We start from the raw sequence: 223,803 nt of genomic DNA on the forward strand, positions 1-223,803 counted from the left end.
CGGCCGGGAAAGCCCCGGCAAGTGGATCGACTTCGACCTGTTCGGGCACCAGATGTCGGCGCATCTGAGGCCTGAGATGCCGAAGGATACCGCCAGCGGCGCGGTCGACGGCGACGTGGTACCGATCCCGCATTTTGGCGTCATCCTCGCCATGGGCGATTTCCTGGCGCTGGTCGAGCGGCTGGAGGCCGACCCGGAGACGCGCTGGGGGCTGAAGCCGAAGCTGCGCTTCGAGGGACAGGCCGGCGAACAGCGCACCATGTTCATCTTCGATCCCTCCGGCAATGCGCTGGAGTTCAAGGCGTTCAACGACGACGCGGCGATTTTTGCCGTGTGATGCCTTCTGCCCGCTGGATCGCCGCGCAATTCAGCGATCCCGGGAACGGCGGCCCCTCCCCTGACGCGGAGGGGCGCGCCCAATGGGTCGTCATCGCGGCCGGGGCGTCTCAGGCGCAGCCGGGCACATCCTCCAGCCGGTACCACACGGGAATGCCGCGTTCCGTGGCGATGCGCACGTCGTTGTCCGCCCCCTTCGAGGCGCCGGGCAGGCGCAGCACGCCTTCGCACAATTGCAGCAGGCGGCCCGCCATCGGGTGGAAGATCGCCTCGTAGAGATCGTCGCCGATCGTCTTTCCCCCCGCCGCATGCCAGACCGGCAGCGCCACCCATTCGCCGATCATCGGCACGTGCCCCGCCTTGAACAGCGCGTGCGACGGCGCCTCCAGCCGCTTGAGGTTCTCCGCCATCTTCACCGGGTCGTCGCCGGTGCCGGAGCGATAGGGACCGGCAATCAGTATCAGCATGCGTTCATCTCCCATGGTTTGTCTCACCTGCATCCTGCAGGCCTGCATGATCTTGCGTGTTTTTGCTGGATTGTCGAATCAATTCACGTATTATCGTGAGTATTCTGGAACAAACACGCAGGAAAACGCAATGCTCGGCAGCCAGCGCAGGACGCATATCCTCGAGACCCTGAGGACCGAGGGCCAGGCTCTGGCGGGTGCGCTGGCGCGGGAACTCAACGTGTCGGAAGACACGATCCGCCGCGACATGAACGAGATGGCGGCGGCAGGACTGCTGAAGCGGGTGCATGGCGGCGCCCTGCCCGTGGCCCCCAAGCTGCCGGACCTCACCGCCCGCCGCAGCGTGGCGAATGCGGAAAAGGCGGCGCTTGGCGCGCGGGCGGCGGCCCTCATCGCGCCGGGACAGATGGTGTTCCTCGACGGCGGCACGACGACGGCGGAGGTCGCCCGGCATCTGCCGCACGACACGCCGCTCATCGTCGCCACCCATTCGCCGACGATCGCCGCCGAATTCGAGCACCACGCCAAGGTCGAGGTGATCCTGATCGGCGGGCGGCTCTACAAGCATTCGATGGTTTCGGTCGGCGCCCGGGCGATGGCGGCGATCGACGCGATCCGCCCCGATATCTTCTTTCTCGGCGTCACCGCCGCGCACCCGCGCCACGGCCTGTCGACCGGCGATTTCGAGGAGGCGGCGATCAAGCGGCACATTCTCGATGCGAGCGCGAAGACCTATGTGGCGGTGACGGAGGCAAAGCTCGACGCCGTCTCTCCCTGCCGCATCGCGCCGCTCGACGCCCTCACCGGCCTGATCGTGCCGGCCGGGATCGACGCGGAGAGGCTGGCAGCCTATCGGGAGGCGGGGGTGGCGGTGATGGAATGAGGCGGCGGCGGGGGGTGGTTCGCGTTTCTTGGACATCGCCGCCGGCCTCCCGGTCCCGGCTTCCCCTCCCCAACCCCTCCCCACAAGGGGGAGGGGCTAGCCGCGGCGCCCACCGCGGGTCCTCTCCCCCCTTGTGGGGGAGATGGCCGGCAGGCCAGAGGGGGTCTTTTCTCGGGCGCGCAGGGATGTTGGGGCGGAGGTCGGCAACGGCGGATTTCGGGCCACGCCGGACTATCGCACGAGACGAGTGGTGTTACGCCCGGTTCTTCGTGGTAGGCATGCTTCGCTTCAGCATGACGAACCAAAGGGAGCCAGTAGCCATGAAGTGCCTGCGCATTTATGCCAGCCCGGATGGCGAGTCGCATTTCGACGAAGTTGAATTGCCGACGACCAAGATTTCGGTACACCCCGACGCAGTGTCGTTCGACGTTACGGCCAGCTATCCGGCGTCGCGCGTCCGCTTCACCCATATCCCGGCAGGCATGCGCGAGGTTGCCTGGCATACGGTTCCCGAGTCGGTGCTTACGATCAGGCTGGATGGCTCGGTAGAATACGAGACGAGCGACGGAGAGGTGCGCCACGTTCAGGCGGGCAGCTTCGTGCTCGTCGAAGACACGCACGGCAAGGGCCACCTGTCACGCCATTCCCCGGAGGCACAGACCGTCATCTGGATCTCACTGCCAAACAGCCTCGATTTGCCGCCCGCGTAGTCTGTCCGGGTATCGGACGGCGTGGTATCGGCTTTTACCGTTGCATTGGGAAATGATGGTTTCTTGGCGTAGAGAACACAACAGGCGCAAACGCCCCCAATCCGAGCATGGCCAATGACGGTGCGCGGACAGGCCACTATCAAGCGGTACAACCAGAAAAAGCGTAAGCCCAGCGATTTCAGTTCATGCCGCGATCTGCCAGTTTGGCTTCGTACGCCACAACCCATGTTGATTCGGCCATGACAGTCACTCCTAGCCAGCTCAAAGAACGCGCTAAGGCAATGGAAGCGCGGTGGCACTATTTCGAAGACATGGCGGCCCGGCAGAACGGCAATTTGAAGCGTCACGAGACATGGCGGCATGAATACACTTCTTTCCCGTACCTCCTTGGCGCGCCCGACGATCGTCTAGGATCGCGCTTCAAAGACGTGTTAGTTAACCAGACCGAGTTGACTCCCAACGCCAAGATCGCCCCCCTTCCGATCGGCGACGAACACAACTTCATGGCGAAATTTACTCATCTTCTAGAAGAATACGCCCTAAGAACGGGCGGCTTCGCCCCAGAAGAGGTTTTGGCCGCTGCGAGGGCCCCTATACTCAGGTACTTCGAGAACGGGGAACCCATCGCTACAAAGATCTTTAGGGGGTATGCCGCTCCAACTACAGCATTTGTGGTCAAGTATGGTCGCCGCGAATTCTTAGAGCCGATGTTGCGGTCGGGACTTTTACGCATTTGTCCAGCATCGTACTACAACCATGCTTTCCACAATGATGCAGTAAAGGACGACGAAATCCACCGTACCTTCTTCATACCGACCTTTCACGAGCGGCTTAAGGGAATTCACCACACAGTGGTTCAAGGACACCGCTTGGAGTATGGAGACGATGACATCGTTCTGCCAGTTCAGGCACCTGACTACTTTCTTCTGAGCCTTTGCGACAGCATCTACTACCGAATGCCCACCGATTTCGATGCGGATGCCGCCCTGATCATCCGCGATCCGATTAGGTTCGCACAGCGCGTTATTTCGAGTTTTCTGGCGCGATACCCCGACTGGAAGCCCCACTATGGTCCTGTCACGTACTACGATCCGTATCGAGACTTTACCAAAATGCGCGTCCACCAGATGTCGAAGCACTTTGGATATGCTTATCAGCGGGAGGTCAGGATCGTAATGGAAGCGTTGCGCAGACCGCGTCAGACACTACAGCCCGAATTTCTCGATATCGGACGCATGGACGATTACGCCGAGCTACTTTGGGCTTAGTATGTCCGGCTCATTGCCTGCAGGATGCTCTTTAGTCCACCCAATAACCACTTCAAAAGCAATCCACTCGCCGCCCCCAACCACCCCTCACCCAAACAACACATCCGTCGCCCGCACATCACCCACATGCAGGCCGATCCAGTTGCGCATGGAGTGGTTGGCCATGGCCATCAGCGCGGCATGCTCGGCGGTGTCCTTGTCGAAATGGCGGGCAAGCAGCGCCGCGATCATCGATTCGGCGGCGCGGGTGGTGCCGTCCTCGCACTTGACGGCAAACGACAGGCCCTTTTCCGGCAGGAGCGCACAGAAGACACCTTCGGCGCCGGTCTTGGCGAAGATCTTGCCGGGCGCCACCTGCATCAGCCGGGTGCAGAAGCGTTTCGTGCCGGCGACGTAGAAGGGTTCGGCCATGCAGGCCTCGATCAGGCGCCTCGACGCGGCGGCCCGCAGCGGCTCCAGGCCCTTGCCGGTTGCCATCTTGCCGAAGCCGCGGGCGAGCGAAACGAGCGGCACGGCATAGGTCGGGATCGAGCAGCCGTCGGTGCCGCAATTGTCGCGGCTGAGCGGCGAGCCGGTCAGGTTTTCCATGATGCCGCGGATTTCCGCCTGCAGCGGGTGGTCGTAGCCGGCATAGCCGCGCGGGTCCTCGCCCGAATGGCAACAGGCGCAGACGAAGCCGGAATGCTTGCCCGAGCAGTTGTTGTGAAGCGCGGTCGGCTTTTCCAGCGTGCGGGCCTGGTGGATCAGCACCGGCTGTTCGAACGACCAGTGGGCGCCGCATTCGAGCACGCTTTCGTCGCGCCCGGCGGCCTTCAGCATGGAGGCGGCGAGCGCCACATGCTCGTCCTCACCGGAATGCGAGGAGCAGGCAAGCGCCAGTTCCTTAGCTCCGAAACCATAGGCGTCGGCCGCGCCGCTTTCGACCAGCGGCAGGGCCTGCATCGCCTTGCAGGCCGAGCGGGGAAAGGTCACCGCATCGATATCACCGGCGGAGAAGACGATGGCGCCATCGCCGTCGGTGACGACGGCCTGGCCGCGATGGCGACTCTCGACAAGTTTACCGCGGGTGACTTCAACGGTGATCGGATTGTTCATGGCTCGCCTCAAAAATTCCGGATTGTCTCCGGCTCATAGCGCAAAGAGAAGCCCGATGCACGAGGTCTGCGATTGAAAAACATGCTGCGCCTGCTCACCATGCTTGCCCTCGTCTTTGTGCTGCCGACCTTGGTGTCGGCCGGGCTTTGGGCGGCCAAGGAACGGCCAGGAGGGTGGAACGAGGCGGACTGGGGATCGGCCGGCTTCCTGCCGAAGGCGGAGGAGACCCCGGAAGCCGCCATCCATGTCTTTTCGGCGATGACGGGCGGCATGAAGGGTTCGGTCGCCAGCCATGCCTGGATCGTCACCAAGGAGAAGAACGGTCAATATCAGCGCTATGACAAGGTCGGCTGGGGGGCGCCGATCCGCCGCAATCACCGGCCGCCGGACGGCTATTGGTATTCCAATCCGCCGCGCCTCGTGACCTCGGTGAAGGGGCCCGAGGCCGAGCGGCTGATCCCGAAGGTGGAGGCGGCCATCGCCAGCTATCCGCATGGCGAGGCCGGAGGCTACCGGATCTATCCGGGGCCGAACTCGAATACCTTCGTCGCCCATGTCCTGCGCTCCGTGCCGGAACTGGGGGCAGTTCTGCCGCCCGATGCTGTCGGCCGCGACTACCTGCCGAACGGCGCCTTCTACGCGCTCGATAGCGACGGCCGCGACCTTCATTTAAGCCTCGGCGGGCTGGTCGGGCTTTCGCTCGGCGCCCGAAGCGGGTTCGAGGTCAATCTTCTCGGGCTGGTGGCGGGGCTGGATTTCCATCGACCGGCGCTCAAGCTGCCGGGCTTTGGCGCAATCGGCTGGCCCGATTGAGCGGGTGCGTCCGCGGGTCTTGCGCGATTTCATCCGAACTACGTGCTGCACGCGTCTGGCAACAAAAAAGGGCCGCGCGAGGCGGCCCTTCCATGAGTCTGGCCCCATAACGGACCCGGATCACGCGGCGCGATCCGTAGCAAGGCGAGGTCAGGTCGAGGGCTGCCCCGTCGAGACCATCGTCTTCGCCAAGCCCGTCATGCAAACCGAAATCTCATTAGACATTCGATCACCTCCCTTTCGTTCGTTGAAACTGAATAGAAGATGAGTGTCGAATACGGCGGTTTCAAGGGGTGCCGATCAGGATGCTTCGCTAAAGAAGGGGGCGGTCCGCGGCGGCAATGCCTCGACGTCGATTTGGTCAGGCGCCAGACCCGCCCTCGCCCGCGCGGCCATGGCCTCATAGCCGCGCTCCAGATGGCGGCAGAAACGTTCGTTGTCGAACAGCGGCGCGGTGAAGCGGGCCTCGTCGAGGCGGGACCTGAGGGCGGTCAGCGCGTAAGGGTCGCGGGCCAGCATCACGGCCTTGTCAACGAAATCCCGGTCCGTCTCGGCAATCAGCTCCGGCAGGCCGACCGCGGTGAGCAGGCTGGCGGATACCCGGCTGGCGAAGGTCCTGCCCCTTGTCGCCAGAACCGGCAGGCCGGCCCAGAGCATGTCGGAGGTGGTGGTGTGGCCGTTCCACGGCCGGGTGTCGAGCGCCAGATCCGCGAGCGGGATGCGGCTGATATGCTCGGCATAGGGCCTGTTGTCGGCAAAGATGAGGCGGGCCGGGTCGATGCCGCGGGCCTGCATCGCGGCGGTGAAGTTGCGCTTCGCCTCCGGCGAGCGGCAGAGGATCCACAGGAGCGAGTCCGGCACGGCGGACAGCACCGCGACCCAGAGCGACAGCGTGGACGGCGTGATCTTGTAGCTGGCGTTGAACGAGGCGAAGACGAAGGCGTCCTCCGGCAGGCCGGCATCGCCGCGCTCCATCGGCTGCGGCCGCGGGCGGGTGCGCCAGTTGTTGGCCTGGTAGGTCTCCGGCAGGCGGCAGAGCTTTTCCGCGTAGAAGGGTTTGCTGCTGTCGGGGGTCACGATCGGATCGGTGATCGCATAGTCGAGATCGACGCCGGTGACCGAGCCGGGGAAGCCGAGATAGGTGGCCTTGAGCGGCGCGTCGGAGAGATTGACGATGCCGAGCCGGGCGCCCATCGTGTGGCCCTTGAGGTCGACGAGGATGTCGGTCCGGCGTTCGGAGATCAGTGCCGCCGCCGCCTCGTCGGACAAGTGGCCGACCGGAACGATCCGGGCGCGCAAGTGCTCCGGCCAGGCGGCCTGCTGTGCGGCCGAATGGCGTTCGGTATAGCAGAACAGGGCGACGTCGAACCGCTCGAGGTGGTGGGCGGCCATGACCTCAAGGAACAGCGTCATCGTCGCATGGCCATGGAAGTCGTTGGACAGGTAGCCGATGCGGATCTTTTCGCCGGGTGCGGAGAAGGCCCGGCGGGTGCGGCCGGTGGCCGACGGCAGGGTCGCGGCATAGCTCAGACCCTCCTGGCTCGGGCGGGCATTGAGCGCCTCGTCATCGCACCAGAGGATGCGGCCGAGCGCCGGCTCGCGCGCCATCAGGCCGGCGGCAAAGGGCGCGTCCGGCTGGCGCATCAGCGCCTCGTGGCGCTCGATGGTGGGGAAATCGAGAACCTCGCGGGCAACGGCGAATTTCGAGACATTGAGGAACAGGTCGTCGGGGCGGGTTGAGAGCGCCCGGTCGAGTTCGGCATAGAGTGCATCGAACCGGCTCATCAGCCGGTGATGATTGACGATCAGCGCCATGTGTCGGTCGTTGTTGCGATCGAGCCGTTCCAGCAGGGGGTCCATGTCGCCCCAGCGGCCGCGGGTGAAGAAGGCGCTGGCGAGGGTGAAGGCCAGTTCCTGGTCTGAGGGGTTGAGCTTCACGGCCCGGACGCCGACGGCGAGCAGAAGATCGGTCAGACCGGCCGCCTGGGCGAGCGTCACGGCAAGCTTCAGATAGCCGGCGGCCGCCTTGTCGTCGGCCTTTTCCGCCGCGCGGGCAAAGGCCTCGGCGGCGGCCGTGCGGTTGTCGGACTTGAACTGGATATTGCCGATCAGCGCCAGCAGGCCGGGATGGCTGGCGCCGCCTTCGGCCATGGCCCTTTCGGCGAATTTCAGCGCCTGCGGCAGGCGCCCGGCCTTATATTCCTTCAGCGCCTGCTCGAAGCTCTTCTTCATGGCTTTCGCCTCCATCCGTCGCCGGCAGGCTTACGGATCAACGATTGCACGAAACTGGCCCATGGGATGGGGGTGGGCCACTGCGGCAGGCGGATGCGGGGCAGAAAAGTGCGAAATCAGGCAGCAAATGCCACGAAACGATACCGGCGCAGCGTCGGCCGCTTGGCGCCATATCGGTCATCGTGGGAGTTTCAGCGCTCAACGATCCCATTCATGAATACGCCAACCAGATGAGCGATGTGTGCTTGTGGTGAGCTGTCTTGCACGGTAGCGAGGGATATTGCGGTCGCTACGCAGACTATATCGTTGAAGCTGATGTCAGGTCGAACAGCGCCCGCCTCCTGTGCAGCATGCAAAAGTCGGGCACCTTCTTGACTGGTAGCGAGACATCCGGGCGTGCCAATCTTTAGAACCGTCCCGAGAGACGCCGCAAAACCTCGATAGATATTCGTATATCGGACGAGTTCTTCAAGGTAGGCGCGCAAGGCGCTTGCAGGATCAAGATCAACTGCTCTGGCACGGCTCGTCTCGGCAAAAGCCAAGAAGCGGGCGCTATACGTCGCGGCCAAGAGGTCTTCCCGACTTGGGAAGCGGCGATAAAGCGTCCCGATCCCAACCCCGGCACGCTTTGCGACGTCGTCCAATGAAACGCCCGCGCCGCGCTCCATAAAGACGTCCTCGGCCGCGGCAAGGATTCGCTCCTTGTTGAGCTGCGCATCGGCGCGCAATGGGGTTTCGTCAGCCAAAAAATCTGCCTCACCATGACTTGTAAGTGGAGGATATCTCCATATAGTAAGTGGAGCAATCCTCCACTTACAGCGAAAGCGAGCGAATGACATGACGAAACGATTTAAGGACAAGGTCGTGGTGATCACGGGCGGAACGGACGGCATAGGCTTGACAACAGCCAAGTTGTTCGCGGCAGAAGGTGCCCATGTGTATGTCACGGGACGCCGGCAAGAACGGCTTGACGAGGCGCTCGGGGAAATCGCCAACGGCGCCGTTGGCGTTCAAGGCGACGTCAGCGATCTCGCGGACCTCGACAGGCTTTATGCGGAGGTGAAGCGTGATCACGGCCGCGTGGACGTGGTATTTGCAAATGCCGGCGTGTCGGAGTCCGCCCCGATCGGTGCCATTGAAGAAGATCATTTCGACCGCGTCTTTGGCATCAACGTGAAAGGCCTGGTCTTCACCGTGCAAAAGGCTCTGCCGCTGATGTCTGCCGGTGGTGCTATTGTGTTGACCGGATCGGGGGCGGGAGCCAAGGGCTTTGCCAACCTGTCCGTCTACAGCGCCACGAAGGCAGCGATCCGCTCGTTCGCACGAACATGGACGACCGATCTGAAAAGCCGGCGCATTCGTGTGAACGTCGTTTCACCCGGCATGGTCCTGACGCCGGCGATGCAGACCTATCTGCAGAACAATGCCGGCGCCGAGGAATGGATGCAGCAGACTATTCCGTTCGGCAGGCTCGCCCAGACCGAAGAGATTGCGAAAGCGGTTCTGTTTCTGGCATCGCACGAAAGCAGCTTCGTCGGCGGCGAGGAGTTATTTGTCGATGGCGGCTTCGTGGCAGTCTGAACCTGGTATCAGTCTCGTGACGTCCTGAAACCGTCGAACGGTTTCGCCGCAAGCTCCCTGGCCAGAGTCGGGTTTTGCGGCGACCGTGGACCGCATAGGGCCGAAAGCGGTCGTTGGTGGCATTTGCTGCATCGTTCCGCAGAAAAGGTATACGGATGGTGGCCATGGGAAACGCCCCTGCCCTCACCCCAGCTTGAGCACGATCTTGCCGATATGCCGCGAGCTTTCCATCAAACGATGCGCCTCGACGACGTCGTCGAAGGGCAGAACGGTGTGGATGACGGGGGCGACGGTGCCGGCTTCGAGCAGCGGCCAGACTTCGGCCACAAGCTCGTCACGGATGCCGCGTTTTTCGTCGGCGGTGCGGGGTCGCATGGTGGAGCCTGTGACGGTCAGGCGCTTGACCATGATCGGGCTGAGGTCGACCTTGTCGGCGACGGCGCCGCCGAGGAAGGCGATGATCGAGAGACAGCCGTCCTTGGCGAGACAGGAGAGGTTCTTCTGGAAATAGGCGGCGCCGATCATGTCGAGCACGGTATCGACGCCGCGCTTGGCCGTCTCGGCCTTGATCACGTCGACGAAATCCTCGGTCCTGTAGTTGATCGCCCGCTTGGCGCCGAGATCGGTGCAGGCCTGGCATTTCTCGTCGGAGCCGGCGGTGGCGAAGACCTGCGCGCCGAAGGCTTTCGCCAGCTGGATCGCGGTGGTGCCGATGCCCGACGTGCCGCCGTGGATCAGCACGGTCTCGCCTTCGGTGAGCCCCGCCATCTGGAAGAGATTGGCCCAGACCGTGAAGAAGGTTTCCGGCAGGGCCGCGGCCTTCACGGCGTCATAACCCTTCGGCCAGGGCAGCGCCTGGCCGGCGGGAACCGCGCAATATTCGGCATAGCCGCCGCCATTGGCGAGCGCGCAGACCCTGTCGCCGATAACAAATTCCGTGACGCCCTCGCCGAGCGCCACCACCTCGCCGGCAACCTCGAGCCCGAGCACGGGGCTTGCATCCTTCGGCGCGGGATAGGTGCCCTGCCGCTGGGCGACATCCGGGCGATTGACGCCGGCGGCTGAGACGCGCACCAGGATTTCGCCCGCCTTCGGCGCCGGCAGCGGACCGATGGCAAAGCACATGACCTCGGCCTCGCCGAAGGACGGCAGGTCGACAAAACGCATGGATGCAGGAAGCGGCATGGCGGGTGTCCTCTCACTCGGCGCGGATGTCACGACATAAGCCATAGAGCACGATCTGGAAAGGAGGCTCATTGCCGCGGAGCTTTTGTCCTGCCTCGCCTCGCGCTATCGCTTGCCGTGCGCACGGAGCAATCCGTCGGGTCTTAGCGGCCCGAATAAACGTCGATTATCAGTCCGCTTTCGCTCTTCTTCGCCACCTTCTTCAGCTCGGCGATCTCGGCCGAGACCCGGTTGATATCGTCGATCACCAGGCCCTGCGGAAGTTCGAGCACGCCGATCGAGCAACGCATCAGCGGAAATTCGCGGTCTCGGCCATGGCGATCCTGGCCATGGATGCGGCCGGCGCTGCGATCGTCGTCGGAATAGAGTTCGATCACGTCGTCATGGAAGTCGGAGAGCAGCCGATCGAGGATCTCGGTCAGTTCCTCGCGGCTCCAGTCGCGCAGGCCGATGAAGAAGTCGTCGCCGCCGACATGACCGAGGAAATCGCCCTCGGCAAAGAAGTAGCGGCGCAGCAGGGCAGCAAACAGGGAGATGGCGTGGTCGCCGCTCTGGAAGCCGTAGTGATCGTTGAACGGCTTGAAATTGTCGAAGTCGCAATAGCAGAAGAAGCGGCTGTCATCGCCGTCGCGGGCAAAATCCTGCATCAGGTCGCGGATCGCGCGATTGCCGGGAAGACCGGTCAGCGGGTTCTGGTCCTGCGCGGTCTTCAACTGCTTCTCGTTGATGATGCGGATCAGCGAGGCGGCCGAGACGACGCCGGCATAGCGCATGTTCTCGGTGAGGATGACGCAGTCGGAACCGTCCATGTTGGCGAAAATCGACATCAGCCGCTCGGCATCGGCATCGAGACCGACGATCGGGGCGCGCTCGACAAAATGCGAGATCGAGCGTTCGTAGATCTTGTTCTTCAAGAGGTCGCGGCCGAAGGGCTGGTAGATGAACTCCTTGAGGTGGAACTCGTTGATGATGCCGCGCGGTTCGCCATTGGCGTTGAGCACCGGGAAGAAGGACTGGCGCGGATTGCGGCGGAACAGATCGAAGACGCTGTCGATGCCCTCGTGCTCGAAGACGGTGGGCATGTGCTCGATTTGCCGGCGGATGAGAATCTCGTCGAGCGACTGGGTCGAGCGGCGAGCCTTGCCGATCTCCTGCAGGTGCGGAAAGGACGGCTTCAACTCGTTCATCAGCGTCGTGGGCCGGGCGACGAACCAGCCCTGAACGAGATCGACGCCGAATTCCCGGCAGGCGATGAACTCGGCCTCCGTCTCGATGCCCTCGGCAATCACCCGCACGCCGAGCACGTGGCAGAAGTTGACGATGTTCTTCACCAGGTGCCGCTTGCGCGGATTGCTGTCCATGTTGGCGACGAAATGGCGGTCGATCTTCACATAGTCGACCGGGTAGTCGCATAGCAGCTTCATCTCGCCGTGGCCGACCCCGAAATCGTCGATCGCCAGCTTGAAGCCGGACTTGCGCAGCCGCGCGACGAGGCCGGCGAACTCGGGAACGCTGGTATTGTCGAAGCGCTCGGAGAAGCTCGAAACACACCGACGAGGGCGGAATGTTGGCCAGGCGCAGGTGCTGCAGCACGCTGTCGACCAGTTCGTCGCCCTGGGCGATCAACCGCACATCGAGGTTGAGGAAAAGCGTGATGTCGGAGAAATGCGGCAAGGTCGCAAACTTGGCAAGCGCCCGGCTCGCCACCATCTGCTCAAGCGCCATCAATTGGCCCGCGGCAGAAGCCTGGTCAAGCAGATCGAGCGGCGAGTCGTAACCGATACGGTCATGGCCCCGCATCAGGCTTTCATAGCCAAACACCGCACCGGTGCCGACCTCGACGATTGGCTGGAGGGCATTTTCGACGACAAGCTTGGCAAGTGTGAGCAATTGGTCATTGGCGAAGCGACGCAAGATGCCCGTGTCCACCGCGGCGCCCGAAACCATGATCTTTCTCCAAAATTCACTTGTTTTTATGGAGCCAAGGCTTGATCGGAAATCGTCAAGAAAACCTTTCCCGAATGTGAAGGTTTGATGAAGTTTGCATGTCAGGCCCAGCGCAGGACCTCACCTGCGGATGCCGCCAGATGATGGCTCGCCTGCCGTGGGTATCGACGTGCGCTGCATGGGGATGACCGTCGGTGGCCAGTCGCGGGTTCGTCCTCCCACTTGAAGGCGAAGACGGCCCGGGGTTCTGCGTGGCCGCTTTGACCGACCGATGACAAGGCTCAGAAAAACATCATGAGAACGGCATAGCCAACCGTGACCATGATAAGGCCGACGATGAGCATCGGCAGCAAGGAGCTGCCGCCTTCGACCGTCTCGGCTTTCAGGGGCTTCGCAGTGTCGTGCTTCGGGGTTTCGACCATGGTTATTCTCCTTGGGTCAGGGCATGGATGTGTCAGGACGCGGTTTCCGGCGAAACCGGCGCGGTATCGCGCGGGTCGAGCATCGTCTCCGTCTTGCGGCGATAGGGTCTGCGCGCTCTGGGCGGAGCATCGGGCAAAAAGGCGGCGAAGGCCGTGGGGGCGAGGACGATGTCGGCGAGGGTGTACCGGTCCAGCGTCGACAGGAAGGAAGCGATCGCCTCGCCCAGCATGCCCGAAAGCTTGCAGGCCCGCGTCAGGACGCACTGGTTGCCCGTGGCAAAGCACTCGACAACGGCGAAGTCAGGCTCCGTCAGCCGGACGACGTCGCCGATGCGAATCGTCTCTGCCGGCCGGGCAAGCACCAGTCCTCCCGAGCGTCCCCGTATGGCCGTCAGGAAGCCACCGCGCGTCAGCGTGTTGGCGACCTTGTTGAGATGGGTCCTCGATACACCGAAGGAACGTGATGCCGCCTCGATCGTGAACGAGGTCTCTCCACTCGAGGCCGCGAACATCAGCATGCGCAGGGCATAGTCGGAAAAGCTCGTCAGGCGCATGGCCAGGCTCCCCGGTCCAACTCGCGGGCACCGTAACCCGCCCCGATCACAGCACGTCCTCGCCGATCGGCTGAATGTGGATCGCGTTTTCGCCGCGATGAAAAGCGATCGCCAGACGGAAGCTGTGGGCGATGCGAAGCGCGCGGTTGATGAACAATTGCGCGACCTCAGGCGGACAGAGCCGCTGCACAGTGGCGCGAAACAGGGTGAGCCAGCGGCGGAAATGGCGCTCTTCGAGGCCCTCGATCGCCAGATGCGGCGGCAGCGGCCGGCCGCCATAGCGTGATGTGCGCAAAAGCGTCGCCGACCAGAAGTCGCACATCTTTTCAAGGTGAGCCGGCCAGGCATCGGCGGCGATCTCAGCGGCGAAGACGGGGCCGAGCAGGTCGTCGCGGCGGATCTCGTCATAAAAGCCATGGACCACGGCGCGGACCATTTGCTCGTCCAGCATGTCGGGCAAGGGAATGCCGTCTATGACGATGGTCCTGTCGATACGGCTTTCCTCGATCATGCCCGCCCGTTCCTTGTCTCTCACCATGAGATCAAACCTGGTCGTTAAAACATAGATTGTCAATCTATGTTTTAATTCGGAGCCGAACCGCCGCTGGCGTGAGAGCAGGATGTGTCGCAAACGGAACGGAATGTGGCCCCGGTAAAAGGGGACTCTGGTCCAAGGCCCGCTTATATGCTTGGCTCACCGAAGAATTGCCGGACCATTGCCAGACTGGGGTCGATCATGCGCGCACAGCCGAAAGCCAGCCACTTCATCGACGGAGAGTATGTCGAGGATACCGACGGCACCGTCATCGAGAGCATCTATCCCGCGACCGGCGAGGTCATCGCCAAGCTGCATGCGGCGACCCCGGCCATCGTCGAGAAAGCAATAGCGTCCGCCAAGCGGGCACAGAAAGAATGGGCGCGATTGAGCCCGACGGCGCGCGGGCGCGTCTTGAAGAAGGCCGCCGAAATCATGCGTGAGCGCAACCGCGCGCTCTCCGAGCCTCGAAACGCTCGATACCGGCAAGCCGATCCAGGAAACGATCGTCGCCGACCCGACCTCGGGCGCCGACAGTTTCGAATTCTTCGGCGGCATCGCCGCGACTGCGCTGAACGGCAGCCAGATTCCGCTGGGCGGCGACTGGGCCTATACCAAGCGCGTGCCGCTCGGCGTCGTGGTCGGCATCGGCGCGTGGAACTATCCGCAGCAGATTGCCTGCTGGAAGGGCGCGCCGGCCCTTGCCGCCGGCAATGCCATGGTGTTCAAGCCGTCGGAAGTGACCCCGCTCGGGGCCTTGAAGATCGCCGAGATCCTGATCGAGGCCGGCCTGCCGAAGGGCGTGTTCAATGTCATCCAGGGAGACCGCGACACCGGGCCGCTGCTGGTGTCGCACCCAGACGTTGCCAAGGTGTCGCTGACCGGCTCGGTGCCGACGGGCCGCAAGGTCGCGGGCGCTGCCGCTTCACAGCTCAAGCACGTCACCATGGAACTTGGCGGCAAGTCGCCGCTGATCATCTTCAACGATGCCGATATCGAAAGCGCGATCTCGGGCGCCATGCTCGCCAATTTCTATTCCACCGGCCAGGTCTGCTCAAACGGCACGCGGGTCTTCGTGCACAAGGGCATCAAGAAGGCGTTCCTCGCCCGGCTGAAAGCGCGCACCGAGGCGATCCTGATCGGCGATCCGCAGGACGAGGCGACGCAGATGGGACCGCTCGTCTCCTGGGCGCAGCGCGAGAAGGTTCTGGGCTACATCGCCAAGGGCAAGGCGGAAGGCGCCACGCTCCTCACCGGCGGCGGCATTCCGAACAACGTCGGTCCCAGTAACGGGTCTGGCGAAGGCTACTACGTCCAGCCGACCGTGTTTGCCGACGTGACCGACGACATGACCATTGCCCGCGAGGAGATCTTTGGCCCGGTCATGTGCGTGCTCGACTTCGAGGATGAGGCGGACGTGATCGCGCGGGCGAACGCCAGCGAATTCGGCCTGGCCGGCGGCGTGTTCACCGCCGACATCACCCGCGCCCACCGCGTGGTCGACGAGCTGGAAGCCGGCACCCTGTGGATCAACACCTACAATCTCTGCCCGGTCGAGATCCCCTTCGGCGGCTCGAAGCAATCCGGTTTCGGACGGGAAAATTCGGCGGCCGCGTTGGAGCACTATACCGAACTGAAGACGGTTTATGTCGGCATGGGCAAGTGCGAGGCGCCGTATTGAGATCCTTCTCCCCTTTTGTGGGGGAGAATGCAAAATCAACAGTTTAGCGAAGCTAAATGTTAGATTTTGCAAGTGAGGGGGTACCCCCTCACCTGCGATTTCTAGCACTTGGCTCACGCCAAGATGCTGAAATCGCTTCCTCTCCCACAAGGGGAGAGGCGGCGCAGGGGGCTAGGACATGCAGAACGCAGACTACATCATCATCGGTTCCGGCTCGGCGGGCTCGGCGCTTGCCTATCGCCTGTCCGAGGACGGCAAGCATACGGTGCTGGTGCTGGAATATGGCGGGTCGGATGTCGGGCCGTTCATCCAGATGCCGGCCGCACTCGCCTGGCCGATGAGCATGAAGCGCTATAACTGGGGTTATCTCTCCGAGCCCGAGCCGAACCTCAACAACCGGCGCATCACCGCGCCGCGCGGCAAGGTGATCGGCGGCTCATCATCGATCAACGGGCTGGTCTATGTGCGGGGACACGCCGAGGACTACAACCGCTGGGAAGAGCTTGGCGCGCGCGGCTGGGCCTATGCCGACGTTCTCCCCTATTTCAAGCGGATGGAAACCTCCGACGGCGGCGAGGCCGGATGGCGCGGCACCGACGGGCCGCTGCATGTGCGGCGCGGGCCGGTCAACAACCCGCTGTTCCATGCCTTCATCAAGGCCGGCGAGCAGGCCGGCTTCGAGACCACCGAGGACTACAACGGCTCCAAGCAGGAAGGCTTCGGCCTTATGGAGCAGACGATCCACAAGGGGCGGCGCTGGTCCGCGGCGAATGCCTATCTGAAGCCCGCGCTGAAGCGACCGAACGTGTCGCTCACCCGTTGCTTTGCCCGCCGCGTCATCATCGAAAACGGTCGCGCCGTCGGTGTCGAGATCGAGCGGAACGGAAAGATCGAGGTGGTGCACGCCAACCGCGAGGTGATCGTCTCGGCCTCGTCGTTCAATTCGCCGAAACTGCTGATGCTGTCAGGCATCGGACCGGCGGCGCATCTGAAGGAGATGGGGATCGAGGTCGTCGCCGACCGCCCCGGCGTCGGCGCCAATCTGCAGGATCATATGGAATTCTATTTCCAGCAGGTCTCGACCAAACCGGTGTCGCTCTATTCCTGGCTGCCGTGGTTCTGGCAGGGGGTCGCGGGGGCGCAATGGCTGTTGTCCAAGGGCGGGCTTGGCGCCTCCAACCAGTTCGAGGCCTGCGCCTTCCTGCGCTCCGCGCCCGGGCTGAAGCAACCGGACATCCAGTATCACTTCCTGCCGGTCGCCATCTCCTATGACGGCAAGGCGGCGGCCAAGAGCCATGGCTTCCAGGTGCATGTCGGCTACAACCTGTCGAAGTCGCGCGGCGCAGTCACGCTACGCTCGCCCGAGCCGATGGCCGATCCGGTGATCCGCTTCAACTATATGAGCCATCCGGAAGACTGGGAGAAGTTCCGCCATTGCGTGCGGCTGACCCGCGAGATCTTTGGCCAGCAGGCCTTCGACCCGTTCCGCGGGCCGGAGATCCAGCCGGGCGAAGGCGTGCGAAGCGACGAGCAGATCGACGCCTTCCTGCGCGAGCACCTGGAAAGCGCCTACCACCCCTGTGGCACGTGCAAGATGGGGCTCCCGGATGATCCCCTGGCGGTCGTCGACCCGGAATGCCGAGTGATCGGCATCGAAGGACTGCGCGTCGCGGATTCGTCAATTTTCCCGCATGTGACCTACGGCAACCTCAACGGCCCATCGATCATGACGGGGGAAAAGGCCGCCGACCACATCCTCGGCCGCCAGCCCCTACCCCGCTCCAACCAGGAACCGTGGACCAATCCACGCTGGCAGACGAGCGACCGCTAAGGCTCAGTGATAGTCGTCCTCGCGCTGGTGGCGGACGGCGAGGATGGTGACTGTCTTGGCGTCCTCGATTTCGAAGAGGGCAATATAGCCACCCGCGCCAAAGGGGATGATCAGTTCTCGCAGGAAACTGTCGTTCCCGGGCGCCTTGCGCGCCGCAAAGGGAAATTCGCGGAGCCCGTCTATCGTGCGGATGATGACCTCCACGGCCTTCTCAGTGGCCAAGGCATCCCGCTGCAGCAGGAAAGCGTAGAGGCGCTTAATGTCCGCGCGCGCTCCCAGGCTGTAGCGCAATCTATAGCTCATTGCCCGAGTTCAGCCTTCTTGGCCGCGAGCATGGCCCTCAGTTCGGCATGAACCTCATCGGCATCGAAATAGATGCCCGTTCTCTTTCCATGTTCGCGCGACGCCAGCCCTCGGGCGATGAACTCGGCCTGGGTCTTGCGGTAGTGGATCTGCGCCTTGACCGAATTCTCGACGAAGGCAGAGAGGCTTTCGCCCTCCTCGAGCACGCTTTCGGCGGCGGCCCGCAATTCGGGATCGACGCGGAGCGAGGGAAGCGTTGCGGTCTTCATGGGAACCTCATGCGTTGCAAATGCGATGCAGAGTGCGCGCCGATGGTAAGAACGTCAATCCCGCGACTTTACTGCCCGAACAGCTTCCACCTTGTCGGGCGAAAACGGATGTCGGCGCCGACGGCGACGGGGGCGTCGAGGGGGACCTCGATCTCCAGGTGATGGGGCTCATGGCCGTTGTTTGCGACGTCGATCTCGGCGATGCGCGTGCCGGCAAGGCGGCGGCAGGCGGTGACCTTGCCGTAGAGCGAGTGGCTGTCGGTGGTGACCTCCACGTCCTGAGGGCGGAAGAACAGCTCGCCCGGTCCCTCGCCGTTCTCGGACGTGCCGATCGGTTCGCCCTGGAACAGCACCGTCTTGTCGCGGACCGTGACGGGCACATGCGAGGACTCGCCGATGAAGGAGAAGACGAAGGGCGAATTCGGCGTGTCGTAGACATCGTCGGCCGTGCCGACCTGCTCGACCTTGCCCTGGCTCATCACCACCACCCGGTCGGCAAGCTCCAGCGCCTCTTCCTGATCATGGGTGACGAAGAAGGTGGTGTGGCCGGTGCGGTCGTGGAATTCCTTCAGCCAGCGGCGCAATTCCTTGCGCACCTTGGCGTCGAGGGCGCCGAAGGGCTCGTCGAGGAGCAGCACGGTCGGCTCGATCGCCATGGCGCGGGCGAGCGCCACGCGCTGGCGCTGGCCGCCGGAGAGCTGGGCCGGATAGCGCTTTTCCAGGCCGGTCAGGTGGACCATTTCGAGAAGATCCGAGACGCGTTTCCTGATTTCATGGGTCGGCGGGCGGTTGGCCTTGGGGCGGACTTTCAGACCGAAGGCGATGTTCTCGGCCACCGTCATGTGGCGGAATAGCGCATAGTGCTGGAAGACGAAGCCGATATGGCGCTCCTGCACGCTCTTTTCCGAGGCGTCCTCTTCGCCGAAGAAGATCTTGCCGGCGGTCGGCTGCTCGAGGCCAGCGATCAGGCGCAACAGCGTCGTCTTGCCGGATCCGGACGGCCCGAGCAGCGCGATCAGTTCGCCGGAACGGATCGACAGCGACAGGTCGGAGAGAGCCGGGAATTGGCCGAACTCCTTTCGGATATTGGCGATCTTGACGTCCATCGGCTGAGACCTTTCAGTGTTTGCGGCTTGCCGCGATCGCGTGGCCGTAGCGAAGTTCCAGAACGGTCTTCAGCGCCAGCGTCACGAGGGCAAGGAGAGCAAGGAGCGTCGAGACCGCGAAGGCCGCGACAAAGTTGTATTCGTTGTAGAGGACCTCGACATGCAGCGGCATGGTCTCGGTCAAGCCACGCACATGGCCGGAGACGACCGACACGGCGCCGAACTCGCCCATGGCGCGGGCGTTGCAGAGCAGAACGCCGTAGAGCAGGCCCCATTTGATATTGGGCAGCGTCACGTACCAGAAGGTCTGCCAGCCGCTGGCACCGAGCGAGAGCGCCGCCTCCTCGTCGCCGGTGCCCTGCTCCTGCATCAGCGGGATCAACTCGCGCGCGACGAAGGGAAAGGTGACGAAAATGGTGGCGAGCACGATGCCCGGCACGGCGAAGAGGATCTCGATTCCGTAGCTTTTGAGGAACGGGCCGAGCAGGCTCTGCGAGCCGAACAGCAGCACATAGACCAGTCCGGAAATGACCGGCGAGATGGAGAAAGGCAGGTCGATCAGGGTGATCAGGAAAGTCTTGCCCTTGAACTCGAACTTCGCGATCGCCCAGGCGGCGGTCACGCCGAACACCAGGTTGAGCGGCACGGCGATCGCCGCGACCGTCAGCGTCAGCCGGATGGCCGAGAGCGTATCCGGATCGCCGAGCGCTTCGAAAAAGGCGGGCACGCCCTTTCGGAAGGCCTCGATGAAGACAAGGAGGAGCGGCAGAAGCAGCACGAAAGCCAAGAAGGCGAGAGCCACGGCCATCAGCGAAAAGCGCGCGAGCGGGCTTTCGGTCGAGGCGTCGCGGAAACGGGTTCGGCGCGGAGAGACAGCCTCAGCGGACATTGGCGTATCTCCTCCGGCTCCACATTTGCAGCAGGTTTATGAAGAGCAGCATGGCGAAAGAGATCAGGAGCATGATGCAGGCGATCGCGGTTGCGCCGGCATAGTTGAACTCTTCCAGGCGGATGACGATCAAGAGCGGCGCGATCTCCGAGATGTAGGGAATATTGCCGGCAATAAAGATGACCGAGCCGTATTCTCCGACGCCGCGAGCGAAGGCAAGCGCGAAACCGGTCAGGATCGCGGGCGTCAGCGCCGGAAGGACAACGATGCGCAGCGTCTGGAGGCGGGTAGCGCCAAGAGTGGCAGAGGCCTCCTCAACCTCGCGGTCGAGCTCCTCCATCACCGGCTGAACGGTGCGCACGACGAAGGGCAGACCGACGAAGACCAGTGCGACGACGATGCCGACCGGAGTAAAGGCGACCTTGAGTCCCAGCGGCGCGAGCAGCGACCCGATCCAGCCATTCGGCGCATAGAGGGCTGCCAGCGAAATGCCGGCGACGGCCGTCGGCAGGGCAAAAGGCAAATCGACCACCGCATCGAGCAGGCGGCGGCCGGGGAAGTCATAGCGCACCAGCACCCAGGCGACGATGACGCCGAACACGGCGTTGATGGCGCCGGCCGCGAGTGCCGAGCCGAAGCTCACTTTCAGGGCGAGCATGGTTCGCTCGTCGGTGGCGATCGTAAAGAATTCTTCCCATCCGAGCGAGGCCGAGCGCCAGACCAGACCCACCAAGGGGATCAGGATGATCACCGTCAGATAGAAGATGGTGTAGCCGAGCGTCAGCCCGAAGCCCGGCAGGATGCTCGGTTGCCGCCAGTTTTTCATCATGTGTCCCGTCGTCATTCCCGTGTCCGGTTGCTCATAATGCCGCGAATTGCGCCAGCGACAAGCCCCGGCCTCGTCGGGAGGTCGGGGCTGGGCCGGCAATTGGACGGCCGATTACCGGGCTGGCCGGTAGATCTGATCGAAGATCCCGCCATCGTCAAAGTGGATCGGCTGCACCTTGGCCCAGCCGCCAAACATCGGATCGTCGATGGTCACGAGGTCGATCCGGGCGAATTTCTCCAAATCCTCGGCCGCCACGACTCGGGCTTTGACGGGCGATAGAAATGCTTCGCCGCAATCCTCTGCCCCTCTTCCGAATAGAGATACTGGAGATAAGCTTCGGCGACCTTGCGCGTGCCCTTGGCATCGACATTTCCGTCGACCACGGCAACCGGAGGTTCGGCGAGAATCGACTGCGGCGGCGTGACGATCTCGAAACTGTCCTCGCCGAATTCAGCGCCGGCAAGATAGGCCTCGTTTTCCCACGCAAGCAGCACGTCGCCGATCTGGCGCTGGGCGAAGGTGGTCAGAGAGCCACGAGCGCCGGTGTCGAGAACGGGGGCTCGCTTGAACAGCTCGGCGACGTAATCGCGCACCTTGGCTTCGTCGCCACCATATTGCTTGTAAGCCCAGGCCCAGGCCGCGAGATAGTTCCAGCGCGCGCCGCCTGAAGTCTTCGGGTTGGGCGTGACGATCTGCAAGTCTCCCGTCACCAGGTCGCCCCAGTCCTTGATGCCCTTGGGATTCCCCTTGCGCACCAGGAAAACGATCGTCGAAGTATAGGGCGAAGAGTTGTTCTCCAGGCGACCGCGCCAGTCCTTGGCGATCTTGCCGGTCCTTTCCGCGATGGCGTCGATGTCGCCTTCGAGCGCCAGGGTCACGACATCGGCGTCGAGGCCGTCTATCACCGAACGCGCCTGCTTGCCGGAACCGCCGTGGGACTGGCGGATGGTCACGCTTTCGCCTGTCTCGGCCTGCCAATGCTTGGCGAAGGCGGCATTGTAATCCTTGTAGAGTTCCCGGGTGGGGTCGTAGGAGACATTCAGCAGTGTTGTATTGGCATGGGCCGAAACGACGAGACCGGTCGACAGGGATAGTCCAACAAGGAACCTAGCCAGCTGTTTGGTAAAGCTGTTCATCGCAACCTCTCCTTTGCTCATTTCCTGAAGTTAAGACTACTGGACAGGTCGTGTTAGTCAACGCGAGCGGAAAAATAGCAAAACGGTACCCCACCCAGCGGGGCGACGGAAAACGAGGCTCCATCCACAGTGGAAGAACGCAGGTAGTTTCGTTCACAAAACAGCGCTATCACAGAAAAGCCGCGTTGGCGAAAACGGTCGAGCGACCGTTCGTCCGCGAGAATTCTCAGGCGCGAGCAGCCCGAATTATGCCTTGCCGTCGATTGCGATCGGCACCCGTATGCTCTCGATCGCATCGACGATCGTGGTCGAGAAAAGCACCGAGCGCGTCTCGTCGGCGACACGGGCGAAGACATGGCGGACCTCGCAATCGCTTTCGCCACTGCAATCCTCGCAACGGCGGTAGGCCGTGAGCGACAGGCAGGGCAGAGGCGCGATAGGCCCGTCGATCAGGCGCAGCACTTCCCCATAGGTGATCTCGTCCGCAGGCCTGAGTAGCAGATAACCGCCCTGCTTGCCACGACGGCTGGTGACCATGCCGTTGTGCTTCAGGTCCAACAGGATCTGCTCGAGAAATTTCTTTGGGATCTTCTGCCGTTCGGCAATTTCGGAAATCTGCAAGGGGGCACCCGCCTCGGCGCGCGCCAGGGCCGAAAGCGCTCGCAAGGCGTATTTGGCTTTCTGCGAAATCATCGACGAACCGCTTGCTGGCCGGCACGGTCCGGCGACCGCGTGTTTTGCAGCGTTTAGCCCAGTTCGCATGGAAAAACAAACTGGCGCCGGCTATTTTGCGGGCGGACGAGGGAGCGGACATGGCGGCGGCTTTTCTTCCGAAAGCGCCCGCGAGAGAGATATTTGCTCGCCGGCCCAGTTGTTTGGGAATGGCTGTTTCTCGTCCCGCCGGCATTTTGTTGCGATACTTTCACACAGCTCAGCTAGCAGGATCGGCACATGACCTCCCAAGACCAACAGATGCGCGCGGCACGGCTCGATGCCGAACTGGCCAGTCTCGACCTTCCCGGCCGGCTGGCGCTCGTCGCCACGTTCGGCGGCCGCGCCGTCTTCACCACCAGCCTCGGCATCGAGGACCAGGTGATCACCGCCGCGATCGGCCTGGCACGACTGCCGATCGAAGTCTCGACGCTCGAGACCGGCCGGCTGTTCAAGGAGACAGTCGACCTGATCGGCGAAACCGAGGAGCGCTTCGGTATCGAGATCAGGCGCTTCTATCCGGAACAGGACGACATCGACGCCTATGCGGCGAAGTACGGCCTGAACGGCTTCTATGAGAGTGTCGAGGCGCGCCACGCCTGCTGTCATGTCCGCAAGCTGGTGCCGCTGGCCAAGGCCCTTTCCGGCGCCACCCTGTGGGTCACCGGCCTTCGCCGCGGCCAGTCGGGCAACCGAGCGACCACGCCCTTTGCCGAATACGACGCCGAGCGCGATCTCATCAAGGTGAACCCGCTGGCCGACTGGTCGCTCGCCGACATCGACGCCTATGTCGAGGCGCAGGCGGTGCCGACCAATCCGCTGCACAAGCGCGGTTACCCGTCGATCGGCTGCGAGCCTTGCACCCGGGCGATCAAGCCCGGCGAGCCGGAACGCGCCGGCCGCTGGTGGTGGGAGAACGACGAGAAGCGCGAATGTGGCCTGCACGTACCGGAAGCGGCAGGGACGCCGCTGGAACGCACGCCGGCCTGATTTTAGCGGCTTTGGCCCCTCACCCTGACCCTCTCCCCGCAAACGGGCAGAGGGGACGGAAACGGCGCCGCCTGTCCCTTCTCCCCCGTTTGCGGGGAGAAGGTGGCGGCAGCCGGATGGGGGCAAAGCCCGAGACTTACAGTCGGATATGATTCCGATCCAAGGACAAGAGACAATGCATCATTCGGAATTCGACCCCCATTCCAAGGACCAGCCGGCCAAGCCGCCGCTCGATCCGCACCTGAAGGCGCTGGAGAACGAGGCGATCCACATCTTCCGCGAAGTGGCCGCCGAGTTCGACAAGCCGGTCATGCTCTATTCGATCGGCAAGGATTCGTCCGTGCTGCTGCATCTGGCGCGCAAGGCCTTTTACCCCGGCCGCGTGCCCTTTCCGCTGCTGCATGTGAACACCGGCTGGAAGTTCGCCGAAATGATCGCCTTTCGCGATGAAATCGTCGAACGCTACGACCTCGACCTGATCGAGCACATCAATCCGCGCGGGGCGGCCGAAGGCGTCACCCCGTTCAGCCACGGTTCGGCGCTCTATACCGACATCATGAAGACGGAAGGCCTGCGCCAGGCGCTTGATGCCGGAAAGTTCGATGCCGCCTTCGGCGGTGCACGGCGCGACGAGGAAGCCAGCCGCGCCAAGGAGCGCATCTACTCCTTCCGCACGCCCGACCATCGCTGGGACCCGCGCAACCAACGGCCTGAACTGTGGAACATCTACAACGGCCAGATCCGCCGCGGCGAAAGCGTGCGCGCCTTCCCGTTGTCCAATTGGACCGAGGTCGACATCTGGCGCTACATCCAGGCGGAGGACATTCCGCTGGTGCCGCTCTACTATGCCGCCAAGCGTCCCTTCGTCGAGCGGGACGGCATGATGATCCTCGCCGAGGATCCCCGCCTCGAACTGCTGCCGGGCGAAGTGCGCCAGGAAGGCATGATCCGTTTCCGCACGCTCGGCTGCTTCCCGCTGACCGGCGCCATCCGCTCGACCGCCACGACGCTAGACGAGGTGATCGCCGAGCTTGAAATCGCCACCGTGTCCGAGCGCCAGGGCCGGGCCATCGACCGCGACCAGTCGGGATCGATGGAGAAGAAGAAACGCGAAGGATATTTCTGAGATGACCGCCGCCATTACAGCCCTCGCCGCCGAGCTTCCGGACGTCCATCCGGCCTTCGTGATCCGCGACACGCGCCCGCTGCGCCTCATTACCTGTGGCTCGGTGGACGACGGCAAGTCGACGCTGATCGGCCGTCTGCTGTGGGACACCAAGGCGGTCAAGGAAGACCAGGCGGCGACCCTCCACCGCGATTCGGGCAAGCAGAACGATCTCGGCCTGCCCGACTTCGCGCTGCTGCTCGACGGGCTGCAGGCCGAACGCGAACAGGGCATCACGATCGACGTCGCCTATCGCTACTTCGCCTCGGACAAGCGCTCCTTCATCGTCGCCGACACGCCCGGCCACGAGCAGTATACCCGCAACATGGCGACCGGCGCCTCGACCGCCGACCTCGCCATCCTGCTGGTCGATGCGCGCGCAGGCCTCTTGGAGCAGACACGCCGCCACGCCACCATCGCCTCGCTGATGGGCATCAAGCAGTTCGTGCTGGCGGTCAACAAGATCGACCTCACCCACTATGATCGCGCCGGCTTCGAGGCTATTTCACACGATTTCAAGACACTGGCGCTGTCGCTCGGCGTGCGCCAGGTGACCGCCATCCCGATGTCGGCACTGAAGGGCGAAAACGTCGTCTATTCCGGCCATGCCGTCATGCCGTGGTACGACGGACCGACGCTCGTCGAGGCGCTGGAGCTTGCCACCCTGCGTTCTTCCCAGACCACGGGCTTCCGCCTGCCGGTGCAGCGCGTCAGTCGTCCGGGCGAGAGCTTTCGCGGCTATCAGGGTACGGTCGCCGGTGGCGCTGTGAAGCCGGGCGACGGCGTGATGATCCTGCCGTCCGGTCAGATCGCCAACGTCAAGCAGATCGTCACCTTCGACCTCGTGCGCAACGCGGCGGTCGCGGGCGATGCCGTGACACTGGTGCTCGACCGGCAGGTGGACGTCTCGCGCGGCGACATGATCGTCTCGCTCGACGGCCAGCCGCAATCGGGCTTGTCCTTCGACGCACATCTCGTCGCGCTGCAGCCGGACGGCATCCAGCCGGGCAAGCGCTACTGGCTGAAGTCGGGGTCGCGCCGCCAGCGCGTGCAGGTCAATCCGGTTTCCCAGCTCGACCTGAAGTCGGGCAAGTGGAACCCGGCCGAGGCGCTTGCCATGAACGCCATCGGCAAGGTGCATCTTGCCTTCGACGAGGCGGCGATCTTCGATCCTTATGAGCAGAACCGCTCGACGGGCGCCTTCATCCTGATCGATCCGGACACCAACAATACGGTGGCCGGCGGCATGATCACTGCCAAGCGGGCCGATCTCGGCGGGCTGAACGCCAATGACGGCCGGGTAATCCTGTCTCTGCCGGCCGATCTCGCCGAACAGATCATGGCGACCGAACTGCTCGCCAGCCGTCGCGACGAGGTGGAAGCCCGCCGCGTCACCAATGGCGTCGCCCGCGACCTGTTCGACGGCATCGACGGCTGATCTCTCTCCCAGGACGCCAAGCGTCCCACATGCCCGCTCCCTCACCGGAGCGGGCCTTTTTTCGTCCGGATGGGAAGAGAATCATGCCTTATCGTCGCGGCGAACCGGAGCGCCGCGGGCGATATTCATCTCCTCGCGCGTCACCTGTCCATTGGCGTCGAGGATGGCGCGCCAGATGCGATTGCCGATCCGCAGGCTCAAACGGCTCGTCCCGACATCCTCGCCCTCGCCCACTTCGACCGTGCTCTTGACCAGGCCTTGCTCCTGGTGGCGACGGAATTCCGCCGCCGACAAGCCGAAGCGCTGAGCGAGTTCGGCCGGATCGAGGATGAAGTCACCATTGCTGTCGCGTTCGATCTGCATGACAATCCCCCCTTGTGCAAAGACCTACAATATGGACGCGAATCCGATCGGACGGTAGGGTTAAACGCGACACCTTCACTGGGGAAAATTCCAGGCCGTGAAGGTTTGCGCAAGGAGGCGGTATGTCCAACGAGCCGAACAGCAACGCCACGACCCCCGAATTTGCTTCACCCGCCTGCTTCATGCACGAGGTCGATCCTGGCTATATGGGCCTTTCGGCAAGCAACGACCGGCCGACCGACACCGCCAAGTGGCGCGCGGCGGAACGCCAGCGCCTGATTGCGGAACGCCTGGCGCTTTCCCAGGACGAGCGGCAAAGCGCTTCCGGCCTGATCGCCAAGGGTCTCGACCAACTCGTACCGGATGTCTCGGGAAAAGCGATCAGCCTGTACTGGCCGTTTCGCGGGGAGCCTGACCTGCGCGAATGGATGGCGGATGTAACACCGCGAGGGGGAACCTGCCTGCTTCCGCTCGTGGCCGGCAAAGGGCAACCGCTGGTCTTTCGCGCATGGAAAGCAGGCGACAAGCTTGAACGCGGCGTCTGGAACATTCCCTATCCGGCGGAAGGTCCCGAGATCATCCCCGACATTGTAATCGCACCACTGGTCGGCTTCGATCCGGCCTTTTACCGGCTGGGCTATGGCGGCGGCTATTACGACCGCACGCTCGCCGCCCACCCCGGAACGCCGCTCGTCATCGGGGTCGGCTATCAGCAGCAGGCAATTGCGACCATCCACCCGCAAGCCCACGACATCCCCATGCAGGCGATCGTGACGGAACGGGAGATCCGGACAGGAGCCTCCCCCTCCGGCTGACGGCGCCGCAAGAAAAATCCCGCCGCCGTGTCACAGGCGGCCAGGCTCGATCGTCATGGGGGCGTAACTCCCAAACAGGATGATGGAGGCCCTCATGACCAATAGCAGAGCAGTCCGATACGAAGTCGAAATTCCTGACGTGTTCAACGCGCTCCTCGGCGTGCATGCCGTGATGGACGAGACGGTGCCTGCGGCGTGAGGGGATGAGCAGTCAAGAAAAAAGCCCGCAAAAGCGGGCTTTTCTGGCTGGTCGGAGTGGAGTGATTCGAACACTCGACCCCCACGTCCCGAACGTGGTGCGCTACCAGGCTGCGCTACACTCCGTGCCAGCGGCGCCTCTATAGACCAGCGTTTTTTCCTGCACAAGCGGTGATTTCGAGATTTGCGTCAGAAAGACGAAAAATTCTCTGCAGCCGCGGCTTTGCTGGCGCCGGCAGCGTCCCGCAAAGCCCACAATTCCGCTCGAGCCGTGGCAGGCTGGCATCATCGAGAAAAAACATGCGGTATTCCCTGAGGACATGATTTCCTCGCCGCACGTTTGACGATAAAGCCTGAAACGGGAAACGTTGGCGATGGGCGGAGAATCAGGGTTCACCGGGACCACGTTTCGCCAATACGAGGTCAAGGGACAGAGAGATGAATTTCCGCGTGATCACCATGGCCGGCCTTGCGCTGGCACTTGCCGGATGCACCACAACGGGTGTCGCCAAGAACCCGATCGAAGCGCGCTGGAACGGCAAGCAGGCCGGCGCCTTCTTCGCAAGGTTCGGCCCGCCCGTGACCGATACCCAAGCCGGCGGTGCGACGCTTTACACCTGGCGCGGCGGATACAAGACCCGCGCCGTCCCTGCCGTCTACGAGGATCTCGGCAATGGCAAGAAGGGCAAGCTTCTGAAGTCGGCGCGTTCCGAATACCTGCGCTGCGAGGTCCATCTGACGGTCTCGCCCGACTACGTGATCCGCGGCGTCCGCACCGTGGTCGACAAACGCACCGACGGCAAAAGCTATTGCGAGGAATTCCTCGCCGGCGAGTGATCGAGCGCCCCCTCTTTCCGGAACAAGGAAAAGCGCTCGAGAAATCTCCCGGGCGCTTTTCCTTATGATCTTTCTGCCGTGACCGCAGGACAGAGCAGCAGATCGGCGAGATGCTTGCTGCGGAAACGGCGATTACGGGGCCTGGATTTCCAGATGTTCCTGCGTCTGTGGTGCTTTTAGCGGCGTCGTTTCGACATCCAAGTCCGAGGCGGCCATCTTGCCCACACCGGTTTCGATGGCATCCTGCAGATCCATCGTGAATTCGGACGGCAGCGCGATCCGCGTGCCGATGGCCAGAAGCCCGTCACCACCTCAATGGTGCGCTCCGCCATGGTATCGACGAGACGGTTTATCCCATCTATCCCGGCGTCCGTCGGCTTGCGCGCGTCACGGACGCCGCCGTTCTCTCGGTTGAACTTCTGCAGAGGGCGCCGTGGATGACGCCCTCCCAGAAGCAACAGAAAACCAACACGCCTCACAAACGCACTACCTACTGGAAGCAAGGTCGTTATACACGCGTTAGGGTTAACACTTGCCTTACAGGCCCCGAATTTTATGGTTAATAATCAGTATATACATGGAAGGAACGAAATCGGCCGCGATAGGGCGAAAGGCCGCCTGCGGCACCCACCTCCGCATGCAGCTTGCGGGATTGACGCCCCCCTCTTGACGATGTTCCCGCTTTGTTTCATTTGATCTCCATGGCCGTCAGCATCGACACCCTTGGCAAGGCAGTCCGACACCACATGCTCGTGGTGGCGACCTGCAAGCAGTGCGAGCGGCAGGCAAGGTTCCTGGCGAGCGATCTCGCCGGCCTCTATGGCCATGGCCGCGATCCGCGGACGCTGCCCTTTCGCTGCAAGGCCTGCGACCTCCGCGGCTGTCGGATCACTGTGATGGAATCACCCTTCGACCGAACGCACGAGACGATTGTCTGGCGGCCGGTGAAGGTGCGGGGTTAACGGTCGGCGGATCGATCGAAGCAGAGGAGAGGAAAATGACCGTCTGCGTTTCATTCACTTCGGGTTCAGCCGCAATCCTCTTAGATCCCCCTCGCCCGATGTTGGGCGTCCAGAGGATTGTCTCCAATGCATAAGCTGAAACTCGCCCTGATCGCTTCCACGCTTGTCCTGTCCGCCGGCGCTTCCCAAGCGGAAGATCTCGTCTTCACCTTGAAGAACGGCACGAATTCCGTGCTGAACAACTTCCACGCTTCGCCGGTCGGCGTCGACAAGTGGGAAGACGACATCTTCGGCCAGGACGTGCTGGAGCCGGGCGAGAGCATGCAGATCACCATCGCCGACGGCCGCGACGTCTGCAATTACGACATGCGCTTCGAATTCCAGGGCGACGATCTCGAAACCACGACCGACACGCAGAACCTCTGCGAGATGGGCGAATATACCATTCAGGAATAGGCGGCACACCTAGCCGGATTGATTCGGCCCGTCGGGAATCCCGGCGGGCCGCTTCATTTCGTGATTGGGACGTCGGCGGGCCATAAAGGCGGCGCTTCACCTGCCGCCGATCGGCTTCTTGCCCCTGAGCCTGATGGCGAGACCAATACCGATCTTGCTGGTGAAGATGGTGAGGGTGAAGGCGATCGGCCAAGCCATGGCAAACTGCCAGGGCCAGACATGTAGCCATTCCACGGTAGGGCCCAGGGCGATCAATGACATGATCCCGGACATCAAGGAGGCCATCATGAAGGTGATGAAGACTTGGGCGAGCAGCAGGGTTTTCTTGTCGAGCATAAGGGTCTCACTGTCTAAGGGTCGTGCGTGACAGGAGCCAGAAACCAGTCACGGCACCACCCTGGATTAGGGTTGGTGCCGTGGGTTCGCGAAAAGCGACTTTATCCCGCAATGCGGGGACCGGAATAACCACACCGGCCTCAAATTTTTTCGGCAAGCGCCTGCATAAAGCAGATGGCCGCGAAGTCAAGTTCGGCATCGGGAGAACTCCCTTTTGCCCTTGTCCCATCGGAAAGCGCATGGAAGATTGGGTCGACCTCAAGGAAGGACAAGCATGAAGCACATCATCGCCGCCGTTTTCGTCTCTACAGCTCTCGTCTTCACCGCTCTGGCCTCGCCCGCCGCAGCGGCGCTTTCTGGCTATTACGACAGCGCGGAAAAGATCGCCACGATCCTCTCCAGCAGTGCGGTCGCGGATGCCGTCGGCCAAGCGCCGGTTGGGTCGATATCCAACACCGGCACGCGCAAGGACGGAGCCAGTGAATGGCAGGTCCGCACCCAGGAATGCGATCTCACGGTCTATCTGATCCCGGTCTTGCCCGAAGGACCGGGCAAGACGACGTATCTTCTGGAAGCTCCGGGAGGGTGCGAGTGAGAGGGAACGGCGCAACGTGGCCGGAAGACGCAGTCCGCGCCGATTTGACAAGAAAGAATAGCAAACCATATATATTTACTGCGCAGCACAATCTTGTAACGGCGCGATGACGAAACGATATAATCGCGATGCAACTGACACGCTTTTCAGACTATGGCCTGCGGCTGATGATGATGGCCGCTGCCAACAGCGGGCGGCGCATCACGATCGAAGAGACCGCAAAGGCCTATGACATTTCGCGCGCCCACCTGATGAAGGTGGCGCAATTGCTGGTGCGCGAGGGCTTTCTCAAGGCGACGCGGGGACGTAGCGGCGGTCTCACCCTGGCGCGTCCGCCGGAAACCATCACCATCGGCGCCCTCGTGCGCGCCACGGAAACCGATTTTGCCATCGTCGAATGCATGGGACCGGGCAACCAATGCCGCATCACAGCGGGTTGCCGGCTGCGCGGCGTGCTTGGCAAGGCGCTGGGCGCCTTCCTGGAGGTTCTCGATGGCCATACGCTGGCGGAACTTGCCCTGAGGCCAGAGGATTTCGGCTTCCCCAAGGTGGCATAACGCTCCGCTCGGAAGGGGCGCTTCCTCGACGGACAGCCGATCGCTGCAGTGGCCAAGGCCTGATCCTGGAACCGCGACTTACTCCCTGACGGCATGCAGGCAGGCAATCAGTTCCCCCGCGCTAGCCTGGGCCCGCAGCCGGGAATCCTCGTCCTTTTCCCGTTCGGCCAGATCAAGATAACAGTCGAGCAGCAGTTCGCACAGCGACAGGAGGCGCGTCTCCACCCCTTCCGGCACGGCGTCCAGCACAGGCGAGCTACCAAAAGGCTGGGCAACGGCAGCTGCGCTGCGCGCCTGCGCCTGTTCCGCCAGTCCGCGAAACCGCTCGGCGCCTTTGGCCGCCCGGATCGCGCGCGCCTCCAGATGGTCCGACAGCCGAAGCTCGAGGGCGGCGAGTTCGGCGCGCACCGGACGGGCGCCCGAGCGGCGCAAATCGTGAAAAGCCCGACGCCGCTCACGCCGCAGCGTTGCGACATGGCCAAGCTCCTCCTTCGCCATACGTTCCGCCGCCTGGCGAATCTCGTCTGTGGGCGCGTTGGCGGAGACATAGGTCCAGAAGACGAAGGCGCGTTCTTCATTGCGCACCGCCATGGAAAAGGCCCGGTAGGAATTGAGCAATTCGGGCGCGACCAGTGCGGCGCCCTCGTCGTCAAACATCGGCTCCTGAAGATGGAGGACAGGCGGGGCGATGACGTTCGATTGCTCGATCCAGCGGTCGACATTGGCGAGATGTCCCTGCTCTTCCGCCGTCAAAGCCTCGAATACCGCGGCAAGGTCGGGGCGTTTCTCGAGACGCATTCGCTCGGCAAGCGCCACGTATCCGGTGATCGCCTCCTGCTCCATCGCCCGGGCGAGCGCCAGCAGTTCGTCCATTGAACCGACCGCCCAAGGCTCCTCTCTATTGTCCGTCATGGCACTCTCCCAGATCGCATATCAGGCCTCGCTCGACCCTACACATTATGCCCAAAAGATTCATGTTTTATATTTGATTTGAATCAACGAGTTTTTGCATTATGCTGAATAAACACGGCGTTACAGCGACAAGCGATTTTCAGAAAAAGACGAGGCCGATGATAAAGAGCGCGACAGTCCAGCACCGCAGCCACCGGCTTCCAGCCCCGCTTTTCACCCTCTTCGCTACCCTGGCCATCATCCTCCTGGCGCTTGCTTCCTTTGCATCCCCGGGCCACGCCGCCGGTCAGCTTGCCAGCTTTCTGGAAAAGGTCGAGCCCGGCGACCTGTTCGACGGAGCGGACCAATTCGGCGAACTCAGTGGTGATCCGCCGATCGCGCCGGTCATGCGCGGCGACGATCTCCTGGGCTATGCCTATCTCAACTCCGACTTCTCCAGTTCCATCGGCTATTCGGGCAAACCGATCCATATCGTCGTCGGCATCGATCTCAATGGCGTGATCCGCGGTTTCAAGCTGGTCGACCACAAGGAGCCGATCGTCCTGATCGGCATACCGGAGGAAAAGGTCGTCGCCTCCATGAACGCCCTGATCGACAAGGACATGGGGCGCGTCGCCTCGGGGGCGGAGCGCCCGCCGCAGGTGGATATCGTGAGCGGTGCGACGGTCACCGTGCTGGTCATGGGCGACAGCGTGTCGCGCGCCGCGGTGCAGCTCATTCGCTCCAATCGACTCGGCGTTGAACTGGCGACGGGCGTTGCTCCCATCACCGAGATTCGCAAGCTCGACCTGTCGAAGACCGAGACGAGCGATTGGCAGACCCTGCTTGGCGACGGCTCGGTGCGCAGCCTTCGCATGACCGTCGGCGAGGTTTCGGAGGCCTTCCGTGAGGCTGGGCAGACGGTTGCCGCCGACAAGCCGGAGACGAAGAACCCGGAGGACCGCTTCATCGATCTCTATCTGGCCCCCGTCAGCGTTCCGACCATCGGCCGGACCCTGCTGGGCGATGCCGCCTATGACCGGCTGGCCGGCAAGCTTAAGCCGGGCCAGTCCGCCATTCTCGTCGCCGGCGACGGGGCCTATTCATTCAAGGGCTCGGGCTATGTGCGCGGCGGCATCTTCGACCGCATCGAACTCCTGCAGAGCGGTCAGGGCGTGCGCTTCCGCGACCGGGACCACACCCGCATTCCCGCACTTGCCGCCGACGGCGCGCCGCGTCTGCGCGAAATCGCGCTGTTCGTGGTGCCGTCCGAATTCGCCTTCGACGTCACCCAACCGTTCGAACTGCAGATGCTGGTGCAGCGCAGCGCCGAGGGGCGCAACAAATCGGTCCTGCCCTATAATCTCTCCTACATCCTGCCGGACAGCTATGTGACCATCGAGCAGCAGCCGGCGCCAGCCGCGCCGCCGCCAGCGGCCGCTCCGGCACCGGGTGCCGCACATATACCGGGCCCGGGCAGCGACATGCTGACGGACCAGCAGATCGCCGACGGCCAGCCGCTTTGGATGCGCATATGGGACATGAACCGCATCAATATCGGCATCACCATTGCCGCGCTCCTCGTGCTGACCGCTATCTTCTTTTTCCAGGACTGGCTGGTGAAGCGCCCGGCGCTGTTTGCCTGGGTTCGCCGCGGCTATCTGCTGTTCGCGCTCGTCTGGCTCGGCTGGTATGCCAATGCCCAGCTCTCGGTGGTCAACGTGCTGACCTTCGCCAATTCGCTGATGACCGGCTTCAACTGGGAATTCTTCCTGTCCGCGCCGCTGATCTTCATCCTGTGGGCCGCGGTTGCCGCCGGACTGCTGTTCTGGGGCCGCGGACCGTTCTGCGGCTGGCTCTGCCCGTTCGGCGCGCTGCAGGAACTGACGAACAATATCGCCCAGTGGCTGAAGGTGCCGCAGATCCGCCTGCCCTGGGGGCTGCATGAACGCCTCTGGCCCATCAAGTACATGATCTTCCTGGGCTTGTTCGGCCTGTCGCTCTATTCGCTGGCGCTCGCCGAGATGTTTGCCGAGGTCGAGCCGTTCAAGACCGCGATCGTCCTGAAATTCGCTCGCGAATGGCCTTTCGTCATCTTCGCGCTGACCATGCTGGCGGCCGGTCTTTTCATCGAGCGCTTCTATTGCCGCTATCTCTGCCCGCTCGGCGCGGCACTCGCCATCCCCGGCCGTATCCGGATGTTCGAATGGCTGAAGCGCTATCCCGAATGCGGTTCGCCCTGCCAGCGCTGCGCCAAGGAATGTCCCGTCCAGTCGATCCATCCGGAGGGGCAGATCAATGTCAACGAGTGCATTTACTGCATGCACTGCCAGGAACTCTACCACGACGACCACCGCTGTCCGCACATGATCCAGGTGCGCCTGAAGCGGGAGAAATTCACGGCACTTTCGACGCCGGCCTCGAGAGGCGAGGCCAAGGCCAAGGTCGCCGTGACCCACAATGGCGCTCCGATCGGCAAAGCCGATGGCGCGTCGGAACAGACTGCGTAACCAACCAGCCAAGGAGAGGCAATCATGTCAAACGAAGAAAACAAGGTGCGCTTGAACAGGCGCCAGATGCTGGGATCCACGGCATTCGTGGCTGCGGCGGGGGCGGCGACCGTCGGCGGGGCGATCAGCCTTACCGGGGGCTCGGCAACACCGGCTGCGGCTCAAGGTGCCGACGGCCACAGTTACGAGGTCAAGCCGGGCGAACTTGACGAATACTACACCTTCTTCTCCAGTGGGCAGTCGGGCGAAGTCCGCGTCGTTGGCCTGCCGTCGATGCGCGAACTGATGCGCATCCCGGTCTTCAACCGTTGCAGCGCGACGGGCTGGGGCCAGACCAACGAAAGCCTCAAGATCCTGAGCGAAGGCATGTTGCCGGAAGACCGCGAATTCATGGCGGATCGCGGCGGCGTCTTCATGAACGGCGACCTGCATCACCCGCATCCGTCCTTCACCGACGGCACCTATGACGGCCGTTATCTCTATGCCAACGACAAGGCGAATACCCGCGTCTGCCGCATCCGCCTCGATGTGATGAAATGCGACAAGATCATCCAGCTGCCGAACCAGCATACGGTCCACGGCCTGCGCGTGCAGAAATATCCGAAGACCGGCTATGTCTTCTGCAATGGTGAAGACCGCGTGCCGATCCCGAACGACGGCAAGATCCTCGATGACCACAAGCAGTATCACGCCATCTTCACCGCCGTGGACGGCGAAGAGATGAAGGTCGCCTGGCAGGTGATGATCGACGGCAACCTCGACAACGTCGATTGCGACTATCAGGGCAAATATGCCTTCGCCACCTGCTACAACTCCGAGGAAGGCGTCACTCTCGCCGAGATGATGGGCAACGAACAGGACTGGATCGTCGTCTTCAATCTGAAGCGGATCGAGGAAGCTGTTGCAAAGGGTGACTTCAAGGAAATGGGTGGCGTTCCGGTCATCGACGGCCGTCACGGCTCGCCCTATACCCGCTATATCCCTGTGGCAAACAGCCCGCACGGCATCAACACCGCCCCGGACGGCATACACGTCGTTGCCAACGGCAAGCTGTCGCCGACCGTCACGGTGTTCGACGTGCGCAAGTTCGACGACCTGTTCGACGATGAGATCGAGCCGCGCGACTGCGTCGTCGCCGAGCCGGAACTCGGCCTCGGTCCGTTGCACACCGCCTATGACGGCAAGGGCAATGCCTATACGACGCTGTTCATCGACAGCCAGGTCTGCAAGTGGAACATCGAGGACGCCAAGAAGGCGTTCGCCGGCGAGAAGGTTGACCCGATCCGCCAGAAGCTCGACGTGCACTACCAGCCGGGCCATAACCACACGTCCATGGGCCAGACCAAGGAAGCCGATGGCAAGTGGCTCGTTTCGCTCAACAAGTTCTCCAAGGACCGCTATCTCAACGTCGGTCCGCTGAAGCCGGAGAACGACCAGTTGATCGACATCTCGGGCGACGAGATGGTCATCGTGCACGACGGCCCGTCCTTTGCCGAGCCGCATGACGCCACCATCGTCCATTCTTCGAAGATCAATCCGGTGCATGTGTGGGATCGCAACGACCCGTTCTTCGCCGATGCGGTTACCCAGGCTGCAGCCGACGGCGTCGACCTGATGAGCGACAGCACCGTCATCCGTGACGGAGACAAGGTCCGCGTCTACATGACCTCGGTCGCGCCGGCCTTTGGCCTGGAGAGCTTCCAGGTCAAGCAGGGCGACGAAGTCACCGTCTACGTCACCAATATCGACGAAGTGGAAGACCTGACCCACGGCTTCGCCATCATCAACTATGGCGTCAACATGGAAGTCGGTCCGCAGGCCACCGCCTCCGTCACCTTCAAGGCCAACAAGCCGGGTGTCTGGTGGTACTACTGCTCGTGGTTCTGCCATGCAATGCACATGGAGATGAAGGGCCGAATGTTCGTCGAACCGAAGGCGGCATGATGATCCTTCGTCCAATGACGAAAAGACTTGGAATGGCGGCCGTCCTGGCCGCCATTCCAGCCATGGCAGCGGCGGCGGAGCTTATCGTTTCGCCGGTCGGCCCAGCATTGCAGGAGGTTGTCGCCCAGGCGGCGCCAGGCGACGTGCTCACCCTCGAGCCGGGCGAATATGCCGGTCCAATCACCATCGACAAGCCGCTCGTGCTGGCCGGCAAGCCGGGCGCGACTGTGATCGGCAATGGTAAGGGCAGCGTGGTGACGATTGCCTCGCCCGGCGTCACCGTGAGGGGCCTTTCGGTGACCGGCTCTGGCCGTGACCTGACCTTGCGCGATTCCGGCATTTATGCCGCCAAGGAAGCGACCGGAGCAATCATCGAGGACAATACTGTTACCGACAACATGTTCGGCATCTATCTCTACGGCGCGGTTGATTCGATCGCCCGCAACAACCGCGTCGTCGGTCTGAAGTCCGGCCGCATGAGCCAGGCCGGCAGCGGCGTCACCATCTGGAACGCGCCAGGCGCCAAGGTGATCGGCAACGACATCCGCTTCGGCCGTGACGGCATTGCGACGACGGCAAGCAAGAACAATGTCTTCAGCGGCAACCGCTTCTCCGATCTGCGTTTCGCCATCCATTACATGTATACCAACGACAGCGAAATCAGCGACAATGTCTCGACCGGCAATTCGGTCGGCTATGCGATCATGTTTTCCAACCGGCTGAAGATCACCGGCAATATTTCCGACGGCGACCGCGACCACGGGCTCCTGATCAACTCGGCCAACGGTTCGGATATCCACGGCAACGTGGTGATCGGACGGATGCAACCTGTCGATCGTTGGCTCTCGGCCGGGCAACAGACCGGCGAGCACGGCGTTCCAGCATCCGATGGCACAGACGCGGCCGTCGTCGGGGACCAGCGTCTCGGGCCGGAAAAATGCGTCTTCCTCTACAATGCCAACCGCAATCGGTTCATGGACAACAGCTTCGAGAACTGCGCCATCGGCATCCATTTCACCGCTGGCTCCGAGGGCAACCGCATGAGCGGCAATGCCTTCATCAACAACCGCAATCAGGTCAAATATGTCGGAACGCGTTATCTCGACTGGTCGGATGAGGGCCGTGGCAATTATTGGAGCGACAATCCGGCCTTCGACCTCGACGGTGACGGCATTGCCGACAATCCCTACCGACCGAACGACCTGATCGACCAGGTGCTGTGGACCTCGCCGCAAGCCAAGATCCTGATGTCGAGCCCGGCCGTCCAGGTGATCCGCTGGGCCCAGGCCCAGTTCCCAGCTCTCCTGCCCGGTGGTGTGGTCGACAACCATCCCTTGATGGCGCCCATCGCGCCGAAGAAAGCATTTCAATGACGGCGACTGTGAGTACCGCCGGCGTTTCCAAACGCTATGGCGCAGTTCAGGCGGTGAAGGACGTGAGCTTCACCCTCAATGCCGGCGAGACTATTGCGCTCGTCGGCCATAATGGCGCGGGAAAGACGACGCTGATCAAGCTCATGCTCGGTCTGATCCGTCCGACCACCGGGACCATCAGCGTGCTCGGTGAAGACCCGGCGCGCGGCGATTTCCATGTTCGCCAGCGGCTGGGCTACCTGCCGGAAAGCGTGTCCTTCCACATGGCGCTGACCGGGCGCGAGACACTTTCCTTTTATGCCCGCCTCAAGCGCGTGACGCTTTCTTCCGCCGACGCCCTGTTCGAGCGCGTCGGCCTGGCGCAGGAAGCGGCCGACCGGCCGGTGCGCACCTATTCCAAGGGCATGCGCCAGCGCCTCGGCCTTGCCCAGGCGCTGCTCGGCGAACCGCGTGTCCTGCTGCTCGACGAGCCGACCAGCGGCCTCGACCCGGCACTTCGCCGCAACTTCTACGACCTGATCACCGATCTGCGCGCCGCCGGCGCGACGGTGCTTCTGTCATCGCATGCGCTGACCGAGCTCGAGGACCGGGCCGATCGCGTCATTATCGTCGATCGCGGCATCAAGATCGCCGACGGCACGCTGGACGAATTGCGCCACATCGCCCGACTGCCGACCCGCATCGGCGTCAGGCTGTCCGCTGACGATGCGGCTCCTGGCTGGACCTGGGGAGGCACCAACTGGAAGCGGACGGCAAGCGGACTTTTCGAGGCCAACGTGGCGCCGGAGGACAAGATCGCCCTGCTCCACGACATGACGGCCAACCCGTCCCTGCTCGCGGCGCTGACGGTCACAGAACCGACGCTCGACGAGCTCTATGCGCATTTTCTCAAAGGGCAGTCGCCAAAATGACGAATATCCTCATCATCGCCCGCAAGGAAATCCAGGAGGGCCTGCGCAATCGCTGGGTCCTGGCGACCACCCTGCTGCTTGCGGCACTCGCACTCACCTTGTCCCTGCTTGGCAGCGCCCCCACCGGCAATGTCGGCGTCAATCGCCTCGACGTGGTGATCGTCAGCCTGTCGAGCCTGACCATTTTTCTCGTTCCGCTGATCGCGCTGCTTTTGTCGCATGATGCGATCGTCGGTGAATCGGAACGCGGCACCCTGCTTCTGCTGCTGAGCTATCCGATCAGCCGAGCCGAGGTGATCTTCGGCAAGTTTCTCGGCCATCTGGCAATCCTCGCCTTTGCTACCGCAATCGGCTATGGTGCGGCAGTCGCGGTCCTGACCGTGACGGGCACCGAAATCGCGACCGACAGCTGGCGCGCCTTTGTGTCCATGGTCGGCTCATCCGTCCTGCTCGGCGCCGTTTTCCTTGCCATCGGCTACCTAACGAGTACGCTGGTGAGCGAGCGCAGCACAGCGGGCGGCATCGCCATCGGCATCTGGCTGTTCTTCGTGCTGATCTACGACATGGCTCTGCTCGGCGGACTTGTAGCGGCCCAGGGTCGCGCCGTACCGGCCCTGGTTCTCGATCTTCTGCTCGTCGCCAATCCGACCGACGTCTACCGGCTGCTCAATCTGGGATCCGGAAACGCCGGGGCACTTTCCGGCATGGGAGGCATTGCGGCTCATACGGGGCTCAAGGCACCGGTGCTGATCACCGCGCTCCTGCTCTGGACGATCGTGCCGCTCGGCTGCGCCACCGTCATCTTTTCAAGGAGGGAAGTATGAGACTTTCCATCACCATCGGCGTACTTGCCGCCTCGCTCCTGCTTTCGGCCTGCAACGGCAAGGAGGAGGCCGCCATGCCGCCGCCCTTCGCGCTCACAGAAGAGGCCATGGGCCGCTATTGCGGAATGAACGTGCTGGAACATGCCGGTCCCAAGGGACAGGTCATCCTGCAGCATATCCCCGAGGCCATCTGGTTCTCCTCGGCGCGCGACACGATCGCCTTCACCATGCTGCCGGAAGAACCGCGCGACATCGCCGCGATCTACGTCTCCGACATGAGCAAGGCACAAAGCTGGGACGAGCCTGGCGCAGAAAACTGGGTCGATGCCAAGAAGGCCTTCTATGTGATTGGAAGCACTCAGCGCGGCGGAATGGGCACCGAGGAGGCTGTCCCCTTCTCCAGCGAGGCTGATGCCCGGGCGTTCGCCGAGAAACACGGCGGCCGTCTGGTCCGTTTCGACGATATGCCCCAGGACTACATTCTCGGTTCGGGGGACGGAACGCCAGCGGACGCTTCCGCATTCGATCCGCCGGCCACCAGCGCAGACGCAGAGGGACACGAACATGGCTAACTCCATCACACGCCGCCGCGCGATCTGCATCATGGCTGCTACTGCGGGCCTGCCGCTCATTCCTTTCGGCGGAACGGCGTTCGCAGCTGTGGAGCCGACCATCTGGAAGGGTCAGGCGCTCGGCGCGCCGACAACGCTCATCCTCAATCATCCCGATCGGCCGAAGGCGGAAATGCTGATCCGACGCGTCGTCGCCGAGGTCGATCGGCTGGAATCGGTGTTCAGCCTCTATCGCGAGAGTTCGGCCCTCAGCGAGCTCAATCGACGGGGGGCGCTGGCAATGCCTCCGCCGGAGCTGGTCGCCGTACTTGACGCCGGCAGGAACGCCTGGGAGGCGACCGACGGCGTCTTCGATCCTTCGGTGCAGCCGCTATTTGCCCTTTACGCCCGTCATTTCGCCCGCTCCGAAGCGATGGCATCCGGCCCGTCCGCCGAAGAGCTGGAACAGGCCCTTGCCCTCACAGGCTTCAATGAGGTGCTCGTCAATCCAGACAGGATCGCCTTTGCCAAACCCGGCATGGCGCTGACGCTTAACGGCATCGCCCAGGGTTATGTCACAGATCAGGTCGTCGCCCTTTTGCGTGACGCCGGGATCGAAAGCAGTCTTGTCGACATGGGGGAGACCCGGGCAATTGGCGGGCAGCCCGACGGCTCGCCCTGGCGGGTCGGCGTTGCAGAGACCCAGTCGGATGCAGCGGCCGAGACGGTGCTGCCGCTCTTCAACAAGGCGGTCGCAACGTCCGCCTTCTCCGGCTTCCGCTTCGACCCGGCCGGGCGCTTCAGCCATATTCTCGATCCCCGCCGCGGTAGTGTCCCGCCACTTTACCGCCGCGTGAGCGTCATCGCACCCGACGCAACACGGGCTGACGCCTATTCCACGGCCTTCAGCCTCATGGACCGCGCGCGGATCGATATGGTTCTCGCGCGTCAACCGGATCTCGCCATCGACCTGACGGTCGCTTAGGCGCTTATTCCGGTCGACGCGGTGCGGGATCGCGTGTTGCTGAAAAGATGAGGGACGGCCACCGGCCGTCCCTCTCTTCTTGTTTCTTGCGAAGGCCGCTATCAGCCTTTCAGCGCCCGCGACATCGTCAGCGCCAGGTCCTCGATCATGTCTTCCTGACCACCGACCATGCCGCGGCGGCCGAGTTCCAGCAGCAGGTCGCGCGCCGGAACGCCGTAGCGCTTCTCGGCGCGCTCGGCAAACAGCAGGAATGAGGAATAGACGCCGGCATAACCGAGAACCAGCGAACCGCGATCGACGCGGATCGGCCGGTCCATCATCGGAACGACGATGTCCTCGGCGACGTCCATGATCTTGAACAGATCGACGCCGGTTACGGCGCCCATGCGCTCGAACACGGCGACCAGAAGTTCGGTCGCGGCATTGCCCGCACCCGCCCCGAGGCCGGCGATCGCGCCGTCAATGCGGTTGGCGCCGGCCGCAACGGCCGCCACCGAATTGGCGATGCCCATGCCGAGATTGTGGTGGCCGTGGAAGCCGAGCTCGGTCTCGGGCTTCAGCGCCGCCCGGATCGCGGTGATGCGTGCCGTCACGTCGTCCGGCAGCATATGGCCGGCGGAATCGGTGCAGTAGACGCAGTTGGCGCCATAGCTTTCCATCAGAAGCGCCTGCTCGACCAGCTTCTCAGGGCCGGCGCGGTGAGACATCATCAGGAAACCGACCGTGTCGAGACCGGTCTTGGCTGCATAAGTGATGTGCTGCTCGGCGCAATCGGCTTCCGTGCAATGGGTGGCAACCCGCACACCGGAAATACCACAGTCGATCGCCTCCTTCAGCGTGTCGACCGTGCCGATGCCCGGTAGCAGCAGGGCCGAGACCTTGGCATTCTTCATCTTCGGCACGACAGCGCTCAGATACTCGGCATCGGTATGGGCGGCAAAGCCGTAGTTCACCGAAGCGCCGCCGAGGCCGTCGCCGTGGGTTACCTCGATCCAGGGCATGCCCGCCTCGTCGGCGGCCGTGGCGATGGCGACCATCTGGTCGGTCGAGATCTGATGGCGCTTGGCATGCATGCCGTCGCGCAGGCTCATCTCGTGAAGGGTGATCTTGCGACCTTCAATGCTCATGATTTCTCTCCTCAGCCGCGCGCCGGCAGGGTGACGACGCCGTTGGCGGCCTCCTGGGCGAATAGTTCAGCGGTGCGAAGGGCAGCCGCTGTCATGATGTCGAGGTTGCCGGCATATTTCGGCAGGAAGTCGCCGAGGCCCTCGACCTCGAGGTAGATCGTCACACGCTTGCCGTCGAACACCGGGCCGTTGACCAGCTTGTAGCCGGGCACGTATTTTTGCACCTCGGCCACCATGGCCTTGACGCTCTCGGTGATCGCGGCCTGGTCGGGCTCGCCTTCGGTCAGCACATGGACCGTATCGCGCATCAAGAGCGGCGGTTCGGCCGGATTGACGATAATGATTGCCTTGCCGCGCTTGGCGCCACCCACCTTCTCGATGGCAGAAGCAGTCGTGCGGGTGAACTCGTCGATGTTCTTGCGCGTGCCGGGACCGACGGAACGCGACGAAACCGCAGCGACGATCTCGCCGTATTCGACCGGCTGCACGCGCGAGACCGCGGCCACCATCGGGATAGTGGCCTGGCCGCCGCAGGTGACCATATTGACGTTCATCTCGAGCTTCTTGGCGTGATCCGCAAGGTTGACCGGCGGAATGCAGAACGGACCGATGGCCGCCGGCGTGAGGTCGACCATGATCACGCCGAGTTCGTTGAGCTTGCGAGAGTTCTCCGCATGGGCGTAGGCCGAAGTGGCGTCGAAGGCGACCCGGATGTCATCGGCGATGATCTGGTCGAGAACACCGTCAACGCCGGTGGCGCAGGTCTTGACGCCCATGTCGGCGGCGCGCTTGAGGCCCTCGGAAGTGGGATCGATCCCCACCATCCAGACGGGCTCGACCCATTCGGATCGCTTCATCTTCATCAGGAGATCGGTGCCGATATTTCCAGGCCCGATGATGACCGCCCTGAGTTTACTGCTCATTTTGGGTATCCTTTACATTACATGCCGAAGAAGGCGGGCAGCGCCAGAGAGACCGCTGGCACATAGGTGATGATCAACAGCACGGCGATCATGACGAACATCGGCGTGATCGCACCCCTGACGACAGTCTCCAGTGTCAGACCCGAGACGCGCGAGGCGACGAAGAGATTGACACCGACGGGCGGGGTGATCATGCCGATGGCAAGGTTGACGATCATCACGATGCCGAAGTGTTCGGCGCTGATCCCGAGCGCGGTGACGAGCGGCAGGAGGATCGGCGTCAGGATGATGATCGCTGCGATCGTTTCCATGAAGGTGCCGACGATCAGCAGGATCAGGTTGATGGCGAGAAGCAGCAGCCAGGCCTGATCGACGGCCGAGGTGATGAAATCGGCCAGCATGACCGGCACGCCTTCGATCGCCAGCGCCCGGCCGAAAATGGTCGCCGTGCCGACAATCAGCATGATAGTCGCGGACGTCAGCGCAGACCCGGCGAAGATCTTGTAGAGATCCTTGAGCTTGAGCTCGCGATAGACGAGAGTGCCCACCACAAGGCCGTAGATCACGCCGACGGCGGCGGCTTCGGTCGGCGTGAAGACACCACCATAGATGCCGCCAAGAATGATGACCGGGACCATCAGCGCCCATTTGGCGTCGTTCAGCACAGCCAGCATTTCGCGACGGGTCGGGCGGTAGTCGCCGGGCTTCTGGCCGTCTTTCCTCGACTGCAGCCAGGCATAGGCAATCAGCGCAAACCCGATCAGCAGGCCCGGAACCACGCCGGCCATGAACATCTTCGACACCGAGACGTTGGCGGAGGTCGCATAGATGACCATCGGGATGGAGGGTGGAATGATGACGCCGAGCGAGCCGGAGCACGCAACCAGACCGGACGAGAAGCTCGGCCTGTAGCCGTCCCTGGCCATGGCCGGCAGCAGGATCGCGCCAACAGCGGCAACCGTCGCCGGACCGGAACCGGAAATGGCGGCGAAGAAGATGCAGGTGACGACGGCGATGATCGCCATGCCGCCGGTATAGCGGCCGAAGAACATGCGGCCGACATTGATGAGGCGCTGCGACAGGCCGCCCTGCCCCATCAGGTCGCCGGCGAGAATGAAGAAGGGAACGGCCATCAACGGGAAGCTGTCGATCGAGGTAACGAGACCTTGCGGCACATAGGAAGCCGACACCTTGCCCGAAACGATCAGGGCCACGGTCGAAGCGATGCCGAGCGATATGGCGATCGGAACCGAGATCAGCAGAAGAACGGCGAGAAGCCCGAACAGGATCAGCGAAATCATCGGGCGGCTCCTCGTCCGGCGGAGCGCAGGTCGATCACAATGGCCTGGACGAGCCGCAGGACCACCAGCAGGAAGCCGGTGAAGGGTGCCAGGTAGATGATGCCCATCGGTATGCCCAGCGAGGCGGATTTCTGGCCGAAGCGGAAGGTCTTCTCGACCATGAACCAGCCCTGGTACATGACGAAGAGCGCGAAGGCGGCGAAGATCAAATGGGTCAGGACGCGGGCATAAACCTTTACGCCGGGCGGAAGCAGGTCCGTGCCCATGGTCACGCGGATATGCGCGTCCTTACGCACCGCATAGGCTATGCCGATATAGGTCGCCCAGATGAAGAAGTAGCGCGCCAGTTCCTCCGACCAGGAGAGCGATGCTCCCATGACGTAGCGCATGAAAATCTGGACTCCGATGAGGACAGACATCATGGCCATCAGGGCCACGACGATCGCTTCCTCGAAGTGCTCGTCAATGAGTTTCAACATGAACTCCTCCCACGCCTCACCAGGTACATCTGGCGGTGCCAGCTCCACGAAAACCGGCGATAGGGCCCGGCGGACAGTCCGCCGGGCCCCAAAGCACGATGCTTACTTGGCGGCGGCTGCCAACAGGCGGTCGACGAGATCGGCACCGGCCTTCTGCTTGACCAGGTCGACGATCGGCACGACCTTGTCGGAGAAAGCCTTCAGCTCTTCCGGCGTCAGCGTGGTGAAGGTCACGTCGGTCATTGCGGCTTCGGCCTTGTCGTCGGCTTCCTTGGCCAGGCCGCGCTGGTAGTCGGTGGCCGCCTTGACCGCTTCGTCGAAGACCGCACGGTCTTCAGCGCTCAGGCTCGCCAGCTTGTCCGGATTGGCAAGCAGCGGCCAAGGCGAATAGATGTGGTTGGTCTTCGAGATGAACTTCTGCACCTCGTTGAACTTCATGTCGTAGAAGAGGTTGATCGGGCCTTCCTGCGCATCGAAAGTGCCCTGCTGGAGCGCGGTGAACAGCTCGTTGAAGGCGAGCGGGGCGGGGTTTGCACCCTCGGCACGCCATGCCGCGATATGCACCTCGTTTTCCATGGTGCGCATCTTCAGGCCGGCGAGATCGTCCGGCGTGCGGATTTCCTTCTTGTTGTTGGTCAGCTGACGGAAACCGTTTTCCCAATAGGCGAGCCCGACCATGCCCTTGTCGTCCAGCGACTTGAGGATCTCCTTGCCGATGTCGCCGTCGAGCACGGCATAGGCCTGCTGACGGTCACTGAAGAGGAAGGGTACGTCGAAGGCGAAGAACTGCGGCGCAAAGGATGCAACCGGCGCCGACGATACGAACGTCAGATCGACATTGCCGAACTGGATGTTCTCGACCAGCTCGCGCTCGCCGCCAAGCTGCGAATTCGGGAAGATCTCGAGGCCAATGCGGCCGCCGGACTTTTCGCGCAGTTCCTTGTCGAGGAATTCGAAGGCCTTGTGGCCGGTGGATGTCGGCGCCGAGGAATGGGCGGCGCGGAAGCTGATTTCCGGCTCGGCCGCAATGGCCGTGCTGAAAAGTGCGGCCGATGCGAATGCGGCAACGAGGCCTGCGCGCACGGTGTAGGCGGCTTTTGTAAGCGACATTTCTGTCCTCCCTGTGATGCGGAAACCACTCCCGGTTTCCGTAGTGGCTCATGCCGGGCTTGTAATGGACCCGAACGCAAGGCTGTGCCTGCGGTCCTCCCCCAGCGGAGCGAAATAAACAGAGCGGGATTTTTTTGTCAAATAGTAAAATCAATTTGCAATATGTGCAATTTTATTCCAGATGTGCCGCGAGCGGATAGATCGGGAGGATCCCATGCACCTGGAGAAAGCAACGCTGGGTCTCGTCACGGCGCTGGAGCGCGCGGTCGGGGCAAACAACCTGAAAATCGGTGCCGACGTCCCGGAGATAGCGCTTCGCGACTGGAGCGACGAGCGCGGCGGAACACCGCTTGCGCTTGTGACACCCCGTGACACCGGTGCGGTGGCGGCGGTCATGCGGCTCTGCCATGACTACGATACGCCCGTCGTGCCGCAAGGGGGCCGCTCTGGGCTTGCCGGCGGTGCAGTGCCATCCGAGGGCTGCGTTCTGCTATCGCTTGCCGGGCTCGACCAGATCGAGGAAATCGACGCCGCCTCCGGCCTGATGGTCGTCGGCGCAGGCTCTATCCTGCAACGCATCCAGGAGGCGGCGCTCGACGCGGGCTTCTCCTTTCCGCTCGATCTCGGCGCGCGCGGCTCCTGCCAGATCGGCGGCAATATCGCCACCAATGCCGGCGGCAATCGCGTCATCCGTTACGGCATGACGCGCGATCTCGTTCTCGGGCTGGAGGTCGTTTTGGCTGACGGAACCATCCTGCCGATGATGAACCGCATGCCGAAGAACAACGCCGCGCTGGACCTGAAGCATCTCTTCATCGGCTCGGAAGGCACGCTGGGCGTGATTACCCGCGCCGTGCTCAAGCTTCATCCGGGCGTCGGCGGGGCCAATGCCGCGCTGGTTGCAGTCGCCGATTTCGAGGCAGCCGCAGGGCTGCTGCGTCATGCGCAGCGCGTGCTCTCCGGACGGGTGACCGCCTTTGAGCTGATGTGGAACGACTACTATCGCGCCGTCCTGGCCGAAACGGGTCAACGCGCGCCCGTCACGCCCGATCATGCCGTCTATGCGCTGATCGAAATGCAGGGGGCCGATGCGGATGCCGAACGCCCGGCTTTCGAGGCCATGCTGGAAACGGCCTTCGAAGCTGAACTCGTGGTCGATGCAGCCGTGGCGCAGTCACAGAGGGAGGTCGAGGCCTTCTGGTCGCTGCGAGACGGCGTCGCCGAGATCCTGTCCCGACGTGCGCCAACCATCAATTTCGATGTCTCCGTGCCGCTCGCACGCATCGGCGACTGCGTGGACGAAATCCGCGCCGCACTGGAAGCAGCCTTCCCCACGCTCCAGGTCATCTTCTTCGGCCATGCCGGCGACAGCAATATTCACCTGGTCGCCGGCCCGATCACCGATGTCGACCCCACCGGTCACGGCATCGAGAGAACGGTCTACGAGATCATCCGGAACTATGGTGGTTCGGTTTCGGCGGAGCACGGGATCGGGCTGCACAAGAAGCCCTGGCTCGCCTATAGCCGCTCGGAAAGCGAACTGGCCATGCTGCGCCATCTGAAGAGGAGCCTTGATCCCAAGGGCATCCTCAATCCGGGCAAGGTTCTCTGAGCCCTCCCCCACTTGCGGGGCGGAGACCAATTGGAATCGGCGGGCGGCTCAGCGTGGCCGCGCGCCGAGTTCGGCCGAGATGGCGCGGGCCACGCGCTGCACTTCCGGCACCAGATCGCGCATCCGCTCAGGCGACATGTATTCGAGCGTCGAGGAAACCGAGATCGCGGCAATGATCCGTCCAGTGGCGTCACGGATCGGGGCCGCCACGCAGCGAATGGACGGTTCATCCTCGCCGAGGTCATAGGAATACCCCCCCGCGCGATAGGTCGCCATCAGCTTCAGCCAGTCGGCCTCCGTCATGTCGCCGGGCAGAAGGTGGTGGTCTCTCTGGTAGAGCCTCGACAGTGCTGCCTCAGACTCGTCGAGTATCAGCGCCTTGCCGACACCGGTGGAGATCACCGGCTTGCGCCCACCGATCCGCGAGCTGACCTCGACGGGACGGGCACCCCGCAACTTGTCGAGATAGGCCACTTCCCAACCGTCAAGCTGCGCCAGATGAACCGTGTCGCGCGTCTCACGCGCCAGATGCTCGAGCCGGGGGCGCGCCACGCGCACCAGATCGGTCCGGGAATAGGCGGCAAAGCCGAGCTCGATGAGGCGTGGACCAAGGGAAAATTCACGCGGGTTCTCGGCTTTCAGAAAACGCCGCTCCAGCAGCACCGAAACGATGCGATGCACCGTGCTGTAGGTTAATCCGGTCATGGCGGCGATTTCGGCAATGGTACGCGGCTGGTCGGCCACCGCATCGAGGATCTCGAGCCCCCGCACCAGTGTCTGGCTGCGCGGCGCACGCTCTTTCTCATCCTCGCCCACGTCGACCGCATTTGCCATGATCAGCATTCCTCTGGATTTTTGCTCCTTTCTAACCGCCTCCAGGCAAACATGCCAGAGCGGGTGAACACTGGTGACACTCAAGCGGATGAATGGTTTGGCGCCCAAGCCATGGCAAGAACTGCTGCGGGGGCGCCGATTTTCGGAACCCCCGCCGCATTGCACATCATTTCCTGTCGAACTGCCGGCGCGGAATGGCCGGCGTTCTAAGCGGTGTCAGATCGGGTAATGGATCGGTCCGTCCTGCACGGTGATCCAGCGCAGTTCGGTGAATTCCGCGATCCCCGCCTTGCCGCCGAAGCGGCCGTAGCCGGATTGCTTGACACCACCGAAGGGCATCTGCGCCTCATCATGCACGGTCGGACCGTTGATATGGCAGATGCCGGATTCGATCCGTCGCGCGACCTGCATGGCACGATTGACGTCCCGACCGAAGACCGCCGCCGACAGGCCGTACTCGGTGTCGTTAGCCACGCGCACGGCCTCATCGACCGATCCGACCCGCATGACCGCGACGACCGGACCGAAGCTCTCCTCGCCATAGATGCGCATGGAGGGCGTCACCCGGTCGAGCAGCGTCGCTTCAACGATCGTTCCGTCAACGCCGCCGCCGGCTGCGAGCACGGCGCCCTTGCCGACCGCGTCACGGATCAGCTGATCGATACGCCCTGCCGCATGGGCATCGACCACCGAGCCCAAAGGCGTATTGCCGTGGCGGGGATCTCCGGCAGCCAGCGTCTTGGCCTTGGCGGCAAGTGCCTCCACAAATTGGTCGGCGATCTTTTCGTCGACGACGATCCGTTCCGTCGACATGCAGATCTGGCCCTGGTTCATGTAGGCACCGAAGGCGGCGGCGGCGACCGCCTGTTCAATGTCGGCATCATCGAGCACGACAAAGGGCGCCTTGCCGCCGAGTTCGAGCAGGGCGGGCTTCAGAAAGCGCCCGGCCGTCTCGGCGATGATACGCCCGACGCGCGTCGACCCGGTAAAGTTGATCCGGCGGACCGCGGGATGGGCGATCATCGTCTCGACGATCGCCGCCGCGTCTTCCGGCGCATTGGAGACCGCATTGAGAACACCCTCAGGCAGGCCCGCCTCATGCAGGCTGTCGACGATCAGCCGATGCGTCCGCGGGCAGATCTCCGACGTCTTCATCACGACGGTATTGCCACAGGCCAACGGCATGGCGAGCGAGCGTACACCGAGGATCACCGGCGCATTCCACGGAGCGATGGAGAGGACGACGCCCGCCGGCTGCCGCATGCCCATCGAGAGCGAGCCGGGACGATCCGAGGGAATGATCTCCCCGGTAATCTGCGTGGTCATCGCTGCCGCCTCGCGCAACATGTTGGACGCCAGGTGGACGTTGAACCCTGCCCAACCGGCGGTCGCCCCGGTCTCTTCGGCCATCGCCTTGACAAAATCATCGGCCCGCGCCTGAAGCTTGTCGGCTGCGGCCAGAAGGATCTTGCGCCGCAGGCCGGGGCCGGTTGCAGCCCAGGCCGGAAATGCCTTGGCGGCGGCATTCACCGCCTGGCGGGCGTCCTCCAGCGAGGCGGCCGCAACCTCGGAGGCAACCTCTCCGGAGATCGGATTGATGCGGGTGAAGGTCCGCCCGTCGGAGGCGGCCTGGTCGAGATTGTTGATCTTCAGTCCGAGGATGGTCATGTTCTGCTCCGTTCTTGCATCAGGCCGCGGCGCCGAGGAAGGCCCGCTTGACCGCTTCGTCATTCATCAGGCCGGCAGCGCTGTCTTCGCCGACGACCCGTCCTGCTTCCATCAAGTAGCCGCGATCGGCGATCGACAGGCTCATCTTGACATTCTGTTCGACGATCAGCAGAGCCAGGCCGCTCTGCCTGACCCGCCTGAGCGCTGAAAAAAGCTCGCCGACCACCACCGGCGCCAGTCCGAGGCTCGGCTCATCGAGCATCAGCAGATCAGGCTTGGACATCAGCGCCCGGGCAATCGCCACCATCTGCTGTTCGCCCCCCGACATGGTGTTGACGAACTGGCCGCGTCGTTCGGCGAGCTTGGGAAAGAGCGAGTAGACGAGCTCGCGACTTTGCGTCTCGCTCGCCCGCGCCCGCCTGGCATAAGCGCCGAGCGCCAGATTCTCGGCCACCGTCAGGTCGCCGAAGACACCACGCCCCTCCGGCACCAGCGCAATGCCGGCCTCGAGCACCAGATGGGGCGCCATACGGACGATGTCGCGTCCGGCAAAGTGGATCTCACTGCCGACGTCGGGCCGCACCAGTCCGGCGGCGGCCTTGAGCAGCGAGGATTTTCCAGCACCATTGGCGCCCAGCACGACCACGGTTTCTCCCTGGCCAACCGAAAGAGAGATGTCGTCAAGCGCCAGGTGCTGACCGTAATGCAGCGACAGATTGCGGATCTCAAGCATGGTCGTCTCCGAGATAGGCCCGCACGACCTCCGGGTCGCGAAGCGCGTCCGCGGTCGGCCCGTCGGCGATCTTGCGTCCGGCATTCATGACAATGCAGCGGCCGCACAGAGCGCGGATCGCGTCCATGACATGCTCGACCAGCAGGATCGTCATGCCGCGCTTTTCGAGCGAGCGGATAAGATCGATGCCAGTCAGGAGTTCGGTCGGATTGAGACCCGCCAACCATTCGTCGAGGAGCAGGAGCTCCGGCTCGGCGGCAAGCGCCCTGGCCAGCTCCATCCGCTTCTGGTCGATATAGGTGAGCGCCGAGGCCTTCTCGTCGGCGCGGCCGGCAAGGCCAACTTCCTCCAGATGGTGCAATGCCCGTTCGCGTGCCGCGGTGCCCCAGAGCTTGTGGCGGCCGAAGGCGAGCGCGGTCACGACGTTCTCGGCGACAGTCAGCGACGGCAGCGCGCGCACCAGCTGGAAGGTGCGCGCCACGCCCTTGGGCGCGATGCGATGCGACGGAAGTCCGGAAATCACCTCGCCCTTGAAGGCGATCTTGCCCTCCGTCGGGGCGAGGAAGCCGGAGACCATGTTCATCACCGTGGTCTTGCCGGAGCCGTTCGGCCCCAGCAGCCCGACCACCTCGCCGGGGTTCAGCGAGAAGCTGAGATCGTTGACGGCCGTCAACCCGCCGAAGCGCTTGCTGATGCCGGAGAGCGCGAGGATCTCGGTCATCGCGCTGCCTCCGCGTTCGAATTCGCCCTGGCGGCAGTCCTCGCGGCAAAGACCTTTTCGGCCGCCGAGAGCACGCCCTTCGGCAGGACGAAGACAATGGTAATGAAGATCAGGCCGAGGATGATCGGATAGTGATTGGGGAAATTGGCCGACAGCCACTCGAACAGCAGGAAGAGCGGGATGGCGCCGAGAAGCGGCCCCCACAGCCGATCGGCACCGCCGAGCAGCGCCATGATCAGGGCGAGAAAGGAAATCGTCGGATTGAACACCATGCTCGGTTCGATATAGGTCCAGCGCGGCGCCTGAATAGCCCCGACCAGGGTGATAATCACCGCGCTGATCGAAAAGAGCGCGAGCTTGACCCCGGCGATGTTGATGCCGCAATGGCTCGCCACCACCTCGTCATCGCCGATCGCCTTGAGTGCGAGCCCGAAACGACTGCGGCCGATGGCCCACGAGAACAGCAAGGTCGCCGCGGCCAGCGCCAGCAATTGCCAATAGATGCCCTCGGGCGTCACCGGTAGGAATATGTAGCGGCCGAGCGTTCCGGTGATGTTGACCTCGTACCAGGTGACCAACTGGCGCACGAGTTCGGCCAGGCCGAAGGTGAAGATGACGAAATAGACGCCCGCGAGCCGGAGCGTTGCAAGCCCGACCAGCAGCGCGATGAAGAGACCGACCAGCGCCGCGACCAGCAGCACCAGCGCATAGGGCAAGGTCTCGCTCAGCACACCGACCGTATAGGCGCCAATGCCGAAGAAGGCGACGGTGGCGAGCGACACATAACGGGTCGGACCGGAAAACAGGCCCCAGGCGGTAGCGAGCACGACATAGCCGGTCATGCCGATCATCAATGTCACCGTATATTCCCCGGCATAGAGGGGCAGGCAGGCGAGGATTGCGAGAAGCGCCAGGAAGAAAGCGGCAAAGCCAATGGAGCGCAGGGTCATCGCGACGACCTCCCGAAAAGGCCGGCCGGGCGCCAGAGCAGCACCGACAGGAAGATGGCATAGGTGGCCGCGAGCGTCAGGCCGGGATCGAGATAGGTTGCGACGAAGGTCTCGACGAGGCCGAGGATCAGGCCGGCGGACAGGGCACCGAGGATATTCCCGACACCGCCCATGATGACGACCACCAGGGCCTTCATGGTGAAGACGACGCCGGCCGTGGCGGTGAAGGTCTGGTAGGTCGAGATCACCACGCCGCCGGCAGCCGCCAGTCCACAGCCGAGGGCGAAGGCAAAGCGGGCAGCGCGGTCGACATCGATGCCGACCAGGGGCGCGGATGTCGGTGATACGGCGACGGCGCGCAGCGCCGTGCCCCACAGCGTGCGGGTGAGTAGCAGATAGAGCCCGCCCCCCAGCACGACGGCGAGACCGAGCGCCAGCAGCCGGTTGGCGGCGATCACTGCGCCGAACACGTTGATGCCGACATTGAGATAGTTGTAGCTGGTGTAGTTCGAGCCAAACACCACCAGCATGACGCCCTGGATGACGAAAAGCAGGCCGAAGGTGGCGAGAATGGAATCGATCTCCAGGCTTTCGCGACTGCCGGCGCGGGCCACCAGCGGCCGCAGCATCAAGGCGTAGACCAGGTAGCCGAAGACGAAGCCGATCGGCCCGGCGACCAGCAGCCCGAGCACCGGATTGATGCCCCACTGGCCGAACAGCACGTAAGCCAGAAAGGCGGCGGCGATGATCGTCTCGCCATAGGCGAGGTTCATGATGCGGGCGATGCCGTATTGAAGCGTCAGCCCCATGGCGATCAGCGCATAGGTCCCCCCTAGCACGAGGCCGGAGACGATGGTGGTGACGAGCATGTGCTGCTCCTGCGTTCTGGCCCAGCTCCGGACAGCCTTTCAAGGGGCGCCGGCTGTCGAGCCAAGCTCGTTGCGGGGTCGAATGATTGTGACTACCCTCTCCCCGACCGGCGGGGAGAGGGATTGACCAGCCATGCCATGGCATGTCCGGCGTCGTGGCCTGGCTATTTCTTCCAGGCCGGACGCGGAATGACCGGCTGGCTGGCACCGGTGCGATCACCGGGGGCGATCGCGACGAACTGGCCGTTCTGCCACTGGCCGGCCCACCACAGATCGCGCAACTGGTTGTCCTCGAGCTTCGTTTCGCCGAGCACGGTCTCGAAGCTGCCCGAGGCGATCTCGGCCGAGACCGCCTCGCGGTCGAGGCCCTTGCGCTTGATCGCCTCCTGCAGAATCTCGAGGGAGGCATAGGTGATGACGCTCGCCCAATAGTCCGGGGCCTTGCCGGTGGCCGCCTCGTGACGCTTGCGGTAGTCGGCGATCTTCTCGCTGGTGCCGTCGATGCCGCCGATGCCCATCACGCCGGTGATCGCATCGCCGTTGTTTGCGGCATAGACCGGGAAAGCCGTTCCGACGCCGAAATAGAGCACCTTCGGGTTGAAGTCGGCGACCTGGGCCTGCTGGGTGAGCGCAAAGGTCTCCGGCGGATAGGAGAAGGCGACGAACGTGTCGGCACCGCTGGCCTTCGCCTCGTTGATCATCGGCGAAAAATCGGTGGTGCCGACCGGATAGGTCTTGTCATAGACCACCTCGATACCGGCCTCCTTGAAGGACGGCCGCGCAGCGGTGACGAGATCGATGCCGAAGCCGTCGGCGATCGAAATCATCGCCACCTTCTTGTTAATCGTCCCCTTGTCGGCGGCGTCGGTCAGCACCTTGGCCAGCGCGCCGGTATAGTCATGACCGCCGCCGAGCAGCCAGAAGCTCTTCTGCCAGCGCTTGACGAATTCCGACGCCTTGTCGGTCACCGAGGTGGCGGCGAGATGTGGATAGCCGTAGCGATCGAAGAGCGGCGCGGCGGCGAGGTTATAGCCGGTGCTCCAAGGCGGAAGGATGAAATCGACATTGTCCTGGGTGGCGAGACGCTGCAGTGCACGGACCAGTTCTTCCGCCGAGGACCGGTCGTCATATTCGACGACCTCGATCGGCAGGCGCTTGCCGTCCGGCATTTCAAGCCCGCCGGCCGCGTTCACTTCCTTGACCCAGAGCTGATAGTTCGGAAGCGTGGTGATGCCCGTGCCGCCGGCGTTCGGGCCGGTCAGCGACAGCGCATAACCGATCTTTACCGAGGTGCGCTCTTCGGCGAACGCGCCGCTTGCGACCCCGCTTGTCAACATCGCGGCCGTACCGGCAATGACGCCGAGCATCTGTCTGCGTTGAAACAGTGTCATGGATATTCCTCCCAAATGGCCTGCCTCCACAGGCGTTCCCGTCTTGTTGCTGCGGCGGTCCCGTCTCCTCCGGCCCAGCTGCAGTTTCTTGACGATGATCAGACTAGCCCCGCCACCGATGCTTCGGAATAGACTTTTGCAGGACTTATTTGTACTTTTGACGGATATCCGGAGACGCTATGCCCAGTTCCAGTCTTTTCGCCCCTCGACATCGCAGCGCAGCACCAATCTCAGGTCCGACGGAGGCGCGCCTGTTCGAGGTCTCGCTCTCGCCGCTCGGCTGGACCTTTCGCGGCGCAAGGAACCGGCTGATCATCCTTTTGTCCGGCTCAGGCCGGATCGCCATCAGCGGCACCGAAGTATCGCTCACGGCGCCGACGATCCTGTGGACACCCTCGGGCGAAAAGGGCTCGGTCCTCATCGAGGCCGGTGCGGAAGGCGCGACACTGGCGATCCCGGAACTGGAACTCGGTCCGGCCATGCCGGCCGGCGCCATCTTTGCCGAGGTGCGCAACACGCTTGCCCAACCAATCCTCGGCGCCCGCATCTCGGCCGACGACGCGCGGCGCCTTTGCGGCGCCGTCGGCACCCTCGAGGAGGAATTGAAGGAGAACGGACCCGGCTCCCAGGAGGTGATCCGGCATCATCTGGCGCTCCTGGTGATCGCGATCTGGCGGCTCGCCAACACCGAAACGCGTCAGCCGAAACCCTCGCCGCGCACCATCGTGCGCGGTTTCGTACACCTGATGGAACTGCATGTGCGCGATCACTGGACGGTCGGCGATTATGCGGCGGCGCTCGACATCCCCGCCGACCGGCTGAACAGCGCGATCCGCCGCGCCGCCGGCCGAACCCCGCAGGACCTGATCCATGCCCGCATCATGACCGAGGCGGCTTCGCTGCTCGACAGTTCGACGCTGCAGATCGGCGAAATCGCGGCAATTCTTGGCTTCAAGGACGCCGCCTATTTCAGCCGCTTCTTCAAACGTCTCGCCGGCATTTCGCCGCGCGCCCACCGCGAAGGCCTGACCGACCGCAACCGCCCACGCGACACGAGCTTCGCCGCCTGGCCGTGAGGTCGATCACAAGGATATGCAGCTGTGTCATCTGCCTTCCCTGCGTAAGCGCCACCATGGCACTAAGCAGGCATCATACCGACGCCAGCCGAAGGGGCAGCCACATCATATCCGACAAATCCAGACATATTCGGCGCTAAGTCGTCGCCGACGGATTGAAACTGTGGAGCTTTGTAAATCAGCTGGGGTCTGATGGCCTACTCCCCGAAGGTGAGATAGGTCTCTTTCTGGAAGTCGATGATCCAGGCCAGCATGTCAGGCGACCTCAAGCGTTAGCCAGGCCAGTACCAGATAGCGCCCGGACTTGGCGATAGTGACAAGCGTAAAGAAGGTCAGGAACGGCACCCTCAGCACGCCCGCGACAACGGTGAGCGGGTCGCCGATGACTGGAACCCAGCTTGCCAGCAGAGACCATTTTCCGTAGCGCCGGTACCAGCCCTCGGCCCTGTCGAGCTTTGCCGGCGAGAGCGGGAACCATCGTCGGTCGCGGTAGTGCTCGATGCCGCGTCCAAGTATCCAGTTGACCACCGAACCCAGCACATTGCCGAGGCTCGCAACGCCAATCAGCGTCACCAGCGGGTACCGGTCCGCGACGATCATCATGGCAAGCACGGCCTCGGACTGTGCCGGCAGAATGGTGGCCGCGAGAAACGCTGCACCAAACAGGCCGGTATAGGCAGCAAGGTCAGTGTTCACGCGGCCAGTCCGGATGCAGCCGGTCGATCATGAAGGCGTGGCTGTGTCGATGCCCATGGCGCTGATGACCCTCCATCAGATGGGGATCATTGTCTGCCAAATCGTCATGGCTGTGTTCGATTTCCGCCTCGTCCGAGGGCTGCCAGACCCGGACTGCGGCGATAAAGCCAAGGCCAGCGACGATGCCAAGAACCATCGCCGTCGACGACAAGCCGATGGTTGCGCCGAGCCATCCGGCGAGTGGATAGGTGATTAGCCAAGCCGCATGGGACAAGGCGAAATGGGCCGCAAACAGGGCCGGGCGATCCTCGGCATGGGCGGAACGGCGTAGCAATCGACCGGAGGGTGTCTGCACGATCGAATAGCCGAGCCCGATCAGCAGCCACACCCCCAGTAGCGTCGCGTAGTTGCTGACGAATGCCGTCGTGAGCAGTCCGGCGATCAGGATAGCGGCACCGGAAAGCATCACTGGACGATCTGCAACGCTGTCCAGCAGTTTTGGCAGCGACAGTGCCGCGACCATGGAGCCGCATCCAAAGGCGGCGAGCGCCAGGGCCGTATCCGATTGCGAGAGCCCGAGATCCGCCTGGACGAACACGACGGTGTTGACGATGACCATGGCGCCCGCTGCGGAAACGGTGAGGCAGAGGGCAAGCAGGCCGCGCAGTCGCGGTGTCGCCAGATAGAGGCGAAGGCCGCGGGTCGTCCGCTCATAGACGCTCCGGCGCTCCTTCGCAGGATGGCGCGGCAAGACTACGGAAACCACCAGGGCCGCGGACACGAGAAAACCTAAAACCGTCCCTGCAAAAAGCGAGTGGAACGAAATGACCGTCAGCAGGACCGCCGCCAGCATCGGACTGACAAGACTCTCGAGATCGTAGGCGAGCCTCGAAAGCGACAGGGCACGGGTGTAATCCCTCTCGTCGGGCAGGACGTCCGGGATGGTTGCCTGGAAGGCCGGCGTGAAGGCGGCCGAGGCCGACTGAAGCACGAAGATCAGCACATAGACCTGCCAGATCTCGGTGACGAAGGGCAGGCACAGCGCCACAGCCGCCCGCACCAGATCGAGGCTGACCAGCATGGCACGGCGCGGCAGGACTTCCGCGAAAGCCCCCGCCACCGGCGCGACCGTGACATAGGCGATCATCTTGATGGCGAGCGCCGTTCCCAGCACCGCGCCCGCTCGATCTCCAGCCAATTCATAGGCCAGCAATCCGAGTGCTACGGTCGCGAGCCCTGTCCCAACCAGCGCGATCACTTGCGCCAGAAACAGGTGCCGGTAGGTTCGATTGGCTAGAACACCCAGCATGGCGGCTCCTTCAGAGATATTTGGTGATCGCCTTGAACTCGTCGATTGATTTGCGCTGCTCGCGGTCGAGCGCGCCGACGGTCTCGTCAAGGCAGTGGTCGAGATGATCCTGGATCAGTGTCCGCTTGGCGTTTTCGACCGCCTTCTCCACCGCATGAAGCTGCTGGGCGATGTCGAGGCACGGCTTGCCGGCATCGATCATGGCGATCACGCTCTTCAGGTGGCCCTCGGCGCGCTTCAGCCGTTTGACGATGTCGGGATGGGATTCGTGTCGATGCTCTCTCATGGTTGCTGTTCCTATCCCCCTGGAGGGGATATTTCAACGCACTTTCTTGTTTTCGTAACCAATAACGTTTATCTGCTTGCGCATGCTTCTTCGCGACGGGAAACGAATCGGGGCCGTGATGACGACCGTGCTGGCTATTTTCGCCACGCTCGTCTTTACCTTCGTGCCCGCAGGTAGCCACTCGCTCAGCCTGCATTCTCAAGGATCTGAGATCACGAACGACGCGCAGTCCCACGATCACGGCAACCATACGCACGACGATGATCTGGACCTGTCCATGGATGCTTCCGGTGCGGTCGATCACCATCACGCCGATCACACCCACGAAAAGGTGGGGCTGGTGGCTGTTGTCGGTGACGTGCTGCGCATCGCCTTACGAGCCGGCTATCTGACCGTCGAGGGGCATCTTGACGGCGGGCCTCCGCACAGTATCGACCGGCCTCCACGCTCCATGAACCTCGTCTGAGCCACGCCGCATTGTGCGGCCGGTTTAACTCGTTCACGGACATTTTTCATGAATACACCTCTTCGCGGAGGCGTGTCGCACGGGCAGTCCGCCCGACGCACGCTCGGCTATCTGACGCTTGTCGCCTTGTCGCTGTTATTGCTTGTCAGCACGGCAGCAGCCCACGCCGTCGCCGAAGGCGACAAAGGCTACATCCAGGAGATCACAGGCGTTCACCTGATCCCCTTCGTCTATCTGGGCGCAAAGCACATGGTCACAGGTTATGACCATCTGCTCTTCCTGTTCGGCGTGATTTTCTTCCTCTACAGGCTGAAACACATCGCCATCTATGTGAGCCTCTTTGCCGTCGGCCATTCGACGACGATGCTGCTCGGCGTCTATTTTGGCTGGAATGTCAGCGCCTATCTGATCGATGCCATCATCGGGCTCTCGGTCGTCTACAAGGCGCTCGACAATCTCGGAGCCTTCCAGCGATGGCTGGGCTTCCAGCCGAACACCAAGCTGGCGACTCTGATCTTCGGCTTTTTCCATGGCCTCGGTCTTGCGACCAAGATCCTCGAATATGAGATCGCTGCGGATGGCCTCATCCCCAACCTGCTCGCCTTCAATGTCGGCGTCGAGATCGGCCAGCTCATCGCGCTCGCCATTATCCTGATCGCCATGAGCTACTGGCGCAAGACCTCCGGCTTCCTGCGCCATGCCTACACCGCCAATGTGCTGATGATGACTGCCGGCTGGCTGCTGGTCGGCTATCAGCTCACCGGCTATTTCGTCTCCTGATCCAACAAGGATAAATCATATGTTCAATTCCCAAGCTCCCAATCCTGATGACCTGCCGTCCTCCAGGCAGCTCGTCAGATCGACGGTCATCTCCGTCGTTGCGGCTGCCGCCCTTCTCGTCACTGTCGTCATGCCGTCCGAATACGGGATCGATCCGACTGGCGTCGGCTCCGTCATGGGCCTGACCGAAATGGGCGAGATCAAGGTGCAACTCGCCGAAGAGGCCGAACTGGACCGGAAGGCGACCCAGAACGCGGGAGAAAGCCTCGCTCCCACGCAGCCGGCACCTGTTCCACAGGAAGGGTCGAGCCTTTTCGAGCGCATCATCCGCGAGTTTGGCATATCGGTCGCTTATGCGCAGGACGCCATTCGAACGGACGAAGTGTCCATTACCCTCCAGCCGGGCGAAGGCGCCGAAGTGAAACTGATCATGCTCAAGGGTGCCAAGGCGAACTACACCTGGACGGCCAATGGCTCGCAGGTGAATTTCGACACCCATGGCGACGGCGGTGGCGAGAGCATCAGCTATGAGAAGGGCCGCGGCGTCGCCGAAGACAGCGGCGTCCTGGAAGCGGCCTTCGATGGCAATCACGGCTGGTTCTGGCGCAACCGCACCGGAGACCCGGTGACTGTGACACTGAAGACCGATGGCGCCTACACCGACATCAAGCGCGTGATGTAGCCACAAAGGCCGGCGGAAGGAATCCGCCGGCCTTCCCCATTCCAGCTGCGACAAAACGGATCTGTCAGCACATGCCGGCAAGCATGCAGGCTCGGCAGGCATATTTGGGATGGCGAGTAACGATGACGCGGAACTGCGCCGCGACGACATCCAACCGCTCGGAGACATCCTCGCCGATGCGATGCAGGCAACCGCCGCAGCCGCAGATCAGGCTTTCCGGCTCGATCACCTCTTCCACAAAGGGAAAATGCTGCGAAAAGGAGCCGCGATTGGTCGCGCGCGGGTTGGTGACCCTGTTCCCAAAAGGAGCGTCTGTCTTGTCCTCGGTATGGACAGAATGAGCGGTGGCTGGGGCGCCAGGATTCGAACCTGGGAATGCCGGTACCAAAAACCGGTGCCTTACCGCTTGGCGACGCCCCAACAGCGCGGCGACATCCGGTCGCCGACGGTGGTGGCCTGATTAGCAAAGCCGGACGCGGGCGGCAATGACCTTCTCGCTTAAATTTTCGCGCTTTTTCGGCGGCCTTGCCCGACTGCCAAGGAAGCCCGGCAGGCGGTAGTCGCTCGCCCCCCTCTCGCAATCTCACGGGAACGATCGGCGCGCTCAGGGGTTCTGCCTTTTATCCACCACCAAGCGCAACCAAGCACAGACAAGGAGATCCCCATGCCCTCCATCAATTCGGCACGCATCCTCATCCTCGCCACCGACGGCTACGAGCGCTCGGAGTTGCGGCACCCGCTGGACAATCTGAAGAACCATGGCGCCAGGGTCGAGATCGCCTCACTGACGAAGGCGCCGATCAAAAGCTGGATCGACAAGGATTGGGGCGATACGGTCGATGTCGACCTCACCGTCGGCGAGGTGTCGGTCGACGATTTCGACGCGCTGTTGATTCCCGGCGGCCAGATCAATCCCGACCTGCTGCGCGCCGACAAGGGTGCGGTTGAACTGGTGAAGAGGTTCGTCCAGTCGGGCAAGCCGGTCGCCGCGATCTGCCACGGACCGTGGCTGCTGGTCGAGGCCGGCGCGCTCAAGGGCCGCAAGGCAACCTCCTATGCCTCGATCAAGACCGACCTGATGAATGCCGGCGCTGCCTGGCGCGACGAAGCGGTGGTGACCGATGAGGGCATCATCACCTCACGCAGCCCGAACGACCTCGATGCCTTCGTCGCCAAGATCATCGAGGAAGTCGAGGAAGGCCGCCACGAACGCCGTGCGGCCTGAGCGCGGGTCGCGGGAGGAGGAAGTCCCTCCTCCGGCGGACCGGCCAGCCCATCGGCGCAAAAGCGCAAGCCACTCTTTACGACGCCCCTTGCGCGGTGCGATACCTGTCCGTGATTTCGCATCGCAACAGGAGCAATCCCATGCCCGGCTATTCCGCACGCCCGCCCGCCATTCCAACCGTCTTGGTCGACGATCAGGTCGTGCGCGTGACGCGCTGGGACTTCGAGCCGGGGGCGGCTACCGGCCATCATGTCCATGGCATGGGCTATGTCGTCGTGACCATGACCGAATGCGAATTCCTCATCGAGGACGCGACCGGCGAACATCGGCTGAAAAGGCCGGTCGGCGATGTCTATCGCCGCGATGCCGGGGTCGAACACAATGTGATCAATGGCGGCAAGAAGCCCATGGCCTTCATCGAGATCGAATATAAATGAGCGAGCCCCGCGACGCGCCGAAGAGCCCGGAATTCGACCTGACCTTTCAGCCCGCCCATGGCGAGGCCGTGCCGGTTGCCGAGCATGTCCAGCGTATCACGGTCAACAATCCCGGCGCCTTCACCTTCCATGGCACCAACACCTATATCGTCGGCGACGCTTCCGTTTGCGTGATCGATCCAGGTCCGGAGGACGAGGCGCATTTTCGCGCGCTGATGGCGGCGCTCGCCGGCCGCGAGGTGACGCATATCGCGGTCAGCCACACGCACAAGGACCACTCGCCACTGGCCCGCCGGCTGAAGGCGGCAACCGGCGCGACGATCGTCGCCGAGGGGCCTTATCGCCCGGCACGGCCGTTGCACGACGGCGAGGCCAATCCCTTTGCCGAAAGCTCGGACCTTGATTTCGTGCCCGATATCGCGCTTGCGGAGGGCGATCGAGTCGAGGGAGACGGCTGGCGGCTCACCGCCATTCTGACGCCCGGACACACGACCAACCATGTTGCCTTCGCGTTCGAAGACCGGGGCATCGTCTTTTCCGCCGACCATGTCATGGCCTGGGCAACGTCGATCGTCGCGCCGCCGGATGGCGCCATGAGCGACTACATGGCCTCGCTCGAACGCTTGCTGATGCGTGACGACCGGGTCTATTTTCCCGGCCATGGCGGACCGGTAAAAGATCCGGCCGCCTTCCTGCGCGGGCTTCGCACCCATCGCCGCATGCGCGAGCGTGCCGTCCTGGAACGCATCCGCTCCGGCGACCGGCTGATTGCCGACATGGTCCGCGCCATCTACGCCAGCACCGACCCGCGCCTGCATGGAGCAGCCGCTCTCTCCGTGCTTGCGCACCTCGAGGACCTTGTCGAGAAGGGTGAGGTGACAACCGATGGTCCGGCGCGGCTCTCCGGCGTCTACCGGATCGGGTGAAGCATTGAGTGAGCGTCAGTCGCCGGCAATGCCGAGGAGCTCGGCGTCGAGCGCGTGCAGGAAACGTTCGGCAATCTCCGTGCCGAGGCCGAGATCATGCGGGCCGTAGCGGCTGGCGACGCGCAGGTCGACCAGCGTCGTCTCTTCCTCCTCACGCAGCCGGATGACGACATCGAAGGGCAGGCCGAGCGCGAAGGTGCGGGTGGTGGCCTGTAGCCGGACCGTCCCGATCGGCTCCGGCGGCATGGGCGTTGGCGCAAGTGCCGGTTCGGGACGCGGCAGCGGCACGGGCACGTCCTGGAGCGCTGCATTGGGATCGATCTTGGGATCGTTCGCAAGCGCCGGTTCGGGGGGCGCGAGCGGCTGGAATTCCGGCACAGCGTATTCCTGGCCGCGCTCGATGATGACGGATAGCCCATTGGCATTGGCCACCTTGCGCACCGCCTCGTAGACGCGGTCGAGGGCCCCTTCGTAGCGCCGGCCAGTAAACCCCGGATAGGCTTGGGCCTGGACTTCGCGGCTTGCCGGGCTCACCGCCGGCCGCTCCATCCATTGCTGCCCGACGGCAGGCGCCCGAAGCCACTGCGGCGGATCGGCGAGGTCGCTCGACACGTCGTGGATGGGCGGGCGATCGAGATAGCGCCAGGCGGCCCAGCCGGTGAGGCCGAGCGGCAGCGTAGCGTAGAACAGCGCCCAGCCGGCCGCCACACCGCCAAGTGCTCCCACCTGCCAGAGACGGGCAAGGCCGATCAGGGCCAGTGGGACGGCAAGTGCCGCCGGCACGACGGAAATCGCCGTGAGCGCGATGAAGTCCGGCGTGGTCAGGGGTCCGAAGCGATGGGCAAGCACGGCCACCGCCAGTATGCCGGCGCCGAAAAGCCCGAGCCGCTGGGCGAGGTAGGCCGAGCGCGAGACAGGTCTGTCGTAGCGGATGGTCATGGGGCGGCACCGGATCAGGGCGGGAGAAAGAGCGAAGCAGTCCCAACCTGTTTACCGTCTGGCCGCCGGAGCGACAAGCGGGCGGGATACTGTTGCCGCAGTGATAAAAGGGTGGTGCCTTCCGTGTCGCATAGCCTTGCAGCTCTGATCGGTGCGCGCGCCCTTAGGGTCTGGGCGGGGCGGACTGCGCGGGCGCGACCTCCTGGGGGTTCCCCGGTGTCTCCTGTCCTGCCGTACCATCCAGGTCCAGCACCTCCCCGTTCAGCGTCGGGGCAGAGCCATCCTCGGGGACCTGGAGTTCGATCGCGCCGCCGTCCGGCTGTGACGGATCGGGCAGTGGCGGCGCCTTGGACGGCAATGGCACGTAAAGCGAAACCAGCACGATGACGCCGATGACGATCAGCCAGCTGCCGACGATTCGCGAAGGGATGAGGAGCCAGGGACCGCGGAAATGGCGCAGCAGGAGAGCCGGCGCCAGCACGAGCCAGAGCGCGCTGATGACCGTGCCGAAGGCGAAATCAACAAGGCCGACGCCCATGTCGTCGAGGCCGACGAACAGCGAAAAGGAAAAGGCGACAACGCCGGCGGCGAGCATGATGGCCCATTGCCGGTAGCGCCCGGTCAGCCAGAGCGCCGCGCCGGTCAGCATGACGGCCGTTGGTGCGATCAGGTAGAGCACCTCGCCCAGCGGCGATGCGAGGATCACGCCGAAGATCGGATCGAAGAAGCTCAGCATGACGAGCAGCACGCCGAGGAAGACGCCGACGATGGCGCCGAAGTCAAGGCGGGTTTCGGCCATGGCCGCGCCGAGCGACAGGCCCAGCATGGCGAGCGCCAGATCGTAAACCGAGAAGGTAAAAAGCGCGCCGAGTTCGAGGAAGCTGTAGTCATGCGCGATGCCCTGCGACAGAAGCAGGCCGATCATACCGGCAGAGAGCAGCCCGAGTGCGCGCCGGAATGACGGGCTGGCGACGATCGCGCGGAAATCGGGCCGGTTGCCGGCAGGGCCTGAGGCCTTGGCTGGCAGCGCCGATGAAGGCAACCCGGCGTTCCCCTTGGCGTCAGCCTTGGCCTTGGCTGGGAACTGGCCCTCCAGCGCCGCCGATGCGACCGCCCGGCGCAAACGCGAGCCGCTCGCCGTGCTGCCATCGGCCTTTATCCTCGTCTTCTGACGAGATCTCTGGCTCTGGCGGCGCTTGCTCATCTGTCGTCCGCTCTTTCTGCTGTCTCGATCGAATGGCTAGGCTTCGGCTATTCCACAAACGGTTTGCCTTGTCATCTGCAGGGACAAGAAGGCTCAGCAGACATGCAATGGCAGGACCAATCCGCAGGACTGCAGACACTGTCGTGCGGCCTCATGGGTGGCAACGTCAGAGGTCGCCTTCCACGGCGACCGGATATGAAGCGCGACGTGCAGGTTGGGTCAGGGATCGACCTTGGCGGCACCGCCGATTGCCGCCTGCGCGGCCGAAAGCCTGGCGATCGGCACGCGGAAGGGCGAGCAGGAGACGTAGTCGAGACCGACGCTTTCACAGAAATGGATCGAGGCAGGGTCGCCGCCATGTTCGCCGCAGATGCCGAGCTTCATGTCGGGCCGGGTTTTGCGGCCACGCTCGGCGGCAATGCGGATCAGTTCGCCTACCCCGTCGAAATCGAGCGAGATGAAGGGGTCGTGCTCGATGATGCCCTTGCGCTGGTAGGTCGGGATGAAGGCCGACGCATCGTCGCGCGAGATGCCGAAGGTGGTCTGCGTCAGATCGTTGGTACCGAAGGAAAAGAACTCGGCAGCCTCGGCGATGACATGGGCGCGAAGGGCCGCACGCGGCAGCTCGATCATCGTGCCGACGAGATAGGAGATATCCAGTCCCGCCTCGGTCATGACGTCCTTCGCCACCTTATCGATCAGGGCCTTGACGTAGTCGAAGCTCGGCTTTGAGGCCGACCAGCGGCACCATGATTTCCGGCACGACGGCGGCACCGGTCTCGCGGGCGGCGGCGACGGCCGCCTCGAAGATGGCGCGGGCCTGCATCTCGGCGATTTCAGGATAGGAAATGGCAAGCCGGCAGCCGCGATGGCCGAGCATGGGGTTGAACTCGTGCAGGGCATCGACCCGCTGGCTGAGCAGCTGCGCGTCCATGCCCATGGCGGCGGCCACTTCGGCGATCTCTTCCTCGGTCTTCGGCAGGAATTCGTGCAGCGGCGGATCAAGCAGGCGGATGGTCACCGGCAGGCCGTGCATGATGGCGAAAAGCTCGGTGAAGTCGGAGCGCTGCATCGGCAAGAGCTTGTCGAGGGCGGCGCGGCGGCCGGTCTCGTCCTCGGCGAGGATCATCTCGCGCATGACCTGAATGCGCTCGCCTTCGAAGAACATGTGCTCGGTGCGGCAAAGGCCGATGCCCTCGGCGCCGAAAGAGCGCGCGGCGCGTGCATCGACCGGCGTGTCGGCATTGGTGCGGACCGTCATGCGGCGGGCCTTGTCGGCCCATTCCATCAACCGGGCAAAATCGCCGGAAAGCTCGGGCTGGAGCATGGCCACCTCGCCCTTCAGCACCTGGCCGGTGGAGCCGTCGATGGTGATGACGTCGCCCTTCTTCAGCGTGAGCCCGACGCCGATCAGCAGTTCGTTGCGCAGATCGACTCGCATGGTTCCGGCACCGGCGACGCAAGGGATGCCCATGCCTCGCGCAACGACGGCCGCGTGGCTGGTCATGCCGCCGCGGGTGGTCAGGATGCCCTGAGCCGCGTGCATGCCGTGAATGTCTTCCGGGCTCGTTTCGACACGCACGAGAATGACCTTGCGGCCCTCTTCTTCAGCGATCACCGCCTCGTCGGCGGTGAAGACGATGGCACCGGTCGCCGCACCCGGCGAGGCCGGAAGGCCGGAGCCGATGACGTGGCGCTCGACCTTGGGGTCGATGGTGGGATGCAGAAGCTGGTCAAGCGAGGAGGGCTCGATGCGCAGCACCGCCTCCTTTTCGTTGATCAGGCCTTCGCCGACCATGTCGACGGCGATCTTCATCGCCGCCTTGGTGGTGCGCTTGCCGGAACGGGCCTGCAGCATCCACAGCTTGCCGCGCTCGATGGTGAATTCGAGGTCCTGCATGTCGCGATAGTGCGCTTCCAGTCGGTCGCAGATGCGACCGAATTCAGCGAAGGCCTCGGGCATGACCTTTTCCAGCGATGGCTTGTCGGAGCCACTGTCGATGCGGGCAGCCTCGGTAATCGACTGCGGCGTGCGGATGCCGGCCACCACGTCTTCGCCCTGGGCATTGACCAGGAATTCGCCGTAGAGCGACTTCTCGCCGGTCGAGGGATTGCGCGTGAAGGCGACGCCGGTTGCCGAGGACGAGCCGAGATTGCCGAAGACCATGGCCTGGACCGTGACGGCCGTGCCCCATTCGGCGGGAATGGCGTGCAGGTGGCGATAGGTGACGGCGCGTGGGTTGTTCCAGCTGGCGAAAACGGCGCCGATCGCGCCCCAGAGCTGGACATGGGGGTCCTGCGGGAAGGGCTCGCCGAGCGATTCCTCGATGATTTCCTTGTAGAGAGCCGTGACATGCTGCCATTCTTCGGCGGTCAGATCCGTGTCGAGATCGTGACCGAAGCGGGTCTTCTCGTCCTCCAGGATCTCCTCGAAGACCTCGTGGTCGATTCCCATGACGACGTCGCCATACATCTGGATGAAGCGGCGGTAGCTGTCCCAGGCGAAGCGCGCGTCACCGGCATTGCGGCCGAGCGCCTCGACGGTCTGGTCGTTGAGGCCGAGATTAAGGACGGTATCCATCATGCCGGGCATCGAGGTGCGCGCGCCGGAGCGGACCGAAAGCAGGAGCGGCAGCGAAATATCGCCAAATCGGCGGCCGGTCGCCGCTTCCATGCCCTTGATGCCTTCCAGCACCTGGGCCTTCAGGTCGTCGGGCAAACCACGGCCATTTTCATAGTACCAAGAGCAGGCGTCGGTGATGATGGTGAGGCCCGGAGGGACAGGCAGCCCGAGGCTAGCCATTTCGGCAAGATTGGCACCCTTGCCACCGAGATGGTCCCGGTCAGCAGCGCTCCCCTCGGCCGATCCGTTGCCGAAGGTGTAAACCCATTTTTTCATGCCTCATCTCCACCCGAACAGGCTATTTGTCCACGGTTTACAGCATATGTGACCGAATGAAAACGCCGTGCACGCATGATTATGTTGCATTGCATCATATTTGCGGCAAACGGTTAATGCATAGGCCGTCGAACGCTCGCGGCGTGCACCTGTCATTCCGCTGCGAGAAGCGCTGCCTCGGCCAGGGTCGGTTCACCGAGCACGAGCGTTTTGAGCTTGTTGTCGACGATCCGCATCACCGCACGCTTGCCATCGACGGAAAAGAGCACACGGATCGCGCTTTCCGCGCAATTGCCGGGCTGACAGGCGGAAAAGAGCTGCATCGGGCGGCCCTCGACCTCCACCTTCTTCGATGCGAGCGCCACATATCGATCGCGGCTCACCATGCTGCGCACCCAGGCCGGCAGACCGCGCTTGCCTCGGATCAGGCCGATCAGCGTCTCGCGATGCGGCTCGGAAGTGGCAATGACCGCAGGCAGGAAATTGCCGGACAGAGAGGGCTCGGCGGCGTTCACGACGGGCGATGTCGAGAGGCAGAGAAGTGTGGCGACAATCGCGGCCCTATGTCTCATCGCCTTCCCTCCGAACAATGGCCATTCACACCATTTCGCGCTCGCGCAGCGCTTCCGCCGTTTCCAGATCGACCGACACCAGCTGGGACACGCCCTGCTCGGCCATGGTCACGCCAAACAGGCGGTTCATGCGGGCCATGGTGATCGGATTGTGGGTGATGATGACGAAGCGCGTCTCGGTCGAGGCGGCCATTTCGTCCATCAGGTTGCAGTAGCGTTCGACATTGTGGTCGTCGAGCGGCGCGTCCACTTCGTCCAGCACGCAGATCGGCGCGGGATTGGTGAGGAATACGGCGAAGATCAGCGCCATAGCGGTGAGCGCCTGCTCGCCGCCGGACAGCAGCGTCATGGTCTGCGGCTTCTTGCCCGGCGGACGGGCGAGGATTTCGAGGCCGGCTTCCAGCGGATCGTCGCTTTCGATCAGTTGCAGTTCGGCCGTGCCGCCATTGAACAGGTGGGTGAACAGCCGCTGGAACTGGGCGTTGACCACGTCGAAGGCGGCCAGCAGGCGCTCGCGGCCCTCGCGGTTGAGGCTCTGGATCGCGCCGCGCAGCTTCTTGATCGCGTCGATGATGTCGTCACGTTCCTTGATGAGCGCGGCGAGCCGATCGGATAGTTCCTTCTGCTCTTCCTCGGCCCGCAGGTTGACGGCGCCGAGGCGCTCGCGCTCGATGCGCAGCCGGTCGAGATCGCGTTCGACCTCGCGCAGATCGGGGATTTCGGAAGGGTCTCTCAAGCCCGTCAGGCGGAAGGCCTCGTGCGGCGGAACGGCGAGCGTCTCGTGGATGCGGGTTTCGGCCTCTTTCCGCCAGTCGCGGGCGGAGACCAGGCGTTCCTCAGCTCGGCCGCGCTTCTCGCGGCTTTCGGCCAGTTCGGCCAGTGCTGCGGCGGCCTTCTGGTCGGCGTCACGCTGCCGGGTTTCGGCCTCAACCAGCCTGTCGGCCGCGGCTCGCCGTGCGGCTTCGGCCTTCTCCAGCTCGTTCATCAGGGCGCGGCGCTTTTCCTCGACCTCGTCGGGCGCCATTTCGAGCCCGATCATCTCGTCTTCGGCCTCGGCCACACGATCGCGCAAAGTGGCGATATGCTCCTCGGCGTTTCTCGCCCGCGCCTGCCAGGTCGAGCGCTCCTGGCGGATGGCGAGGATTCTGCGGCGGCGGCTCTCGTCCTCGCGGGCCAGGCCCTCGAAACGGGCGCGCGCCTCGGCGAGCCGGCCGCGATCGGTCGCGACCTCGGCCTCGGCCTCGCGCAGCCTGACGTCCAGAGCGGACAAATCCGGCGTTTCTTCGATCTCGATGCGGGCGTTTTCTTCCTGTTCGAGCGCTTCCTCGATCTGCGCCTTCAGGCCGTTCACCGCCTCGTCGATGACGACGCGGCGGCGGATCAGATCGCCCGAGGCGCGTTCCGCCTGGGTCAGGGCCTCGCGCGCTTCGGCGAGGTGGCGGATCGACAGGCGCTGCCTGTCGCGCGCCTCGGCAAGACGGGTCTCTTCGTTGCGGATCGCGTCGACCGCCTCGGCCAGACGCTCCTCGGCGTCGGTGAGCGCATATTGCGCCTCTTCGACCTCCGCCTCGATCTCGGTCAGGCGGTTCTTCTGGGCAAGTCGCAAAGCGGCCGCGCTCGGGGCTTCGGAGCCCGCGACATGGCCGTCCCAGCGATAGACGGCGCCTTCGCGGGTGACGAGGCGCTGGCCGGGGCGAAGTTCCGGCATCAGGCGAAGCGCCGTCGCCTCGTCGGCGAGGCCGATCTGGCGCAGGCGCCGGGTCAGCGCCGGCGGCGCACGGACATGATCCACCAGGGAGGCAATACCGGCCGGCAGGGCCGGATCGCCGGCACCGTCGCCGTTCAGCATCCAGTGGGCGGGAGCGGCCGCATCAAGCGGGCTGTCGAGATCGTCACCGAGGGCGGCGCCGAGCGCCGTCTCGTAGCCGCGGGTCACGGTCAGCTCTTCCGCCACGGGCGTGAAATCGCCCGAGACGGCCGAGGCCAGCATGCGGGAAATCGTGCGCGCCTCTGTTTCCAGCGCATTGAGTTTGGAGCGGGCGGCCTCCAGCGGCGCGCGCGTCAGGCTTTCGGCCCGGCGGGCCTCGGCCAGGCGGTCTTCTATCTCGGCGGTTGCAGCTTCGCTGTCGGCCAGCGCCTGTTCGGCGGCCTCGACCATTTCGCGCTTCTCGTCCGGATCGGGAAGGGCTGCGATGCGGGCGGCGATCTGTTCCAGCTCTCCGTTCGCCTCCGCCACCTGACGCTCCAGCCGCTGGCGGCGGTCGGCCAGATCGCGGATCAGGCGTTCCAGCTGGTTGCGGCCGGCAGCGGCCTCGGCGCGCTCGGCGGTCAGCGCGGCAAAACGCTTCTCGCTGTCGGAAAGGGTCGCCGCGGCCGCCTCGAAGGTGATGCGGGCTTCTTCGCCGGTGCGGCCGGAATCGGCGAGGATTTCTTCGAGTTCCACCTCTTCCGCCGTCAGCCGCTCCAGCACTTCCGCATTCTCGGCGACCAGACGCTCCTCGCGGCGAATGTCCTCGGAGAGTTGGGCAAGCCGGCGGGTGAGTTCGTCGCGGCGGCGCAGCAGCCGGCCGGCCTCCTCGTCGAGCTGGGTGCGGGCGATCTGCAGGCGCTGCAGGGCGGCGGCGCAGCGGGCCTCCTCCTCGCGCAGTTCCGGCATCTTGAGGCTGGCAATGGCTTGCGCCTTGGCCGCCTCCATCTGGCTCTGCGCCTTTTCGGCGACGATCGAGGTCGCCTGGTTGAGCGCGCTTTCCGCCTCACCCTCGGCCTGCTTGGCCTGGCTCCAGCGGATGTGCAGCAACATCGCCTCATGCGCCCGGATGTCGGCGGAGAGCATCTTGAAGCGGTTGGCCTGGCGGGCCTGGCGCTTCAGGCTCTCGATCTGCGTCTCGAGCTGGGCGGTGATGTCCTCCAGCCGCTCGAGATTGGTCTCGGCGGCGCGCAATCTCAGCTCCGCCTCATGGCGGCGCGAATGCAGGCCGGAAATGCCGGCCGCCTCTTCGAGCAGCTGGCGGCGGGCCTGGGGCTTGGCCTGGATCAGCTCGCCGATGCGGCCCTGGCCGACCATGGAGGGTGAACGGGCGCCGGTCGAAGCGTCGGCGAACAGAAGCTGCACATCCTTGGCGCGCGCTTCCTTGCCGTTGATGCGATAGACCGAACCCTCGCCGCGCTCGATGCGGCGCGTCACCTGGATCTCGTCGGCATCGTTGAAGGCGGCGGGCGCGGTGCGGTCGGAATTGTCGAGATAAAGGCCGACTTCGGCGGTGTTGCGGGCGGGCCGGTTGCCGGAACCGGAGAAGATCACGTCGTCCATGCCCGACGCGCGCATGTTCTTGTAGGAGTTTTCCCCCATCACCCAGCGCAGCGCCTCGACAAGGTTCGACTTGCCGCAGCCGTTCGGCCCGACCACGCCGGTCAGGCCCCGCTCGATGATGAACTCGGTCGGTTCGACGAAGGACTTGAAGCCGAGCAGGCGCAGGCGGTTGAACTTCATGCCGCAAGCCCCCTCATCGCTGAGGGGAAGACCAAAGCAGCAAAAACGGGCGCGCGGGTTTCCCCGCCGCCCGCCAGAATGCCGAAGCGCCGATCAGAGCAGGCTGTCGATGAGCGCCGACATGGTTTCAACCGACATGTCCCCCGAATAGCTCTTGCCGTTGATCAGGAAGGTCGGTGTCGACTGAATGCCGAAATCCTTGGCCCCGCGATCCCGGACTGCCGTCACATCACCGGCAAGTTCCTGGTTCGTCAAGCATGCGTCGAAGCTCTCCTGTGTAAAACCGCCGAGTTTCGACAATTGCAGCATGGCACCGCGCACATCGTTGTCAGCCGGGGCCGCCCAGTTGCGCTGCTGCTTCATGAACATCGAGACGAAGGGGAAGTACCGCTCTTCCGGGGTGCAACGTGCCAGCATGAAGGCGGCGAGCGACGCGGTGTCGCCCGGGAAAGGGAATTCGCGGATGATGAAATAGGCCTTGCCGCTGTCGACATACTTCTGCTTGATCGGTTCGAAGGTGCGGGTGTGGAAATTGGCGCAGTGCGAGCAGGTCATCGACATATATTCGATGATCTTGACCGGGGCGTTCGGATCGCCGAGCGCCATTTCCTTCATCGGGCCGGGCTTCAGCGCCTCTTCCATGTCGATGTCACGGTCGGACTTTGGCAGTTCGAGCTTGACTGCGGGTGCTGCCGGCTCCGGCGCCTGGGCGGTCTCAGTTGCTGCAGGAGCCGGAGTGGCGGCAGGCGCCGTTGCGGTTTCGGCCGGGGTGGCCGGCGCTGCCGGAGCGGCAGGCGTTGCTGCCGGGGTCGCAGGCGCCGCCGTGCTGGTCTCGGCCGGCTTCGGCGCAGCGTCAGCAGCCTTCTTGTCGCTATCGTCGCTGCAGGACGCAAGCACGGCCGCCATGGCGAGCACGGCGGCGCCGCCGAGAAGGCGGCTCTTGGTGAGGATCGGATCAAGTTTCGGCATCGATGCACCCTGATGGCTGTTTTTGACGTTGCACAACCGTTATCGCGGCAATCGGCAGCAAACAAGGCGGTGCCCTGCCCCCAGCATCAAAGAATCGTGAGTTTCGCGCGGCTAACGCATTAAATCTTCTTCATGTTCGCGCCGTCACGGCGATTTGCGCCGCTGCGACATCACGCCCGTGCCGAGGCGTTCGATCGCCAGGCGAAGCTTGTCGTCGGTGATGCCTTCCATCATACCGGCCAGTTTTTTCGCCTTTTCGCCCTCCAGCTTGCGCGGCCGCGGACGCTTCAGCGTCGCGGTCGAGACGGGCTTCTGGACGATGCGGATCTGGCCGATCGCCGGATAGCCGAAGAAGCCGTTGATGCGGGCAATCAGTTCGCCCTGGGCGTGGGAGAGAAAGAGCGCGCGGGCTCCCTCGCAGGCAATGGTCAATACACCGGGCCTGTGGCCGCCTTCGTCGCTGGAATCGCTGCGGCGCGGCCAGGCGATCTTTTCCGGCCGGGTGCAATCGGCGAAATTCTCGCCGGCAATCTCGTCCCAGGAGCCGAGCAGCGTCGTCGTGATGCCGGCGCGACGAGCCAGCATCGGATCGATGATGCCATTCGCCACTTCGGAAATCTGGATCACGCCTTTTCTGGGTGCACGCATGGAATACGGTCTAAGCCTTTCACCTCACCCCTTGAACGGCCGGGTGATTTGGCCAGATATAGGGCACTTCCCCCATGAGCGGCAAATGACGAGCGTGACAATCCAGAAGATACCCGATGCCGCGCCTCTGCTCGCCTGGTACGATCGCCATCACCGCGACCTGCCCTGGCGCATATCGCCGTCCATGGCAAAACGCGGCGTGACGCCCGACCCCTATCACATCTGGCTGTCCGAGGTAATGTTGCAGCAGACCACGGTCGCGGCGGTGAAGGCCTATTTCGCCAAGTTCATCGATCGGTGGCCGACCGTCGGCGATCTGGCGGCCGCACCGTCTGAGGACGTCATGGTCGCCTGGGCGGGCCTTGGCTACTATGCGCGGGCCCGCAACCTGAAAAAATGCGCCGAGGCGGTGGCTTTCGAGCATGGCGGGCGCTTTCCTGACGACGAGGAAGGCCTGAAGGCGCTTCCAGGTATCGGCGACTATACGGCGGCGGCGGTCGCGGCGATCGCCTTTAACCGTCCCGCGGCCGTGATGGACGGCAATGTCGAGCGGGTGATTTCCCGCCTCTTTGCCATCGACGCTCCCCTGCCCGGCGCCAAACCGCAGATGAAGGCCCGCGTCGCGGCGATGACGCCGCAAGACCGTCCGGGCGACTTCGCCCAGGCGATGATGGACCTGGGGGCGACGATTTGCACGCCCAAGCGGCCGGCCTGCGCGCTCTGTCCGTTCAACGATGTCTGCCTGTCCCTTGCGAGCGACGAGCCGGAACGGTTCCCCGTCAAGGCGGCGAAGAAGGAAAAGCCGGTGCGGCTTGGCGCCGCCTTCGTCGCGGTGGACACCGAGGGACACCTTCTGCTCAGGCGGCGGCCGGACAGCGGCCTGCTCGGCGGCATGACAGAGGTGCCGACCACGGCCTGGACATCGCGGGCCGACGGCGAGACGGGAATGGAGGCGGCGCCCTTTGCCGCCGGCTGGCAGGCCTGCGGCACCGTCACCCATGTGTTCACCCATTTCGAGCTTCGGCTCGGCGTCTACCGGGTGCAGGTTGCCCGCATGGAAGCCGGCGCGGTTCACGGCTTCTGGGCGCCGGTCACAAATCTTGACGGCGAGGCGCTGCCGACTGTCATGAAAAAAGCAATTGCCGCCGCTATTCCGACCGCGTTTTCGACCAGCAAAGGATAAGACATGCCAGAGCCCATCCGCCATATCGTCTTCGACATCGGCAAGGTGCTGATCCACTACGATCCCAACCTGCCCTTTTCCCGCATCATTCCCGACGAGGCGGAGCGTCGCTGGTTCTTCGATAATGTCTGCACCCACGACTGGAACTTGGAGCAGGACCGCGGGCGTGGCTGGGCCGAGGCCGAGGCCGAGGTCATCGCCCGTTATCCTGAGCGCGAAGAGCAGATCCGCGCCTTCCGGCTCAACTGGCGCGAGATGGTACCACATGCCTATGAAGACACCGTGGCGCTGATGACCGACCTGATCGACGCTGGCCATGACGTCACCATGCTGACGAATTTCGCCGCCGACACGTTCCGGGAGGCGCGGGAAATGTATCCCTTCCTCGACCTGCCGCGCGGCGTCACCGTGTCGGGCGAAGTCGGTCTGTTGAAGCCGGATGTGGCGATCTACCAGCGCCACGCCGCCGATTTCGGCCTAGACCCGGCGGCTGCCTTGTTCATTGATGACGTGACCCACAATGTCGAAGGCGCGCGCGCTGCCGGCTGGCAGGCGGTGCAGTTCCTCGGCGCGGGCAAGTTGAGAGCGGATCTTAGGGATCTGGGCGTCGAGGTCTAGGGCTCCGCGCAGCCCCTCGCGCTGTGCCTCTAACCTGAGCACGCAGCAGAGCGACCGCCCAAGCGACGCGCCAAGTCTACCGGCGCCGCGAGGTCAGGGGCGCCGCGATGAGATGCTGGCGCAGGCGGGACTGGCGGGCCCCATCCTGCGCCAGTTCGACCGCCAGGCGGACGAATTCTGAAGATGGCGCCATGTTAGATGGACCGACTTGTCCGAAACTGTCGGCCGGGCGAAGTTGACGCCCGGCCGACAGAATGGCCATTGCCATGACGGATGACGCCCGGCGCTTTCGCACCGGGCGTCAAGGCTCTCCTGCCGGGACTAGAGGTACAAGACCGGCCGGAGAATTTCCGGACTGGCAAAGCTGGGCGGATCGTCAGTCCAGCTTTGCCAGCCCACTGCGGACGACAGCCCTGAGTTCGTCGATCGGGCGCAGGGTGTGCCCGTCATCGGTGTGCCAGAACGTCCATCCGTTACACGCATCAACGCCCTGCACCTTCGCGCCCAGACGGTGAATGGATCCGGCTTCGCTGCCCGAGGCGAGCGTGCCGTCGGCGCGCACGACCGCCGAATGGCGGCGCCTGGCGCAAGTGAGGACCTGGCCCGGCTTGACCATGCCGCTCTCGACCAGGGTATTGAAGGCGACGCGCGGCTCGGCCCTCTTACCGGTCAGCACGGTGAGTTCGGCCTTGCCGAGCGGCGTGACCGAGGCGATGCGGGCTGAGGCCGCGTCGATATAATCCTGCTCGCGCTCGATGCCGACAAAGTTGCGGCCGAGACGCTTGGCGACGGCGCCGGTGGTGCCGGAGCCAAAGAAGGGATCGAGCACGATGTCGCCCGGCTTGGTGGAGGCCATGATGATGCGGGCGAGCAGCGCTTCCGGCTTCTGCGTCGGATGGACCTTCTTGCCGTCATCGCCCTTCAGGCGCTCCCCGCCCGAGCAGATCGGGAAGAGCCAGTCGGAGCGCATCTGTACGTCGTCATTCGACGCCTTCAGCGCATCGTAGTTGAAGGTATAGCCCTTGGACTTGGCGTCCGGCGAGGCCCAGATCATCGTCTCGTGGGCGTTCTGGAACCGGCGGCCCTTGAAGTTTGGCATCGGGTTGGTCTTGCGCCAGACGATGTCGTTGAGGATCCAGAAGTTGAGGTCCTGCAGCGTGGCGCCGACGCGGAAGATGTTGTGATAGGAGCCGATCACCCAGATCGTGCCGGTGGGTTTCAGCACGCGGCGGCAGGCCAAGAGCCAGGCGCGGGTGAAGGCGTCATAGGCCTCGAAAGAGGCGAACTGGTCCCATTCGTCGTCGCAGGCGTCGACAAGGCTCTGGTCCGGACGGTGCAGCGCGCCGCCGAGTTGCAGGTTGTACGGCGGATCGGCGAAGATCGCATCGACGGACTTGTCGGGCAGCGCTTCCAGCGCCGCGACGCAGTCACCCTTGATGATCGAATTGACCCAGGAGAAGGGGTCACTGGAGAGGCGGAGATCGGCGAGCGGGAATACGGAAGCCATCGGTTACTCACTCTTACGCTGACGCAGCACTGGAACACGATGCTTATGGTTACCGATCTTGGTTACCAAAGGCTGAAGGTGGCGTGAGAAATTCCATTGACGAGGGTCAGCCTGTGCCGAAAAGGGCCGAAGGGTGCGGGACAGGCTGGGTCCGGTCGGCTTGCGTGGAGGTCGGCGCTGCGGTCCCTCCTTGACCTGTCGGGAGTTTCCCCCTCCTCAACCGCTCTCCAGCGGGAAGAGTCCCCTCCCCAACCCCTCCCCACAAGGGGGAGGGGCTTTACCGCCGCCGGGGTGACGAGGAAACTGGCGCACCGTCGCAACCGCCTCCCTTGGCGGCACGTGTTCTCCCCCCTTGTGGGGAGATGGCCGGCAGGCCGGAGGGGGGGCCTTTTGAGCCGCCCCCTCCCCATTGCCGCAAAAATTCGGCCAGGAGACAAAAGCCTCACCCATGGACCGCCCGGCTATCCTCCGGCGCTTCCTCCCGCTCTTGAATCCCGTAGTCGCGCTGCACATGGGCGACCCGCAGGCGGTAGTCGGCGAACACGCCGCCGCGTCCCGCCTGCTGTGCCGCCCGGTGCTCCTCCGTTTCGCGCCAGCGGCGCACCGCGTCTTCGTCGCGCCAGAAGGACAGCGACAGCAGTTTGCCGCGCACGGTCAGGCTTTCGAAGCGTTCGACGGAAATGAAGCCGTCCATCGTCTCCAGCTTCGTCCGCAGTTCGCCGGCCAGGTCGAGATAGCGGTGCCGCTCGCCGAGAAAGGGCGTCACTTCGAAGATGACGGCGATCATGGCTGCACCATCAGCGCGGGCAGTTCGGAGACACATTTGAGGAAGAGCCGGTCCTCCTTGCGAATGAAGCGGGCATTGCGGGCGAATTCGTAATTGGCCTTGCCGAGCGGATCGGCGGCGAGCCGGGCGCGATAGGCCTCATAGGCCGCGAGGTCCTTGACGTGGTAGATGCCGTAGGCCGTGGTGGCGGAACCTTCATGCGGGGCGAAATAGCCGACCAGATCGGCGCCGCAGCGCGGGATCGCCTCGCCCCAGTTGCGGGCATAGGTGGTGAAGGCATCCCTGGCGAAGGGGTCGATCTCGTAGCGGATGACGCAGGTGATCATGGAGTTTCCTTTCATGCTGTGGCCAAATCGATGTCCCCTCCTCGCATATTGCCCGACGGCAATGCTTCGATTAGGATCGAAGCATGAGTGAAGGACCTGACATTGCCCGCCTCGCCGCCCTGATCGGCGATCCCGCCCGCGCCAACATCCTGCTTGCGCTGATGGACGGGCGTGCGTTGACGGCCACCGAGCTTGCCGGCGCGGCCGGCATCGGCCTGCCGACGGCCAGCTCGCATCTCGCCAAGCTCGAGGAGGGCGGGCTTCTGGCCCAGCGCAAGCAGGGGCGGCACCGATATTTCACGCTGGCCGACCCGGCGGTGGGCCGCATGATCGAGAGCCTGATGGGTTTTGCCGCCGCCCGCGGCCATGTGCGCCACAAGGCGGGGCCGAAGGAGCCGGCGCTGCGCAAGGCGCGGATCTGCTACGATCATCTCGCCGGCGATTATGGCGTGCGCATGCTCGACAGCCTGCGCAGCCTCGGTGCCATCGTCGGCGAGGAGGAACACCCGCAGCTGACGCCCGTCGGCGAGGCGCTGGTCTGCGACAACGGCATCGACCTTGCCGGATTGAAGGCGCAGCGCCGCCCGCTCTGCCGCGCCTGCCTCGACTGGAGCGAGCGGCGGATCCACCTCTCCGGCGCGCTCGGCAAGGCGCTGCTTACCCACTTCCTCGACCACGGCTATGCGCGGCGCGCCGCCGGCAGCCGGGCAATCGTCTTTTCGCCGGAGGGCGAGCGGCGCTTTGCGGCGATGTTTCCGCTTCCTCACCAGTAGCCGGGCCCGAGCCCGAGCTTAGACGCAGACGAGCGGGCGGCCTGTTTGCGGGTCTGCAGATCGTGCGGCCACCTCTTCTTGCAAAGAAACCGACCGTACGGTATCTTTCCTCCGATCGACAATCTTCGGAAAGCAGCACGTCATGAATCCCCTTCTTCTCGCCTACGGCTCACTCGCCGGCGCAATCGTCTGTGAAGTCGCGGGGACCGCACTGCTGCAGCATTCGGCACAGTTCACCAAGCCGTGGCCCACGGCGGCGATGGTCGGACTCTACGTGATCTCGTTCTACCTGCTCTCCCAGGCATTGAAAGGCATGCCGCTTGGCGTCGCCTATGCCATGTGGGGCGGGCTCGGCATCATTCTAACGGCGATCATCAGCGTGACCGTCTTCAAGCAGACGCTCGATGTTCCCGCACTGGTCGGCATCGGAATGATCGTCGGGGGGGTCGTGGTGATGAACACATTCTCCAGCGCGGTCTCGCACGGATGACGGACAATGCTTACAGCCGCAAGAAACAGCCCGAACAGGTGCGCCGCGCCTTGCTCGACTGCGCAGCCCAGCTTGCAGTCGAGAACGGGCTTTCCGCCGTCACGCTCCAGGCTGTCGCCGAGGCCGCGGGCGTCACAAAGGGCGGCCTGCTGCACCATTTCGCAAGCAAGCAAATCCTGATCGAAGCCGTCTTCGCCAATATCCTGGCAGAATTCCGTCGGGAGATCGACGGATACATGGCCAAGGACGAAAGGTCCTTCGGTCGCTTCACCCGCGCCTATGTCCACGCAGCCTTCGCCGACCATGAGCTCGGCATGCGAAGCCCCTGGGCGGCCTTGTCGGTCTCGCTGATTGCCGAACCGGCACTCCGGCAACTCTGGTCGGATTGGCTGGAGGCCCGGCTCCTAGACCATCACGAGACGGACAGTGCGCCAATGCTCGAGATCGTCCGCCTGGCCGCCGACGGGCTATGGCTCAGCGACCTGCTGCAACCGGAAATCGGACCCCGGCGCGATCTCACCGGCCTCAAATCCCATTTGCTCTCGCTCACCTCAGAGGCGGCAGTGCCTGTCTTGTAACACCGACTTGCGGATTGTTCTTTTCGGCCGCTTCGTGTAGGGGAAGCGCCTTCCCACGACGACAAGACGGATTCCCCCCATGAGCGGCTTCGACCTTACCATCTTCGATTGCGACGGCGTGCTCGTCGATTCCGAAATCATCGCCGCCAAGGTCGAATCCAAGCTGCTCAACGAGGCCGGCTATCCGATCTCGGTCGAGGAAATGGGCGAACGTTTCGCCGGCATGACCTGGAAGAACATCCTGCTCGCCGTCGAAAAGGAAGTCGACATTCCGCTTTCGGCAAGCCTGCTCGACAAGTCGGAAAAGCTGGTCGACCAGCGGCTCGCCCGCGAGGTCAAGATCGTAGAGGGCGTCCAGTTCGCGCTGGCGCGACTCAAGGGACCACGCTGCATCTGCTCCAACTCATCCCCCGAGCGGCTCGACATGATGCTGACCAAGGTCGGCCTGAAACAATTCTTCGCACCGCATATCTTTTCGGCCAAGGATCTCGGCGCCGACCGCGTCAAGCCTAAGCCGGATATCTTCCTGCACGCCGCAGCGCAGTTGAACGTGCCGCCGGACAGATGCGTCGTCGTCGAGGATTCGGTGCACGGCGTACATGCGGCGCGGGCCGCCGGCATGCGGGTGATTGGCTTCACCGGGGCGTCTCACACCTATCCGTCGCATGCCGACCGGCTAACCGACGCCGGCGCCGAAACGGTGATTTCCCGCATGGTGGACTTGCCCGCCGTGATCGCCGCCATGGAAGAATGGGCCGGCGCGTTCTGAAAGCGCACGACCGGCGGCCACGCTGACGCGGCCGCGTCTCTTGTCCGGTGATGCCGGGCATTCAGATCTTCAGGCTGAGCGCGGCGGGCATGACTTCGACGCGCAGCCGGTCGAAGGCCAGCGTTTCGCCATCCGCCTCGATCGACAGATGTTGATCTGCAACCGGCCGGATCTCGATCACGCTGCCGCGATGGAAGCTGATCAGCGGGTGGCCGACATGGGAGGCCGAATAGAGCCGGGCCAGGATGCCGAGCACGCCGAACTTGCCCGTTCCGCGCAGAATGCCAATGTCGAGCAGTCCATCGGCGAGGTCGGCGAAGGGTACGACGTGCATGCCGCCGCCGAACCAGCGGCCGTTGGCCACGGCCACCACCGTCACCGGCCCATGGAATATCTCTTCCCCGTCGACCACCACCCGCACGACCTCAGGCCGATAGCGCAGAATCTCGCGCACGGAACAGAGCAGAAAACGCAGCGAGCCGTTCGCCACCCGCCGGCCGCGACCATTGACAGCCTCAACGATGCGACCCGATACGCCGACACTGGCGATATTGGCAAAGTGGCGCAATGCGTCCTGCCCGCCGCTGGACGAACCGGTCACGCGCGCGACATCGATCCGGCGCACTGGCGCCTCCGCGATGTGGCGGACGAGCGCGTCCGGGGCATGCGGCAGGGTGAAATTGCGGGCGAAGTCGCAGCCCGTTCCGGTGGGGATGAAGGAGAAGACCGTATCCGGCCTCGCCGATCGCATCAGGCCATCGACCACATCGCCGATCGTGCCGTCACCGCCGACGGCGATGATGAGTTCGCATCCGGCCTCGACCAGTTCGATCGCCAGTCGTGCCGCGTCACCGGCGCTCGCGGTTTCGCGAAGCTCGCGCTGTGGAAAGCGCGCGGCTAGTGCCGTGCTGATGTCTCGCCACCGCGCGCGGCCCGAACGGCCGCCGGACACGGGATTCCTGATGATACCGATTTTCACCCATGCCCCCCGGCATCCGGTGAGATCAACGACCGAGTGGCAACATCCCGAACATTCGAGGAACGCGGCGCCCGGCGGTCGCCCCCTTTGCTGTTTCCTGTTCGTGTGCGGCTACTTCTTCTTGGCCGGCCCTTCGTCAAAACCGATGTGAACCTTGGCCAGGCCGGCAAGATCGCCCGGCACAGGGACTTCCTTGGTGAATACGAATTGCGTCGCCTGGGCGAGGTCGTTCAGCGCCACGGGAAATTGCGTCAGCTCGGAATAGAGCACCTTGTCACCGTCCGTTACAGCGACGCGGATCGGCAGCATGACCTGACCGGTCTTGCCCTCGGGGCCCGCCACGAGGCGACCCTGGACCATTGCGGTAATGGTCAAGGTCGTATCGGAGCGCACGCAAGAACGTGTCGTGTCGGCCAGCGAGGCCTGGAAGACGACCTTGGCCGGATCGTCTTTGGCGCCCCGGGCATAGGTCCGGTAAAAGGCCGTTCCGTCACGCAGCGTGATCGGCGGGCAGAAGCCCTGGACAGCCGCTGGCGCATTGGCCGGGGTCGCGCCCGGCTTGTCGGCGGCCGAACCGAGTACGCCTCCCGGGTTGCCGGCATTGCAGCCGGAAAGAACCATCAACAAGGATGCGGCCAAGATCCCGCGCGATACGTTCACAGACACGATACTCAAACCTTCCGCAATGCAGGCTTCGAGAAGCCCAAAGCCAATCGAATTGAGGCTTTTCATGCCCCTTGCCGATGGTCTATACCAGCGGCGCTGTAAAAAATCGATTGGGTCGCCGGTGTTTTGGTTTAATTTTCAACGGCTGCGGGCTGGCAATGCCCCGGGCAAGGCAAGGCGCACCGATCCGTCACCGGCGCGCGGTCCCGACCACACCATCGTGGCCGGTACGAAAAGACGACCGACTGCCACCGCAACGGCATAGCCTTCGACCCGAAACAGGCCCTTTCTTCTTCAAGACCAAGGACAAGCATCGTGGACTACATCTCGACCCGCGGAGAGGCAAAAAGCCTCGGTTTCTGTGACGCGCTTCTCGCCGGGCTTGCCCGCGACGGCGGCCTCTACGTGCCGCGCAAATGGCCGCACATGAGCAAGAAGGAAATCCGGGCGCTGCGCGGCAAAAGCTACCAGGAGATCGCCTTCGAGGTGCTCTACCGGTTTACCGGCGGCGAGATCGAGGCAGACCTGTTCCGCGCCATGATCGACGAGGCCTATGCCACCTTCCGCCATCCGGCGGTCGCACCGCTTGTCCAGACAGGACCGAATTCCTTCATTCTGGAGCTGTTCCACGGCACCACGCTCGCCTTCAAGGACGTGGCCATGCAGCTGCTCGCACGGCTGATGGACCATGCGCTGGCGCAGCGCGGGGAACGGGCGACGATCGTCGGCGCCACATCGGGGGACACCGGCGGGGCGGCGATCGACGCCTTTGCCGGCCGGGCCCGCACCGACGTCTTTATCCTCTTCCCGCATGAGAAGGTCTCGCCCGTCCAGCAGCGGCAGATGACCACCTCGAATGCCGAGAACGTCCACGCGCTCGCCATCAAGGGCAATTTCGACGACTGCCAGAACCTGGTAAAGGCGATGTTCAACGACATCGACTTCCGGGACCGGCTGAAGATTTCCGGCGTCAATTCGATCAACTGGGCGCGCATCATGGCGCAGGTGGTCTATTATTTCACCGCGGCGATCTCGCTCGGCAGCCCGGACCGCAAGGTCTCCTTCACCGTGCCGACCGGCAATTTCGGCGACATCTTCGCCGGCTACGTCGCCAAGAAGATGGGCCTTCCGATCGACAAGCTGGTGATCGCCACCAACGAGAACGACATTCTCGCCCGCACGCTGAAGACCGGCCGCTACGAGATGAAGGGTGTCTCGGCCACCACGTCGCCGTCGATGGACATCCAGATCTCGTCCAACTTCGAGCGCCTGCTGTTCGAAGCCTGTGACCGCGACGACAGCGCCATCCGCGCGGCGATGGAAAGCCTCAAGCAGTCTGGCGGTTTCGAGATCAAGCCCGGCGCGCTGAAGGCGATCCGCAAGGAGTTCCGCGCCGGCCGCGCCAGCGAGAAGCAGGTGGCCTCGACCATTCGCGACACGCTGGCTGAGACCGGCTATCTGCTCGATCCGCACACCGCCGTCGGCGTGTTCGTCGCGCAGAAGTTCGAGAAGCCGTCGACCCCCATGGTGACGCTCGCCACCGCCCATCCGGCGAAATTCCCGGCCGCGGTAAAATCGGCGAGCGGTATTGACCCCGCGCTTCCGGCGTGGCTTGCTGATCTGATGGACAGGGAGGAGCACTTCGATATCCTGGACGCCGAGCTTAAAGCCGTCGAAACCTTTATCGGCGAGCATGCCCGACGGGAAAATTAAGAAGTGCAGAAAGACAGATCTATGAATGTTGAGTGTACCCGGCTGCCCTCAGGGTTGACGGTCGTAACCGAGACCATGCCGCATCTGGAAAGCGTGGCGCTCGGGACCTGGATCAAGTCCGGAGCCCGCGACGAGATGGAAGGCGAGCACGGCATCGCCCATCTGCTCGAACACATGGCCTTCAAGGGAACGCACAAGCGCAGCGCCCGACAGATCGCCGAAGAAATCGAGAATGTCGGCGGAGAACTCAATGCCGCGACATCGTCGGAGACAACCTCCTACTATGCCCGTATTCTGAAGGACGACGTACCGCTCGCCGTCGATATCCTGGCCGATATTCTCACCGAATCCGTCTTCGACGAAGACGAACTCACCCGGGAAAAACACGTCATCCTGCAGGAGATCGGCGCGGCCAACGACACGCCGGACGATGTCGTGTTCGACCGCTTCTCCGAACTCGCCTATGCTGGCCAGCCGCTCGGCCGGCCGATCCTCGGCACACCCGACACGGTGCAATCCTTCTCGAGCGCGGAAATACGCGCCTATCTCGACCGCAATTACACGACCGACCGGATGTTCGTGGTGGCGGCCGGCGCCGTCGATCACGATACCTTCGTTAAACAGGTTGAAGAACGGTTCTCGTCGGTGAAAACCAAGCCGGAGGTAAGCCCGATCGCCGAGGCGGCCCGCTATACCGGCGGCGAAGCGCGCGAGGAGCGCGACCTGATGGACGCGCAGGTGCTGATCGGCTTCGAGGGCCGCGCCTACCATGCGCGCGACTTCTATGCCTCGCAGATCCTTGCCAACATCCTCGGCGGCGGCATGTCCTCGCGGCTGTTCCAGGAAGTGCGCGAAATCCGTGGCCTGTGCTATTCGATCTATGCCTTCCACTGGGGCTTTTCCGACAGCGGCATTTTCGGCATCCATGCAGCAACCGGCGGCGAGGACCTGCCGGAACTGGTGCCGGTCATCATCGACGAGTTGCGCAAAGCGTCGCAAATGATCGACACCCAGGAAATCGATCGTTCGCGTGCCCAGGTTCGCGCCCAGCTTTTGATGGGCCAGGAGAGCCCCGCGGCACGTGCCGGCCAGATCGCCCGCCAGATGATGCTCTACGGCCGCCCGATCTCCAATCAGGAGATGATGGAACGGCTTGCCGGCATCACCCCGCAGCGGTTGACCGACCTCGCCGGACGGCTGTTCTTCGAGACGACGCCGACGCTGTCGGCCATCGGCCCGCTCACGCATCTGGCCCCGATGCACGAGATTTCCGGCGCACTTTCGGCCGGACGCACCGCATCGCTCAAGGCCGCCGGCTGACGCCGCGCCCGGATTGATTTAGATTGATCGAGAGCGGGCAGCGCGCCCGCCGGCTGACGCTTGAGGGGGTTCGATGACACGTTCGGTTTTTCGGTTTCTGTCGCGGCAGCCGGAAACACCGGAACTGAACAGCGCCAGCCATCTTTTGCGTCTGCCGCGCTACGACGACTTCGAACAGTGGCACGCGCTACGCCGCGACAGCCGCGCCTTCCTCCAGCCTTGGGAGCCGACCTGGCGGACGGACGAACTGACCGAACGCGCCTTTCGCGCCCGTGTGGTGCGCAACAGCCAGGAATTCCATTCGGGGCTCGCCGTTCCCTTTTTCCTGTTTTCCCAAGGCGATTATCTGCTGCTCGGCGGGCTTACCATCGGCCTCATTCGGCGCGGTGCGTCACAAAGCTGCATGATCGGATACTGGATGGGCGAACGCCACGCCGGCAAAGGCCATATGTTTGCCGCACTTCAACTGGCTATTCCCTATATCTTCAGGGGGCTAGAGTTGCACCGGATCGAAGCAGCCTGTATTCCGGACAACGAGAAAAGCATCCGGCTCCTTGAGAAGGTCGGCTTTCAGCGGGAAGGTCTCTTGCGCGAATATCTGAAAATCAACGGGCAATGGCGCGACCACGCGATGCTATCGCGTTTGCGCGACCGTGCCTCGGGGAACGGGAACAAAGAGAACTCATGACGTCTGACCGGAACAGGCGAGCGGCGACCGGCCAATGGCTGGCAGCCGTATTGGCCACGGCGATGCTTGCGTTCGTCGTTCTTTTCTCATCGCTTGCGCTTGCCGCGGAACCGGTGAAGATTGCCCGTGACGACACCGCCCTCGACCTCACCGCCACCACCGAGATCTACACCAACCAGGGCAATGCCTTCCAGGTCTCCACCGCGCCCAATGCCGACGGCATCCGACGCCGCATCGAAGTGCGAGCGTCTTCACCGGGACATCAGGGCGACTGGGCGGTCTTCGCCCTTGCCAACGTCTCGGAAGAGCAATTGGAGCGCGTCATCGTCGCACCGCATTTCCGTCTTGCCGGCTCGCGCATGTTCTGGCCGGACCTCGGCTCGCAGCGCATCATCGCCATCACGCCATCGGAAGGCTTTGCCCTCGACCGCGTGCCGAGCCCGGACGCCGACGTCTTCCGTATCACGCTCAACCCCGGCTCCGTCATTACCTTCGTCGCAGAACTCGCGACCCCCAGCCTACCGCAGATCTACCTGTGGCAGCCGGACGCATACAAGGACACGGTCAACGCCTTTACCCTCTATCGCGGCATTGTACTCGGCATTTCCGGCCTGCTTGCGGTGTTCCTGACCATCCTGTTCGTCGTCAAGGGCACGTCCATGCTGCCGGCGGCGGCAGCGCTCGCCTGGGCAGTACTCGCCTACATCTGCGTCGATTTCGGCTTCCTCGAAAAGCTGATCAGCATTACCTCAAGCGACCAGCGCATGTGGCGCGCGGGGGCCGAAGTGGCGCTCGCCTCAAGCCTCGTCATTTTCCTCTTCACCTATCTCAACCTCAACCGCTGGCACGTGCATCTCGGCTACGTGACCTTCGCCTGGATCCTCGGCCTTGTCCTTCTGTTCGGAGTCGCGATCTACGACCCTTCGATCGCCGCCGGTATTGCGCGCCTGTCGTTCGCGCTAACCGCGACGGCCGGCATCGCGCTGATTTTCTACCTCGGCTTCAACCGTTACGACCGTGCCATCCTGCTGATCCCGACCTGGGCGCTGCTTCTCGTCTGGCTGTTCGGCAGTTGGCTGACGGTGACGGGCCAGCTCGACAACGACATCATCCAGCCGGCGCTCGGCGGCGGCCTGGTACTGATCGTTCTTTTGATCGGCTTTACAGTCATGCAGCACGCCTTTGCCGGCGGCGCTTACCAGCAGGGCCTGTTCTCCGACCTCGAACGCCAGTCGCTGGCGCTGACCGGCTCCGGCGATACCGTCTGGGACTGGGACGTGGCGCGCGACCGCGTGGTAACGAGCCCAGACATTTCCATCCGCCTCGGCCTTTCGCCGGGCACCATGCACGGCCCAGCGCGCAACTGGCTGCCCCGGCTCCATCCAGACGACCGCGATCGTTTCCGCGCCACGCTGGACGTGCTGCTCGAACACCGCAAGGGACGTCTCAACCACGAATTCCGCATCCGCGCCGAGGACGGCCATTTCCACTGGCTGAAGATCCGTGCCCGGCCCGTGCTCGGCTCGAACGGCGAAGTCATCCGCTGCGTCGGCACGATCATCGACGTTACCGAACAGAAGAACTCGATCGACCGGCTGCTCGTCGACGCCATGCATGACAACCTGACCGGCCTGCCGAACCGCGAGGTCTTCCTCGACCGGCTGCAATCGGTGCTGACGCTGGCCAACAGCACAGAGATGGTGCGCCCGACCGTGATGGTGATCGACATCGATCGCTACAAGCAGGTAAACGACAGTCTCGGCATCGCTGCCGGCGACAATATCCTGATCGCCCTCACCCGGCGGCTGCGCCGACTGATGAAGCCGCAGGATACGCTGGCCCGCCTGTCAGGCGACGAGTTCGGCCTGATCCTCGTCTCAGAACGCGACCCGGCCAAGATTGCCGACTTCGCCGACGCCGTGTCGAAGGCCATCATGGTGCCGATCAATTATGCCAATCGCGAGATCATCCTGACCGCCTCGATCGGGCTCGTTTCCTGGGTCGATCAGCAGGAGAACGCCGCAGGCCTCCTGTCCGATGCCGAGCTTGCCATGTACCGTGCCAAACGGACGGGCGGCAATCGCGTCGAGCCCTTCCGCCCCGCCTTTCGCGGCGCGGGCACCGACCGGTTGCAACTCGAGACAGATCTACGCCGCGCCATCGAGCGCAAGGAATTGTCGATGGTCTACCAGCCGATCGTCCGGCTCGCCGACGGCGAGGTCGCCGGCTTCGAGGCGCTGATGCGCTGGGATCATCCCAAGCGCGGCAATGTGTCTCCTGCGGAGTTCATCCCGATTGCGGAAATGTCCGACCTGATCGAACCGCTCGGCATGTTCGCCCTCGAGCGGGCCACCACCGACCTGATGGACTGGGAACGGCAGACGGGCGAGATCCCGATCTTCGTGTCGATCAACCTGTCGAGCGCCCAGCTCCTGTCCAGCGACCTCTACACCGATGTTCGTTCCATGCTGGCGAAAACGCAGTGCGACCCGCACCGCATCAAGCTGGAATTGACCGAAAGCGTCGTGATGGAAAACCCGGAACAGGCGCGCCTCGTGCTCGCCAAGCTCAAGGACACCGGCATCTCGCTGGCGCTCGACGACTTCGGCACCGGCTATTCCTCGCTCGCCTATCTCACCCGCTTCCCGTTCGACACGATCAAGCTCGACAAGGCGCTGGTCAACGACCGCTCCGACAAGCGCGCGGTTCTGCTGAAATCGGTAATCGCCATGGCCTGCGGGCTGGAGATGCAGGTGGTGGCCGAAGGCATCGAGAGCGATGCAGATGCCGAGGAACTGGGCAAGCTCGGCTGCGATTTCGGCCAAAGCTACCTGTTCGGCGCGCCGCTTGGTGCGGACTCGGTGCAGCGGCTGCTCAAGGAACGCTTTCCGCTGACCAAGCGGGCGTGAAGCAGAGCGAGGAAGCTCGAAGCCCGCACGCGATCAGGCGTGGCCGGCTTCCATCGACAGCATGGCGGGGCTGACGCCCATCAGGGCGAGCGCCCGATCGTACTTGTTGTCGAGCGCGCGGTCGAAGATCAGGTCTTCCGTCGCCGCGCAATTCAGCCAGCCATTGTTGGCGATTTCGAATTCGAGCTGACCGGGGCCCCAGCCGGCATAGCCAAGCAGCATGGTGGCGCGGCGCGGGCTGCGCCCCTCGGAGATCGCCCGGACGATGTCGAGGGTTGCCGTCAGCGAAATGTCGTCGCTGACCGGAATGCTGCTGTCGCTCGTGTAGTCGTCACTGTGCAGGACGAAACCGCGTCCAGTCTCGACCGGACCGCCGCTCTGGATTGGGAATTCTCGCGAGTGCTCCGGCAACATGATCGCATCGGTCTTGTCGATCAGGCCGAGATGAAGCAGCACGTCGGCGAATGTCACCGGCTGTGGACGGTTGATGATGAAACCCATGGCGCCGGCCGGCGAATGGGCGCAGATGTAAACGACGGCGCGAGCAAAATTGCCATCGGCCATGCCCGGCATTGCGATCAGAAGCTGACCGTCGAGCATCCCCCGTTCACGGTCCTTCTTCAGCGTCGAGAATGCCATGATCCACCTCCATTTGCCCCTGCCGGAGCGGCTGGCTTGAGACCGGATGTTCCGGCGAGGATTTCGTCTGTTAGAGCAAGATGGGGCAGGATCGCCGATCAATCAACTAAAAATGATCCCGGCATCTCAGGCGTTACTGGTGCAAGGCCGAGGCTTGCTCTAAACGGCTCTACCATAATGTGTGTCATATCTGTGAAATTCCGCCAGCCTGGCCTGGCCCTGATTGCCCTGAGCTGCGCTACGCTCGGCCAGATTGGTGCTGTCCGCGCGGAAACCAGCGAATGGGCGGTGAATGAAGGCGGGAGGATGCGGCTCGTGGTGCTTCCGGCTGATGCCACAGGCGTGCGTGCTGCGGCCCTGCAGATCGAAACCTCGCCCGGTTGGATAACCTATTGGCGCGAGCCGGGTGATGCCGGTATACCGCCTTCGATCACGCTTGCGCCGGAAAGCGGCTATACGCTGGAAGAAATCGGATATCCGGTGCCGAAGAGGATCGACAACGGTGATCTGCGTGACATCGGCTACGACGCGCCTGTGACCCTGCCATTGACGATCTCCGGCCCGGCCAGCGGGAGTATGTCACCCGACGAGCTGAAAGCCTCGGTCTTCATCGGCCTTTGCCGCAACATCTGCATTCCCTTCCAGGCGGAATTCAATCTGACGCTGACGCTCAGCGAGACGACAAAGGTTGCGGAGGCCGAACTCGTGGCAGAGGCGCGCGAGACGCTGCCCGAACCGCCGTCAGCAGATTTTGCCCTCCAGAACCATGCGCTTTCCGCCGATGGCAAGGAACTGGCGTTGACGGTGACCGTGCCGGAGGGAACCGGGGAGAAGGACGCCGAGATCTACGTCACCGGACCGAGCGGCCATGTCTTCCTCGACGAGAGCGAACGCCGGCTCACCGGCAATGCGCTGACCGTGGCCATGCCGATCAAGGGGCTGCCGCGCAAGTACGACATCCACGGCAAGCGTTGGGGTCTACTGGTCAAGGCGGGCGGGCGGGCGATGGAAACCGGTCTTGCCTTTGACTAGCGTCAATCTATATTCCGCTGCGAACGGCGGACCGAACCCGGCCCGCCCGAAACCAGCGAGGAGAATTCAATGACCATCGCAATCGGCGAACGTCTGCCCCAGGCCGAATTCAAGGAAAAAACGACAGACGGCGCGGTAGAGCTTTCGACCGACGATCTGTTCAAAGGCAAGCGGGTCGTTCTGTTCGCGGTGCCGGGCGCCTTTACCCCGACCTGCACGCTGAACCATCTTCCGGGCTATCTGGAGAACCGCGATGCTATCCTCGCCCGCGGCGTCGATGACATTGCTGTCATTTCGGTCAACGACTGGCACGTCATGGGCGCCTGGGCGCAGCAGAGCGGCGGCATGGGCAAGATCCACTTCCTCGCCGACTGGGACGCCGCCTTCACCAAGGCGCTCGGCCTCGATGCCGACCTGTCCGCTGGTGGACTCGGCGTCCGCTCGAAGCGCTATTCGATGCTGGTCGACGACGGCGTGGTGAAGTCGATCAACGTCGAGGAAAACCCCGGCCAGGCGACGGTTTCCGCAGCAGCGGCGATGATCGAGCAGCTCTGAGGGTCGCGCCCGGAACTTCATGAGGCGGCGGAGCAATCCGCCGCCTTTTTCGTTTCAGATTTCCATGTCGAACACGAGCACCCCCGAGAGCCCGCCGTCGGTCGCATTGACGATGCGGTCGCCGACCGCGATGTGGTCGGGGTGCTTGAGGTAGTAATCGCGCACCATGGCGTCCTCGAAGGTGATGATGAAACCGTCGAGATAGCCGCCGTTCAGACCTTCGGGCGAGACGTTGGGGCCAAACTTGACCTCCAGCATGCCCGGTACCACGTCCTTCAGAGCCGTAATTCCCTCATAGATCGCCTGCTTCTCGGCCTCCGACGTTGCCGCCTTGAAGCGTAGGAACACGCAGTGCTGGATCATGGTGTGTCTCTCCCTGTGTGGTCTTTTTGTTGGCGCAGAATAGGGCCAACGGGCGAGATGGCAAGGCGGGAAAGCGACGCCGTCCGCCGCGATGGGCCGGCCCTTACCTGCCCTGCAGCAGCGCTCGCCCGAGATTGGGCTTCTTGAAGGGCTCCATGCCCTTGCGGGCAAGCTCGTCGGCGCGCTCGTTCTCCGGGTGGCCGGCATGGCCCTTGACCCAGTGCCACTTGACCTTGTGGCTCTGGTTGGCGGCATCGAGCTGTTGCCAGAGTTCGCCGTTCTTGACGGGCTTCTTGTCCGCCGTCCTCCAGCCGTTTTTCTTCCAGCCGAAGATCCACTTGGAAATGCCGTCCATCACATATTTGCTGTCCGTGTAGAGATCGATTTCGCACGGGGTCTTCAGGGCGGACAGCGCCGAAATCGCCGCCATCAGCTCCATGCGATTGTTGGTGGTGTCGGCCTCGCCGCCGAACAGTTCCTTCTCGGTCTCGCCATAGCGCAGGACGGCGCCCCAGCCGCCGGGGCCGGGATTGCCGGAACAGGCGCCGTCGGTGTAAATATCCACATGCTTCATAGGGTGAGCCCATATTCGACGCTCGATCTCACCTGACGGTGGAAGCGCAGCTTCTTCAGATATTCAAGCGGGTCCTTCTTGACCACCAGCGCGCCTGCCGGTGTCGTCAGCCAGTCGTACAAGCGGGTGAGGAAGAAGCGCAGCGCCGAGCCGCGGCACAGGATCGGCAAGGCCTCGATCTCGGCAATGCCGAGCGGGCGCACCTGCTGGTAACCCTCGATCATCGCCATGCCCTTGGTGACGTTGTAGGCGCCGTCCTTCTCGAAGCACCAGGCATTGAGGCAGATCGACAGGTCATAGGCGAGGAAGTCGTTGCAGGCGAAATAGAAGTCGATCAGGCCCGACAGTTCGTCGCCGAGGAAGAAGACATTGTCGGGGAACAGGTCGGCATGGATGACACCTTGCGGCAGGTTCTTCGGCCAATGCTGGCCGAGGACGGCAAGCTCGCCGCCGATCTCGGCCCCGAGCCCGGTCTCGACCTCGTCGGCACGGTCCTTCGACTTTGCCCACAGCGTCTTCCATCCTTCGAGCGACAGCGCATTGGGGCGCTTGAGGTCAAAGCCCTCCCCCGCCACATGCATGGCGGCAAGCGCCTTGCCCACTTCGCGGCAATGCCTGGCCTCGGGCTTGCGCAGCCACATGCCCTCCAGAAAGGAAATGAGCGCCGCCGGCCGGCCGGAAAGCTCGCCGAGCAGCGCGCCGTCCTTGCGCGGCAGGGGTAGAGGGCAGTTGAGGCCGCGATCGGCGAGATGATGCATGAGGCCGAGGAAGAACGGCAGGTCGTTCTTTTCCACCCGCTTTTCATAGAGCGTCAGGATCAGCGGCGCCTTCGACGTGTGCAGCAGGAAGTTGGAGTTCTCCACACCCTCGGCAATGCCCTTGTAGGACAGCAGTTCACCGGTCTCATACTGCTGTAGAAAGGCCTTGAGATCGACTTCGTTGATGTCGGTATAGACTGCCACGTTAAAGATTCCCGCGCTGCGTTCGTTATGCCGCCGATGATAGCGCAAGCCATACAGCGGGGGGAAACGGAGTGCCAGTGCCGAGCGAGAAATGGCACAAGGAATTAAGGGACGCTCTGGCGCGAGGGGTGCTTGGAGGCGTGGGCTAGGCGGAAAGGGCATAGCCGCGAATGTTTCCGGGATTGTCGTCGCCTCTCGTCTGGCGCAAAGCAGCCTGGGCGAGAAAACCCGACCGTGTCAGCAGCCCATGGGCTTCCGCATAGGTGTCAATTTCTCGCAAGACATCCTCCGGCAGCGTGATGTTCAGCCGCACGGCTTTCTTTGCCGCAGACTTCAGGGGAATGAGCACGGCGACGGCCGCCTTGTTTTCCGGATCGCTCATGATCGCCTCAAGTGAGGAGGGTTCAGGAATGGCCTCGCCATCCTCAATCATGCCTTCGACATGCAGAACCAGAGCCTCCTCAGCCATCCGTCGCGCATCATCGAGATCGGTTCCCGCCGTCACCACACCGGGGAAATCGGGAAAGGACACGCCGAAATCACTGTCTGCGTCCTTGTGGATCAAGCCGATGTAGTTTTGCATGTTTCACCTCAATTTCAAACCGGACCGCTTCTCAATCTTCTTCAGCGTGCCGAGCGGGATATATGAGGAAACGTATCCCGGCCCGTCGCTTCAGGCTCCGGGCGTTCGTCACTGCAATCAATTCGCTGGATCGATTGCTCGGGCTTCGCCCGACCGTTCCTCACCCATTCACCCAGGCCATGTCTTCGTGGGTGAGTTCGATGTCGCGCAGTTCGCGGTTGACGAGGAAGTGCTCGTTTTCGATCGAGAATTCGGCAAGCTCGATGGTCGCGTCGTAGCGGGCCTTGAAGGCTTCGATGATCTCGTTGACGATCACCTCCGGGGCGGATGCGCCGGCGGAGAGGCCAAGTGTGCCGATCGGGCCGATATCGTCCCAGTCGATCTCCGAGGCGCGCTGCACCAGCAGCGAGCGTTTGGCGCCGGCCTTCAGCGCCACTTCGACGAGGCGCTTGGAGTTGGACGAATTGGGCGCGCCGACGATGATGAACAGGTCGCAGCCTGGCGCGGCCTGCTTGACCGCCTCCTGGCGGTTGGTGGTCGCATAGCAGATGCTGTCGGCCGAGGGCGCGGTCAGGTTGGGGAAGCGCTCCTGCAACCGTTTGATCACACCTGCGGTATCGTCGACCGAAAGCGTTGTCTGGGTGACATAGCCGAGATTGTCGGCATCGAGCGGCTCGTAGAGGTCGGCGTCCTCGATCGTCTCGATCAGCGACACCGCGCCTTCCGGCAATTGCCCCATGGTGCCGATCACTTCCGGATGGCCCGCATGGCCGATCAAGACGACATGACGGCCGAGGCGCTGGTGGCGCATGGCCTGCTTGTGCACCTTCGAGACGAGCGGGCACGTTGCATCCAGATAGAAGAGATTGCGGGCCTCAGCGTCCGCCGGAACGGATTTCGGTACGCCATGGGCGGAGAAGACGACCGGCTTCTCGCGATGCTCGGCGGGGATCTCGTCCAGTTCCTCGACAAAGACCGCGCCTTTCGCCTCCAGCCCTTCGACCACATAGCGATTGTGGACGATCTCGTGGCGGACATAGACCGGAGCGCCAAAACCCTTGAGCGCCAGCACGACGATCTGGATGGCGCGGTCGACGCCGGCGCAGAAGCCGCGCGGGCCGCACAGGCGGATCGTCAGAGGTGGTCGGGAAACGGTTACATTCATCGTCAGCCAGCCAGCAATACCAGGATCAACGCGAGCACGGCAGGAAGCGCCTGGATGTAGAGGATCTTCCGCGATGCCGTGACGCTTCCATATAGGCCGGCGACGAAGACACAGCCAAGGAAAAACAGCTTCAGCTGGAAGGCAAAATCGGGGTTCGCCTGGCTGAGGGCCCAAAACAGGCCGAGCGCCAGGAAGCCGTTATAGAGGCCCTGGTTGGCGGCGAGCACTCTGGTCGCCTCGGCCTGCGGCGGCTTCATGCCGAAGGCTTTCAGGCCGGCGGGTTTGGTCCACAGGAACATCTCCAGCACAAGGATATAGAGATGCTCCAGCGCCACCAGGGCGACCAGCAGATCGGCAAAGGTCTTCATCGGGCTCTCCTCGAGGCGCAACCGGCGCGTTTTTATTCCAGAACCAATCTTTGAGAGACGTGGCCCGCAACCTCCCCCGCTCGGCGACGTCAGGCCTTGCGGCGAAACACGGCGTAGATAACGACGCCGGCCAGTGCCAACGCCAGGCCGTACCAGGTCATCGCATATTGCAGGTGGCTGTTGGGCAGGGCGATCTCGGTCACGCCGCCCTCCGGCATGCCGCCGGGCACAGGGGTGGCGTCGGCATCGAGGAAGAAGGGCAGAACCTTGTCAGCGGCGAGACCCGTGCTCGCGGCCATCCGGTCGAGGTCCTTCCAGTAGAAGATGTTCTGGCCCTCGTCATTGTCCGGCACCATGGAGGACGGCTTTTCGCTCAATCGGGCGCGGGCCAGCCCCTGCACCGTTTGCGGACCGTCCAGCAATCCCTCGGGGCGCTTCGCCGGCTCCTTCAGTTCATAGGGCACGAACCCGCGGTTGACGAAGAGGTAACGGCCATCGGCAAGTTCGAGCGGCGTGTAGACGTAGAAGCCGGCGCGGCCGCGGAAGGTGGCGAGGAAATGGCGCTCCTTGTCATTGAGGTAGGTACCCTCCGCTTCGGCTGCCCGGTAGTCGACATCACCGCCCTTCGCCAGGATCCCCTCGATGCCGGCGAGATCGAGCGGCGCGGCGTTGCGGCGTTCCTCGATGTCGGCGATGAGCGCCTCTTTCCAGTAAAGGCGCTTGACCTGCCAGGTGCCGAGCGACAGCAGGATCGCCATTGCGACGGCAACCGCCACGACTGTAAAGACGAGCCGGACAGGGCCGCGCCGCGCTTGCTCAACCACGGTCGATCGTCCCCTGGGAGGCCCTGTTCTTGTATTGCAGGGCGATCAGCAGCGACTTGATGGTGCGCAATAGCCAGAGTGAGACGATAATCGCCATCGGGCCGAACAGGACGAAATGCAGCCAGACCGGCGGCTGGTAGGTGAGTTCGGTCCAGACCGCGAGACCGACGACAAGAAAGTCGGCCAGCAGGATGACGAAGATTGCCGGACCGTCGCCGGAATCGGCGAAGGAATAGTCGAGACCGCAATTGCTGCAGCATGGCTTGATGGTCGAAAAGCCGTCGAACAGTCGACCTTGACCGCATCGCGGGCAAGAGGCGGACAGTCCCGCCCTGACCGGATCGACCGGCGCGAAATGAGCATTGTCCTCGTTCATGAACTTCCTTTCAGCTGCGCATCGGACGACCTTGTGCCGCCGGCCCAACATTCCTCCCTTGGCTTATACGCCGCGATCGGCAAACCGCAAATGCGTCGATTGGTTCCGACATCGCACAGGGCCGAGCCATAAAAAAAGCGGCACCGCGAGGCGCCGCCCTTTTCAGTGATTTTTCGCCACGGTCATTAGGCGATCGGTGCACCCCAGCCGCCCCAGACATATATGGTAAAGAACAGGAACAGCCAGACCACGTCGACGAAGTGCCAGTACCAGGCAGCAGCTTCGAGACCGAAATGCTGCTTGGAGGTGAAGTCGCCCTTCATCGCCCGCAGCAGGCAGACGATCAGGAAGATCGTGCCCACAAGCACGTGGAAACCGTGGAAGCCGGTCGCCATGAAGAAGGTCGCGCCGTAGATGCTATCCGTGAAGCCGAACGGAGCATGGGCATATTCGTAGGCCTGAACGATCGAGAAGATGATGCCGAGCACTACGGTCAATGCCAGACCGTTGACCAGCCCCTTGCGGTCATCATGCAAAATAGCATGGTGGGCCCAGGTGAGCGTCGTTCCCGACAGCAGCAGGATGATGGTGTTGTAGAGCGGCAGGTGCCAGGGATCGAGAACCTCGATGCCCTGCGGCGGCCACTGGCCCCCGGTAAATTCGACGCGGCTCGCCTGGATCGCCTCGTTGGCGAACAGGCTGGCGTCGAAGAAGGCCCAGAACCATGCGACGAAGAACATCACTTCGGAAGCGATGAACATGATCATGCCGTAACGCAGGTGCAGCGACACGACGCGCGTGTGGTGTCCCTCGTGGGCTTCCTTGATGGTATCCGCCCACCAGCCGATCATCGTGTAGAGGACGATCGCCAGGCCGATATAGAATAGCCACGGATTGGCCAGTTCGAGACCGAACATCTCGAAAGAGCCACCGTTGATGTAGCGCATGTAGCCGACGCCGCCGAAGGCGAGGAGGAACGCGCCGATCGAGGCCAGAAGCGGCCACGGGCTCGGATCGATAATGTGGTAGTCGTGATTCTTCTGATGCGCTTCGGCCATGTCAGCAATCCCCGAATGTCAAATTTCCATGAAGCCCGGCGTACCGGACCTCTCCTCTCACAGTTTTGGCTGTTCCTTGTCCCCCTGCTGCGGCAACGAGGCCACAGGCTTCTCCCCCTGATGCGGATAGAAGGTGTAGGACAGCGTAATCGTCCCGATGTCCTTCGTCTCGGCGGCCTCGACAATGGCCGGATCGATGAAGAAGACCACCGGCATTTCCAGGCTTTCGCCGGGTTTCAGCTCGGTTTCCGTGAAGCAGAAGCATTCGACCTTGTTGAAATAGGCCGCCGCTTCCATCGGCGTAACGTTGAAGACCGCCTGGCCCGACGTTGGAACGGATGCACGGTTGGTCGCCGTGTAGCTGATCTGGACCGTCTCGCCGATCTTCGGCGTGATCGAGCGCTCGACCGGCTTGAACTCCCAGTTCAACCCCGACGAGACGTTGGCGTCGAAGGTGACCTTGATAGACTTGTCGAGGACCACGTCCGATACCTGATCGACGCGCTGGGTCGTGCCGTTGTAGCCGGTCACCTGGCAGAAGAGTTGATAGAGCGGCACGGACGCGAATGATACGCCGAGCATGCAGCCAACGAAAGCAACACAGGCGACAAGAATCGTCGAGTTGCTGCGCGGCTTTGCTTTCATCTGCTCGTTCGTCATCGCCTTGATCCTCTGTCCTCTTTTAATTGCCGACGGCGCCGAACTTGACCAGCGTCACGACATAAAAAATGGCGACAAGCGCGGCAAGAACGACGCCGAGCGCGATATTGCGGCCGCGGCGTGACTTTTTCTGCGCATCATTCAGCTTGATGGTTTCCATCAGGCGGCACCTCCGAAATGCGTCGCGAGGGTCGCGACGTAATGATCGACCAATAGGGCCGAAAAAATCGCGAACAGATAGACAATCGAATAAGCGAACAGCTTCTTGGCCGGCACCATCTTCTCGTCGCCGTCCGGCATGCGCCAGACAGCGACGGAACAGATGACGAGATAGACGCCGAGAGCCCCGGCAAACAGGCCGTAGTAAAGCGACGAAAGACCAGTGATGGTCGGCACGACGCCGACGGCGGCCGTCAGCACGGCATAAAGCGCGATCTGGTGCTTGGTGACGCGCTCGCCGGATACGTTCGGCAGCATGGGCACGCCCACGGAACCGTAGTCGCGCATCTTGAACAAGGCGAGCGCCCAGAAATGCGCCGGTGTCCACAAGAAGATGATCAGGAACAGCACGATGCTGTCGAGCGACACGCCACCGGTGACGCAGGCCCAGCCAACCATGGGCGGGAAAGCGCCGGCAGCACCGCCAATGACGATGTTCTGCGGCGTCGAGCGCTTCAGCCACATCGTGTAGACGACGGCGTAGAAAAAGATGGTGAAGGCGAGCAATCCGGCGGCGAACCAGTTGACGGTGAGGCCGAGGATGGAAACCGAAAAGACTGAAAGAACCAGACCGAAGGCGAGCGCCTCGGTGGGCATGATGCGGCCGGCGGGAATGGGGCGCGTCGCAGTGCGGCTCATGACGGCGTCGATGTCGGCGTCGTACCACATGTTGAGCGCGCCGGAGGCACCGGCACCGACCGCGATGCACAAAATGGCGATGAAGCCGAGAACGGGATTGATGTCGCCCGGCGCCAGCACCAGGCCGGCAAAGGCGGTAAAGACGACCAGTGACATGACACGCGGCTTCAAGAGCGCGAAGAAATCGCGCGCACTAGCCTCCGAAAGGCGGACTTCGCCTTCGAGCCCGGTGATGTCGCGACTATCGATAACCGTCATTATCTGCGTTCCATGCTTTGCGTCGTTTTCGGGTGCCGCGCCCTTTGAAAGAGCGCGGCACCCGCAATTGATTGACCGCTGCGCTTACTTGATGCGCGGCAGCTGTTCCCACTGGTGGAACGGCGGAGGCGACGAGAGCTGCCACTCGAGCGTGGTCGCACCCTCACCCCACGGGTTGTTGCCGGCGATGCGCTTCTTGGCGAAGGCTTCGAAGACGCTGGCCAGGAAGATCAGCACGGCGAAGGCCGAGAGGTAGGAGCCGATCGAGGACACATAGTTCCAGCCGGCAAAGGCGTCCGGATAGTCGATGTAACGACGCGGCATGCCGGCCAAGCCGAGGAAGTGCTGCGGGAAGAACACCATGTTGACGCCGATGAACATCACCCAGAAGTGCAGCTTGCCGAGGAATTCCGAATACATGTAGCCGGTCATCTTCGGGAACCAGTAGTACCAGGCAGCGAAGATCGCGAACACGGCGCCGAGCGACAGAACATAGTGGAAGTGAGCCACCACGTAGTAGGTGTCGTGTAGCGAACGGTCGAGACCAGCGTTTGCCAGCTGCACGCCGGTGACGCCACCGACGGTGAACAGGAAGATGAAGCCGATCGCCCAGACCATGGGCGTGCGGAAGGACAGCGAACCGCCCCACATCGTCGCGATCCACGAGAAGATCTTGATGCCGGTCGGCACCGCGATGACCATGGTGGCGAAGAGGAAGTAGCGCTGCGCTGCGAGTGACAGGCCGACCGTGTACATGTGGTGGGCCCAGACGATGAAGCCGACCGCGCCGATCGCGACCATGGCATAGGCCATGCCGAGGTAGCCGAAAACCGGCTTCTTCGAGAAGGTCGAGACGATGTGGCTGATGATGCCGAAGCCGGGCAGAATCAGGATGTACACTTCCGGGTGACCGAAGAACCAGAACAGGTGCTGGAACAGGATCGGGTCGCCGCCGCCTTCCGGTGCGAAGAAGGTCGTGCCGAAATTGCGGTCGGTCAGCAACATGGTGATGCCACCTGCCAGAACGGGCAGCGAGAGCAGCAGCAGGAATGCGGTGACGAGAACGGACCAGGCAAACAGCGGCATCTTGTGCAGCGTCATGCCCGGAGCGCGCATGTTGAGGATCGTGGTGATGAAGTTGATTGCACCGAGGATCGACGATGCACCGGCAATGTGGATCGACAAGATCGCCAGGTCGACGGCCGGGCCGGGTTGGCCTGAGGTCGCCAGAGGCGGATAGAGCGTCCAGCCACCGCCGACACCATAGGCACCCGACGGGCCCTCGACGAACATCGACAGCACCAGCAGCAGGAAGGCCGGAATGACCAGCCAGAAGGAAATATTGTTCAGGCGCGGGAAGGCCATGTCCGGCGCACCGATCATGATCGGGATCATCCAGTTGGCAAAGCCGCCGATCAGCGCCGGCATGACCATGAAGAAGATCATGATCAGTGCGTGCGCGGTGGTGAACACGTTGTACATGTGCTTGCCGCCGTCGATGGCAGCATCACCCTCGAAGCCATAGACGATCGAGGCGAGACCGTGGAAAATCTGGATGCCAGGCTCCTGCAACTCCATGCGCATGGCAACCGAGAGCGCACCGCCAATGAGACCGGCGAAGATCGCGAAGATCAGGTAGAGGGTGCCGATGTCCTTATGGTTGGTCGAGAAGAACCAGCGGGTGAAGAAACCGGGCTTGTGGTCATGATGGTCGTCATGATGCGCGCCTTGACCGTGGGCGTGATCGTCGTGGGCAACAGGTCCAGCCATTGTCCGCACTCCTCTTCCTTAATTCGAAACGTTTTCAGCGAGCCGCACGGACGTATCCGCACCGTCGACTGCGGCCATCAGGGCCCGGTTGGCACCCTCCAGATCGGATTCGGCGGCCTGCAGCCATGCGGCATAGCGCTCTTCAGAGACGACGCGGATGGCGATCGGCATATAAGCATGATCCTTGCCGCAGAGTTCGGAACACTGGCCGTAGAACAGTCCTTCGCGGTCTGCCTTGAACCAGGTTTCGTTCAGGCGACCCGGGACGGCATCGATCTTGACCCCGAAGGCGGGCATGGCGAAGGCATGGATGACGTCGGTCGGAGCGGCAGTCACGAGCAGGCGAACAGACTTGCCGACAGGAACGACCATTTCATTGTCGACGGCGAGAAGGCGGGGGTAGATCCCCTTGTCTTCCTTGCCGGCAGCAGCCCGCTCATCTTCCTTGAGCATGTAGCTGTCGAAAGACAGTTCGGCCTCGCCGTCATACTCGTAATTCCACTGCCACTGGGTTGCGGTGGCCTTGATCGTCACATCCGGATTTTCCGGCTGCGTCAGCTGTGCCGAGAGCAGATTGAAGGACGGGATCGCGAAGAACAGCAGGATCAGAACCGGAGCGACCGTCCAGACGATTTCAATCGCCGTATTGTGGCTGGTCTTCGACGGCACCGGATTGGAGGCGGCACGGAATCGCACGGCCACGACAATGAGCAGCAGCAGGACGAAGACCGTGATCGGGACGATGAACCACAGGGTGTATTGCTCGAACCAGCGAATCTGCTCCATGATCGACGTTGCCGCCGGCTGCAAACCCATCTGCCAGTCGATCGGCTGGTCCGCAAAGCTGCCGGAAGCGAAAAGCAGACAGGCCGCGGCGGCCGATGCTGCAAAAGCTCTCTTCATCACGATGTTTCTCCCCAAGCGTTTGATCCACATCAAATCATAACGCGAAATTCATGCTATCATGAGCGTTTAAAATCACAGATTGGCCGCATTCGCAATACGTCCGGCCAAATGCCCCTACGGCATTTTTGCGCTTCATCAATTTCGCTCGCGAACCATCCACTGCCAATCCAGCCTGCGCGTCCAGGCTGGCCGGCCTGGCGACAAGGCCGGCCGCAATTAAGCCTCACTCGCTTGGAAAACACGGACGCAGGGCTTTCATTTTTCCCGCCCGGACGCCATGAATGTCAGGGATGATTCGATTTCCAGAGGTACCCATGGGTCTTCCTAGACTTTACCGGTCGGGCCTGATCGCAAGCGCCGTCGCTATTGCCGCGCTCGTCGCCCCAGCCGGAGCCCAGCAGCAGCAGCCCGGAACCATCCGCTCCAACCACGGCGCGTGGTCGGTAATCTGCGATACGCCGGCCGGCGCCTCCGCTGAGCAATGCGCGCTGATGCAGAACGTGATCGCCGAAGACCGGCCCGAAGTGGGCTTGTCCGTGGTGGTTCTCAAGACGGCGGACCGCAAGGCCAAGATCCTGCGCATTCTGGCTCCGCTCGGCGTTCTGCTGAAGGACGGCATGGAACTCTATGTCGACGGCAACAATATCGGCCGCGCCTATTTCACCCGCTGCTTTTCCGAGGGCTGCTATGTCGAGGTCGAGATCGATGATGATCTGATGAAGATCCTGCGCGCCGGCAAGAATGCCGTCTTTGCTCTGCGTGAGTCGGCCGACCAGGACCGGGTCGGGATTCCAATCGAGCTTGCCGGCTTCGCCGAGGGCTACGACACGCTGCCCTGAAACATCCGCCGCCTTCTCCATAAAGTGATGCGCGACCGGGGCCATGGCTCCGGTCGAACCTTGTCGGCGGGTCGCAATGCGCCTACATCGGGGCGACCATCGCAAGGAGATTTTCATGACCCACGACCTTCTCGGCCTGTTCGACTGCGACGAAATGACGCTGCGTCAGCATGTGTCAAAAGCACTCGCCGGCGCCGACGACGGGGAGTTGTTCGTCGAACATGCTCAGGCAGAATCACTAAGCTTCGACAATGGCCGACTCAAGGGCGGTAGTTTCAACACCGATCAGGGCTTCGGCCTGAGGGCGGTTGCGGGTGAAGCCATCGGCTATGCGCATGCCGGAGAGCTGTCGCTTTCCGCCCTTTCCCGCGCAGCAGACGCGGTCGGCGCCGTCACGCATGGCTATTCCGGCTCCTATGCGAGCGCACCGCAGCGCACCAATGCCAAGCTCTATGGCGAAGGCAATCCGATCGGTGCGCCCTCCTTCGAGGAGAAGGTCAAGCTCTTGACCGAAATCGACGCCTATCTGCGCAGCAAGGGCGATACCGTCCGCCAGGTCACCGCCTCGATCGCTGCGAGCTGGCAGGTGGTGGAAATCCTGCGCGCCGACGGCCACCGAGTGCGCGACATCCGGCCGATGACGCGGATCAATATTTCCGTCATCGCCGGCAAGGGTGACCGACAGGAAAGCGGCTCCTATGGCACTGGCGGCCGCATGGCCTTTTCCGACTTCCTCACGCAGGAGAGCTGGCAGCATGGCGCCGACGAGGCGCTGCGCCAGGCACTGGTCAATCTCGAGGCGATCGACGCGCCGGCCGGAACCATGGACGTGGTGCTTGGCAATGGCTGGCCGGGCGTCATGCTGCACGAGGCGGTCGGCCATGGGCTGGAAGGTGACTTCAACCGCAAGAAGACCTCGGCCTTCGCCGGGCTGATGGGCGAAATGGTCGCCGCCCCCGGCGTCACCGTGGTCGATGACGGCACGATCGACGCGCGGCGCGGTTCGATCACCATCGACGACGAAGGCACCCCTTCGGGCTATAACGTGTTGATCGAGAATGGCCGCCTTGTCGGCTATATGCAGGACCGGCAAAATGCCCGGCTGATGGGGATGAAGGCCACCGGCAACGGGCGCCGCCAGGGTTATTCGCACCAGCCGATGCCGCGCATGACCAACACCTACATGCTGTCCGGCGACAAGAGCCCGGAAGAGATCATCGCCTCGGTGAAGCGCGGCATCTATGCCGTCTCCTTCGGCGGCGGCCAGGTCGACATCACGTCGGGCAAGTTCGTCTTCGGCTGCACCGAGGCCTACATGATCGAGGACGGCAAGATCGGCGCGCCGGTCAAGGGCGCCATGCTGATCGGCAACGGACCCGACGCGATGAAGCGCATCTCCATGGTCGGCAACGACATGGCGCTCGACAAGGGCATCGGCAATTGCGGCAAGGCCGGCCAATGGGTGCCGGTCGGCGTCGGCCAGCCGCATCTGAGGATGGACCAGGTGACGGTGGGCGGGACCAGGGCTTGAGGTTGCGGCCAGCCGCGCAGGCATAAGGGACATTCGGCGCGACATGGAAAACGAGATCGAGATTCGCGCGGCGCGGACGTCCGATCTGGATTCGCTTCTGCAACTCTATCCGGATGCCTTTCCGGAGGAGGATCTGCTTTCTCTGGTGGAGGATCTGCATCGGTCACGCGAGGACGCTGTCATTTCGCTTGTGGCAATTGGCGGACACCGACTGGTCGGGCACATCGCTTTCACGCTGTGCGGCATAGATGGCGGGCCTGCCAATATGGCTCTCCTCGCCCCGCTCGCCGTGGCCTCCGCCATGCAAAAGCAGGGGTTCGGCAAGGCGCTGGTTGCAGAAGGATTGGGCCGGCTCAAAGCGCGCTCCGTCGCACGGGTGCTGGTTCTCGGCGATCCCCGATACTATGGCCGTTTCGGCTTCGAGACGGAAAAACGGATAGAGCCGCCCTACCCGCTGCCGGCAGAATGGCAGGACGCATGGCAATCGCTCACCCTGGAGGAGACCCGCCCGGCGCGCGGCGGCGCCCTGAAGCTTCCCGCCTTCTGGATGCGGCCGGCCTTGTGGGCCCCCTGAACCGAAGGGAAGATCCTGCCCGGCTCACTGCCGAGCAGACAGCTCGCTACCCCCGGGCCGGCATCAGCACGCAATCGTAGCGGTTCTTGACCAGCAGGTTGCAGGCAGAGCGCGCCTCTGCCTTGCTGGCAAAACCTGTGAAGCGGGCCCGATAGAAGGTCGAGCCGTCGCGGGTCACGGCTTCGGTATAGGTGTCGCGGTTACCCAGCGCGCCGCCGACCTTGGCCTTGGCATCGGCCAGTAGTTCCATTGCCAACTGGGCGCTGGATGCGGCGGCGATCTGGATCTGCCAGCCACCTCCCTTGACGGCTGCGGCTGCGGGCTGCGCCAGCGGGATTTCGGTCTCCGGCACAAGGGCGGCATCATCGCTCGACACTGCGGCAGCAGCGGCTTCGACAGGTTTGGCATAGGCCGTGCCGAGCGTCGATGCGGCGACCGGACTTGCGCTTGCCAGGCCGATCACAGCGGCCAGTGCATCCTGACGCGGCGCTGGAACCGGCACATTATCACCAAGCCGGGCCAAATCCATGCCGACGCGGGTCGAGTTGCTGGCAAGGAGACGGGTACCGCCCGATGCCTTGGCGATATTGCCGGAAATCAGCTTCTCCATGATCTTGTCGCGACTTGCCGCCGAGCGTCCGCCCATCACCACGCCGATCACCCGGCGATTGCCGTCCCGAACGGCGCTGACCAGGTTGAAGCCGGAGGCATTGGTGTAGCCGGTCTTGATGCCGTCCATGCCCTTGTAGCGGTACATCAGGTTGTTATGGCCCTTGATGGTACGCCCGCGAAACGTGAAGCTCTTGGTGTTGAACAGCTTGTACTCCTCGGGGAAGTCGCGCAGCAGCACGACGCCGAGGGTTGACATGTCGCGCGCGGTGGAAATCTGGCGGACGTCCGGCAGACCGGAGGCGTTTACGAAGGTCGTATTCGACATTCCGAGCGAGCGAGCCTTCTGCGTCATCATCGCGGCAAACTGGCTTTCGGTGCCACCGAGTTTCTCCGCCATGGCGGCGGCGGCGTCATTGGCGGACCTGACGATCATCGCCAGTACGGCCTCCTTGACGGTGATCGAGTCACCGGCCTTGACCTGAAGCTTGGTCGGCGGACGGGCCGCAGCATATTTGGAAAACGGCACGGGGCTGTCCCAGGACAATTTGCCGCGACGAATCGCATCGAATGCCATGTACAGCGTCATCATTTTCGTCAGCGAGGCCGGGTGATTGAGGCTGTCGGCATTTTCCGAGGCCAGGACCTCGCCGGTACGGGCGTCGAGGAGAAGCTGAGCGCTTCCAGCGGCCGCATTTGTCGAAAACGCGGCAATCGCCATGAGAAACGAAAGCGCGATCAACAACTTCTTCATGCATCCTCCAAAGGCGGCAGGGCTGTGTCAGGGCGCCGCACGTTTCGACGACGGGCTCTGTCAGGACTAAAGACGGGTGTTCGGTAGACCAAGAATGGGGCGACAATCGTGCAAGCGCGAGAGCGACCCACAAGTGTTAACCAAAAGTTTCACGTCCGCACCTAACAAAAGGTAAATGTCGCGAGGCTGGATCCGGGGATGCTCATTTGAGTGCGGACGTCGCTCACCGGTGGTCAATCGCGGAGCGGGGCGCAGCTTGCGGCCTTACCGCCCAATTTCGCCACTCTTTTCAGCGAGGGCTACGGGTCCCTGCCCTTCTTCGCCCAGCCGATCGTCGGGGTTGATCACCGCGCACCGCGTCATGGACAGGCAGCCGCAGCCAATGCAACCGTCGAGGCTGTCGCGCATCGCCTCGAGCATGCGGATACGGCGATTGAGTTCGCCCGACCAGCGGGTGGCGATCTTGTGCCAGTCATCGTGGTCCGGTGCGCGGTCTGCCGGCAGGACGGAGAGCTGATCGGAGACCTCGGACAAGGGCACGCCGATCTGCTGAGCCACCTTGATGAGAGCGATGCGCCGAAGAACGGATCGATCGAAGCGTCTTTGATTGCCGCCTGTCCGATGCGCCGCGATCAATCCCTTGCGTTCATAGAAGTGGATCGCCGACACGGCGACGCCGCTACGCCTGGCTATTTCGCCGACGGTCATACCCTGCATTTTGTTGGCCCCTCGCCTCTTTACCTCAACAATGGTTGAGGTTGTAGCATCCCGCATGATCGAAATCCAACAGGGGAAATGAAGTCATGGAGCCAACGACCGAGACGACGAACGACGCAGATACGCTGGTTGCCGGCGCTCTCGACCAACGATTGGATATAGCAGTGAGCGGGCGCTGGATCGAACTGCTCGCACCGCGCTATCTCGCGACGACGACCATGCTGTGCATGGGGGTAGCGCTTTATGCCTTCAACGGGTTTCTGGTAAGCACGGTCCTGCCGACGGCAGTCGGCGAGATCGGTGGGGCGGAACTGCTCTCGTGGTCGGTGACCCTCTATCTGGTGGCTTCGATCGTGGCGGGCGCCAGCGCCGCGCTGCTCAAGCAACGATACGGCGCAAGGACCATTCTCTTTGCCGCCGCCCTGGTCTTCCTGGTCGGAACGCTGGCGGCTGCCCTGGCCTCCGACATGAACACCGTGCTGTGCGGGCGGATCTGCCAAGGGATCGGCGAAGGGATCATCGCCGCCATCTGCTATGCGCTGATTCCGGAGATGTTTCCGCCCGCGCTGGTGCCAAAGGTGTTCGGGGCCGAGGCGAGCGTCTGGGCGGTCGCCGCTTTCGGCGGGCCTGTGCTTGCCGGTTCCCTGACGGAAGCCTTTTCCTGGCGGGTGGCCTTTCTCGTAAACGTGCCGCTCATAGCCCTCTTCCTGTTGCTCGCAGTCGTCCGCGTGCCAGCGGGAGCCGAGGCTGGCCGGCGGCTGCAATTCCCGACGCTGCGGCTGACCTTGCTTTCGGCCGGTCTCGTTTCCATGCTGGTGGCAGGTCTTGCTGGCTCCATATCCGTCACGGCGGCAATGGTGGCGGTATCCCTGCTGATGGTTCTCGGCGCCGTTCGCCTCGACCGGCGCGCGCAGGATTCGATCTTGCCGCAAGGGGCATTCTCCACACGGTCGCCGCTCGGTCTCGGGTTGTGGGTCGTCCTGCTGATGCCGCTCTCGCAGGCGACGAGCAGTGTCTATCTCGTCTATTCGCTGCAATATCTGTTCGGCTACCGCCCGACGTTGGCCGGCGCGCTTGGCGCACTGATGGCGATCAGTTGGAGCATTACGGCGATCGGCGTTGCTAACCTGAGGACCAAACGATCAAAACAGGTCGCGATATGGTTTGGGCCCATGCTGCTGGTGCTGGGTTTTGCGACCCTTTCCGGCGCAATCGGGACGGTGAATTTCACCATGCTTGCAATCGCGCAGGTCATCGTTGGCTCAGCCTTCGGATTGAGCTGGGGTTATCTCAGCCAGATGCTGATGGATGTGACCCCGGACCATGAGCGCGACAAGACTTCGGCGCTCTTGCCGACACTTCAATCGGCAGGCTTTGCGCTCGGCGCAGCGTTTGCAGGTCTCAGCGCCAATGGCGCAGGGCTTGCCACGGCACAATCCATCGATACGATGCGCGGGGTGTTGACCTTCACCTTCGCCATTGCGCTGGTCTGGGCCGTCCCTGCCCTCCTGGCGGCCCGTCGCGCGGTCCGGCTTCTGGCCTGAGTACCTTGGGTCGCGCCAATCAGAAAGACATCAAAGAGAGCACGCATCGGCCCTTCAGCAAGGTTTAACGCGCATCTGCTAGGGATGGTCAATGATGTTGCCCCGCAAAACCAAGGAGGGACGATGAAGGCGATCCTGAAAGGCTTTCTGCGCAAGGCCGTGATTTCCGGCGGCCTGGAGGCATCCCAGATCCTCAATCGGCTCGGCGCGATGCGCCAGGCGCGTGGTCGCGGCGTGATCTTCACCCTGCATCACGTGCGTCCCTACCTGTCGTTGCCACTCAATGCGAATGGTCATCTCGAGATCACACCGGAGTTCCTGGACACGGCGATCCGGCGGTTGAAGGCCGAGGGCTACCAATTCGCAGCGCTCGACGACGTTCCTCGTCTGCTCGCGGCCACCTCGGACGGACCGCCCTTTGCCGTCTTTACCCTCGATGACGGCTATCGTGACAATGCCGAACATGCCCTGCCTGTCTTCGAGCGTCACAATGTACCGTTCACGGTCTTCGTCACCAAGGGTTTTTCCGAACGCAGTCATACGATCTGGTGGGAAACCGCCGAGGCGCTGTTGAACGCGACCGACCGCTTCACGATCGAGACCGACGAAGGTCCGAAAACCCGCAACATCAGGAGTATCCCCGCCAAGCGGGCGGTCTGCGATCTGACCTGCGACGGGATCTGCGGACCGCAGGAGCCATTGGCAATCGCAAGGCTAGATGCGGCCGCGCGCAGCGTCGGCATCGCCCCGGAGGCGATCGTTGCCGAACTGGTGATGACGGCGGACGAGTTGAAGACGCTGGCGCGGCATCCGCTTGCCAGCCTCGGCGCCCACACGATCAGCCACCGGGCAATGGACTTTCTCGATGATGCGGATGCGCTGAACGAACTGGCCGGCAGCGCCGACTATGTCGAAGCGCTGACCGGCCGCAGACCGACAAGCTTCGCCTATCCTTACGGCGATGAACGAAGTGCATCGAAACGTATCGCCGCACTTGCTGCCAAGGCCGGCTTCACCCTTGCCGTGACGACCAGGGCTGCGACCCTTGACGATGGAGCGCTTGCCGAGCCGCTGCTTCTGCCGCGCGTCTCACTCAACGGCTACTACCAGAAGCCACGCTATGTAGCGGCGCTCGCCTCCGGCATTCCCTTTCGACTAACCGGCTGATCCGCGCAACCGCATGGACGCTGGCGGCAGATGCGCCGGCCTGAACTTCCGCTCAAGGATACATCCGCACCTTGTGCCACGGCGCATCCGGCGTCTCGCGGCGGAATTCGATGCGGTCGTGCAGGCGGAACTTGCGGTCGTGCCAGAACTCGATCGACGTGGGCTTGATGCGGAAGCCGGACCAATAGGACGGGCGGGGAACATTGCCCAATGCGTAGCGGGCGGCGTATTCGGCAACAGATTTTTCCAGTGCGAAGCGGCCTTCGAGCGGACGCGATTGCTTCGAAGCCCATGCACCAATGCGGCTGCCGAGCGGGCGGGACTGATAATAGGCGTCTGCCTCCTCGTCCGAAACGACCTCGACCTCGCCGCGCAGACGCACCTGCCGTCGCAGCGATTTCCAATGAAAGCACATCGCCGCCTTTTTCTGGCCGAGAATTTCCTGTCCCTTCTGGCTCTCGAAATTCGTGTAGAACACAAATCCCCGGGAATCGAATTCCTTCAGCAAGACCATGCGCACGTTGGGCAGACCGTTCTCATCAACGGTAGCAACCGCAACTGCATTGGGATCGTTGATCTCCGAGCCCTCGGCGTCCTTCAACCATGCGCCGAACAGCGCGAAAGGTTCGTTTTCCTCAGTGAAGTCACCGCTTGTTAACCCAGTCTCTGACATATTGGCTCAAATGCTCCCGAACTCTTCAATATTGCCCAAGGTCTGGACATTGGACAGGACGCCCATTGAGAGACATAGCAAAGTCGAACGAGCGCAAAAAGGGCGAGCCGTTGGGTAAGAGCCGATTACTCATCGTTCTCGCCACGACACTGCCGATCAGCGGTTGCTTTGGCGGCGGCATGGACCTGTTCGGCTCCGACGTCGATCGATCGATTTCCACCCATACCGTCTCGACAAGAAAATCCGATGAGGGCCGTTCCGACGAACTGACGGTACAAAACGCCGTCTCTTCCGCCGATCTTTCGCGTGCCGGCAACCCTTTGCCCTGGGCCAATGCAGCGACCGGCAGCGCCGGCGTGGTGACCACGATCCAGGAGCAGAAGGCCAATGGCGTCGTGTGCCGCGACTTCTCCACGACTCGCCATTCCTACGAGGGCATCGCCTCTTTCTCCGGCAAGACCTGCACCACAGGCTCCGGTCAATGGCAGTTGATGAGCTTCGACCGGCGGCCCTGAGCCTGGCCGCGGACGGACACGCGGACTTGGCAAAAGGCAAGAGTGCCGCGACCGCGTAACCACTGATTAGCTTCTTGCTGCAATAATCATCCGCATTGTGGACCGGTACGCCAGGAGCATGGCAGGCCGGTAGTTGTTTCATGCCGGCGCGTCCGCACGAGCGGAGACGCGCCGACCTTTGTCAATTGGTGACCCAGATGCGCGATCTCTATTCAGTGCTCGGCGTTAAGCGCAATGCGGGAGCTGAGGAAATCAAGGCGGCTTGGCGGACGAAGGCGAAGAGCGTTCACCCCGACCAGAACCGCGACGACCCCGAGGCCAATCAACGCTTCACCGAAGTCGGCCGCGCCTACGAGGTGTTGAAGGATCCGGCCAAGCGCAGCCGCTACGACCTGCAACGCAACAAGGTCGAGGCGCTCGAGCGCGAGCAGACGATCATGCAGCAGCGCCAGTCTGCCCGCGAGGCGGCCGAGAAGGCCAAGATCGCCAAGGCGAATGCCGAGCGGATTCTCGCCGAACTCGCCCAGGCAGAAGCCGAGAAGGCCAAGGCCGACAAGCAGGCTCAGGCCGCCCAAGCCGCACAGGCCAAGTCGGAAAAGCCTCAACCTGACGCGACGCCGTCGCCAGCTCCGGCTCAAGGTCAGGCCCAGGCTCAAGCTCAAGCTCAAGAGCAGCCCCAGAGCAAACCCAATGGCCCCGGAGAAAGTCCCGAAGATCTGGTCTCACGCATCTTCGGCAATACACCCGAAGCAGCCGCCGCGGCAGAGACCCTGAGGCGCGAAGTGGAGGCCGATGCCGAACGAGCCGAGAACGACCAATCGTCCGGCTCCGCCAGACCCGCTTCGATCCTCGCGCCGATCGAATTGTTGAGCTCGTTTGTGCGGCGTATCCGTGGCATCCAGCCGCCGCCGGAAAAGGCGCCCGACCTGGTCGTTGAAGCCACCGTGACGATTGACGATCTGCTGGCTGAGAAATCCGTCCCCATCACACTATCCGACGGCCGCGAGTTGCGCGTCCCTCTCGAGGGCGGCGTCACCCAGGGGCATGTGGTCCGGCTCAAAGGCCAGGGCCTGAAACTTCAGGGCATGGGTCGGGGCGACGTGGCGGTCACGGTGCGGGTTGCCAAGGACGAGAAATTCACAGTCGACGGCTACGATCTCAAGACGGTCCTGCCCATCACGCTGGAAGATGCGGTTCTCGGTTGCGACGCAAAGGTCGAAGCGCCGAACGGTCCGCTCGACATCACCGTTCCCGCCTGGTCGAGTTCGGATCAGGTAATTCGTATCGACGACCTCGGCCTGCCGAACGGCGAAGGCGGCCGCGGCGCGCTGGCGGTGGAACTGCGCGTCATGCTGTGGGAAAAGCCGGACGACAAAGTGACCGATCTTATGCGCGTCATGCGAGAAGGTCTCTTTTTATGAAGTATTTGTGACGACCACACCCTTTGTTACGCCGCCTTACAGTTGATGATCCGATGCAATCTTGAACCGTGATCCCGGCTATGCCATAGGCAGGGTCAATTGAACGTCTTAGGGAAGTAGAACATGGTTCAAGGTTCCGGCCTCATGGCAGGCAAGCGCGGCATCATCATGGGCGTCGCAAACAATCGCTCGATCGCATGGGGTATCGCCAAGGCCTGTCATGAACAGGGAGCCGAAATCGCTTTCACCTGGCAGGGCGAAGCGCTGAAGAAGCGCGTCGAACCGCTGGCTCAGGAACTCGACGCCTTCATGGCCGGCGATTGCGACGTCACCAATCTCGACAGCATCGATGCCGTCTTCAAGAACCTCGAGGACAAGTGGGGCAAGATCGACTTCGTCGTGCATGCCATCGCCTTTTCCGACAAGGACGAACTGACCGGCCGCTACATCGAAACGACGCGCGACAACTTCGCCCGGACGATGGACATTTCCGTCTACTCGTTCACTGCGGTCGCCGCGCGCGCCGAGAAGATCATGAACGACGGCGGCTCGATCATTACGCTGACCTATTACGGCGCCGAGAAGGTCATGCCACATTATAACGTCATGGGCGTCGCCAAGGCCGCGCTCGAGGCCTCCGTGCGCTATCTCGCCGTCGACATGGGCGGCCGCGGTATTCGCGTCAACGCGATCTCGGCCGGCCCGATCAAGACGCTGGCCGCTTCCGGCATCGGCGACTTCCGCTATATTCTCAAGTGGAACGAGTACAACTCGCCGCTGAAGCGCAACGTGACGACAGACGAGGTGGGCCGCTCGGGCATGTATCTCCTGTCCGACCTATCGACCGGCGTGACCGGCGAGGTGCATCATGTCGATTCCGGCTATCACACCGTCGGCATGAAGGCAGTCGACGCGCCGGACATCACCGTCGCCAAGGAATAGTTCTCCGATTCGAGGTCGCATGCCGTGCTCATCTATTTGATCCGTCACGGCCAGACCGACTGGAATGCCGAGGGTCGTCTGCAAGGGCAGAAGGACATCGGCCTCAATGAGAATGGACGGCGCCAGGCAAGCGAGAACGGCCGGCGTCTTGCGGAGGAACTGGGCGAGAGCGCGGCGGAGTTCGACTATGTCGCCTCGCCTCTCGGCCGGACGCGCGAAACCATGGAGCGAGTGCGCGCCGCCATGGGTCTCGATCCTTCGGCCTATCGCACCGATCCCCGTCTGATCGAACTTTCCTTTGGTGACTGGGAGGGTTCGACGATCCCCGAATTGCAGCGTTTCATGCCCGAACGGGTGGAGGCGCGGGCGAGGCAGAAATGGGACTTCATTCCGCCGGGCAAGGACGCCGAAAGCTACGAGATCCTGTCGTGGCGCGTCGGCGCCTGGTTGACATCGGTAGAGCGGCCGACCGTCTGTGTCAGCCATGGCGGCATCGTGCGCAGCGTCTTTCGCATCATCGGCCGATGGAGCGGCGACAAGGCCTGCGAGATGAATGTGCCGCAAGACCGCATTCTCAAGATCGACCGCGACGGCGGTCTGATCGACTGGCTTTGACGCGCCTTCCGGCCGGCCTCAGGCGCCGGGGAAACAGGCCTTACTGCACAATTTCCAGATCATCGACGACCCGCTTGCCATCGACCTCGGTGTAGAACACGATCACCTTTACGCCGCTTTCGAGACCGTCAAAATTGAACTCCGCAGGCAGGGAATAGGTTTGTCCATCGTCCAATACCAGGCTCAGGTTGTCGACGTTCACCGCCTGGATGGTTGCCTCGACATCGTTGCTGGCCGCCAGCACGCTGAGCGGCGAGAAGAAACTCGCGGTCGCCAGAAGCAGTGCAATCATCATACGCATGCGGGGTACCTTCGCCACTTTCGACAGTTTCAGGACGTGTTTCAAAGTAGGCCTCCAGAATGTGGCAAAAATCGCCCGCAACAGTGACATTTTCGGTGCGATTGATGAACGCAAATACCGCGACGCTCAACCAGCCGTAGCAAGCGCAGATTGCTTCGCGTGACTTTGGCGAACACTTGCGCACGGACCGGCGTTGCTGCAAATCGCCGTCGCGCGGGCGAATTTAGTCGCATGACGACACTATTGTCGATTCAATTCTATATTAACCGCGACCGGCTAGGATTTCCCAAAGAACCTGGGGACACTCCTGACTTGAGCATTTTAGACAGAACCTGGCGGAGCCATTGGGCACGCATGCCCGGCGCGGGTGTATTCCTCGTCATGGGGCTGATCGCCAGCCTGAGCATTATTGCCGTCACTGTGCTGCTCGACCACATCAGCGGCTTCGCCGCCGGCATCAGCATGATCGTGCCGGTCTCCTTGACCCTGCACCTCTTGCGCGAACGCAACCGCCACAAGTCGCAGTCGAAGGCACGCGAGGAAAAGCTGCTCGATCTGTCGCGGCGCTTCAACCTCGCCATGGAAACCGCCAATATCGGCATCTGGGAAGCGAACGAAGCCGAGGCTCTGCTGTCGTGGGACGCGCGGGCAGCAGCCCTGCACGGGCTTCCGGCCCAAGACGGCTCCGATAGCATTTCCCATTGGTACTCGGTCATTCACCCCGAAGACGTCCCGGGCGTCGAAGCCGCATTCTCCAAGAACATGCGCGCCGAAGCCAGCCCCACCTGGGACATCGCCTATCGGGTCATTCTTCCAGACGGCACAACGCGTCACCTGCGCTCGGTCGGCGCCTATTCGAACGGCGAGAACGACCCCAGGCGGCTGACTGGTATCGTCTGGGATGTCACCAAGGACACGCTGTTTACCCAGACCCTGCGCGAAGCGAAGGCGACCAGCGACATCAAGAATGCCGAGCTCGAGCTGGCGCTCGACGAGCTTTCCAGCCGCGAACACGAACTCTCGGAACTCTCGCACAAGCTGGATCTGGCGCTCGCATCGTACAATTGCGGGATATGGGAAGGCGACCCGGTGACGACCAACGCCGTCTGGGACGAGCGGATGCACCAGCTGTATAATCTGCCTTTCAGCAACCAGCCGGTGACGCGGCAGCAATGGCTTTCGGCGCTCCATGCGGACGACCGGCAGGAGATATTGCTTGCTACCAACCGCGCCACCAGTTTCGGCACGACCGTCAACACCATCCAGCGCATTGTCCTGCCCAACAACAAGCTGCGCTATGTCCGTTCTGTCGGACAGGTCCATGTCGGCAGGGACGGCAAGAAGAAGATCATCGGCATTGCCTTCGACGTGACGGCAGACGCCCTGCTGGCGGAACAACTCAGAGCGGCCAAGACGGACGCCGACAGCCGCAACATGGAACTGGAACTCGCCAAAAATCGCATTGAATACAACGCCCTGCACGATCCGCTGACATCGCTCGCCAATCGCCGTAAGCTGGACATGGAACTCGACGAGCTTGGCCAGTCCGGCCAAGGCCACCGCACCCGTTTCACCATCCTGCATCTCGACCTTGACCGCTTCAAGGAGATCAACGACACGCTTGGCCATGCGGCGGGCGACGCCATGCTGGTGCATGCCTCGAAGGTGCTTGCACGCAACGCGCCGCGCGGCGATCTGGTGGCGCGGATCGGCGGCGACGAATTCGTCATCCTTGCCCGCAGGGCGGCCACGGCGGACGAAATCGCCGAACTGTGCGAGCGGATCATCCAGGAGATGAGCAAGCCGATCGATTTCGAGGGCTTTTCCTGTCGCTGCGGCATTTCGATCGGCATCGCGCAGGCCTCCGGTATCGCACCCGACGCACGCCGCGTGCTCGTAAATGCCGACATCGCGCTCTACCAGGCCAAGGAAAAGGGCAGGAACTGCTACGAGTTCTTCACCCCCGACCTGCAAGCCAATATCGTTTCCAGGAAGCGCATGGCCGACGAGATCCTGACGGGCCTCGAGCGCGACGAGTTCACCGTCTGGTACCAGCCGCAGTTTGAAGCCGCGACAATGGAGCTCTCCGGCGCCGAGGCGCTGGTGCGATGGAACCACCCGGACAAGGGCGTGCTTGCCTCCGGCCATTTCATCAAGGTCGCCGAGGGACTGAACGTCATGGCCCGGATCGACCAGCTGGTGCTGGAAAAGGCACTCCGCGACCAGATGTGCTGGACGGCGCTCGGCGTGAAGGTGCCGCGCATTTCGGTCAACGTCTCGTCGAAGCGCCTGCACGACGCCACCCTCGTCGAGCAGCTGCATGGCCTTGCCATCGACCCGGGCGCCATCTGCTTCGAACTGGTGGAATCGATCTTCCTCGACGAGAGCGACGACGTCGTCACCGAGAACATCGAGAAGATCAAGGCGCTCGGCATCGACATCGAGATCGACGACTTCGGCACCGGCCACACCTCGATCGTCAGCCTGCTCAGGCTCAAACCCAAGCGGCTGAAGATCGACCGCCAGCTCGTGATGCCGATCGTCAACTCGCCGCAGGAACGTGCCCTAGTGCGCTCGATCATCGAGATTGCCCGTTCGCTTGGCGTCGAGACGGTGGCGGAGGGCGTCGAGAGCCTCGATCATGCGGGTCTGCTGCGTCAGCTCGGTTGCGACTACCTGCAGGGCTATGCCTTCGCCAGGCCGCTGCCCTTCGACGAGTTCAACCGCTTTGCCAAGGGCTATCCGCAGCGAAAGGCCTCGTGAGCGGATCGCCGATCTCGAACGCTGCGTCTCCAAGAAAGGCTTGTCGCGCCGGGCGCTTTTCCACTATGAGTGAGCCCCAACAAAAGCCGCGGCGGCGCGCTGACATCCAAGTGCCGCCCGAACGTTCCGGTGCTTAGCCATGTCGCACAATACTTTCGGTCATCTGTTTCGCGTCACCACCTGGGGCGAAAGCCACGGGCCGGCGCTGGGAGCCGTGGTCGACGGCTGTCCGCCCGGCATCCGTTTCACCCTCGACGACCTGCAGTCCTTCCTCGACAAGCGCAAGCCCGGCCAGTCGCGCTTCGTGACGCAACGCCGCGAGGACGACCTGGTCAAGGTGCTCTCCGGCGTGATGCCGCAGGACGACGGATCGATGATTTCCACCGGCACGCCGATCTCGCTGATGATCGAGAACACCGACCAGCGCTCCAAGGACTATGGCGACATCGCCAAGCGCTATCGGCCGGGCCATGCCGACTATACCTATGACGTCAAATACGGCATTCGCGATTATCGCGGCGGCGGACGCTCGTCTGCGCGCGAGACGGCGGCCCGCGTCGCCGCCGGAGCCTTGGCCCGCCTTGTCGTTCCCGGCGTCACCATTCGCGGCGCGCTGGTGCAGATCGGCAAACACAAGATCAACCGGGCCAACTGGGACTGGGCCGAGGTAAGCGAGAACCCGTTCTTCGCGCCGGACCCGGAAATCGTTCCCGTCTGGGAGGCCTATCTCGACGAGATCCGCAAGGCCGGGTCCTCGGTCGGCGCGGTGATCGAGGTCATCGCCGAGGGCGTGCCCGCCGGCATCGGCGCGCCGGTCTACGGCAAGCTCGACCAGGACATTGCCAGCCTGCTGATGTCGATCAATGCGGTCAAGGGCGTCGAGATCGGCAACGGTTTCGCCTCGGCCGAGATCACCGGCGAAGAGAACGCCGACGAGATGCGCATCGGGCCGGACGGCAAGCCGGTGTTTCTTTCCAACCACGCCGGCGGCATTCTCGGCGGGATTTCCACCGGTGAACCGATCGTGGCGCGCTTCGCCATCAAGCCGACCTCGTCGATCCTGACCGAACGGCGGTCGATCGATGCCGACGGCAACGAGGTGGACGTGCGCACCAAGGGCCGCCACGACCCTTGCGTCGGAATCCGGGCGGTTCCTGTCGGCGAGGCGATGCTCGCCTGCGCCATTGCCGATCATTATTTGCGAGACCGCGGCCAGACCGGCCGACTGAAGTGACGAGGACTTTCCCATGAGCTATGACCAGAGCCGCGTCGTCGACGCCATCCGCGCCTTCGAGGCCGGCGAAATCGTCGTCGTCACCGATGACGACGACCGCGAGAACGAAGGCGACCTGATCGTCGCCGCCGTGCATTGCACCGCCGAGAAGATGGCCTTCATCGTGCGCCACACCTCGGGCATCGTCTGCGCCCCCATGCCGAAGGAGGAGGCCAAGCGCCTCAACCTCAACGCCATGGTCGCGGAAAACGACAGCGCCCACACCACGGCCTTCACCGTGACCGTCGACTTCAAGCACGGCACGACCACGGGCATTTCCGCCGAGGATCGCACGCTGACGGTCCGCAATCTCGCCAACCCGAATGTCGGCCCGGCCGATTTCGTCCGTCCCGGCCACATCTTCCCGCTGGTGGCGCGCGAGGGCGGCGTGCTGATGCGCTCCGGCCATACCGAAGCCGCCGTCGATCTCTGCAAGCTCGCCGGGCTTCCGCCGGTCGGCGTGATCGGCGAACTGGTCAACGACAACGGCACCGTCAAGCACGGGCCGGAGGTTTTTGCCTTCGCCGAGGAACACGGGCTGAAGCGCGTTTCGGTCGCCGACCTCATCGCCTATCGCCAGCGCAAGGAAACGCTGATCGAGCTTGCCTCGAGCTTCAGCATAGAGACGCCCTATGGCCCGGCCAAGGCGCATGCCTATTCCCTGCCCTGGGACCCGATGCAGCATCTCGCCGTCGTCTTCGGCGATATCCGCGATGGCGTCGACATTCCGGTGCGCCTGCATCTCGAGCATGTCGGCACGGACGTGTTCGGCAAGGACCGCCAGATCGACGAGATCATGAAGAAGATCGCCGCCAAGGGCCGCGGCGTCGTCGTCTACCTGCGCGAAGGCTCGGTCGGCGTCGGCATCTCGACCACGGCCCGCACCGGCCTGCACGAGCGCGAAGCCCACGAACAGGCGCAGGCCCGCGACAGCGAATGGCTGGAAATCGGCCTCGGCGCGCAGATCCTCAAAGACCTCGGCGTCAGCTCGATCCGGTTGCTGGCCTCGCGCGAACGCCATTATGTCGGGCTGGAAGGCTTTGGCATTCGGATCAGCGCGACGGAGATTGTTTGATCTGCCGGCATTGACAGACTAAAAATGCCCCCGGTTCGCCGGGGGCACATATGGCCTTCCCTATAGCCGCTCCGCACGCTGCAACAAACTCTATCGGGCGAAGCGTTTTGCCCCGGCGACGCAGGCCACCACGGCGGCGGTGACCGCGACCATGGACCCGCTCACCGCCTCGCCGAGCAGGCCGGCCGCCAGCACCAGGCCGAAGAAGGGCTGCAAGAGTTGCAACTGGCCGACGGCGGCGATGCCGCCCTGGGCCAGGCCGCGATACCAGAAGACGAAGCCAATCAGCATGCTGAACACCGAGACATAGGCAAGGCCGAGCCAGGCCGGCTGGCCCGTTCCGGCAAAGGACCGCGGCATGGTGGCGAGCGCCAGCACTGCCATGACCGGCAGGGAGAGCACGAGCGCCCAGGAAATGACCTGCCAGCCGCCGAGCGTACGGGAAAGTTTTGCGCCCTCGGCATAACCCAGCCCACAGACGATGATGGCGCCGAGCATCAGCAGGTCGCCGACCGGCGAGGCCGTCACGCCCTGCAGCAGGGCAAAGCCCGCGACGAGCAGGCTGCCGAGGCCGGAAAACAGCCAGAAGGCCGGCCTTGGCCGCTCGCCGCCGCGCAGCACGGCGAAGCTGGCGGTGGCCAGCGGCAGGAGCCCGACGAAGACGATCGAATGCGCCGAGGTAACGTGCTTGAGGGCAAGCGCGGTCAGCAGCGGAAAGCCGACGACGACGCCGAGCGCGACGACGACCAGCGAAATCAGCTCGCTGCGCTTCGGCCATTTCTGGCGGAACACCAGCAGCAGGCAAAGCGCCAGCGCGCCGGCGATGGCCGCGCGGGCCACGGTCAGGAACACCGGGTCGAAATCGGCCACGGCCACCCGGGTGGCGGGGAGCGAGCCGCTGAAGATCAGCACGCCGAGAAAACCGTTGATCCATCCACTTGTCGTCTTGTCCATCATTCCCATCCTTATTGACCGCCGAAAGGATAGGCGATCGCGGATGGATTCTTCAGAGACAGTGCATTACAGTTTTGCCGAACTGTAATGGTCGCGAGAGCAGTACACATGCTGGACAAGATCACGCGCGACGACGAAGGCGACGGCGAAGACGGCACGCGCGTCGGCCGCGTCATGGGCGCCATCCGCCAGAGGATCGGCGGGCGCACGCTGGCGCCGGGGGCAAGGCTGCCGTCGATCCGCGGCTTTGCCAAGGTCATGGCGGTCTCCACCTCGACCGTGGTCGAGGCCTATGACCGGCTGGCGGCCGAGGGGCTGATCCAGTCGCGGCCGGGCTCCGGCTTCTATGTCGCCGGCCACCCGCCGCCGCTGGTGCTGGCGGAGATCGGCCCGAGGCTCGATCGCGCCGTCGACCCCTTCTGGGTGTCGCGGCAGTCGCTGGAGGCCGGCGCGGACACGCTGACGCCCGGCTGCGGCTGGCTGCCGGCAGCGTGGATGCCGCAGGACGAGCTGCGCCGGTCGCTGCGCCAGCTGACGCGGGCCGACGACACGGTGCTTGCCGACTACGGCTCGCCGCTCGGGCTTCCGCCGCTCCGCCAGCTTCTGTCGCGGCGCATGGCCGAGCGCGGCATCCAGGCGGCGCCGGACCAGATCATGCTGACGGAATCGGGCACGCAGGCGATCGACCTGCTCTGCCGTTTCCTGATCGAGCCGGGCGACACCGTGCTGGTCGACGACCCCTGCTATTTCAACTTCCTGGCACTGCTCCGCGCCCACCGGGTCAAGGTCGTCGGCGTGCCCTATACCGCGACCGGCCCGGACATCGCACTGTTTGCCGAAGCACTCACCGAGCACCGGCCGCGCCTCTACATCACCAATTCGGCGCTGCACAATCCGACAGGTGCTACGCTTTCGCCGGCGCCCGCCCACCGGCTGCTGAAACTCGCCGAGCAATCGGGCCTCACCATCATCGAGGACGACATCTTTGCCGATTTCGAGCCCGAGCCGGCGCCGCGCCTTTCGGCCTTCGACGGGCTCGACCGGGTGATCCATATCGGCAGTTTTTCCAAGACGCTGTCGGCGGCGGCGCGCTGCGGTTTCATCGCCGCCCGCCCCGACTGGATCGAGGGGCTGATCGACCTGAAGATCGCCACGAGTTTCGGCGGCAATCCCGTCTCCGCCGAACTGGTGCTGAACATCCTCAAAGACGGGACCTATCGCAAGCACATCGCCACCTTGCGCGACCGCCTGTCGCGCGCCACAGGCGAGACCAACAAGAAGCTTCGGGCGCTCGGGCTCAAACCCTGGCTCGAACCGCGCGGCGGCATGTTCCTCTGGTGCCAGCTGCCGGACGGCCTCGACGCCGCCGACGTCGCGCGCCGCGCGCTCGCCGACAAGATCGTGCTCGCCCCCGGCAATGTCTTCAGCGTCTCGCAGACGGCGACGCGGTTTTTGCGGTTCAATGTGGCGCAGTCGAGCGATCCGCGGGTGTTTGCGGCGGTCGAGAGGGCGATGCGGCGGTGATGGGGGGCAAATGTACTAAATTTCCAGGCGCTTGTTTCCCTTCGACCCGAAGCGGATATCCTGTTTGACTAGGAATCTGCTAAGTGTGTTGGATGGAGACGATCGAACAGAACCTCGCCAATTGGCGGACATCGCTCATGGAAATCATCCCGATCGGTGGCTTGATTTCACGCAACGCCACTGCGTACAAGTGGAAGGCTCCTTTCCGATGCTGGATGTTAAGAGAGCTGACGTTCTGGCGGCTAACAGATCTGCTGACACAGTCATGTGTATTGTATCGACAAGGACATGGTCTTGGCGCTCGCATCTTGCTTCGCAGCGGCTTCGAGACGTTAGCAATACTGCTCTATCTGAACCAGATCCTTGAGCAAGTGCTTGAAGGTAATCTCGATTTCCACATGTTCTCCCGGAAGACCAGCATTCTCCTCCTCGGTTCGCGCGATGGCTCGACAGAGCACAATGCACTCAACATCGTCACCATCCTCAACAAGTGCGACAAGAGGTATCCCGGTCTCGTAGAGCTCTACGGCAACCTGTCGGAAAGCGCCCACCCGAATTATGAGGGCATGGCTGCTGGCTATTCCACGGCGAACAACGATGAATACGAAACGCGCTTCGCGAACCGATGGATGGATATCCACGGGGAGCGCCACCTCAACGTGATGAGGCTTTGCATGGAGACGTTTCACCGCGAATACGACGACGTGTGGCCAAATCTTATGGAGAAGCTGGAGAGTTGGATCGCTACGCATGATGCCCATCTAGAAGCTACTAAGAACGATCCGCTGCCGAATGGTGCGTAAATAAGCCAGAAACACAAGCGTTCTCGCGAATTAGGAGCACTAGCTTGCGCACGAAGCGTACCAGGCTCGGTCCCTACTCCCGCACTGGCCCCTCACCCCAGCCACCCCTCGCGATACACCACCCGCTCCAGTTCCGCCTCGACCGTCTCCAGCCGCCCGGTGAACACTTCAAGGCACGATGAGGCCGCCGTGATAGTCGAGACGGTAGACGTCGCGGCCATCTGTCAGGATGCGCTCGATGCCCGTGAAGCTGCAATGATCTCCCTCGCTTTCATCCCTGTAGCGGTAGTCGCCGACCTCATGCTCGAAACTGCCGAGGAACCGGCCTTCGGCATACATCAGCGGCAACACCGTGCGGATGACTGAGCCGGCGCGACTGCCGTCGATCACGGATGGATCCAGGATGCGGCCGTAATAGTTCATGGCCCAGGTCGGATTGCCGTCGAACCACACGACTTCCTGCCCGAGAAAATCCGTGCCGCCGAAATAGCTGTCGAGATAAGACCAGGGGCCCCGTTGATAGGCAATGTCATGCGATCCAGCGCGCGACGAGAGGCCGGCGGCGCGGCCACCCACATAGGCCGCCGCCTTCGCCTCTACAATGAATACGTGCAATCCTTCCATCGATCTCACTCCTGCCGGCAGGCAAGGCCTGCGGATCACACCACTTCGCGAGCCATGCCGACGGAGCGGGGGGCGGTCTCTTCGAAACCGAACTGGGCACAGAGCCGGTTCGCCGGCACGTCGGCGATCAGGCTGACATAGGCGGATTTCGGCAGCCTCGCGATGAAATCTGCGAGCGCCTGCATGATCCATTTCGCGAGCCCCCTGCCCTGATGGGCGGGTTCGATGGCAATGTCGGTCACCTGGAAGAAGCAGCCGCCGTCGCCGATGATCCGGCCCATACCGACGACCGCGTCGCCCCGCATCAGGCAGACGCCGAAGACGGAGTTCGGCAGGCCCCTTTCCGCCGCCTCCCTGGAAAAGGGGCTGAGGCCGGCGACCTGGCGCAGGCGCAAGTAATCCTCCATGCCCGGCACGCGGGCCTCGATGCGGTAGCCGCTGTTGTCTGTCTCGGACATTCCCATTCCTCCCCTCATCCCAACCATCCCTCGCGATAGACCACCCGCTCCACGCCAGCGAACTTCGCCAGGCGCACCAGCTCCGCCTCCAGCTTCTCCAGCCGCCCGGTGGACGGTTTGACGCTCTTTTCCAGCCACAGTCGCTTGACGTCGAGCACGCCCGCCTTGCGGTTGGCCTTCATGTCGATGCGGCCGATCAGGCGGTCGGATTCCAAGAGCGGGAAGACGTAGTAGCCGTATTCGCGCTTCGGTTCGGGGACAAAAATCTCGATGCGGTAGAAGAAGCCGAACAGGCGTTCGGTGCGGTTGCGGTCGCGGATCAGCGGGTCGAAGGGGCTTAAAGTGCGGATGCGGGCGGGCGGCTCGGGCGGGTCAAGCAGCGCCGGCAGGCTTTCGGCAAGTGCGAAGGAGGCGCGCGGCTTGCCGTCGACCGTCTCGATCGAGACCTCCTCCAGCTCGGCGCGGTGGTCCTCCACCCATGCTTTCGCCTCCTGCGGGGTGACCAGATCGAAGAAGGCGGCGATTTCGCCATGGGTGGCGAAGCCGAGCCTTGTCAGCGCCTGCCGGCAGGCCCAGTCGATGAAGACGTCGTGATCGACCTCGGCGGCAAAATGATCGGGCGGGATGACGCGCTCAGAAAGGTCGTAGACCTTCTGGAAATTGTCGCGGCCGGCGATCGCCAGCTTGCCGGTGTGCCAGAGGAATTCGAGCGCGGTCTTCGACGGATGCCAGTTCCACCAGCCGCCCGACTTGTGGTCCTCGGCCTTGACCTCGCGCGCCATGATCGGGCCGCGCGCGCGGATCTTCTCGTAGGTCTCGTCGAAGGCCTGGTCAAAACCCTCGCCCTGCCATTTCGCCCAGTTTTCCAGGATGCGGGCCTCGCGCCGCACGAAGCGATGCTTCCAGTAGGGAAAGAAGGCGGAGGGGATGATCGAGGCGTCGTGCGTCCAGTGCTCGAAGAGCGTGCGGTCTTTTTCCAGAAGCGCGGTCAGGTGTTCCGGCCGGTAGGTCTGGTTGCGCGAAAAGAGGATCTGGTGATGGGCGCGCTCGACGGTTGAGATGCTGTCGACCTGGACGAAGCCGAGGTCGTGGATGAGGTCGTAGAGCCCGGCCTTGCCGAGCGCCAGATGCGGCGGACGAGACAGCCCCTGCCGTTCGAGGAAAATCCTTCGCGCCTGCGTGTTGGTGATGGGAATCGCCATGACACCGAGGGTAGAGGATGTTCATGGTATGTTCAATGGTCGATGCGAGGTTTGGTGCTCCTGTTTCGCCGCAGGGTCGGGACAATTGCCCCTCACCCCGCCCTCTCCCCGCAAGCGGGGCGAGGGAGACGAAACGCTGCAGCAAGCTCCTTCTCCCCAGCTCCGGCAGGGCCATCGGACATGGAACCTGCGGCGGCGCGGCATTCTCAACCCTCCCCCTTGTGGGGAGGGTGGCCGGCAGGCGGGAGGGGTTTTGCTGCGGAGCGAAGACCCCTCCCCGACCCCTCCCCACAAGGGGGAGGGGCTCCACCTGCCGACCCATGCCTTCCTATGCGATTGCCCTGCCGCTTGCGGAGTGAGATTGGTCGGCCATGCAGACAAATGGATCCGGTCAATCGATTGCAGCGACGCACGCCAGTGCGCCAGGCGATGGGACGGGACGGCAATCACACGTCCCTTCTCCCCGCCTGCGGGGGTGAGGAAGGGTCGGCGCAGCCGACGAAACGATCCAGCGAATCGTTTCGAATGACGAACGCCCTGAGCCCAAGTGAAGGGCCGGCAAAGGTGCCGACAGGCGGATGAGGAGCCGCCCCACGCCAACGCCGGCGCATATTCCCCTGCCCCGCCCTTCGGTCTATAGAGACGCCTCAGACACCCGCGGGGACTTTTACGCTTGCAGATCACATTCGACCGGGCAGAGGTGCGCTATGGCACGCAGACGGCGCTTCATCCGCTGTCGCTCACACTCGCCGAGCGCCGCATCGGGGTGATCGGGCTCAACGGGTCGGGCAAGACGACGTTTGCGCGGCTGATCAACGGCCTCGTCAAGCCGTCGGCCGGCACCGTATCGCTCGACGGGCTCGACACGGTGAAGGATCACAAGGCGGTGCTATCCAGGGCCGGCTTCATCTTCCAGAACCCGGCCAACCAGATCATCCTGCCGATCATCCGCGACGACATCGCCTTTGGACCGAAGAGCCGTGGCCTAAAGGGCGGCGCGCTCGACCGGGCGGTCGATGCGGTGCTGGAACGCTTCGGCATAACCCATCTCGCCGGCCGGCGGCCGCACGAACTGTCCGGCGGCGAATTGCAGCTGGCGGCGCTCGCCGCCGTCGTCGTCACCGAGCCGGAGCTGGTGATTTTCGACGAGCCGACCAACCAGCTCGACCTGAAGAACCGAGCCATGGTCAAGGCTGCGATCGAGGGGCTGGAGCAGCAGGCGATCGTCATCAGCCACGATCTCGACCTGGTCGCCGGTTTCGAACGCGTGCTGGTCTTCCACCAGGGGCGGATCGCCTTCGACGGCGCGGCCGGCCGGGCCATCGCCCGCTACCGGGAGGTCGCGCTTTCATGAGAAGCCTGCATGTCGCCGGCCACAGCCTGATGCACCGGACGAAACCGGCGGTGAAGATCGCGGGGCTGGCGCTGATTGCCGTGCTGATCTTCCTGACCCGCGATCCGCGTCTTCTGGTGCCGGTGCTGACCGCCGCGGCTATGCTCTATTTCACCCTCGGCCAGCCGCTGCGCGCGGCGCTGTCGCCGCTCAAGCCCGTCTTCCTCACCATCGCCATCGTCGGGCTCTTCCATCTGCTGCTGACCAGCGCCGAGGAGGCGATGGTCACCGTGCTTCGCCTTTCGACGCTGATGCTGCTGGGGGCGGCGGTAACGGCGACGACCACGGTCTCGGCCTTCATCGAGACGATCACCAGGGCCGCCGCGCCGCTCGAGCGGATCGGCCTCGTCAAGGCATCGGACATCGGCCTCTCGGTCGGACTGGTGGTGCGTTTCGTGCCGGAAATCCTTTCCCGCTACGAAGCGATCCGCGAGGCGCACCGGGCGCGCGGCATCCGCCCGAAGATCTCAACCATCCTTGGGCCGCTGATCATCGCCACCCTCAAGGATGCGGATAATATCGCCGAGGCCATTGACGCCCGGGGCATTCGGGGGCAGTGACGTTTTCCGCTGGGGAAAATTCCGGTTTCACATCTGTCGCTTTCGCAAGCCCACGTGATGGCTTTGCCCGACAGGCCCAAGGGAGACATCATGCAAACTCGTGACCTCGTCCTTATCTCACTGTTTGCCGCGATCATCGTCGCACTCGGCTTCGTTCCGCCGATCACGCTCGGCTTCATTCCCGTGCCAATCACCGCGCAGTCGCTCGGCGTCATGCTGGCCGGCGTCATTCTCGGCGCCCGGCGCGGGGCGCTCGCCGCCGTGCTGGTCATCCTGCTGGTGGCGATCGGCCTGCCGGTGCTGTCCGGGGGCCGCGGCGGCCTTGCCGTCTTTGCCGGGCCGACCGTCGGCTTCCTGATCGGTTGGGTGCCGGCGGCCTTTGCCACCGGCCTGATCGCCGAACGCTTCGCCCGTCCGGGCCTGTCCGCAGTGGCCCAGACGTTCGGCTTCTTTGCCGCGGCGGCACTCGGCGGCGTCGTCGTGCTCTATGTCTTCGGCATCGGCTATCTGGCCTTCGGCGCCGGCTTCGGCCTCGAAAAGGCCTTCCTCGGCTCGATGGCCTTCATTCCGGGCGACCTCATGAAGGCCGCGATCGCCGGGCTTGCCGGCCGCGCCGTGATGGTCGGCTATCCGCTGCTGCCGCAAAGAGCGTGAGCCGGGTTTGACCGAGGTCTTCCGAGGCCTCGGCAAATTCCCGCGGGCCTCTTCCCCGTACGCGGATCCTTATTTGACCGGTGCGATCTCGATTCTGGTCGCCGCATACCATTCCGCCACGGTACGGATATCCGTGTCGCTCAGCCCGGCTGCGATTTCCGACATCACCGGATGCGTGCGCTTGCCGGTGCGGAAGGCCTTGAGCTGCGTGTCGATATAGATCGCGTTTTCCCCCGCCAGGTTCGGTGCGTCCTCGATCCTGGCGAGACCATCCGCGCCGTGGCAGGCGACACAAGCCTCGGGCGCCATGTCCCCGGTCTTTCCGGGTGCGAGCGAAGCACTCACATCCTGCGAGGAATACCAAGCCGCCAGATCAGCGATGCTCTGGTCATCCAGGCCCCGGGCGACGACCGACATCATCTCGTGCACGCGCGTCCCTTCGCGGAAGGCGGTGAGCTGATGCATGATGTAGTTCGGATTCTCGCCACCGATATGCGGCGCGATCGGTATCTTGGCCAGACCCTCTATCCCGTGGCAGGTGCGGCACAATCCCGCCTTCTTGCGCCCCGCCGCGGGATCGCCCGTAAGGTCTTGAGCCAGCGCAACCGGCGCGAGGGCTTGGGCGAGGAGAACCCCGCCCAGACCGAGTATGGTGATGCCCCGCATCAATTGCCTTCGTACCAGATGCGGTAGATGGCGCCGGCCAGATCGTCAGACACCAGGATCGATCCGTCGCGCAGCTGCGCGATATCGACCGGACGGCCGAGGTATTCGCCGTTCTCGTCGATCCAGCCCTCGGCGAAGGGCTCCGCGGTAGCCTTGCCGTCGTCATCTATGGTCGTCACCATCACCCGAGCGCCCACCGGCTCGGTGCGGTTCCACGATCCGTGCTGCGCCGAGAAGATGGCGTTCTTGTACTTCTCGGGGAACATGTTGCCGGTATAGAAAGTCATGCCAAGGTCGGCGGCATGGGCCACCATCTCGACCGCCGGCATGGTCACCTCCACGGGCACGTCCTGACCCTCATATTCCTTCGTGCGGACCGAGCCGCCGCCATACCACGGATGGCCGAAGTGCTGGCCCATTGCGGTCTGGCGGTTGATCTCGCCGGGCGGAATGTCGTCACCCATGCCGTCGACCTGATTATCGGTGAACCAGAGCTCGCCGGTGACCGGGTGGAAATCATGCCCGACCGAATTGCGGATGCCATAGGTGAAAACCTCGCGTCGGGTGCCATCGGTATTCATGCGGATGATGCCGCCGATGCCCCATTTGGTGTTGGTCTCGAGATTTTCCGGCAGAGCCACGTTGAACGGTTGGCCCAGCGAAATGTAGATCTTGCCATCCGGCCCGATCTTGCAGACGCGGGCCGTGTGGTTGAAGCTTTCCTGTTCCGCCGGGATCAGTTCGCCCTTCTTCACCAGGTTGAAGGCCGCGACATCGGGGCTTTCATAGAAGAACTCGGCAGCGGGGAACAGGAGGACGCGGTTCTGTTCGGCGATATAGAGGAAGCCATCCTTGGAGAAGCATGGCCCATTCGGGATCGAGAATTGCAGTGACGGCGCGAAATCCTTCACTTCGTCCGCCACACGGTCCTTGTTGCGATCCGTGACCGACCAGACCTTGTCCTTGCGGGTCCCGACGAAGACCACGATGCCCTGCGGGCCGACCGCCATGTGGCGGGCATCGGGAACGACGGCATAGAGCCCGATCTTGAAGCCCGGCGGCATCTTGATCCGCTCAAGGTTTTTCTTGATCCCGTCGGCATACTCACCTTTCTGTTCGACGAAGGTGAATGCGGCGGCACCCGTGCTCTGAAAATTCGAAAGCTTCTCCAGATTGTCGGGCACAGCAGGCGTTTGCGCAGACGCAAGGCCCGCCGAAAGGGCAAGCGCTGCGGCGGATGACAGCAGATGTCTCATGATTTTCCTCCCAGATTAATCACAGTCGTCATGCGCACGCCACGCGTTGCGGGGCATGCCGAGGTGCATTCGCATCTTGTCGTTTAATCAGGATAGTCGTAGCGCAAATGCCTCCCAACACGCACTACATGCAGAGTTTAGGAATCGATTTCTTCTCGAGTCAATTGGTTTGTTTGAGAGCACCGGCCAAGAAGAATATGCGCACCTTGGCCTCCAGAAGGCCTTCTTGCGCTCAATGGCCTTCATCCCCGGGCGACCTGCTGAATGCCGCGATCGCCGGCCTTTTCCGCCGCGCCGTGATGGGCGGCTGGCCGCTGCTGCAGCAGCGCGCCCGTGCCTCCTGTGGGGTAGAGAGTGTCCAAAACCGATACGTTTATCCGTGTTGCAGACTGCGAACCTGCCCCCCTAAGATCGCAAGGCTTGGAGGAGTGTCCAGCCGGCAGCCTTCCGATCTTTCGGAAAATCGGCGTTTTGCTCTCGCAAAGGACAACAAGCGCGCTCTTCAACCTTGGGAGGAAGTACCATGAAATGGAATGCCCCTAAATTCGTCGAGGTCAGCTGCGGCATGGAAATCAACCGTTACGCCCCTGCGGACGGCGACGAGCCTGTGCTGTTCTGATTGAACGGTGACGGGGCACGAGGCGATGGCGCAAGTTCGTTTCCTCGTGCTCGGTGCCGCGGCCGGCGGAGGCCTGCCCCAGTGGAACTGCGGCTGCCCGAACTGTCGCGCGGCGCGTGATCCGGCGTCGGGCCTCAAACCCCAGACGCAATCGTCGCTGGCGGTCAGCCCGGACGGCGAGCGATGGGTCGTGTTCAACGCCTCGCCCGACATCCGCACCCAGATCGAACGCAATGCCTGCCTCCATCCCCGCGCGCTGCGCGACAGCCCGATCAGAAGCGTGGTCGTCACCAATGGCGACATCGACCATATCACCGGGCTCCTGACGCTGCGGGAAAAGCAGAGCTTCACGCTCCATGCCACGGCGGCGCTGATGGAGACGCTCGGGCAGAACCCGGTCTTCCAGGTGCTCGATCCCGCGCTCGTGCAGCAGCGGACGGTCGGCCTCGACATGCCGTTTTCGCCGCTCGACGGGCTTGAGATCCGGTTGTTCGCCGTGCCCGGCAAGGTGCCGCTCTATCTCGAAGGGGCCGACCTGAAGCTCGGCCAGGAAACCGACGACACCGTCGGCGTCGAATTCCTGATCGGCGACAAGCGCGCCTATTACATTCCCGGCTGCGGCTCGATGCCGGCAACGCTTGCGCAGAGGCTCGAGAATGCCGACCTCGTCTTCTTCGACGGCACCGTGTTCGAGGACGACGAGATGATCGTTGCCGGCGTCGGCAGCAAGACCGGACGGCGCATGGGGCATATGCCGATCCATGGCGAAGGCGGAAGCCTCGCTGCCCTGTCGGCCCTGTCGATCGGCCGCAAGGTCTACGTCCACATCAACAACACGAACCCGATCTGGCGCGCCGGGCCGGAGCGCGATCAGGTCGAGGCGCAGGGTTTCGAAGTCGGCCATGACGGAATGGAGGTCACCCTTGCAGCCCACTCCTGACAGAGAACAGTTCGAGGCGCGCCTGCGGGCGATCGGGGCGTCGCGCTATCACGACAAGCACCCGTTTCACCAGATGCTGCATGGCGGCGGCTGTTCGATGATCCAGGTTCGCGCCTGGGTGATCAATCGCTATTACTATCAGAGCCGCATCCCGATGAAGGACGCGGCCTTCCTGTCGCGCTGCGAGGATCCGCAATTGCGCCGCATCTGGCGCAGCCGCATCGAGGATCATGACGGCGGGGTGGACGAGGGCGGCGGCATTCGCCGCTGGCTGAAGCTGGCCGAGGCGGTCGGGCTCGATCCGGATTTCGTCGCCTCGACCCGCGGCGTACTGCCGGGCACGCGCTTTGCCGTCGATGCCTATGTGCATTTCGTCCGCGAAAAGCCGCTGCTCGAAGCGGTCGCCTCATCGCTCACCGAGCTCTTCGCCCCGGCGATCCACGAGAACCGCATTGCCGGGCTGCTCAAGCATTATGCCTTCGCCGACGACAGCGCGCTCTCCTATTTCCGCCAGCGGCTGAACGAGGCGCCTGAGGACGTCAGGTTCGGTCTGGCCTTCGTGCTCGACCATGCCGACACGCTGGAGAAGCAGGACGCGGCGGCCGCCGCGCTCACCTTCAAGACGGATGTCTTGTGGTCGCAGCTCGATACGCTGCATTCGGCCTATGTGGCGCCGGCGCGCATTCCGCCCGGCGGCTGGGACGGGCGCGAGGGCGTGACCGGCGCGATCGACGAGAACCCCTTGCGCGGGGCGGCGGAATGAGCGGCGAAGGGACGGCCCCAAGCGCTGGCGAGAGCCCAGTAGAAACCGCCGAGGCTGGCGGCACCGGCGTCGCCGTGAGCGGCGCAACCGTGGCGCGGCTGGCGCGCGGCGTGCGGCTGCGCGAGGACCCGGTACGCGGCCAGACCGTGCTCTTGGCGCCGGAACGGGCGCTGGCGCTCGACGAAATCGCGGTCGCCATCGTCAAGGCGCTGGACGGGACCCGCGACCTCGATACAATCGCCGCGGATTTTGCCCGTCAGTTCGATGCGCCGCAGGATCAGGTGCTCGCCGACGTGATCACCTTCATCCGCGAGTTTTCCGACCGGCGCCTGCTGGAGATCGTCCGATGAACGAACACCCCTCACCCGTCCGTTTCGCCGCCCAGCGCCCGCCACCGCCGATCGCGCTGCTGGCGGAACTCACCCATCGCTGTCCGCTCGCCTGTCCCTATTGCTCCAATCCGCTGGAGCTTTCCCGGGCCTCGGAAGAGCTTTCGACGGAGGAATGGATCGACGTCTTCCGCCAGGCGGCCGAACTTGGCGTGCTGCACCTGCATCTCTCTGGCGGAGAACCCGCTTCGCGCCGCGATCTGGTGGCGCTCACCAAAGCTGCGTCCGGCTTCGGGCTCTATACCAATCTCATCACCTCCGGCGTCGGGCTGACAGAGGCGCGCATTCAGGAACTTTCGGAGGCCGGGCTCGACCATCTGCAACTGTCCATCCAGGGTGTCACGCCGGAAAAGGCCGATCTGGTCGGCGGCTATGCGGGCGGCTATGACCGCAAGATCGCCGTCGCCGGCTGGACCCATGCGGCCGGCATTCCGCTCACCGTCAACGCCGTCTGCCACAAGCAGAACATGGACGAGATCGAGGACATGGTAGGACTTGCCATCGAACTCGGCGCGCGGCGGATCGAGATCGCCACCGTGCAGTTCCACGGCTGGGCCGAGCGCAACCGGGCCTCGCTCATGCCGACGCGGGCACAGGTGGAAGCGACCACCGCCTTCGTCGCGGAAGCGCGGACACGCCTCGCCGGAACGCTGGTGATCGACTATGTGCCGGCCGACCACCATTCGCGCTATCCGAAGGCCTGCATGGGCGGCTGGGGCCGCACCGGGCTCAACGTCAATCCGGCGGGGCGCGTTCTGCCCTGCCATGCGGCCGAGACCATACCGGGGCTCACCTTCGACAATGTGCGCGCGAAGGCGCTTGCCGAGATCTGGCTCGAGGGTGCAGCCTTCAACGCCTATCGCGGTGACGACTGGATGGCCGAACCCTGCCGTAGCTGCGAGCGCAAGCACATCGACTTCGGCGGCTGCCGCTGCCAGGCCATGGCGCTTGCCGGCGACGCCACCGCCACCGACCCAGTCTGCATCCGCTCGCCCCTCCACGCCGCACTTGCGGCGGCCGCCGAAGAGGACGGCGAGGCCGAGCCCGGCCCCTTCGTCTATCGGGGACGGTGAGATCCACGCATCGTCTCTCCCGCTTTCGATGACGGAGTACAGCGGGCCGACCAGCCAGCTGCTGCGGCTGCTCGACCGCCATCCGAAGCTGATCGACGATCTGCGCTGATTTTGCCGATCGTCAGTTCCAAGCGCTTCGGGCTTCGGCTATGGTTCCGGCGAAACTCTGAAGGAGACTGACATGACGGCCCTTTTCGCTCGCCTTGTCGCCATGATCGGCGCGGCGATGATCCTGATGCGGCGCTGGGGCAAGAGCCCGGAGAAGCCGGCCCTCGGCGGCGCGCCGATCATTCCTGAAGCAAAGCCGCAGCGCATCCCGACGCTCAAGATGCCGACCGCCAAGGGCTGGGAGGATGGCCATGCGCCGACCGCCGCCCCCGGCCTCAAGGTCAACGCCTTTGCCAAGGGCCTCAAGCATCCGCGCTGGATTTATGTGCTGCCGAACGGCGACGTGCTGACGGCCGAGGCGCTGGGGGTCGATGGCGGGCGGATCAGGACGCCGTTCGACTATGCCATGTATTCGACGATGAAGCGGGCGGCGGCCGTCGGCGACAGCCCGAACCGTATCACGCTGCTACGCGATGCCGACGGCGACGGGGTGGCCGAGGTGCGCCACACCTTCATGGAGGGGCTCAACCACCCCTTCGGCATGGCCATGCTCGACGGCACCTTTTATGTCGGCAATACCGACGGCATCATGGCCTTTCCCTATGCCGAGGGCGCGACGAAGATCCAGGCGCAGGGCCGCAAGATCGCCGACTACAAGCCGGCCGGCCACTGGACGCGCAGCATCCTGCCAAGCCGCGACGGCAAAAAGCTCTATGTCGGGGTCGGCTCGCTCAGCAATATCGGCGAAGACGTCATGGACCAGGAGGAAGGCCGCGCCTGCATCTATGAGGTAAACCTCGAGACCGGCGATAACCGCATCTTCGCGAGCGGCCTGCGCAATCCCGTCGGCCTTGCCTTCGAGCCCACGACGGGCGACCTCTTCACCGTGGTCAACGAGCGCGACGGGCTCGGCGACGAGACGCCGCCAGACTATCTCACCTCGGTCAAGGACGGCGGCTTCTACGGTTGGCCGTTCTGCTACTGGGGCCAGACGGTCGACGACCGCGTGCCGCAGGATCCGGCCAAGGTCGCGAGTGCGATCCGTCCCGACTATGCGCTCGGCGGCCACACGGCCTCGCTCGGCCTTTGTTGGCTGCCCGCAGGAACTTTGCCGGGCTTCCCCGATGGCATGGTGATCGGCCAGCACGGCTCGTGGAACCGCTCGAACCTCGCCGGTTACAAGGTTATCTTCGTGCCGTTCGAGGACGGCCGGCCCTCCGGCCCGCCGCGTGACATCCTCACCGATTTCCTGGCACCGGACGAGAAATATTCCTATGGCCGCCCGGTGGGTGTCACCATCGGCCCGGACGGCTCGCTGCTGGTTGCCGACGATGTCGGCGACGTCATCTGGCGCGTGACCGGGGCCGGGGCCTGAGGCCTGAGGCCTGGCCGAGGAATTTCCGACCTCGCCGCGCAAGGCGGCGGGGTCTTTGCCGAACGGCGAACAGAACCCCAAAATGGCCCGTGCTTCTGCGACGCGCTCCGATAGCATGCGCTTCAATCGCGGCAAGGCAGGATGCCCGCCGCATCGAGCGACCTGGGGCCTTCATGCGACAGATACAGACTTTTCTCTTCGCGCTCTCCACCCTGCTCCTCGCCTGCGGAATTTCCACTCCGTCCCGTGCGCAAGGATATGACGAGGCCTGCATGCGGGCAGTCGAGACGCTTTGCGGCAAGTCCACCGTGATGCGCTGTTTTGCCGAAGAGGCCCAATGGGGCAAGGTCCCGGAGCGCTGCCATGGCGACGTGCAGAGCATGTTCGAGGCGGAGAACAATTCCGCCGCCGCGGAAAGTGCAACTCCCGCCGGCGGCCGGGCGATCACCCCGATCAAGGATCTCTCGGCGCTCTCGTATGGCGGCATCCTGCGCGCCGGCCCGAGCATGGACTCGAAGAAGAAGGCGAGCATCCGGCTTGGCCAGCCGATCGAACTGATCGAGGCGACCGGCATCTGGACCGACGACTACCAGTGGTTCAAGGTCAAGACCGCATCTGGTATAGGCTATCATTGGGGCGGGATCTTCTGCACCATGGGCGGTGTCAAGCCGGAAGGTGTGTTGTTTGATTGCGACGAGAACCCGCCGGGGAGTTTCTGAGCTACCCAGTGACATGGGGCGGTGTGGCAGGCTCTGTTTGGCTCGGCTGGATCCTTGGATTGCACCGCCCGAGGAAGACAACCAAAATACGAGAATGACGGTCTCTATAAACTAAAAGTTGACAAACCGAATGCGCCCGTCTATATGAAGGTCATCGAGATTTGCTGAGCTTTGGTTACCGCGCGTCTAGCACCGCGCCCTGAACGAACCTTCCTTTCAAAAATCGTTATCATCATCCGCAGCGCTTCAGCGCTGTGGTCAATCAATATGCTAAGAAAGGGTTCATCATGACCACTGGCACAGTTAAATGGTTCAATTCCACCAAGGGCTTCGGCTTCATTCAGCCTGACGACGGCGGCCAGGACGCCTTCGTTCACATCTCGGCCGTCGAACGCGCTGGCATGCGCGAAATCGTCGAAGGCCAGAAGATCGGCTACGACATGGAGCGCGACAGCAAGTCGGGCAAGATGTCTGCCTGCAACCTGCAGGCCGTATAATCGGTAACGGCTTTCCTTTGACCACGGATGTACTGGCACTGTCGAAAGCCAAGTTACCAAGCGAGGTCAGGCAAATTGCCTGGCCTTTTTTTATGCCTGCTGACCGTCTGACTGCGATCCGGGCCATCCTGATTGACGGCGTGGTCAAGCCACAGAACGATCGGAGTGCGCAATGACAGCAGCAGAGAAGGAGCTCCAGGCGACCACCACCGCCTGGCAGATCGCCATCCAGGAAATCCTGCGGATCGTCGTGCGGGACATTTACAGGACGGGCAGCGAGGCCGAGTTCCAGGCGCATATCAAGCGCATTGAAGAGGCTGCCGTCGACAGCATCTATACCGGCTTGATGCTTCGGGGTACAAACGAATGGACGGAGGTTCTGGTGAAGGAAAAAGCCAGCAACTTCGTGACCAGTCTGTTGACCTCGTTTACCTTTGACCGCGCTTAGCTTTGGCAGGCATTGCCAAGGCAGTTCCAAGAACGGCAATATGCGTGACGATCGCGGCAGAATGGCCACGCGACAGACCGCATCTTCTCCATTCGACGGAAAGCTGACCGATGACAAAACGCACCAGTCTGCGGATCAAACCTTGAGCGGGTCCGAAACGTCCGCATCGCTGGAACGGCTCGGCTGGTCGGATTTCTTTGCCGCTCAGGTAGGTATCGACGAAGCACGGCTTGCACCCCGACGCATCGCCTCGGTCCACCGGGCCCGGCTCGAGGCGATCGACGCCACAGGGCCAGTGCCGCTCGAGCTTGCGGCCAATGCCAATACCGCCGACTACGCAGTTGGCGACTGGGTTCTGGCCGATCCGCAGACCGACATGCTGCTACGCCGCCTCGATCGCAAGACCCTGCTACAAAGGCACACCGAAGCCAGGAACGGCCGGCAGCTCGCAGCCGCTAACGTCGATACGCTTTTCATCACGACGTCCTGCAACGCCGACTTCAATCAGGCACGGCTGGAACGCTACCTGATCATGGCCCACCAGGCCGGAACCACCCCGGTGATCGTGCTGACCAAGGCGGATACCGCCGCCGACGCCGAGGACTATCATCGCCAAGCCATGGCCCTGCAGCGCGACTTGCCGGTGGTCATCCTGAACGCGCGCTCGGCGGACGCGATCGACATCCTGAAGCCGTGGTGCGGCGCCGGGCAAACCGTGGCGCTGGTCGGATCCTCCGGGGTCGGAAAATCGACACTGGTCAACACCCTGGCCGGATCCGGAAGTGAAACGGCGCAGAAGACCGGCACGATCCGCGAACATGACGCCCAGGGTCGACACACGACGACGGCGCGCTCGCTGCACGCCATTGCCGGTGGCGGCTGGGTCATCGATACGCCGGGGATCCGGACGCTGTATGTGAGCGACGTGACCGACGGCATCGACACGCTGTTCGGTGATATTTCCGCTCTGGCGGAGCAATGTCGGTTTCGCGACTGCACCCATGTCCATGAACCGGGCTGTGCCGTGCAGGCGGCAATCGCTTCAGGTCAGCTCGACGCCGACCGGCTGGTACGGTGGCGCAATCTTATCGAGGAAAGCCGCAGCAGAACGCCGGTGCAAACCGGGCCGCGCGGCAACAAGGTGGTCCGCCGCAACAAGTACTGAAGCCACCCTTGTCAAATCGGATGCCGGCCGAACAAGCCGCGCCGGCGCATACGAAAGCGCAAGAACACTTGCGCTGCTCTCTTCCTCTCACCCTTCCATCCTATCCAATGGTTTCGGTATCCCGCTGAGGCCAGCACAACAGGAGACGATCATGTCTGACAATAAAACCAGCAATTCGGCAGCGGATCAGCCTTACGAGCCTATTCCTTTTGCCAAGAAGCACCGCATTTCTGTCGAGGATGCCAAGGCCATCATCGACAGGCACGGCGCAGACCGCAAGTCGGCCGACAAAGAAGGACGGCGCGTGAGCCTTTGACCCAAGCCCCAGTGACCGCGGCAGCCTGGCTGTCCGCGGCTGCGGGTTTGAGCAGATAGCGCGTTGTCACGCGGGGAATAGCGGTCAGAGATCGCCGCCAACTCTTGCGCGCTCCTGCGACCGGCAACATACCGGCAAAGGACATCGAGGTCATCGCCCCCGCAACGCGCAGGGCTCCCCTGCCCCGATGCTGCACCTTACTTCAAATAGCCATAGAGCCAGTCGCGGATATCCTCCGGCAATCGAACGGGATCGGCTGTTTGCGGATCGCTGGCGACCCAAATGATCTCGACCTCGGCGCAAAGTGTCTTGTCCCTATCGATCGACACGTTGAATCCGATCGACTTCCCGCCGATCTTGTCGATCTGCACCGTCAGACGCGACTTGTCGTCCAGCCTGAGCGGCTCGTGGAGGCGCAGCTCGATTTTGGTCGCGTGGAAGTGCGGCTCGTCTTCGAGCGGCGGGCGATAGCGCCAGAAATGGTAGAGCGCGGTTTCGGCATAGGCGAGATAGGCGGCATTGTGCAGCCGGCCCGCCATGTCGATATCGCGATAGGGCACGCGGATCTCGGTCACCTCGACGCGTTCTGTGTCGTCCATGGGCGTGTCCCTCGGTTGGCCTTTGTGCCGATTATTCAAGGACATTTCCGGCCAGACCACAAGATGCGGACAAAGATGGATCGGACAATGGCCAGCAAATGGCCAAGGCCGGACCTCAACACCCGAAGCTGTCCACAGGCGCAGGCGCCCAAGATTTCGGCCCATAGGTAGAACATGACGACGGCGCGCACTATGTTGGCCGGGACCTTCGAGGAACATGAGCGATGACCACACGCCTCTACGAGAACGCCGTCTTTCTGGAGCACGAAACGCCAACTGGCCATCCAGAGCGAGCCGACCGCCTGCGCTCGCTCAACATTGCACTGGAGCACCCCAATTTCGCCCGCCTTGAGCGCGTCGAGGCGAAGATCGCCAATGAGGACGCCGTTCTGCTTGCCCATCCGGAAGAGCATCTGTTTGCCGTCATGCGGCAGATCCCCGAGGAGGAGGGCGAGATCAACCAGATCGAGGCCGATACCTATGCCTCGCCGAAGAGCCTGCAGGCGGCGCTGACGGCGATCGGCGGAGCGATGGCGGCCGTCGATGCGGTGATGAGCGGCGAGATCTCCAACGCCTTCGTCGCCGGGCGCCCGCCAGGGCACCATGCGGAGGCATCCAAGGCCATGGGCTTCTGCCTGTTCAACACGGTCGCGATCGCGGCGCGCCATGCGCAAAGAAAATTCGGCGCCGAACGCGTGGCGATCGTCGACTGGGATGTGCATCACGGCAATGGCACGCAGGACATCTTCTGGAACGATCCGTCCGTGCTGTTCTGCTCGACGCACCAGATGCCGCTCTATCCCGGCACCGGCGCCAAGGACGAGACGGGCTTGAAGAACAATGTGGTCAACGCCCCCTTGTCGGCCAATGTCGGCTCTGAGCATTTCCGCGAGGCATTCAAGAGCCGGGTGCTGCCGGCGCTCCAGGATTTCTCCCCCGACCTCATCCTGATCTCGGCCGGCTTCGATGCCCATCACCGCGATCCGCTGGCGCAGATCAACCTCGTCGGCGAGGATTTCGACTGGGCGACGGGCCGGCTGATGGAAGTGGCCGACCGTTTTGCCCACAACCGGGTCGTCAGCCTTCTCGAAGGCGGTTATGATCTCGAGGGCTTGGCCGAATCGGCCGGCCTGCATATCCTGCGACTGATGAAGGGTTGAGTATGACCGAGAGTGCCGTTTCCGCCGAGATTTCCAGCTATTCCTTCGAGAAGGCAGTGGCCGAACTCGAAAGCATCGTGGCCCGGCTGGAGCGCGGCGACGTGGCGCTCGACGAGTCGATTGCCATCTACGAGCGCGGCGAGCTGTTGAAGAAACACTGCGAGACGCTGCTCAACGCCGCCGAAAGCCGCATCGAAAAGATCCGCCTCGACCGGGCCGGAAAGCCGGCTGGCACCGAGCCCCTCGACCCGCAATAGGCGCGCTACAGCACAGGCCAAACGCAAAAACAGGCCAACGCTCACAACGCATGCTTATCGTTGTCCCGGCAAAAAAGCATGCTCACGATTGACGGGCGCATGCTGCCTCCCCCATGATGCCCCCATTAACAGACTGGTTTGGGAGGACCTTCATGAAGACCACGAAATTCGCAACCGTTCTTGCCGGCGCGCTCGCGCTTTCGACTGCGCTTGGCGCGGTGCCGGTCAAGGCAGCCGAATTCATCAACGTGCTCACCGGCGGCACATCGGGCGTTTATTATCCGCTCGGCGCCGCGCTGTCGAATATCTACGGCACAAAGATCGAGGGTGCCCGCACCCAGGTGCAGGCGACCAAGGCTTCGGTCGAGAACCTCAACCTCCTGCAGCAGGGCAAGGGCGAAATCGGCTTTGCGCTCGGCGACAGCGTCAAGCTCGCCTGGGAAGGCGATGCCGATGCCGGCTTCAAGGCGCCGCTCGACAAGCTGCGCGGTATTGCCGCCATCTATCCGAACTATATCCAGATCGTCGCCGCCAAGGAGGCTGGCATTGCGAGCCTCGCCGACATGAAGGGCAAGAGCCTCTCGGTCGGCGCCGCCAAGTCCGGCACCGAGCTGAATGCCCGGGCGATCTTCGCCGCCGCCGGCATGAGCTATGAGGACCTGGCCAAGACCGAATATCTGCCCTTTGCCGAATCGGTCGAACTGATGAAGAACCGCCAGCTCAACGCGACCCTGCAATCGGCCGGCCTTGGCGTTTCGTCGATCAAGGACCTCGCGACCTCCGTCGAGATCCAGGTGGTGGCCGTGCCGGAAGAGGTCGTGACCAAGCTCGGCGCGCCCTATATCGCCGCGACCATTCCCGCCGGGACCTACAAGGGCCAAGACGCGGATGTGCCGACGGTGGCTGTGGTCAACTTCCTCATCACGCATTCGGACGTCTCGGACGAAACCGCCTACCAGATGACCAAGCAGCTTTTCGAAAATCTGCCGGAGATGGAAGCCGCTCACAATGCCGCCTCGCAGATCAAGCTGGAGAATGCCCTGACCGGCATGCCGGTGCCGCTGCATCCGGGCGCCGAGCGCTACTACAAGGAAAAGGGCTTGCTCTGATGCCTGCTGCGGCCCGGCCTCGTCCGGGCCGCATTCATTCCCGACCACCCACTCCACAGGACATGCCCGGTCGTTAGCGCCGGTTACAGGAGCGTTTCATGCTGCATGACACGGTCAAGCACGACATGCCGGCCGACAGCCGCGAACTCGGTCTGCACGATCCCCTCGCCGAGAGTTTTCCGCCTGGTCGCGAGGGGCGCTTCCTGTTCTATCTGGCGATCGCTTTCTCGCTCTTTCAGGTCGCCACGGCCGCCCATGTCATCGACTTTCCAAGCCAGGTCGTGCGCGCCATCCATGTCGGATTCGTCACCGCCCTGATCTTTCCGCTGCTGGCGCTGGCGCGCGGTTACGGTCCGGTTGGCAAGGGGACTGCCTGGGGGCTCGCGCTGCTTGGCGTCGCAGTCGCCGGCTATCAGTGGATCGAATACGAAGACCTGCTGGTGCGGGCCGGCGATCCGGTGCCGCTGGACCTGGTGATGGGCGTGATCGCGCTTTTTACCGTCTTCGCCGCCGCCTGGTTCGCCATGGGGGCGACCCTGCCGATCATTTCCGGCCTGTTCCTCGCCTATTGCCTGTTCGGCGAATACCTGCCCGCCCCGTTCGACCACCGCGGCTACGACTTCGGCCAGGTGATCGAGCACATGGCCTATGGCACGGAAGGCATCTACGGCATCCCGATCTATGTCTCCTCGACCTATATCTTCCTCTTCATCCTGTTCGGCGCCTTCCTCGAAAAGGCTGGCATGATCCGGCTCTTCACCGACATTTCGCTCGGCCTCGTCGGCCACAAGAAGGGCGGCGCGGCCAAGGTCTCGATCATTTCGTCCGGACTGATGGGCACGATTTCCGGATCGGGCGTCGCCAATGTCGTCACGACTGGGCAATTCACCATTCCGCTGATGAAGCGCTTCGGCTATCGGGCCGCCTTCGCCGGCGGCGTCGAGGCGACCTCTTCGATGGGTGGACAGATCATGCCGCCGGTCATGGGTGCGGTCGCCTTCATCATGGCCGAGACGCTCGGTGTGGAGTATCACGAGGTCGTCAGGGCCGCGATCATTCCCGCCCTGCTCTATTTCGGCTCGGCCTTCTGGATGGTGCATCTCGAAGCCGGCAAGCACTCCCTGCATGGCCTGCCGAAAGACGAACTGCCTTCGGCGCTGAAGGCGCTGACCAGTCAGTGGTACCTGATCTTGCCGCTTGCAGCACTGGTCTGGCTACTGTTTTCCGGATACACGCCGCTCTTTGCCGGCACGGTAGGGCTTGCCTTCACTCTCCTTCTCATCCTCGGCAGCTCTATCGCTCTGGGCCTGCCGTCGATGGTTGTGCGGGTCATGTTCTGGATCGGCCTCGGGCTGCTCGCGGCCTCCTTCTTCAAGTACGGCATGGGTGTCGTTCTTGTCGGCGTCGCCGTGCTGATCGCCTGGAACGCTCTTTCCAAGGGCGGACGCGAGACGCTTGTCATCTGCCGCGATTCGCTGGCCGACGGCGCCAAGACCGCGCTTCCCGTCGCCATCGCCTGCGCGGTGGTCGGCGTGATCGTTGGCACGATGACGCTGACGGGGGCGGCCAACACCTTCGGCCAGTTCATCGTCTCGGTCGGCGGACACAGCCTCTTCCTGTCGCTCGTCCTGACCATGATCACCTGCATCGTGCTCGGCATGGGCATTCCGACGATCCCGAACTACATCATCACCTCGTCGATTGCCGGTCCGGCCCTGCTCGAACTCGGCGTGCCGCTGATCGTCAGCCATATGTTCGTCTTCTATTTCGGCATCCTCGCCGACTTGACGCCACCGGTGGCGCTCGCCTGCTTTGCCGCAGCACCGATCGCCAAGGAAAGCGGGCTGAAAATCTCGATCGAGGCGATCAAGGTCGCGGCAGCCGGTTTCGTCATCCCGTTCATGGCGGTCTACACGCCGGCCCTGATGCTGCAGGACGGCGGCGCGCTTGCGCAATCCATCGGCTTTCCGGCGGCGGTCGCCTATATCGTCCTCAAGACGGCCATCTCGATCGGCCTTTGGGGCGCGGCGGTGATCGGCTTCCTCGGCGTCAGGCTTGGAGTGCTGGAGCGGGCGCTGGGCGTGATTGCCGCCTTCACCCTGATTGCCGCCCTGCCGTTGACCGACGAGATCGGCTTTGGCCTTGCCGTGCTGTTCGCCATCGTCGTCTGGCGGCGCGTGGCAGCGGCAAAGAAGGCCGCGCCCACCGCCGACGTGGCGGCATGAGCACGGGCGTCTGCATCATCGCAGGCGCCAAGGCGATGAGCTTCGCCATCTCGCTGTTCTCGCTCACCTGGACCCATTCGGTGCAGAAGACAGAGTGGCAGGAGGAATGGGCGTTGACGCCGGCCGGTCTCCAACTGACGGTAGCGCGGGTCAAGGGCTCCGGCGCCGGCATGGAGCCCGGCGACGGTGCGGTGCTGAAGAATGGCTGGTGGGAATGGCAACCGAAAAATCCACCGGTCAGCGAACTGCGTCTCGCGGCCTCCGGTGCGACCGGCGGCGGCTGGAAGCTTTGCCATGATGAAGGGTGCGTGGAATTGGGCGCAGAGGCCGGCGATGGCGTGGTGATCGCCCAGTGCAGCGATCGCCATAGCCGTCTGCAACAGTGAGAGATGAGAACACACTGTTGCGGAACGCGCGGCTAGGATGAGCCCGGCGATGTGCTAGGGTTTACTGCTCATCCCCCAAAGAGGAGCCCACCCATGTCGTTCTTTCCCGGCACAGACCCCCTGCCCGGCGATGCCTTCGCCAGCGACGCGATCGAACAGTTGATTATCCCGCGCACCAGCGACATCGGCGGCTTTGCGGTCAGGCGCGCCCTGCCAACGGTGCGGCGGCGACTGGTCGGGCCGTTCATCTTCTTCGACCGCATGGGTCCGGCGCTGCTGCGGGCGGGCGAGGTGCTTGACGTAAAGCCGCATCCGCATATCGGCCTTTCCACCGTCACCTACCTGTTCGACGGCGAGATCAAGCATCGCGACAGCCTCGGGACCGAACTGGTGATCGAGCCCGGCGACATCAACCTGATGACGGCGGGACGCGGCATCGTGCATTCCGAACGCACGCCGGAAAAGCTGCGCGGACGCCCGCATTCCGTCTCCGGACTTCAGACCTGGCTGGCGCTGCCGGACCAGATGGAGGAGATCGATCCGGCCTTTGCCCATACGGGCAAGAACCTCATGCCGATGTTCGATATGGATGGCGCGAGCGGCCGGGTGGTGATCGGCTCGACGGCGGGTCTCTCCTCTCCGGTCAAGGTCTTCTCCGACACGCTCTATGTCGACCTCAAGCTCCAACCGGGTGGCCGTTTCCAATTCGAGGCCGACCAGGAAGAACGGGCGGCCTACCTGCTTTCGGGAGAACTGGAGATCGCCGGCGACCGCTTTGCGTCCGACCAGCTGCTCGTCTTCCGCCCCGGCGACGCGCTGACGCTGATCGGCGGCCCTGAAGGCGCGCATGTCATGCTATTCGGCGGTGCGGCCATGGCCTCCAAGCGGCACATCTGGTGGAATTTCGTTTCATCCTCGAAGGAGAGGATCGAACAGGCCAAGGAAGAGTGGAGAACCGGCCGCTTCGACATTGTGCCGGGAGACGAGGACGAGTTTGTGCCTTTGCCACCAGGCATTTGAGTTCTATATAGGAGGCTGGCTTTCCGCACTGCACGCGAGCTTTTGCCTGAGCGGTAAATCCTCTATAAGGCGAGCGACACGCCGATAAGACGACAACGACAAGAGGCACGAGCCCGTGACATCCCAGCCCCAGACACCCTTGCTGGACAAGGTCCGCTATCCCGCAGACCTGCGCGAGTTCGAAGACCGCGATCTGCCGCAGCTTGCCCGCGAAGTCCGCGACGAGATGATCGATGCCGTGTCGAAGACCGGCGGGCACCTGGGCGCGGGGCTCGGCGTCGTCGAACTGACCATTGCCATCCACAAGGTGTTCGACACGCCGAACGACCGACTGATCTTCGACGTCGGGCACCAGTGTTATCCGCACAAGATCCTCACCGGCCGGCGCGACCGCATCCGCACACTTCGCCAGGAAGGCGGGCTTTCCGGCTTCACCAAGCGCACCGAAAGCCTCTACGACCCCTTTGGCGCAGCGCATTCCTCGACCTCGATCTCCGCCGGCCTCGGCATGGCGGTCGCCGCCGATCTTTCCGGCACGGACCGCAAGGTGATCGCCGTGATCGGCGACGGCGCAATGTCGGCCGGCATGGCCTATGAGGCACTCAACAATGCCGGCGCGCTCGACGCCCGGCTGATCGTCATCCTCAACGACAACGACATGTCGATCGCGCCGCCGACCGGCGCGATGAGCGCCTATCTGGCGCGGCTTGCCTCGGGTCGCACCTATATGGGCTTTCGCGATCTCGGCAAGAAACTGACGGCCTATCTCGGCAAGACCGTCGACCGGGCGATTACCCGCGCGGTGGAACATGCCCGCGGCTATGTAACCGGCGGCACCATGTTCGAGGAAATGGGCTTCTACCATATCGGCCCGATCGATGGCCACTCGTTCGAGCACCTGCTGCCCGTCCTGCGCAATGTGCGCGACAACGGACAGGGCCCCGTGCTGATCCATGTGGTGACACAGAAGGGCAAGGGCTATGCTCCGGCCGAGGCTGCCGCCGACAAATATCACGGCGTCAACAAGTTCGACGTCATCACAGGCACGCAGGCCAAGGCCAAGCCGAATGCGCCGAGCTATACCGCCGTCTTCGGCGAGGCGCTGGTACAGGAAGCGATGCTCGACGAGAAGATCGTCGGCATCACCGCCGCCATGCCGTCGGGCACCGGGCTCGACAAGCTTGCCGAGATCTTCCCCAAACGCACCTTCGATGTCGGCATTGCCGAACAGCATGCGGTGACCTTTGCTGCGGGCCTTGCGGCCGAAGGCTTCAAGCCGTTCTGCGCGCTCTATTCCACCTTCCTGCAGCGCGGCTATGACCAGGTGGTGCACGACGTGGCGATCCAGGGCCTGCCCGTTCGCTTCCCAATCGACCGCGCCGGCTTCGTCGGCGCCGATGGCCCGACCCATGCCGGCTCGTTCGACACCGGCTTCCTCGCCTCGCTTCCCGGCTTCGTTGTCATGGCGGCGGCCGACGAGGCGGAGCTGAAGCATATGGTGCGCACGGCCGCGGCCTATGACGCCGGCCCGATCTCGTTCCGCTATCCGCGCGGCGAAGGTGTCGGCGTACAGCTGCCGGAACGCGGCGAGATCCTCGAGATCGGCAAGGGCCGGGTGATGAAGCAGGGCACCAAGGTGGCGCTGCTCTCCTTCGGCACGCGGCTGGCCGACTGCTTGCTGGCAGCCGAAGACCTCGACGCAGCCGGGCTTTCGACCACCGTTGTCGACGCGCGCTTTGCCAAGCCGCTCGATCATGACCTCATCCGCCAGCTCGCCCGCCACCACGCCGTGCTGGTGACCGTCGAGGAAGGCGCCGTCGGCGGCTTCGGCAGCCAGGTCGTGCAATTGCTGGCGAGTGAAGGGCTTCTCGACAACGGGCTGAAGTTCCGCTCGCTCGTTCTGCCGGATCTGTGGATGGACCAGGCCAAGCCGGAAGTCATGTATGCCAAGGCAGGCCTCGACGCCGCCGGCATCACCCAGACCGTGTTCCGCGCGCTCGGCCAGCCCGGCGTCGGGGTGAATGCAGCGGGATAGGACGACCGAATTTTACGCAAAGAGGACAGGGACGGTATGACGCGCCGACCGGTTACAGCGATGGCCTGCCTCTTCGCCTTCGCCCTCCTTTGCATGGCGCGACCGCTGTGGGCCGACGACTCAACCGAACCCATGCAGAGCATGCAGGCCTTCCTGCGCGATACGCCCGATTGCGTGGAATTCACCGACCAATGCAGCTTCTGCCGCATCACTGACGGCAAGGCGATGTGCACGACCCCTTCGACGGCCTGTATCAAGAGGGACTATGTCTGTACGCGGAAACGCGGAGAGTGACCACGACACTTCGATGGTCTCCCTCTTCGCCCCCGCGGGAAGAAGTGCCGAGCGGATGCGAGGTGATCAGTGGGCCGAGTGCGCAACCCTGCGTGAGCTTCGCTCCCCTCATCCGGCCCCACCTGGTCACCTTCTCCCCGGTGGTTAGAAGAGTATCATCATCCCTTGGCGCATCGCTCCACGCTGGACTTCCTCCCTGCCCCCGGATAGACCGGAGCACAAGCCCGGCCAAGGGCGTTTGAGCCTTCAAGGGAGCCGCATGCTGCCGCACGCAATCGCCGAGGATTTCGCGCCCGACTGGGCCGCCATCGCGATCGTCATTCTCGGCGTCACCGCATTCTCCGTCGGTCAGGGGCTCACCTATCCATTGATCGCGCTGGTCATGGAGGGCCGCGGCGTTTCCTCCAGTCTGTCCGGCCTCAATGCGGCCGTCTTCGCCGCCGGTCTGGCGACCTCGACGCTGATGATTGGCAAGCTGACAATGCTTCTGCGTGGCGACAGGCTGATCGTCGCGGGCCTTGCAGGCGCCTCTCTGTCGCTTGCCGCCTTTGCCGCTTTTAACGATCTCTGGCTGTGGTTTGTCGCGCGCTACGCGCTCGGCTTTTCGACCAGCATCATCTTCACCATGAGCGAAGCCTGGCTCAACGCCGCCTGTCCCGACCGGCTGCGGGGCCGTATCTCCGGTGCCTATGGCGCCGGCATGTGCGCCGGTTTCGCAGCCGGGCCGCTCGCCATTCCCCTGGTCGGCACCGAAGATGGTTTCGCCTTTGCGCTGATCGCCGTCTATGTCGCCTTCGTCGCCTTTGTCTCCGTCATGCTCGGCCGGTTCGCCCGCACCCGGCCCGAGGCGGCCTCTGCCCGCGGCCTGATCGATTTTGCCCGCGCCGCGCCGCTCCTGCTGCTGATGGTGCTCGCCTTTGGCTATTCGGACATTGCGGCCATCTCGACCATCCCGCTCTATTTCGTCGCACGCGGCTATTCGGAGAATTTCGCCGCACTGGTGGTCAGCATGGTGGCCTTGCCGACGGCCTTTGCCCAGCCGCTGGTCGGCTGGCTGCTCGACCGCGTCCCGCGGTCGCTGGTCGCGGTTGCGTCTGCCGCGCTCTGCGGCGCAAGCTTCCTGGCCCTTCCTTTGCTCAGCGGAGAGGTTCCGCTGCTGCTGGCCATTTCTCTTCTCGGTGCGACAAGCTTCTCGCTCTATACCTGTGCTCTCACTCTGCTCGGCGACCGGTTCCGTGGCGGGCTTCTGGTGTCCGGAGCCGCCGCCTATTCGCTGATCTACGCGATTGGCAGCGCAGCGGGCTCCAGTTCGACCGGGTTGATCATGGACTGGTCGCTCGACGGTGCGCCGATCCTCACTGGGACGCTGATGCTGGTCTTCGCGGTGATCTTCGCCATCGGCCTCAGGGAGGCGCGCCGCTGAGAACAGATCGGACTGGATTTTGCCCGTCCGATCTGCTTTGACCGGATTCATGCTCGAAACCTCGCCGCCCGACATCTTCGACTGCCAGACCTGCGGTGCCTGCTGCGCCTATTCGGCGGAGTGGCCGCGTTTCTCGCTGGAAACCGACGAGGAGATCGCCCGGATCCCCGACAAGTTCATCGCCGCCGACCTTTCGGGCATGAAGTTCGAGGCCGGACGCTGCGCGGCGCTGACCGGCGAGGTCGGCAAGCATGTCGGCTGTGCCGTCTATGCCGACCGTCCGCAGGTGTGCCGGACCTGCATGCCGGGCGACGAGGAATGCAGGATGGCGCGCGCCGAATTCGGCTTCAGCGCCGAGGCGCTGCCCGATCCGGACCGCTTTTTCTGAGGTCGCCGATCATGTCCACCGCAGGAAATAAATCTTGCCTCGCGGGGAACGATTTTGATCTTTGGCAGGTTGCCTCGATAGGGTTCCGCTCCTATGTTCCCGCTCATCGATTTTCGCATTCAGTTGCCACAAGGAGATTTTACCATGGCTTTCGAATTGCCCGAACTCCCCTACGCCTACGACTCGCTCGCGCCGTTCATGTCGGCCGAGACGCTTGAGTATCACCACGACAAGCACCACAAGGCCTATGTCGACAACGGCAACAAGCTGGCTGCCGAAGCCGGCCTGGGTGATCTTTCGGTCGAGGAAGTGGTCAAGAAGTCGTTCGGCACCAACCAGGGCCTCTTCAACAACGCCGCCCAGCACTACAACCACATCCATTTCTGGAAGTGGATGAAGAAGGACGGCGGCGGCACCAAGCTGCCGGGCAAGCTGGAATCGGCGATCGCATCCGATCTCGGCGGCTATGACAAGTTCAAGGCCGACTTCATCGCTGCCGGCACCACCCAGTTCGGCTCCGGCTGGGCCTGGCTTTCGGTCAAGGACGGCAAGCTCGCCATCTCGAAGACCCCGAACGGCGAAAACCCGCTGGTTCACGGCGCCTCACCGATCCTCGGCGTCGACGTGTGGGAACACTCCTACTACATCGACTACCGCAACGCCCGTCCGAAGTATCTCGAAGCCTTCGTCGACAGCCTGATCAACTGGGACTACGTCCTGGAAATGTACGAAGCCGCAGCGAAGTAAGCTTCGACCGAATTTGTATGCAAAGAACCCGGTGCCGAGAGGCGCCGGGTTTTCTTTTGCCATGAAGTCGCTTGCTAGGACGGCTGTTGAGTGAAACAGTCGGGATTGTCGAACGGTTGGGATTTCACCAGACCAGAAGGAGCCTTCCATGGCCGATAGTACTCTGCAGGCACAACTCCGCGAGCTTCAGGCACAGGTGACCGCGCTGACGGAAAGCCTGGCGCAACAGGGCGACGTAGCGGCCGGACGGCTTCGTCAACGCGCAACCGCCGCGATGCGCGATGCGTCACGCACCGCCGAGGACGTCGTTGACTACGCCAGGTCCGAGGCGGAAAGCGTCGCCGGCGCAGTGCGAGAGCACCCCGCGGCGACCTCGACCGCGCTTCTGACCGCCGGCCTGATCGGTGGCCTTGTCGGTTACCTCATCGGCGCGTCGCAGGCCCCACATCATCAGCACCGCCGCTGGTATTGACATCATAGAAAGCGGCGCCCTTTGGCGCGCACTGCGCCGGGGCCCCAGGGTTTCCGAAACCCTGATCCGGTGGGCAATGGCGCCGACGGAATTTCCGCGGTCGAACAGGTGCCGGTTTTCCCGCCTGAGGGGACAGTACGCGTTCGTTCGACGTTACGGAACCTTCGTGCCCGCACCGCGTTTCCCTGGGAACAATGCCCTCAACAGGAAAGGATTCCCCATGGCCAGCAACGATAGCGACATGATGAAGGAACTGCGCAGTCTCCAGGCACAGGTCATGCACTTCAAGGACCTGCTCTCGGAAGAAGGCGAAAAGGTCGCAGGCGAGGCTCGCGGCCGGGCTGCCACCCTTTTGAACGGTGCCGGGCGTAAGGTCCAGGATGCCGCAAGCTATGCCAAGGACGAGGCCGTCAGTATCGGTTCCGTCGCGCGCGAACACCCGACGGCAACCTCCACCGCGCTTCTTACCGCCGGCGTGGTTGGCGGCCTGATCGGCTATTTTCTCGCGACCTCGTCGCAGACGTCGCTGTCCTATTCGCCGCGCCGCTGGCTTTAATCCCCAGTCGTCAGGTCCAAGCAAAACACCCGGCCTCTTGCAAGAGCCGGGTGTTTTTTAGTGTCTTACTGGCCAAGTGGACGGTCAGAATTCCGACCATTCCTGCTTGGCGGCAGTATTGCCACCGCCAAACGCCTGAGTGATGCGGCCGGCAAGCGCGCGCGCCGGAGAGGCGGCGGGCTTGGCGTTGCGATCGGCCGCTACGGGTGCCTGTGTCCGCACCGGAGCGGGTGGCGCCTGACGCACTGGCGCGGAGGCCTGAGTTTGCGACTGGGCGTGAGCCTGGCCGAGCTGGAACTGGGCCAAAAGTGCGTTCAGCGATGCGGCCTCGGTCGCCAGCGAGTGGCTGGCGGCAGTCTGCTGTTCCACCATGGCGGCGTTCTGCTGGGTGCCCTGGTCCATGGTGTTGACGGCGGTGTTGATCTCTTGAAGACCGGTCGACTGCTCTCGGCTAGCGGTCACGATCGCTGCGACATGCGTGCTGATTTCCTCGACCGCCGCGACGATCTTCTCCAGCTCGGTTCCGGTTTCTCCGACCAGTGCCACGCCGTTGCCGACCTGCGTTGAGGAGGTCGAGATCAACTGCTTGATCTCCTTGGCCGCATTGGCGGAGCGCTGGGCGAGCTCACGCACTTCCTGGGCGACCACGGCAAAGCCCTTGCCGGCTTCGCCCGCACGCGCTGCCTCGACTCCGGCGTTGAGCGCCAGCAGATTGGTCTGGAAAGCGATATCCTCGATCACGCCGATGATATTGCCGATCTCGCCGGACGACTTTTCGATCGCGGTCATGGCGGTGACGGCGTTGCGCACGACCTGGCCGGATCGCTCGGCGCCGGTGCGGGTGCTGGCGACCAGCTGGCCGACATCCTCGGCGCGGCGCGCGGTGTCCTTGACGGTGGTCGTTACTTCCTCGAGCGCGGCTGCCGTCTCCTCGACGGAAGCGGCCTGCTGTTCGGTGCGCCGGGCAAGATCGTCGGCCGAGGCGCGGATTTCGGAGGCGCCGGCGTTGATCGCCGCGGCATTGGCGCCGACCGAACGAAGGGCTCCCTGCAGCTTTTCGAGCGAGGCGTTGAAGTTCAGCCTGAGCGCGTCCAGCCGGTCGGCGAAGGTTGCGTCGATACGGTGGGCGACATTGCCATCAGCGAGCGCGGACAGGCCGGTCGCCAGTTGGTTGACGGCAAAGGCGATTTCCTCGGCTTCGCGGGCCTTGTCGGCCTCGGCGCGGCGGCGCTCCTGCTCTGCGCTGGCGCGCATGGCTTCGGTCTCGCCCGCAAGCCGCAGTTTCTCGATGGCGGCCTCCTTGAACACGACGACCGCCCTGGCCATCTTGCCCACTTCGTCCTCGCGGTCGAGGGCGGGCACATCCACCTCATGATCACCGTCGGCCAGCCGCGACATCGCGCCGGTCATGCCGACGATCGGCGTTACGATCGAACGCGACAGAAGCCAGATAAGGGCCACGGCAACGACGCCGGCAATCGAGCCGCCGATCAGCAGGGCCAGCTCAAGCGTCTGGTGGGCATTGGCCAGCGCTGCACGGTTCGCGGCCGACATCACGGCAAGCTGTTCCTTGATCTTGGTCGCTTCCTCTCGGAACGCGTCGAGCTGGCCCCTGGAGGCGTTGCGGCCAATCTCGATGATCTCGGCGATCGGCGCCTCGGTGTCCTTGCGTGCGGCAAGCTGCGGTTCGGTCAGTTGGCTGTGGAAGACGTCGGCGGCGGCCTTCATCGCGTCGAGCGAGGCGATGATCGCAGCATCGCCAGCGGCGGCCTTCTTGGCCTCCTCGATGAAGCCGAGCATCTTTTCGCGCTGGGCGAAGACGTCGCTATAGGTGCTCTCACTGCGGAACAGCAGGAAGCCGCGCTGGTTCACAGCCTGTTCGAGCATGGATTCCAGGGCGCGGTCGGAGAAATAGAGGATCTTTTCCGAGCGTTGCTGCTCGACCGACGCGATCTTCGCGCGATAGGCCTCGACGAAAACAACCGCCGTCGCGAGAAAGCAGCTCGCCATGATGCCGAGGAAAGTGAGGATCAGCTTCTTGTTCAGGGATAGGTTCTTGAGGGACATATGCGATGGACTCTCTCGCGGACGCTCGTCCTGAAGGACTCGTGAGCATGCGGACACGCTGGGACTGACGCATGATTGCGTCCTGCCGCAGCGCTGCCCATCATGGTGCGCCCTTGGTCGCGGAGTTCGTACAATCGTATCGAACCTAGACCTCGAACCTTATTTTTTGGTTATGAGACCCGAGCAGATTCCGCTGTCCGATCACTGGCTCGGAACCACCAGGAGGATGTGGAGGTCCTTCTCCGGATAGAAATCGGTGGCAGTCATCTCGAAGGTGGTCGGCCCGACCTTGCGGACGTTCTCACCGCAAAAACTGACGAAATTCTTCGTATCGCCCTTGTCGACGGTCAGCTTGAACTTGCCGATCGGCCCGCCCCAGTTGGCGCCGGTCGTCAGGATGTAGGACATCCACTTCTCGTAGAAATAGATCCCGGCATCGTAGTTCTGCTGCTTTTCCAGCTTGATCGCGGTCTTGAGGAAAGCGTCGTCGATGCAATAGCGCTCGCGGTATTCATCCAGCTCCGGCGTCGGCGCGCCGTCGCGCACGAAGGTCATGGCGACGGTCCCGCCGACGCTCGGCTTGTAGCTGTGATGAACATTCACCTCCCGGCCGGCGGGAAAGGTCGTGCGCCACCAATAGACGGTTTCCAGCTTCCACAGGGGATAATAGTCCGGGGCCGTCTGCTGTTCCGGATCGTAAGCGGTGTTGAGGATGAGGCCACGGACCTCCCAGTCCTTCTGCACGTTCTCCGGCAGCTTGGCGATGGCCGCTCTGGTCGCTTCGCTGAATGGCAGAAGCGAGACGCCGCGGGCGAGGATCTCCTCGGTCATATCGATGCTGTTGACGGTCGCGCGTTGCTGCAGCTCCGGCTTGATCTCCTCGCCATCCTGCTTGACGGTGAAACCCATGAAATTGTCGTGCTCGTAGTCGTTCAGCGCCGCATTGAAATCGAGGAAGCCACCGATCGCCGGCATCGGAAACGCGACCAGGGTTTCAAGATCCGTATTCGCCTGGTTCTTGAAGACATAGTCGACCCTGATCTCCTCTTGGGAGATGAACAGGTCCTCACTCAGCATGTCGACCGAATCCTGCCGCGTGTAGACGAGACCGCCCGCTTCCAACACGGCAGACGTATCGTTGGCCATCGCCGGCATGATCATAGTCAGGGCGGCAAGCACCGTCAGCATCGCTTTGTTCATTGAGCTTTTCCCGAAGTATCGACCGGCCGCACCGGCCACTGTACCAGTTAGGCGGCAAAGACAAAGCAAGTCAATCGACCGAAACGGCCGGATCTGGGCAGGCCATCGTGCAAGTGCGTCGAGCCACGTTTCAGATACGCAGACTTGAAATCGGCGTGGCACCCTGGTGTCCGACTGACACTCGCTGGGCTGACGATATTTTTTCAGTCAAACGATACTCGAATCGCCTCAGCCCCGCCAGGAACAGCCTTCGGGGGCCTCCTGCCGAACAAAAGGCTTGCACTTGTTCCCCGCGACCGCCATTGACAGGCGATGTCATCACGTCCCGAACCCCAGCGTCTCGACCAGCTCCTGGTCGCCCTCGACCTTTTCGCCAGCCGCTCGCGGGCGCGCGACGCGATCCAGCGCGGCACCGTCAAGGTCGACGGCAAGGTGGTCACCAAGCCGAGCCTCGTCTTTTCCGCCGAACACGAGTTCACCATCGACGATCCGGCGCAGGACTATGTCTCGCGCGCGGCCTTGAAACTGGTGGCGGGGCTCGACCACTTCGGGCTTAACCCCGAAGGCCACGAATGTCTCGACGTCGGCGCCTCGACGGGCGGTTTTACCGAAGTGCTGTTGAAGCGCGGCGCGGCGCATGTGACATCGATCGATGTCGGCCACGGCCAGTTCCATCCGCGGCTTGCCGACGATCCGCGCGTCACCAACATCGAAGGGCTGAACGCCCGCTACCTCGAACCCGAAGACATCGACAACCGGCCGATCGATTTCATCGTCTCCGACGTGTCCTTCATCTCGCTGAAGCTGGCGCTGGCTCCTGCCCTCGACATGGCGGAACCGGGCAGCCACTGCCTGCTGCTGGTCAAACCGCAGTTCGAGGCCGGTCGCGAGGCGATCAGCAAGGCGGGACTGCTGAAGGAGCCTGAAACGGCGCCGGCCGTCGCCGCAGAGCTGGAACGCTGGCTGGTCGAAGAGATGGGCTGGGAAAGCCTTGGGCTCATCCCTTCGCCGATTTCCGGCGGCGACGGAAACGAGGAATTCCTACTCGCCGGGAAGAAGTCCGAGGACAGCGAATGAGCACGGAAACCGTCACCATCGACACGCTCGGCGCCCAGGGCGACGGCATCTTCCATGCCTCGAACGGCCCGGTCTACGTTCCATTCTCACTGCCGGGCGAAACGCTCGCCATCGCGCGGGTGAAGAACCACGGCACGATCATGTCCTATGGTGAGACCTCGCCGGACCGCATCGCGCCCGCCTGCCGGCATTTCGGCCCCGACGGCAAGGGCGGCAGTTGCGGCGGCTGTTCGCTGCAGCACATGGCGAAACCCGCCTACAACGCCTTCAAGCGGTCGCTGGTCGTCGCGGCGCTGAAGTCGAAGGGCATCGACCTGCCCGTTGGCGAACTGATCGAGGCCCATCCCGGCGAGCGCCGGCGCGTGGTGTTCGCCGCGCGGCGCACCGAGAAGGAATTGCTGATCGGCTACAACCAGGCCGAAAGCCACCATATCGTCGCCATCGAGGAATGTCCGATCGCCGCGCCCGGCATTCTGGCCAGCCTCGATGCCCTGAAAAAGATCGGCAACGCGGCCGCGACCACGGCCGAACCATTCCGCATGACGGTGATCGAAACACTTTCCGGCCTCGACGTGGCGATCGACGGCATCAAGACGCTGGCCGATAAGGAACGCCGTGCAATCACGGAGACCGCGCTTTCGATGGGCAGCGTTGCCCGCGTCTCGTTCAATGGCGAGATCGTCATCGAGCAGCGCCGGCCGCTGATCGACATGTCCGGCGTCAACGTCGCACCGCCGCCCGGAGCGTTTGCCCAAGCAACGGTTAACGCGGAAGAGGCCATGGTCCGCCTGACGCTCGCGCATATCGGCAAGGTCAAGCGTGCCGCCGACCTGTTCGCCGGCGTCGGCACGTTTGCGCTGAGACTGGCGCGCATCGCCCAGGTTCACGCGGTCGAGAGCGACGAAAAGGCGATCAAGGCGCTCGACCACGCGGCCCGCAATGCGCAGGGGCTGAAACCTGTCTCCGTCGAGCGGCGTGACCTCTTCCGTCGCCCGCTGATGGTGTCCGAACTGAAGAATTTCGATGCGCTTGTTTTCGACCCGCCGCGGTCCGGCGCCGAGGAGCAATGCAAGGAACTGGCTCGCTCGGCGGTCAAGAAGATCGTTGCAGTGAGCTGCAATCCGCTGACGCTGGCCCGCGACCTGTCGATCCTGCGCAACGGCGGCTATCGCGTCACCTCCGTGACGCCGATCGACCAGTTCCTCTGGACGTCGCATGTCGAAGTGGTGGCAACGCTCGTCAAGGGCTGAGGGGGAATAATCCCCGTGATTGCGACGTGTTCTGTATCCGTCGTTCTCAGGGATGCCGCCAGACTTTCACGGCCGAGATCAGCAGGATTGTGGCGAGCGCCGGCAGAAGGACGCCGTTCGGAACAAGGCCCAGGAGCAAGCCGCCGACAAAGGTTCCGACGATCGACCCTGCCGCCATGACGAGAAGAAAAGCCTTGTTGCGACCCAGCACCGAAAAGCTCTGATCCCGGCTGTAACGCATGAAGCCGACGAGCATTGTCGGCAGGCTGACGGCGAGGGACAGGCTTCCTGCAAGTTTTATATCCGCACCAAACAACAAAACCAGGGTCGGGATGAGCAATTCGCCTCCCGCCACGCCGAGCAGCGCCGCAACAATGCCAATGATGAATCCAGCGAGCACGCCTGCGGCCATTTGCGCCCAGCCCGTCAACACGGCATGTCCAGCCGTTGCGTCATGCCCGAGAACCAGCACGACCGCGATCGCAACAAGCATGCCCGCAATGACCTTGTAGAGTGTCTCGGACTTGAGGCGCAGCGCCCAGCCGGCACCGAGCCAGGCACCGAGCAGGCTGCCGGCAAGCAGGTTGATGACGATTGGCCAATTGTCGGCGATCATGCCGAAAGAGATGGTTCCCGCGCGGAACGGCAGGGCGGTCGCGACCACCACGAGGCTCATCGCCTTGTTGAGAATGACCGCTTCCAGAGCCGCGAAGTTGAAGACACCGATCAGCAGCGGCAGGCGAAACTCCGCGCCTCCAAGGCCGATCAAGCCTCCGAGAATTCCGATGCCGGCTCCCGCGCCGAACGCGGCCGGACGGTTTCTGACGGTCGACATATTGGCAGCATCACTCATGACCGATATATATGCACAGATATTTCGATGTGGATAGAACGCGATGGTGACCAGCAAGCCAGACTGTCGATGGTGTAATTCGCATGGGACATCAGGTGCCGAACCGATAGCGAGGAACCGCTCCCACTTTGTCGTGGTGAAGCCCAATCCGCCCAATCCTTCGGCGATGGTCATTCCGTTCCGGCACGTTGAAACGCCCTTCGGCTTCAGTGCTGAGGAGTGGGCAGACCTCGGAGAGATGCTTGACGAAGCCAAGCGATATCTGGCCGAGTTCCAGCCGGAAGGTTTCACAGTTGGCTGGAACGTTGGCGCGGCCGGTGGCCAGCACATTTTCCATGCGCATCTTCACATTATCTGCCGGTATCAGACCGACCCGTCCGGAGGCCGAGGACTACGCGACTTCGTCCTACGCTGAGCGGACCGTTCTGAGCGTCTCCCAAGTCTTGCCCGATTGACGGCGAAGTGACCGGCCATGCCCGGTTACCCCATCCTAGCAGACCTGATTCGTCATGTTACCGAGATAGATCCCACCGCCGAACCCCGAGATCAGCGCGCATAGAGCGTCCCGCTGCCGACCATGCCGGAGCAGCGGCAGCGGCCGCCGACCCTGCCGGGATTGGCGGGACAGGAATACATCATCGAGCTATCGGAGCTGTCTGGCGGCTGGATGACGCAGAAGAAGCGCTGCGGCCTCACGCCGGGCGCGGGTCGAGGACGGTTCGACTGGCTCTCGACGATCACGTCGTCGCTGTCGGCAAGCGCAACCGCCGCGCCGGAGAGGACCGGCTCGGCCGCTCCCGCCAGAATAGCCACCAGCACCAGGGCTAGGCCCTTCACCCTTTTCCGCATCGTCCGCTCCTTTTCCTGTCAGTCTCGAATAGGAAACCGCGAAAGCATTAAGGAAGCACGAAAGGGCGTAAATGTGATCAGCCACGTCCCTTCGACATGAAGGCTTCAAAGGCGGTGCGCGCCTCGGCGCTCTTCAGCCGCTCGACGAAGTATTTCAGTTCCTCGTCCATGCGCGCGGCAAGTTCGCCGCGATCGCCGCGAATCAGGTCACGCGCAATGCGCATGGCTTCCGGCGGCTTGGCGGCGAGCGAGGCGGCCAGCTTCAGCGTCTCTGCCTCGACGTCGGCCGGGGCCACGACCTTCCAGATCAGACCGGCTTCCCTCGCCTGCTCGGCGGAGAAGCCCTCGCTGGCGGCGAGCATCGCAAAGGCGCGCTGATGGCCCATCATCTTCGGCGCAAGCAGGCTGGAACCGGCTTCGGGCACGAGCGCCAGATCGACGAAGGGCGTCCTGAACAGGCTGCGATCGGAGGCGATCGTCAGGTCGCAATGCATCTGGATCGTCGTGCCGATGCCGATGGCAAGGCCGTCGACGCCGGAGACGACCGGCTTGGACACGCTCCACAGGGCTTTCAGGAAACCGAAGGCGGCCGGCTCGCCGACGGCGCCCGCCATGGCGAAGGCGAGGAAGTCGGCCATGTCGTTGCCGGCCGAGAAACAGCCCTCGGTGCCGAGAAAGGCGACGGCGTGGATGCCCGCGTCATCCTCCGCCTCGAGCAGACCTTCGGTCATGCGCCCATACATGGCTTGCGTGATGGCGTTCTTCTTTTCCGGACGGTTGAAGCGGATCACCAGCACGCCGGGATAGGCTTGCGGCCGTTCGATCAGGATATGGTCGGTCATGGGTATGTTCCCAGTTGGTGTCGCACTCCCGATGAGGGAGGCCGGTTCAAACGAATTCCCCCTCTGGCCTGCCGGCCATCTCCCCCACAAGGGGGGAGAAAATCCGGGGCGAGCTTTCCGCACCCCTCAAACGGCAGCGGCACTTAAGCCTCTCCCCCTTGTGGGGAGGGGTCTCAAGCGAAAAACACACGCGCCGCCGTCAGGCTCGCCTCGCCGTTGACGACGCGGTCCTTGAGGGCCGCGGTCTCGGCGATGAGGTTCTCGGCGGCGAAGCGGCACAGAGCGATGCGGTTGTCGCGGCCGTGGTCCTCGTCGGCGAGCGCACCCTTGGCGAGATAGGTTCCGGTCAGCGCCAGGCCGAACAGACGCTGGTAAGGGGTGGCGCCGGCCAGAGCCGCGGCGGCATTGCCTTCAGCCAGGCGGGCGAGCAGCCATTCCGTGGTGTCCTCGAGATCGGCGAGGCTCGCATCGAGGCGGTCGGCGGTGGTGCCGAAGCCTTCGAGGTTGGAGGCGCGCACTGCCTGGGCGATCTCCTTCAGCTCGGCGATGAAACCGCGCACCTGGGCGCCCTCCGACAGGGGAAGCTTGCGGGTGACGAGGTCGGCGGCCTGGATGCCGTTGGTGCCTTCATAGATCGGGGCGATGCGGGCGTCGCGCAGGTAACGGGCGGCACCCGTCTCCTCGATGAAGCCCATGCCGCCATGCACCTGGATGCCCATGGACGCGACGTCGACGCCGGCATCGGTGGCGAAGGACTTGGCGATCGGGGTCAGAAGCGCGCCGCGCTCGGCCCACCTCTTCGCGTCCGCGCCGACCGTGTGGTGCGACATGTCAATGGCATGGGCGCAGGAATAGCAGATGGCGCGCGAGCCTTGGGTCAGCGCCTTCATGGTGATCAGCGTGCGGGCAACGTCCGGATGCTCGATGATCGGGCTCATGCCGGCCCCGGTCCAGCCGGGCGCCTTGCCCTGGGTGCGTTCCCTGGCATATTCGACCGCCTTCTGGGTGGCGGCTTCGCAGATCGCCACGCCCTGCATGCCGACCGCGAGGCGGGCATTGTTCATCATCGTGAACATGCAGGCGAGGCCCTTGTTCTCCTCGCCGATCAGGTATCCAATGGCGCCCGGTTCATCGCCGAACTTGCCGTCGCCATAGATCATCGTGCAGGTCGGCGAGCCGTGGATGCCGAGCTTGTGCTCGAGCGAATGGCAATGCAGGTCGTTGCGGGCGCCGATCGAGCCGTCGTCGTTCACCAGGAACTTGGGCACGAGGAAGAGCGAGATGCCGCGCGTGCCGGCCGGCGCGTCGGGCAGACGGGCAAGAACCAGGTGGACGATGTTTTCGGTGATCTCGTGCTCGCCCCAGGTGATGAAGATCTTCTGGCCGAAGATGCGGTAGCTGCCGTCGTCGCGGCGCTCGGCGCGCGACTTCATCACGCCGAGGTCGGAGCCGGCATGCGGCTCGGTCAGGTTCATCGACGCGGTCCACTCGCCGGACACCATCTTGTGCAGGAACTTTTCCTTGAGCGCGGCGCTGCCGTGCGTGGCCAGGGCTTCCGAGGCGCCCATGGTGAGCGTCGGGCCGAGCGCGAAGGCCATGGAGCCGGAATTCCACATTTCCAGTGCTGCCACGTTGAGCATGTGCGGCAGGGCCTGCCCGCCGAATTCCTCAGGCGCGACAAGCGCGTTCCAGCCGCCTTCGGCCCAGTGGCGATAAAGGTCGGCCCAGCCGTCCGGCACGAGAACCTTGCCATCGACCATGCGGGCGCCCTGCTTGTCACCGATCTCGGCGAGCGGCGCCACTTCGTCAGAGGCGAAACGGCCGGCTTCCGCCAGGATGGCATCGACGAGGTCGTCGCTCAGATCGCCGAGCCGGCCCTGTTCGAGCGCTTCGGCCATTCCGGCGACATGCTTGAGGGTAAACGCGATTTCGTCGACCGGCGCCTTGTACATGGGCATGCTCCTCCTGCTTGCGACTGGCGGTTTACCGCACGGCCGGCCTCGCGGCAGCGGCGGAAACGTGTCGATTTGGCTAATTGATTTTTACGTAAACGTCAAACCGTTTTGCGCGGAAGAACGCCGCCCGCAGTGTTTGGAGCGCTTCTGCGAAGCTAGGGCGAGCAACAGACTTGGCAATGGCAGATACAATCAAATCCGGACATTTTCGAACCACTGGGCCTTTCGTATGTCCTCGGCCGCGCAGACGCAGAAGGGCAGTTCGTGGACGCCCGGCGGATCGCTCACCGCTGTCATCACGGCCGCATCCGGCCTCCCCCATCGACCGACGCCTTCGTCGTCACCCGCGTGCAGCCAGACTGCTTTGCTGTGTGAATGGCGCAGTTCGTCACAGGACTGTCGTGCAGTCCGTTTAACCGGAGGTTGGAATCTTTCCCCAACCAAGGAGCGAGCCATGAGCGATGTGAACAAGAATGACCTGTCCTGGGACGAATGGGACGAACTGCAAAACCCACCTCCGGCGGAAACCGATTTCGACCGTATCGTTGAAGCAGCCCTTTCACGCCGTGGCTTCCTCGGCGGCGTTCTGGCCTTCGGCTCGGCTGCCGCTGCCCTTGGCACACTCGGCACCGCCGCCAACCTGATGTCCTCGACCTCGGTCCAGGCACAGGAAGCCGCCGCCTCGCGCTTCGCCTTCAAGCCGATCCCGATCGCAACCGACGCCACCGTGCATGTCCCGGAAGGCTATGTCTGGAAGCCGCTGGCCAAATGGGGTCAGCCGCTGTTTTCCAACGTCCCGGATGTCGATGCGGCCAAGGGCGTCAGCCTCGAGAATTCTGACAAGGTCTTCGGTGAAAACACCGACGGCATGGAACTGTTCCTCGTCGGCGACCGTCAGGTGATCGCCGTCAACCACGAATACGTCAATCCCGAGATCAACCTGCCGCACACCGAAAAGGGCGTTCCGGCCAGCGCCGACGACGTCAAGATCCTGCAGAACCTGCAGGGCGTCACGGTCATGGAAGTGGCGGAAGGGGAAAACGGCTGGGACATCGTGCTCGACAGCCCGTTCAACCGCCGCATCCACCACAATACGCCGATGAAGCTGTCCGGTCCGGCCGCCGGCTCCGATCTCGTCAAGACGGAAGCCGACCCGAACGGCACCGACTGTCTCGGGACCTTCAACAACTGCGGCGCAGGCAAGACGCCGTGGGGCACCTATCTCACCTGCGAAGAGAACTTCAACGGCTATTTCGGCACGACCGACGCCACCTTCAAGCTGCCCGACGACTACAAGCGCTACGGCATCGCCGCCGAGACCCGCTATGCCTATGAAAAGTTCGATGAGCGCTTTGACGTCGCGAAGAACCCGAACGAACCGCGCCGTGCCGGCTATGTCGTCGAAATCGATCCGTCAGATGCCTCCTCGACCCCGGTCAAGCGCACCGCGCTCGGCCGCATCAAGCATGAAAACGCCGCTGTCGTGATCGCACGCGACGGTCGCGTGGTCGTCTACATGGGCGACGACGAGCGGGGCGAGTTCCTCTACAAGTTCGTCTCGAGCGGCATCTATGTGCCGGGCGGCGACACGTCCAAGCTGCTCGATGAAGGCACGCTCTTCGTCGCCAAGTTCGCCGAGGACGGCATGGGCGAATGGTTCGCGCTGACGCCCGAATCGACCGGCATGAAGATGGATGAAATCTGCGTCTTCACCCGCCAGGCGGCCTCCAAGGTCGGCGCCACCACCATGGACCGCCCGGAATGGGTCGCGATCAACCCGGTCGCCATCGAAGCCTATTGCGCGCTGACCAACAACAGCCGCCGCGGCGAAGTCAAGGACGGCAAGCTGCGCGCCAATGCCGGCGGCGACCCCATGGCGGTCGATGCGGTCAATCCGCGCGAGAAAAATGAATATGGTCAGATCGTCCGCTGGTATCCGGAGAACGACGACCATGCCGATGCCAAGTTCAAGTGGGACCTGTTCTGCATGGCTGGCAATCCGGACGTGCACAAGGACGACGCCTATGCCGGCTCGTCCAACATCAACTCCGGCAACATGTTCAATTCGCCCGACGGCATGATGTTCAACTCAACCGGCCTGTTATGGATCCAGACCGACGGGGAGGACAGCAATGAGGGCGAGTTCGCCGGCCAGGGCAACAACCAGATGCTCGCCGGCGATCCGGCGACAGGGCGCATCGAGCGCTTCCTCACCGGCCCGAAGGGCTCGGAAGTCACCGGCATGACCTGGTCGGCCGACAAGCGTACGATGTTCGTCGGCATCCAGCACCCCGATGCTCCGTTCCCGGACGGTGAAGGCAAGCTGCCGCGCTCGACGGTCGTCGCTATCAAGCGTGAGGACAACGCACTGATCGGTTGATCCCGGTCGCAGGCATGTCGAAAGGCGCGTCGAGACGGGCGCGCCTTTCGACCCAAAAAAATACGAATACCCGGTCAAGGACCGGGCATTCGTGCATCTCTGAACTAGGCTCTAAGGCTTAGTAGTAAGGCGAATAGCAACGCTTGCGAGGACCGTTATACGGCTGGAACGTGTTGCTACGAGCATCGTAGGACCGATAGCGGTTGGCACACCACTGATAGTGCTTCGGATTGATGCCGCCCGCGCGCGGGGCACTCGGTGCTGAAAGGGCGCCGCCAATGATGGCACCCGCGGCAAAGGCCCCCAGCGGGAACCAGTAGCCATTGTGATAGCGATAGCCCGGGCGATAGCTACGATAACCGCGGTAGCCGCGGTAGTAGTAGGGCGGGCGACGGCGGTATTCGACATTGGTGGCGTCGGTCGGCGCCTTCACGACCGGAGCCGGAAGGGGCATGGCTGCCTGGCTAGGTACGTAGCTCGTCATGACGACTGCGGAGGCCAGCACGACGGCGGCCCAGCGCTTCATCTTGTTTTTCATCTCAGTTCTCCATCCCTGCGTTTTCTCGTGCATGCACTTAGCTGAAATGCGCTTCCGGACCGACCAAGAGGCCGGAAAAATGATGATAGTCGAAAACTGTTGGCGACAATAGAAGAATCTGTTTGAGCAGACGATAGCGGGCCGTCCGGTCCCACGATCGGTGGCTGAACGCAATCGGGTTCGGTCGGTTGCGCTTTGCGCCTGCCTGGCTGATAGGCGAACGGGCCCGAAACTGCGGACCGCCTCGGGACATGAATACCCGATCCGGCGGCCGCGATGACGGCGGCAATCCGAGGTGCGACTGGCGCAAGCTTCGCGAAACCGAAGGCCGTCAGGATGCATCGTCGTCAATCTCGGTGCCGTGTTTTCGGCGCATCGGCCTTAGGATCAGAGCCATTCCATGCAGAAGCTGAGATATTTCGCTGCTCCAAAGCCTGCAGCCGGGTCCGGTCTGCCGACCAAGGCGGTACACACCGAGTTCCTGCGCACCGGACGCATCTCTCGCCATCGGGAAGACTGGCTGCCGGAGGAAAAACGCTATCTCACCTATGAGGAAGTGGCGCAGCGCACCGCGCGCAAGCTGGAGGCGGCCGGAGAGACGACCCACAAGCGCATCAACAGCTTCCACCGCTCGATCCAGTTTCCCAAGTTTGTCTTCCAGAAAACGCTCGAGAACAGCCCGCATCTCGGCTATTGCCACGTGACGGCGGCGAAAACGAACTTCGCCAAATATGCCGACGTCAAATGGGCGTTCTATATCGCCAATTTCTTCGCCGAGGTGGGCGGTACCGATCAGTTCTTCCAACATATCCGGCCGAACTATGCGCGCATGTATTTCGCCGTCGCGATCCATCCGGACAAGGAAACACGGTCGATGACGATCGACCGCTCAATTCGGGAAAACGGCCTGTTGTTTCGCACGCACGATCCGAAGGAGGCGCTGAAAAATGTGCTGATGCTCGGAGCCCGCGACGAAGAATTGCGCAAGATCATCGCCAGGCTTTGAATTGAACGCGTCCGTGTGGCGGCGCGCCCTTTCGCTGTCGGGTTCGACAGATCCGCGAGCCTGCAGGCAACAAAACCCCCGTCCGAACCTCAGAACCCGCCGACCGGCTGTTTCTTGTAGATCAGCCAATCTTTCGGCACGTAATCGTTGGCGCCGTAGATGGTGACGGTATTGCCGCCGGCCGCCTTGGAGGCGGTGAGCGCCTTTTCGGCGAAATTGGTGAAGTCGAAGGCATTCGGTGCTTGCTCCGAGAAGCAGATGCCGAAGGACATCGGCACCTGGCCGAGCGCACGGCCATTGCCGGAGTTGACCACCGTGGTGTTGAGCTTGGAGCGGACCAGATCGACGATGCGGTTCACCTCTTCCTGCTCGGACGTATAGAGCAGCATGCCGAAGCGTCCGCCGTCGAAGCGGCAGGCAAGGTCCTCGGCGCTGGCGACCGCTTCCACGACCTTGGCGACCTGCTTGAGGAAGCGCTCCGAGACAGCCGGTCCCATCAGTTCCGAGAGCCTTGCGAATTCGTCGATCTCGCCGATCACCATGCCGCAGAGAAGCGGCATTTCCGCATTGGCATAGACTTTGGCGAGCGCCCTGTTGAACGCCCGGCGGCTGGCAAGGCCGGTCAAGGGATCGACCAGCTTCTTCGCCTCGGCATCCTCCGTCTCGCGCTGCAGGTCGGCCAGGGCAACAGTCTTTTCAACCACGGCGCGCACGACATTGCTGTTCTGGTTGGCGCGCTGCTCGGTCGCGGCCTTCAACGCCTTGATCGAATGGCCGAGTTCGACATGGTCGATATCCTCGGTCATGATCGCCTTGGAAGCGTGGCCGATCAGGCGGCCATAATCGGTTAGCGAGACCTTTTCCTGGTTGAGCAAACTGATGAAATTGCTCATTTCGGCGCGCACTTGGCCGTTCTGCCGGCTCAGGATGCCGTCCTCGTGATGGTGCGGCAGGTATTTGCGGCCGAGCGCGTCCAGCGCTTCCTGGGTCTTGTTCTTGCCCAGCGCGATGAATTCGCGGACCAGCTCCGGATTGCTGCCGGCATAGGCCTCGTACACCAGCTCATAATTCCGCGGCAGCCCATCTATGCCCATCTGATGCATGGCAGTAGCAACGCGGAGTGCGATGCTCGAGGCTGGGTTCTTGGCTTGCTGCATGGTCCGGTCCCCGATGAGAGTAGGCGAGAGGCTCAATGTGGCGGGACTATAGGCGCAAGATTTCTTTCTTTCGGTTACGCCGATGGATAAAGTTTTAGCGACTGGCGTATCCCTATGTTTTAAGTAGCTATTTAAGATATTACTGATATTCATGCCAGTCCGCTAAAATGAGGATTTGATCGATCCGGCGCTGTCGCGCTATGGACGGACAAACCGGAAACAGGAAGGCATCAGATCATGGCGCGGATCATCCCGATCGACCCCGACGAAGGCACGGCGATCGATGCGGCGACCGCCGTTCTGTCAAAGGCCTGCCCGGTGGCGATACCGACGGAGACGGTCTACGGCCTGGCCGCCGACGCGACAGATGCCGCCGCGATCGCCCGCATCTACGAAACCAAGGGCCGGCCGCGCTTCAATCCGCTGATCTGCCACATGGCCGACCTCGCAATGGCCGAACGCTACGCGGCATTCGATCCGCTGTCACGCAAGCTCGCCGAGCGCTTCTGGCCCGGTCCGCTGACGCTCGTGCTGCCGCTGAAGGCGGAAAGCACGATCCATCCCTTAGCGACCGCCGGGCTCGACACCGTCGGCATTCGCGTCCCCAAAGGCTTTGCCGGTGCGCTCATCCGCGCCTTCGGCCGGCCGCTCGCGGCGCCGAGCGCCAATTCCTCCGGGCGGATCAGCCCGACCACCGCGCATCACGTCGAGGCAGATCTCGGCGGCCGCATCGACCTCGTCATCGACGGAGGCCCCTGCCCGGTCGGCGTCGAATCGACGATCCTCAAGATCGAGGACGGCCGGATCCGGCTGCTCCGGCCGGGTGGCGTACCGGTCGAGGCGATCGAGGCGGCCACGGGGATTGCCGTCGAGCGGCCCAAAGCGGCCGGGACGGCGGCGATCGAGGCGCCCGGCATGCTGGCTTCGCACTATGCGCCGAATGCCCATGTCCGGCTCGATGCCACAAGCGTTTCGCCCGGCGAGGCGCTGATCCGTTTCGGCAGCCGCCCGGTCGAGGGGATCGACAAGGCCGCAGCCGTGCTCGACCTCAGTGCCTCTGGCAATCTCGCAGAAGCGGCCGCAAACCTGTTCGGCCACCTCAAGCGCGCCGACCAGACCAGTGCGACAGGCATCGCCGTCACGCCCGTCCCCGATCACGGGTTGGGCGAGGCCATCAACGACCGGCTGAAACGCGCCGCCGCCCCCCGCGACGTCTAGGAGAACACAGTGAGCGCAAGCGATAGCCTGCCCGAAACTTTAAGAGCCTTCGTGGCGATCGTCGGCGAGGCGAACGCGCTGACCGTGGCCGCCGACATAGCGCCTTACCTGATCGAGAGCCGGGGTCTCTATCACGGCACCTCGCCGTTAGTGCTGAAGCCCAGTTCAACGCAGGAGGTTTCCGCGATCCTCAAGCTTGCCAGCGAAACGGGCACGCCGATCGTGCCGGCGGGCGGACGCACCGGCCATGTCGGGGGCCAAGTGCCGCGCGAGGGAGGCGCGGACGTCGTGCTTTCGCTCGAACGGATGAACCGCATCCGCGAGATTGACACGGTGGCGGACGTCATCGTCGCCGATGGAGGCACGATCCTCGCCGACATCCGCAAGGCGGCCGAGGAGAGCGGCCGTCTCTTCCCCCTGTCGCTCGGTTCGGAGGGCTCGTGCCGCATCGGCGGCAATCTGTCGACCAATGCCGGCGGCACGGCGGTGCTCGCCTACGGCAATGCCCGCCAGCTTTGCCTCGGGCTGGAAGTCGTGCTGCCGACGGGCGAGATCTGGGACGGTTTGCGGCGCCTCAAGAAAGACAATTCCGGCTACGACCTGCGCGACCTGTTCATCGGCGCGGAAGGCACGCTCGGCGTCATCACCGGCGCGGTGCTGAAACTTCATCCGCAGCCACGCGGCCGGCAGGTGGCCTTTGCCGGAGTCAGATCGCCGGACGAAGCGCTGGCGCTATTTGAGCGGGCGTCGCTCCGATGCGGCGCGGCTCTGACCGGCTTCGAACTGATGCCACGCATCGGCATCGACTTCACGACCAGGCACATTCCCGGCGTTCGCGATCCTCTTGCCTCGCCGTACCCTTGGTATGCGCTGATCGACATTTCCACATCGGATTCGGCTGAAACGGCGGAACGAATGGTCAACGCGCTGCTCGAAGAGGTTTTCGAGGCCGGGCTGGTTCAGGATGCTGTCATCGCCAGTTCGCTTGCCCAGCAGACGGCCTTCTGGCGCTTACGCGAAAGCATGTCGGAGGCGCAGAAGCCGGAGGGCGGGTCGATCAAGCACGACGTGTCGGTGCCGGTGTCGCGCGTGCCGCGCTTCCTCACCGACGCTGATGCGGCGGTCCTGGCGCTCATCCCGGATGCCCGCATCTTCGCCTTCGGCCATCTCGGTGACGGCAACATCCACTACAATATCAGCCAGCCGGTGGGCGCAGACAAGGCGGCCTTCGTTGCCCGCTGGCGCGAGGTCAATGCCGTCGTGCATGCGATCGTGCTTGCCCATGGCGGCTCGATCTCGGCCGAGCACGGGGTCGGCCAGTTGAAGCGCGACGAGTTGATTGCCAATCGCCCGGCGATCGAGACCGAACTGATGAACCGCATCAAGCAGGCCTTCGACCCGGCCGGCATCATGAACCCCGGCAAGATGGTCGGCAACCCATGAGCGGCACGGTGACACGGCTGACGCTGCGGATCGACCTGCCGAACGGTGCGCGGCTTGGGCCCGGCAAGGTCGCACTGCTGGCCGGTATCGCCGAGCACGGCTCGATCCGGGCGGCGGGTGCCGCCATGGGCATGTCCTATCGCCGTGCCTGGTTGCTCGCCGACGAGATCAACCGGATGTTCCTGGAGCCGTCCATCTTCACGCGGCACGGCGGAAAGAGCGGCGGCGGTGCGGGGCTTACGCCGTTCGGCGAGGCCTTGCTCGCCTGCTGCCAACGGATGGAGGCCGCGGCCCGGCGGGCGCTTGCCAAGGACATAGGCTGGGTGGAGGGGATGATCGATCCCGGCTTTGCTCCCGCCGAGAAGGCGTCGAAGGCTCCCGCCGAGGATTGACGTGCCTGGTCCAGCGTCATGCGGTGCGATAGATGCCCTCGGCGGCGATCGACACCGCCTTGAACAGCAGGTGGACCGGCATGCCCTGGGCGAGACCGAGACTGGCGGCGGACCGCCGGGTGATCTCGGCCAGCACGCGATCACCGTTGCAATCGATCGCGACCATGACCGCGGTGCCCGCCTCGCCGATTTCCTCGACCGTCCCCTCCAGCCGGTTGAGCGTCGAAATCCCTTCCGGCCGCACGGTTGCCAGCATGACTTCGCTGGTCGGCACGAAGGCCCGGATATGTGCGCCGATGGGGATGTCGGTGGCGCGCAGGTACAGCGGACCGGCTCTGGATTCGGCGAGTGTCAAACCTTCGTCCGGGCTATGTCCGGTGACGATGGCATGCAGGAAGCTCCCGGTCCTCATGTCGCCCGTAGCCGTCGGAACAACGTCAAGCACCTCGTCGGGCCGACCGATCGCCACCGTCCTGCCGGCGCCCATGACGACCACCCGCGTCGCAAGGCGCGTGACCTCCTCGATGGAATGGCTGACGTAAAGGATCGGGATGCCGGCCTGGTCGCGCATGCGCTCGATGTCGGGCAGGATCGCCACCTTGAGCTCATGGTCGAGAGCCGAGAGGGGCTCGTCCATCAACAGGAGGCGCGGCTTGGCCATCAGGGCCCGCCCCAGGGCGACACGCTGCTTCTCGCCACCGGAGAGCAGCGCAGGACGGCGGTCGAGAAGCGGGCTGATCTGCAGCAGGTCGACCACTCGGTCCAGGTCTTCGCCAGGTTCGTGGCGCGGGGCGAAGCGGGCACCGTAACGCAGGTTGGCGCGCACGGTCAGGTGCGGGAAGAGCCGTGCCTCCTGAAAGACATAGCCGATGCGGCGGCGATGGGGCGGCACGAAGCGACGACTTTCGCCATCCGCCCAAAGCTCGCCGTTGAAAGCGATCCGGCCGTGGTCGGGACGGATCAGACCCGCCACCAGATTTACGAGTGTGGTCTTGCCGGACCCGGACGGGCCGAACAGCGCGGTGAGGCCGTCGCCGATGGAAAGGCCGACCGTCAGGTCAAACGTACCCTGCCTGTGCCGGACATCGATCTCCAGCATCATACTGCCGCACCGATCCGTGCCGCCATGCGGCGCGACAGGACTTCCGAGCCGACAAGAGCGGCGAGTGATACGGCGATGGAGATCAACGTCAGTCTCATGGCTGCGACATCGCCGCCCGGTACCTGGGTATAGGTATAGATCGCCGAGGCGAGTGTCTGGGTTTCACCGGGGATGTTGGAGACGAAGGTGATCGTCGCGCCGAACTCGCCCATGGCCTTGGCGAAGGCGAGCACGGCGCCGGCAGCGATCCCGGGCAGGATCAGCGGCAGGGTCACCGTGGCGAAGACCCAGGCCGGGGCTGCGCCGAGCGTCGAGGCGGCGGTTTCCAGCCTACGGTCGACCGCATCGAGAGACAGGCGGATCGAGCGGACCAGCAGGGGAAAGCCCATGACGGCGGCGGCAAGCGCCGCGCCGGTCCAGCGGAAGGAGAAGACCAGTCCGAACCATTCCTCGAGGAAGGCGCCGACGGCACCGCGCCGGCCGAAGGTCAGCAGCAGAAGATAGCCAGTCACCACCGGCGGCATGATCAGCGGCAGGTGGACGAGGCCGTTGAGCAGGCTCTTGCCCCAGAAATCGCGCCGGGACAGAAGCCACGCGACCGCGATGCCGAAGGGCAGCGAGAAGGCCACGGCGGTTGCCGCGACCTTGAGGCTAAGCTGCATCGCCGTCAGTTCTTCCGGGGTCAGCGCCACGCCTGAACGATCCTAGTTGGTCCTGGCGAGCACGGTGAAGCCGGCGGCCGTGAAGATGGCATGGGCCTTTGCTCCCTGCAGGTAGGTGAGGAAGGCGGCGGCATCTTCGGCATTCTTCGCTTCCTTCAGGACGGCGGCGGGATAGACGATGGCAGGATGGCTCAATTCGGGAAAACGGTCCACGACCTTGACGCCGGTATCAGCTTTGGCATCGGTCTCGTAGACGATGCCGAGCGGCGCCTCGGCGCGCGAGACGAGAAGGAGCGCGGCGCGCACGTTCTCCGCTTGGGCGACCTTGTCCGCGACGCTGTCCCAGACGCCGAGATTTTGCAGGGCTGCCTTACCATAGGTGCCGGCCGGAACGGCATCGGTATTGGCCATGGCGAGATGGCCGCCGGCCAGAAGATCGGCCAGCGGGAAACCATCCGCGATCCTCGCTGTGGTGGCGGCATCCTTCGGCGCAACGAGAACCAGGCGATTGCCGAGCAGGTGGACGCGGCTGTCGCCCACGACAAGGTCCGCCTTGTCCAGATAATCCATCCATTTCAGGTCGGCGGAAATGAAGAGATCGGCCGGGGCACCCTCCTCGATCTGCTTGGCAAGCGCCGAGCTGCCGGCAAAGGACACGGAGGTCTCCTTGCCCGTCTCGGCCTTCCACGCTGCGGAGACCTCGTCGAGTACCTCCTTCAGGCTGGCGGCGGCGTAGACCGTCAACGAGCCTTCGGCAAAGGCGGCCGTGACCGGCTGGACGAGAAATGCTGCGGCGACCACGGCAATTCTTGCCAGACCAGGGAGCGAACGGCACGAAAAGAGCATGAAGACCTCCTAAAGCTATCGATATATCCAGTGAGATATATCGATAGCCGAAAAGGATGCCAGCGGCAAGAGACACGCCGAGCGCGTTTACGTTTGCTCTCGGGGCGATGAAAAGCCGCAGATCCGCGCCGATGGTACGGTTATGTTGGTCAGCGTGTGTGGGATCCGCGCATCGAATGCTGCGCACGCCGTTGCTTGACCAAGCCTCGCAAAAAGCCAAGCGAGCCAGCGACCGGCTCGCCTGGCTTCATCGCGCGCGTAGCTGCGAAATCGACATCAGCAGGTCGGCGCTTATGCCTGCGCTACCGCCGCCCATCAGGATCGACAGGGAGGGAGACGAGTTCACACCGTTTTCCAGATCGTACATGATGGTGAAGCGCCGCACCAGTTTGGCGAGTTTTTCCGGATCCGTCAGGTCAGAGAGATTCATATTGTTCTCGACCAGACGCGCCTGCTGATCGATGTCCATACTGCCGATCTCCTCCGGCAGGCTGAAGGTGGTCCGGAAGAACTCGAGAAGTGCCGGGTCGCCCAAGATGTCATAGGCCGAGGTGATGGATTGTGCCATCCGTTCGAAATACAGCGCAAGACGCACGCCGGCATTGTTGTTGCCCTCCTCCGCCTCGAGGGTCTGGCGCAGGAACAGGTTGAGCGCTTCGCGAACCTCCCCCGCCGTCTGAATGCCACCACTCGGGCTGCTCGCGACCCTGCCCTGCTCGTTGAAGTTGAACGATGCCAGGAGTTCGGCAAAGCGGCCATCCTTCTGCTCGTGGACGAAGCTCTTCGGGTCTCCGAGATCCGAGGTGAAGATGCTACGCAGGAAATCGTCTGACACCTTTGCGGGATCGAGCCCCTTGGCGACCAGAACCACATCGACCAGCCGCCGATCACCAAGAAATTCGTCCAGGCTCTTCAGACTGGACATGGTGTCCTGATAATACTTGGCTTCGACCTCGGCGTCCTTCTTGATCTTCTCCTTCTGATCATCGTCGGCGAAGCGAGCCTTCTGGACAATATAGTTCTTGGCATATTTCCTGATTGTGCCCTCGTCCTGCGCCATGGCGGGCCAACTCAGTTCGCCCTTTTCATCGAAATTGAACAAGCGGGCGAACTTGAGGTAGCGGTCGTCCTTTAGCGAATTGGCAAAACTCTTCGGATCGTCCAGATCGCTCATGAGAACACGCTTCATCGTGCGTGCGGAAATCTCGTCCGGATCGAGTCCGACGGCTTTCATGGCGAAGTTATAGACCGACCGCGTTTTTACCAGCTCATCCACCGTACGGATGCTGCCACTGTCGGTGTTGAAGCCGGCGAGCGCATTCTTGTAGGCAGCGATCGCCTTCTCGTCTGCCAGTTCATAGGCATCGTCGTAGCCGGAGAAATATCGGCTGGATGTCTGCGACAGCTGCTGTGCACTTTGCGCCGGATCGCCTGGCGCGAGGGTCCCATCCTCCTGAAAATTGAATGCACGGGCGAGCGCAACGAAATTTTCGTAGTTCTTGCTCGTTTTGTACTGCTGGTTCAGGTAGCTCGTCGGGTCGTCCGGATCGCTGGTCATGACGAACTTCAGCGTAGAAGTGACAACCGCGGCGCTGGTCAGTCCGAAAGCCTGCTTGATGTAGGAGACGATCCGGCTGTCAGCCAGCAGATCGGTGACGGTCGTGATGCCAGCGACCTTTGACTTGTAATACTCATCGTTGAGCAGTGCGCCGGTACGGGTGACGCGATCCTGACTGAAGACATAGAGATCAGTCGTCACTTTCATGGCGTCAGCCGTCTGCGCCGCACCAGCGGCCACTGTGCCATCGGCGGCGAAATTGAACGCATTGGCCAGTTGTTCGTAGACGGAAAAGCCGGCGATGGAGTTCTGCAGGCGGCTGTTGTCTTCCTTCAGCCTGCTGACGAGTGCGGTAGTCTCGGCGCCAAGTGGTGGCAGGATAGCATTATAGGCATCGATGAACCCCTGTTGAGCAGCAAGAAGCGATGGCAGCTCATCTGCATCAGCCACGCCAACCGCTGCATACATGGCCTGCAACTGGGCCTGAAGGGCGACGATCTGCTCATCAAGGGCAGGGATGTCGGCAGCCGGCTCGAGCTTCTGTGCCTGAAGATCGTCGATCTGCCCCTGGATCAAAGGCTGCTGATCCATGATGCTCTGTACGGCTGCAACCAGGCTGACGGCGAATGCACGGTCACTGACCGCGGTCAGCACCGTATTGTTGTCGGCAATCTGGCTCGTCACCGTAGCCGTCTGCGGTGCGATGACGGTGTTATAATAACTGGTTGGATCACTGACATCGCTGACCATCGCCCCACGCACGATGTCATAGCTGTAGTATTTCGTATCGATGCCGTAGGCCGTGAGCACATAATTGCGCAGACGGTCGTTCCGCAGGAAGGTATCGACATTGGTCGTGAGGCCAACCATGGCCTCATAGTAGCGCTTGTCCTCGGCCAGCGTCACATCCAGATTGGCGATCGAGGCATTGTAGAGACCAATCATCTCGTCGGTCTGCGCATCCGTCTGCGGAAGCTTGGTCGAGCCGGCAAAGGAAAAGGCAGCCGCGAAGTTGCGGTAGCGATCGTCCGTCAGCTTGTTTGCGTAGCTGTTCGAATCGCCAAGGTCGCTTTCCAGAACCTTGCGCATGAAGGCCTTTGCATAGGTCATATCCTCCAGCCCGTGGGCCTTCATCGCGAAGGAATAGAGCCGGTAATCATCGAGGAACTCATCGATCGAGGTAACGCTACCTATGTTTTTCTCATAGTAGGCCGATTCGCGCGCGACCTGCTGGTCCGCGGCAGTTCGATTGAGGCTGGACTTGATGTCGCGCACGACGAGATCATAGCTCAGAAAGGTCGAAACCATGGGGACCGCTCACCTGAAAAACGAAATATCACAATCTTCGCAGATCCTGCCGGACGAGGCTTGTCCCGGGCTGACACGCGCCCTTCGTGTTCACGTTTAGGAAACCGTGCCGAATTCGAAAGCGCTAACCATTTGAGCCGGCAAAGTTTTTTTAACCGCGATTTTTAAGCTGTCTCTCAGGGAAGCGGGGCTACCTTCCGCTCCAGAGGACGAAAAGTCCCGATCAGACGAGCGCATGACGCACTCTCGGGTAAAACAAGGGTAGCATGAAGATGACGAACACGGTTATGAAGCCCGCATGGGCAGGCGCGACGTTGCGACTGGATCCGTCGCGGTTTCCGCAACAGGTGACCTACGCCGCACGCGGGGCCTCTGGTGATGTGACGATAACCATCGACGAACGTGGTGCCGTGCTGCGCAAGATTCTCGCCTCGAGCGGCCTGCCCCTTTCATTCGCCTTGCCGGCGCGCGCCTTCAAGGGCGTGGCTGCACGGGCGATCGACCATGGAGACGGGGAAGTGACCGTTACGCTCGAACTGCACCACGAGGATCCGGAGCTCTGCATCCCGCTTCTGGTTGCCCATGACATTTGCGACATCGCCGCCGACTGGCGCGGCTGGTCGGATGCCTTCCGCATTCCCATGCTGATGGTCGAAGCCGACGGCGTCGCACGACCTCTCGAAGAGCATCTCGGCGAGGTACGGGCCCGCGAAGCGCAGCCGCGCCGCCGCCACTCCTATTTCGCCGAACGCCGCCCGCGCTTCCTGGTACGCCGCACGACCGGCAAGCTCGGCGTGACGATGAAGATTTCCGGCAAGGAAATTATCGCCCGCAACTGATCCAGGGCATCTCCAGAGGCGCACCCGTTAAATTCGGAGAAACAGAAAACGGCCCGGACATGCCATCCGAGCCGTTTTCTGTTTCGCAATGGGACAGAAGGTCAGGCGAAGGGCAGCGCCGCCAGAAGTCCGAGGAAGAGGATCGCTCCGACCTTGTTGTTGAACTTGAACAGCGCCAGGCATTGGGCCGGATCGTCGATGTCAAGCACGCGGATCTGATAGGCGAACATGCCGGCGGCGACAGCCAAGCCGGCATAGGCCAGAACACCGACACCGGCGAGGGCAAAGGCAACGAACAGCAGGAACAGCGTCAGGCCATAAAGACCGATCAGCCAGTGCCTCGTCTTTTCGCCGAACAGCCTCGCAGTCGAACGGACGCCGACCAGCGCGTCATCCTCCTTGTCCTGGTGCGCGTAAATCGTGTCATAGCCGATCGTCCAGGCGATCGCCGCTCCATAGAGAAACAGGCTTGCAAGCGACAGCCAACCGGCCAGCGCCGCCCAACCCATCAGCGCCCCCCACGAGAAAGCCAACCCAAGGAAGAACTGCGGCCAGTCGGTGAAGCGCTTGGCGAAGGGGTAAATGGCGACGATGAGCAGCGAGGTGATGCCGAGTACAATGGCAAAGCGGTTGAACGACAAGAGCACCACTAGGCCGACCAGGGCCTGCGCCACGAGAAAGAGCTTGGCCTGACTCCGCGTCACACGGCCCGACGGCAGTGGACGCGAACGCGTGCGGGCCACCGCCATGTCGATCTCTTCGTCGACGAGATCGTTATACGTGCAGCCGGCACCGCGCATGGCGACCGCGCCGACGAAGAACAGGAGGAGGTGGAAGACGAACAGCAGGACGCTCAGTTGTCCTCGCTCCGCCAGCACATTGGCCGCCAGCGCCGAGGACCAGAAACAGGGCCACATCAGCAATTGCCAGCCGATCGGCCGGTCCCAGCGGGCAAGCTGCGCATAGGGCCAGGCGGCGGGCGGCAGGACCCGGTAGACCCAGTTGTCGGATGGCGCGTCAGCAACGCGCCCGTTGTGATCGGCGGCGGTTTTCATGACCGGATTGATAGAACAAACTCGGACCCAAGGGAACCGCGCTTTCGCTTTGCAGGCAGCAGGCGCCGGGCGCCGGCATTCAGAACGCAATCTTCTCCAGCGCCGGACGGGTCGTGTCGAAGGCTGCGAGCGCCCTTTCCCGTTCTGTGATGTACTGCCGATTATCCGGGACCGCTCCATTGCTCTTCGACAGTTGCATCTGGAAGATGAAGAAGTTTTCGTGGGTGAAGGCCATTTCCGAGCCAGCGAGATAGAACTCCCACATGCGCACGAACCGCTCGTCATAGAGTGCAGCCGCCTCTGCCCTTCGGGCGAGGAAGCGCTCGCGCCAGAGGCGCAGCGTCCGGGCGTAGTGATGCGGCAGGATCTCGATGTCGCGCACCAGCAGGCCGGCCTTTTCCACCGCCGGCAGCACCTCGGCCAGCGAGGGGATGTAACCGCCGGGGAAGATGTACCGTTCAATGAAGGGATTGGTGAAGCGCGACGGATAGGGCTGACCGATCGAATGCAGCACCATGACACCGTCATCCTTCAACAATTCGGCGGCCTTGCGGAAGAAGGCTGCGAAATTGCCCCGCCCGACATGCTCGAACATGCCGACCGAGACGATCCGGTCGTAGGGCGCCGCCTTCATCCTGCGGTAGTCCTGCAGCTCGAAGCGGACGCGATCGGCAAGGCCGCGCTTGTCGACACGTCCGCGCGAGACCCGCAATTGTTCGGTCGAAAGCGTGATGCCGTCGACCGTGACCTTCGAGGATTCCGCCAGATACATGGCCATGCCGCCCCAGCCGGAACCGATTTCCAAGACCCGCTGCCCCTCTTCCAGCAGCAGCTTGGCTGCGATGTGGCGCTTCTTGGCGACCTGCGCCTCGTCGAGCGAGATGCCTTCGGGATGGAAATAGGCGCAGGAATACTGCCAGTCGGCGTCGAGGAACAGATCGAAAAGCTTGGCCGACAAGTCATAGTGATGGGCAACGTTCTGCCGATTGCGGTTGACCGGCAAAAGTCTGCGCAGCTTGGATGCTGCGTAGCGGACAAGACCGCGCCAGATCATGCCGAAGGTCAGGTGCTCGGACAGCGTGTTCGACTTGATGAGTGCCATCAGCTGGTAGATGTCGCCGGCCTCAACGGCCATGCGCCCGTCCATGTAGAGCTCGGCGAGCTTGAGCTGGGGGTCGGCATAGAGCTCCAGCTCCGCCTCCGCGTCAGCGAAGCGCAGGGCGATCATCTCACCGCTGCCATCCCCGAAAATGTCGCTTCGACCATCCGCGCCGGTAATCTGCAGCGTGCCTTTGCGGACAATCCTGTTGAGCAGACTGCGTAATGAAGAGGTCATGCATACCCCCGAAATACGACGAGCTTCCACAAATGCGGCAAAATCTATCGCGTTCCTGACCGGAGACAAGCGTTAGTTTGTTATAGAAGCTTCATATTTATTGAGGCATGAGCCTGGAGAGACGCCGATCGGCCCCTCCCCGGAGACCTTATTTCTTGCGCATCGCCTCGGCCAACGCGGCCCCCAGGCCGCCCATCGCAGGCGTTTCCGCCTTGGCAGAAGGCTTGGCATTGGCATGACGCATGGCACCCGGACCGCGATTTTCGCGGGCGGACGGCGGCGGGGCCTCGCCGCCATCCTTGCGCATGGTCAGCGCGATGCGCTTGCGCTTGACGTCGACCTCGACCACACGGACCTTCACCACATCGCCGGCCTTCACCACTTCATGCGGATCCTTGACGAAGCGGTCGGCGAGCTGGGATACGTGCACGAGGCCATCCTGATGCACGCCGATATCGACGAAGGCGCCGAAGGCAGCGACATTAGTGACCGTTCCTTCGAGCATCATGCCGGGCTTCAGGTCGGTGATCTCGTCGATCCCGTCGGCGAAGGTGGCGGTCTTGAAGCTCGGGCGCGGGTCACGGCCGGGCTTCTCCAGCTCGGCGATGATGTCCTTGACGGTCGGCAGGCCGAACTGCTCGTCGATGAACTTCTTCGGATCGAGGCCCTTCAGGGTGGCGCTGTCGCCCATCAGCGTGCGCAGGTCGCGACCGCAGGCGGCGACGATCTTCTTGGCCACGCCATAGGCTTCGGGGTGAACCGAAGAGGCGTCGAGCGGTTCCTTGCCGTTCGGAATGCGCAGGAAGCCGGCGCATTGCTCGAAGGTGCGGGCGCCAAGCCGCGGAACCTTGAGCAGATCCTTGCGGCTCTGGAAGGGGCCGGTCTCGTCGCGATGGGTGACGATGGCTTCGGCGATCGAGCCGCCGAGACCCGAGACGCGGGCCAGAAGCGGCACGGAAGCCGTGTTGAGATCGACGCCGACGGCGTTCACCGCGTCTTCGACGACGGCATCGAGCGAGCGACCGAGCCGGCCCTGATCGACGTCGTGCTGGTACTGGCCGACGCCGATCGACTTCGGCTCGATCTTCACCAGCTCAGCCAGCGGGTCCTGCAGGCGGCGGGCAATGGAGACGGCGCCGCGCAGCGACACGTCGAGGCCGGGAAATTCCTTGGCGGCCGTCTCGGACGCCGAATAGACCGAGGCGCCGGCTTCCGAGACGATGACCTTAGTCGGCTTCGGCGCGGTGGCCGGGAACTGGGCCAGCATGTCGGCGACCAGTCGTTCGGTCTCGCGGCTGCCGGTGCCGTTGCCGATGGAGATCAGCTCGACATTGTGCTTGCGGATCAGCGCGGCAAGCTCGGCCTGGGTGCCGCGAATGTCGTTCTTCGGCGGGAAGGGATAGACGGTCGTCGTCTCCAGCACCTTGCCGGTGCCATCGACGACGGCGACCTTGACGCCCGTGCGGATGCCCGGATCAAGCCCCATGGTCGGGCGCGAGCCGGCGGGGGCCGCGAGCAGCAGGTCCTTCAGATTGCGGGCAAAGACGTGGATCGCCTCTTCTTCCGCCCGTTCGCGCAGGTCACGCATCAGGTCGAGCGACAGCGAGACGGAAAGCTTGACGCGCCAGGTCCAGCCGGCGACTTCCATGAGCCACTGGTCGGCCGGTCCTTTACCGGAGATGTCATATGCGAGCGCGATGGTGCGCTGCGCCGGCTTGACCGGCGACGGATCGTCCTTGTCGACCTCGATCGACAGCGTCAGCATCTCCTCGTTCCAGCCGCGCAGCATGGCGAGCGCCCGATGGCCGGGAACGGTTGCCCAGCGCTCAGAATGAGCAAAATAGTCGGCGAACTTCTCGCCGGCCTGCTCCTTGCCGTCGACCACCTTGGAATAGAGGATGGCGCGGTCCTTCATGTCGTTGCGCAGGCGGCCGATCAGGTCGGCGTTTTCCGAGATCGCTTCAGCGACGATGTCGCGGGCGCCTTCCAGCGCCGCCTTCACGTCCGGCACCTCGGCCGTGATATAAGCCTCGGCCAGTTTCTGGGGATCGGCAGCCCGGTTGGCCCAGATCGCCTCGGCCAGCGTCTGCAGGCCCTTTTCGCGAGCGATCTCGGCGCGGGTGCGGCGCTTCGGCTTGAAGGGCAGATAGATGTCTTCCAGTTCGGCCTTGGTGGCGACCTTGAAGATCTTGCCCATCAGTTCGTCGGTCATCTTGCCCTGCGAGGTGATCGATTCGACGATCGCCTTGCGGCGGGCGGAAAGCTCGCGCAGATAGGTCAGGCGCTCGGCCAGATTGCGCAGCTGCGTGTCGTCGAGGCCGCCGGTCACTTCCTTGCGGTAGCGGGCGATGAAGGGCACGGTCGCCCCCCCGTCCAGCAGTTCTACGGCAGCGATCACCTGCTCGGGGCGAGCATTGACCTCGGAGGCGATGATCGCGGCGATGGATTTGCTGTCGTCGGCCATAGGTATTCTCCAGATTTGCGAGCGGCGAACATAGCCGCGAACGCGACGAAGGCAAGGAAACGCGTCTGCGCTCCACAGGAATGCAAATGTTCCGGGTTTTTTCTTGACCTTTTGCCCCCCTGCCCTTAACCGCGCAGCTAATCCCAAGGCATTTGGAGGGCGGGCGATGAAGGTTCTGTTGATCGGTTCGGGCGGACGCGAACATGCTCTCGCCTGGAAATTGGCGCAGTCTCCGCTTCTGACCACGCTCTACGCCATTCCCGGCAATCCGGGCATTGGGGAACATGCAACGCTGGTGCCGATCAGCGCTGACGACCTGGACGAAATCCTCGCCTTCTGCCGCGGCCACGAGATCGACTTCGTCGTTGTCGGCCCCGAAGCCCCGCTGGTCGCCGGGCTTGCCGACCAATTGCGCGCCGAGGGCTTTGCCGTGTTCGGCCCGTCGGCGGCGGCCGCCCAGCTCGAGGGCTCCAAGGGCTTCACCAAGGACCTCTGCGCCCGCTACGACATCCCGACCGGCGCCTATCAGCGCTTCAACAATGCGCCGAAGGCCAAGGCCTATGTGCGGGCCCAGGGTGCGCCGATCGTCATCAAGGCCGACGGGCTTGCCGCCGGCAAGGGCGTCACCGTGGCGATGACGGTCGACGAAGCCCTTGCCGCGATCGACGACTGCTTCGAGGGCGCTTTCGGCGAGGCCGGCGCCGAGGTCGTGGTCGAGGCCTTTCTCGACGGCGAGGAAGCGAGCTTCTTCTGTCTGTGCGACGGCCAGACGCTTCTGCCGCTGGCGACCGCACAGGACCACAAGCGAGTCGGCGACGGCGACACCGGCCCCAACACCGGCGGCATGGGTGCCTATTCGCCAGCCCCGGTCATGACCCCTGATCTGGTCGAACGCACCATGAAGGAGATCATCGAGCCGACCATGCGCGGCATGGCGGAGATGGGAACGCCCTTTTCCGGCGTGTTCTTCGCCGGGCTGATGATCACGCAGAAGGGTCCCGAACTGATCGAATACAATGTCCGCTTCGGCGATCCGGAATGCCAGGTTCTGATGATGCGGCTGAAGAGCGACCTGCTGGAATTGCTGCATGCGACCGCCACCGGCCGGCTGCACGAGGTCTCCGCCCAGTGGCGGGACGAGACGGCGCTGACCGTGGTTCTGGCATCAAAAGGCTATCCTGGCTCCTACGAGAAGAACACTGCGATCCGTTCGCTGCCGGAAGCAATGGACGGCGCCAAGGTCTTCCACGCTGGCACGGCGCTGAAGGATCACCAGCTGGTTGCCACCGGCGGGCGGGTGCTGAACGCCACCGCGCTCGGCGCGAGCGTGGCGGAAGCCCAGGCGGCGGCCTACCGGCTGGTCGACACGGTCGAATGGGACAACGGCTTTTGCCGCCGCGATATTGGCTGGCGAGCAATCCGCCGGGATTGAACACCAAAAACGTCCCGAAAGCCGACAGAAAAGCCGAGATTGATAAAATTTGAACGACCGGCCTGACCGGATGGCAATAATCGCCGCGTAAAGCTCTCCTCGAAAGCAATTCGGGGATTTCGTCATGCGCAAGCTTATTCTGACCGCCGCGCTTCTGTTCGCCACCGGCCCGGCACTGGCGTCATCGATCGAGGTGGTCGGCAGCGCCAGGGCTATTGGCTCCAGCATCTTCGTCATCAGCTGCACGGACTGCCCTGCGCTGAAAGCCGAGAACGATGAGAAATCCTACAATGTTCCGCAGATCGCGCCTGGCACCCAGTCGGCCGAAATCGTCGAGGTTGACGGAGAGCGCAGGCTCAAGCGCGCCGAAGCCTGGCTCGGCGGTTCGCCGGTCGTCTTCATCAGCAAGGCCGATGGCTGGACCACGAACGGCAGCGTCATTGCCGCCGCAAGCGTCGGGCCGGCCGATGGAATCGACGTCGAAGCAACCACCGCTGCAGTGCCAGAGACCACGACCTTGGCACCCGTCGCGGCATCGCTGACCGACCCCGCCGCAGCCAAGTCCCTCGACGTCACGACATTCGAGCTGCGCGTCGATTGATCGCATCCGGCTCCCTGCCCCAACCCAGCCACACGATCCGGGCTGCGCGGGCCTTCCGCTGGAAATGCGGGACAGCCGCCTCGGCCTCACCGGGGCGTTTGGTTTTCATCAAGAATCCGGTCCCCGGCTTTGAGTTCGCCAGAGACTGGGAGCGCCGCAATGCGCAAAACCATGTTCGTTGGACAGAGGCATAACATCCTGGACCGCAGCCCAGCCCGCACTGCCAACTAAATTACACTCACCTCATAAATACCCCATTACTATAAGTTCTTAGGATTGATTTATAGTGGACAGGACATAGTTCAAATTTTAAGGACTTCGCTGCATCCTCGCCGGATAAACCGGTGGCAGCATGACGCACGCGCTGGCGAGCGCACAAGAACCTCGCAGGATCGGTAGAACACCGACCGGATCATTTAACTGAGCGAGGATCTATGAAAAACCTGAGAATTTCCCACCAACTCTTCCTGTTGATCGGCGCCCTGATGGTCGCGTTCGGCGTGGCCACCTATTTCCAGATCAAGACTGCCGCTGAATCCATCTATGCCGAGCGCTACGATATGCTTCGCACCCAGGTGGAATCCGGCATTGCCATCATCAAGGGCTATGACGAGCGGGTGAAGTCGGGCGAGATGAGCCCGGAAGAAGCCAAGGCCCAAGCCTTCAATACGCTCACCTCGATCAAGTATGAACCGAACGGCTACCTGTTCGGCCTAGATTATGACGTGACCATGATCTTCCACCCAGTCCAGAAGCAGGTCGGCCTTGCCCAAAAGGGGCTGCCCGACAAGATGGGCAATCTTTTCCGCGAGGAGATGATCGAGAAGGCGCAGAAAGGCGGCGGCGTCACAGAGTATTATTGGGAAAAGCCCACCGACCCGAATGGCGACGTGTTCCTGAAAGCCGCCTACAGCCAGGCCTATGAACCCTGGAAGATTGTGGTCGGCACCGGCGTCTACATCGACGACCTGCAGCTCAAGATCAATGCCATGATCTGGAAGGCCGTGATGATCGGCGGCGCCGTCTTCTCCCTTGGCCTGATCGCCGCCTATCTTGTGATCCGCGGCATCACCAAGCCCTTGACCGCCATCCACGGCGCGCTCGGTGCCGTTGCCGACGAGAATGTCTCGATTGCCATCCCGCACACCGACATGGGCAATGAAGTGGGCATGATGGCCAAGGCGACGCAAGCGCTGCAGGAAAAGGTGCGCGAGCGCCATGCCATGGCCCGCCGGCAGGAGGAACAATCCCGCGAGCTGGATGCCGAGCGCAACCAGAATGCCGAAATGCAGCAGGCCGAAGCCGCCCAGCAGGCCCGCGTCGTCTCGACCATTGGTGCAGCCCTCGAAGAGCTGGCCCGCGGCGACCTGACCGTGCGTTGCGGCGAACTCGGCCCGAAATATGCCGCCCTTCGCGACAATTTCAACGACGCCTTGTCCCATCTCGAGGCCGCCATGGCCAAGGTCAATGCCAAGGGTGTCGACATTTCCGGTTCGAAGGAAGAGATCCGCCGCGCCTCCAACGAGCTGTCGCAGCGCACCGAGCGCCAGGCCGCCAACCTGGAGGAAACCTCGGCGGCTCTCGATGAGCTGACGGTTGCCGTGCGCCAGACGGCCGAAGGCGCCCATGAAGCCGCCAAGCGCGTCACCTCGGTCAGCACCGAAGCCTCGCGTTCCGACGCGGTCGTTGCCCAGGCGATCGGCGCCATGAGCGGCATCGAGCAATCCTCGGCCGAGATCACCAAGATCATCGGCGTGATCGACGAGATCGCCTTCCAGACCAACCTGCTGGCGCTGAACGCCGGCGTCGAGGCCGCGCGTGCCGGCGAAAGCGGCAAGGGCTTTGCCGTGGTTGCCCAGGAAGTGCGAGAACTCGCCCAGCGCTCGGCCGCAGCCGCCAAGGAGATCAAGGAACAGATCTCCAAGTCGTCGTCTCAGGTCGAGAACGGCGTGCAACTGGTCGGCGAGGCCGGCGAGGCGCTGAAGCGCATCTCCGACCAGATCAAGGCGGCGAGCGACATCGTTACCAAGATCGCGCACTCGGCGTCCGAACAGGACACCACGCTGCGCTCGATCTCATCCTCGATGAACCAGCTCGACGCCGCGACCCAGCACAATGCGGCCATGGCCGAGGAAACCACGGCATCCGCCGAGGCGCTGGCCAACGACACCGAGGAACTGCTGAACCTGATCCGCGGCTTCCGCGTCTCCGGCGCTGGCGCTTCGCACTCGGCCGCCGCGCTCGGCGGCATGGCCCAGCAGATGCGCCGCGCTAGCTGAGACTTCGCTCAACCAGACAACAAGAGCCGCCGGGGGAAACGCCGGTGGCCTTTTGCATTTATGGCAAGAGGTTCAGCAGGCGGCCTCTGCGCCACCGTCCAGATGCGCGACCAGGGCGTCGATCTCGCGATCGGAATAGACAGCTATCCCGGCTCGGCGCATGAAGGCCGCCGTGACACCAAGACCCGGATGCCGGACACCGGAAAAGCTGCCGTCGTAGATGAAGCCGGAGCCGCAGGACGGGCTGCCGTCGATCAGGAGCGCGAAGGCGCAGCCGTTCGCCCTGGCAAAGTCCACCGCCTTGCGGCCACCCTCGACGAAGGCGGTCGACACATCGCGCCCGGTGCTCTCGACCACCCGCGCCCGGCCCTCGATCACATCCTCGCCGTCCATGCCACCCTCGATCTCGGCCGGCGGGCGCGGCGTGGGCAGGCCACCGGCCTGTTCCGGGCAATAGCCGACGATCCGGCCTTCGGCCTGCCAGCGGGCGATTGCCGGATGATGAAGCGGCTTGCCCTTGCCGTCGTAACGGACCGGGCGGCCGAGGAGGCAGGCGCTGATGAGGATCTTTGGCGGCATTATTCTTCGCCAAGATGTCGGCTGACATCGCTTTTTTCGTGAAGGATCCTGATCACATCGACCCCGTCTTGCCCCGCCTCCACATAGAAAATCAGATGATGCGCCGCGTGAAAGCGCCGATAGCCTTGGCGGATGTGGTCCACTTTCCGGCCGATCCCCGGACTGCCCGACAGCAAATCCAGCGCATGCACCAGTTCGACAAAATAGGCTTCCGCTTGTTGCGGCGACCAAGTGCGGGCAGTGTAAGCCCCAGATCGCCTCCAGGTCTTGTTCCGCAGCCGGGCTAAGCCTGTAGGAGGCCATCACGAATGGCGCTCACGCATCCTTGCGAGGAATGCCGCTTGATCGAACGGCCGGGGTTCGCCGCTACGCTCACCTTCGATCAACGCCTCGCGCAACCATTCGAGTCTCGCCTGTTCCTCTTCCAGCAGTCGCAATCCGGCCTCGACGACGGCCTCGGCCGAACTGAAACGGCCGCTTTCCACCTGGCTGTCGATGAAGCTGTCGAAGGGCTCGCCGATCGTGACGTGAACTGGCTTGTTCATGGATTGCTCCCAACGGAATTGCCGTGCACAGGCTAACACAAGATCGAAGCCCGGACAAAACGTCTCGCCGCGCGATATTATCTTGCCCTTCGCTTCAGGCTCAGGGCGTTCGGCGCTCCAATCGGGCCGCTGGATCGATTGGTCCCGCGGACGCGGGACCGCCCTGCCCGGCCCTTCGCTTTGGGCTCAGGGCGTTCGGCGCTCCAATCGATTCGCTGGATCGATTGGTCCCGCGGACGCGGGACCGCCCTGCCCGGCCCTTCGCTTTGGGCTCAGGGCGTTCGGCGCTCCAATCAATTCGCTGGATCGATTGGTCCCGCGGACGCGGGACCGCGCCTCACCCCACGATCTTCGAGAAGTCGGCGACGGTGCCGGTGGCTTCGCGGATGGCTTTCAGCAAAGCGAGACGGTTGGCGCGGATGGCGGCATCGTCGTCGTTGACCAGCACGTCGTCGAAGAAGGTGTCGACCGGGGCGCGCAGCTTCGACAGCGCCTGCATGGCCGAGCGGAAGTCCTCCCTGGCCACCGCATCGGCGGCTTCGGCGCTGGCCGTCCTGATCGCGGCAAAGAGCGCCTTTTCGGCATAGAGCGTCAGCAGGGCCTCCGACACGCCATCGGCGATCACGGTGCCCTTTTTCTCTTCGGCGGCCAGAAGCTGGGTGGCGCGCTTGGTGCCGGCGAGAAGGTTTATGCCATCCTCGGAGGTGATGAAGGCGGTCAGCGCTTCGGCGCGGCGGGCGACCATCAGCAGTTCGTCTGCCTCAGGGGTCAGCACCGCATCGATGATGTCGTGGCGGGCGCCCTGGTCGCGCAGGTAGACCTTCAGACGGTCGTGGAAGAAATCAAGCATCGATGACGTGATTTCTGAATTATCCTCGACGACAATTCTACCTTCCCCACCGCCGAATACCTTATCTCGATATTCACCTGCTTCACTGACCAGTTCGGCTAATCGCTTCGACTGTTCATACAGGCGGTTTACCTTTTGCGCTGCAAGAACCTTTCCGCTCAAGCTCAATATTGGAGCCAAACTAATCCGAATGCCCTTCTCCAAGATCATCCGCACCACGCCGAGCGCCGCACGGCGGAGCGCATAGGGGTCCTTCGAGCCGGTCGGCTTCTCGTCGATCGCCCAGAAGCCGGTGAGCGTATCGAGCTTGTCGGCGAGCGCGACCGTCAGGCCGACCTTGTCTTCCGGCAGGCGATCGGAAGGTCCGTTCGGCTTCCAGTGATCCTCGATCGCGGCCGCGACGGCGGCGTCTTCGCCCTGCAGGAGCGCATAGCGGCGGCCCATCAGGCCCTGGAGTTCGGGGAATTCGCCGACGGCTTCGGTGCGGAGATCCGCCTTGGCGAGCACCACAGCGCGGTCGACGAGCGCTGCGTCGGCACCGACGATCGGTGCCAGTTCGCTCGCCAGCGCGCGGATGCGGGCGACGCGCTGGCCTTGCGTGCCGAGCTTGGCGTGGAAGGTGACGTTCAGCGCGTCGAGCTTGGCCATGCGCTGGTCGAGCGGCTTTTTCAGGTCGAGGCCGAACTTTTCGGCCGAGGCCTTCAGCGTGTCGAGATCCGGCAGGTCGCCCTGGTCGCGGGTCCAGAAATGCTTGGCGTCCGACAGGCGGGCGCGCACGACCTTGCCATTGCCGTGCATGATTTCCTTCCCGCCATCCTTCGCCTCGATATTGGAGACGAGCACGAAATGGTTGGAGAGCTTTTCCGTCTCGCCGTGCGGGCGGGTGACGAAGCACTTCTGGTTGGTCTTGATGGTCAGCCGGATGATCTCGGCCGGGATGGCCAGGTAATCCTGTTCGAAGGTGCCGAGCAGCACATGCGGATATTCGACGAGGCCGGAGACTTCTTCCAGCAGGCCTTCGTCTTCGACGAGATCGAGGCCGTTGGCGAAGGCGAGATTGGCGGCGTCCTGGGCGATGATCTGCTTGCGGCGCTCGGCGTCGAGGATGACCTTGGCCTTTTCGAGGCTCGCGACATAATCGTCGAAGCGGCGCACGGTGATGGCATCCGGTGCATGGAAACGGTGGCCGTAAGTGACATTGCCGGCGGTGATACCGTCGATCTCGAAGGGGATGACGATGGTTTCGTCATGATCGGTGCCGAAGGTGCAGACGATCGACTGCAAGGGGCGCACCCAGCGCAGCGCTTCCGAGCCCTTGCCCTCGATGCCGGCAAAACTCGAACCCCTGGGCATGGAGGCGGCACCGGAGCGCATCGATTTCGGCCAGGGGAAGGTGCGGATGATGCCCGGCATGACCTCGGCGACGATCGCGTCGGCCGCGCGGCCCGGCTTGTCGAGATAGGCGACATAGAAGTCGCCCTTCTTCGGATCGGTCTTGACGATCGCCTGGTCGATGGAGGAAAGCCCCGCGCCGCGCAAAAAGCCGTCGATCGCCTGTTGCGGCGCGCTGACGCTCGGACCCTTCTTCTCTTCGCGGATATCAGCCGACCGGGCCGACAGGCCGCGAATGTCCAGCGTCAGCCGGCGCGGTGTCCAGTATTCCCGCGCACCCTCGTAGTGGAGGCCGGCCTCGACCAGCGCGTCGGTGACGAGCTTCTTCAGATCGCCGGCCGCCTTGCGCTGCATGCGGGCGGGAATCTCTTCGGAGCGGAGTTCGAGCAGAAGATCGGGCATGTTCTCTTTCCTCACCCTCCCCTTGAAGAGGGAGGGGCGGACCGCAGGTCCGGGGTGCGATGACAAAAAGCTAGCCCCTGCTAGCAAAATTTGCCCGGTCCGCACAATCGTGAATTTGGCATGGAGAGTGTGAGATCATAGAAGACGGCGACCGGATCACCCCTACCTGCCGGGGCGCCGTGGGTCCTCACCACCCTCCCCCGCCACCGCCACCGCCGCCGCCGCCCGAGGAGCCTCCGCCGGAGGAGAAACCGGAGGACGAGCTTTTGGGCGGGGCCGGGATGGTGGAGGCAATCGTCGAGGCCATGGCGGACGAGAAGCCGCCGATCCGGCCGCCGAAATCGCCGGGATGGGCGCCGTGATACCAGGCCGGCTGATAGCTTGCGGCAGCAGCCCCCGCGGCCGCCGAGGCAAGCCAGGTCTCGAAGGTGCGCGTCCAGGGCTTTTCGACGCCAAGCGCCACCGCATAGGGCAGAAGCGTCTCGAAATGCTGCGGCGACATATTTGGCGCGCCCCGCATGTTCAAGCGGTCCTTCTCCGCGAGCGTCATATAGGTGCGCAGGCCCTCGATGCCGTCCATGAGTTTGCGCCCGACCGGCGTCGGCGCGCCCATCAGGAAGAAGAACAGGGCATTGAGCAGCACGATACCGCCGACGCCGATCAGCGCGGGGATCTGGTGGGTTTCGGCAAAGTCGATGAAGACGGCCAAGAGATAGAAGCCGGCCATGGCCAACGCCACGAAGCCGAGGATGGCCAAGCCGACGATCGAGATGATCCGGACGATCAGTGGCGAACCCCGCTGCACGCCTGCACCAAGACGGACCGCAAAAAACGCCATGAACAGTCCAACCATGATCGGCGCAAAAAGGAGACCGATCGTGTCTTCGGTCAGCGACCCGAAGATCAGCAGGACAGCGAGTGCCGCGACACTGAGAACGACCCCGCCGACAATGTGACCGATGTTGGCCCGATAGTATTTGCCGCTGTGTTCCTTTTCGATCGCGCTGCGAAACTTCTTGCCCACGGTCTGGACCCGTTTGCCATTCGCCTTGTCGATCGTCAGGCTGTTCCCAGGCTCGCCAAGTGAGGCGATCAGGCTCGCCTGACCGGCCGGAAGCTTGCCGGCCACCGGTTTATCGGTGCGATGGACGACGATCGACTTGTCAAGATCATCGAGCACGACGTAGCCCTTGACCGCAAGGTCGAGCAGCGAGGCGGACAGCGCCGTCCAGCCTTCACCGGAAAAACCCTTGTTGTCGATGTAATTGACCAAAGCCGGGGAAATGCCGTCGGGCGGATCCCAGCGCGGTACCATGACGCCTGCGGCAGGATCACGGCCAACAGCCATCCATGACCGTAGATAATAGATGAAGACCGCGGCAAGACCGCCAAGCCCGAGGATGGCGTTGATGTTGTCGCGCAGCCACCACAAGATGCCCTGCTCGCGAGACGGCGCTGCGACGGTTCCTTTGGGCAGACCGACGACGATCGTCAGACCCTCGCCGATGCCGAGACGTTGGGTGGTTTCGAAATAGGGTCCCTCCGCCGTCATTTCATAACGCGCATCGGTGGCGGTCGACCCCATGTAACCGGTGTAATAGGCCACCTGCGTGGGCCGGACGTCGCCCGGCAGCGTCACGCTGGCAGAAGCATTCAGGATGGGAAAACGCCAGCCGTTGCCGGTGACGTTCCAGTATAGTTCGTCATGATCTTCGAAATAACGGATCTGCCGCCCGGTCGTATAGGTGATGGTGTAGGTGTAGTCACCGGGGTTGAGGAAGACGTCGGCGGAGCCCGCATAGATTCGGATCCCGCCGGCGATGCTCTCGGTGTGGTACTCCTCCGGCGCGCCATCGCGCTCGACCGAGACGAGGTCGAAATCAACCTCGACACGACGGCCCGAAGCATCCTCGGCATAAAGCGGGAAGTCGCGGAAGATGCCCCGCTTGATCTCCTGGCCTTCGGCGGCGACCTCTATGGTCTCGGTTACCGTCAGAGTACCGTCAGCCGCTACATCGATATTGGCGTGATAGTCGCGGATGACCTCGGCGGCCAAGGATTGACTGGCCGCAGCGACAAGGACGAGGACTGCTGTCAGCAGGCGGAGCACCATATTCATGACGTCTATCCGTGTTTGAGCTCGACGCCGAGCGAGGCCAGCGCATCCCAGTAGCCGGGATAGGTCTTGGCGACGCAGCCGGGGTCGAGAATGGTGATGTCGCGGATCTTCAGGCCAGCGAGTGCAAAGCTCATCGCGATCCGATGATCGGCAAAGGTGTCGATCTCGGCGGGAAGGCTCTGGTCGGCAAGTGCCGGATCGGAATGGACGATCAGGTCGTCGCCCTCCTCAACCGCCAGACCTTCGCGGATACTGTTGAGCCCGGTCGAGAGCGCCCGGATGCGGTCGCACTCCTTGACGCGGAGATTGGCTATCCCAACGAAGCGTACCGGCGTCTGGTTAAAGGCAGCCAATACAGCGATCGTCGGAATGGCATCCTGCATCTGCGAGCCGTCGACCACGGCGGGCATGCGCGGGAAAGCGGCGATCACGTCATGGGCTCTGGCGTCAGGCTGGGTGAAATCCTCCGCTGCCGTCCCGATATCCACGGAGCCGCCGGTCAGAACCGCCGCCGCCCAGAGATAGGTAGCCGCCGAGGCATCGGGTTCGACGTGGAAGTCCGTCGCGACATAGCCCGTCGGCTCGATGCGCCAGGAGGAAGGGGTCGGCTGGCTAACCGAGGCGCCGAAGGCGCGCATGGCGGCAAGCGTAAGGTCGATATAGCCGCGCGCACCGATATCGGCCCCGGCAAGCTCGATCTCGAAGGGCTCAGAGCCGCAGGCAGCGGCCATCTGCAAGGCGGAGACATATTGGCTGGAAAGGCCGGCGTCGATCACGACCTTGTTGGTGGCGAAACTCCCGGTCGCGTCGATGGTCACCGGTGGGCAACCGCTCGGCGCCTCGATTGCGACGCCGAGCGATTTCAAAGCCTCGACCAGCGGCTTGATCGGCCGCTTGCGCATGTGCTCGTCACCGTCGACAACATAGCGGCCTCGGCTAAGCGCGAGCGCGGCCGTCAGGAAACGCGTGGCGGTTCCGGCATTGCCCAGAAAGAGCGGCGCTGCCGGCGGCTTGAGTTCGCCGGTGCCGGTAACGACGAAGGTCGTCGCATCTGGCTCTTCGACGGTGACGCCCATGGCGCGCAGCGCTTCCGCCATGTAGCGCGTGTCGTCGCTCTTCAGCGCGCCAGTCAACCGGCTCGTGCCCCGGGCGAGGCCGGCAAGCAGTAGCGCACGGTTGGTGATCGACTTGGAGCCCGGCGGATTGACGCGCCCGCAAAGCGGGCGGCCGGGCGGAAGGATGGTTACTCTGTCGGTTTTCATGCTGAGCTCAAGGCGGACAAGACAGGCCCGCGTCTAGAATTTCACGCTCGGAACGGCGCGGTCGGCATCGTTGGCGATCTCGAAATAGCCGGCCTTGGAGAAGCCGAATTGGCGGGCGACCATATTGGACGGGAAGCTGTCAACCTTGACGTTCAGGTCGCGGGCAGCGCCATTGTAATAGCGCCGCGACATCTGGATCTCGCCTTCGATCGTATCGAGCGAACGGTGCAGCTCCATGAAATTCTCGTTGGCTTTCAGTTCGGGATAGGCTTCCGCGAGAGCGACGATCTTGCCGAGCGCTTGGCCGAGAAGTCCTTCGGCAGCCGCACGCCCCGCTACATCGCCTGCCGGCACGGCCTGGGCGCGGTTCCTGAGTTCTACTACTTCCTCGAAGGTCGATTTCTCGTGCGCGGCATAGCCCTTGACCGTCTCGATCAGGTTAGGGATGAGGTCGGCGCGGCGCTTCAACTGGACGTCAATGCCGGACCAAGCCTCCTCGGTCATCTGGCGCGACTTGACGAGTCCGTTGTAGATGAAGACTGCATAAAGTGCGACGACAACGAGAATAGCAAGAATAGTATACATGGTGATGCTCCAGCCGGTCCAATATTGAGGCGACCTTAGGCGCTCGGCCGGAGAAAGTCATCCCCGGATCACGGGCGCGCGCTGTCATCCCCATTGAATGCGGCAGACACCGGCCCCTCTGCTTCGGTCAATTCGACAAGGGCCAACTCCTGTCCGGGCAACACCATGCGCATATAGGCGTGGGTCAACATCAGCAAGACCAGATGGGCGATCGAACCGGCGGCAGCAACCTGCATGAGCATTTGGCTTGCGGCCGGATCAGCGAAGCCATCGACCGGAGTGATGCTGACGATCTGCCCGAGACCGTAGGCAAGGGAGCCCGACAACACTATGCCGGCGGGAAACCAGGGGAAAGCCGAGGCCGCTCGCGTCTCCTGCGTGGCTGAAAACGCTTCAATATCCACCAGAGTGAAGAGCGACATCCAGAGATTGGCGATCGGCACAAGGAAGCCGGCAACGGCCACCCACGGCGAATAACGGACACTTTGCCGACGCACCGCGCGCGCCAGCGTGACGGAAAGCCAGATCCAGCGGAGGAAAAACAGGATGGTGAGGACCACAAGCACGATCAGGCAGAGATCGAACACGCCCGATGCGGTCAATATCACCTGAAACAGCTCGCTCTCGACGCCAGTGCGAAAGGCCGAGCCGGTTTGCTCGATAACATAGCTGACGAAGCCGATGTAGAGATAGAAGCCGACCGAAACAATCAGCATCAGGCCGCTGAGCCATGCACACACGTTCCAGGCACGGCGAGCCCCTGTCAGCCCGAGGGCCAGAGACCTGGCCGACAGGTGCCGGCCTTTGCTCATGCAGCCTTGCCGAAATTGACCCCACCGGCATCGGTCAGCAGGAAGGCTTCACCACAGGCCTTGGCCAGCGTACGCACCCGCAGGATGTAGCTCTGGCGCTCGGTCACCGAAATGACCCCACGGGCGTCGAGCAGGTTGAAGACATGGGAAGCCTTGATGCACTGGTCATAGGCCGGGAAGACGCATTTGTGCAGGCGCTGATTGTCGTTTTCGCCCGGAGCGCCGGCGGCCAAGAGCGCCAGGCATTCCTTTTCGGCATCAATGAAATGCCGGTGCAGCATTTCGGTATTGGCAAACTCGAAATTGTGCCGCGAATATTCCTGCTCGGCCTGCAGGAAGACTTCTCCATAGGAGATCTTCTCGTCGCCTTCGCGGCCGTTGAAGTTGAGGTCGTAGACGTTGTCGACGCCCTGCACATACATGGCGAGCCGCTCCAGACCATAGGTCAGCTCGCCGGCAACCGGCGAGCATTCAATGCCGCAGACCTGCTGGAAGTAGGTGAACTGCGAGACTTCCATGCCATCGCACCAGCATTCCCAGCCAAGGCCCCAGGCGCCAAGCGTCGGGCTTTCCCAGTCGTCCTCGACGAAGCGGATGTCGTGCAGCAGCGGATCGAGGCCGATGGCGGCCAGCGAGCCGAGATAAAGCTCCTGCAGGTTCGACGGGTTCGGCTTCAGGATGACCTGATACTGGTAATAGTGCTGAAGACGGTTCGGATTTTCACCGTAACGGCCATCGGAGGGACGGCGCGACGGCTGGACGTAGGCGGCCTTCCAAGGCTTGGGGCCGAGCGCACGCAGCGTCGTTGCCGGATGGAAGGTGCCGGCGCCCACTTCCATGTCGTAGGGCTGGAGAACCGCGCAACCCTTGTCGGCCCAATAGTTGTGCAGCGTCAGGATCAGGGCCTGGAACGAGCGCTTGGGGTCCATGTGCGGGGCGAGGCTGGTCTCGGTCATGGGATTTGTCATCCGGAATTTGTCTTCGAGGGTCGCCCGTCTGGTGCCACGGCGGGCGCAGAGGGTCAAGGTTTTTGAAGCGCGCGGCACCGGCGGTTCGCGGGCAAGTGTTTAGCCTATGCTCCGCGCGCGCGCCAACTTGAAGCAACTGACCGTTGCCGATACCGTAGACTCGTTTGGGTCGTCGATTCTTCACTTGCGTTGACCCCGCTTCAAAGCCTAGAACGCCTCGCTCAAAGTCTAGAAGTCGTTGAGCTGGCAAGAAGGACAGATTGGAGTACATTCCATGATTAAAGTATTTATCGGGTACGACCCGCGTGAAGCTATCGCCTATCACGTGTGCGCCAACAGCATGATCCGCCATGCGAGCGAGGTCATATCCTTCACGCCACTGGCGCTCAACAATCTGAAAGTCTACACCGAGACCCATAGTGACGGCTCGAACGAGTTCATCTACAGCCGTTTCCTGCTACCGCACTTGACGGACTATTCAGGATGGGCGCTGTTCGTCGACGGCGACATGCTGGTTCGTGACGACATCGCCAAGCTCTGGGCTATGCGCGACGAGACAAAGGCGGTCATGTGCGTACACCATGACTACAAGACCAAGGCGTCGACCAAATACCTAGGATCAGCCAATGTCGACTATCCGCGCAAGAACTGGTCGAGCGTTGTGCTGTGGAATTGCGGGCATCCGGCCAACAAAGTCGTCACGCCCGAGTTCGTCATGAACTCGACCGGCGCGCAGTTGCACCGTTTCACCTGGCTCTCCGATGACCTCGTCGGAGAAATCCCGAAGGTCTGGAATTGGCTGCCGGACGAATTCGGTCCCAACCCGGAGGCCAAGCTTCTACATTGGACCCTCGGCACACCCTGCTTCCACGAATACGCAACAGCGCCGATGGCGGGCGAATGGCACCGTGAGAAGCTGCTGGTGGATTTCAGCCTGCAGCGTGTCATCACCGGTCCATTCGAAGACGACCTAGTGACATCATCCGAAAAGGACGCGGCAGAATAATTCACGCGTAGCATTGCCAGACATCAAAGGCGGCTCCCGGGCCGCCTTTGATGATTCTACTCATCCTCGCGCTTGACCCGGTATTCCCCGGTCACCTCGTCCTTGACCAGTGTGCCCATGGCGCCGGTCTCGCGCTCTTTTTCCGCAGCCTTCGATTTCGCCTGGAGCTTTGCGGCATCGGACACGAAGCGGCGATAGAGAAAATAGGCGCCGCCGATCAGAACGACGAAAAAGATGATCCGCGACATATTCCCTCACGCAGTCAGAGTCCGTAACGGCTCCACAATGCCTTTTCTTCCAGTGTCTCGGCAAGTCCCGATACCGCGGCTGCGGCCATCTGCTCCATGCCGGCCCCCTTCGCATCGACGCCCGGAAGCCTGCGGCCGAAGAAATCCTTGCCGCCCGAGACCAGTTCAAGCTTGGCGTCCCTGCCGTAGCGCCTCCTGATCTCCTCGCGCATATTACCAAGGCTGTCGACGAGGCCCAGTTGGATGCCGCGACGACCGGTCCAGAACAGGCCGGAGAAAATGTCCGGATCATCGGCCAGAGCGCTGCCGCGGCGGGATTTCACCATGTCGATGAAGATCTCGTGGATCTCGACCTGCAACGACTTGAGATAGTCGATGTCGCTTTCCTTTTCCGGCTGGAAGGGATCGAGAATCACCTTGTTCTCGCCGGCGGTGTAGACGCGGCGCTCGACGCCGATCTTCTTCAGCAGTTCCGGGAAGCCGAAACCGCCGGAGACGACTCCGATCGAGCCGACGATCGACGTCGCATCGGCAAAGATCTCGTCGCCGGCCAGCGCGATCATGTAGCCGCCGGAGGCCGCCACATCCTCGACGAAGACCAGCACGCGCTTGTTCCTTTCCTCGGCAAGCGCCCGGATACGTTCGAAGATCAGGCGCGACTGGACGGGCGATCCGCCTGGGGAATTGATCGAGAGAGCAACGGCGGGGCTATCCTTTTTCGAGAAGGCCTTGTCCAGCGCCGGCGCCACGCTCGCCAGATTGAGCTGCGGCTTGAACCGGCTGCCGCCGCTCATGATCGCGCCGTGCAGGCGCACGACCGGGATCACCAATCCGTCATTGCGGAACCGCTTGGGCACCAGACGCTTCAACAAGCCCGTCATCGATCGCTTACCTCGTAATCTCGTTCATCTGTCGCATGGTGATGTAAGATACGAGGCGGCAAACACAATGGCGGCATTCAGAAAATCATCGGTTCTTGCGGGCATAGGCAGCACGGCCATTGTTCAGATCGTCGACCAAGGCGGAGAACTTGTGGCTCTCCGGGTCGTCGTGCATCAGGAGGGGCGCGCGCAGGTTGAGGCGAGCCTTCGATCCCTTGATCGCAGTCACCAGAATTCGCACGGCGTTCTCTCCGGCCCGGGGATGGACGGGCGTCACCTCCAACCCGCCGAAGCGGCGGCCGCAGGCATCGACGATTTCGGCGATCGACTGCGGACGGGCAATCAGCGACAGTTGCCCGCCCGGCACCATGATGGCGCCAGCCGTGCGGATCCAGCGCTCAAAAAGGCGCTCGGTCATCGCATGGGCCTCCGCTTTCAATGCATCCGGCGTCCTGCGATCACCGGCGTCATTGAAGGGCGGGTTCATGATGACATGGTCAAAGGCATCATCGGCAAGACCGGCGGCAACCCGCGCCCGGCCCGTCAGCGTCACGTCGGCCTCCACGAGCACCACGCGGCGGGCAATGGCGGCGTTCTCGGCGAGTGCCAGGCTCTTTGCGGCAAAGGCGATCATTTCCGGCGATCGCTCGACCAGCGTCACCCGTGCACCTTCGAGCCGGGCGGCAACCGCCAGACCGGCCGCGCCGGCACCTGCGCCGAGATCGGCGACCCGGACAGGCCTCGACGCATCGACCAGCGATGCGAGCAGCATGGCGTCCATTCCCGCACGATGGCCCCTGCCCTTGGGCTGGACCAGATGAAAGCGGCCACGATGAAAGGCGTCGATGGTTTCAGCGATCGGATCAGACGCGGGCACGGATCAGTCCTTTGGATCGCGCAATTCGTCTGCGAGGCCCGCGTCGATGAGTATGCCGCGCGCCTCATCCGCCCGATCGCTCTCGACCAGCAAACGACGCGGAAGCATGCCGAGCGAGCCTTCGAGAATGCTCATCGCCTGATCGGCGATCATGCAGGAAATCCCGGCATCCTTCATCAGGCTTTCGGCAAAGGACAGGAGGACGGCGTCGTTGGTGCGGATAATCTCGTACATTGCGCCTCAAAACCCTTCCTAAAAAGGCCTGGGCGACCGATTCGGGCTTGCCCATCATGCGGCCGCTTTTTATTGTCGCGCCGAGAATGCAATAGGAGTCCGGTGCGTTGGGCGTAGTCATACCGCTTGAGGAAAACAAAAACAAACAGGCATCCATCCAGCCTCTGGTGGACCTGACAAAGCCAGGTATGGAACGGGTGAACCAGCTCATTCTGTCGAAGGCCGGCTCCAATGTGCAGATGATCCCGGAAGTCGCCAATCATTTGATCTCGTCCGGCGGCAAGCGGCTTCGCCCAATGCTGACGCTCGCCTCTGCTGCACTGTTCGACTACAAGGGCGACGGCGACGTGAAACTCGCCACCAGCGTCGAGTTCATGCACACCGCGACGCTGCTGCACGACGACGTGGTCGACGAGAGCGACCTTCGCCGCGGCAAGTCGACAGCCCGGATGATCTGGGGCAACCAGGCGAGCGTCCTGGTCGGTGACTTCCTGCTCGGTCAGGCTTTCCGCATGATGGTCGAGGTCGGGTCGCTCGAGGCGCTCGACGTGCTCTCCGCGGCCGCATCGGTGATCGCCGAGGGCGAGGTGCTTCAGCTTTCCGTCGCCAAGAACATGGAGACCACCGAGGACGACTATCTCTCGGTCATCCGCGCCAAGACGGCGGCCCTCTTCGCCGCCGCGGCCGAAGTGGGGCCGATCATTGCCGGCGCCGACAAGGCCGGCCGCAATGCGCTGAAATCCTATGGCATGAACCTCGGCCTTGCTTTCCAGCTGGTCGACGATGCACTCGACTACGGCGGCAAGGCGGTCGATCTCGGCAAGAATGTCGGCGACGATTTTCGTGAAGGCAAGATCACGCTTCCCGTCATCCTCGCCTATCGGCGCGGCACCAAGGAGGAGCGTGAATTCTGGCGTGATGCGATCGAGCAGGGACAGAACGACGATGCGCGGCTGGAAAAGGCGCTCGGCCTGATTACCAAATACGGCGCGCTCAACGACACGATCGCCCGGGCCCTGCATTATGGCACGATCGCCCGCGACGCGCTGGCCCCGCTGCCGGAGACCGAATGGAAATCGGCGCTTATGGACGTCATCGACTTCTGCATTGCCCGCGTCAATTGAAGCAGCTGGGGTGTCTCCTTGCGAGGCTGCTTCAAAAAAGCCATTCTGTGCAGGTTACATTCCCGCATTCTGGGGTATCAACAGCCCGTGGCGGCTGGTCATCAATTCTTGAAAGGCTCTTTCATGCGGCAAAGTCTTGCCATTCGTCTGCTCGCCGGCACGGCACTCGCCTTACTGGTCGGGATCTCTCCCTCCGGCCTTGTCCACGCCCAGTCCACCGATGAGGCAAAGCCTGCGGAGACGCAGACGTTCGACCTCGAGAGCGTCGACACGTTTTCCGGCTCGTTCCTTGCCGCCCGCACCGCCGATGCCAACCGGGACTATGTGAACGCCATCGCGCTCTACAAGAAAGCGCTGTCCTACTCGCCGAACGAGCTCGACATCCAGGAACGGCTGATGCTCGCCCTGTTCATGAATGGAGATTTCGACGAGGGTGTGGCACTTGCCGAAGAACTGAAGAACGACGAAGCCGTCGAGCGCGTTACCTCGGTCGCACGTGCGCTCGAAGCAATCCGCAAGGGCGAACACGCCGAGGCGGAGAAGATCCTCAACTATAGCGGGCCGAACGATCTCGACCGCCTGATGAACCAGTTGCTCGTCGCCTGGAACAAGGTCGGGGCGGGACAGGGCAAGGAAGCGCTGGCCCTGGTCGAAGGGCTCAAGGGCCCGGAATGGTACGCCATCTTCCAGCGCTATAACGCCGGAGCAATAGCCGCCCTGATCGGCGACGCCGATGCGGCCCGGCGCAATTTCGTTGACGTTCTGACCGACAAGTCCGGCGCGGCGACCGCACCCGACACCTTTACCCGCGCGGTCATGTCGCTCGCCACGCTGGAAGCGCAGCAGGGCAACAAACAGAAGGCACTCGACGCGATTTCTACCGGCGACGCGATGATCTCCAACTTCGCCCCGTTCAAGGCGCTTCGCGAACGGATCGAAGCGGGTGAGACACCGGAATCGCTTGCCAAGACGGCGGTCCAGGGCGCCGCGGGCGTTTTGTTTTCGATCGGTGGCGCGCTGAACCGCGACGGCGCGGAAGACACGGTCATGCTCTATCTCCAGCTTGCCCGCGCCCTCGACCCGAACAGCGCCGATACGCTGATCCTGCTTGGCAGCATTGCCGAAAAAGCCGAGCAGCCGGAACGGGCCATCCGCTTCTATGGCCAGGTGCCCGCCACCTCGCCGATGCGCCGCATTTCCGAGCTGCAGCTCGGCCTGACGCTTGCCGAAACCGGCAAGGTGGAGGAGGCACGCCAGCACCTCAAGTCGCTGATCGATTCCGATCCAGCCGACATCCGCAGCTATCTCGCCTTTGGCAGCGTTCTGTCCGAGGCCAAGGACTATGCTGCCATGGCAGAAAACTACGACAAGGCGGTCGAGATCATTGGCCCAAATCCCGCACAGAACTATTGGTCGATCTTCTTCCAGCGCGGCATCGCCTATGAGCGCCTGAAGAAATGGGACCAGGCGGAGCCGAATTTCCGCAAGGCGCTGGAACTCAATCCGGACCAGCCACAGGTCTTGAACTATCTCGGCTATTCCTGGGTCGATATGAACCGAAACCTGGAAGAAGGCCTCGACATGATCCGCAAGGCGGTCGAGCTTCGCCCTGACGATGGCTATATCATCGACTCACTCGGCTGGGCTTATTATCGCCTGGGCCGCTTCGATGAGGCCGTGAGAGAGCTGGAACGTGCAATCGAGCTCAAGGCCGGCGACGCGACCATCAACGACCATCTGGGCGATGCCTACTGGCGCGTCGGCCGCAAGCTCGAAGCGACCTATCAATGGAAGCGGGCACTGATCTCCAAGCCGGAACTGCCGGAGATCCCGAAGATAGAGGCCAAGCTGCGCGACGGCCTGCCGGAACCAACACCGGAAGTGGCCGACAAGAGCGGGCAGGCGTCGCAGACCGACGCTACGAACAATACGGAAGAGGGTAAAGCCGCCACCGCTGCCGCTGCCGATAGCTACACGGTCAAAGCCGGCGATTCGCTCTGGGGCATCGCCACCGAGACGTTCGGCGACGGCCAGCGCTTCATGGACCTGATCAACGCCAATCCCGACCTCAAGCGCAATCCCGACCGGATCTTCCCCGGCCAGCAGTTGAAGATGCCGACGAGTGTCGACTGAGGCCATGTTGGCCGATACGACGTGCGAGGCAGCGCCGGCAAAGATCAATCTGGCGCTGCACGTCACCGGCCAACGGGACGACGGCTATCACCTGATCGACAGTATCGTTGCCTTTACCGACTATGGCGACCGGCTGACATTTGCGCCGGCGGAGCGGGACAGTTTCCAGCTCGACGGTCGCTTCGGGCCACTTTTGTCCATCGAGGCTGCCGGTAAGGACAGCAATCTCGTCCTGAAGGCCTGTGACCTGCTCCGGGAGCTCGCTCGCAGCCAAGGGAAAGGCAGCGGGACCAGTCGCCATCGTCCTGGAGAAAAATCTGCCTGTTGCGTCTGGCATTGGTGGCGGATCGGCCGACGCCGCAGCGGCGCTGCGTGGCCTTTTGCGCATTTGGCACGCAACCCTGCCCCCCGACGAACTGGCAGCCATCGCGCTCAAGCTCGGGGCAGACGTTCCAATGTGCCTGGAGAGCCGGCCGCTCAGGGCAAGCGGCATCGGTGAAAGGATCGACGCGATCGCCAACATGCCGCCCTTCGCCCTCGTGCTCGCCAATCCGCTGAAACCGGTCTCGACGCCGGAGATATTCCGCCGCCTGACGTGCAAGGACCATCCGCCGATCGGCGAACTGCCGCATTCGAGGGAACATGCGGTGTGGCTCGATTTCCTCTCCAGTCTGCGCAACGATCTGGAGCGACCGGCCCGTGCGCTCCTGCCGGAAATCGCTGATATCTGCGCCCTGCTGCAGGACGTCGGCGCCCGTCTCGTCCGGATGTCCGGATCGGGCGCCACTTGTTTTGGTATTTTCGACGGGGCAAGTACGGCGGACGTCGCAGCACGGCAGTTGACCGAACAGCGTCCAGACTGGTTTTTTCAGGCAAGCGAAACAATAGCGAGTTGAGCCTGGAGAACCGCCACGCTCAACCCATCGTCACATTGTTCTTCTGGCGGGAGCAATGCAGGGGCAGACCGGTACTGCGTGCCGGGCCCGGCGCGCCAAGCCTCAACCACGGCCCTGCTGCCGAACCACCCAGGACGGAATGATCTCACAGGAGAGCCTTCGCGGCTTCTGCCGAAGCGCGAACTGGTCCAGCCGCATGCCGGGCCAGGACACGGCAATCGCCTGGCACTTGGGGAGCAGCAAGCCATCTTCCAGCGGTGGTCGGCCTCTCACGATTCGCTGGTAAAAGGGGCGCCTGTGGCTGCGCGATGGCGAGAAGCGGGCCGGTGACTTGTTGACGGATACATAGTCGCCAATCGCCTCGATCCAGCCGCTGAGCGGCCGTGCTCCCGGCTCGACCAGCAGCAACCATTCGCCACGGGCTGCACGCAGCACATCATTCATGTCCCACTGGACATAAAAGCGGCAACCTGCCGCATCCGCGACGCGCGATGAGCCGTCCGTCGAACCATGATCAAGCACGATCACGTCGCTCACAAGCCCCTCGACCGCGCCGGCGACGAGGACTGCGAGCGTTTGGGCGAAGCTCCGGCTCCTGATCAAGGCATTCCATTACCACTGTCAGCATTGCCTATCTCTATCGCATTGCACAAACGATTGCCACACGCTCTTTCTCAACTTTGTTCTTGCATTGTTCTCCTTTCCGCGGTAGGAATTTAATCATCGAAACGGGGATGATGGCCCCGCGAGGAGCAAACATGAATGAGCTGTCCATTGTGGCACAGGCTGCCTTTCAGCCTGCCAATACGGCTGATATTGCCGATGCACTGGTTGCCGCCTCGGGCCTGAGGGTTGAGGTTGATCGGCGGCGCGGGCGCGGCGCGGGCATGAACCCTTCTGGCCGCTTCGAGCCCCATGAACGAGTTGCCTTCGACGACGGCTGGGAAAGCCTCGAGGACATGCCGCCCTTTCGCACCGAAGTCCAGGTCGAACGACCTCGGACCGTCATCACCCGAAACGAGTCGCCCGATATTCCCTTCGATCGTTCGATCAATCCCTATCGCGGCTGCGAGCACGGCTGCATCTATTGTTTCGCACGGCCGACCCACAGCTATATGGGCCTCTCCGCCGGGCTCGACTTCGAGGCCAAGCTGTTCGCCAAGCCCGACGCGCCGAAGCTCCTGGAACGGGAGCTTGCCAAGCCCGGCTACAGGCCGCGCACCATCGCCATCGGCACCAATACCGATCCTTATCAGCCAATCGAGCGGGAATGGCGGATCATGCGCCAGATCCTCGAGGTTCTGAACAAGGCCAATCACCCGGTGGCGGTCGTCACCAAGTCGGCACTCATCCTGCGGGACCTCGACATCCTGTCGTCCATGGCATCGCGCGGCCTTGCCAAGGTGGCGATTTCGGTCACCACGCTGGATCGCAAACTCGCCCGTACGATGGAGCCACGCGCCTCGACACCGGCCAGACGGCTGGAGGCGATCAAGGCGCTGTCCGGCGCAGGCGTGCCGACCGGGGTGCTGGTGGCGCCGGTCATTCCGGCCCTCAACGACCATGAGATCGAGCGCGTGCTGGATTCGGCCAAGGCGGCCGGGGCGAACGAAGCCGGCTATGTGCTGCTGCGCCTGCCGCTGGAAGTGAGCCCGCTGTTCCGCGACTGGTTGCTGCAGCACTATCCGGACCGCTATCGGCACGTCATGTCGCTGGTGCGCTCGATGCGCGGCGGCAAGGATTATGATGCCGAGTTCGGCAAGCGGATGAAGGGGGCAGGTCCCTATGCCTGGCAGATCAGCCGGCGCTTCGAGATGACGACCAAGCGGCTCGGCATGGTTCGCCGCAGCATGCAGTTGCGCGACGATCTGTTCGTGCCACCGGACGGTAGCGGCGTGCAGCTTTCGCTGCTCTGATTTCGATAGGGACGTGGCGCCGAAGGGCGCATCGCGCTGCAAGACTTTTCCGGGCGCGGCTTTGCTCGCCTGTTCCATGATGGGGTCGGTTCGCCGCCCCCTTGCTCTTTCCGGTGCGGTCCGCCGCCTTGCGCCGGAGATAAGTCCCCGGCTGCCGCTTCGGCGGTTTGCTTCCCCTGCCGGCCGTCGATGCTGGGGACTTGCAGGAGGTCGGGTGCGCGTGCGATTTCTGCCGCATGAAATCTCGCACGCCACCCGATTCTCCGAGTTTTTTCGCCGACCTGCCGTCCGGCCCCGATTTCGAGTTCGAGAGGCTCACGATGCGGCGCGGCTTGTTCCCCGTTGCCGGCACCGATGAGGCTGGGCGGGGACCGCTCGCCGGCCCGGTGGTCGCCGCGGCCGTTATCCTCGATGAAGGCAATATACCCACCGGGCTCAACGATTCGAAGAAACTGACCGCCGCTCACCGAGAGCGTCTGTTCGACGAGATTCTCGCTGCGGCTACTGTCTCCATCGCCTCTTCCTGCCCGCGCCATATCGATGCCCGCGATATCCGCAAGGCAAGCCTCGACGCCATGCGCAGGGCCGTCGCCGGCCTTGCGCTGCCGCCGCTGCATGTGCTCGCCGATGGGCGCGATGTGCCCGACGGGCTGATCTGCTCGGGCAGGGCTGTGATCAAAGGCGATTCGCGCTCCCTGTCGATCGCTGCCGCCTCGATCATCGCTAAGGTCACCCGCGACCGAATGATGACCCGTGCCGCCCTCACCTTTCCCGCCTACGGCTTCGAAAGCCATGCCGGTTACGGCACCGATCGCCACCGTACCGCAATCGCAATCAGCGGCCCGTGTATCCTCCATCGGATGAGCTTCCGGCCGTTGCGAAGCGACGTTGAAGAAATGTGCGGCTAGCGCTGCCCCCCGCACTCCCAGGCAACGCCCATCAAGCATATCCACACCGCGGACGACCCGCGTGATGGACAGACCGCACCCGGCTTAACCGCCCGAACAGCACGCAAAGAAAAAGCCGGGCGTCTGCACCCGGCTCTTCCGAATTCACAATAGGCTGAGACCTCAGTTGAGGCGTGACTTGACCTCGCCGACGGCGCCGTTGAACAGCTTGTCCTGCACGGCAGCATCGGTCTTCTTGGCCAGCACGGCTTCCGCTGCGGCAATGGCCAGATCGACGGCTGCCGAGCGCACGGCATTGACGGCTTCCGTCTCTGCCTGCTTGATCTTCTGCTCGGAGAGCGCATTGCGGCGCGCGACGAACTCCTCGGTCTTCTGCTTGGCTTCCGCCGTCAGCATGGCAGCCTCGCGTTCGGCGGCAGCGACAATGCTGGCAGCTTCCGCCTCGGCTTCCTTACGCTTGCGCTGGTATTCGGCCAGAACGTGCTGGGCTTCCTCGCGCAGACGCTTGGCTTCCGCCAGTTCGTCACGGATCTTGTCGGCGCGGGCGTCGAGCGACTTCGCCACCATGCCCGGAACCTTGAGATAGACGATCAGGGCGAAGAACAGGAGAAGGCCGACGAAAGCGAAGAATGTTGCGTCGAATTGCATGATCAAGCCCCCTGCTTTGCGACGCCGCTGACGGCCGCCTTGATATCCGCGGCGGTTGCCTTCGTGCCGATCAATTGCTCGACGATCGAACCGACCGTATCGACGGCGATGGTATCGACCTCGGCGAAAGCTTTGCCCTTGATCTCGGCGATGCGAGCTTCGGCTGCTGCGATCTTGCCGGCGAGTTCCGCTTCGATAGCAGTCCGTTCCGCATCAGCCTTGGCCTTGGCGCTGTCGCGCGCGGTCGCCGCGATCTGCCCGGCCTTCGCCCTGGCAGCAGCGAGTTCGCGCTCGTATGTTTCAATGGCGGTATCGGCCTCGGACTTCAGCCGAGCGGCCTCGTCGAGATCCTGGGCAATCCGGTCGTGCCGGTTTTCCAGAATACCGCCGACGCGCGGCACGATGACCTTCTGCATGAGCACGTAGAAAAGACCGAACGTAATCACCAGCCACAGGAGCTGGGAGGCGTAGGTCGACTGGTCGAACGGCGGGAAAACGCCACCGCCATGCCCCGCGTCTTGGGCAACACCGGTCTCCGTATGAACTTCGCCGTGTACGGGTGCTTCTTCCGTATGAACCTGGCCCTCTACTGGGGCAGTTTCGGCAGGAGTCTGGCCCGGCGCCGGGGTATCCTGCGCATAGGCGGGGGTCACAAACATGCTCACCTCCAGGTGTATTCTCAAATGCGAAGGATCACGGCTGCACTAATGCGAGCCGTGACCCCAGAACCCGGCCGGTATTAGACGGCGAACAGGAGGAGGAGAGCGATGAGCAGCGAGAAGATGCCCAGAGCTTCCGTAACGGCGAAGCCGAATACCAGACGGCCGAACTGGCTGTCAGCGGCCGACGGGTTGCGCAGTGCGCCGGACAGGTAGTTGCCGAAGATATTGCCGAGGCCCAGAGCCGTGCCGGCCATGCCAAAGCAAGCCAAACCTGCGCCGATGTACTTTGCTGCTTCCGCTTCCATGAATGAACTCCTTCGAGATGTTTGTTGCGGCAAATGACAGACGCCGATCGGCGCCGTTGTCGTTGATCCTCAGTGCCCGCCCGGGTGTATGGCGTCGTTGAGGTACATGCAAGTCAGTACCGCAAAGACATAAGCCTGCAGGAAGGCGACGAGGAACTCGAGACCCGTCAGAGCGACGGTCATGATCAGGGGTAGAATGGCGCCACCAATGCCCAGTGCGCCCATGGTTCCAAGCGATGCGACGAAGCCCGCGAACACCTTGAGCGTAATGTGTCCAGCCAGCATGTTGGCGAACAGACGAATGGACAACGAAATCGGGCGCGAAAGGAACGAGATGATTTCAATCGGCACGACAAGCAACAGGAGCGCCGCGGGCACGCCCGAGGGGACGAAGAGCTTGAGGAAGCCGAAGCCGTGCTTCATGAACCCATAGACCAGCACCGTGCCGATGACGAACATCGCCAGCGCAAAGGTTACGATGATCTGGCTAGTGATGGTGAAGAAGTAAGGCATCATGCCGAGCAGATTCGCGGTCAGCACGAACATGAACAGCGAAAAGACCATGGGGAAGAACTTCATGCCATGGCTGCCCGCGCCCTCGCGCAGCATCGAGGCGATGAATTCATAAGACATTTCGGCAACCGACTGTGCGCGGGTCGGGATAAGACCGCGGCTCGAGGTCGAAAAGTAGAGAAAGGCGGACGCGCAAGCGACCGTCGCGACCATGAACAGCGAGGCATTGGTGAACGAAAAATCAATCCCGCCGATCTCGATCGGAACAATCTTCTGGATCTGGAACTGATGAGTCGGATCGTTTGCCACCGTCTGGTCTCTTTCGCTTTTAGCCCGCCGACGGGCGGGTTCTGCCTGTTTCGCGCCTCGCAGCCTTACCGGCCGGCTTCGCGCTTGTCCTCTGCATCAGTGCTGCGGTCCGCCGGATGGGGCGACGAAACCTTGCCCGCAGTCCTCAGCACGTTCAAAACACCGGCACAGAACCCGAGCAACAGGAGCACGATCATGCCCCAGGGCGCAGTACCGACAAAACGGTCGAAAAGATAGCCCAGGATCGCGCCGACGACGACGGCGGAGATGAATTCGCTCGAGAGCTTCATCGCTTCGGCATAACCCTTGCGGTTCTGCGTGACGCGCTCTTCGGCTTCTTCTTCACCCCTCGTCGCGACACCCCTTACCGCCAGTTCGGCACCAAGGCGCTTGCGACGCTCTTCCAGACCCTCTTTGCGGTTCTCGGTCATGCTCGCCTCCGTCCGTTTCTGCATTTTCACCGGACCAAGGCGGCCCGGCAGCACTGTAGATACGGCAGGAGTTGAACCCTTCCAGCCCGTCTTGAAGTCGCGCGCACCATAATTTTGAGAGCCCCCATAGTCAAGGCATACCAAGGGCAAGTTTCACTACAAATTAACCGGTTAAAATCATATACTTAAGTCGCAAGCGCCGAATCTTGGGGGGCACTTGGCGGCAAAACCTGGTCGATGGTCGCAGGGAAGCTCGGTCTTTTGGCTGGGATCAGCTCCAGCCGCCGCCATAGGTCCGATAGAAGACGTGCAGGCCGATCCTGCCGACCTTCTTCATCGAGCGAGCCCAGCCTGGGCGGACATAGATGGCATGATAATGTGTGGAGGAACCGACCTCCGTCAACCAGATCTTGCCGGCCGTAACCGCAAGCGCCACTTCATGCGCCACTTTCCAGTGATGCTGGGATTTCACCCGATCCTTGATGTTGTCGCAGGCGAAGGAGAACTGGCAGCGGTTGCGCCAATCCTGATTCTGATAGACGACACCGCAGATCGTATCCGGATAGGCCGGATTGCGCACGCGGTTGAGGATGACCTGGGCGACGGCCGCCTGGCCTTTCACCGATTCGCCGCGCGCTTCGAAGTAGATGCCCGAGGCGAGGCATTGCTGCTCGCGGGCGGAGAAGACCTGCGGCGGCAGAACACTTGCCGCCCAGGCATGATCCTGCGGACCGATCTCCGGCACGAAGCGGCCGGCTTCCGGCTTCTTCGCCAAGAGGGCATCGAAAGGCGAGACGCTTGCAAAATCCGGTTCGGCCGGAGCATAGGCGGTCGCCAGCACGTCGGCCTGCCTATTGGTAACGAGCGAAGCGAGCATGGGTGGCACGCCGGTGCTCGCCTCGGGTGCGGACTTCTTGAAATAGAAGGACGCGAGTTCGATCGGCTTCGCTTGCGTGCGTGCAAAGGTGGTCAACTCGTTCGGCGCCTTCTTCGGATCGAGGAGCGAGGAAGTGCGCTTGAGGACCGAACCTGCGGTGAAGGCCTTGGGCGGCTGCATCACCTCCACCGCGATTACCCTGCCTTTCTTCAAGCTACGGGTGACACGGTCCTCATCCGGTCGCAGATCGGCCACGGCCTTACCGCCATCAAAGGCGATCTTGCGCCCGTCAGGCAACAGGATGCCACTGTTGCTGTTGAGGACGGACGATGATTCTGTGTCGCCAAAGGCGAGTTGCGCCTGGTGGACCGACCCTGCCGGAGAAGCGGTCAGCACCATGCGCCAGTTGCTGCTGCCCCGGTCTTTGCCGGTGATAAGGCCCGCGAGGTCGGCTTGGGCCGCAATGGATGGAAAGGCGAGCCAGGACACCAGGCCAAAGACCACGGGGGACGCCCACTTCTCGACATGGGAGGTGGACAGCTTCAGCAAACGGCTTCTCGGGCGCAAACCGGTACTCCATACGTTACAACGGCTATATTAGAGAAATATCCGTCATTAACCTTGATGCTTGGTTAATGCGCATGCGTTCGGTGGCGCGGCAGGGCACAAAAATGCCACCGGCATGTGCGATGGAAAGCTGTCGATTTTGTGTTGAACGCAGCCGGCTTTTCAGAGCCAGCCTTTCCACCGGAAGAACAGGAATGGAATGATCGCCGACAGAAGCATGGCGACCATCGCCGCTGCATAGCCAAACTGCCAATGAAGTTCCGGCATGAACTGGAAGTTCATCCCATAGATCGAGGCGACCAGCGTCGGCGGCAGGAAGACAACGGAAGCGATCGAGAAGATCTTGATGATGGCGTTCTGCTCGACATTGATCAGCCCAAGCGAGGCGTCGAGCAGGAAGGTGATGTTGTTCGAAACGAATCCGGCATGCTCGGACAGTGACTGGATGTCACGGGCGACGATCCGGCACAGTTCGTCGGCCTCCTTGTCCTTGCGGATGATCGACAGCGAGCGGAGGAACGTGACCAATCGCGACAAGGAAACGAGGCTGTCGCGCGCCTTGCTAACGAGCCGATGATGGCTTGCGATGTCGAGCAATTTATCCTCGAGAAAGCGCGGACGCCGGCGCTTCGCTGTCTTCCTGTCGACGAAGACTTCGGTTGACAGCGCATCGACACGTGCAACCGCGATCTCGAGCACTTCCGCCGTACGGTCCGCGATGGTCTCGATGAGGCGGGCGAGCATTTCCTCCGCCGTCTTGTACCTGCCGGGCACTCGCATCAGCGCGGTGCTGAACAGGGAGAAGGACCTCGGCTCGGCATAGCGGATGGTGACCAGACGGTTGCCGCTGAGGATGAATGCGACGTCGGTGATTTCCGGCAAGTCCGTCTCGACCTTGTAGACCAGTGACGCAGTCATGAAGACGACGTCGTTCTCCACATAGAGTCGGCTCGATGGCTCTATGTCCTTCAAGTCCTCTCGCGTTGGCAGTGGAATGCCCAGCAAACGCTCCGCCAGTTGTTCTTCGGCTCGGTCGGGATTGACGAGATCGAGCCACAGGAATGTGGAATCGAGACTCGTCCGCTGATCGCTGGCGGGAATGATCTCCGCCGTTCCGTCGGGTCTGTGGGCCCTGATCAAATTGGAAACACTTTCATGGCGCCCCAGTCACGGCAGCAGTTTGTCACAGCCGGCGACCAAACACCTCGCTGCCGCAAATTGCAAGGACCTTGTGCCCTGGCCGTCGCGACCAACAGAACGCCCTTCGTTGGCCGTCTGCGGTCACGCGACGGAGGTTCGAACCCACCGCGGTGATTGATTTCAATCAATGCGCAACCTATCCTCAGAACTACTATTCTCACGCTTGGAATAGCAATTTTTCAGGAGGATAGCATGGCAGACAAGTCACCAAGTCTTCTTCCCAGCCTCTGGTCCGACAACCCCTTCGCCGACCTGCGCAAGGAAATGGATCAGGCTCTCGAAAGCTTCTTCGGCAAGAACAAGCTTCTATCCGCCTCTGCGGGAGAGGCCTTTCTCGCACCGTCGATCGATGTCGTCGAAAAGGACGACCAGATCGTGCTCACCGCCGAGCTTCCTGGCATTTCCGAGGACGCAATCGACATCGCGATCCAGAGCGGCGTGCTGAGCCTGAAGGGCGAGAAGAAAATGGAAAAGAAGGACGACAAGGACAACTACCATGTCGTTGAACGGCGCTATGGCAGCTTCCAGCGCTCCATGCGGCTCCCGCCGAGCGTCGATGAGGCGGCAGTCGCGGCCAAATTCGACAAGGGCGTACTGACCATCACAATGCCCAAGAAGCCGGGCACGGCGCCGGCTGAACGCAAGATCGCGATCGAAAAATAACAACGGATCGCGCTATCCCGCCGCCCCCCATCCGCCTTGGGGGCGGCGGTTGATTTTTCAGTCGCTCGCCTCACTCGAAAACGATCGAAGGGGCCGTGCGGCCGGAGCGCGTCTGCACTTGCTCCCAGACTTTCTCGGCAATCTCGCGATAGACCTTGGCTTGCGGGCCTTCCGGATCCGATACGACGACCGGCGTGCCGGCATCCGACGTTTCGCGGATCGAGATGGTCAGTGGCACTTCGCCAAGGAAAGGCACGCCGATCCTCTCGGCCTCCGCCCTCGCCCCACCATGGCCGAAGATGTCGTAGCGCGCACCCGTATCCGGAGCGATGAAATAGCTCATGTTCTCGACGATGCCAAGGACGGGCACCTCGACCTTGTTGAACATGTTGAGGCCCTTGCGGGCATCGATCAGGGCCAGGTCTTGCGGCGTTGAAACGATCACGGCGCCGGACAGCGGGACCTGCTGGGCCATGGTCAGCTGAGCGTCGCCGGTGCCTGGCGGCATGTCGACCACCAGCACGTCGAGATCGCCCCAGGCGACTTCGCGCAGCATCTGCATCAGGGCCGATTGGACCATCGGTCCGCGCCAGATCATCGCCGTGCCCTCGTCGACCAGGAAGCCCATCGACATGACCTTGATGCCGTAATTCTCCATCGGCACGATGATGCGGTTCTCGATCTGCTGCGGCCGGCCGGAAATTCCCAAGAGGCGCGGCATGGAGGGTCCGTAGACATCCGCGTCGAGGATGCCGACCTTAAGGCCGTTGGCCTTCATGCCCAAAGCGAGGTTCACCGCTGTCGTCGACTTGCCGACACCGCCCTTCCCGGAGGCAACCGCGATGATCGCCCCGATGCCGGGAATGTTCTGCTTGGCGGGACGCTGGCCCGAAGGCGCCTGGGCCGGCGCATGGGAGTGGGCGTGCGCGGCCGGTTGCGGCCTTGGCGCCGGGGCTGCGCCCGCCTTGCGTTCGGCGGTCAGGCTGACCAGCGCGCCCTTGACGCCCGGAATGGCCTTGACCGCCCGTTCGGCGGCCTGACGCAGCGGCTCGAGATCGTTTGCGCGTTCGGCCGGGACGGTGATGGAGAAATACACCTTTGCGTCCGAGATGAAAACATCCGAGACCATGCCGAGGGCGACGATGTCGCGCTCCAGATCGGGACCGCGAACGGTCTTCAGCGTCTCCAGAACCTCATCTCTCGTGACTGTGCTCATTCCACCCTCTCAGAGTTCCGCTCGGCCGGGAGCCGACTGCGCTCTAGATAGTGGACAGGGGCCGCTTCGCCAACCGGAAAAGCGTGCGCAGGACGAGGCAGGTTGCGCGCTGCGGTCCCGCGTTGCCGCAACGCCGGTCATCCGGTGAGCGCAAGTTCAACAGAAAAAGCCGCCGCCGAATGATGTCCGGAGTGGCGAACATCTTCGACGACGGCTTCCCCTTGCCGCACCTTTTGCAGGTGACATGCAACGTCCCCTCTGGACTGGTTTCTATAAATGCAGAAACCGTGCCAGTTCCGTCAGCCGCTGTTTTTCCTTGATCTTTCAGGGATCTAACGGCGAAAGCCGGTGAACTCCCGGTTTCCCCGGCGGTCTTGCGCCCAGATTTTGGGCGGTCTCGAGGCAACCGCGCAAAATAGATGCAATGACCGACCGTGCGGAGCCGACCGGATGAATGACGTCGAGTTTACTTGATCAGTCCGAGCCGCAGTGCCTTCGCGACTGCCTGCGTGCGGTTCACGGTGTCGAGCTTCTTGGTGGCCCGATTCAGATAGTGGTTGATGGTGTGCTCCGAAAGCCCGAGGATCTCGGCGATCTCGACGCTCGTCTTGCCGGCCGCCGTCCAGTTCAGGCAGTCGATCTCCCGTTCGGTCAACATGTCCGTGGCACGATTGTCGAACTCACGGATCTCGGCCAGGCGATTGTAGATGTGAACGGAGAGATACATCAACTCCATCATCTCCGTCGGCGAAAACGCCGGGCGGTCTCCGGTAAAAGAGATGGCACCGCGCATCCCGGAGGCCTCGTGGACAGGGAAATAGGCGCCGCGCGGCATGCGATAGCGTTCGAACAGCGACTTAGAGATATCTGTCGTGCGTGCATCGCGTTGCTTGGCGACGTGTTCAATCTCGAATGTGAACGGCGCCGTCGCGGTCCGCAGACGGGTGAGGATCGGACTCGATGACAGCAGGGCAATCTGGTCGTATTGCGCGATCAGATCCGCCGGCCAATTGGTGATGATCGAATTGCTCGACAGATCAAGCGACGTCGCCGACGGCAGGTTCAGCACCATGAACGCGCGCGCGCCATACTGTTCAGTCAGCCGCTTCATGAAGCGGAAGACATCGAACTGGGTCTTGAATCCGCCGATATCGGCGATCTGGTCCGCAACACGGTTGGCGCCGTCAGTATCAATCGAACTCATGATATATTTTTCTTCGCAAGGCCCCAGAAACAACAAGCGACGAGCGCCACTTGTGGCGAGATCCGGTCTTCGATGGAAACCGAAGACAGATCCTGTGTGGCCGGTCCGCTCCCCCCGAAACGCAATCTGGCCACACGTGACAATCGTCAAATTCGCAATTCCGCGCGTCGCTTTGAGATGCCGCGACCAGTTTCTATTGACACAGAAAGGAAGAATTCTATCGATTGCATAAGGCAAGCGCGCCGGATCGGCAAATCCGGCCCACCCACGCGTCGGACAATAGCCGTAGAAACATGCGGCCGTCCAGCAACTAACTTTATTTTACACCAAAGCCTGCAAACAGGGAGGCGGATTTCCGCTTCGGCCCTCGGGCAACGATCAACGGGAGAAGACATAGTGACCTCACACCATCCGTTTGTTGGAACCGTGCTCGACGAGACTCGACTGGAACTCGGTGAGGGTCCCGTCTACGATCCCGACCTCGACTGCCTCTGGTGGTTTGACATTATTGGCCGAAGTCTGCGGCGTTACGATCTCGCAACCGGGGCGGCCAGCGCGCGGACACTGCCCTTCATGGGCAGCGTAATTGCGCGGATCGACGGAACCTGCCACCTTGTGGCTTCCGACGAGGGTCTGTTCCTCCGCGATCTCGCCACCGGCGAATTCACCCCGCATTGTGAACTGGAGCCCGTAAGCCGCGGCAACCGCTCCAACGACGGACGGGTACACCCTTGCGGCGCGTTGTGGATCGGCACGATGGGCAAGGACGCAAAAACTGGCGCCGGCGCGATCTATCACGTCGCGGGAAAGACCGTGACGCGGATCTTCGATGCCGTCAGTATTCCCAATGCGATCTGCTTCTCGCCCGACGGCGCCACCGGCTATTTCGTCGATTCCAAGATCAATAAGCTGATGCGCGTACCGCTCGATGCGACGACCGGCCTTCCCACAAGCGCTGCCAGCGTGCTGATCGACGGCCGCGACCTGCCGGGCGTGTTCGACGGCTCGGTCTGCGACGCCAATGGGGACATCTGGAGTGCCCGCTGGGGCGATGGCGCGCTCAACAGATACGACGCAAGCGGCCGCCACCTTGCCCGCCATGACATGCCAGCGCGGCGGGTCACCTGCCCTGCCTTCCTCGGCCGAGAAGCCAACCGCCTGATCGTGACCTCCTGCTGGGAAGGCCTGGGGGCCGACGAGCGGGCTGCCGATCCGATGGCGGGAGCGACCTTCGAGTTGGGTATTCCCGTCGAAGGCCGCATTGAGCCCGCTTTCAGACTTTGAGCGAACGGCAACCTGCCGTGCCAGGCATGGCGGTGCTGGCGGTCATGCGCCGAAAGCCCGAATGTTCCGCGCCGCGGCAAAAATAAACGGTGCACTTTTTCGGGAACGATTGGCGGCTCTGAACATTTCCCTCTCGAACCGACGCGGTCGGCTTTGCTTTCGCCAGGCAGGTCGCGTTTTTCGCAAGACCATCTCAGAGGAAAGGTAGGTCCACCATGAAAAAGACCCTCACCACTTTCGCAGCCGCTGTTCTGCTCGGCTCCACCGCTATCGCTCCGCTTGCCTACGCACAGGACGCAACAACCACCGCGCCGGCCACCGGTACCGAAGCCCCCGCTGTTGCCCCCATGACGGACACCAACCCCGACGCAGCGGCCACCACGGCCGTTCCGGACGCAACGTCCACCATGGCCGCTACGACGGATACTTATCTGATCGAGCAGGGCGCAACCCAGATCAGCGCCAACAACCTCATCGGCCAGTCGGTCTATGCTGCTGGCGATGAATTGATCGGCTCGGTCAACGACCTGATCATCGAAGAAAAGGGCGGCATCGTCGCAGCAGTGATCGGCGTCGGCGGCTTCCTCGGAATCGGGGCAAAGGACGTTGCCGTACCGATGAGCAAGATCACGCTAACCCGTGATGTCGACAATGTGAACGAGCTTCGCCTGACGACGACGGAAACCGCCGACTCTCTCAAGGGCGCTCCGGAGTTCAAGCGGCTTGAAGACCAGGCCGACGCGAGCCTCGACCATGACCCCGACCGACAGCACCACCACCTCGTCGACGGTTACCAAGTAACCTGGAACGAGGGACGTGTTGACCCCTCAAGGGCGATGCTTCGGCATCGCCCTTTTCCGTATGAGCCGCATTCAGACACATGCGCGGCAACATGAAAAATCCGGGACGTTTCAGGCGCTGGCTCGTTCGACAAGCGCGAATTCGGTGTGATGGTCGTTGAGATAGCGGAGTGTGGCCGCAGCATCCGCCGGCTTGCCGAAATAGTAGCCCTGACCCATGCCGCAGCCGAGGTGCCGCAGTTTTTCGGCTTCCGAGGCTGTTTCGATCCCCTCGGCCACCACTTCGAGATCAAGCCCCTCGCACATTGTGACGATTGCCTTGATGATGTGTTCCGACGTTCGGTCCGTGGTGATAGCCGAGACGAAGGCGCGGTCGATCTTGACCTTGTCGAAGGTGAAGTCGCGCAACCGGCCGAGACTGGATTGTCCGGTGCCGAAATCGTCGAGCGAGATGCGAATGCCGGCCTCGCGCAGTTCGCCGATAATGCGGCGCGCCGTGTCGGCCGAAGTCATAACGGCGGTCTCGGTGATCTCGAGTTCGAGGCGGCGCGGATCGAAGCCGACGGCCGACAGGATCGACAGCGTGTTAAAGGTCGTACGCGGATCCATCAGCTGCGCCGAGGACAGGTTGAACGACAGGAAAAGCTCGCGCGGCCAGGCAAGAGTCGCTTCCGCCGCCTTGCGCAGCAAGGTCTCCGACAGCATGTCGATAAAGCCACGCTCCTCGGCGAGCGGCACGAAGATAGCAGGAGACACGAAACCGAGATCCGGGTCGTTCCAGCGGGCGAGCGCCTCGAAGCCGACGACACGGCTGTCGGCAAGCGAGACGATCGGTTGGAAGTGCACATCGACATTGTCGTTGATGATGGCGTTGCGAAGCGCCTGCTCGAGCTGCGTGGCGCGCTTCATCTCCTGCGCGATCTCGCGCGAATAGACGGTAATCTGGCCGCGGCCGCGGCGCTTGGAACGGTAGAGCGCAGTTTCGGCGCTTTTCATCAGCTCTTCGAAATCCGCGCCGGCGAAGGGATAGACCGCGAAACCGAGGGAGGCGGAGAGACGAACATTGCGATCGCCGAGATCATAGGGCGCCGACAGCACGTCCTTGATCATCTGGCCGGTGCGCTCCGCACCGATCCGTTCAAAGACGAGCGGCAGGATGATGGCGAATTCGTCCCCGTCGTGGCGGGTTACGGTCGCACCGTCCGGCACGCAGGCCTTCAGTCTGTGGGCGACCTGGCAAAGGATTTCATCGCCGGCGACTGAACCGAACAGATCGTTGATCGGTTTGAAACCATCGAGATTGACGATGGCGACGGTGAAAGGTGCCGGATCGGCGGCCCGTTCGCCGGCCAGCAGCCGCACCTTGTCGCGCAGCCGGTACCGGTTTCCCAGCCCGGTCAACTGATCGGTATAGGCCATTGCCTGAAGCTCGTTCTGGCTCACCTGAGGCAATATTGGTCCGGCAGGGTCCATCGACGCATCCTGGATTAAATCCTCTCAATAAGTCGTGAGGATGAGAGCCAAACATTAAAAAACAATAGTTTTTTCCACGGCCCTGCGCAGCGAGATCGACCCATGATTTGGGGGGTTGACAAGCTCCTCAGACCGCTATTGCACCCTTTTGCGCCGGGAGTGCTCGTGCAAGCACGGCCTCGACGGCATCCGGGCTCAACGGCTTGAGGATCACATCGTTCATCCCTGCCGCAAAGCATTCCTCGCGATCGCGCTCAAACGCCTGAACCAAGACACCGATAACGGGGGTCGGACGCCGCGCACCCTGTTCCATCTCGCGAATACGGCGGCAGGCCTCGAAGCCGTTTATGACAGGAAGGGTAACGTCCATCAGCACGATATCGGGCCGGAGTTCATAGCACAGCTGCACGACCTCCTCGCCGTTTGCCGCGATTCGATAGGCATAACCGAGGCCCTCGAGGATTTGCGAGAAGACGATCTGGTTGATGTCGTTGTCCTCAGCGACCAGAACCAATGGCGCTGCTGCAATCTGGGACGGAGCGTTCCGCTCTGTATCGCGGACGGTGATCTCCCAGTCAGCGGCCCGGCTCGGCTGCTGTCCGGCCAGCTTCTCCATGACAAGGAAGGCAAGTTCGGTATCCAGCTGAAAGCCGTCGAGGGTGACGATTGCGATCCCGTAGCTCTCCGCCACTTCCAGGCATTGGACGTCCATCTGCGTGTCGAGAACGATCAGGTCGACCGCCACGCTGACGGAGCGGGCGACGCTCAAAAAGGCCTCCTGCTCGGCGGCATTGCGCACGCAGCAGGCCTCGAGGCCAAGGCGCTGGAAGATCTTAAGGCTCTTCGCCTCGAACTCGGTGTCGGCGGTGACCAGCAGGGCCTTCCGACCGATCGGCGCTGCGTGGTGTTCCCGGTCATCGGCGCCTGCTTTCGACGCCATAGCCGTCACCTCAACCGGCGAGGTGCATGTGATGGCGGCAACCTCGGCTTCGCCCGCCACGGCGAAAGTGGTGACGATGAAATAGCGGCCTGGTTTGCCGACGCGCAGCGAGCGCAGCGTCATGCGCCGGTCGTCGGCGGCGGCATCCGACAACTCGACCGCCGTCGTCGACGGCGTGCCTGTCTCCAGCACATGCCTGGTCACAGCAGTCAGCTGAGCGCCAATCTCGTCGGCGAAGGCACTGGCAAGCGTGCCGCCCAGAACGCTCTCGGCCGAAATGCCCATGGTGGCACAGAATGCCTTGTTCACCGCGACCATGCCGAGGTTGCGATCCTGGACGAAGACCGGTTGCGGCAGGTTGTCGAGGATTTCCTCGGTGAGTTGCACGCGCTCCATGTCGGCGCGCCATTGCTCCTCACGCTTCTTCTGCTCCGTGATGTCGGTGATCACGCAAATGCCGTGACCGGAGGGCAGCCGCCGCTTGCTGAGCTTGGTCCAGCGATTCTGCTGGTCGCACTGCTGCACCTCGGAGCGTTCGCGCCAGTGCGCGGAGATATGTTCGGCGACCCATTCGTCCCGGCCTTGGACGGCGCCTTCCTTGCCACCCATCGTCGCGCCGCGCCAGCCGGCGTCGTAGATTGCGCCGAGATAGTCACGCAATCGGGTGCCCGGCGTCAGGAATTGCGGCGGGACCGGAAAGTAGCTGGCAACGAGACGGCTGGCATAAATCAACTCGTCGTTGCGATCATAGACCACGAAGGCCACGGCGAGCACTTCCGACACGGCGTCGAGCATGGTCGTCTGCATTGTTGCATCCGATACCGGGCTCACCATCCGTCGCTACCCTCGCCTATCGTCACCATGGACTGGTGTAAACTTAATGACGCTGGCGTCTTGAAACACAGGGGTATAGGCGACCAGCCAAAATCTCACGTATTTCGCAACGCAACCGGACATGCCGAAGGAAAGGCCTTGATTCGGCGACGGGGTCTTTGTGAAGGACGCTTCGGCGACGTCTTTCCCCCTGCTGGCAGGCCAGCCTTGCCGTAAAACATTTCAAGTCTGCGTTGAAACTATCGAGCTAAGCTTAAGGCGAACTTAATAGCCTGTTATAGATGTGCCGCTTTTGGTCAGGTCGCGCAGTTCCCGCTTCCCATGGCACTGCAAATCCTCGAAAATAGAATGATGAACATCAAGCAGCTCTCCGAAACGCTCGTCAACCAGATCGCCGCCGGCGAGGTCATCGAACGGCCGGCCAGCGCCGCCAAGGAATTGATCGAGAACGCCATCGACGCGGGTGCGACACGCATCGAGATCGCCACCGCCGGGGGCGGCAAGAGCCTACTGAGGGTCGCCGACAACGGCTCCGGCATGGAGGCGGAAGATCTTGAGCTTGCCATCCGCCGCCACTGCACGTCAAAAATCAGCGACACGCTTTTCGACATCCGCACGCTCGGCTTTCGCGGCGAGGCCCTGCCGTCGATCGGCTCGGTCGCAAGGCTCAGCATCGCCAGCCGAAGGGCCGGCAGTGCTGAAGGCGCGGAGATCGTCGTGGCCGGCGGCAAGGTCTCACCCGTCAGGCCAGCCGCCGCCAATCCCGGCACGACGGTCGAGGTGCGTGACCTGTTCTTCGCCACCCCTGCCCGGCTGAAATTTCTCAAGACCGAGAGGGCGGAAGCGGCGGCGATAACCGAAGTGGTCAAGCGCATGGCGATCGCCTTCCCGGCGATCCGCTTCGTGCTATCGGGCAGCGACCGCTCGACGCTGGAACTGCCCGCGACCGGCGAGGACCATCTGGCGCGCATCGCCCAGGTGCTTGGCGCCGACTTCCGCGACAATGCGATCGCGCTCGACGCCGAGCGCGAGGACGTGCGTCTCGGCGGCTTTGCCGGGCTACCAACCTTTCATCGCGGCAATTCCGCCCATCAATATGCCTTCGTCAACGGTCGCCCGGTGCAGGACAAGCAGATCCTCTCGGCGATCCGCGGCGCCTATGCCGAGACCATGCCGCAGGGCCGCTATCCGGTCGCGGTGCTGTCCCTGACGCTCGATCCGGCGCTGGTTGACGTCAACGTGCATCCTGCAAAATCGGACGTGCGCTTCCGTGATCCAGGCCTGGTGCGCGGCCTGATCGTCGGGGCCATCCGCGAGGCGTTGAAGCACGAAGGCGACCGGGCCTCGACCACGGGGGCCGGAGGCATGCTGCGTGCCTTCCGCCCCGGCTTTCGCCCGACGCCCTCCCCCGCCCCCGGCGGCAGCTGGAGCTTCCAGTCATCGCCCTATCGGCCGTTCGACACTTCCCCACCCGGCGCCTCTGCAAATGGCTTCAGCGAGGCAACGCAGGCGGCTTTCGGCGAAACCGGGATGCCCGCGGCCCGGGCCGAAAGCTTTGTGCCGCGCGAGACCGCCGTGCAGGAGCCGGCTTCCTTCCCGCTCGGGGCAGCCCGCGCGCAGGTCCATGCCAATTACATCGTTTCGCAGACGAAGGACGGACTCGTCATCGTCGACCAGCACGCCGCCCATGAGCGGCTGGTGTTCGAGCAGATGCGCAGGGCGCTTTCCGGACGGCGCCTGCCGTCGCAAGGCCTGCTGATCCCGGAGATCATCGACCTTCCGGAAGAGGATTGCGACCGTCTCATGGTGCATGCGGAGGCGCTCGAACAGCTCGGGCTCGCCATCGAGCGCTTCGGCCCGGGGGCGATCGCTGTACGTGAAACACCGGCCATGCTGGGCGAGATGGACGTGCCGGGCCTGATCTGCGAACTCGCCGACGAGATCGCAGAATGGGACACCGCCGAAGGGCTTTCGGCGAAACTGGACCATGTTGCCGCCACCATGGCCTGCCACGGATCGGTGCGCTCCGGGCGCCAGCTGAGAGTGGAGGAAATGAATGCCCTACTCAGGCAGATGGAAGAGACACCCGGATCGGGCCAATGCAATCATGGCCGGCCGACCTATGTCGAACTGAAGCTTTCGGACATCGAGCGGCTGTTCGGGCGAAGCTGAAAAGGCTGGAAATCACGCCGATGGCACGCTATGGCAGTTTCGTTACACGCAGGAGGTCCAGTACTATGAACCGTTTCGAAGGTGGAAGCCGGGAAGCCAAGGTCCGTTACCTCGACGCGGACTTCCAGATCCTGTCGCCGGGCTCCTATGTAACCTGCGCGATCACCGGCCAGCCGATCATGATCGACGAGTTGAAATATTGGAGCGTCGCACGGCAGGAGCCCTATATCGACGCAGCCGCCTCGCTCGAGGCCGAAAAGCGCGCCGGCACGCTTCCCAACCAGAAACGCTGATCCGCAGGCCGCCGTTTAGAGCGTTTACTTCTTCAGCCGTCGCGCGCGAAAAGCCTCCACGGCCTGATCGATGACGAGCGCCGGGGCATGCGGATCATCAAAGACCATCTCCACATCGACCACGCTGACCCGCTCGCGCAATTCCTCCGAGCGTCCATGGCCGCCGGCAAGGCGCACCACATCCTTGGCAGTCGTTGCAAGGATCAGGCCGCCAGCGTCGGCGTGGGCAATCAGATCGTCGATCTCGTCGTCGCTCAAGTGGTGATGGTCGGGGAAGTCGCGCGTCTCCACGACATCGGCGCCAATCGTTTCGAGCGTGCGGTAGAACTTGCCGGGATCGGCAATGCCGGCGAAGGCGAGCACGCGCTGCCCGGCAAGACATGAATTGCCGCGCGGCTTGAGCTTGGCGACCATGACCTGCTTGCCAGCCCGCGCCGCCTGGCGCACGAGCTGGTCGGCAGCATTGCCGTCACCGACCTTGAGGATCGCGTCGAGATGGCGCATCTGAACCGCGACCGGCGCACGCACCGGGCCGCCGGGAACGATATGACCGTTGCCGATGCCACGACCGGTATCGATCACCACCAGGGCAAAATCGACCGCCAGCCGGGCGCTTTGGAACCCGTCGTCCATGATGATGAGGTCAGCACCTTCCTTGACCAGACGTTCGGCACCGGCGACACGACGCCGTGAAACAACCGTCAACGCCTCGCGGGCGAGCAGCAGCGGCTCGTCACCGACATCGACTGAACGGTGATGTTCGGGATCGACGACGGTGGTGACATCGAGCGAACCGCCGTAGCCACGGCTGAGAAAACCTGGCTTCAGTCCCTTGGCCTTGGCGGCGCGAGCGATCATCAGCGCGGTCGGCGTCTTGCCGGCTCCGCCGACGGTGAAATTGCCGACGCAGATGACCGGAACCGGCGGCGCGTAGCGCCGCTTGCGGCCCATGCGATAGCCCGCAACCTTGCCGTAGAGGAAGGACAAGGGCGACAGCCCCCAGGCACGCCAGTCGGGCTTCATCCACCAGAAGGGCGGCGCTTCCGATACCATCTCTCGGCTTCCCTTGTTTCCGCGGGTTCCGCCCGCAGCCTCGCATCGGCGGCAACAGAGCCTGACCGCATGGCTTGCGTCAAGTCGAACGTGCCATTTCGGGACAGGTCGCTCAGCCCAGAACGGCTTCGAGCTCCGTAATATCGTTGAGGAGAACGTCGCACGCCTCTTCGAGAGACTGTCGCGACCCGGTGCCGGACAACACCGCGATCTTCAGGCCGGCGCCCGCATTGTGGCCCATGTGAAGGTCGTGGTTATTGTCGCCGACCACGGCCACCTGGTGCGGCGCAAGCCCGGTCTCGGCGCAGAAGCCCAGCACCATGCCGGGACCCGGCTTGGAACCATGGCCGCTGTCATAGCCGGCGACGAAATCGACATAGGCGTCGATACCGAAGCGCCGCACCGTGACGCGGATCGATCTCTCGTTATCGCTGGAGGCGATGCCGAGACGTAGCCCCCGCTCGTGCAACCGGGCAAACAGCGGTTGAAGTTCGGTCACCGGCACGGACAGCTCGGCGGCGCCAGCGAAAAGATCATCGATCAGCGGCACCAGCGTTTCCAGATCAAAAGGCGCACCGGCGGCGATCAGACCCTCTCCGATTTCGCGGCTGTTGCCGGCGGCCAAAAGGCTGTCGGGCACGAGATCACCAGACACCGGATCCATGCCGCAGGCAGCCAGCAGCCTGTCGGCAAGTTTGGCATCATTGGCCGCGGCGATCAGCGCCAGCTTGCGGTTGACCGGCGCCCAGCTTGCATCGAAGTCGAGAAGGGTACCGTCCTTGTCGAACAAAATGCCAGCAATATCTGATATCGCAGCCAAGAGCCCCTCCTTTGTCAGCGTCAGCCGTGGCGCGCAGCGCGCGGCTCAAGCTTCGCCTTGACGGTCAGGGGATTGATGTAGGGCTCCAGGCTTTTGACCGTCGCCATCAGCGCGCCCCGCATTTCCTGCATGCTCTCCATGCCGGCATCGATCATCTTGTGGCGGGCAAGATCATTGGTCGTCAGGAAGTGCACGGCCTTGGCGAGCATTTCGGCGTCGCGGACGATGCGGGCACTGCCGTTGCGCACCAGGCGCTGGTAGCTTTCGCGAAAATTCCCGACCTTGGGACCGGACAGGATCGCACAACCGAGCATGGCGGGCTCCAGCGGATTCTGCCCGCCCTCGCCGGTCAGCGAGCGCCCGACGAAGGCAATCTCTGTCAGGCGCAGGTAAAGGCCCATCTCGCCAATCGTATCACCCAGAAAGACATCGACATCGGGGGTCACGGCATCGTCGCGGGTGCGGCGCGCGACCTTCAGCCCCTTCTCGGTCATCATCGCCTCAATTTCGTCGGCACGCTCGGGATGGCGCGGCACGACGATCGACAGCAGGCCCGTGTGGGCATTCAGCGCACGATGCACCATGCTGGCGATCTTTTCCTCGCCGTCGAATGTGGAGATCGCAGCCCAGGTCTTGCGTTGGCCGATCTGCTGACGATAGCGTTCCAGGACCGTCACGTCGCAGGGCGGCGCGTCGCTGTCGACCTTGATATTGCCGGAGACATTGACCGGCCATGCGCCGAGATCGCGGAACCGTTCGGCGTCGAGCTCGGACTGGGCGATGACCAGCGACAGCTTCGAGAACAGCGCTTCCGCGATCGACGAATGGCGCCGCCAGCGGTCGAAGGAACGGTCGGACATGCGAGCATTGACGAGGATCTGCGGGATATGCCGCTTGTGCAGTTCCATCAGCGTGGTCGGCCAGATTTCCGATTCCACCGAGATTGCCACGTCGGGCCGCCAATAGTTGAGGAAGCGACGAACCGCTGGCCTAACGTCGAGTGGCACGTATTGATGCAGGATCTCGCCGTCGAGTCGGAAGCGGGCAAGCTCGGCCGAGGTGACAGTACCAGTGGTCAGAAGGACATTGATGTCGCGACGGCGCAACTCGCGCATCAAGGGCACGATGGCGAGCGTCTCTCCGACGCTGGCTGCATGCATCCAGACGAGCGGGCCAAGGGGGCGATCAATCGCTGGATAGCCGTATCGTTCATGGCGACGGGCGCGATCTTCCTTGCCCTTGGCGGCGCGCAAGGCAAGCAATGGCCCCGTCAGCGGATAAGCGGCAACGCCCGCCCAGCCGTAGGAGGCTATGATCAACGATGCAAGACCATCGCTCATCGCCATTACTCGGGACCGTCTCTGTTCATCGTGACCGCCATTTCGCCCTTTCCGGGGTTGGCTAGGCAAAAATCTCTGATGCTTCAAAACTACGTTTTAAAAGTGACATAGGGCAACGGCCGGGACCTTCGTCCACAGGCCACCACCCAAAAAAGTCCTCAGCTCTCGATTGTCTTGCCGCCCGGGGTCAGCAAACGGTG

General features: G+C 63.1%; 217 protein-coding genes, 2 tRNA genes and 9 pseudogenes (2 of these 228 only partly in view). 108 read left to right on the plus strand and 120 right to left on the minus strand.

Features of this window, described 5'->3' with window-relative positions; all coding sequences use genetic code 11:
• On the plus strand, positions 1–337 hold the 3' portion of the coding sequence (locus tag ACWPVA_RS11455; protein WP_454287811.1) for a VOC family protein. Its footprint begins 83 nt before the window's first position; only the last 337 of its 420 coding nucleotides appear in the window; its start codon lies off the left edge, out of view; it ends in the stop codon at positions 335–337.
• Positions 338–446: 109 nt separating this feature from the next.
• Here ACWPVA_RS11455 and ACWPVA_RS11460 read toward each other — a convergent pair whose 3' ends face one another.
• Positions 447–803: a DUF4406 domain-containing protein gene (locus tag ACWPVA_RS11460; RefSeq protein ID WP_454287812.1), complete on the minus strand. Its 357-nt coding sequence runs from the start codon at positions 801–803 to the stop codon at positions 447–449.
• Positions 804–933: 130 nt separating this feature from the next.
• Between ACWPVA_RS11460 and ACWPVA_RS11465 the strand changes: the two genes are divergently transcribed.
• From ACWPVA_RS11465 to ACWPVA_RS11475, 3 genes are all read left to right on the plus strand, one after another.
• The gene (locus ACWPVA_RS11465; protein WP_454287813.1) at positions 934–1,686 is read left to right on the plus strand and encodes a DeoR/GlpR family DNA-binding transcription regulator; all 753 of its coding nucleotides are present in this window, start codon (positions 934–936) and stop codon (positions 1,684–1,686) included.
• Positions 1,687–2,006: 320 nt separating this feature from the next.
• A complete protein-coding gene (locus tag ACWPVA_RS11470) occupies positions 2,007–2,396 on the plus strand; it encodes a hypothetical protein (RefSeq protein WP_454287814.1) in 390 nt (129 codons plus the stop codon).
• 239 nt (positions 2,397–2,635) lie between these two features.
• A complete protein-coding gene (locus ACWPVA_RS11475; RefSeq protein ID WP_454287815.1) occupies positions 2,636–3,664 on the plus strand; it encodes a hypothetical protein in 1,029 nt (342 codons plus the stop codon).
• Positions 3,665–3,751: 87 nt separating this feature from the next.
• Here ACWPVA_RS11475 and ACWPVA_RS11480 read toward each other — a convergent pair whose 3' ends face one another.
• Positions 3,752–4,759, minus strand: a complete 1,008-nt coding sequence (locus ACWPVA_RS11480) for an asparaginase (protein ID WP_454287816.1) — start codon at positions 4,757–4,759, stop codon at positions 3,752–3,754.
• A gap of 72 nt (positions 4,760–4,831) precedes the next feature.
• Here ACWPVA_RS11480 and ACWPVA_RS11485 point away from each other — a divergent pair, with 72 nt between their 5' ends.
• A complete protein-coding gene (locus ACWPVA_RS11485) occupies positions 4,832–5,572 on the plus strand; it encodes a DUF3750 domain-containing protein (RefSeq protein ID WP_454287817.1) in 741 nt (246 codons plus the stop codon).
• Positions 5,573–5,872: 300 nt separating this feature from the next.
• On the opposite strand, the gene ACWPVA_RS11490 is transcribed toward ACWPVA_RS11485, so the two are convergent.
• Together ACWPVA_RS11490 and ACWPVA_RS11495 are read right to left on the minus strand one after the other, a co-directional pair.
• The gene (locus ACWPVA_RS11490) at positions 5,873–7,804 is read right to left on the minus strand and encodes an O-linked N-acetylglucosamine transferase, SPINDLY family protein (protein WP_454287818.1); all 1,932 of its coding nucleotides are present in this window, start codon (positions 7,802–7,804) and stop codon (positions 5,873–5,875) included.
• Between the two features lie 191 nt (positions 7,805–7,995).
• Complete coding sequence (locus tag ACWPVA_RS11495; RefSeq protein WP_454287819.1) at positions 7,996–8,550, minus strand: TetR/AcrR family transcriptional regulator; 555 nt, start codon at positions 8,548–8,550, stop codon at positions 7,996–7,998.
• A gap of 91 nt (positions 8,551–8,641) precedes the next feature.
• On the opposite strand from ACWPVA_RS11495, the gene ACWPVA_RS11500 reads away from it, so the two are divergent.
• Positions 8,642–9,385 (plus strand): SDR family NAD(P)-dependent oxidoreductase, encoded by a 744-nt coding sequence (locus tag ACWPVA_RS11500; RefSeq protein WP_454287820.1) that lies wholly within the window; start codon positions 8,642–8,644, stop codon positions 9,383–9,385.
• Between the two features lie 183 nt (positions 9,386–9,568).
• Here the strand turns inward: ACWPVA_RS11500 and ACWPVA_RS11505 are convergent, their stop codons facing one another.
• From ACWPVA_RS11505 to ACWPVA_RS11525, 5 genes and pseudogenes are all read right to left on the minus strand, one after another.
• The gene (locus tag ACWPVA_RS11505) at positions 9,569–10,570 is read right to left on the minus strand and encodes an NAD(P)H-quinone oxidoreductase (RefSeq protein WP_454287821.1); all 1,002 of its coding nucleotides are present in this window, start codon (positions 10,568–10,570) and stop codon (positions 9,569–9,571) included.
• 143 nt (positions 10,571–10,713) lie between these two features.
• A pseudogene (locus ACWPVA_RS11510) lies at positions 10,714–12,517 on the minus strand (bifunctional diguanylate cyclase/phosphodiesterase).
• Between the two features lie 281 nt (positions 12,518–12,798).
• Positions 12,799–12,939: a hypothetical protein gene (locus ACWPVA_RS11515; protein WP_454287822.1), complete on the minus strand. Its 141-nt coding sequence runs from the start codon at positions 12,937–12,939 to the stop codon at positions 12,799–12,801.
• A 32-nt stretch (positions 12,940–12,971) separates the two neighbouring features.
• Positions 12,972–13,493 (minus strand): Rrf2 family transcriptional regulator, encoded by a 522-nt coding sequence (locus tag ACWPVA_RS11520; RefSeq protein ID WP_454287823.1) that lies wholly within the window; start codon positions 13,491–13,493, stop codon positions 12,972–12,974.
• A gap of 46 nt (positions 13,494–13,539) precedes the next feature.
• Positions 13,540–14,031 (minus strand): group III truncated hemoglobin, encoded by a 492-nt coding sequence (locus ACWPVA_RS11525; protein ID WP_454287824.1) that lies wholly within the window; start codon positions 14,029–14,031, stop codon positions 13,540–13,542.
• Between the two features lie 198 nt (positions 14,032–14,229).
• On the opposite strand from ACWPVA_RS11525, the pseudogene betB reads away from it, so the two are divergent.
• Positions 14,230–15,709, plus strand: a pseudogene (gene betB, locus ACWPVA_RS11530) (betaine-aldehyde dehydrogenase).
• 178 nt (positions 15,710–15,887) lie between these two features.
• On the plus strand, positions 15,888–17,540 hold the full coding sequence (gene betA / locus ACWPVA_RS11535; protein ID WP_454287825.1) for a choline dehydrogenase: 1,653 nt from the start codon (positions 15,888–15,890) through the stop codon (positions 17,538–17,540).
• A 3-nt stretch (positions 17,541–17,543) separates the two neighbouring features.
• On the opposite strand, the gene ACWPVA_RS11540 is transcribed toward betA, so the two are convergent.
• The 7 genes and pseudogenes from ACWPVA_RS11540 to ACWPVA_RS11570 all read right to left on the minus strand — a co-directional run bounded on the left by ACWPVA_RS11540 (position 17,544) and on the right by ACWPVA_RS11570 (position 22,765).
• Positions 17,544–17,843: a type II toxin-antitoxin system RelE/ParE family toxin gene (locus ACWPVA_RS11540; RefSeq protein WP_454287826.1), complete on the minus strand. Its 300-nt coding sequence runs from the start codon at positions 17,841–17,843 to the stop codon at positions 17,544–17,546.
• Entirely contained in the window at positions 17,840–18,112 is a 273-nt protein-coding gene (locus ACWPVA_RS11545; protein WP_454287827.1) for a YlcI/YnfO family protein, read from the minus strand. Before ACWPVA_RS11545 ends, ACWPVA_RS11540 begins: the two co-directional genes overlap by 4 nt.
• A gap of 68 nt (positions 18,113–18,180) precedes the next feature.
• Entirely contained in the window at positions 18,181–19,218 is a 1,038-nt protein-coding gene (locus tag ACWPVA_RS11550) for a sulfate/molybdate ABC transporter ATP-binding protein (RefSeq protein WP_454287828.1), read from the minus strand.
• Positions 19,219–19,231: 13 nt separating this feature from the next.
• Positions 19,232–20,107: a sulfate ABC transporter permease subunit CysW gene (gene cysW, locus ACWPVA_RS11555; protein WP_454287829.1), complete on the minus strand. Its 876-nt coding sequence runs from the start codon at positions 20,105–20,107 to the stop codon at positions 19,232–19,234.
• On the minus strand, positions 20,097–20,951 hold the full coding sequence (gene cysT, locus ACWPVA_RS11560) for a sulfate ABC transporter permease subunit CysT (RefSeq protein ID WP_454287830.1): 855 nt from the start codon (positions 20,949–20,951) through the stop codon (positions 20,097–20,099). The genes cysW and cysT overlap by 11 nt, the downstream gene beginning before the upstream one ends.
• A gap of 96 nt (positions 20,952–21,047) precedes the next feature.
• Positions 21,048–22,072, minus strand: a pseudogene (locus tag ACWPVA_RS11565) (sulfate ABC transporter substrate-binding protein).
• Positions 22,073–22,318: 246 nt separating this feature from the next.
• On the minus strand, positions 22,319–22,765 hold the full coding sequence (locus tag ACWPVA_RS11570) for an RrF2 family transcriptional regulator (protein ID WP_454289576.1): 447 nt from the start codon (positions 22,763–22,765) through the stop codon (positions 22,319–22,321).
• 258 nt (positions 22,766–23,023) lie between these two features.
• Here ACWPVA_RS11570 and ACWPVA_RS11575 point away from each other — a divergent pair, with 258 nt between their 5' ends.
• From ACWPVA_RS11575 to cysN, 3 genes are all read left to right on the plus strand, one after another.
• Positions 23,024–23,773 (plus strand): phosphoadenylyl-sulfate reductase, encoded by a 750-nt coding sequence (locus tag ACWPVA_RS11575; protein WP_454287831.1) that lies wholly within the window; start codon positions 23,024–23,026, stop codon positions 23,771–23,773.
• A gap of 175 nt (positions 23,774–23,948) precedes the next feature.
• The gene (cysD, locus tag ACWPVA_RS11580; protein WP_454287832.1) at positions 23,949–24,899 is read left to right on the plus strand and encodes a sulfate adenylyltransferase subunit CysD; all 951 of its coding nucleotides are present in this window, start codon (positions 23,949–23,951) and stop codon (positions 24,897–24,899) included.
• A 1-nt stretch (position 24,900) separates the two neighbouring features.
• A complete protein-coding gene (cysN, locus tag ACWPVA_RS11585) occupies positions 24,901–26,376 on the plus strand; it encodes a sulfate adenylyltransferase subunit CysN (protein ID WP_454287833.1) in 1,476 nt (491 codons plus the stop codon).
• An 81-nt stretch (positions 26,377–26,457) separates the two neighbouring features.
• On the opposite strand, the gene ACWPVA_RS11590 is transcribed toward cysN, so the two are convergent.
• Positions 26,458–26,739 carry a DUF6522 family protein gene (locus ACWPVA_RS11590; protein ID WP_454287834.1) on the minus strand — a complete coding sequence of 94 codons (282 nt, stop codon included), beginning with the start codon at positions 26,737–26,739 and terminating at the stop codon, positions 26,458–26,460.
• A gap of 122 nt (positions 26,740–26,861) precedes the next feature.
• Here ACWPVA_RS11590 and ACWPVA_RS11595 point away from each other — a divergent pair, with 122 nt between their 5' ends.
• Complete coding sequence (locus ACWPVA_RS11595) at positions 26,862–27,554, plus strand: 5-formyltetrahydrofolate cyclo-ligase (protein ID WP_454287835.1); 693 nt, start codon at positions 26,862–26,864, stop codon at positions 27,552–27,554.
• 247 nt (positions 27,555–27,801) lie between these two features.
• Here the strand turns inward: ACWPVA_RS11595 and ACWPVA_RS11600 are convergent.
• A tRNA-Pro gene (locus ACWPVA_RS11600) sits at positions 27,802–27,878 on the minus strand.
• Between the two features lie 312 nt (positions 27,879–28,190).
• On the opposite strand from ACWPVA_RS11600, the gene ACWPVA_RS11605 reads away from it, so the two are divergent.
• Complete coding sequence (locus ACWPVA_RS11605) at positions 28,191–28,589, plus strand: hypothetical protein (protein ID WP_454287836.1); 399 nt, start codon at positions 28,191–28,193, stop codon at positions 28,587–28,589.
• A 132-nt stretch (positions 28,590–28,721) separates the two neighbouring features.
• Here the strand turns inward: ACWPVA_RS11605 and ACWPVA_RS11610 are convergent, their stop codons facing one another.
• The gene (locus tag ACWPVA_RS11610) at positions 28,722–28,844 is read right to left on the minus strand and encodes a hypothetical protein (protein WP_454287837.1); all 123 of its coding nucleotides are present in this window, start codon (positions 28,842–28,844) and stop codon (positions 28,722–28,724) included.
• A gap of 428 nt (positions 28,845–29,272) precedes the next feature.
• On the opposite strand from ACWPVA_RS11610, the gene ACWPVA_RS11615 reads away from it, so the two are divergent.
• Together ACWPVA_RS11615 and ACWPVA_RS11620 are read left to right on the plus strand one after the other, a co-directional pair.
• Positions 29,273–29,551 (plus strand): hypothetical protein, encoded by a 279-nt coding sequence (locus tag ACWPVA_RS11615; protein WP_454287838.1) that lies wholly within the window; start codon positions 29,273–29,275, stop codon positions 29,549–29,551.
• 126 nt (positions 29,552–29,677) lie between these two features.
• Positions 29,678–30,007 carry a hypothetical protein gene (locus ACWPVA_RS11620; RefSeq protein ID WP_454287839.1) on the plus strand — a complete coding sequence of 110 codons (330 nt, stop codon included), beginning with the start codon at positions 29,678–29,680 and terminating at the stop codon, positions 30,005–30,007.
• Between the two features lie 96 nt (positions 30,008–30,103).
• Here ACWPVA_RS11620 and ACWPVA_RS11625 read toward each other — a convergent pair whose 3' ends face one another.
• Complete coding sequence (locus ACWPVA_RS11625) at positions 30,104–30,343, minus strand: DUF2798 domain-containing protein (RefSeq protein ID WP_454287840.1); 240 nt, start codon at positions 30,341–30,343, stop codon at positions 30,104–30,106.
• A gap of 274 nt (positions 30,344–30,617) precedes the next feature.
• On the opposite strand from ACWPVA_RS11625, the gene ACWPVA_RS11630 reads away from it, so the two are divergent.
• Positions 30,618–30,938, plus strand: a complete 321-nt coding sequence (locus ACWPVA_RS11630) for a hypothetical protein (RefSeq protein ID WP_454287841.1) — start codon at positions 30,618–30,620, stop codon at positions 30,936–30,938.
• Positions 30,939–31,066: 128 nt separating this feature from the next.
• Entirely contained in the window at positions 31,067–31,495 is a 429-nt protein-coding gene (locus tag ACWPVA_RS11635) for an RrF2 family transcriptional regulator (protein WP_454287842.1), read from the plus strand.
• A gap of 78 nt (positions 31,496–31,573) precedes the next feature.
• On the opposite strand, the gene ACWPVA_RS11640 is transcribed toward ACWPVA_RS11635, so the two are convergent.
• Positions 31,574–32,407 carry a ferritin-like domain-containing protein gene (locus ACWPVA_RS11640; protein WP_454287843.1) on the minus strand — a complete coding sequence of 278 codons (834 nt, stop codon included), beginning with the start codon at positions 32,405–32,407 and terminating at the stop codon, positions 31,574–31,576.
• Between the two features lie 158 nt (positions 32,408–32,565).
• Here ACWPVA_RS11640 and ACWPVA_RS11645 point away from each other — a divergent pair, with 158 nt between their 5' ends.
• The 7 genes from ACWPVA_RS11645 to ACWPVA_RS11675 are packed head-to-tail and all read left to right on the plus strand — an operon-like array spanning position 32,566 to position 41,484.
• Entirely contained in the window at positions 32,566–34,896 is a 2,331-nt protein-coding gene (locus ACWPVA_RS11645) for a 4Fe-4S binding protein (RefSeq protein ID WP_454287844.1), read from the plus strand.
• A 24-nt stretch (positions 34,897–34,920) separates the two neighbouring features.
• Positions 34,921–36,840, plus strand: coding sequence for a TAT-dependent nitrous-oxide reductase (gene nosZ, locus ACWPVA_RS11650; protein ID WP_454287845.1), 1,920 nt, complete (start codon positions 34,921–34,923; stop codon positions 36,838–36,840).
• A gap of 32 nt (positions 36,841–36,872) precedes the next feature.
• On the plus strand, positions 36,873–38,213 hold the full coding sequence (locus tag ACWPVA_RS11655; protein ID WP_454287846.1) for a nitrous oxide reductase family maturation protein NosD: 1,341 nt from the start codon (positions 36,873–36,875) through the stop codon (positions 38,211–38,213).
• Positions 38,210–39,124 carry an ABC transporter ATP-binding protein gene (locus tag ACWPVA_RS11660; RefSeq protein ID WP_454287847.1) on the plus strand — a complete coding sequence of 305 codons (915 nt, stop codon included), beginning with the start codon at positions 38,210–38,212 and terminating at the stop codon, positions 39,122–39,124. Before ACWPVA_RS11655 ends, ACWPVA_RS11660 begins: the two co-directional genes overlap by 4 nt.
• Positions 39,121–39,948, plus strand: a complete 828-nt coding sequence (locus tag ACWPVA_RS11665; protein WP_454287848.1) for an ABC transporter permease — start codon at positions 39,121–39,123, stop codon at positions 39,946–39,948. The genes ACWPVA_RS11660 and ACWPVA_RS11665 overlap by 4 nt, the downstream gene beginning before the upstream one ends.
• Positions 39,945–40,520, plus strand: a complete 576-nt coding sequence (locus tag ACWPVA_RS11670; protein WP_454287849.1) for a nitrous oxide reductase accessory protein NosL — start codon at positions 39,945–39,947, stop codon at positions 40,518–40,520. The genes ACWPVA_RS11665 and ACWPVA_RS11670 overlap by 4 nt, the downstream gene beginning before the upstream one ends.
• Positions 40,513–41,484 (plus strand): FAD:protein FMN transferase, encoded by a 972-nt coding sequence (locus ACWPVA_RS11675; RefSeq protein WP_454287850.1) that lies wholly within the window; start codon positions 40,513–40,515, stop codon positions 41,482–41,484. The genes ACWPVA_RS11670 and ACWPVA_RS11675 overlap by 8 nt, the downstream gene beginning before the upstream one ends.
• A gap of 101 nt (positions 41,485–41,585) precedes the next feature.
• Here ACWPVA_RS11675 and dmpG read toward each other — a convergent pair whose 3' ends face one another.
• From dmpG to ACWPVA_RS11700, 5 genes are all read right to left on the minus strand, one after another.
• Positions 41,586–42,611: a 4-hydroxy-2-oxovalerate aldolase gene (gene dmpG, locus ACWPVA_RS11680; protein WP_454287851.1), complete on the minus strand. Its 1,026-nt coding sequence runs from the start codon at positions 42,609–42,611 to the stop codon at positions 41,586–41,588.
• A gap of 11 nt (positions 42,612–42,622) precedes the next feature.
• A complete protein-coding gene (locus ACWPVA_RS11685) occupies positions 42,623–43,534 on the minus strand; it encodes an acetaldehyde dehydrogenase (acetylating) (protein WP_454287852.1) in 912 nt (303 codons plus the stop codon).
• Positions 43,535–43,551: 17 nt separating this feature from the next.
• Entirely contained in the window at positions 43,552–44,835 is a 1,284-nt protein-coding gene (locus tag ACWPVA_RS11690; RefSeq protein ID WP_454287853.1) for a TRAP transporter large permease, read from the minus strand.
• A complete protein-coding gene (locus tag ACWPVA_RS11695) occupies positions 44,832–45,314 on the minus strand; it encodes a TRAP transporter small permease (protein ID WP_454287854.1) in 483 nt (160 codons plus the stop codon). Before ACWPVA_RS11695 ends, ACWPVA_RS11690 begins: the two co-directional genes overlap by 4 nt.
• A 102-nt stretch (positions 45,315–45,416) precedes the next feature.
• Entirely contained in the window at positions 45,417–46,424 is a 1,008-nt protein-coding gene (locus ACWPVA_RS11700; RefSeq protein ID WP_454287855.1) for a TRAP transporter substrate-binding protein, read from the minus strand.
• Between the two features lie 214 nt (positions 46,425–46,638).
• Between ACWPVA_RS11700 and ACWPVA_RS11705 the strand changes: the two genes are divergently transcribed.
• Complete coding sequence (locus tag ACWPVA_RS11705; protein ID WP_454287856.1) at positions 46,639–48,036, plus strand: FAD-binding oxidoreductase; 1,398 nt, start codon at positions 46,639–46,641, stop codon at positions 48,034–48,036.
• Between the two features lie 48 nt (positions 48,037–48,084).
• Here ACWPVA_RS11705 and ACWPVA_RS11710 read toward each other — a convergent pair whose 3' ends face one another.
• The 7 genes from ACWPVA_RS11710 to ACWPVA_RS11740 all read right to left on the minus strand — a co-directional run bounded on the left by ACWPVA_RS11710 (position 48,085) and on the right by ACWPVA_RS11740 (position 55,202).
• Entirely contained in the window at positions 48,085–48,870 is a 786-nt protein-coding gene (locus ACWPVA_RS11710) for an IclR family transcriptional regulator (RefSeq protein ID WP_454287857.1), read from the minus strand.
• A gap of 216 nt (positions 48,871–49,086) precedes the next feature.
• Complete coding sequence (locus tag ACWPVA_RS11715; RefSeq protein WP_454287858.1) at positions 49,087–50,538, minus strand: aldehyde dehydrogenase; 1,452 nt, start codon at positions 50,536–50,538, stop codon at positions 49,087–49,089.
• A 19-nt stretch (positions 50,539–50,557) separates the two neighbouring features.
• Entirely contained in the window at positions 50,558–51,271 is a 714-nt protein-coding gene (locus ACWPVA_RS11720) for an ABC transporter ATP-binding protein (RefSeq protein ID WP_454287859.1), read from the minus strand.
• Positions 51,264–51,992: an ABC transporter ATP-binding protein gene (locus ACWPVA_RS11725; RefSeq protein WP_454287860.1), complete on the minus strand. Its 729-nt coding sequence runs from the start codon at positions 51,990–51,992 to the stop codon at positions 51,264–51,266. Before ACWPVA_RS11725 ends, ACWPVA_RS11720 begins: the two co-directional genes overlap by 8 nt.
• Positions 51,989–52,942, minus strand: coding sequence for a branched-chain amino acid ABC transporter permease (locus ACWPVA_RS11730; protein WP_454287861.1), 954 nt, complete (start codon positions 52,940–52,942; stop codon positions 51,989–51,991). The genes ACWPVA_RS11725 and ACWPVA_RS11730 overlap by 4 nt, the downstream gene beginning before the upstream one ends.
• Positions 52,939–53,811 (minus strand): branched-chain amino acid ABC transporter permease, encoded by an 873-nt coding sequence (locus tag ACWPVA_RS11735; RefSeq protein ID WP_454287862.1) that lies wholly within the window; start codon positions 53,809–53,811, stop codon positions 52,939–52,941. Before ACWPVA_RS11735 ends, ACWPVA_RS11730 begins: the two co-directional genes overlap by 4 nt.
• A 164-nt stretch (positions 53,812–53,975) precedes the next feature.
• Entirely contained in the window at positions 53,976–55,202 is a 1,227-nt protein-coding gene (locus ACWPVA_RS11740) for an amino acid ABC transporter substrate-binding protein (RefSeq protein WP_454287863.1), read from the minus strand.
• A gap of 179 nt (positions 55,203–55,381) precedes the next feature.
• On the opposite strand from ACWPVA_RS11740, the gene ACWPVA_RS11745 reads away from it, so the two are divergent.
• A complete protein-coding gene (locus ACWPVA_RS11745) occupies positions 55,382–56,278 on the plus strand; it encodes a helix-turn-helix domain-containing protein (RefSeq protein ID WP_454287864.1) in 897 nt (298 codons plus the stop codon).
• A gap of 255 nt (positions 56,279–56,533) precedes the next feature.
• On the opposite strand, the gene ACWPVA_RS11750 is transcribed toward ACWPVA_RS11745, so the two are convergent.
• From ACWPVA_RS11750 to ACWPVA_RS11760, 3 genes are read right to left on the minus strand one after another with little or no spacing between them, the layout of a single operon-like run.
• A complete protein-coding gene (locus ACWPVA_RS11750; protein ID WP_454287865.1) occupies positions 56,534–56,974 on the minus strand; it encodes a YqaA family protein in 441 nt (146 codons plus the stop codon).
• Positions 56,964–58,283, minus strand: coding sequence for an MFS transporter (locus tag ACWPVA_RS11755; protein ID WP_454287866.1), 1,320 nt, complete (start codon positions 58,281–58,283; stop codon positions 56,964–56,966). The genes ACWPVA_RS11750 and ACWPVA_RS11755 overlap by 11 nt, the downstream gene beginning before the upstream one ends.
• A 10-nt stretch (positions 58,284–58,293) precedes the next feature.
• The gene (locus ACWPVA_RS11760) at positions 58,294–58,569 is read right to left on the minus strand and encodes a metal-sensing transcriptional repressor (protein WP_454287867.1); all 276 of its coding nucleotides are present in this window, start codon (positions 58,567–58,569) and stop codon (positions 58,294–58,296) included.
• A 118-nt stretch (positions 58,570–58,687) separates the two neighbouring features.
• Between ACWPVA_RS11760 and ACWPVA_RS11765 the strand changes: the two genes are divergently transcribed.
• Genes ACWPVA_RS11765 through ACWPVA_RS11775 form a run of 3 tightly spaced genes read left to right on the plus strand, consistent with a single transcriptional unit; the run spans position 58,688 to position 60,497 of the window.
• A complete protein-coding gene (locus ACWPVA_RS11765) occupies positions 58,688–59,035 on the plus strand; it encodes a hypothetical protein (RefSeq protein ID WP_454287868.1) in 348 nt (115 codons plus the stop codon).
• Positions 59,036–59,083: 48 nt separating this feature from the next.
• Positions 59,084–59,815: a HupE/UreJ family protein gene (locus tag ACWPVA_RS11770; RefSeq protein WP_454287869.1), complete on the plus strand. Its 732-nt coding sequence runs from the start codon at positions 59,084–59,086 to the stop codon at positions 59,813–59,815.
• A gap of 19 nt (positions 59,816–59,834) precedes the next feature.
• Positions 59,835–60,497, plus strand: coding sequence for a transmembrane anchor protein (locus tag ACWPVA_RS11775; RefSeq protein ID WP_454287870.1), 663 nt, complete (start codon positions 59,835–59,837; stop codon positions 60,495–60,497).
• An 85-nt stretch (positions 60,498–60,582) separates the two neighbouring features.
• Here ACWPVA_RS11775 and ACWPVA_RS11780 read toward each other — a convergent pair.
• Positions 60,583–60,777 (minus strand): annotated as a pseudogene (locus ACWPVA_RS11780) (IS66 family transposase zinc-finger binding domain-containing protein); the annotation flags it as partial.
• Positions 60,778–60,842: 65 nt separating this feature from the next.
• Positions 60,843–60,917, minus strand: a tRNA-Gln gene (locus tag ACWPVA_RS11785).
• A gap of 244 nt (positions 60,918–61,161) precedes the next feature.
• Here ACWPVA_RS11785 and ACWPVA_RS11790 point away from each other — a divergent pair.
• The 3 genes from ACWPVA_RS11790 (at position 61,162) to ACWPVA_RS11800 (ending at position 63,085) form a co-directional block, all read left to right on the plus strand.
• Positions 61,162–61,722 carry a type 1 glutamine amidotransferase domain-containing protein gene (locus tag ACWPVA_RS11790; protein WP_454287871.1) on the plus strand — a complete coding sequence of 187 codons (561 nt, stop codon included), beginning with the start codon at positions 61,162–61,164 and terminating at the stop codon, positions 61,720–61,722.
• Between the two features lie 140 nt (positions 61,723–61,862).
• Positions 61,863–62,159 (plus strand): cupin domain-containing protein, encoded by a 297-nt coding sequence (locus ACWPVA_RS11795; protein ID WP_454287872.1) that lies wholly within the window; start codon positions 61,863–61,865, stop codon positions 62,157–62,159.
• Complete coding sequence (locus ACWPVA_RS11800; RefSeq protein ID WP_454287873.1) at positions 62,156–63,085, plus strand: MBL fold metallo-hydrolase; 930 nt, start codon at positions 62,156–62,158, stop codon at positions 63,083–63,085. The genes ACWPVA_RS11795 and ACWPVA_RS11800 overlap by 4 nt, the downstream gene beginning before the upstream one ends.
• Before the next feature lie 15 nt (positions 63,086–63,100).
• Here ACWPVA_RS11800 and ACWPVA_RS11805 read toward each other — a convergent pair whose 3' ends face one another.
• From ACWPVA_RS11805 to ACWPVA_RS11835, 7 genes and pseudogenes are all read right to left on the minus strand, one after another.
• Entirely contained in the window at positions 63,101–64,024 is a 924-nt protein-coding gene (locus ACWPVA_RS11805) for a DUF1499 domain-containing protein (protein ID WP_454287874.1), read from the minus strand.
• 163 nt (positions 64,025–64,187) lie between these two features.
• Positions 64,188–65,228, minus strand: a complete 1,041-nt coding sequence (locus ACWPVA_RS11810) for a hypothetical protein (RefSeq protein ID WP_454287875.1) — start codon at positions 65,226–65,228, stop codon at positions 64,188–64,190.
• A 219-nt stretch (positions 65,229–65,447) separates the two neighbouring features.
• Positions 65,448–68,127 (minus strand): annotated as a pseudogene (gene ppdK / locus ACWPVA_RS11815) (pyruvate, phosphate dikinase).
• Between the two features lie 152 nt (positions 68,128–68,279).
• Positions 68,280–68,699 (minus strand): Ivy family c-type lysozyme inhibitor, encoded by a 420-nt coding sequence (locus ACWPVA_RS11820; protein WP_454287876.1) that lies wholly within the window; start codon positions 68,697–68,699, stop codon positions 68,280–68,282.
• 25 nt (positions 68,700–68,724) lie between these two features.
• On the minus strand, positions 68,725–72,189 hold the full coding sequence (locus ACWPVA_RS11825) for a chromosome segregation SMC family protein (protein ID WP_454287877.1): 3,465 nt from the start codon (positions 72,187–72,189) through the stop codon (positions 68,725–68,727).
• A gap of 93 nt (positions 72,190–72,282) precedes the next feature.
• A complete protein-coding gene (locus tag ACWPVA_RS11830) occupies positions 72,283–73,158 on the minus strand; it encodes a DsbA family protein (RefSeq protein ID WP_454287878.1) in 876 nt (291 codons plus the stop codon).
• Positions 73,159–73,302: 144 nt separating this feature from the next.
• The gene (locus tag ACWPVA_RS11835; protein WP_454287879.1) at positions 73,303–73,806 is read right to left on the minus strand and encodes a DUF721 domain-containing protein; all 504 of its coding nucleotides are present in this window, start codon (positions 73,804–73,806) and stop codon (positions 73,303–73,305) included.
• Positions 73,807–73,891: 85 nt separating this feature from the next.
• Between ACWPVA_RS11835 and mutY the strand changes: the two genes are divergently transcribed.
• Both mutY and ACWPVA_RS11845 read left to right on the plus strand, forming a co-directional pair.
• On the plus strand, positions 73,892–74,989 hold the full coding sequence (gene mutY / locus ACWPVA_RS11840) for an A/G-specific adenine glycosylase (protein ID WP_454287880.1): 1,098 nt from the start codon (positions 73,892–73,894) through the stop codon (positions 74,987–74,989).
• A 3-nt stretch (positions 74,990–74,992) separates the two neighbouring features.
• Positions 74,993–75,607 (plus strand): HAD family hydrolase, encoded by a 615-nt coding sequence (locus tag ACWPVA_RS11845; RefSeq protein ID WP_454287881.1) that lies wholly within the window; start codon positions 74,993–74,995, stop codon positions 75,605–75,607.
• Positions 75,608–75,983: 376 nt separating this feature from the next.
• On the opposite strand, the gene ACWPVA_RS11850 is transcribed toward ACWPVA_RS11845, so the two are convergent.
• From ACWPVA_RS11850 to ACWPVA_RS11860, 3 genes are all read right to left on the minus strand, one after another.
• Positions 75,984–77,114, minus strand: a complete 1,131-nt coding sequence (locus ACWPVA_RS11850; protein WP_454287882.1) for a DNA methyltransferase — start codon at positions 77,112–77,114, stop codon at positions 75,984–75,986.
• Between the two features lie 442 nt (positions 77,115–77,556).
• Entirely contained in the window at positions 77,557–77,901 is a 345-nt protein-coding gene (locus ACWPVA_RS11855) for an antibiotic biosynthesis monooxygenase family protein (RefSeq protein WP_454287883.1), read from the minus strand.
• Positions 77,898–78,227, minus strand: coding sequence for an NIPSNAP family protein (locus tag ACWPVA_RS11860; protein ID WP_454287884.1), 330 nt, complete (start codon positions 78,225–78,227; stop codon positions 77,898–77,900). The genes ACWPVA_RS11855 and ACWPVA_RS11860 overlap by 4 nt, the downstream gene beginning before the upstream one ends.
• Before the next feature lie 83 nt (positions 78,228–78,310).
• Here ACWPVA_RS11860 and ACWPVA_RS11865 point away from each other — a divergent pair, with 83 nt between their 5' ends.
• The 4 genes from ACWPVA_RS11865 (at position 78,311) to ACWPVA_RS11880 (ending at position 80,837) form a co-directional block, all read left to right on the plus strand.
• Positions 78,311–79,000 carry an ArsR/SmtB family transcription factor gene (locus tag ACWPVA_RS11865; RefSeq protein WP_454287885.1) on the plus strand — a complete coding sequence of 230 codons (690 nt, stop codon included), beginning with the start codon at positions 78,311–78,313 and terminating at the stop codon, positions 78,998–79,000.
• Positions 79,001–79,142: 142 nt separating this feature from the next.
• Positions 79,143–79,490: a DMT family transporter gene (locus ACWPVA_RS11870; protein WP_454287886.1), complete on the plus strand. Its 348-nt coding sequence runs from the start codon at positions 79,143–79,145 to the stop codon at positions 79,488–79,490.
• The gene (locus ACWPVA_RS11875) at positions 79,487–80,068 is read left to right on the plus strand and encodes a TetR/AcrR family transcriptional regulator (protein ID WP_454287887.1); all 582 of its coding nucleotides are present in this window, start codon (positions 79,487–79,489) and stop codon (positions 80,066–80,068) included. Before ACWPVA_RS11870 ends, ACWPVA_RS11875 begins: the two co-directional genes overlap by 4 nt.
• Before the next feature lie 79 nt (positions 80,069–80,147).
• The gene (locus ACWPVA_RS11880) at positions 80,148–80,837 is read left to right on the plus strand and encodes an HAD family hydrolase (RefSeq protein WP_454287888.1); all 690 of its coding nucleotides are present in this window, start codon (positions 80,148–80,150) and stop codon (positions 80,835–80,837) included.
• Positions 80,838–80,898: 61 nt separating this feature from the next.
• Here ACWPVA_RS11880 and ACWPVA_RS11885 read toward each other — a convergent pair whose 3' ends face one another.
• Together ACWPVA_RS11885 and ACWPVA_RS11890 are read right to left on the minus strand one after the other, a co-directional pair.
• A complete protein-coding gene (locus ACWPVA_RS11885; protein WP_454287889.1) occupies positions 80,899–81,816 on the minus strand; it encodes a diacylglycerol/lipid kinase family protein in 918 nt (305 codons plus the stop codon).
• 111 nt (positions 81,817–81,927) lie between these two features.
• Positions 81,928–82,482, minus strand: coding sequence for a hypothetical protein (locus tag ACWPVA_RS11890; protein WP_454287890.1), 555 nt, complete (start codon positions 82,480–82,482; stop codon positions 81,928–81,930).
• 315 nt (positions 82,483–82,797) lie between these two features.
• Between ACWPVA_RS11890 and thrC the strand changes: the two genes are divergently transcribed.
• The 4 genes from thrC (at position 82,798) to ACWPVA_RS11910 (ending at position 89,112) form a co-directional block, all read left to right on the plus strand.
• Positions 82,798–84,195: a threonine synthase gene (gene thrC, locus ACWPVA_RS11895; protein ID WP_454287891.1), complete on the plus strand. Its 1,398-nt coding sequence runs from the start codon at positions 82,798–82,800 to the stop codon at positions 84,193–84,195.
• 21 nt (positions 84,196–84,216) lie between these two features.
• Positions 84,217–85,515 (plus strand): M16 family metallopeptidase, encoded by a 1,299-nt coding sequence (locus ACWPVA_RS11900; RefSeq protein ID WP_454287892.1) that lies wholly within the window; start codon positions 84,217–84,219, stop codon positions 85,513–85,515.
• A gap of 73 nt (positions 85,516–85,588) precedes the next feature.
• Positions 85,589–86,203, plus strand: a complete 615-nt coding sequence (locus ACWPVA_RS11905) for a GNAT family N-acetyltransferase (RefSeq protein ID WP_454287893.1) — start codon at positions 85,589–85,591, stop codon at positions 86,201–86,203.
• 62 nt (positions 86,204–86,265) lie between these two features.
• Positions 86,266–89,112 (plus strand): EAL domain-containing protein, encoded by a 2,847-nt coding sequence (locus tag ACWPVA_RS11910; RefSeq protein WP_454289577.1) that lies wholly within the window; start codon positions 86,266–86,268, stop codon positions 89,110–89,112.
• 33 nt (positions 89,113–89,145) lie between these two features.
• On the opposite strand, the gene ACWPVA_RS11915 is transcribed toward ACWPVA_RS11910, so the two are convergent.
• Complete coding sequence (locus ACWPVA_RS11915; RefSeq protein ID WP_454287894.1) at positions 89,146–89,751, minus strand: YqgE/AlgH family protein; 606 nt, start codon at positions 89,749–89,751, stop codon at positions 89,146–89,148.
• Between the two features lie 177 nt (positions 89,752–89,928).
• Here ACWPVA_RS11915 and ACWPVA_RS11920 point away from each other — a divergent pair, with 177 nt between their 5' ends.
• Both ACWPVA_RS11920 and ACWPVA_RS11925 read left to right on the plus strand, forming a co-directional pair.
• Positions 89,929–90,783, plus strand: coding sequence for a protein-disulfide reductase DsbD domain-containing protein (locus ACWPVA_RS11920; RefSeq protein ID WP_454287895.1), 855 nt, complete (start codon positions 89,929–89,931; stop codon positions 90,781–90,783).
• Between the two features lie 69 nt (positions 90,784–90,852).
• The gene (locus ACWPVA_RS11925) at positions 90,853–91,338 is read left to right on the plus strand and encodes a redoxin family protein (RefSeq protein ID WP_454287896.1); all 486 of its coding nucleotides are present in this window, start codon (positions 90,853–90,855) and stop codon (positions 91,336–91,338) included.
• A gap of 54 nt (positions 91,339–91,392) precedes the next feature.
• Here the strand turns inward: ACWPVA_RS11925 and ACWPVA_RS11930 are convergent, their stop codons facing one another.
• From ACWPVA_RS11930 to coxB, 14 genes are all read right to left on the minus strand, one after another.
• The gene (locus tag ACWPVA_RS11930; RefSeq protein WP_454287897.1) at positions 91,393–91,701 is read right to left on the minus strand and encodes a Dabb family protein; all 309 of its coding nucleotides are present in this window, start codon (positions 91,699–91,701) and stop codon (positions 91,393–91,395) included.
• A gap of 103 nt (positions 91,702–91,804) precedes the next feature.
• Entirely contained in the window at positions 91,805–92,275 is a 471-nt protein-coding gene (rnhA, locus tag ACWPVA_RS11935; RefSeq protein WP_454287898.1) for a ribonuclease HI, read from the minus strand.
• Complete coding sequence (locus ACWPVA_RS11940) at positions 92,272–93,237, minus strand: homoserine kinase (RefSeq protein ID WP_454287899.1); 966 nt, start codon at positions 93,235–93,237, stop codon at positions 92,272–92,274. The genes rnhA and ACWPVA_RS11940 overlap by 4 nt, the downstream gene beginning before the upstream one ends.
• A 145-nt stretch (positions 93,238–93,382) precedes the next feature.
• Entirely contained in the window at positions 93,383–93,820 is a 438-nt protein-coding gene (locus ACWPVA_RS11945; RefSeq protein ID WP_454287900.1) for a type II toxin-antitoxin system HicB family antitoxin, read from the minus strand.
• 160 nt (positions 93,821–93,980) lie between these two features.
• Entirely contained in the window at positions 93,981–94,985 is a 1,005-nt protein-coding gene (ispH, locus tag ACWPVA_RS11950; RefSeq protein WP_454287901.1) for a 4-hydroxy-3-methylbut-2-enyl diphosphate reductase, read from the minus strand.
• 2 nt (positions 94,986–94,987) lie between these two features.
• The gene (locus tag ACWPVA_RS11955; RefSeq protein ID WP_454287902.1) at positions 94,988–95,353 is read right to left on the minus strand and encodes a DUF1304 domain-containing protein; all 366 of its coding nucleotides are present in this window, start codon (positions 95,351–95,353) and stop codon (positions 94,988–94,990) included.
• Between the two features lie 89 nt (positions 95,354–95,442).
• Positions 95,443–96,111: an SURF1 family protein gene (locus ACWPVA_RS11960; RefSeq protein WP_454289578.1), complete on the minus strand. Its 669-nt coding sequence runs from the start codon at positions 96,109–96,111 to the stop codon at positions 95,443–95,445.
• Between the two features lie 58 nt (positions 96,112–96,169).
• Entirely contained in the window at positions 96,170–96,553 is a 384-nt protein-coding gene (locus ACWPVA_RS11965) for a DUF983 domain-containing protein (RefSeq protein ID WP_454287903.1), read from the minus strand.
• A 185-nt stretch (positions 96,554–96,738) separates the two neighbouring features.
• Positions 96,739–97,611 carry a cytochrome c oxidase subunit 3 gene (locus tag ACWPVA_RS11970; protein WP_454287904.1) on the minus strand — a complete coding sequence of 291 codons (873 nt, stop codon included), beginning with the start codon at positions 97,609–97,611 and terminating at the stop codon, positions 96,739–96,741.
• Positions 97,612–97,668: 57 nt separating this feature from the next.
• A complete protein-coding gene (locus ACWPVA_RS11975) occupies positions 97,669–98,271 on the minus strand; it encodes a cytochrome c oxidase assembly protein (RefSeq protein ID WP_454287905.1) in 603 nt (200 codons plus the stop codon).
• A 22-nt stretch (positions 98,272–98,293) separates the two neighbouring features.
• Positions 98,294–98,431 (minus strand): hypothetical protein, encoded by a 138-nt coding sequence (locus tag ACWPVA_RS11980; RefSeq protein WP_454287906.1) that lies wholly within the window; start codon positions 98,429–98,431, stop codon positions 98,294–98,296.
• Positions 98,431–99,387, minus strand: a complete 957-nt coding sequence (locus ACWPVA_RS11985) for a heme o synthase (protein WP_454287907.1) — start codon at positions 99,385–99,387, stop codon at positions 98,431–98,433. Before ACWPVA_RS11985 ends, ACWPVA_RS11980 begins: the two co-directional genes overlap by 1 nt.
• An 84-nt stretch (positions 99,388–99,471) precedes the next feature.
• Positions 99,472–101,157 (minus strand): cytochrome c oxidase subunit I, encoded by a 1,686-nt coding sequence (ctaD, locus tag ACWPVA_RS11990; RefSeq protein ID WP_454287908.1) that lies wholly within the window; start codon positions 101,155–101,157, stop codon positions 99,472–99,474.
• 18 nt (positions 101,158–101,175) lie between these two features.
• Positions 101,176–102,060, minus strand: coding sequence for a cytochrome c oxidase subunit II (coxB, locus tag ACWPVA_RS11995; protein ID WP_454289579.1), 885 nt, complete (start codon positions 102,058–102,060; stop codon positions 101,176–101,178).
• A 317-nt stretch (positions 102,061–102,377) separates the two neighbouring features.
• Between coxB and ACWPVA_RS12000 the strand changes: the two genes are divergently transcribed.
• From ACWPVA_RS12000 to ACWPVA_RS12010, 3 genes are all read left to right on the plus strand, one after another.
• Complete coding sequence (locus ACWPVA_RS12000; protein WP_454287909.1) at positions 102,378–102,902, plus strand: invasion associated locus B family protein; 525 nt, start codon at positions 102,378–102,380, stop codon at positions 102,900–102,902.
• A gap of 115 nt (positions 102,903–103,017) precedes the next feature.
• The gene (gene tldD / locus ACWPVA_RS12005; protein ID WP_454287910.1) at positions 103,018–104,433 is read left to right on the plus strand and encodes a metalloprotease TldD; all 1,416 of its coding nucleotides are present in this window, start codon (positions 103,018–103,020) and stop codon (positions 104,431–104,433) included.
• A 43-nt stretch (positions 104,434–104,476) separates the two neighbouring features.
• Positions 104,477–105,007, plus strand: a complete 531-nt coding sequence (locus ACWPVA_RS12010; RefSeq protein ID WP_454287911.1) for a GNAT family N-acetyltransferase — start codon at positions 104,477–104,479, stop codon at positions 105,005–105,007.
• Between the two features lie 46 nt (positions 105,008–105,053).
• Here ACWPVA_RS12010 and ACWPVA_RS12015 read toward each other — a convergent pair whose 3' ends face one another.
• Together ACWPVA_RS12015 and soxR are read right to left on the minus strand one after the other, a co-directional pair.
• Positions 105,054–106,370: a serine hydrolase gene (locus ACWPVA_RS12015; RefSeq protein WP_454287912.1), complete on the minus strand. Its 1,317-nt coding sequence runs from the start codon at positions 106,368–106,370 to the stop codon at positions 105,054–105,056.
• A gap of 264 nt (positions 106,371–106,634) precedes the next feature.
• Positions 106,635–107,087, minus strand: a complete 453-nt coding sequence (gene soxR / locus ACWPVA_RS12020; protein WP_454287913.1) for a redox-sensitive transcriptional activator SoxR — start codon at positions 107,085–107,087, stop codon at positions 106,635–106,637.
• 86 nt (positions 107,088–107,173) lie between these two features.
• On the opposite strand from soxR, the gene ACWPVA_RS12025 reads away from it, so the two are divergent.
• Both ACWPVA_RS12025 and ACWPVA_RS12030 read left to right on the plus strand, forming a co-directional pair.
• Positions 107,174–108,631, plus strand: a complete 1,458-nt coding sequence (locus tag ACWPVA_RS12025; RefSeq protein WP_454287914.1) for an MFS transporter — start codon at positions 107,174–107,176, stop codon at positions 108,629–108,631.
• A gap of 123 nt (positions 108,632–108,754) precedes the next feature.
• A complete protein-coding gene (locus tag ACWPVA_RS12030) occupies positions 108,755–109,798 on the plus strand; it encodes a polysaccharide deacetylase family protein (protein WP_454287915.1) in 1,044 nt (347 codons plus the stop codon).
• A gap of 52 nt (positions 109,799–109,850) precedes the next feature.
• Here the strand turns inward: ACWPVA_RS12030 and pdxH are convergent, their stop codons facing one another.
• Positions 109,851–110,471 (minus strand): pyridoxamine 5'-phosphate oxidase, encoded by a 621-nt coding sequence (gene pdxH, locus ACWPVA_RS12035; RefSeq protein ID WP_454287916.1) that lies wholly within the window; start codon positions 110,469–110,471, stop codon positions 109,851–109,853.
• A 65-nt stretch (positions 110,472–110,536) separates the two neighbouring features.
• Between pdxH and ACWPVA_RS12040 the strand changes: the two genes are divergently transcribed.
• From ACWPVA_RS12040 to ACWPVA_RS12055, 4 genes are all read left to right on the plus strand, one after another.
• A complete protein-coding gene (locus ACWPVA_RS12040) occupies positions 110,537–110,986 on the plus strand; it encodes an RT0821/Lpp0805 family surface protein (RefSeq protein ID WP_454287917.1) in 450 nt (149 codons plus the stop codon).
• A 197-nt stretch (positions 110,987–111,183) separates the two neighbouring features.
• Positions 111,184–112,407 (plus strand): DnaJ C-terminal domain-containing protein, encoded by a 1,224-nt coding sequence (locus ACWPVA_RS12045; RefSeq protein WP_454287918.1) that lies wholly within the window; start codon positions 111,184–111,186, stop codon positions 112,405–112,407.
• Between the two features lie 123 nt (positions 112,408–112,530).
• Entirely contained in the window at positions 112,531–113,349 is an 819-nt protein-coding gene (gene fabI / locus ACWPVA_RS12050) for an enoyl-ACP reductase FabI (RefSeq protein ID WP_454287919.1), read from the plus strand.
• A gap of 24 nt (positions 113,350–113,373) precedes the next feature.
• The gene (locus tag ACWPVA_RS12055) at positions 113,374–113,964 is read left to right on the plus strand and encodes a histidine phosphatase family protein (protein WP_454287920.1); all 591 of its coding nucleotides are present in this window, start codon (positions 113,374–113,376) and stop codon (positions 113,962–113,964) included.
• Between the two features lie 40 nt (positions 113,965–114,004).
• On the opposite strand, the gene ACWPVA_RS12060 is transcribed toward ACWPVA_RS12055, so the two are convergent.
• Entirely contained in the window at positions 114,005–114,265 is a 261-nt protein-coding gene (locus ACWPVA_RS12060) for a DUF1344 domain-containing protein (protein WP_454287921.1), read from the minus strand.
• A gap of 312 nt (positions 114,266–114,577) precedes the next feature.
• Between ACWPVA_RS12060 and ACWPVA_RS12065 the strand changes: the two genes are divergently transcribed.
• The 3 genes from ACWPVA_RS12065 to ribB all read left to right on the plus strand — a co-directional run bounded on the left by ACWPVA_RS12065 (position 114,578) and on the right by ribB (position 119,376).
• The gene (locus ACWPVA_RS12065) at positions 114,578–117,028 is read left to right on the plus strand and encodes an EAL domain-containing protein (protein ID WP_454287922.1); all 2,451 of its coding nucleotides are present in this window, start codon (positions 114,578–114,580) and stop codon (positions 117,026–117,028) included.
• Between the two features lie 139 nt (positions 117,029–117,167).
• Positions 117,168–118,262, plus strand: coding sequence for a chorismate synthase (gene aroC / locus ACWPVA_RS12070; protein WP_454287923.1), 1,095 nt, complete (start codon positions 117,168–117,170; stop codon positions 118,260–118,262).
• A 13-nt stretch (positions 118,263–118,275) separates the two neighbouring features.
• On the plus strand, positions 118,276–119,376 hold the full coding sequence (ribB, locus tag ACWPVA_RS12075; protein ID WP_454287924.1) for a 3,4-dihydroxy-2-butanone-4-phosphate synthase: 1,101 nt from the start codon (positions 118,276–118,278) through the stop codon (positions 119,374–119,376).
• A gap of 90 nt (positions 119,377–119,466) precedes the next feature.
• Here ribB and ACWPVA_RS12080 read toward each other — a convergent pair whose 3' ends face one another.
• Positions 119,467–120,330, minus strand: a complete 864-nt coding sequence (locus ACWPVA_RS12080; protein ID WP_454287925.1) for a DMT family transporter — start codon at positions 120,328–120,330, stop codon at positions 119,467–119,469.
• A 108-nt stretch (positions 120,331–120,438) separates the two neighbouring features.
• Here ACWPVA_RS12080 and ACWPVA_RS12085 point away from each other — a divergent pair, with 108 nt between their 5' ends.
• Together ACWPVA_RS12085 and ACWPVA_RS12090 are read left to right on the plus strand one after the other, a co-directional pair.
• Positions 120,439–121,854 (plus strand): aminotransferase-like domain-containing protein, encoded by a 1,416-nt coding sequence (locus ACWPVA_RS12085; RefSeq protein WP_454287926.1) that lies wholly within the window; start codon positions 120,439–120,441, stop codon positions 121,852–121,854.
• A 92-nt stretch (positions 121,855–121,946) separates the two neighbouring features.
• Complete coding sequence (locus ACWPVA_RS12090; RefSeq protein ID WP_454287927.1) at positions 121,947–122,657, plus strand: hypothetical protein; 711 nt, start codon at positions 121,947–121,949, stop codon at positions 122,655–122,657.
• A gap of 168 nt (positions 122,658–122,825) precedes the next feature.
• Here the strand turns inward: ACWPVA_RS12090 and ACWPVA_RS12095 are convergent, their stop codons facing one another.
• Genes ACWPVA_RS12095 through ACWPVA_RS12105 form a run of 3 tightly spaced genes read right to left on the minus strand, consistent with a single transcriptional unit; the run spans position 122,826 to position 124,941 of the window.
• Positions 122,826–123,281, minus strand: coding sequence for a DUF5680 domain-containing protein (locus ACWPVA_RS12095; RefSeq protein ID WP_454287928.1), 456 nt, complete (start codon positions 123,279–123,281; stop codon positions 122,826–122,828).
• Positions 123,282–123,316: 35 nt separating this feature from the next.
• Positions 123,317–123,739 carry a GNAT family N-acetyltransferase gene (locus tag ACWPVA_RS12100; RefSeq protein WP_454287929.1) on the minus strand — a complete coding sequence of 141 codons (423 nt, stop codon included), beginning with the start codon at positions 123,737–123,739 and terminating at the stop codon, positions 123,317–123,319.
• 14 nt (positions 123,740–123,753) lie between these two features.
• A complete protein-coding gene (locus tag ACWPVA_RS12105; RefSeq protein ID WP_454287930.1) occupies positions 123,754–124,941 on the minus strand; it encodes a winged helix-turn-helix domain-containing protein in 1,188 nt (395 codons plus the stop codon).
• A 673-nt stretch (positions 124,942–125,614) separates the two neighbouring features.
• Here ACWPVA_RS12105 and ACWPVA_RS12110 point away from each other — a divergent pair.
• The 3 genes from ACWPVA_RS12110 (at position 125,615) to ACWPVA_RS12120 (ending at position 127,548) form a co-directional block, all read left to right on the plus strand.
• Entirely contained in the window at positions 125,615–126,295 is a 681-nt protein-coding gene (locus tag ACWPVA_RS12110) for an energy-coupling factor ABC transporter ATP-binding protein (RefSeq protein ID WP_454287931.1), read from the plus strand.
• Complete coding sequence (locus ACWPVA_RS12115) at positions 126,292–126,894, plus strand: energy-coupling factor transporter transmembrane component T family protein (RefSeq protein WP_454287932.1); 603 nt, start codon at positions 126,292–126,294, stop codon at positions 126,892–126,894. The genes ACWPVA_RS12110 and ACWPVA_RS12115 overlap by 4 nt, the downstream gene beginning before the upstream one ends.
• Positions 126,895–126,984: 90 nt before the next feature.
• A complete protein-coding gene (locus tag ACWPVA_RS12120) occupies positions 126,985–127,548 on the plus strand; it encodes a biotin transporter BioY (protein WP_454287933.1) in 564 nt (187 codons plus the stop codon).
• A gap of 69 nt (positions 127,549–127,617) precedes the next feature.
• Here the strand turns inward: ACWPVA_RS12120 and ACWPVA_RS12125 are convergent, their stop codons facing one another.
• Entirely contained in the window at positions 127,618–128,214 is a 597-nt protein-coding gene (locus tag ACWPVA_RS12125) for a c-type cytochrome (protein ID WP_454287934.1), read from the minus strand.
• Positions 128,214–129,470 (minus strand): PQQ-dependent sugar dehydrogenase, encoded by a 1,257-nt coding sequence (locus ACWPVA_RS12130; RefSeq protein WP_454287935.1) that lies wholly within the window; start codon positions 129,468–129,470, stop codon positions 128,214–128,216. The genes ACWPVA_RS12125 and ACWPVA_RS12130 overlap by 1 nt, the downstream gene beginning before the upstream one ends.
• Positions 129,471–129,993: 523 nt before the next feature.
• Here ACWPVA_RS12130 and pqqA point away from each other — a divergent pair.
• The 11 genes from pqqA to ACWPVA_RS12185 all read left to right on the plus strand — a co-directional run bounded on the left by pqqA (position 129,994) and on the right by ACWPVA_RS12185 (position 137,882).
• Positions 129,994–130,089 (plus strand): pyrroloquinoline quinone precursor peptide PqqA, encoded by a 96-nt coding sequence (pqqA, locus tag ACWPVA_RS12135; RefSeq protein WP_028736886.1) that lies wholly within the window; start codon positions 129,994–129,996, stop codon positions 130,087–130,089.
• Positions 130,090–130,114: 25 nt separating this feature from the next.
• Entirely contained in the window at positions 130,115–131,029 is a 915-nt protein-coding gene (gene pqqB, locus ACWPVA_RS12140) for a pyrroloquinoline quinone biosynthesis protein PqqB (protein WP_454287936.1), read from the plus strand.
• Entirely contained in the window at positions 130,992–131,792 is an 801-nt protein-coding gene (gene pqqC, locus ACWPVA_RS12145; protein ID WP_454287937.1) for a pyrroloquinoline-quinone synthase PqqC, read from the plus strand. The genes pqqB and pqqC overlap by 38 nt, the downstream gene beginning before the upstream one ends.
• Positions 131,789–132,142, plus strand: coding sequence for a pyrroloquinoline quinone biosynthesis peptide chaperone PqqD (pqqD, locus tag ACWPVA_RS12150; RefSeq protein ID WP_454287938.1), 354 nt, complete (start codon positions 131,789–131,791; stop codon positions 132,140–132,142). Before pqqC ends, pqqD begins: the two co-directional genes overlap by 4 nt.
• Positions 132,139–133,254 carry a pyrroloquinoline quinone biosynthesis protein PqqE gene (gene pqqE, locus ACWPVA_RS12155; RefSeq protein ID WP_454287939.1) on the plus strand — a complete coding sequence of 372 codons (1,116 nt, stop codon included), beginning with the start codon at positions 132,139–132,141 and terminating at the stop codon, positions 133,252–133,254. The genes pqqD and pqqE overlap by 4 nt, the downstream gene beginning before the upstream one ends.
• A gap of 181 nt (positions 133,255–133,435) precedes the next feature.
• Positions 133,436–134,737 (plus strand): PQQ-dependent sugar dehydrogenase, encoded by a 1,302-nt coding sequence (locus tag ACWPVA_RS12160; protein WP_454287940.1) that lies wholly within the window; start codon positions 133,436–133,438, stop codon positions 134,735–134,737.
• Positions 134,738–134,910: 173 nt separating this feature from the next.
• On the plus strand, positions 134,911–135,456 hold the full coding sequence (locus ACWPVA_RS12165) for an SH3 domain-containing protein (protein ID WP_454287941.1): 546 nt from the start codon (positions 134,911–134,913) through the stop codon (positions 135,454–135,456).
• A gap of 287 nt (positions 135,457–135,743) precedes the next feature.
• Positions 135,744–135,953: a cold-shock protein gene (locus tag ACWPVA_RS12170; RefSeq protein ID WP_028736877.1), complete on the plus strand. Its 210-nt coding sequence runs from the start codon at positions 135,744–135,746 to the stop codon at positions 135,951–135,953.
• A gap of 172 nt (positions 135,954–136,125) precedes the next feature.
• On the plus strand, positions 136,126–136,401 hold the full coding sequence (locus ACWPVA_RS12175) for a hypothetical protein (RefSeq protein WP_454287942.1): 276 nt from the start codon (positions 136,126–136,128) through the stop codon (positions 136,399–136,401).
• A 142-nt stretch (positions 136,402–136,543) separates the two neighbouring features.
• A complete protein-coding gene (rsgA, locus tag ACWPVA_RS12180) occupies positions 136,544–137,566 on the plus strand; it encodes a ribosome small subunit-dependent GTPase A (protein ID WP_454287943.1) in 1,023 nt (340 codons plus the stop codon).
• A 151-nt stretch (positions 137,567–137,717) separates the two neighbouring features.
• Positions 137,718–137,882: a hypothetical protein gene (locus tag ACWPVA_RS12185; protein WP_454287944.1), complete on the plus strand. Its 165-nt coding sequence runs from the start codon at positions 137,718–137,720 to the stop codon at positions 137,880–137,882.
• A 197-nt stretch (positions 137,883–138,079) separates the two neighbouring features.
• Here ACWPVA_RS12185 and ACWPVA_RS12190 read toward each other — a convergent pair whose 3' ends face one another.
• Complete coding sequence (locus ACWPVA_RS12190; protein ID WP_454287945.1) at positions 138,080–138,481, minus strand: acyl-CoA thioesterase; 402 nt, start codon at positions 138,479–138,481, stop codon at positions 138,080–138,082.
• Between the two features lie 224 nt (positions 138,482–138,705).
• Here ACWPVA_RS12190 and ACWPVA_RS12195 point away from each other — a divergent pair, with 224 nt between their 5' ends.
• The 13 genes from ACWPVA_RS12195 to ACWPVA_RS12255 all read left to right on the plus strand — a co-directional run bounded on the left by ACWPVA_RS12195 (position 138,706) and on the right by ACWPVA_RS12255 (position 150,553).
• Complete coding sequence (locus ACWPVA_RS12195; protein WP_454287946.1) at positions 138,706–139,641, plus strand: histone deacetylase family protein; 936 nt, start codon at positions 138,706–138,708, stop codon at positions 139,639–139,641.
• 2 nt (positions 139,642–139,643) lie between these two features.
• Positions 139,644–139,898: an exodeoxyribonuclease VII small subunit gene (locus ACWPVA_RS12200; protein ID WP_454287947.1), complete on the plus strand. Its 255-nt coding sequence runs from the start codon at positions 139,644–139,646 to the stop codon at positions 139,896–139,898.
• 152 nt (positions 139,899–140,050) lie between these two features.
• Positions 140,051–141,007, plus strand: a complete 957-nt coding sequence (locus tag ACWPVA_RS12205; protein WP_454287948.1) for a TAXI family TRAP transporter solute-binding subunit — start codon at positions 140,051–140,053, stop codon at positions 141,005–141,007.
• A gap of 98 nt (positions 141,008–141,105) precedes the next feature.
• The gene (locus tag ACWPVA_RS12210) at positions 141,106–143,232 is read left to right on the plus strand and encodes a TRAP transporter permease (protein WP_454287949.1); all 2,127 of its coding nucleotides are present in this window, start codon (positions 141,106–141,108) and stop codon (positions 143,230–143,232) included.
• Positions 143,229–143,618, plus strand: coding sequence for a DUF1850 domain-containing protein (locus ACWPVA_RS12215; protein ID WP_454287950.1), 390 nt, complete (start codon positions 143,229–143,231; stop codon positions 143,616–143,618). Before ACWPVA_RS12210 ends, ACWPVA_RS12215 begins: the two co-directional genes overlap by 4 nt.
• Positions 143,619–143,711: 93 nt before the next feature.
• Entirely contained in the window at positions 143,712–144,638 is a 927-nt protein-coding gene (locus ACWPVA_RS12220) for a pirin family protein (protein WP_454287951.1), read from the plus strand.
• 115 nt (positions 144,639–144,753) lie between these two features.
• Positions 144,754–146,673 carry a 1-deoxy-D-xylulose-5-phosphate synthase gene (gene dxs / locus ACWPVA_RS12225; protein ID WP_454287952.1) on the plus strand — a complete coding sequence of 640 codons (1,920 nt, stop codon included), beginning with the start codon at positions 144,754–144,756 and terminating at the stop codon, positions 146,671–146,673.
• A 36-nt stretch (positions 146,674–146,709) separates the two neighbouring features.
• Positions 146,710–146,967 carry a hypothetical protein gene (locus ACWPVA_RS12230; protein ID WP_454287953.1) on the plus strand — a complete coding sequence of 86 codons (258 nt, stop codon included), beginning with the start codon at positions 146,710–146,712 and terminating at the stop codon, positions 146,965–146,967.
• 259 nt (positions 146,968–147,226) lie between these two features.
• Entirely contained in the window at positions 147,227–148,390 is a 1,164-nt protein-coding gene (locus ACWPVA_RS12235) for an MFS transporter (RefSeq protein WP_454287954.1), read from the plus strand.
• A gap of 49 nt (positions 148,391–148,439) precedes the next feature.
• Positions 148,440–148,778 (plus strand): YkgJ family cysteine cluster protein, encoded by a 339-nt coding sequence (locus ACWPVA_RS12240; RefSeq protein ID WP_454287955.1) that lies wholly within the window; start codon positions 148,440–148,442, stop codon positions 148,776–148,778.
• A gap of 144 nt (positions 148,779–148,922) precedes the next feature.
• Complete coding sequence (locus ACWPVA_RS12245; protein WP_454287956.1) at positions 148,923–149,525, plus strand: superoxide dismutase; 603 nt, start codon at positions 148,923–148,925, stop codon at positions 149,523–149,525.
• A 148-nt stretch (positions 149,526–149,673) separates the two neighbouring features.
• Complete coding sequence (locus ACWPVA_RS12250) at positions 149,674–149,997, plus strand: hypothetical protein (protein ID WP_454287957.1); 324 nt, start codon at positions 149,674–149,676, stop codon at positions 149,995–149,997.
• 220 nt (positions 149,998–150,217) lie between these two features.
• Positions 150,218–150,553 carry a hypothetical protein gene (locus tag ACWPVA_RS12255; protein WP_454287958.1) on the plus strand — a complete coding sequence of 112 codons (336 nt, stop codon included), beginning with the start codon at positions 150,218–150,220 and terminating at the stop codon, positions 150,551–150,553.
• Positions 150,554–150,637: 84 nt separating this feature from the next.
• Here the strand turns inward: ACWPVA_RS12255 and ACWPVA_RS12260 are convergent, their stop codons facing one another.
• Together ACWPVA_RS12260 and ACWPVA_RS12265 are read right to left on the minus strand one after the other, a co-directional pair.
• Complete coding sequence (locus ACWPVA_RS12260) at positions 150,638–152,620, minus strand: methyl-accepting chemotaxis protein (protein WP_454287959.1); 1,983 nt, start codon at positions 152,618–152,620, stop codon at positions 150,638–150,640.
• 201 nt (positions 152,621–152,821) lie between these two features.
• Positions 152,822–153,820, minus strand: coding sequence for a DUF4424 domain-containing protein (locus ACWPVA_RS12265; protein WP_454287960.1), 999 nt, complete (start codon positions 153,818–153,820; stop codon positions 152,822–152,824).
• Positions 153,821–154,132: 312 nt separating this feature from the next.
• Between ACWPVA_RS12265 and ACWPVA_RS12270 the strand changes: the two genes are divergently transcribed.
• The gene (locus tag ACWPVA_RS12270) at positions 154,133–154,897 is read left to right on the plus strand and encodes a TlyA family RNA methyltransferase (RefSeq protein ID WP_454287961.1); all 765 of its coding nucleotides are present in this window, start codon (positions 154,133–154,135) and stop codon (positions 154,895–154,897) included.
• Positions 154,894–156,147, plus strand: a complete 1,254-nt coding sequence (locus ACWPVA_RS12275) for a class I SAM-dependent RNA methyltransferase (RefSeq protein WP_454287962.1) — start codon at positions 154,894–154,896, stop codon at positions 156,145–156,147. Before ACWPVA_RS12270 ends, ACWPVA_RS12275 begins: the two co-directional genes overlap by 4 nt.
• A gap of 46 nt (positions 156,148–156,193) precedes the next feature.
• Here the strand turns inward: ACWPVA_RS12275 and ACWPVA_RS12280 are convergent, their stop codons facing one another.
• The gene (locus ACWPVA_RS12280) at positions 156,194–157,000 is read right to left on the minus strand and encodes a sulfite exporter TauE/SafE family protein (RefSeq protein ID WP_454287963.1); all 807 of its coding nucleotides are present in this window, start codon (positions 156,998–157,000) and stop codon (positions 156,194–156,196) included.
• Positions 157,001–157,166: 166 nt separating this feature from the next.
• On the opposite strand from ACWPVA_RS12280, the gene ACWPVA_RS12285 reads away from it, so the two are divergent.
• Positions 157,167–157,415, plus strand: a complete 249-nt coding sequence (locus tag ACWPVA_RS12285) for an HIT family protein (protein WP_454289580.1) — start codon at positions 157,167–157,169, stop codon at positions 157,413–157,415.
• Positions 157,416–157,546: 131 nt separating this feature from the next.
• Here ACWPVA_RS12285 and ACWPVA_RS12290 read toward each other — a convergent pair whose 3' ends face one another.
• The 3 genes from ACWPVA_RS12290 to ACWPVA_RS12300 form a co-directional block, all read right to left on the minus strand.
• Positions 157,547–157,849, minus strand: a complete 303-nt coding sequence (locus ACWPVA_RS12290; RefSeq protein WP_454287964.1) for a hypothetical protein — start codon at positions 157,847–157,849, stop codon at positions 157,547–157,549.
• Between the two features lie 77 nt (positions 157,850–157,926).
• A complete protein-coding gene (locus ACWPVA_RS12295; RefSeq protein ID WP_454287965.1) occupies positions 157,927–158,691 on the minus strand; it encodes a crotonase/enoyl-CoA hydratase family protein in 765 nt (254 codons plus the stop codon).
• Positions 158,692–158,864: 173 nt separating this feature from the next.
• A complete protein-coding gene (locus tag ACWPVA_RS12300) occupies positions 158,865–160,643 on the minus strand; it encodes an acyl-CoA dehydrogenase (RefSeq protein ID WP_454287966.1) in 1,779 nt (592 codons plus the stop codon).
• A 457-nt stretch (positions 160,644–161,100) separates the two neighbouring features.
• Between ACWPVA_RS12300 and ACWPVA_RS12305 the strand changes: the two genes are divergently transcribed.
• Positions 161,101–163,026 (plus strand): PhoX family protein, encoded by a 1,926-nt coding sequence (locus ACWPVA_RS12305; RefSeq protein WP_454287967.1) that lies wholly within the window; start codon positions 161,101–161,103, stop codon positions 163,024–163,026.
• 118 nt (positions 163,027–163,144) lie between these two features.
• Here ACWPVA_RS12305 and ACWPVA_RS12310 read toward each other — a convergent pair whose 3' ends face one another.
• Positions 163,145–163,564 carry a BA14K family protein gene (locus ACWPVA_RS12310; RefSeq protein ID WP_454287968.1) on the minus strand — a complete coding sequence of 140 codons (420 nt, stop codon included), beginning with the start codon at positions 163,562–163,564 and terminating at the stop codon, positions 163,145–163,147.
• Positions 163,565–163,964: 400 nt separating this feature from the next.
• Here ACWPVA_RS12310 and ACWPVA_RS12315 point away from each other — a divergent pair, with 400 nt between their 5' ends.
• Entirely contained in the window at positions 163,965–164,570 is a 606-nt protein-coding gene (locus ACWPVA_RS12315) for a DUF6656 family protein (protein ID WP_454287969.1), read from the plus strand.
• Positions 164,571–164,659: 89 nt separating this feature from the next.
• Here ACWPVA_RS12315 and ACWPVA_RS12320 read toward each other — a convergent pair whose 3' ends face one another.
• Positions 164,660–165,727, minus strand: a complete 1,068-nt coding sequence (locus tag ACWPVA_RS12320) for a GGDEF domain-containing protein (protein WP_454287970.1) — start codon at positions 165,725–165,727, stop codon at positions 164,660–164,662.
• A gap of 237 nt (positions 165,728–165,964) precedes the next feature.
• Between ACWPVA_RS12320 and ACWPVA_RS12325 the strand changes: the two genes are divergently transcribed.
• Genes ACWPVA_RS12325 through ACWPVA_RS12335 form a run of 3 tightly spaced genes read left to right on the plus strand, consistent with a single transcriptional unit; the run spans position 165,965 to position 168,780 of the window.
• A complete protein-coding gene (locus ACWPVA_RS12325; protein WP_454287971.1) occupies positions 165,965–166,945 on the plus strand; it encodes an L-threonylcarbamoyladenylate synthase in 981 nt (326 codons plus the stop codon).
• 9 nt (positions 166,946–166,954) lie between these two features.
• Entirely contained in the window at positions 166,955–168,388 is a 1,434-nt protein-coding gene (locus ACWPVA_RS12330) for an FAD-binding oxidoreductase (RefSeq protein WP_454287972.1), read from the plus strand.
• Positions 168,385–168,780, plus strand: coding sequence for a winged helix-turn-helix domain-containing protein (locus ACWPVA_RS12335; protein WP_454287973.1), 396 nt, complete (start codon positions 168,385–168,387; stop codon positions 168,778–168,780). The genes ACWPVA_RS12330 and ACWPVA_RS12335 overlap by 4 nt, the downstream gene beginning before the upstream one ends.
• 16 nt (positions 168,781–168,796) lie before the next feature.
• Here ACWPVA_RS12335 and modC read toward each other — a convergent pair whose 3' ends face one another.
• The 4 genes from modC to ACWPVA_RS12355 all read right to left on the minus strand — a co-directional run bounded on the left by modC (position 168,797) and on the right by ACWPVA_RS12355 (position 174,256).
• Entirely contained in the window at positions 168,797–169,882 is a 1,086-nt protein-coding gene (gene modC, locus ACWPVA_RS12340; protein ID WP_454287974.1) for a molybdenum ABC transporter ATP-binding protein, read from the minus strand.
• Complete coding sequence (gene modB, locus ACWPVA_RS12345; protein WP_454287975.1) at positions 169,879–170,574, minus strand: molybdate ABC transporter permease subunit; 696 nt, start codon at positions 170,572–170,574, stop codon at positions 169,879–169,881. The genes modC and modB overlap by 4 nt, the downstream gene beginning before the upstream one ends.
• 12 nt (positions 170,575–170,586) lie before the next feature.
• Positions 170,587–171,390, minus strand: a complete 804-nt coding sequence (modA, locus tag ACWPVA_RS12350) for a molybdate ABC transporter substrate-binding protein (RefSeq protein WP_454287976.1) — start codon at positions 171,388–171,390, stop codon at positions 170,587–170,589.
• A gap of 247 nt (positions 171,391–171,637) precedes the next feature.
• The gene (locus ACWPVA_RS12355) at positions 171,638–174,256 is read right to left on the minus strand and encodes a DUF1217 domain-containing protein (protein ID WP_454287977.1); all 2,619 of its coding nucleotides are present in this window, start codon (positions 174,254–174,256) and stop codon (positions 171,638–171,640) included.
• Between the two features lie 272 nt (positions 174,257–174,528).
• Here ACWPVA_RS12355 and ACWPVA_RS12360 point away from each other — a divergent pair, with 272 nt between their 5' ends.
• Positions 174,529–175,095 (plus strand): DUF6101 family protein, encoded by a 567-nt coding sequence (locus ACWPVA_RS12360; RefSeq protein ID WP_454287978.1) that lies wholly within the window; start codon positions 174,529–174,531, stop codon positions 175,093–175,095.
• A 101-nt stretch (positions 175,096–175,196) separates the two neighbouring features.
• On the opposite strand, the gene ubiA is transcribed toward ACWPVA_RS12360, so the two are convergent.
• The 3 genes from ubiA to ACWPVA_RS12375 form a co-directional block, all read right to left on the minus strand.
• Positions 175,197–176,150 carry a 4-hydroxybenzoate octaprenyltransferase gene (ubiA, locus tag ACWPVA_RS12365; RefSeq protein WP_454287979.1) on the minus strand — a complete coding sequence of 318 codons (954 nt, stop codon included), beginning with the start codon at positions 176,148–176,150 and terminating at the stop codon, positions 175,197–175,199.
• Between the two features lie 79 nt (positions 176,151–176,229).
• Positions 176,230–177,486 carry a class I SAM-dependent methyltransferase gene (locus tag ACWPVA_RS12370; protein WP_454287980.1) on the minus strand — a complete coding sequence of 419 codons (1,257 nt, stop codon included), beginning with the start codon at positions 177,484–177,486 and terminating at the stop codon, positions 176,230–176,232.
• Between the two features lie 148 nt (positions 177,487–177,634).
• A complete protein-coding gene (locus tag ACWPVA_RS12375) occupies positions 177,635–179,950 on the minus strand; it encodes a Tex family protein (RefSeq protein ID WP_454287981.1) in 2,316 nt (771 codons plus the stop codon).
• 166 nt (positions 179,951–180,116) lie between these two features.
• Between ACWPVA_RS12375 and purD the strand changes: the two genes are divergently transcribed.
• The 3 genes from purD (at position 180,117) to ACWPVA_RS12390 (ending at position 184,262) form a co-directional block, all read left to right on the plus strand.
• Entirely contained in the window at positions 180,117–181,382 is a 1,266-nt protein-coding gene (gene purD / locus ACWPVA_RS12380) for a phosphoribosylamine--glycine ligase (protein WP_454287982.1), read from the plus strand.
• Between the two features lie 124 nt (positions 181,383–181,506).
• Positions 181,507–181,983: a plant virulence effector HPE1-like domain-containing protein gene (locus tag ACWPVA_RS12385; protein ID WP_454287983.1), complete on the plus strand. Its 477-nt coding sequence runs from the start codon at positions 181,507–181,509 to the stop codon at positions 181,981–181,983.
• Positions 181,984–182,417: 434 nt separating this feature from the next.
• Positions 182,418–184,262: a methyl-accepting chemotaxis protein gene (locus ACWPVA_RS12390; protein WP_454287984.1), complete on the plus strand. Its 1,845-nt coding sequence runs from the start codon at positions 182,418–182,420 to the stop codon at positions 184,260–184,262.
• Positions 184,263–184,334: 72 nt separating this feature from the next.
• On the opposite strand, the gene ACWPVA_RS12395 is transcribed toward ACWPVA_RS12390, so the two are convergent.
• The 9 genes from ACWPVA_RS12395 to ACWPVA_RS12435 all read right to left on the minus strand — a co-directional run bounded on the left by ACWPVA_RS12395 (position 184,335) and on the right by ACWPVA_RS12435 (position 193,737).
• Entirely contained in the window at positions 184,335–184,841 is a 507-nt protein-coding gene (locus tag ACWPVA_RS12395) for a DUF523 domain-containing protein (RefSeq protein WP_454287985.1), read from the minus strand.
• Entirely contained in the window at positions 184,841–185,119 is a 279-nt protein-coding gene (locus ACWPVA_RS12400; RefSeq protein WP_454289581.1) for a type II toxin-antitoxin system RelE/ParE family toxin, read from the minus strand. Before ACWPVA_RS12400 ends, ACWPVA_RS12395 begins: the two co-directional genes overlap by 1 nt.
• 24 nt (positions 185,120–185,143) lie before the next feature.
• Positions 185,144–185,386 carry a type II toxin-antitoxin system ParD family antitoxin gene (locus ACWPVA_RS12405; RefSeq protein WP_454287986.1) on the minus strand — a complete coding sequence of 81 codons (243 nt, stop codon included), beginning with the start codon at positions 185,384–185,386 and terminating at the stop codon, positions 185,144–185,146.
• Between the two features lie 337 nt (positions 185,387–185,723).
• Positions 185,724–188,030, minus strand: a complete 2,307-nt coding sequence (gene glyS / locus ACWPVA_RS12410) for a glycine--tRNA ligase subunit beta (protein WP_454287987.1) — start codon at positions 188,028–188,030, stop codon at positions 185,724–185,726.
• A 187-nt stretch (positions 188,031–188,217) separates the two neighbouring features.
• Entirely contained in the window at positions 188,218–190,149 is a 1,932-nt protein-coding gene (locus tag ACWPVA_RS12415) for a DUF2207 domain-containing protein (protein WP_454287988.1), read from the minus strand.
• 5 nt (positions 190,150–190,154) lie between these two features.
• Positions 190,155–191,411, minus strand: a complete 1,257-nt coding sequence (locus ACWPVA_RS12420) for a 3-phosphoshikimate 1-carboxyvinyltransferase (protein ID WP_454287989.1) — start codon at positions 191,409–191,411, stop codon at positions 190,155–190,157.
• 33 nt (positions 191,412–191,444) lie between these two features.
• Entirely contained in the window at positions 191,445–191,996 is a 552-nt protein-coding gene (locus ACWPVA_RS12425; protein ID WP_454287990.1) for a LemA family protein, read from the minus strand.
• Between the two features lie 68 nt (positions 191,997–192,064).
• Positions 192,065–192,808, minus strand: a complete 744-nt coding sequence (locus ACWPVA_RS12430; protein ID WP_454287991.1) for a DUF4328 domain-containing protein — start codon at positions 192,806–192,808, stop codon at positions 192,065–192,067.
• Positions 192,805–193,737: a glycine--tRNA ligase subunit alpha gene (locus ACWPVA_RS12435; protein ID WP_454289582.1), complete on the minus strand. Its 933-nt coding sequence runs from the start codon at positions 193,735–193,737 to the stop codon at positions 192,805–192,807. The genes ACWPVA_RS12430 and ACWPVA_RS12435 overlap by 4 nt, the downstream gene beginning before the upstream one ends.
• Before the next feature lie 313 nt (positions 193,738–194,050).
• Here ACWPVA_RS12435 and ACWPVA_RS12440 point away from each other — a divergent pair, with 313 nt between their 5' ends.
• On the plus strand, positions 194,051–194,782 hold the full coding sequence (locus tag ACWPVA_RS12440) for a glycosyltransferase (protein ID WP_454287992.1): 732 nt from the start codon (positions 194,051–194,053) through the stop codon (positions 194,780–194,782).
• A gap of 56 nt (positions 194,783–194,838) precedes the next feature.
• On the opposite strand, the gene ACWPVA_RS12445 is transcribed toward ACWPVA_RS12440, so the two are convergent.
• The 4 genes from ACWPVA_RS12445 to ACWPVA_RS12460 form a co-directional block, all read right to left on the minus strand.
• Positions 194,839–195,030, minus strand: a complete 192-nt coding sequence (locus ACWPVA_RS12445) for a hypothetical protein (protein ID WP_454287993.1) — start codon at positions 195,028–195,030, stop codon at positions 194,839–194,841.
• Between the two features lie 14 nt (positions 195,031–195,044).
• Positions 195,045–195,911 carry a S49 family peptidase gene (locus tag ACWPVA_RS12450; RefSeq protein WP_454287994.1) on the minus strand — a complete coding sequence of 289 codons (867 nt, stop codon included), beginning with the start codon at positions 195,909–195,911 and terminating at the stop codon, positions 195,045–195,047.
• A gap of 85 nt (positions 195,912–195,996) precedes the next feature.
• On the minus strand, positions 195,997–196,788 hold the full coding sequence (locus ACWPVA_RS12455; RefSeq protein ID WP_454287995.1) for a tRNA1(Val) (adenine(37)-N6)-methyltransferase: 792 nt from the start codon (positions 196,786–196,788) through the stop codon (positions 195,997–195,999).
• A 3-nt stretch (positions 196,789–196,791) separates the two neighbouring features.
• Positions 196,792–197,022: a putative signal transducing protein gene (locus ACWPVA_RS12460; RefSeq protein WP_454287996.1), complete on the minus strand. Its 231-nt coding sequence runs from the start codon at positions 197,020–197,022 to the stop codon at positions 196,792–196,794.
• Between the two features lie 107 nt (positions 197,023–197,129).
• Between ACWPVA_RS12460 and ACWPVA_RS12465 the strand changes: the two genes are divergently transcribed.
• The 3 genes and pseudogenes from ACWPVA_RS12465 (at position 197,130) to ACWPVA_RS12475 (ending at position 201,175) form a co-directional block, all read left to right on the plus strand.
• Positions 197,130–198,146: a polyprenyl synthetase family protein gene (locus ACWPVA_RS12465; RefSeq protein WP_454287997.1), complete on the plus strand. Its 1,017-nt coding sequence runs from the start codon at positions 197,130–197,132 to the stop codon at positions 198,144–198,146.
• Between the two features lie 123 nt (positions 198,147–198,269).
• A pseudogene (locus ACWPVA_RS12470) lies at positions 198,270–200,039 on the plus strand (tetratricopeptide repeat protein); the annotation flags it as partial.
• Positions 200,040–200,283: 244 nt separating this feature from the next.
• A pseudogene (locus tag ACWPVA_RS12475) lies at positions 200,284–201,175 on the plus strand (4-(cytidine 5'-diphospho)-2-C-methyl-D-erythritol kinase).
• A gap of 102 nt (positions 201,176–201,277) precedes the next feature.
• Here ACWPVA_RS12475 and ACWPVA_RS12480 read toward each other — a convergent pair.
• Positions 201,278–201,803, minus strand: a pseudogene (locus tag ACWPVA_RS12480) (glycosyl transferase).
• 130 nt (positions 201,804–201,933) lie between these two features.
• Here ACWPVA_RS12480 and ACWPVA_RS12485 point away from each other — a divergent pair.
• Complete coding sequence (locus ACWPVA_RS12485) at positions 201,934–203,091, plus strand: PA0069 family radical SAM protein (protein WP_454287998.1); 1,158 nt, start codon at positions 201,934–201,936, stop codon at positions 203,089–203,091.
• A 236-nt stretch (positions 203,092–203,327) separates the two neighbouring features.
• Complete coding sequence (locus tag ACWPVA_RS12490) at positions 203,328–203,999, plus strand: ribonuclease HII (RefSeq protein ID WP_454287999.1); 672 nt, start codon at positions 203,328–203,330, stop codon at positions 203,997–203,999.
• 162 nt (positions 204,000–204,161) lie between these two features.
• On the opposite strand, the gene ACWPVA_RS12495 is transcribed toward ACWPVA_RS12490, so the two are convergent.
• The 7 genes from ACWPVA_RS12495 to ACWPVA_RS12525 all read right to left on the minus strand — a co-directional run bounded on the left by ACWPVA_RS12495 (position 204,162) and on the right by ACWPVA_RS12525 (position 209,451).
• Entirely contained in the window at positions 204,162–204,647 is a 486-nt protein-coding gene (locus tag ACWPVA_RS12495) for a F0F1 ATP synthase subunit B (protein ID WP_454288000.1), read from the minus strand.
• A 2-nt stretch (positions 204,648–204,649) separates the two neighbouring features.
• Positions 204,650–205,306, minus strand: coding sequence for a F0F1 ATP synthase subunit B (locus tag ACWPVA_RS12500; RefSeq protein WP_454288001.1), 657 nt, complete (start codon positions 205,304–205,306; stop codon positions 204,650–204,652).
• 80 nt (positions 205,307–205,386) lie between these two features.
• A complete protein-coding gene (locus tag ACWPVA_RS12505; protein ID WP_006466154.1) occupies positions 205,387–205,614 on the minus strand; it encodes a F0F1 ATP synthase subunit C in 228 nt (75 codons plus the stop codon).
• Positions 205,615–205,683: 69 nt separating this feature from the next.
• Positions 205,684–206,436: a F0F1 ATP synthase subunit A gene (locus tag ACWPVA_RS12510; RefSeq protein ID WP_454288002.1), complete on the minus strand. Its 753-nt coding sequence runs from the start codon at positions 206,434–206,436 to the stop codon at positions 205,684–205,686.
• Between the two features lie 65 nt (positions 206,437–206,501).
• Positions 206,502–206,867 carry an AtpZ/AtpI family protein gene (locus ACWPVA_RS12515; protein WP_454288003.1) on the minus strand — a complete coding sequence of 122 codons (366 nt, stop codon included), beginning with the start codon at positions 206,865–206,867 and terminating at the stop codon, positions 206,502–206,504.
• A 271-nt stretch (positions 206,868–207,138) separates the two neighbouring features.
• On the minus strand, positions 207,139–208,311 hold the full coding sequence (locus ACWPVA_RS12520) for a cell wall hydrolase (protein WP_454288004.1): 1,173 nt from the start codon (positions 208,309–208,311) through the stop codon (positions 207,139–207,141).
• 162 nt (positions 208,312–208,473) lie between these two features.
• Positions 208,474–209,451 (minus strand): magnesium transporter CorA family protein, encoded by a 978-nt coding sequence (locus ACWPVA_RS12525; protein WP_454288005.1) that lies wholly within the window; start codon positions 209,449–209,451, stop codon positions 208,474–208,476.
• Positions 209,452–209,703: 252 nt separating this feature from the next.
• On the opposite strand from ACWPVA_RS12525, the gene ACWPVA_RS12530 reads away from it, so the two are divergent.
• Complete coding sequence (locus ACWPVA_RS12530) at positions 209,704–210,174, plus strand: Hsp20/alpha crystallin family protein (protein ID WP_454288006.1); 471 nt, start codon at positions 209,704–209,706, stop codon at positions 210,172–210,174.
• Between the two features lie 70 nt (positions 210,175–210,244).
• On the opposite strand, the gene ACWPVA_RS12535 is transcribed toward ACWPVA_RS12530, so the two are convergent.
• Both ACWPVA_RS12535 and ACWPVA_RS12540 read right to left on the minus strand, forming a co-directional pair.
• Positions 210,245–211,390 carry an Mrp/NBP35 family ATP-binding protein gene (locus tag ACWPVA_RS12535; protein WP_454288007.1) on the minus strand — a complete coding sequence of 382 codons (1,146 nt, stop codon included), beginning with the start codon at positions 211,388–211,390 and terminating at the stop codon, positions 210,245–210,247.
• Positions 211,391–211,856: 466 nt separating this feature from the next.
• Positions 211,857–212,594, minus strand: a complete 738-nt coding sequence (locus ACWPVA_RS12540; protein ID WP_454288008.1) for a helix-turn-helix transcriptional regulator — start codon at positions 212,592–212,594, stop codon at positions 211,857–211,859.
• Positions 212,595–212,990: 396 nt separating this feature from the next.
• On the opposite strand from ACWPVA_RS12540, the gene ACWPVA_RS12545 reads away from it, so the two are divergent.
• Positions 212,991–213,878, plus strand: coding sequence for an SMP-30/gluconolactonase/LRE family protein (locus ACWPVA_RS12545; protein ID WP_454288009.1), 888 nt, complete (start codon positions 212,991–212,993; stop codon positions 213,876–213,878).
• A 215-nt stretch (positions 213,879–214,093) separates the two neighbouring features.
• Positions 214,094–214,679, plus strand: a pseudogene (locus ACWPVA_RS12550) (PRC-barrel domain-containing protein).
• Between the two features lie 110 nt (positions 214,680–214,789).
• Here ACWPVA_RS12550 and ACWPVA_RS12555 read toward each other — a convergent pair.
• Together ACWPVA_RS12555 and ACWPVA_RS12560 are read right to left on the minus strand one after the other, a co-directional pair.
• On the minus strand, positions 214,790–216,151 hold the full coding sequence (locus tag ACWPVA_RS12555) for a putative bifunctional diguanylate cyclase/phosphodiesterase (protein ID WP_454288010.1): 1,362 nt from the start codon (positions 216,149–216,151) through the stop codon (positions 214,790–214,792).
• Between the two features lie 127 nt (positions 216,152–216,278).
• On the minus strand, positions 216,279–217,898 hold the full coding sequence (locus ACWPVA_RS12560) for a response regulator (RefSeq protein WP_454288011.1): 1,620 nt from the start codon (positions 217,896–217,898) through the stop codon (positions 216,279–216,281).
• 378 nt (positions 217,899–218,276) lie between these two features.
• Between ACWPVA_RS12560 and mutL the strand changes: the two genes are divergently transcribed.
• Together mutL and ACWPVA_RS12570 are read left to right on the plus strand one after the other, a co-directional pair.
• Positions 218,277–220,097: a DNA mismatch repair endonuclease MutL gene (gene mutL / locus ACWPVA_RS12565; protein WP_454289583.1), complete on the plus strand. Its 1,821-nt coding sequence runs from the start codon at positions 218,277–218,279 to the stop codon at positions 220,095–220,097.
• 65 nt (positions 220,098–220,162) lie between these two features.
• Positions 220,163–220,390: a DUF2093 domain-containing protein gene (locus ACWPVA_RS12570; RefSeq protein ID WP_454288012.1), complete on the plus strand. Its 228-nt coding sequence runs from the start codon at positions 220,163–220,165 to the stop codon at positions 220,388–220,390.
• A gap of 24 nt (positions 220,391–220,414) precedes the next feature.
• Here ACWPVA_RS12570 and lpxK read toward each other — a convergent pair whose 3' ends face one another.
• From lpxK to ACWPVA_RS12590, 4 genes are all read right to left on the minus strand, one after another.
• Positions 220,415–221,443 carry a tetraacyldisaccharide 4'-kinase gene (gene lpxK, locus ACWPVA_RS12575; RefSeq protein ID WP_454288013.1) on the minus strand — a complete coding sequence of 343 codons (1,029 nt, stop codon included), beginning with the start codon at positions 221,441–221,443 and terminating at the stop codon, positions 220,415–220,417.
• A gap of 112 nt (positions 221,444–221,555) precedes the next feature.
• Complete coding sequence (locus ACWPVA_RS12580) at positions 221,556–222,263, minus strand: HAD family hydrolase (protein ID WP_454288014.1); 708 nt, start codon at positions 222,261–222,263, stop codon at positions 221,556–221,558.
• A 20-nt stretch (positions 222,264–222,283) separates the two neighbouring features.
• The gene (gene waaA, locus ACWPVA_RS12585; protein WP_454288015.1) at positions 222,284–223,603 is read right to left on the minus strand and encodes a lipid IV(A) 3-deoxy-D-manno-octulosonic acid transferase; all 1,320 of its coding nucleotides are present in this window, start codon (positions 223,601–223,603) and stop codon (positions 222,284–222,286) included.
• A 158-nt stretch (positions 223,604–223,761) separates the two neighbouring features.
• Positions 223,762–223,803, minus strand: partial view of a DUF4170 domain-containing protein gene (locus tag ACWPVA_RS12590; RefSeq protein WP_454288016.1) — the 3' end only. The gene runs 207 nt beyond the window's last position; the window shows 42 of its 249 coding nt (coding positions 208–249); the start codon falls outside the window, past its right edge — the gene reads right to left on this strand; its stop codon occupies positions 223,762–223,764.

This window comes from Rhizobium arsenicireducens (assembly GCF_964021225.1).

Coding starts and splice junctions, on each gene's coding strand:
- ACWPVA_RS11845 (WP_454287881.1), top strand. CDS start 74,993: ATGCCAGAGCCCATCCGCCATATCGTCTTCGACATCGGCAAGGTGCTG.
- ACWPVA_RS12315 (WP_454287969.1), top strand. CDS start 163,965: ATGCAGAAGCTGAGATATTTCGCTGCTCCAAAGCCTGCAGCCGGGTCC.
- modC (WP_454287974.1), bottom strand. CDS start 169,882: ATGATGCTGGAGATCGATGTCCGGCACAGGCAGGGTACGTTTGACCTG.
- ACWPVA_RS12105 (WP_454287930.1), bottom strand. CDS start 124,941: ATGGCGATTCCCATCACCAACACGCAGGCGCGAAGGATTTTCCTCGAA.
- ACWPVA_RS12495 (WP_454288000.1), bottom strand. CDS start 204,647: ATGCAATTCGACGCAACATTCTTCGCTTTCGTCGGCCTTCTCCTGTTC.
- ACWPVA_RS11620 (WP_454287839.1), top strand. CDS start 29,678: ATGCATAAGCTGAAACTCGCCCTGATCGCTTCCACGCTTGTCCTGTCC.
- ACWPVA_RS11745 (WP_454287864.1), top strand. CDS start 55,382: ATGCCCAGTTCCAGTCTTTTCGCCCCTCGACATCGCAGCGCAGCACCA.
- ACWPVA_RS12280 (WP_454287963.1), bottom strand. CDS start 157,000: ATGAGTGATGCTGCCAATATGTCGACCGTCAGAAACCGTCCGGCCGCG.
- ACWPVA_RS12205 (WP_454287948.1), top strand. CDS start 140,051: ATGAAGACCACGAAATTCGCAACCGTTCTTGCCGGCGCGCTCGCGCTT.
- ACWPVA_RS12250 (WP_454287957.1), top strand. CDS start 149,674: ATGGCCGATAGTACTCTGCAGGCACAACTCCGCGAGCTTCAGGCACAG.
- ACWPVA_RS12295 (WP_454287965.1), bottom strand. CDS start 158,691: ATGACCGACCATATCCTGATCGAACGGCCGCAAGCCTATCCCGGCGTG.
- mutY (WP_454287880.1), top strand. CDS start 73,892: ATGACGAGCGTGACAATCCAGAAGATACCCGATGCCGCGCCTCTGCTC.
- ACWPVA_RS11775 (WP_454287870.1), top strand. CDS start 59,835: ATGTTCAATTCCCAAGCTCCCAATCCTGATGACCTGCCGTCCTCCAGG.
- ACWPVA_RS12420 (WP_454287989.1), bottom strand. CDS start 191,411: ATGAAAACCGACAGAGTAACCATCCTTCCGCCCGGCCGCCCGCTTTGC.
- ACWPVA_RS12500 (WP_454288001.1), bottom strand. CDS start 205,306: ATGTTTGTGACCCCCGCCTATGCGCAGGATACCCCGGCGCCGGGCCAG.
- ACWPVA_RS11855 (WP_454287883.1), bottom strand. CDS start 77,901: ATGATCGCCGTCATCTTCGAAGTGACGCCCTTTCTCGGCGAGCGGCAC.
- ACWPVA_RS11520 (WP_454287823.1), bottom strand. CDS start 13,493: ATGCGCCTGACGAGCTTTTCCGACTATGCCCTGCGCATGCTGATGTTC.
- ACWPVA_RS12265 (WP_454287960.1), bottom strand. CDS start 153,820: ATGAACAAAGCGATGCTGACGGTGCTTGCCGCCCTGACTATGATCATG.
- ACWPVA_RS12025 (WP_454287914.1), top strand. CDS start 107,174: ATGGAGCCAACGACCGAGACGACGAACGACGCAGATACGCTGGTTGCC.
- ACWPVA_RS12540 (WP_454288008.1), bottom strand. CDS start 212,594: ATGAGTTCGATTGATACTGACGGCGCCAACCGTGTTGCGGACCAGATC.
- ACWPVA_RS11490 (WP_454287818.1), bottom strand. CDS start 7,804: ATGAAGAAGAGCTTCGAGCAGGCGCTGAAGGAATATAAGGCCGGGCGC.
- ACWPVA_RS12125 (WP_454287934.1), bottom strand. CDS start 128,214: ATGCGGGGCATCACCATACTCGGTCTGGGCGGGGTTCTCCTCGCCCAA.
- ACWPVA_RS12430 (WP_454287991.1), bottom strand. CDS start 192,808: ATGAGCAAAGGCCGGCACCTGTCGGCCAGGTCTCTGGCCCTCGGGCTG.
- ACWPVA_RS12115 (WP_454287932.1), top strand. CDS start 126,292: ATGAGAAGCCTGCATGTCGCCGGCCACAGCCTGATGCACCGGACGAAA.
- ACWPVA_RS12535 (WP_454288007.1), bottom strand. CDS start 211,390: ATGAGCACAGTCACGAGAGATGAGGTTCTGGAGACGCTGAAGACCGTT.
- ACWPVA_RS12060 (WP_454287921.1), bottom strand. CDS start 114,265: ATGCGTATGATGATTGCACTGCTTCTGGCGACCGCGAGTTTCTTCTCG.
- ACWPVA_RS12030 (WP_454287915.1), top strand. CDS start 108,755: ATGAAGGCGATCCTGAAAGGCTTTCTGCGCAAGGCCGTGATTTCCGGC.
- ACWPVA_RS11735 (WP_454287862.1), bottom strand. CDS start 53,811: ATGCTCGTCACCACCATCGTCTCCGGCCTCGTGCTAGGGGGGACCTAT.
- ACWPVA_RS12440 (WP_454287992.1), top strand. CDS start 194,051: ATGATTAAAGTATTTATCGGGTACGACCCGCGTGAAGCTATCGCCTAT.
- ACWPVA_RS11660 (WP_454287847.1), top strand. CDS start 38,210: ATGACGGCGACTGTGAGTACCGCCGGCGTTTCCAAACGCTATGGCGCA.
- ACWPVA_RS12425 (WP_454287990.1), bottom strand. CDS start 191,996: ATGTATACTATTCTTGCTATTCTCGTTGTCGTCGCACTTTATGCAGTC.
- pdxH (WP_454287916.1), bottom strand. CDS start 110,471: ATGTCAGAGACTGGGTTAACAAGCGGTGACTTCACTGAGGAAAACGAA.
- betA (WP_454287825.1), top strand. CDS start 15,888: ATGCAGAACGCAGACTACATCATCATCGGTTCCGGCTCGGCGGGCTCG.
- ACWPVA_RS12370 (WP_454287980.1), bottom strand. CDS start 177,486: ATGACCTCTTCATTACGCAGTCTGCTCAACAGGATTGTCCGCAAAGGC.
- ACWPVA_RS12210 (WP_454287949.1), top strand. CDS start 141,106: ATGCTGCATGACACGGTCAAGCACGACATGCCGGCCGACAGCCGCGAA.
- ACWPVA_RS12355 (WP_454287977.1), bottom strand. CDS start 174,256: ATGGTTTCGACCTTTCTGAGCTATGATCTCGTCGTGCGCGACATCAAG.
- ACWPVA_RS11790 (WP_454287871.1), top strand. CDS start 61,162: ATGCCCTCCATCAATTCGGCACGCATCCTCATCCTCGCCACCGACGGC.
- ACWPVA_RS12305 (WP_454287967.1), top strand. CDS start 161,101: ATGAGCGATGTGAACAAGAATGACCTGTCCTGGGACGAATGGGACGAA.
- ACWPVA_RS11915 (WP_454287894.1), bottom strand. CDS start 89,751: ATGGCATTCTCGACGCTGAAGAAGGACCGTGAACGGGGGATGCTCGAC.
- ACWPVA_RS12270 (WP_454287961.1), top strand. CDS start 154,133: ATGTCATCACGTCCCGAACCCCAGCGTCTCGACCAGCTCCTGGTCGCC.
- cysD (WP_454287832.1), top strand. CDS start 23,949: ATGCATCATTCGGAATTCGACCCCCATTCCAAGGACCAGCCGGCCAAG.
- ACWPVA_RS12195 (WP_454287946.1), top strand. CDS start 138,706: ATGACCACACGCCTCTACGAGAACGCCGTCTTTCTGGAGCACGAAACG.
- ACWPVA_RS11720 (WP_454287859.1), bottom strand. CDS start 51,271: ATGCTTGAGATCCGCAATCTGTCGCTGCATTACGGTCAGCACCTGGCG.
- ACWPVA_RS12235 (WP_454287954.1), top strand. CDS start 147,227: ATGCTGCCGCACGCAATCGCCGAGGATTTCGCGCCCGACTGGGCCGCC.
- ACWPVA_RS11700 (WP_454287855.1), bottom strand. CDS start 46,424: ATGTCGCTTACAAAAGCCGCCTACACCGTGCGCGCAGGCCTCGTTGCC.
- ACWPVA_RS12215 (WP_454287950.1), top strand. CDS start 143,229: ATGAGCACGGGCGTCTGCATCATCGCAGGCGCCAAGGCGATGAGCTTC.
- ACWPVA_RS11515 (WP_454287822.1), bottom strand. CDS start 12,939: ATGGTCGAAACCCCGAAGCACGACACTGCGAAGCCCCTGAAAGCCGAG.
- ACWPVA_RS12395 (WP_454287985.1), bottom strand. CDS start 184,841: ATGCCGCCAAAGATCCTCATCAGCGCCTGCCTCCTCGGCCGCCCGGTC.
- ACWPVA_RS12555 (WP_454288010.1), bottom strand. CDS start 216,151: ATGGACCCTGCCGGACCAATATTGCCTCAGGTGAGCCAGAACGAGCTT.
- ACWPVA_RS12515 (WP_454288003.1), bottom strand. CDS start 206,867: ATGACCGAGAACCGCAAAGAGGGTCTGGAAGAGCGTCGCAAGCGCCTT.
- ACWPVA_RS12240 (WP_454287955.1), top strand. CDS start 148,440: ATGCTCGAAACCTCGCCGCCCGACATCTTCGACTGCCAGACCTGCGGT.
- ACWPVA_RS11470 (WP_454287814.1), top strand. CDS start 2,007: ATGAAGTGCCTGCGCATTTATGCCAGCCCGGATGGCGAGTCGCATTTC.
- ACWPVA_RS11810 (WP_454287875.1), bottom strand. CDS start 65,228: ATGAGCAAGCGCCGCCAGAGCCAGAGATCTCGTCAGAAGACGAGGATA.
- fabI (WP_454287919.1), top strand. CDS start 112,531: ATGGTTCAAGGTTCCGGCCTCATGGCAGGCAAGCGCGGCATCATCATG.
- ACWPVA_RS11860 (WP_454287884.1), bottom strand. CDS start 78,227: ATGATCACCTGCGTCATCCGCTACGAGATCGACCCCTTCGCCAGGGAT.
- glyS (WP_454287987.1), bottom strand. CDS start 188,030: ATGCCCGATCTTCTGCTCGAACTCCGCTCCGAAGAGATTCCCGCCCGC.
- ACWPVA_RS11545 (WP_454287827.1), bottom strand. CDS start 18,112: ATGAAGACCGCAACGCTTCCCTCGCTCCGCGTCGATCCCGAATTGCGG.
- ACWPVA_RS11920 (WP_454287895.1), top strand. CDS start 89,929: ATGTGTGTCATATCTGTGAAATTCCGCCAGCCTGGCCTGGCCCTGATT.
- ACWPVA_RS12015 (WP_454287912.1), bottom strand. CDS start 106,370: ATGAAGAAGTTGTTGATCGCGCTTTCGTTTCTCATGGCGATTGCCGCG.
- ACWPVA_RS11970 (WP_454287904.1), bottom strand. CDS start 97,611: ATGGCCGAAGCGCATCAGAAGAATCACGACTACCACATTATCGATCCG.
- ACWPVA_RS11610 (WP_454287837.1), bottom strand. CDS start 28,844: ATGGATCTGCAGGATGCCATCGAAACCGGTGTGGGCAAGATGGCCGCC.
- ACWPVA_RS12120 (WP_454287933.1), top strand. CDS start 126,985: ATGCAAACTCGTGACCTCGTCCTTATCTCACTGTTTGCCGCGATCATC.
- ACWPVA_RS12570 (WP_454288012.1), top strand. CDS start 220,163: ATGAACCGTTTCGAAGGTGGAAGCCGGGAAGCCAAGGTCCGTTACCTC.
- ACWPVA_RS11705 (WP_454287856.1), top strand. CDS start 46,639: ATGCACCTGGAGAAAGCAACGCTGGGTCTCGTCACGGCGCTGGAGCGC.
- pqqE (WP_454287939.1), top strand. CDS start 132,139: ATGAACGAACACCCCTCACCCGTCCGTTTCGCCGCCCAGCGCCCGCCA.
- ACWPVA_RS12385 (WP_454287983.1), top strand. CDS start 181,507: ATGCGCAAGCTTATTCTGACCGCCGCGCTTCTGTTCGCCACCGGCCCG.
- ACWPVA_RS12245 (WP_454287956.1), top strand. CDS start 148,923: ATGGCTTTCGAATTGCCCGAACTCCCCTACGCCTACGACTCGCTCGCG.
- ACWPVA_RS11685 (WP_454287852.1), bottom strand. CDS start 43,534: ATGAGCAGTAAACTCAGGGCGGTCATCATCGGGCCTGGAAATATCGGC.
- dmpG (WP_454287851.1), bottom strand. CDS start 42,611: ATGAGCATTGAAGGTCGCAAGATCACCCTTCACGAGATGAGCCTGCGC.
- ACWPVA_RS11765 (WP_454287868.1), top strand. CDS start 58,688: ATGACGACCGTGCTGGCTATTTTCGCCACGCTCGTCTTTACCTTCGTG.
- ACWPVA_RS11805 (WP_454287874.1), bottom strand. CDS start 64,024: ATGACCATCCGCTACGACAGACCTGTCTCGCGCTCGGCCTACCTCGCC.
- mutL (WP_454289583.1), top strand. CDS start 218,277: ATGAACATCAAGCAGCTCTCCGAAACGCTCGTCAACCAGATCGCCGCC.
- ACWPVA_RS11960 (WP_454289578.1), bottom strand. CDS start 96,111: ATGGCGATCCTGCTGTCGCTCGGCACCTGGCAGGTCAAGCGCCTTTAC.
- ACWPVA_RS12530 (WP_454288006.1), top strand. CDS start 209,704: ATGGCAGACAAGTCACCAAGTCTTCTTCCCAGCCTCTGGTCCGACAAC.
- waaA (WP_454288015.1), bottom strand. CDS start 223,603: ATGAGCGATGGTCTTGCATCGTTGATCATAGCCTCCTACGGCTGGGCG.
- ACWPVA_RS12325 (WP_454287971.1), top strand. CDS start 165,965: ATGGCGCGGATCATCCCGATCGACCCCGACGAAGGCACGGCGATCGAT.
- lpxK (WP_454288013.1), bottom strand. CDS start 221,443: ATGGTATCGGAAGCGCCGCCCTTCTGGTGGATGAAGCCCGACTGGCGT.
- ctaD (WP_454287908.1), bottom strand. CDS start 101,157: ATGGCTGGACCTGTTGCCCACGACGATCACGCCCACGGTCAAGGCGCG.
- ACWPVA_RS12085 (WP_454287926.1), top strand. CDS start 120,439: ATGCTGGACAAGATCACGCGCGACGACGAAGGCGACGGCGAAGACGGC.
- ACWPVA_RS12505 (WP_006466154.1), bottom strand. CDS start 205,614: ATGGAAGCGGAAGCAGCAAAGTACATCGGCGCAGGTTTGGCTTGCTTT.
- ACWPVA_RS12175 (WP_454287942.1), top strand. CDS start 136,126: ATGACAGCAGCAGAGAAGGAGCTCCAGGCGACCACCACCGCCTGGCAG.
- ACWPVA_RS11770 (WP_454287869.1), top strand. CDS start 59,084: ATGAATACACCTCTTCGCGGAGGCGTGTCGCACGGGCAGTCCGCCCGA.
- modA (WP_454287976.1), bottom strand. CDS start 171,390: ATGCTCTTTTCGTGCCGTTCGCTCCCTGGTCTGGCAAGAATTGCCGTG.
- ACWPVA_RS11670 (WP_454287849.1), top strand. CDS start 39,945: ATGAGACTTTCCATCACCATCGGCGTACTTGCCGCCTCGCTCCTGCTT.
- pqqC (WP_454287937.1), top strand. CDS start 130,992: ATGACGGAATGGAGGTCACCCTTGCAGCCCACTCCTGACAGAGAACAG.
- coxB (WP_454289579.1), bottom strand. CDS start 102,060: ATGAAGAGAGCTTTTGCAGCATCGGCCGCCGCGGCCTGTCTGCTTTTC.
- ACWPVA_RS11980 (WP_454287906.1), bottom strand. CDS start 98,431: ATGGAAACCATCAAGCTGAATGATGCGCAGAAAAAGTCACGCCGCGGC.
- ACWPVA_RS11905 (WP_454287893.1), top strand. CDS start 85,589: ATGACACGTTCGGTTTTTCGGTTTCTGTCGCGGCAGCCGGAAACACCG.
- ACWPVA_RS11725 (WP_454287860.1), bottom strand. CDS start 51,992: ATGACCGAGATCCTCGCGCTCTCCGGCATCAGCAAGCGCTTCGGCGGG.
- ACWPVA_RS12165 (WP_454287941.1), top strand. CDS start 134,911: ATGCGACAGATACAGACTTTTCTCTTCGCGCTCTCCACCCTGCTCCTC.
- ACWPVA_RS11575 (WP_454287831.1), top strand. CDS start 23,024: ATGACCTCCCAAGACCAACAGATGCGCGCGGCACGGCTCGATGCCGAA.
- ACWPVA_RS11930 (WP_454287897.1), bottom strand. CDS start 91,701: ATGATCCAGCACTGCGTGTTCCTACGCTTCAAGGCGGCAACGTCGGAG.
- ACWPVA_RS11525 (WP_454287824.1), bottom strand. CDS start 14,031: ATGGTGAGAGACAAGGAACGGGCGGGCATGATCGAGGAAAGCCGTATC.
- ACWPVA_RS11595 (WP_454287835.1), top strand. CDS start 26,862: ATGTCCAACGAGCCGAACAGCAACGCCACGACCCCCGAATTTGCTTCA.
- aroC (WP_454287923.1), top strand. CDS start 117,168: ATGTCGCACAATACTTTCGGTCATCTGTTTCGCGTCACCACCTGGGGC.
- ACWPVA_RS11825 (WP_454287877.1), bottom strand. CDS start 72,189: ATGAAGTTCAACCGCCTGCGCCTGCTCGGCTTCAAGTCCTTCGTCGAA.
- ACWPVA_RS11625 (WP_454287840.1), bottom strand. CDS start 30,343: ATGCTCGACAAGAAAACCCTGCTGCTCGCCCAAGTCTTCATCACCTTC.
- ACWPVA_RS11760 (WP_454287867.1), bottom strand. CDS start 58,569: ATGAGAGAGCATCGACACGAATCCCATCCCGACATCGTCAAACGGCTG.
- pqqB (WP_454287936.1), top strand. CDS start 130,115: ATGGCGCAAGTTCGTTTCCTCGTGCTCGGTGCCGCGGCCGGCGGAGGC.
- ACWPVA_RS12100 (WP_454287929.1), bottom strand. CDS start 123,739: ATGTCCGAGACAGACAACAGCGGCTACCGCATCGAGGCCCGCGTGCCG.
- ACWPVA_RS12435 (WP_454289582.1), bottom strand. CDS start 193,737: ATGGACCCCAAGCGCTCGTTCCAGGCCCTGATCCTGACGCTGCACAAC.
- ACWPVA_RS12490 (WP_454287999.1), top strand. CDS start 203,328: ATGAAATCTCGCACGCCACCCGATTCTCCGAGTTTTTTCGCCGACCTG.
- ACWPVA_RS11755 (WP_454287866.1), bottom strand. CDS start 58,283: ATGCTGGGTGTTCTAGCCAATCGAACCTACCGGCACCTGTTTCTGGCG.
- ACWPVA_RS12255 (WP_454287958.1), top strand. CDS start 150,218: ATGGCCAGCAACGATAGCGACATGATGAAGGAACTGCGCAGTCTCCAG.
- ACWPVA_RS11875 (WP_454287887.1), top strand. CDS start 79,487: ATGACGGACAATGCTTACAGCCGCAAGAAACAGCCCGAACAGGTGCGC.
- ACWPVA_RS12445 (WP_454287993.1), bottom strand. CDS start 195,030: ATGTCGCGGATCATCTTTTTCGTCGTTCTGATCGGCGGCGCCTATTTT.
- ACWPVA_RS11675 (WP_454287850.1), top strand. CDS start 40,513: ATGGCTAACTCCATCACACGCCGCCGCGCGATCTGCATCATGGCTGCT.
- ACWPVA_RS11820 (WP_454287876.1), bottom strand. CDS start 68,699: ATGAGACATAGGGCCGCGATTGTCGCCACACTTCTCTGCCTCTCGACA.
- ACWPVA_RS12230 (WP_454287953.1), top strand. CDS start 146,710: ATGACGCGCCGACCGGTTACAGCGATGGCCTGCCTCTTCGCCTTCGCC.
- ACWPVA_RS12290 (WP_454287964.1), bottom strand. CDS start 157,849: ATGCGGAAAAGGGTGAAGGGCCTAGCCCTGGTGCTGGTGGCTATTCTG.
- ACWPVA_RS12335 (WP_454287973.1), top strand. CDS start 168,385: ATGAGCGGCACGGTGACACGGCTGACGCTGCGGATCGACCTGCCGAAC.
- ACWPVA_RS11540 (WP_454287826.1), bottom strand. CDS start 17,843: ATGAGCTATAGATTGCGCTACAGCCTGGGAGCGCGCGCGGACATTAAG.
- pqqD (WP_454287938.1), top strand. CDS start 131,789: ATGAGCGGCGAAGGGACGGCCCCAAGCGCTGGCGAGAGCCCAGTAGAA.
- tldD (WP_454287910.1), top strand. CDS start 103,018: ATGACCCACGACCTTCTCGGCCTGTTCGACTGCGACGAAATGACGCTG.
- cysW (WP_454287829.1), bottom strand. CDS start 20,107: ATGTCCGCTGAGGCTGTCTCTCCGCGCCGAACCCGTTTCCGCGACGCC.
- cysN (WP_454287833.1), top strand. CDS start 24,901: ATGACCGCCGCCATTACAGCCCTCGCCGCCGAGCTTCCGGACGTCCAT.
- ACWPVA_RS11635 (WP_454287842.1), top strand. CDS start 31,067: ATGCAACTGACACGCTTTTCAGACTATGGCCTGCGGCTGATGATGATG.
- ACWPVA_RS11645 (WP_454287844.1), top strand. CDS start 32,566: ATGATAAAGAGCGCGACAGTCCAGCACCGCAGCCACCGGCTTCCAGCC.
- ACWPVA_RS12045 (WP_454287918.1), top strand. CDS start 111,184: ATGCGCGATCTCTATTCAGTGCTCGGCGTTAAGCGCAATGCGGGAGCT.
- ACWPVA_RS12010 (WP_454287911.1), top strand. CDS start 104,477: ATGGAAAACGAGATCGAGATTCGCGCGGCGCGGACGTCCGATCTGGAT.
- ACWPVA_RS11605 (WP_454287836.1), top strand. CDS start 28,191: ATGAATTTCCGCGTGATCACCATGGCCGGCCTTGCGCTGGCACTTGCC.
- ACWPVA_RS11965 (WP_454287903.1), bottom strand. CDS start 96,553: ATGAACGAGGACAATGCTCATTTCGCGCCGGTCGATCCGGTCAGGGCG.
- ACWPVA_RS11590 (WP_454287834.1), bottom strand. CDS start 26,739: ATGCAGATCGAACGCGACAGCAATGGTGACTTCATCCTCGATCCGGCC.
- ACWPVA_RS12185 (WP_454287944.1), top strand. CDS start 137,718: ATGTCTGACAATAAAACCAGCAATTCGGCAGCGGATCAGCCTTACGAG.
- ACWPVA_RS11550 (WP_454287828.1), bottom strand. CDS start 19,218: ATGGACGTCAAGATCGCCAATATCCGAAAGGAGTTCGGCCAATTCCCG.
- cysT (WP_454287830.1), bottom strand. CDS start 20,951: ATGACGACGGGACACATGATGAAAAACTGGCGGCAACCGAGCATCCTG.
- ACWPVA_RS11665 (WP_454287848.1), top strand. CDS start 39,121: ATGACGAATATCCTCATCATCGCCCGCAAGGAAATCCAGGAGGGCCTG.
- ACWPVA_RS12460 (WP_454287996.1), bottom strand. CDS start 197,022: ATGTACGAGATTATCCGCACCAACGACGCCGTCCTCCTGTCCTTTGCC.
- ACWPVA_RS12000 (WP_454287909.1), top strand. CDS start 102,378: ATGGGTCTTCCTAGACTTTACCGGTCGGGCCTGATCGCAAGCGCCGTC.
- ACWPVA_RS11865 (WP_454287885.1), top strand. CDS start 78,311: ATGAGTGAAGGACCTGACATTGCCCGCCTCGCCGCCCTGATCGGCGAT.
- ACWPVA_RS12160 (WP_454287940.1), top strand. CDS start 133,436: ATGACGGCCCTTTTCGCTCGCCTTGTCGCCATGATCGGCGCGGCGATG.
- ACWPVA_RS11975 (WP_454287905.1), bottom strand. CDS start 98,271: ATGACGAACGAGCAGATGAAAGCAAAGCCGCGCAGCAACTCGACGATT.
- ACWPVA_RS12200 (WP_454287947.1), top strand. CDS start 139,644: ATGACCGAGAGTGCCGTTTCCGCCGAGATTTCCAGCTATTCCTTCGAG.
- ACWPVA_RS11465 (WP_454287813.1), top strand. CDS start 934: ATGCTCGGCAGCCAGCGCAGGACGCATATCCTCGAGACCCTGAGGACC.
- ACWPVA_RS11880 (WP_454287888.1), top strand. CDS start 80,148: ATGAGCGGCTTCGACCTTACCATCTTCGATTGCGACGGCGTGCTCGTC.
- ACWPVA_RS12220 (WP_454287951.1), top strand. CDS start 143,712: ATGTCGTTCTTTCCCGGCACAGACCCCCTGCCCGGCGATGCCTTCGCC.
- ACWPVA_RS12190 (WP_454287945.1), bottom strand. CDS start 138,481: ATGGACGACACAGAACGCGTCGAGGTGACCGAGATCCGCGTGCCCTAT.
- ACWPVA_RS11690 (WP_454287853.1), bottom strand. CDS start 44,835: ATGATTTCGCTGATCCTGTTCGGGCTTCTCGCCGTTCTTCTGCTGATC.
- ACWPVA_RS11730 (WP_454287861.1), bottom strand. CDS start 52,942: ATGACCCTGCGCTCCATTGGCTTTGCCGCTTTCTTCCTGGCGCTTCTC.
- ACWPVA_RS11570 (WP_454289576.1), bottom strand. CDS start 22,765: ATGATTTCGCAGAAAGCCAAATACGCCTTGCGAGCGCTTTCGGCCCTG.
- ACWPVA_RS12300 (WP_454287966.1), bottom strand. CDS start 160,643: ATGTACAAGGCGCCGGTCGACGAAATCGCGTTTACCCTCAAGCATGTC.
- ACWPVA_RS12260 (WP_454287959.1), bottom strand. CDS start 152,620: ATGTCCCTCAAGAACCTATCCCTGAACAAGAAGCTGATCCTCACTTTC.
- ispH (WP_454287901.1), bottom strand. CDS start 94,985: ATGAATGTAACCGTTTCCCGACCACCTCTGACGATCCGCCTGTGCGGC.
- ACWPVA_RS12360 (WP_454287978.1), top strand. CDS start 174,529: ATGACGAACACGGTTATGAAGCCCGCATGGGCAGGCGCGACGTTGCGA.
- ACWPVA_RS11800 (WP_454287873.1), top strand. CDS start 62,156: ATGAGCGAGCCCCGCGACGCGCCGAAGAGCCCGGAATTCGACCTGACC.
- ACWPVA_RS11795 (WP_454287872.1), top strand. CDS start 61,863: ATGCCCGGCTATTCCGCACGCCCGCCCGCCATTCCAACCGTCTTGGTC.
- ACWPVA_RS12485 (WP_454287998.1), top strand. CDS start 201,934: ATGAATGAGCTGTCCATTGTGGCACAGGCTGCCTTTCAGCCTGCCAAT.
- ACWPVA_RS12320 (WP_454287970.1), bottom strand. CDS start 165,727: ATGCAGCAAGCCAAGAACCCAGCCTCGAGCATCGCACTCCGCGTTGCT.
- ACWPVA_RS12415 (WP_454287988.1), bottom strand. CDS start 190,149: ATGAATATGGTGCTCCGCCTGCTGACAGCAGTCCTCGTCCTTGTCGCT.
- ACWPVA_RS11925 (WP_454287896.1), top strand. CDS start 90,853: ATGACCATCGCAATCGGCGAACGTCTGCCCCAGGCCGAATTCAAGGAA.
- ACWPVA_RS12285 (WP_454289580.1), top strand. CDS start 157,167: ATGGTCATTCCGTTCCGGCACGTTGAAACGCCCTTCGGCTTCAGTGCT.
- purD (WP_454287982.1), top strand. CDS start 180,117: ATGAAGGTTCTGTTGATCGGTTCGGGCGGACGCGAACATGCTCTCGCC.
- ACWPVA_RS11480 (WP_454287816.1), bottom strand. CDS start 4,759: ATGAACAATCCGATCACCGTTGAAGTCACCCGCGGTAAACTTGTCGAG.
- ACWPVA_RS11640 (WP_454287843.1), bottom strand. CDS start 32,407: ATGACGGACAATAGAGAGGAGCCTTGGGCGGTCGGTTCAATGGACGAA.
- ubiA (WP_454287979.1), bottom strand. CDS start 176,150: ATGAAAACCGCCGCCGATCACAACGGGCGCGTTGCTGACGCGCCATCC.
- ACWPVA_RS11655 (WP_454287846.1), top strand. CDS start 36,873: ATGGCGGCCGTCCTGGCCGCCATTCCAGCCATGGCAGCGGCGGCGGAG.
- ACWPVA_RS12090 (WP_454287927.1), top strand. CDS start 121,947: ATGGAGACGATCGAACAGAACCTCGCCAATTGGCGGACATCGCTCATG.
- ACWPVA_RS11945 (WP_454287900.1), bottom strand. CDS start 93,820: ATGCAAAACTACATCGGCTTGATCCACAAGGACGCAGACAGTGATTTC.
- ACWPVA_RS12275 (WP_454287962.1), top strand. CDS start 154,894: ATGAGCACGGAAACCGTCACCATCGACACGCTCGGCGCCCAGGGCGAC.
- ACWPVA_RS12095 (WP_454287928.1), bottom strand. CDS start 123,281: ATGGAAGGATTGCACGTATTCATTGTAGAGGCGAAGGCGGCGGCCTAT.
- rnhA (WP_454287898.1), bottom strand. CDS start 92,275: ATGAAGCATGTGGATATTTACACCGACGGCGCCTGTTCCGGCAATCCC.
- ribB (WP_454287924.1), top strand. CDS start 118,276: ATGAGCTATGACCAGAGCCGCGTCGTCGACGCCATCCGCGCCTTCGAG.
- nosZ (WP_454287845.1), top strand. CDS start 34,921: ATGTCAAACGAAGAAAACAAGGTGCGCTTGAACAGGCGCCAGATGCTG.
- ACWPVA_RS11505 (WP_454287821.1), bottom strand. CDS start 10,570: ATGCCGCTTCCTGCATCCATGCGTTTTGTCGACCTGCCGTCCTTCGGC.
- ACWPVA_RS11850 (WP_454287882.1), bottom strand. CDS start 77,114: ATGGCTTCCGTATTCCCGCTCGCCGATCTCCGCCTCTCCAGTGACCCC.
- ACWPVA_RS12310 (WP_454287968.1), bottom strand. CDS start 163,564: ATGAAAAACAAGATGAAGCGCTGGGCCGCCGTCGTGCTGGCCTCCGCA.
- ACWPVA_RS11900 (WP_454287892.1), top strand. CDS start 84,217: ATGAATGTTGAGTGTACCCGGCTGCCCTCAGGGTTGACGGTCGTAACC.
- ACWPVA_RS11710 (WP_454287857.1), bottom strand. CDS start 48,870: ATGGCAAATGCGGTCGACGTGGGCGAGGATGAGAAAGAGCGTGCGCCG.
- ACWPVA_RS12130 (WP_454287935.1), bottom strand. CDS start 129,470: ATGAGACATCTGCTGTCATCCGCCGCAGCGCTTGCCCTTTCGGCGGGC.
- pqqA (WP_028736886.1), top strand. CDS start 129,994: ATGAAATGGAATGCCCCTAAATTCGTCGAGGTCAGCTGCGGCATGGAA.
- ACWPVA_RS11475 (WP_454287815.1), top strand. CDS start 2,636: ATGACAGTCACTCCTAGCCAGCTCAAAGAACGCGCTAAGGCAATGGAA.
- soxR (WP_454287913.1), bottom strand. CDS start 107,087: ATGCAGGGTATGACCGTCGGCGAAATAGCCAGGCGTAGCGGCGTCGCC.
- ACWPVA_RS11715 (WP_454287858.1), bottom strand. CDS start 50,538: ATGACCATCCTCGGACTGAAGATCAACAATCTCGACCAGGCCGCCTCC.
- ACWPVA_RS11955 (WP_454287902.1), bottom strand. CDS start 95,353: ATGAAGACCTTTGCCGATCTGCTGGTCGCCCTGGTGGCGCTGGAGCAT.
- ACWPVA_RS11630 (WP_454287841.1), top strand. CDS start 30,618: ATGAAGCACATCATCGCCGCCGTTTTCGTCTCTACAGCTCTCGTCTTC.
- ACWPVA_RS12170 (WP_028736877.1), top strand. CDS start 135,744: ATGACCACTGGCACAGTTAAATGGTTCAATTCCACCAAGGGCTTCGGC.
- ACWPVA_RS12390 (WP_454287984.1), top strand. CDS start 182,418: ATGAAAAACCTGAGAATTTCCCACCAACTCTTCCTGTTGATCGGCGCC.
- ACWPVA_RS11835 (WP_454287879.1), bottom strand. CDS start 73,806: ATGCGTGCACCCAGAAAAGGCGTGATCCAGATTTCCGAAGTGGCGAAT.
- ACWPVA_RS11460 (WP_454287812.1), bottom strand. CDS start 803: ATGCTGATACTGATTGCCGGTCCCTATCGCTCCGGCACCGGCGACGAC.
- ACWPVA_RS12080 (WP_454287925.1), bottom strand. CDS start 120,330: ATGGACAAGACGACAAGTGGATGGATCAACGGTTTTCTCGGCGTGCTG.
- ACWPVA_RS12375 (WP_454287981.1), bottom strand. CDS start 179,950: ATGGCCGACGACAGCAAATCCATCGCCGCGATCATCGCCTCCGAGGTC.
- ACWPVA_RS12405 (WP_454287986.1), bottom strand. CDS start 185,386: ATGAACAAGCCAGTTCACGTCACGATCGGCGAGCCCTTCGACAGCTTC.
- ACWPVA_RS11870 (WP_454287886.1), top strand. CDS start 79,143: ATGAATCCCCTTCTTCTCGCCTACGGCTCACTCGCCGGCGCAATCGTC.
- ACWPVA_RS11695 (WP_454287854.1), bottom strand. CDS start 45,314: ATGTTGAAACTCATTGACGAGCACTTCGAGGAAGCGATCGTCGTGGCC.
- ACWPVA_RS11830 (WP_454287878.1), bottom strand. CDS start 73,158: ATGCCGAAACTTGATCCGATCCTCACCAAGAGCCGCCTTCTCGGCGGC.
- ACWPVA_RS11985 (WP_454287907.1), bottom strand. CDS start 99,387: ATGACGGTTATCGATAGTCGCGACATCACCGGGCTCGAAGGCGAAGTC.
- ACWPVA_RS11740 (WP_454287863.1), bottom strand. CDS start 55,202: ATGACACTGTTTCAACGCAGACAGATGCTCGGCGTCATTGCCGGTACG.
- ACWPVA_RS12560 (WP_454288011.1), bottom strand. CDS start 217,898: ATGCAGACGACCATGCTCGACGCCGTGTCGGAAGTGCTCGCCGTGGCC.
- ACWPVA_RS11910 (WP_454289577.1), top strand. CDS start 86,266: ATGCTTGCGTTCGTCGTTCTTTTCTCATCGCTTGCGCTTGCCGCGGAA.
- ACWPVA_RS11500 (WP_454287820.1), top strand. CDS start 8,642: ATGACGAAACGATTTAAGGACAAGGTCGTGGTGATCACGGGCGGAACG.
- ACWPVA_RS12450 (WP_454287994.1), bottom strand. CDS start 195,911: ATGACGGGCTTGTTGAAGCGTCTGGTGCCCAAGCGGTTCCGCAATGAC.